Origin of the sequence: Ensifer sp. B1-9 (genome assembly GCF_050474445.1) — a bacterium.
Classification (GTDB): Bacteria; Pseudomonadota; Alphaproteobacteria; order Rhizobiales; family Rhizobiaceae; genus Ensifer.
On the sequence record NZ_JBCHVG010000013.1, the window covers coordinates 1 to 223,116 of the forward strand.

Below are 223,116 nucleotides of genomic sequence, written 5' to 3' on the forward strand. Positions count from 1 at the left end.
GCGACAAATCGCAGACGTTCCTCCATCACCGAAGTCTCTCTCCACGGCATCAACACCTCCCGCAAAAAGCGAAAAGTGTTACCCATGTCTCCGGTACGAAACGTCACCTATCTCTCAGGTCGGGCACCCCTTTTGCTGAAATTGCTCGCTTTTTGCCGTGGGACCGCATTCGGATTTGAGATGCGGGCAGCCGCGTACAGCCATGCGGCCGCGTCGGTGTCGAGTTCGTCACGCGGTGCAATTCGAGCCATGGTCCACACTCCCGACGGCCATCTCTTGCTGATTTGCCGGTGCCGAGCGGCACCGGGCAGCGACGTCAGATATCGAACGAGTGGGCCATCCGCACCGGGACCTCGCGGCATTTCTGCAGGGCATTGAGAAGATTTTCGGCGAGATAGTCGATCAGCGCCCGGGTTGCCGGCAGCATGCCCTGGCGGGATGGGAAGACGAGATGCACGACGACGTCGTTCGAGGTCCACTCTGGTAGTACCGGCACCAAGACGCCGGCACGGAAGGCGCGTTCGCAGATATGGTCCGGCAGCAGCGCCACGCCCATGCCCTCGATCGCGGCACGTTCGAGAATGATGAAGTCGCTGCAGCCGATGATCGGGCGGTGGGTGATCTCCGTCGTGTTTCCGTCGGCCGAGATGAGTCGCCAGACATCGGTCGGGTGCTGTTCGTTCATCGACAGCGTCGCCTGCTGGCTGAGATTGTCAATCGTGATCTCGCCCGCGCGGGCAAGGAACGTCGGGCTGGCGGCGAGCCGCTCGCGCACTTCGCCGAACTTGCGGATGATCAGCTGATTGTCGGTATCGAGCTGGCCGCGGGCGCGAAGCGCCACGTCGACCCGTTCCTCGATGAGGTCAATGCGCCGGTTGGTGGCGGTGATCAGCAGCCGGACGCCGGGATAGCGCCGGTGAAACGCCGGAAGGATATCGGCGAGCATGGGCGTGAACCCGAGCGGGCAGGCGAGCCTGACGGTGCCGGAGGGCTCGGCCCGAACGGCTGCGATTTCGGCTTCGGCGGCAGCAACGCCGTCAAGCAACCCCTGGCAATGTTCGTAGAACACGCGGCCGATGTCGGTGACGCGCAACTTGCGGGTCGAGCGCTCGAGAAGGCGCACACCGAGCTGCTCCTCCAGGCGGGCTACATGTTTGCTGAGTTTGGATTTGGGTATATTGAGGTCGCGTGCGGCAGCGCTGAAGCCGTTGTTTCGCACCACGGCGGCAAAAAGCCCGAGGTCGTTTAGATCCTGCATTGTCCTGTCTCCGAAGTGCGGATGCTCGGCGTGATTGTTTCCGTCTGGAAACAGTATGTCAAATATCCGCTGGCTTATCGGGTGATTGTTTTCCCCTCATATGTGGATCACCGCAACGCAAACACAAAGGTGTTCCCATGAATGTTCTTCATATCGACTCCGGTATCCTCGGTGATCACTCGGTTTCCCGCCGCCTGACGGCCGCCCTCGCTGCTCAGGTCAAGGCTGACCGCCCGGATGCAACGGTGACCTATCGTGACCTCGCCGCCAGCTCGCTCCCGCACCTGACCGGCGCCCAGATCATGGCTCCCGCAGATCTCGCCAGCGTGGACGCCGACCTTGCCGCCGACGTCAAGCTTGGCCGCGACATGCTCGAAGAATTCCTAGCTGCCGACACGATCATCATCGGCGCGCCGATGTACAACTTCGGTATTCCGAGCCAGCTCAAGGCCTGGATCGACCGCATCGCCGTCTCCGGCAAGACCTTCCGTTACACCGAAAATGGTCCGGAAGGCCTCGCCAAGGGTAAGAAGATCATCGTCGCCTCGACCCGCGGCGGTCATTATTCCGCCGGTCCGGCTGCCGTGATGGACCATCAGGAATCCTACCTGAAGACGGTCTTCGGTTTCCTGGGCGTCACCGATGTCGAGTTCGTCCGCGCCGAGGGCCTGAACCTCAGCGCCGACTCCAAGCAGTTCGCGATCGCCGAGGCCGAAAAGACCATTGCCGCAGGCAATGTGCTTCGCCTGGCGAGCTAAAACAAAAATGAATTCAGCGGATCACGGCGGTGATCCGGTGGAGGGGCCTTGGCCCTGCTTGCGGACGGTGCCGGTTGCAGATGCAGCCGGCATTGTCCGTTTTCGTCTATCATCATTTGCTTTATATTGCCTTCATGACGAACGGGCGGACGATCCTTTGGGGCATGACCGCTACGGTGGCTCTTTTGCTCGCCGCCGAAGCTGCCCTTGCCGCGCCGCCGGATCATGGCTGCACCTGCCGCAACCGCGACGGTTCAAAATATGAACTTGGGCAGATTGCCTGCGTCCGTGTCGACGGAAACGCCTATCTCGCGCGCTGCGAGATGAACCTCAATGTCACCACCTGGAAGAAGTTGCGCGACGGCTGTCCGACGGCCGGGATGAGCACGCCTCCGGACTCTACGCGGCAATCGGTCAGTTTCTGACGAGGAGCAGCGGTTTGCCGCCTTCGTTCCGGTCTTTCTCGAATCCGGAAGCTGTGGCCGTGAAAGCGAGCGAACTGCCGCCGTCTCCGAGCAGGGTGATGCCAAGGCCGTTTGCTGTCCAGCTCCGCAGTTTCAGTTTTCTGACAGCGCCTTCGCAAGGTTCCTCCGCGGACAGCCCCAGATTACCGTCACTGTCGGCCGTCCCCTTGAAGCTCACTCGGCAGACGGCGGCTCCGTCCGGACGTTTCATCTGCCACGCGCCTTTCATATTGGCCGGCGCCGGCAGATGCGAGATGCCGTCCACCGCAGGTACGAGCGCCAGCCGAGGCCCATTCTCGCCGTTCGTCTGGAGAGGGGATCCCTCACTCTCTTCAAAGCGGGCATGAACCTTTCGCAAGACGTCGATCAGCAACAGGCCACCGCTTCCGTCGAAATTCCAGGCGGCGACGTCGGCAAGGATTGGCAGGCTCTTGGCGCAGCCCTCGGCTCCGGCAACGGCGTAGCCGCCGATCGCCTCGTCGGCGGTGAGTGTGAGCTTGCATCCGTCCGTGCCATCGAGCGGCGCGACCAGATAATCGCCCTTCTGCGCCGCGATGATGGCGGGATCGATGTCGCCGGCCGCGGAGGCGGCGTGTGGACCGAGGCAGAGCGCACTCAAAACCAGCAGCCGAAACAGCGGTACGCGTGATGCCAGTGCGATGATCATGAAAGCTCTCCGATCCCAACGACGCGGAGATTTCCACAGGCCCAATATCGCGTCAATGCGCGGCCTTCGGTGTCGCTGTGCTAAGCCTTGGGCAATGCGACCGCCCGCGCGGTTGTCGCGATGGGGCGGTCGGTCTGGAGATCTCAGCGGCCCAGGAATTGGCGCGCAGCATACATGGCGATCGCCGCCGCGTTCGATACGTTCAGCGATTTGATCGCACCGGGCATGTCGAGCCGGGCAAGGTCCGTCACGATCGAACGGGTCTTCTGCCGCAGCCCCTTGCCCTCGGAACCGAGAACCAGTGCGATCTTCTTACCGCTGAATGTTTCCTCAAGCGGCTGCGGCCCTTCCGAATCGAGGCCGATCGTCTGGAAGCCCAGCCGATGCAGTTCTTCTATGGCATCCGCGAGATTGGTGATCTGGATATAGGGAATCATCTCCAGCGCGCCCGAGGCGGATTTGGCGAGCACGCCCGATTCGGTCGGGCTATGGCGCATGGTGGTGATCAGCGCGCCGGCGTCGAAGGCGACGGCGGAGCGCATGATGGCACCGACATTGTGCGGGTCGGTCACCTGGTCAAGCACGAGAATCAGCGGGCAGTCGCGAAGCGCTTCTAGCTTGCGATGCGGCAAGGGGCGTGTTTCGAGCATGACGCCCTGGTGGATCGCATCAGGGCCGAGGATCTTGTCGAGATCCTGCGGCGTCACGGTCTCGACCGGGAAGGGCAGGGCCGACAGTTCGCCGAATTCCAGCCGGGCAGCAGCGTTCTGGGTAACGCTGAGGCGAACGATCTGGCGCGCCGGATTGTCGAGGGCGGCGCGAACCGTGTGCAAGCCGTAAAGCAGGACCTGTTCCGGCGCGAGTTGCGGCGGCTTCCAGTCGGCCGGCGTCTTGCGGCGCTTCTCCTGTTTCGGCGTTGGGATTTCGCCTCGCTCCCGCTTGGCGTCGCGGTGGGCGCGTCTGAGGTTGGCGTAATGGGTGTCCTTGGCGCTCTTGTCGCCGGTGCGATCTTTGCTCATGGGCGTCTTATAGAGGGGTTGCAGGCGGGGCGAAATGATTTTCCGTGAGCGGTCCGGAATTGTCGCTGTGGAGAAATTCAGAAATTTTCCATTGAGCCGTGTTGACAGGACGAAAGAGGGCGGTCATATACCCGGCCACAGATCGAGAGCGGCAACGACAAGTCGCTGGTTGTCTCGCGATCTCAATTGCTTGGTCGAAAGATCCCGACAGAATAATGGAGGGATGCCCGAGTGGTTAAAGGGGACGGACTGTAAATCCGTTGGCTCAGCCTACGTTGGTTCAAATCCAACTCCCTCCACCATTCTGCTTCTGGATCGAAGGCCCGCGGGTATAGCTCAATGGTAGAGCAGCAGCCTTCCAAGCTGAATACGCGGGTTCGATTCCCGCTACCCGCTCCAGCAGCGAATCCTCTCCACTCTTCCAATTAAATCGATGCCTCAGTGCTTCGTGATAAGCCATTGTTTATCTTGTTTGGCTGGCGATCCGTGATTCGCGGATGCCCGGTCTTGCGTCGGCGCTTCACCGTTCTTACATTTTGTCGGGAAAAGGCCGTCGGCGACCGGTCCGGGCGTACGCAATTAAGTCTTGCGCAAATCCCCTGAAACCCTTAAACGGCTCCACAAACCGGCCCTGCCGGCTGATCATTCATACTTGACCACAGGAAACGTACCCATGGCAAAGAGCAAATTTGAGCGCAACAAGCCGCACGTTAACATTGGCACGATTGGCCACGTTGACCATGGCAAGACGTCGCTGACGGCAGCGATCACGAAGTACTTCGGCGAGTTCAAGGCGTATGACCAGATCGACGCCGCTCCGGAAGAAAAGGCCCGTGGTATCACGATTTCGACGGCGCACGTTGAGTATGAGACGCCGAACCGTCACTACGCTCACGTTGACTGCCCCGGCCACGCCGACTACGTCAAGAACATGATCACCGGTGCGGCGCAGATGGACGGCGCGATCCTGGTCTGCTCGGCCGCTGACGGCCCGATGCCGCAGACCCGCGAGCACATCCTGCTCGCCCGCCAGGTCGGCGTTCCGGCGATCGTCGTGTTCCTGAACAAGGTCGACCAGGTTGACGACGCCGAGCTTCTCGAGCTCGTCGAGCTGGAAGTTCGCGAACTTCTGTCGTCCTACGAATTCCCGGGCGACGACATTCCGATCATCAAGGGCTCGGCGCTTGCTGCTCTGGAAGATTCGGACAAGAAGATCGGCGAAGACGCGATCCGCGAGCTGATGGCAGCGGTTGACGCCTACATCCCGACGCCCGAGCGTCCGATCGACCAGCCGTTCCTGATGCCGATCGAAGACGTGTTCTCGATCTCGGGCCGTGGTACGGTTGTGACCGGTCGCGTTGAGCGCGGCATCGTCAAGGTCGGCGAAGAAATCGAAATCGTCGGCATCCGTCCGACGACGAAGACGACCTGCACGGGCGTTGAAATGTTCCGCAAGCTGCTCGACCAGGGCCAGGCTGGCGACAACATCGGTGCACTGCTGCGCGGTGTCGACCGCAACGGCGTCGAGCGTGGCCAGATCCTGTGCAAGCCGGGTTCGGTCAAGCCGCACAAGAAGTTCAAGGCTGAAGCCTACATCCTGACGAAGGAAGAAGGCGGCCGTCATACGCCGTTCTTCACGAACTACCGTCCGCAGTTCTACTTCCGCACGACGGACGTGACGGGCATCGTGACGCTGCCGGAAGGCACGGAAATGGTCATGCCGGGCGACAACGTCACGGTTGACGTCGAGCTGATCGTTCCGATCGCGATGGAAGAAAAGCTGCGCTTCGCGATCCGCGAAGGCGGCCGTACCGTCGGCGCAGGCATCGTTGCCTCCATCGTCGAGTAATCTGCTGATTAAAAGTCAGTAGGAAGGCCCCGCCGGTGACGGCGGGGCCTTTTTCGTTAGGGGGACGCGAGCACCGCTTCGATGAAGGCACGCTTGCCGCCGGTGTAGAATTCCCAATCGTCATTGGCTTCTTCTGCAAGCCGCTTTTTCAATGTCTCATATTGCGAGGCATGGTCCGGCCTTTCACGCAGCCGATCCCGGAAGAGAAGGCGGGCTGCGTGGGCGGCGTTGCCGCTTGTGCAGAGATAAAGCCGCGTGCCGCAGGGGCGCGTGTCGGCGGTGAACGTCCAGAGGCCGCTTGCATGCGGGTCGCCGTGAAAAGTGTAGCCGGCGCTGCGAAGGCGGGCGCTTAGCTCCGGCAGCATCCTTTGATCCGAGACGACCGCATCGATATCGATCTTCGGCTTCGCCGCCAGTCCCGGTACTGCCGTGCTGCCGATGTGGTGGATCTCGCTGACAAAAGGGCAGAGCAGGGTGGTTACAGCCATGGCTCGTTCTTCGAAGAGCGATGGCCAGCAGGGATCGTATTCGACCAACGTGATGCGCGGCATTTGATTCGGCTCCGGCCAATTGCCGGCAGGGTAGCGGCTCCTTTGGCTTTGCGCCTGTGGAAAATTCCGACTGGCTCGGCAATAGCTTGCGCCCCTTCTTCGAGCCTATAGGCGGCAGGGTAGGGACCGGATACGTTCCGATGAGGATTTTTTTGCTTCTTCGGTGAAAGACGCTTGTCATCCTCCGGCAAACTGAATATGAAGCCGCTGACTTGAGGCGGCGACGCGTTGTTAGACGAAGGCGCCGCTGAATAGGGGTATAGCTCAGTTGGTAGAGCGGCGGTCTCCAAAACCGCAGGTCGGGGGTTCGAGCCCCTCTGCCCCTGCCATTCTCCTCGCGCTTGCATAAAGGTTGAGGGTTCGGCAGAGTAAGTTTAAGGGCCGGTTATCCGGCTGACGAAATTCACAGAAAAGACTGATTGGCTCTTGTGGTTTTCAGAATCGGTCTTTATGTAGGGTCCAAACAGACACGCGGTGCGTGGGGCTGAATCATCGGCTTTACGCGCCGTAATGGCGTGAGCATTACATGGCATCCAAAACGAATCCGGTAACGTTTCTGCAGCAGGTTCGCTCTGAGACGTCGAAAGTGACTTGGCCCTCTCGGCGCGAGACGATGATCTCGACGCTGATGGTTTTTGTCATGGTCTTTTTTGCCGCTGCCTTCTTCTTTGCTGCGGACCAGTTGATGGGATGGCTGATCGGCCTCGTCCTCAACGTTGGCGCTTGATTGGGTGGAGGGTAGCATGGCTGCGCGCTGGTATATTGTTCACGCCTATTCGAACTTCGAAAAGAAGGTCGCTGAATCGATCGAGGAAAAGGCCAAGCAGAAGGGTCTCGAGCATCTGTTCGAGAAGATTCTCGTGCCGACCGAGAAAGTTGTCGAGGTGCGTCGTGGCCGCAAGGTCGACGCCGAGCGCAAGTTCTTCCCGGGCTACGTTCTGGTTCGCGCCAACCTGACGGATGAGGCGTTCCACCTTATCAAGAACACGCCGAAGGTGACGGGTTTCCTCGGTACCGACAGCAAGCCGGTTCCGATTCCGGATCATGAGGCCGAGCGCATTCTCGGTCAGGTCCAGGACGGCGTCGAGCGTCCGAAGCCGTCTGTTTCGTTCGAGATCGGCGAGCAGGTTCGCGTCTCCGACGGACCGTTCGCCTCGTTCAATGGTGTCGTTCAGGATGTCGACGAAGAGCGTTCGCGCCTCAAGGTCGAGGTATCGATCTTCGGTCGCGCGACTCCGGTCGAGCTGGAATACGGTCAGGTCGAGAAGGTCTGAGAAGATCTCAAGAGATAGGGCGGGTTACGACCCGTTCTGGCGGAGAAGTCCGCATGCGCGTGGAAGGAAGCCGGCCTTAGCCGGGTCGGATGTTCCGCACCACGCAACCGCAGCCGTCGATCCCCGTGATCGGCAAAAGCCGGGAAACCGGCGCAATCGATCCTTGGAGCGATCCGTCGCGAGAGGATCTTAGAAAAGGCAGAGAGAAATGGCTAAGAAAGTTGCAGGCCAGCTCAAGCTGCAGGTGAAGGCTGGGTCGGCCAATCCGTCCCCGCCGATCGGTCCTGCGCTCGGTCAGCGTGGCATTAACATCATGGAATTCTGCAAGGCGTTCAACGCCGCCACGCAGGAAATGGAAAAGGGTATGCCGATCCCGGTCGTCATCACCTATTACCAGGACAAGTCCTTCACCTTCGTCATGAAGCAGCCGCCGGTCAGCTACTTCCTGAAGAAGGAAGCGAAGATCCAGTCCGGCTCGAAGACCCCGGGTAAGGGCGCTTCGGCTGGCAAGCTCACCAAGGCTCAGATCAAGTCGATCGCAGAAGCCAAGATGAAGGATCTCAACGCTGCCGATATCGAAGGCGCAATGGCTATGGTCGAGGGCTCTGCCCGCGCTATGGGCCTGGAAGTGGTAGGCTAAGACCATGGCGAAGATTGCAAAGCGTGTACAGAAGTCCCGCGAGGGCATCGATCCGGCGAAGATCTACGGCCTCACTGAAGCCGTATCGCTGGTCAAGGAACGTGCGACCGCCAAGTTCGACGAGACCATCGAAGTCGCGATGAACCTCGGCGTTGACCCGCGCCATGCCGACCAGATGGTTCGTGGCGTTGTCAACCTGCCGAACGGCACCGGCCGCTCGGTTCGCGTCGCTGTTTTTGCCCGTGGCGCCAAGGCTGACGAAGCCAAGGCTGCCGGTGCTGACGTTGTCGGCGCGGAAGAACTCGTTGAAATCGTCCAGGGCGGCAAGATCGATTTCGATCGCTGCATCGCCACCCCGGACATGATGCCGCTCGTCGGTCGTCTCGGTAAGGTTCTCGGCCCGCGTGGCATGATGCCGAACCCGAAGGTCGGCACGGTTACGATGGACGTTGCTGGTGCCGTCAAGGCATCCAAGGGCGGCGCTGTCGAGTTCCGCGTCGAGAAGGCTGGTATCGTTCACGCCGGCGTTGGCAAGGCATCCTTCGATGCCAAGGCGCTGGAAGAAAACATCCGCGCTTTCGCTGACGCCGTGATCAAGGCGAAGCCGACCGGCGCTAAGGGCAACTACGTCAAGCGCGTCGCGATTTCGTCGACCATGGGCCCAGGCCTCAAGATCGACCCGGCCACGCTCAGCGTCGCCTAATTGTTTTCGGGCTTCGGCCCGAGCAAGAATTTCCGGCCCTCTTGGGGCCGGAAATCCGGATTTCGATCCGGAACTCCTGTCCGAGATTGCGGGTGGTTTTACCTTAATCACTTCGGCCTGCATGAGACGGGTAAGATCTGAATTTCGCCATGACGCCGGAGGCGTCGAAATTCGGTTCGAGCCTCGCTTGCCTTGTGTCAGACCCGGCTTTCCGGGAACGCCAAGGGACAGGATCCTCAAGCGTTACTTGGGATCTTCTTTGATGATCCCTGGTGACAAAGGCAAACCCGGCAGGGGCTGCAGTTCATGCAACCCTGTCAACTGGAGACAGACAGTGGAAAGAGCGGAAAAACGCGAATTCGTCACGGAGCTGAACGAAGTCTTCAAGGCTTCCGGTTCGGTTGTCGTGGCCCACTATGCTGGTGTCACAGTTGCGCAGATGAACGACTTCCGTTCGAAGATGCGCGCTGCTGGCGGCACCGTCAAAGTCGCGAAAAACCGCCTGGCCAAGATCGCTCTTCAGGGCACCGAGTCGGAAGGGATGACCAATCTCTTCAAGGGTCAGACGCTGATCGCATACAGCGAAGACCCGATCACGGCTCCTAAGGTCGTCATGGATTTCGCCAAGACCAACGACAAGCTCGTTGTTCTCGGTGGCGCCATGGGCACAACCACGCTCAACGCCGAAGCAGTCAAGTCGCTCGCGACCCTGCCTTCGCTCGACGAGCTGCGCGCAAAGCTGCTGGGCCTTCTCAATGCCCCGGCAACCCGCGTCGCAACGGTTGTTGCAGCACCGGCAAGCCAGCTTGCTCGCGTGTTCTCGGCCTATGCCAAGAAGGACGAAGCCGCCTAAGGCGGATTTTCGCTGTTGTATTTAAAACCAGTTCGAACCGAACAAAAGGAAAAGTAAAATGGCTGATCTCGCAAAGATCGTTGAAGACCTGTCCTCGCTGACCGTCCTGGAAGCTGCTGAGCTTTCCAAGCTGCTCGAAGAAAAGTGGGGCGTTTCGGCCGCTGCTCCGGTAGCTGTTGCTGCTGCTGGCGGCGCTGCCGGCGGTGCTGCCGCTGCTGCTGAAGAAGAAAAGACCGAGTTCGACGTTATCCTCGTTGACGCTGGCGCCAACAAGATCAACGTCATCAAGGAAGTTCGCGCTATCACCGGTCTCGGCCTCAAGGAAGCCAAGGACCTGGTCGAAGGCGCTCCGAAGCCGGTCAAGGAAGCTGTTTCCAAGGCGGAAGCTGCTGACCTCAAGAAGAAGCTCGAAGAAGCTGGCGCCAAGGTTGACGTCAAGTAATTCGGCTACATGCAAGGGGAGGTGGCCTTTTCGGGCCGCCTCTCTTTGACCGTTTTTGGAACATATTACCCAAAAGCCTGTCGAAAAACGGCTTTTGGGTAATGGGTTCTTCAAGAGGATGGTCTCGAACGAAAGGCAGCACAGCAATCCGCGCTGAGCGTTTTTCGTTAGCTGGACGAGATTGGACAACTCATTGATTGACGGGGTCGACTGGCCATCGGTTCCCGTCCGTTGCAGGCCCGGATGCAAGATTGACAAGGAGCGACGATGGCTCAGACCCTTTCGTTTAACGGTCGCAGGCGCGTACGCAAGTTTTTTGGTAAAATTCCAGAAGTCGCAGAAATGCCGAACCTCATTGAGGTTCAGAAGGCGTCCTACGACCAGTTTCTGATGGTTGAAGAGCCCAAGGGCGGTCGCCCTGACGAAGGGCTCCAAGCTGTTTTCAAGTCCGTTTTCCCGATCAAGGATTTCTCGGGCGCATCGATGCTGGAGTTCGTGTCCTACGAATTCGAGCCGCCGAAGTTCGACGTCGAAGAATGCCGTCAGCGCGATCTGACCTACGCAGCGCCGCTCAAGGTGACGCTGCGTCTCATCGTGTTCGATATTGACGAGGATACCGGCGCGAAGTCGATCAAGGACATCAAGGAACAGAACGTCTACATGGGCGACATGCCGCTCATGACCGACAACGGTACCTTCATCGTCAACGGTACCGAGCGCGTTATCGTTTCGCAGATGCACCGTTCGCCGGGCGTCTTCTTCGACCACGACAAGGGCAAGAGCCATTCGTCGGGCAAGCTGCTCTTCGCAGCCCGCGTCATTCCTTACCGTGGCTCCTGGCTCGACATCGAGTTCGACGCCAAGGACATCGTGCATGCCCGTATCGACCGCCGCCGCAAGATTCCGGTGACGTCGCTGCTGATGGCGCTCGGCATGGACGGCGAGGAAATCCTCGACACCTTCTACACGAAGTCGCTCTACCAGCGCGACGGCGAAGGCTGGCGCGTGCCGTTCCAGCCGGATGCGCTCAAGGGCCAGAAGGCCATCACCGACATGATCGACGCCGACACCGGCGAAGTCGTTGTCGAGGCCGGCAAGAAGCTGACCCCGCGTCTGCTCCGCCAGTTGCAGGAAAAGGGCTTGAAGGCGCTCAAGGCGACCGACGATGATCTCTACGGCAATTACCTTGCCGAAGACGTCGTCAACTTCGCCACCGGTGAGATCTACCTCGAAGCCGGCGACGAGATCGACGAGAAGACCCTTCCGGTCATCCTCTCGGCTGGTTTCGACGAGATCCCGGTTCTCGACATCGACCATATCAATGTCGGTGCCTACATCCGCAACACGCTCGCGGCCGACAAGAACGAGAACCGTCAGGACGCCCTGTTCGATATCTATCGCGTGATGCGTCCGGGTGAACCGCCGACCATGGATTCCGCCGAAGCCATGTTCAACACGCTGTTCTTCGATGCCGAGCGCTACGACCTTTCGGCCGTCGGTCGCGTCAAGATGAACATGCGCCTCGACCTCGAAGTCGCCGACACCGTACGCATCCTGCGCAAGGAAGACATCCTGGCGGTCGTCAAGATGCTCGTCGAGCTGCGCGACGGCAAGGGCGAGATCGACGACATCGACAACCTCGGCAACCGCCGTGTTCGTTCGGTCGGCGAGCTCATGGAGAACCAGTACCGTCTCGGCCTGCTCCGCATGGAGCGCGCGATCAAGGAACGCATGTCCTCGATCGAAATCGACACGGTCATGCCGCAGGATCTGATCAACGCGAAGCCGGCCGCTGCTGCCGTTCGCGAATTCTTCGGCTCCTCGCAGCTGTCGCAGTTCATGGACCAGGTGAACCCGCTTTCGGAAATCACCCACAAGCGCCGTCTCTCGGCACTTGGCCCGGGTGGTCTGACCCGCGAGCGCGCCGGCTTCGAAGTCCGCGACGTTCACCCGACCCACTACGGCCGTATTTGCCCGATCGAAACGCCGGAAGGCCCGAACATCGGTCTGATCAACTCGCTCGCAACCTTCGCCCGCGTCAACAAGTACGGCTTCATCGAAAGCCCGTACCGCAAGATCGTCGACGGCAAGGTGACGAACGACGTCGTCTACCTCTCGGCGATGGAAGAAGCGAAGTATCACGTGGCGCAGGCCAACTCGCCGCTGAACGAGGACAACTCCTTCTCCGAAGAGTTTGTTGTTTGCCGTCACTCCGGCGAAGTTATGCTGGCGCCGCGCGACAACATCAACCTGATGGACGTTTCGCCGAAGCAGCTCGTTTCGGTCGCGGCCGCGCTCATCCCGTTCCTCGAGAACGACGACGCCAACCGCGCACTGATGGGCTCGAACATGCAGCGTCAGGCCGTGCCGCTGCTGCGTGCCGAAGCACCGTTCGTTGGAACCGGAATGGAACCGGTCGTCGCCCGTGACTCCGGCGCTGCGATCGCAGCCCGTCGTGGCGGCGTCGTCGATCAGGTCGACGCGACCCGTATCGTTATCCGCGCCACCGAAGACCTCGATCCGTCGAAGTCGGGCGTCGATATCTATCGTCTGCAGAAGTTCCAGCGTTCGAACCAGAACACCTGCGTCAACCAGCGCCCGCTGGTCACCGTCGGCGACGTTCTGAACAAGGGCGACATCATCGCTGACGGTCCGTCGACCGACCTCGGTGACCTGGCTCTCGGCCGCAACGCGCTCGTCGCGTTCATGCCGTGGAACGGCTACAACTACGAAGACTCGATCCTGCTCTCCGAGCGGATCGTGCGCGACGACGTGTTTACCTCCATCCACATCGAAGAATTCGAAGTGATGGCGCGTGACACCAAGCTCGGTCCGGAAGAAATCACCCGCGACATTCCGAACGTTTCGGAAGAAGCGCTGCGCAACCTCGACGAAGCCGGTATCGTATATATCGGTGCTGAGGTTCAGCCGGGTGACATCCTCGTCGGCAAGATCACGCCGAAGGGCGAAAGCCCGATGACGCCGGAAGAAAAGCTTCTGCGCGCCATCTTCGGTGAAAAGGCCTCCGACGTCCGCGACACCTCGATGCGCATGCCTCCCGGCACCTTCGGTACCGTCGTCGAAGTTCGCGTCTTCAACCGCCACGGCGTTGAGAAGGACGAGCGCGCGATGGCGATCGAGCGCGAGGAAATCGAACGCCTCGCCAAGGACCGCGACGACGAACAGGCGATCCTTGATCGCAACGTCTACGCACGTCTCGTCGACATGCTGCGTGGCCACACGGCGGTTGCCGGCCCGAAGGGCTTCAAGAAGGGCACCGAGCTTTCGAACCTCGTCGTCAGCGAATATCCCCGCTCGCAGTGGTGGATGTTCGCCGTCGAAGACGAAAAGGCTCAGGGCGAGATCGAAGCTCTGCGCGCCCAGTACGACGAATCCAAGTCGCGCCTCGAACAGCGCTTCATGGACAAGGTCGAGAAGGTCCAGCGCGGCGACGAAATGCCTCCGGGCGTCATGAAGATGGTCAAGGTCTTCGTCGCTGTTAAGCGCAAGATCCAGCCGGGCGACAAGATGGCCGGCCGTCACGGCAACAAGGGTGTCGTGTCGCGTATCGTGCCGATCGAAGACATGCCGTTCCTGGAAGACGGCACGCATGTCGACGTCGTTCTGAACCCGCTCGGCGTTCCCTCGCGCATGAACGTCGGCCAGATCCTCGAAACCCATCTCGGCTGGGCTTGCGCCGGCATGGGCAAGAAGATCGGCGCGATGCTCGATGCCTACCACGAGAGTGGCGACATCAAGCCGCTGCGCGCGACCATCGACGATGTCATCGGATCCGGTCCGAAGGGTGAGCCGATCAAGCAGTACGACGACGAGTCGATCGTCCGCCTGGCCGAGCAGACCCGCCGCGGCGTGTCGATCGCGACCCCGGTCTTCGACGGTGCAGTCGAAGCCGACGTCAACGAGATGCTGGCCAAGGCCGGCCTCAAGGTGACCGGTCAGTCGACGCTCTACGACGGCCGTACCGGCGATCAGTTCGACCGCCAGGTGACCGTGGGCTACATCTACATGCTGAAGCTCAACCACCTGGTCGACGACAAGATCCACGCCCGTTCGATCGGTCCGTACTCGCTCGTCACCCAGCAGCCGCTGGGCGGTAAGGCGCAGTTCGGCGGTCAGCGTTTCGGGGAAATGGAGGTCTGGGCGCTGGAAGCTTACGGCGCGGCCTACACCCTGCAGGAAATGCTGACGGTCAAGTCGGACGACGTCGCCGGCCGTACCAAGGTCTACGAAGCGATCGTCCGCGGCGACGACACCTTCGAAGCGGGCATTCCGGAGAGCTTCAACGTTCTCGTCAAGGAAATGCGCTCGCTGGGCCTTTCGGTCGAGCTCGAAAACTCGAAGGTCGACGACATTGGCGCGGCACAATTGCCGGACGCAGCCGAGTAAAGAGACCCAAGGTGCGTGCCGCGACGCGGCGCGCACCGTTTCCGCCTGGAGACGCTGACGTCTTCGGCAGGAACAGAGCCGCAGCCAATGCGGTTTTAGCTGTTTAAGGGGCAGGGGCCGGCGCCCGGGATTTGTCGGCACCCTCGCCAAGCTCAGGGCGTAAAGCCCGTAAAGGAGACAGGCATGAACCAAGAGGTCATGAATCTTTTCAATCCGCAGGTGCCTGCACAGACCTTCGATTCCATCCGGATTTCGATCGCGTCGCCGGAGAAGATTCTTTCCTGGTCTTACGGTGAGATCAAGAAACCGGAGACGATCAACTACCGCACGTTCAAGCCGGAACGCGACGGTCTGTTCTGCGCGCGCATCTTTGGCCCGATCAAGGACTACGAGTGCCTGTGCGGCAAGTACAAGCGCATGAAGTACAAGGGCATCATCTGCGAAAAGTGCGGCGTCGAAGTCACGCTGTCGCGCGTTCGCCGTGAGCGCATGGGCCATATCGAGCTCGCCGCTCCGGTTGCCCACATCTGGTTCCTGAAGTCGCTGCCGAGCCGCATCGCAACGCTGCTCGACATGACGCTGAAGGATGTCGAGCGCGTTCTCTACTTCGAAAACTACATCGTCACCGAGCCGGGTCTGACGTCGCTGAAGGAAAACCAGCTCCTCAGCGAAGAAGACTACATGCTCGCCGTCGACGAATTCGGCGAAGACCAGTTCACCGCCATGATCGGCGCTGAAGCGATCTATGAAATGCTCGCTTCGATGAACCTGGAAAAGATCGCTGGCGACCTGCGCGCCGAGCTCGCTGAGACGACCTCGGATCTGAAGCAGAAGAAGCTGATGAAGCGCCTGAAGATCGTCGAGAACTTCATGGAGTCGGGCAACCGTCCGGAGTGGATGATCCTCAAGGTCGTTCCGGTGATCCCGCCGGACCTGCGTCCGCTCGTTCCGCTCGACGGCGGCCGCTTCGCAACGTCGGACCTGAACGATCTCTATCGCCGCGTCATCAACCGTAACAACCGTCTGAAGCGCCTGATCGAACTGCGCGCTCCGGGCATCATCATCCGCAACGAAAAGCGCATGCTGCAGGAATCTGTCGATGCGCTGTTCGACAACGGCCGTCGCGGCCGCGTGATCACCGGCGCCAACAAGCGTCCGCTGAAGTCGCTGTCCGACATGCTGAAGGGCAAGCAGGGCCGCTTCCGTCAGAACCTGCTCGGCAAGCGCGTCGACTATTCCGGCCGCTCGGTCATCGTGACCGGTCCGGAACTGAAGCTGCACCAGTGCGGTCTTCCGAAGAAGATGGCGCTTGAGCTGTTCAAGCCGTTCATCTATGCGCGCCTTGACGCCAAGGGCTTCTCCTCGACCGTCAAGCAGGCCAAGAAGCTCGTTGAAAAGGAAAAGCCGGAAGTCTGGGATATCCTCGACGAGGTCATCCGCGAGCATCCGGTTCTCCTGAACCGCGCGCCGACGCTGCACCGCCTGGGCATCCAGGCCTTCGAACCGACCCTGGTCGAAGGCAAGGCGATCCAGTTGCATCCGCTCGTCTGCACGGCGTTCAACGCCGACTTCGACGGTGACCAGATGGCCGTTCACGTGCCGCTGTCGCTCGAAGCCCAGCTCGAAGCCCGCGTGCTGATGATGTCGACGAACAACATTCTGCACCCGGCAAACGGCGCGCCGATCATCGTTCCGTCGCAGGACATGGTTCTCGGCCTCTACTACTTGTCGATCCTGAACCAGAACGAGCCGGGCGAAGGCATGGCGTTCTCGGACATGGGCGAGCTGCATCACGCGCTCGAAACCAAGGCCGTGACCCTGCATGCCAAGATCCGTGGCCGCTTCAAGACCGTCGATGCCGAGGGCAACCCGGTTTCGAAGATCTATGAAACCACGCCTGGCCGCATGATCATTGGTGAACTGCTGCCGCGCAACGTCAACGTGCCGTTCGACATCTGCAACCAGGAAATGACCAAGAAGAACATCTCCAAGATGATCGACGCGGTCTACCGTCATTGCGGCCAGAAAGACACGGTCATCTTCTGCGACCGCATCATGCAGCTCGGCTTTGCCCATGCCTGCCGCGCCGGCATTTCGTTCGGCAAGGACGACATGGTCATCCCGGACACCAAGGTGAAGATCGTCGGTGACACTGAAGCGCTCGTGAAGGAATACGAGCAGCAGTACAACGATGGTCTCATCACCCAGGGCGAAAAGTACAACAAGGTTGTCGATGCCTGGGGTAAGGCGACCGAAAAGGTCGCCGACGAGATGATGGCCCGCATTAAAGCGGTGGAATTCGACGAAAACGGCCGTCAGAAGCCGATGAACTCGATCTACATGATGTCGCACTCCGGCGCCCGTGGTTCTCCGAACCAGATGCGTCAGCTGGGCGGCATGCGCGGCCTGATGGCCAAGCCGTCGGGTGAAATCATCGAGACGCCGATCATCTCGAACTTCAAGGAAGGTCTCACCGTTAACGAGTACTTCAACTCGACCCACGGTGCCCGTAAGGGTCTGGCCGACACCGCCTTGAAGACCGCGAACTCCGGTTACCTGACCCGCCGTCTTGTCGACGTCGCGCAGGATTGCATCGTCAACTCCGTCGATTGCGGCACCGAAAACGGTCTCACCATGACGGCGATCGTCGATGCCGGTCAGGTCGTGGCTTCGCTCGGCGCTCGTATTCTTGGCCGTACGGCTCTGGACGACATCGATCACCCGGTCACCGGCGCTCGCATTGTCGATGCTGGCCGGATGATCCTCGAGGCCGACGTCATCGAGATCGAGAAGGCTGGTATCCAGTCGATCCGTATCCGTTCGGCGCTGACCTGCGAAATCCAGACGGGCGTTTGCGGCGTCTGCTACGGCCGCGATCTGGCTCGTGGTACGCCGGTCAACATGGGCGAAGCGGTTGGCGTCATCGCTGCACAGTCGATCGGGGAGCCGGGCACCCAGCTCACCATGCGTACCTTCCACCTTGGTGGTACGGCGACCGTGGTCGACCAATCGTTCCTGGAAGCGTCCTACGAAGGTACGGTCCAGATCAAGAACCGCAACATGCTGCGCAACTCGGACGGCGTTCTCGTCGCGATGGGTCGTAACATGGCGGTCCAGATCCTGGACGAGCGTGGCGTCGAGCGTTCTTCGCAGCGCGTTGCCTATGGCTCGAAGATCCTCGTCGACGATGGCGACAAGGTGAAGCGCGGTCAGCGTCTCGCCGAGTGGGACCCCTACACCCGCCCGATGATGACGGAAGTGGAAGGTACCGTTCATTTCGAAGACGTCGTCGACGGCATCTCGGTGCTTGAAGCGACCGACGAATCCACCGGCATCACCAAGCGTCAGGTTATTGACTGGCGTTCGACCCCGCGTGGTACGGACCTCAAGCCGGCTATCGTCATCAAGGACAAGAGCGGCGCAGTTGCCAAGCTGTCGCGTGGCGGCGAAGCCCGCTTCCTGCTCTCGGTTGACGCGATCCTCTCGGTCGAGCCGGGCCAGAAGGTGAGCCAGGGTGACGTTCTCGCCCGTTCGCCGCTCGAAAGCGCCAAGACCAAGGACATCACCGGTGGTCTGCCGCGCGTTGCCGAACTGTTCGAAGCCCGTCGTCCGAAGGACCACGCCATCATCGCAGAGATCGATGGTACGATCCGCTTCGGCCGCGACTACAAGAACAAGCGCCGCGTTCTGATCGAGCCGGCGGAAGACGGTGTCGAGCCGGTCGAATATCTGATCCCGAAGGGCAAGCCCTTCCATCTTCAGGATGGCGACTACATCGAAAAGGGCGATTACATCCTCGACGGCAACCCGGCGCCGCACGACATTCTGGCGATCAAGGGCGTGGAAGCACTCGCTTCCTACCTGGTCAACGAAATCCAGGAAGTCTACCGACTGCAGGGCGTTGTCATCAACGACAAGCACATCGAGGTCATCGTTCGTCAGATGCTGCAGAAGGTTGAAATCACCGACGCCGGTGACTCGACCTACATCGTCGGTGACAATGTCGACCGGATCGAACTCGAAGACGTCAACGACGCGCTGATTGCCGAAGGCAAGAAGCCGGCCTATGGCGACCCGGTTCTGCTTGGTATCACCAAGGCCTCGCTACAGACGCCGTCCTTCATCTCGGCCGCGTCGTTCCAGGAAACCACCAAGGTCCTGACCGAAGCCGCGATTGCCGGCAAGACGGACGGCCTGCAGGGTCTGAAGGAAAACGTCATTGTTGGTCGCCTGATCCCGGCCGGTACCGGTGGCACGATGACCCAGATTCGCCGCATCGCAACCGCGCGCGACGAAATGATCCTGGAAGAACGTCGTCGTGGCACGGGTGCCGAGACCGCAACGCCGATGCTTGCCGATCTCGCCAACGAGAACGCAGCCGCCGAATAAGCGGGGAGGGCGGGTTTCCGCCCCCTGTCCAGACAACGAAGAAGCCGCCGAGATCGCTCTCGGCGGCTTCTTCTTTTGGGGAGGTGCGGCCCGCGCGCAAGCGGCGAGGGCGCAGGTTGCTCGCTCGCAAGGCTCAACTGAAGCGGATGATCGCCACTTCGCCTTCGAGTGCGCCTTGGTAGGCGGAGGCGTGAGGTTCCTCGCTCGGCACCTCGGTCAGTGTGCCGATCTGGTCCAGATCAGCCTCGAGAAAACCCTCTTCGGCAAGGGCGTTCAGTGCCTCGCGAACGGCGGTATCGTCGTCGGGCGCCTTGAGCATCACGTGAATGTCCACGCCGTCTTCGTCGCCGTCGGTCTCATAGGCCTTGCCGATGATGATGAATACCATCGGTTCGTCCGGGGCATTGTCGTTGTCTGGGGTGACGGCCATTTTGTTTCCTTTCGTTTGGCTGGCGCGACCTTAGCGCCCTTTTCTGTCCAGCGCGATGGAAATGCAGCGCTCCTGGAGCGCTTCTGCGGTGCCCGACTCGAAGACCGTGGAAAACCCCCACAAAGTGGTTGCCGATTCCTTAACCCTGTCGGACACTCCGCCTGTTGAAGGGCCAAAGAGGCGAGCGCCGGGTCGAAACCATGTGCAAAAGCCTTGTTTTGCAGGCGTATCGGGCCTGCGGGCGATGGAATATTTCTTAATTGCCCTTGACTGTTGGCCTTGAAATCAGTACACCCCGCCGCATCGGAGCCCATGTGAGGCTGGCTGGTTCGGAACGTCGCGTTCTGGAGTTCGCCTCAAACAAGGTTCGAAACGCACGCCGACGACTACAATGCTGCACGCAAGACGCGCGAGATAGTGCGTCCTCTGCTTTATTTGGGGCCATCTGCGGAAAGGCGGATCGGCCCCTGTTTTGCGCATTTCATGAGGCGTTCGACACTGCCGGCGACGGCAACGATCCGCCCGCAAGGGTAACGTGATAAGATTTTGCAAGGGATGGGTATATGCCTACCGTAAACCAGCTGATCCGCAAGCCGCGTCAGGCACAGGTAAAGCGCAATAAGGTTCCTGCTCTGCAGGAAAACCCGCAGAAGCGCGGCGTTTGCACCCGCGTTTATACGACGACCCCGAAGAAGCCGAACTCGGCTCTCCGTAAGGTTGCCAAGATTCGTCTGACGAACGGCTTCGAAGTCATCGGCTACATTCCGGGTGAAGGTCACAACCTTCAGGAACACTCGGTTGTTATGATCCGCGGCGGCCGCGTTAAGGACCTTCCGGGTGTTCGTTACCACATCATCCGTGGCGTTCTCGATACGCAGGGCGTTAAGAACCGCAAGCAGCGCCGTTCGAAGTACGGTGCGAAGCGTCCGAAGTAATTCGGTTTTGAAAATCCCGGCGCTGCGCGAGGTCCTCCGCGTGGTAAAGCGCTGAAACAGTTAAAGAGACGAGAAGTATGTCCCGACGTCACAGAGCAGAAAAGCGTGAGATCAACCCGGATCCGAAGTTCGGTGATCTGGTTGTCACGAAATTCATGAACGCAATCATGCTGCACGGCAAGAAGTCCGTAGCGGAAAGCATTGTTTACGGCGCGTTCGATGCGGTCCAGGTCAAGCTGAAGCAGGAGCCGATCACCGTATTCCATTCCGCGCTCGACAACATTGCGCCGCATGTTGAAGTGCGTTCGCGCCGCGTCGGTGGTGCTACTTACCAGGTTCCGGTCGACGTTCGTCCGGAGCGTCGCCAGGCCCTCGCCATCCGTTGGCTGATTGCGGCCGCACGCAAGCGTAACGAAACGACCATGGTTGATCGCCTCTGCGGCGAACTCATGGACGCAGCGAACAACCGTGGTAGCGCCGTGAAGAAGCGCGAAGACACGCACAAGATGGCTGATGCCAACCGTGCGTTCTCGCATTATCGCTGGTAATTCTGGCGCGAACGTCTCAAGAGGCAGTCCACTATGGCACGCGAATATAAAATCGAAGACTACCGTAACTTCGGTATCATGGCGCACATCGACGCCGGCAAGACCACGACGACCGAGCGCATTCTGTACTACACCGGCAAGTCCCACAAGATCGGCGAAGTCCACGACGGCGCCGCTACCATGGACTGGATGGAGCAGGAACAGGAACGCGGCATCACGATCACGTCCGCTGCTACGACGACCTTCTGGAAGGGTCGCGACGGCAAGACCCGCCGCTTCAACATCATCGACACCCCCGGCCACGTTGACTTCACCATCGAAGTCGAGCGTTCGCTGCGCGTTCTCGACGGCGCCATCGCGCTGCTCGACGCCAACGCCGGCGTTGAGCCGCAGACGGAAACCGTCTGGCGTCAGGCTGAGAAGTATCATGTTCCGCGCATGATCTTCTGCAACAAGATGGACAAGACCGGCGCCGACTTCTACCGCTCGGTCGAGATGATCAAGACCCGTCTCGGTGCGACCGCCGTCGTCATGCAGCTGCCGATCGGCGCTGAAAGCGACTTCAAGGGCGTCGTCGATCTGATCGAGATGAACGCTCTCGTCTGGCGCGATGAATCGCTCGGCGCCCAGTGGGACGTCGTCGAGATCCCGGACGACATGAAGGACAAGGCCGAAGAATATCGCGAAAAGCTGATCGAGACCGTTGTCGAGATCGACGAAGCCGCGATGGAAGCCTACCTCGAAGGCAACATGCCTTCGAATGACAAGATCCGCGAACTCGTTCGCCGCGGCACGATCGACGTGAAGTTCCACCCGATGTTCTGCGGTACCGCGTTCAAGAACAAGGGCGTTCAGCCGCTCCTCGACGCCGTCGTCGACTATCTGCCGTCGCCGGTCGACATTCCGGCCATCAAGGGCATCGACGTCAAGACCGAAGCTGAAATCGAGCGTCATGCTGACGACGCCGAGCCGCTCGCAATGCTCGCGTTCAAGATCATGAACGACCCCTTCGTCGGCTCGCTGACTTTCGCCCGCATCTACTCGGGCAAGCTCGAAAAGGGCTCGTCGGTCATGAACACGGTCAAGGACAAGCGCGAGCGCGTCGGCCGTATGCTGCAGATGCATTCGAACTCGCGTGAAGACATCGAAGAAGCCTTCGCAGGCGACATCGTTGCTCTCGCCGGCCTCAAGGAAACCACCACGGGTGACACGCTCTGCGATCCGCTGAAGCCGGTCGTTCTCGAGCGCATGGAATTCCCGGAACCGGTTATCCAGATCGCGATCGAGCCGAAGTCCAAGGGCGACCAGGAAAAGATGGGCCTCGCGCTCAACCGCCTGGCAGCCGAAGACCCGTCGTTCCGCGTCAAGACCGACCAGGAATCCGGCCAGACGATCATCGCCGGCATGGGCGAACTTCACCTCGACATCATCGTCGACCGCATGCGTCGCGAGTTCAAGGTTGAAGCCAACGTCGGTGCACCGCAGGTTGCTTACCGCGAAACCATCACCCGGCAGCACGAAGAAGACTACACGCACAAGAAGCAGTCCGGTGGTACCGGTCAGTTCGCGCGCGTCAAGCTCGTATTCGAACCGAACCCGGACGGCGAAGATTTCGTGTTCGAATCCAAGATCGTCGGTGGTGCTGTTCCGAAGGAATACATCCCGGGCGTTCAGAAGGGTATCGAAAGCGTTCTGTCCTCGGGTCCGCTTGCTGGCTTCCCGATGCTGGGCGTCAAGGCGACGCTCATCGACGGTGCCTTCCACGACGTCGACTCGTCGGTCCTGGCCTTCGAAATCGCTTCGCGTGCTTGCTTCCGTGAAGCAGCCAAGAAGGCTGGTGCACAGTTGCTTGAGCCGATGATGAAGGTGGAAGTCGTAACGCCGGAAGACTACGTCGGCGACGTTATCGGCGACCTGAACTCCCGCCGTGGCCAGATCCAGGGCCAGGAATCGCGTGGCGTTGCCGTTGTGATCAACGCAAACGTTCCGCTGGCGAACATGTTCAAGTACGTCGACAACCTGCGCTCCATGTCGCAGGGTCGTGCACAGTACACGATGACCTTCGATCACTACGCGCCGGTCCCGTCGAACGTCGCACAGGAAATCCAGGCAAAGTATTCCGGTCAGAAGTGACCGGAATACCGATACGCTGAAAGCAGATAGAAAGTTTTCCCCGAGAGGGGATAGAAAACGGAGAGCCGGAAATGGCAAAGAGCAAATTTGAGCGCAACAAGCCGCACGTTAACATTGGCACGATTGGCCACGTTGACCATGGCAAGACGTCGCTGACGGCAGCGATCACGAAGTACTTCGGCGAGTTCAAGGCGTATGACCAGATCGACGCCGCTCCGGAAGAAAAGGCCCGTGGTATCACGATTTCGACGGCGCACGTTGAGTATGAGACGCCGAACCGTCACTACGCTCACGTTGACTGCCCCGGCCACGCCGACTACGTCAAGAACATGATCACCGGTGCGGCGCAGATGGACGGCGCGATCCTGGTTTGCTCGGCCGCTGACGGCCCGATGCCGCAGACCCGCGAGCACATCCTGCTCGCCCGCCAGGTTGGCGTTCCGGCGATCGTCGTGTTCCTGAACAAGGTCGACCAGGTTGACGACGCCGAGCTTCTCGAGCTCGTCGAGCTGGAAGTTCGCGAACTTCTGTCGTCCTACGAATTCCCGGGCGACGACATTCCGATCATCAAGGGCTCGGCGCTTGCCGCTCTGGAAGATTCGGACAAGAAGATCGGCGAAGACGCGATCCGCGAGCTGATGGCAGCGGTTGACGCCTACATCCCGACGCCCGAGCGTCCGATCGACCAGCCGTTCCTGATGCCGATCGAAGACGTGTTCTCGATCTCGGGCCGTGGTACGGTTGTGACCGGTCGCGTTGAGCGCGGCATCGTCAAGGTCGGCGAAGAAATCGAAATCGTCGGCATCCGTCCGACGACGAAGACGACCTGCACGGGCGTTGAGATGTTCCGCAAGCTGCTCGACCAGGGCCAGGCTGGCGACAACATCGGTGCGCTGCTGCGCGGTGTCGACCGCAACGGCGTCGAGCGTGGCCAGATCCTGTGCAAGCCGGGTTCGGTCAAGCCGCACAAGAAGTTCAAGGCCGAAGCCTACATCCTGACGAAGGAAGAAGGCGGCCGTCATACGCCGTTCTTCACGAACTACCGTCCGCAGTTCTACTTCCGCACGACGGACGTGACGGGCATCGTGACGCTGCCGGAAGGCACGGAAATGGTCATGCCGGGCGACAACGTCACGGTTGACGTCGAGCTGATCGTTCCGATCGCGATGGAAGAAAAGCTGCGCTTCGCGATCCGCGAAGGCGGCCGTACCGTCGGCGCAGGCATCGTTGCCTCTATCGTCGAGTAATCGACGGGACTAAGGGCGGAAATGACGGAGGCGCAGGCTATGCGCCTCCGTCATAGCCGCCCCGAAAGATTTAGTTGGTCGCACGGCTTGCCGAAGACGACGAAATAGTGCAAATGGCGCCCACGCGTGATTTGCACGGTGCTTCGACGTTGTGCGCTCACAGAAGAACAGGCCGGCCACGGCCGCTCAAATAGGAAGGGGCAGGGGAAACCCTGTCCCTCCGATCTTTGAAAATTAGCGGACTGGCCGAACATTAAACGAAGTTCAATGCGTGTTTTTCCACGGAAACCGCAGACAACATGAACAAGGATAAGTCGTATGAACGGCCAGAACATCCGCATCCGCCTCAAGGCGTTTGATCACCGGATCCTCGACGCCTCGACGCGCGAAATCGTGTCGACGGCAAAGCGTACCGGTGCAAGCGTGCGCGGTCCCGTACCGCTGCCGACGCGCATTGAAAAGTTTACGGTCAACCGCTCGCCGCACGTCGACAAGAAGAGCCGTGAACAGTTCGAAATGCGCACCCACAAGCGCCTTCTCGATATCGTAGATCCGACCCCGCAGACCGTTGACGCGCTGATGAAGCTCGACCTGGCTGCCGGCGTCGACGTGGAAATCAAGCTTTAATAACAAGGAAGGTACGTGGACCCCGGTCCAACGGCTTCCGAAAACGGGCGACCTCAAGATCGGATGATCTCAAGGAAACCTTAAACCAGAGATGTGAGGGGGCTTGCCCCGTCACTAACTCTCAAGAGGAATGAACCGATGCGTTCAGGTGTGATTGCACAGAAAGTGGGAATGACCCGCGTCTATAACGACGCCGGTGAGCATATCCCGGTTACAGTATTGAAGCTGGAGAACTGCCAGGTGGTAGCCCAGCGTACGGAAGAGAAGAACGGCTACGTGGCTGTCCAGCTGGGCGCCGGCCGTTCGAAGGTCAAGAACACGCCGAAGGCGATGCGCGGCCATTTTGCTGCTGCCAACGTCGAGCCGAAGGCGAAGCTCGTCGAGTTCCGCGTTACCGCGGACAACCTGATCGACATCGGTGCAGAACTGACGGCCAACCATTTCGTTGCCGGCCAGCTCGTCGACGTTACCGGTACCACGATCGGTAAGGGCTTTGCTGGTGCGATCAAGCGCCACAACTTCGGTGGCCTGCGTGCAACGCACGGCGTTTCCGTATCGCACCGCTCGCACGGTTCGACCGGTTCCAACCAGGATCCGGGCCGCGTTTGGAAGGGCAAGCGCATGGCTGGTCACATGGGTCAGACCCGCGTCACCACCCAGAACCTCGAAGTCGTATCGACCGATGAAGACCGCGGTCTGATCCTGGTCAAGGGCGCAGTCCCCGGCTCCAAGGGTGCCTGGATCGTCGTTCGTGACGCCATCAAGTCGGGCACCCCGGAAGGCGCTCCGCGCCCGGCCGCCGTGCGCGCCGAAGCATCGAAGTAAGGGAGCCGAGTAATGGATCTCAACGTCAAAACCCTCGAGGGCAAGGACGCGGGAAAGGTTTCCCTTTCTGACGCCATTTTCGGCCTCGAACCCCGTGAAGACATCATTGCCCGCGTCGTTCGCTGGCAGCTCGCCAAGAAGCAGCAGGGCACGCACAAGGCCAAGGGCCGCGCGGAAGTTTCGCGCACCGGCGCCAAGATGTACAAGCAGAAGGGTACGGGCCGCGCCCGCCACCACTCCGCTCGCGCTCCGCAGTTCCGCGGCGGTGGCAAGGCCCATGGCCCGGTCGTCCGCAGCCACGAGCATGATCTGCCGAAGAAGGTTCGCGCCCTCGGCCTGCGTCATGCCCTGTCGGCCAAGCTGAAGGCCGAAGAGATCATCGTCATCGACGATCTCGTTGCCAAGGAAGCCAAGACCAAGGCTCTCGCCGGTGCGTTCGCATCGCTCGGCCTCACCAACGCTCTGATCATCGGCGGCGCCGAGATCGAGAACAACTTCAAGCTCGCAGCCCAGAACATCCCGAACGTGGACGTTCTGCCGGTTCAGGGCATCAATGTTTACGACATTCTGCGCCGTGGCAAGCTCGTGCTTTCCAAGGCTGCCGTGGAAGCTCTGGAGGAGCGGTTCAAATGACGGATCTTCGCCACTACGACGTGATCGTGTCCCCCTCGATCACCGAAAAGTCGACGCTGGTTTCCGAACAGAACCAGGTCGTCTTCAACGTCGCCAAGGACGCTTCGAAGCCTGAAATCAAGGCTGCTGTCGAAGCTCTGTTCGGCGTCAAGGTTACGGCCGTGAACACGCTCGTCCGCAAGGGCAAGACGAAGCGTTTCCGCGGCTTTGCCGGAAAGCAGAAGGACGTGAAGAAGGCGATCATCACGCTCGCCGACGGTCAGTCCATCGACGTCTCCACCGGTCTCTAACGGATAGGCCCATTAGGGTAAAAACCCAAAAGGGAACAAGAAAATGGCATTGAAAAGTTTCAATCCGACGACCCCGAGCCAGCGTCAGCTGGTCATCGTAGACCGGGCTGGCCTCTACAAGGGCAAGCCGGTCAAGGCGTTGACCGAAGGCCTGTCCTCCAAGGGCGGTCGCAACAACCTCGGTCGCATTACCGTTCGCTTCCAGGGCGGCGGTCACAAGCGTACCTACCGTCTGGTCGACTTCAAGCGTCGCAAGTTCGACGTTGAAGGCACGGTCGAGCGTCTGGAATACGACCCGAACCGCACCGCCTTCATCGCGCTCGTCAACTACGCCGACGGCGAAAAGGCCTACATCCTCGCTCCGCAGCGCCTCGCTGCCGGCGACAAGGTCATCGCTTCCGAGAAGGCCGTTGACGTCAAGCCCGGCAACACGATGCCGCTGCAGTACATCCCGGTCGGCTCCATCATCCACAATGTGGAAATGAAGCCGGGCAAGGGCGGCCAGATGGCGCGCTCCGCCGGTACCTACGCGCAGCTCGTCGGTCGCGACCAGGGCATGGCGATCCTTCGTCTGAACTCGGGCGAACAGCGTCTCGTGCACGGTTCCTGCCTCGCATCGATCGGCGCCGTATCGAACCCCGATCACGGCAACATCAATGACGGTAAGGCTGGTCGTTCGCGTTGGCGCGGCAAGCGTCCGCACGTTCGCGGCGTCGTCATGAACCCGGTTGACCACCCGCACGGCGGTGGTGAAGGCCGTACCTCGGGTGGTCGTCACCCGGTTACCCCGTGGGGTAAGCCCACGAAGGGCAAGCGTACGCGCTCGAACAAGTCGACCGACAAGTTCATCATGCGCTCGCGGCATCAGAAGAAGAAGTAAGAGAGGAAGTCTCGAATGACTCGTTCAGTATGGAAAGGTCCGTTCGTTGACGGTTATCTTCTCAAGAAGGCTGAGAAGGTCCGCGAAGGCGGTCGTAACGAAGTGATCAAGATCTGGAGCCGCCGCTCCACGATCCTTCCGCAGTTTGTCGGTCTCACCTTCGGTGTCTACAACGGCAGCAAGCACGTTCCGGTCAGCGTCAACGAAGACATGGTCGGCCACAAGTTTGGCGAATTCTCTCCGACCCGGACCTACTACGGTCATGGCGCGGACAAGAAGGCAAAGAGGAAGTAACAATGGGCAAGGCAAAAGCCGAACGCCGGCTGAAGGATAATGAGGCGCAGGCAGTTGCGCGCACGATCCGCGTCAGCCCCCAGAAGCTCAACCTGGTTGCCGCGATGATCCGCGGCAAGAAGGTCGACCGCGCTCTGGCCGAACTGGAGTTCTCCCGCAAGCGCATCGCAGAAACGGTCAAGAAGACCCTTGAATCTGCGATCGCAAACGCAGAGAACAACCACGATCTCGACGTCGATTCGCTCGTCGTCGCAGAAGCTTACGTTGGCAAGTCGATCGTCATGAAGCGCTTCCATGCTCGTGGTCGCGGCCGTGCATCGCGTGTCGAAAAGCCGTTCTCTCACTTGACGATCGTCGTTCGTGAAGTGGAAGCCAAAGGGGAGGCCGCATAATGGGCCAGAAGATTAATCCGATCGGTTTCCGTCTCGGCATCAACCGGACCTGGGATAGCCGCTGGTTCGCGGACAATGCCGAATACGGCCAGCTTCTTCACGAAGACCTGAAGATCCGCGCCTACCTGATGGAAGAACTGAAGGCTGCCGGTATCGCCAAGGTGGTTATCGAGCGTCCGCACAAGAAGTGCCGCGTCACGATCCACTCGGCTCGTCCGGGCCTGATCATCGGCAAGAAGGGCGCCGACATCGAAAAGCTCCGCAAGAAGCTTTCCGAGATGACCAACTCCGAAACGCACCTCAACATCGTCGAAGTGCGCAAGCCGGAAGTTGACGCAACGCTCGTTGCCCAGTCGATCGCCCAGCAGCTCGAGCGCCGCGTGGCCTTCCGCCGTGCGATGAAGCGCGCTGTTCAGTCGGCCATGCGTCTTGGCGCCGAAGGCATCAAGATCACCTGCGCCGGTCGTCTCGGCGGCGCCGAAATCGCTCGTACCGAATGGTACCGCGAAGGTCGCGTTCCGCTGCACACGCTGCGTGCGGACATCGACTACGGCACGGCCGAAGCGGAAACCGCTTTCGGTATCTGCGGCATCAAGGTCTGGATCTTCAAGGGTGAAATCCTTGAGCACGATCCGATGGCTTCCGAGCGTCGCGCGATCGAAAGTGACAACCAGGGCCCGGCCGGCCGTGATCGCGACCGTGGCGATCGTGACCGCCGTCGTGAAAACGCGTAACATTCGCGTTTGGCAGCCAATATCGGAGAAGTAAAAAAATGTTGCAGCCAAAGCGTACGAAGTATCGCAAGCAGTTCAAGGGCCGCATCAAGGGCGTTGCCAAGGGCGGTTCTGATCTCGCCTTCGGTGAATTCGGCCTGAAGGCTCAGGAACCGAACCGCGTCAATGCGCGCGAGATCGAAGCGGCCCGCCGCGCGATCACGCGTCACATGAAGCGCGCCGGCCGCGTCTGGATCCGCGTGTTCCCTGACGTTCCCGTCACCGCCAAGCCGACGGAAGTCCGCATGGGTAAGGGTAAGGGTTCGGTCGAATACTGGGCATGCAAGGTCAAGCCCGGCCGAATGATGTTTGAGATCGATGGTGTCAGCGAAGAACTTGCCCGTGAGGCACTTCGTCTTGGCGCTGCCAAGCTCTCTGTCAAGACGCGCTTCGTGCAGCGTATCGCAGAGTAAGGAGTGAAGCTCATGAAAGCCGCAGATGTTCGCGCTCTGAGCGCCGATCAACTCAACGAAGAGCTTGCCAAGCTGAAGAAGGAGCAGTTCAACCTGCGCTTCCAGAAGGCAACCGGCCAGCTCGAGAAGTCTTCGCGTATCAACGAAGTCCGCAAGGACATCGCACGCGTCAAAACCATTGCCCGCCAGAAGGCGGCAGAAGCCAAGGCCTAAGGACCAGAAAATATGCCGAAACGCATTCTGCAGGGCACTGTTGTCAGCGATAAGAACGACAAGACGGTTGTCGTCCGGGTCGAGCGCCGCTTCGCGCACCCGATCCTCCAGAAGACCGTTCGCCGTTCGAAGAAGTACAAGGCGCACGACGAAAACAACCAGTACAAGGTTGGTGACGTCGTTTCCATCGAGGAATGTGCGCCGATCTCGAAGGATAAGCGCTGGACGGTCGTAGCCGTCCACGCCTGATTTCTGCAGGTTTTGACCGTAAGACCCTTGCGTCTTGGGCAAATACCTGTATGAAGCACGCAATTGAAGCAGAGGAGCGCTCGAGTCCGGGCGTTCTTTTGCTTTGAGATGAGCACTATAAGCCAGGCGAGGGGGTCTCGACCCAACCGGCCTGGTAACAACAAGAAGGCGACCTGACATGATTCAGATGCAAACAAACCTCGACGTGGCGGATAATTCCGGCGCACGTCGTGTCATGTGCATCAAGGTGCTGGGCGGCTCCAAGCGCAAGTATGCGTCGGTCGGCGACATCATTGTCGTTTCGATCAAGGAAGCCATTCCGCGCGGCCGCGTAAAGAAGGGTGATGTCATGAAGGCTGTTGTCGTTCGCACTGCGAAGGACATCCGCCGTCCGGATGGTTCCGTCATCCGCTTTGACACCAACGCAGCCGTTCTTATCGATAACAAGAAAGAGCCGATCGGCACCCGTATCTTCGGACCGGTTCCGCGTGAACTTCGCGCCAAGAACCACATGAAGATCATCTCGCTGGCTCCAGAAGTACTCTAAAGGAGCGTTGAGAGATGCAAAAGATTCGCAAAGGCGACAAGGTTGTCGTTCTCACCGGTAAGGACAAGGGCCGTACCGGCGAAGTCGTCCAGGTTATGCCGAAGGAAGACCGGGCTGTCGTGCGTGGCGTCAACATGGTGAAGCGTCACCAGCGCCAGACCCAGAGCCAGGAAGCCGGCATCATCAACAAGGAAGCCCCGATCCACCTTTCGAACATCGCGATTGCCGATCCGAAGGACGGCAAGCCGACCCGCGTCGGTTTCAAGATCGATGGCGACAAGAAGGTCCGCGTGGCCAAGCGTTCGGGAGAAGTGATCGATGGCTAAGTCCGCTTATGAGCCGCGGCTCAAGAAGGAATATGTAGAGCGCATCCGCAAGGCGATGCAGGAGAAGTTCTCCTACGCCAACGAAATGCAGATCCCGCGCCTCGACAAGATCGTCATCAACATGGGTGTTGGCGAAGCAACCGGCGACTCGAAGAAGCCGACCGTTGCTGCTGCCGACCTCGCAGCGATTGCTGGCCAGAAGCCGGTAATCACCCGCGCTCGCAACTCCATCGCAGGCTTCAAGGTCCGCGAAGGCATGCCGATTGGTGCCAAGGTTACCCTGCGCGGCGTTCGGATGTTTGAGTTCCTGGATCGTCTCGTGAACATCGCTCTCCCGCGCGTTCGCGACTTCCGCGGCCTCAATCCGAAGTCCTTTGACGGCCGTGGCAACTTCGCCATGGGCATCAAGGAGCACATTGTGTTCCCTGAGATCAACTACGACAAGGTTGATCAGATGTGGGGCATGGACATCATCGTTTGCACGACGGCAACTAACGACGACGAAGCTCGCGCTCTGCTCACAGAGTTCAACTTCCCGTTCCGTCAGTAATCCGTAACGACAAGCGTAAAGAAGGATAACTGTAATGGCGAAAACGAGCGCAGTTGAAAAGAACAAGCGCCGCCGCAAACTGGTTGCCTCGCAGGCTGCAAAGCGTGCCGCTCTGAAGGCGATCATCATGAACCAGTCTCTGCCGATTGAAGAGCGGTTCAAGGCAACCATCAAGCTGGCTGGTCTGCCGCGCGATGGATCCAAGACCCGCATCCGCAACCGTTGCGAAGTTACCGGCCGTCCGCGCGCCTACTATCGTAAACTTCGTATGTCGCGTATTGCGCTTCGCGAACTGGGCAACCTCGGCAAGGTGCCGGGCGTCGTCAAGTCGAGCTGGTAAGGAGACGGGCACATGGCAATGACTGATCCGCTGGGCGATATGCTCACCCGTATCCGTAACGGCGCGGCTCGCCGCAAGTCGAGCGTTTCCACGCCGGCTTCGAAGCTCCGTGCACGCGTTCTGGATGTCCTTCAGGCCGAAGGTTACATCCGCGGGTACTCTGAAGTCGAATTCGGCAACGGCAAGTCCGAGCTGAACATCGAGCTGAAGTACTACGAAGGCGCTTCCGTGATCCGCGAGATCGCACGCGTCTCCAAGCCGGGCCGCCGAGTCTATGTCTCGGTTAAGTCCATTCCGCAGGTCGCGAACGGCCTCGGCATCACCATCCTTTCGACCCCGAAGGGTGTGATGGCCGATCATCAGGCACGCGAACAGAATGTTGGTGGCGAGATCCTTTGCTCCGTCTTCTAACGAAGGCGTAGCAGGTTCTCCATAGCGAACAGACAGGTATAAAAATGTCTCGTATCGGTAAGAAGCCCGTTCAGGTTCCGGCAGGCGTCACGGCAAGCGTTGATGGCCAGAAGGTAACGGCGAAGGGCCCGAAGGGCGAACTGTTCTTCGTTGCAAACGACGAAGTTTCGGTAAAGCTCGAAGATAATGCGGTTGTTGTTCAGCCGCTCAGCCAGAGCAAGGATGCTCGTTCGAAGTGGGGCATGTCCCGCACGATGATCGAGAACATCTTCAAGGGCGTCAAGGATGGTTACGAGCGCAAGCTCGAAATCAACGGCGTTGGTTATCGTGCGTCGATGCAGGGCAAGAACCTGCAGCTCGCGCTCGGTTTCAGCCACGACGTCGTCTACCAGACGCCGGAAGGCATCACGATTGCTGTTCCGAAGCCGACCGAAATCATCGTGTCCGGCATCAACAAGCAGCAGGTCGGCCAGGTTGCCGCGGAAATCCGCGAATACCGTGGCCCCGAGCCCTACAAGGGCAAGGGTGTCAAGTATGCCGAAGAGCGGATTGTCCGCAAAGAAGGCAAGAAGAAGTAAGGATCACGCGAAATGGCTAGCAGGAAAGATACTCTTGTGCGTCGCGCCAGCCGCGTGCGCCGTCAAATCAAGGCGGTCGCCAACGGCCGCCCGCGCCTGTCGGTTCATCGCTCGTCGAAGAACATCTACGCGCAGATCATCGATGACGTTGCCGGCAAGACCCTTGCTTCGGCATCGACCCTCGACACGGATCTGCGGTCTTCTCTGAAGACCGGCGCAGACACGGCAGCCGCTTCGGCTGTCGGCAAGCTCCTGGCGGAGCGTGCTTCGAAGGCTGGCGTCAAGGACGTTGTCTTTGATCGCGGCGCCTTCATCTACCACGGCCGCGTCAAGGCGCTGGCCGAGGCAGCCCGCGAAGGCGGCTTGAACTTCTAAGTTCGTTGGCCCGGGCGTAACCGCCCGGGCTTTCCAGCCGGTTTCGCAAATCTCCAGCCGTCTTCATCTCGAAAAGAGGGGAGGCGGTCTCGTCAATCTGCCGATTGCACCCGGAAAAGAAAAAGGAAGAGGACAATGGCACAAGAAAAAAGAGGTTCTCGCGAAGATCGCCAGAACCGCGAAGAGCGCGACAGCGAATTTGTCGATAAGCTCGTAGCAATTAACCGCGTCGCCAAGGTGGTGAAGGGCGGTCGTCGTTTCGGTTTCGCCGCTCTCGTCGTCGTTGGCGACCAGAAGGGCCGCGTTGGCTTCGGCCATGGCAAGGCACGCGAAGTGCCGGAAGCCATCCGCAAGGCCACGGAAGCTGCCAAGCGCGACCTGATTTTCGTCCCGCTGCGTGGTGGTCGTACCCTGCATCACGACGTTCATGGCCGTCACGGCGCCGGCAAGGTGCTGCTGCGTTCGGCCAAGCCCGGTACCGGTATCATCGCCGGTGGTCCGATGCGCGCCGTCTTCGAAACGCTCGGCGTTCATGACGTCGTTGCAAAGTCGACCGGTTCGTCGAACCCCTACAACATGGTTCGCGCAACCTTCGACGCCCTCAAGAACCAGATGCACCCGAAGGACATCGCAGCTCAGCGCGGCATCAAGTACGCCACGCTCCAGGCTCGTCGTGTTTCCTCCGGCGCTGCTTCCGAAGAATAAGGGAGCTGACAGATGGCTAAGAAAGAAGTTGCCAAGAAGACGGTTACCGTCGAGCAGATCGGTAGCCCCATTCGCCGTCCGGCCGTGCAGCGTCAGACGCTCATCGGTCTGGGCCTCAACAAGATGCACCGGGTTCGCACGCTGGAAGACACCCCGTCTGTTCGCGGCATGATCCGGACCGTCCAGCACCTCGTTCGCGTCGTCGACGAGAAGTGAGGGGGATAAGCTCATGAAACTGAATGAAATCAAGGACAACGAAGGCTCGACCCACAGCCGCAAACGTCTCGGCCGTGGTATCGGCTCGGGCTCCGGCAAGACGGCCGGCCGCGGTGTCAAGGGTCAGAAGGCTCGTTCGGGCGTTGCCATCAACGGCTTCGAAGGCGGTCAGATGCCGATCTACCGTCGTCTGCCGAAGCGCGGCTTCAACAACATCTTCGCTTCGGAGTTCGTTGTCGTGTCGCTCGGCCGTATCCAGACGGCAATCGACGCCAAGAAGCTCGACGCTTCGAAGACCGTCGATGCAGCCGCTCTCAAGGCCGCTGGCGTCATCCGTCGCGAAAAGGACGGCGTCCGCGTTCTCGCTGACGGCGAACTGAAGGCGAAGGTTTCGATCGAAGTTGCCGGCGCTTCCAAGTCGGCGATCGAGAAGATCGAAAAGGCCGGCGGTTCGGTCAAGCTGCTCGCAGCCGCTGCTGAATAATATTACTGATGAACCGCCCGGGGTGCTTCACTCCGGGCGGTTTTGCTCCCATATGTGAGCCTCACGTCCGCAGCCGGCGAATCGCTCGCCGCGGCGGACATAGCGGAAACCACGGTGAGGCATCCGATTGCAGACACAATCGCCTCGCGTCCGGTTTTCAAGACGAAAAGTTACTCCTTCCGGAACGGACCGGGTGTTCCCGCTGATTCCGAGATTTGGTACGCGGAGAATTGCATGGCTTCTGCAGCGGAACAGCTCGCCTCGAACCTGAATTTCTCGACTTTCGCCAAGGCGGAAGATCTGAAGAAACGGCTTTGGTTCACACTTGGTGCGCTTCTGGTTTACCGTCTTGGCACCTATATCCCGCTGCCCGGTCTCAACCCGGAAGCTTTTGCACAGGCCTTCCAAGGCCAGAGCGGCGGCATTCTCGGCCTCTTCAACATGTTTTCGGGTGGCGCCGTGCAGCGCATGGCGATCTTTGCGCTCGGCATCATGCCCTATATCTCTGCTTCGATCATCGTTCAGCTGATGACCTCCGTCGTTCCGGCGCTGGAGCAGTTGAAGAAGGAAGGCGAGCAGGGCCGCAAGATCATCAACCAGTACACCCGCTACGGCACGGTGCTTCTCGGTACGGCGCAGGCTTATGCCATCGCTGCCGGCCTTGAGAGCGGCAACGGCCTCGTCAACGATCCGGGTTGGTTCTTCCGCATTTCGACGGTCATCTCGCTGCTCGGCGGCACTATGTTCCTGATGTGGCTCGGTGAGCAGATCACGTCGCGCGGTATCGGCAACGGCATCTCGCTGATCATCTTCGCCGGTATCGTCGCCCACCTGCCGACGGCTCTCGCCGGCACGCTCGAACTCGGCCGCACCGGCGCGCTCTCGACGCCGCTGATCCTCGCGATCATCATCATGGTCGTTGCCGTCATTGCGCTCATCGTCTTCGTCGAGCGGGCACAGCGCCGGCTTCTGATCCAGTATCCGAAGCGACAGGTCGGCAATCGCATGTTCCAGGGCGACACCTCGCACCTGCCGCTGAAGCTCAACACTTCGGGCGTCATCCCGGCGATCTTCGCTTCCTCGCTGCTGCTGCTGCCGGCGACGCTTGCAGGCTTCGCCAACACGGCGACGCTGCCGGGCTGGGCCACGACCATCGTTGGCGCGCTCGGTCACGGCAAGCCGCTCTACATGGTTCTCTACGGAGCGATGATTGCGTTCTTCGCCTTCTTCTATACGGCGATCGTCTTCAATCCGAAGGATACGGCCGACAATCTCAAGAAGCACGGCGGCTTCATTCCGGGCATCCGTCCGGGCGAGCGCACGGCTGAATATATCGATTACGTCCTGACGCGCATCACCGTTATCGGCGCGGTCTACTTGATGTTCGTCTGCATTCTGCCGGAAGTTCTGATTTCGCAGACCGGCGTGCCGTTCTACCTTGGTGGTACGTCGCTTTTGATTGTTGTCAGCGTGACCCTCGATACTGTAGCACAGATCCAGGGCCATCTCATCGCACAGCAATATGAGGGGCTGATCAAGAAGTCGAAGCTGCGCGGAGGAAAGAGGGGACGATGAGACTGATATTTTTGGGACCGCCGGGCGCTGGCAAGGGGACTCAGGCCAAGCTTCTGACGGAGAGATACGGCATTCCGCAGCTTTCCACAGGCGATATGCTGCGGGCCGCCGTTGCCCAGGCGACTGAAGTTGGCAAGCGCGCCAAGGCAGTGATGGACGCCGGCCAGTTGGTATCGGACGAGATCGTCAACGAAATCGTGTCGGATCGCATCGATCAGCCGGATTGTGCCAAGGGTTTCATCCTCGATGGCTACCCGCGCACGGTTCCGCAGGCGATTGCCCTCGACAAGATGCTGGAAAGCAAGGGGCTGAAGCTCGATGCGGTCATCGAGCTGAAGGTCGACGAGGCGGCCCTTGTAAAGCGGATGGAGAATCGCGTAGCGGAGACCATCGCTGCGGGAGGTACGGTCCGTTCGGATGACAATCCGGAAGCCTTCAAGCGTCGCCTCGCGGAGTACCGGGAAAAGACCGCGCCGCTCTCCGAGCATTATGCCGGTACCGGTCAACTGAGAACGGTCGATGGCATGGCGGACGTGACCGTTGTCACCGCAGAGATCGAGAAGATTCTGGCTTAGACACTGGTCTTTGCCGAAAAGGAGCCGCCGGGGAGTTGACTTTTCCGGCCGATTCCGCCAAAGACAGCGCCAACTCGCGACATGAGAGCGATCGGCGCGGTCTTCAAAGAAAATGAAGTCCGGGTGCGGTCGTTTTTGACGTGTCTCGAACCTCAATCAACGTGCGGCTCTTCGAGGTCGCGTAACGAAGCACCTATTGCCGGATGGCAACTGGAACGCAAGGAGAATAGACGTGGCACGTATCGCTGGCGTCAACATCCCGACGGCGAAGCGCGTAGTTATCGCGCTGACCTACATTCACGGGATCGGCCCGAAATTCGCACAGGAAATCGTCGAGAAGGTCGGTATTCCGGCTGACCGTCGCGTGCATCAGCTGACGGACGCTGAAGTCCTGCAGATCCGCGAAACGATCGACCGCGACTACCAGGTCGAAGGTGACCTGCGTCGCGAGACCTCGATGAACATCAAGCGCCTGATGGACCTCGGCTGCTACCGCGGCCTGCGTCACCGTCGTGGCCTGCCGGTTCGTGGTCAGCGCACCCACACCAACGCCCGCACCCGCAAGGGTCCGGCGAAGGCGATTGCCGGTAAGAAGAAGTAATTTCCCGAAAAGGGAGATTGGGAGGCTGGCGTCAGGCGCCGGCCTCCTTTTGCAGTTTGGTAAGGCGCTTGCCTGACCGCCGTCCGGCCGAATGGCCGGATGTTGAGGCCGAAGATTGGGTATTCCGCTCTTCGGGGAAATGAAGATGCAGGGCAGGGGACGACAAATCCTTTTCCCGGTGGAGCCGCTGGAATTACGGCGGTGCAGAGATCTAAGAAAGGGATCCTATGGCCAAGGAAGCCACCCGCGTTCGCCGCCGCGAACGCAAGAACATCACGTCTGGCGTTGCACACGTCAATTCGTCGTTCAACAACACGATGATCACCATCACCGACGCACAGGGCAACGCGATTGCCTGGTCGTCTGCCGGTGCAAAGGGTTTCAAGGGCTCGCGTAAGTCGACCCCGTTTGCCGCACAGATCGCCGCTGAAGACTGCGCCAAGAAGGCTCAGGAACACGGCATGAAGTCGCTGGAAGTTGAAGTTTGCGGTCCGGGTTCCGGCCGTGAATCCGCTCTTCGCGCACTGCAGGCTGCGGGCTTCATGATCACCTCGATCCGCGATGTGACCCCGATCCCGCACAACGGCTGCCGTCCGCGCAAGAAGCGCCGCGTCTGATCATATGCATTCAACATGCCGGTGAGGGTGCATCCGCGCTCTCCCGGTCTTCGGGGCTCGGTTGTCACGATTGGATGGTGGCAACGAACGGAAGGCAGAAAACATGATCCAGAAGAATTGGCAGGAACTGATCAAGCCGAACAAGGTGGAGTTCGTCTCCTCCGGCCGCACCAAGGCAACGCTGGTTGCGGAACCGCTTGAACGCGGCTTTGGCCTGACGCTCGGCAACGCGCTTCGCCGCGTGCTTCTGTCGTCGCTGCGCGGTGCTGCTGTCACCGCAGTGCAGATCGACGGCGTTCTGCACGAGTTCTCCTCTATCCCGGGCGTCCGGGAAGATGTGACGGACATCGTGCTTAACATCAAGGAAATCGCCATCAAGATGGATGGCGACGACGCAAAACGCATGGTCGTGCGCAAGCAGGGTCCGGGCGTTGTTACCGCCGGTGACATCCAGACGGTTGGCGATATCGAAATCCTCAACCCGAACCATGTGATCTGCACCCTCGACGAGGGCGCGGAGATCCGCATGGAGTTCACCGTCAACAACGGCAAGGGCTACGTGCCGGCTGATCGCAACCGTTCGGAAGATGCTCCGATCGGCCTGATCCCGGTCGACAGCCTGTACTCGCCGGTCAAGAAAGTGTCCTACAAGGTGGAAAACACCCGCGAAGGCCAGGTTCTTGACTATGACAAGCTGACGATGTCCATCGAGACGGACGGTTCCGTCACCGGTGAAGATGCGATCGCTTTTGCCGCCCGCATCCTTCAGGATCAACTGTCGGTCTTCGTCAACTTCGACGAGCCGCAGAAGGAAGCAGAGGAAGAGGCCGTTACCGAACTCGCCTTCAACCCGGCGCTTCTCAAGAAGGTCGACGAACTGGAACTTTCGGTCCGTTCGGCCAACTGCCTGAAGAACGACAACATCGTCTACATCGGCGACCTCATTCAGAAGACCGAAGCAGAAATGCTCCGCACGCCGAATTTTGGTCGCAAGTCGCTGAACGAAATCAAGGAAGTTCTCGCTTCCATGGGCCTGCACCTCGGCATGGAAGTGCCGTCCTGGCCGCCCGAGAACATCGAAGATCTCGCCAAGCGTTACGAAGACCAATACTAACAGATAAAGGCAGCTTGTTCTGCCTTTCCCCGTCAAACAGCAGGTGTTGCACCTGTATGTGCCAGGAAACGGCAGGCAAAGCCTGCATTGAAGGAGAATAGCCATGCGCCACGCAAAAGCCGGCCGCAAGCTGAATAGAACCGCCAGCCACCGCAAGGCGATGTTTGCCAACATGGCAGCTTCGCTGATCGAACACGAGCAGATCGTTACGACCCTGCCGAAGGCCAAGGAAATCCGCCCGATCGTCGAGAAGCTCGTCACGCTCGGCAAGCGCGGTGACCTGCACGCTCGCCGTCAGGCGATCTCGCAGATCCGCGACGCCGCCGTCGTTTCGAAGCTGTTCGACACGATCGCATCGCGCTACGCCACCCGCAACGGCGGCTACCTGCGCATCATGAAGGCGGGCTTCCGCCACGGCGATAACGCCGCGCTCGCCGTCATCGAATTCGTCGACCGCGACGTCTCGGCAAAGGGTGCGAAGGATCTCGCCCGCGTTGCCGCAGAAGCTGAAGCTGCCGAAGCAGCCTAAGCCGATCGAAGGCAGAGAAACAAAAGCGGCCGGGTGGCGATCACCCGGCCGCTTTTTCTATGGGCTGCCGTCTGACCGGCCCATTGGCCGCCTGACGTTTGCGGCGCAGATAGGGCTTGCGCACCAGCCGCCAGGCGATGAGCATGGCGACCAGCCCCAGATAGAGCATCTGCTCGGGGCCCACGACCTTCACCGACATCGAAAAATGCAGGGCGCCGGCAGCGGCGATGACATAGGCGAGCCGGTGCAGCGTATTCCACCGGGTCCCGAGCCTGCGAATCGACCAATTGTTGGACGTTATTGCCAGCGGGATCAACATCACGAGCCCGGCCATGCCGATGGTGATGAACGGGCGCCGGCCGATATCGGTGAGGATCGCCGGAATGTTCAGCACCTGATCGAGCAGCATGTAGGCGAGAAAGTGCATCAGCACGTAATAGAAGGCGAGCAGTCCGAGTGCCCGGCGGTAGCGAAGCCAATTGATGCCGAAAATGTCGCGGATCGGCGTGATCGCCAGGGTCGCGACGAGAAAGCGAAGCGCCCAGAGACCAAGCAGGTGTTCGAATTCCTTGACCGGATTTCCAGGGAGTTGCCCGGTGGCGCCGAGATAGAAACCGTAGCCTGCCGGCAGCAGGCCCAGGCCATAAAGTGCCCATACCGAGGCCGAGTGGTAGCGTTTCGGGAGGGCAGGCAGATGGACCATGATCAATAATTCGCTCTGAGGTCCATGCCGGCATAGAGGCTGGCAACCTCATCGGCATAGCCATTGAAGGGCAGGGTGTCGCGACGATTGGAGCCGAAGAAGCCACCGCCACCGATGCGGTTCTCCGTCGCCTGGCTCCAGCGCGGGTGATCGACGGCCGGGTTGACGTTGGCGTAGAAGCCGTATTCGTGCGGGGCCGAGAGGTTCCAGGTGGAGGGCGGTTGCGTTTCGGTGAGCGAAATCCGCACGATCGACTTGATCCCCTTGAAGCCATATTTCCACGGAGTAACGAGCCGGATCGGCGCCCCGTTCTGGTTGGGAAGGGTCTTGCCGTAGACGCCGACGGACAAGAGAGTGAGCGGGTGGCGGGCTTCATCCAGCCTCAACCCTTCGCGATAGGGCCAGGGCAGCGGCTGAAAGAAGCCGGATTGGCCCGGCATCTCCGCGGGGCGCACGACCGTTTCGAACGAAACATACTTGGCGCTGCCAAGCGGCTCGACCCTGTCGAGCAGGGTCGAAAGCTGGAAGCCGGTCCAGGGGATCACCATCGACCATGCCTCGACGCAGCGCATGCGATAGACGCGTTCCTCGATCGGGAACTTCAGCAGGTCTTCCAGCCCGAACTCCTGCGGCTTGCCGACGAGGCCGTCGACCTTCACCGTCCAGGGCGTTGGTTTGAAATTGCCGGAATTGGCGGCGGGATCGCCCTTGCCGGTCCCGAATTCATAGAAGTTGTTGTAGCCCGTGACGTCGGCCTCCGGGGTCAGATCCTCGTCGACGACGTACTTGCCTTTCGGTGCGCTGAGCGCAGCCGCCATACCTGAACTGCTTCCGGCGAGGAGGATGCCTCCGGCGGCAACGCCCAGGAATGCGCGACGGTTGATGAAGATATTCTCCGGGGTGATTTCGGAGGAAACGATTCGCGGTGGACGATAGGATGGCATGGTCTTATCCGAGAGCGGTTTATGAGCCTGGGCTTGTAAGAACTCAGCAGACTTTCGATCACCGTGAAAGGGGTGCCGAACCACGTTTTCGTGCGTAGCGCGTGAAGCCGGCAAGTTTGCGTATCTTGCGCCAACATTTGCCTTTTTTCCCGCGAAATCCTATCTGAACGTAGCCGCGACGAATAGGAGAATGCTTCACATGATCGTTAGTCGAAGAGCGCTTGCCGCGCTCGTCATTGCTGTTTCTCTTGCCTGTCCGGCATTGGCTGAAGAGGCCAAGACCGTTCCACAGTCGCGCACCGAAATGCAGCTTTCCTTCGCGCCGCTCGTCAAGCAGACGGCAAATGCGGTCGTCAATGTCTACGCCGAACGGGTCGTCGAGCGCCGCTCGATCTTTTCCGGCGATCCCTTCTTCGAGGAATTCTTCGGTCAGCGGATGCCGAACCGTTCGGAAAAGCAATCCTCGCTCGGCTCCGGCGTGATCGTCGGCAAGAACGGCATCGTCGTGACCAACAATCACGTGATCGAGGGCGCCGACGACATCAAGGTGGCGCTGGCAGATGGCCGCGAGTTTCCGTGCAAGATCGTGCTCAAGGATGACCGGCTCGACCTTGCGGTGCTGAAGATCCAGTCGGACGGCCCGTTCGAGATCGTCCCGCTCGGTGATTCCGATGCGGTCGAAGTCGGTGATCTCGTTCTGGCGATCGGCAATCCCTTCGGCGTCGGCCAGACGGTAACGAGCGGCATCGTCTCGGCACTCGCGCGCAACCAGGTCTCGTCGGGCGATTTCGGCTTCTTCATCCAGACGGATGCGGCAATCAACCCGGGCAATTCCGGCGGAGGCCTCATCGATATGAATGGCCAGCTCATCGGCATCAATACCGCGATCTTCTCCAAGGGCGGGGGCTCGAACGGCGTCGGCTTCGCCATTCCAGCCAATCTGGTGAAGGTCTTCGTCGCCTCCGCCGAAGGCGGCAACGGCACCTTCGTCCGTCCCTTCATCGGCGCAAGCTTCGAACCGGTGACCTCTGAAGTCGCCGAGGCTCTTGGTCTCAACCGCGCCCGTGGCGCGCTGGTGACTGCTGTCGTGGCGGGTGGCCCGGCCGAACAGGCGGGCATCAAGCCCGGGCAGGTGATCACCGCCGTCAACGGCATCGACGTCGAGCACCCGGATGCACTCGGCTACCGCTTGACGACGGTCGGAATCGGTCACGAAGCCCGCGTCACCGTATCGGAAAACGGCAAAACCCGTGACGTGACGCTGAAGCTCGATCGGGCGCCCGAGACGTCGCCGCGCGACGAACGGTTGATCGAAGGGCGCAACCCCTTCGCCGGCGCGGTCGTCGCCAACCTGTCGCCGCGCCTTGCCGACGAGTTGCGCATGTCGACCTCGCTGCAAGGGGTCGTCGTCATGGAGGTCAACCGCGGCTCGCCTGCGGCACGCATCGGCCTGGAGCCGAAGGACATCGTGCGTTCGGTCAACGGCACCGCAATCGACACGTCCAAGACATTGGAGCATGTGCTGGCCGATGATGCCTCCTTCTGGCGCGTCGAAATCGAGCGGGACGGCCAACTTATCCGTCAGTTCTTCCGATGAGCGATCTCTTCTCCGCCTCCGAACCTCCTGAGATGGCGTCGGCAAGACCGCTTGCCGACAGGCTTCGTCCGCGCACGCTTGCCGAAGTCACCGGCCAGGAGCACCTGACCGGGGACGATGGCGTGCTGTCGCGCATGATCGCGTCGGGTTCTCTCGGATCGATGATCTTCTGGGGGCCGCCGGGTACCGGCAAGACGACCGTGGCGCGGTTGCTTTCGGGGGAGGCGGGGCTCGCCTTCGAGCAGATCTCTGCCATCTTCTCCGGTGTCGCCGATCTTAAGAAGGTGTTCGAAGCGGCGCGCGCGCGGCGCATGTCCGGCCGGCAGACCCTGCTGTTCGTCGACGAGATCCACCGCTTCAATCGCGCCCAGCAGGATAGCTTCCTGCCCGTCATGGAAGACGGCACCGTCATTCTCGTCGGTGCGACGACGGAAAACCCGTCCTTCGAGCTCAATGCCGCTCTGTTGTCCCGCGCCCGCGTGTTGACGTTCAAGCCGCATGGCGAAGACAGCATCCAGGAGCTGCTGTCGCGAGCCGAGCAGGCGGAAGGCAAGACGCTGCCGCTCGATGTGGATGCGCGTGCCAGCCTGATCCGCATGGCAGATGGCGATGGCCGGGCGGCACTGACACTGGCCGAGGAAGTCTGGCGGGCGGCCCGGCGCGACGAAATCTTCGATGCGGCAGCACTTCAGAATATCGTGCAAAGGCGGGCCCCGGTCTACGACAAGGGCCAGGACGGCCACTACAATCTGATCTCCGCACTGCATAAGTCGGTACGAGGCTCCGATCCGGATGCTGCCCTCTATTACCTCTGCCGTATGTTCGACGCTGGCGAGGACCCGCTTTATCTTGGGCGGCGCCTGGTGCGCATGGCGGTCGAAGACATCGGCCTTGCCGACCCTCAGGCGCTGGTGATCTGCAACGCCGCCAAGGACGCCTATGATTATCTCGGTTCGCCGGAGGGCGAACTGGCGCTCGCCGAAGCCTGCGTCTATCTGGCGACCGCGCCGAAGTCGAATGGCGTTTACACCGCCTATAAGGCGGCGATGCGCGCCGCCAAGGAGAACGGCTCGCTGCTGCCGCCGAAGCACATCCTCAATGCACCGACCAAGCTGATGAAAGGCGAAGGCTACGGCGACGGCTATCGTTACGATCACGACGAACCGGATGCTTTCTCTGGCCAGGATTATTTTCCGGAAAAGATGGGCCGCCAGACGTTCTACGACCCGCCGGAGCGCGGTTTCGAGCGCGAAATCCGCAAGCGGCTGGAATGGTGGGCGAAACTGCGCCGGGAGCGCAATGCTCCCTAGCGCCTATCCAGGAAAGCGTAAGATCGCTTCCCTTGCGAAATACCTGGCTCGCCGGAACCCCGCTTGTGTTCAAGGAATGCGTGAAGCGACCTAGCTTTGCCACCGGTGCAGAGCTGATCTGCCCGTGAGTGCCTTGCTGTCGGTACCGGGGTGTGAGATAGAGCCTGCATTGCAGACGGCTGCACGGTTCGCAAAGTCGATACCGAACATCCGCGGGGACGGCCTCGCTCCAACCTTGGGAGTTTGACATGGCCTGGTTCCTTCTTCTGCTTGCCGGTTTCCTCGAAATCGGCTGGGCAATCGGTCTCAAATACACGGATGGCTTTACGCGCGTCACGCCGACGATCCTGACAGTAGGGTCGATGATCCTCAGTATCGTGCTGCTTGGTCTTGCCGTGCGCAGCCTGCCTCTCGGCACGGCCTACGCGGTCTGGACCGGTATCGGCACCGTCGGCACGGTCATCCTCGGCATCTTCCTGTTCGCTGAGCCGGCGACCTTCATCCGCCTCGGCTGCATCGCGCTCATCGTCAGCGGTATTGCCGGGCTGAAGCTCGCTGCCTAACGCTGCGTACTGCATTGTCGTAGCGTCAGGCTCTCGAAGCGGCAGCATAGTTACAAACGAAGCGGGCTGCGCGTCATGAAGGACGCGCAGCCCGCAATCGTATTCGGCGATATCGCGTTCTCTCTTAACGCAGGGCGTCGAGCACCGCGGCGGTCGCCTGCATTTCCTGCCAGCGGTTCTCCCGCCGGCGGAAGGCCTCTTCGTCGGTTCCCCAATGCTCGATCTGCCAGTCCTCGTCCACATGCGCGGCCGTCCAGGCCTCTTCGGCGGAGAGCCTGCCCGAGGCGAAGGCGAGCGCCAGCAGGGCCGAGCCCGTCAGGCTCGTCACCGTGTGGATGCAGGTGAGGCCGAGCGGCGTTGCGAAGGCACGCAAGCCTTCCGCATAGGCAGCGAGCGCTTCTTCCGGCTGTTCCTGATGGATCACGCCTTCGGCAAGGATGAAGCGGGCGCCGAGCGTTTGTTGCGCCCAATCGAGCACCGGATTCCAGATCTCGTTCTGGCGGGCGACGAGACCTGCCGGACTGTCGGCGCGGTAGCAGAGCATATCGGTTCCGGCGAAGCGCAGGATGTCGTCGAAGACCGAGCGCTGGTCCTTGGCGACGCCGTCGAGCGCCGTGTTGACGATGCGGGTGACCGGCATCTGGCCAGGGTCGATGACCTCGGTCTGTGCTTCCCATTCGGCGGCGAGAATCTCTGCGAGCTTCAGCGTCGGCACGGCAAGCGGCTGTTTTGCCGGCGTGCGCACCGTCCGGCCATCGAGCAGCACGCTGTACGTATCTCCGTCGGCTGCAGCGACGCTGACCTCTTTGTAGAAGCGCTTCGGCAGCGGTTTCAACATCTGGATCTGTGCGCGGCGGACCGGATCCTCGTGGCTCATCGCACCGCTGAGTTCGTCGCGAATATCAGGCATGATTGTGTTCCATCCATTCAATGATGTCAGCCGGCGTCTGGGCAACGAAATCCGCGCCTGCCTCAATGAGATCAGGGACGGACGCATAACCCCAGGCGACGCCGATGGCGGCGGCACCGGCTGCCTTGGCCATCTGCATGTCGTAGATCGCGTCGCCGATGACGACCGTATCCTTCGCATCGATGCCGGCTTCCGAGCAGCACTCCGTCACCATTGCCGGATGCGGCTTGGAGGGGCAATCGTCGGCCGTACGGGAAACGAAGAAGATGCTGTCGAAGCCGTGGGTTGCCGCGATATGGGTCAGGCCGCGCCGCGACTTTCCGGTGACGGCGCCGATCACTAGTTCATTGCGCGACGAGAGCGTCTGCATCATGTCGGCGATGCCCGGAAACAACAGCTCCTGGAAGCCGGCTTCGCCGCGCACGCCGGCGAAAATCGCCTTATAGTGTGCCGTCATCGCCAACGCCAGGTCGTCGACGTGCTCGCGGCCGAGCAGGCGGGCAATGGCGATGTCGAGTGTCAGGCCGATGATGCCCTTGGTCGCCGAAAGGGGCGGGCGCTCGAGATCGAACGCTTGAAAGGTGCGCGCCATCACTTCATGGATCAGGCCACCGCTGTCGACCAGTGTCCCGTCACAGTCGAAGAGAGCCAGTTTCATCAGTCTTCCTCGCTCGCAGCATTCTCGTCGAAACCGAGCAGGTTCCAGCTCTGCACCATGTGCGGCGGCAACGGCGCGGTCACCTGCAGACGACCGCCGTTCGGATGCGGGATGTCGATGTGCCGGGCATGCAGGTGCAACCGGTTCTGAATACCGCCCGGGAACGACCAGTTGATGTCGGCCTCGAAATATTTGGGATCGCCGATGATCGGATGACCGATATGGGCTGCGTGCACGCGCAGCTGATGGGTGCGGCCGGTATAGGGCTCCATCTCCAGCCAGGCGAGGTTCTGGCCGGCCTGTTCGACGATCCGGTAGTAGGAGATCGCGTGATCGGCGCCGTCGTCGCCGTGCTTGGCAATACGCATGCGGTCGCCATCCGGCGTCTGTTCCTTGACGAGCCAGGTGGATATCCGGTCTTCACGCTTGCGCGGCACGCCTTTCACCAGGGCCCAATAGGTCTTCTTGGTGTCACGCTCGCGGAAGGCGGCCGTCAGTTGTTGGGCAGCACCGCGGGTGCGGGCGATCACCAGCACGCCCGAGGTGTCGCGGTCGAGCCGGTGCACCAGGCGCGGCTTTTCACCCTTCTGGTTGGTCCAGGCCTCGAGCATCTTGTCGATATGACGGTTGACGCCGGAGCCGCCCTGGACGGCAAGGCCGGCAGGCTTGTTCAGCACGATGACCTTCGCATCCTCGTGCAGCACCATCCGCGACAGAAGCTCGCCATCCGGAGAATGCCTGAGATCGCGGCCACCGATCGGGCCGGTCTTGGTTTCCTTCGGGTCGACGCCGAGCGGCGGAATGCGGATCGTCTGGCCGGGCTGGATGCGGGTGTCGGATTTGGCGCGCGCGCCATCGACGCGAATCTGGCCGGAGCGCAAGAGCTTCTGCAGCGGACCGAAGCCCAGCCCGGGAAAGTGCACCTTGAACCAGCGGTCGAGGCGCATGCCGGCCTCGTCACCATCTACTTGTCTGTGTTCTATACCTGCCATTTGAGCGAACCTGCCTTCTGTTTCCGCAGCGTCGCGCGTCAGTCCGAAGCTCCTGCGCTGGGAAGGACGCAGGAAAACGCTTCAGGCGCGCAGGGCTGCCATAATCCTTTAGCCGCTGCATAACGATGCCCTCGAAGCGATGACGGTCGAGGACCAATGCAGTAACGCGCCGCGTTTCTCTTCGGAGACGCAGCGCCTGTAGGAGCAGCCTTTAGACTATTGCGCGCACCAGAGCCAGCCCGCAGAAGACCGCCAAGATCGAAAGCGCGACGCTGGCGATGATATAGACGATGGAGAGCATGACATCGCCGCGCTCGGCGAGCGTGATTGCGTCCAGTGAGAAGGCGGAGAAGGTCGTGTAACCACCGAGAACACCGGTGATGAGGAACACGCGCATTTCCGGCGACGCGCCGAACTTGCGCATGATCATCTCCGCCAACAGACCGATCAGGAACGAGCCTGTGATATTGACCCCGAGGGTGCCCCACGGGAAGCTGGGCCCGAAGCGGTGGATAGCCCAGAGACCGGCGATGTAGCGCAAGATCGAGCCGATCGCGCCACCGGCGCCGACGAGAAAGAGGTGGGTCATCAGTCGCTCCGGGTCAAATCGGCTCAGGCCAGCCGGTCGGCATGCCACTTCAGATGATCGTCCATGAAGGTCGAGATGAAGTAATACGAGTGGTCGTAGCGCTCATGCATGCGCAGCGTCAGATCGATGCCTGTGCCCTTCACTGCGTCTTCGAACAGCCAGGGGCGCAATCCGTTTTCGAGGAAGCTGTCTGCCTTGCCCTGGTCGATCAGGAATTCGGGGAAGCGTGCGCCGTCCTGGACGAGGGCGCAGGCATCATATTGCCGCCAGGCTGCGCGATCGGTTCCAAGGTACTTCTCGAAGGCGCCGATCGACCAATCAGCCGTCGAAGGCTCGACGATCGGCGCGAATGCCGAGCAGCTCCTGAAGCGGTCCGGGTGTTTGAGTGCGATCGTCATCGCACCGTGGCCGCCCATTGAATGTCCGAAGATCCCCTGGCGGCTCATGTCCATGCGAAAGTGCTGGCTGACATAGGCGGGCAGCTCTTCGGTGATGTAGGTGTACATCTGATAATGCTCGACCCAGGGCTTCTCGGTGGCGTCGAGATAGAACCCGGCACCTTTGCCCATCTGCCAATTCGTCAACTCGTCGGGCACGTCGGCGCCGCGCGGGCTGGTGTCCGGGCAGACGATGATGAGACCGAGTTCGGAGGCCATGCGCCGGTATTCGCCCTTCTCCATGACGTTCGCATGCGTGCAGGTGAGGCCGGACAGGTACCAGACGACCGGCCTCGGCTCCTTGATCGCCTGTGGCGGCACGAAAACGGCGAAGGTCATCTCACCCTTGCAGGCCTCGGACTCGTGCGAAAAGACGCCCTGCATGCCGCCGAAGGCGGTGTTTTGCGAAAGGACTTTCATGGGATGCTCCTTGGATAATGATGCTCAGCCGGCAAGCTGCACGGCCGCGTTGACGGCGGCGGCGACGAGCACGGTGTTGAAGAAGAACGAAACGACGGCGTGCATCAGGTTGATACGCCGCATGGTCGTAGTCGTGATGGCGACATCAGATGTTTGCGCCGTCATGCCGACGACGAAGGAAAAATAGAGGAAGTCATAACCGCCAGGATCGGGGGTCCCGGGAAAATCGAGGCCGCGCGCCGGCTCCGCCGCCTGCTGATTCTGGTCAGCCACCCAGTAGACATGGGCATAGTGCATGGCGGCCATCATGTGGATCGTCGCCCAGCCAAGCACGACGGAGGCAAAGGCGAGGGCGAGGGCCAGTGCGGAGCCCGTTTGCTGGGCGTTGAGCGCAATGAACAGCGAGACGAGTGCAGTTGCGGCGGCCGCGAATGTTACAAGGAAGATGACGGCTTCCGGCTCGTCGGTGTTGCGGGCATGCGTTTTCAGATGTCTGCCCGTCATCATTCGCAAGCGCCGCCAACTCATGAAGAGATAGACGCAGAAAAAGGTGATGGCAGCGACCACGAGGACAAAGGGGCGCGCAACGAACCAGAGGACTGGTACGGTCAGAACTCCGCAGAAGAGGGCGGTGTAGAAGGGCCAGTGCCTGAGCCTTGTCGTCGCTTTCATTGAAATGCCCCTGCGATTGCGGTTGCCCGCGGGCTTGCTCGTCGCGCCGTCATTTTTTCGACTGGCGTGCGAGTCGGTCAAGTGTTTCAAGAAAGGCAGAGCGATCCCGTGGGGTGAAGGCGGCGTTGTAGCCCTTGCTCTCGCCGGTTTCGCGCAGATGTTGGCCAAGATCACGCATGGCGGACGCCATGCCGATATTGGTCTTGTCGAAGAGGCGGCCCGAAGGACCGGTGACCAGCGCGCCGGCGACAACGCAGCGCGCGGCCAGCGGCACGTCGGCGGTGACGACAATATCGCCCTCATGCGCCCGTTCCGCGATCCAATTGTCCGCGGCGTCGAAGCCCGCCGAGACGATGACGTTGTGCACCATCGGGTCGCGCGAAGGACGCAGGCCGGAATTGGCGACGAAAGTCACCTCAATTTCATGGCGCTCGGCCACTTTCAGGATTTCCGCCTTCACCGGGCAGGCATCGGCATCGACATAGATCATCTTGAATCTGTTTCTTAACGGGACTGAAAAAGGCGCCGGAAATCAATCGACTCCGGCGCCGTTCTGAATCGGACTGTGAAGCAATTCCAGGAAAAGTGCGAAGCGGTTTTCCGTCCGGGATTGCGTCAATCGAGTTGTGAAACAATTCCAGGAAAAATGTGAAGTGGTTTCCGCCCGGAATTGCGTCACTTGGCGGTTAGTAAAGCACGACCGAGCGGATGCTTTCGCCGGAGTGCATCAGCTCGAAGCCCTTGTTGATGTCTTCGAGCGGCATCACGTGGGTGATCATCGGGTCGATCTCGATCTTGCCCTGCATGTACCAGTCGACGATGGCAGGCACATCGGTGCGGCCGCGGGCGCCGCCGAAGGCGGTGCCCATCCACTGACGGCCGGTGACGAGCTGGAATGGCCGGGTCGAGATCTCCTGGCCGGCGCCGGCGACGCCGATGATCACCGACTTGCCCCAGCCCCGGTGGGCCGATTCCAGCGCCTGGCGCATCACCTTGGTGTTGCCGGTGCAGTCGAAGGTGTAGTCGGCGCCACCGATCAGGTCGCCATGGCGTTTCGTCATGTTGACGAGATAGGGCACGATGTCGTCGCCGACCTCCTTGGGGTTGACGAAGTGGGTCATGCCGAACTTCTCGCCCCAGGCCTTCTTGTCGTTGTTGAGATCGACACCGATGATCATGTCGGCGCCGGCAAGCCTGAGGCCCTGGATGACGTTGAGGCCGATGCCGCCGAGACCGAAGACGATCGCGGTCGCGCCGATCTCCACCTTGGCGGTGTTGATGACCGCGCCAATGCCGGTGGTGACGCCGCAGCCGATGTAGCAGATCTTGTCGAAGGGCGCGTCCGGGTTGACCTTGGCAACGGCGATCTCCGGCAGCACCGTGTAGTTGGCGAAGGTCGAGCAGCCCATATAGTGGTGGATCTTGTCCTTGCCGATCGAGAAGCGCGAGGTGCCGTCGGGCATCAGGCCCTGGCCTTGCGTCGCGCGGATCGCGGTGCAGAGATTGGTCTTGCGGCTAAGGCAGGAATAGCACTCGCGGCACTCGGGCGTGTAGAGCGGGATGACGTGATCGCCCTTCTTCACGCTCGTGACGCCCGGGCCGACGTCGACGACGATGCCGGCGCCCTCATGGCCGAGGATCGCCGGGAACAGGCCCTCCGGATCGGCGCCCGACAGGGTGAAGTCGTCGGTGTGGCAGATCCCGGTGGCCTTGACCTCGATCAGCACCTCGCCGGCCCGCGGGCCGTCGAGCTGAACCGTCATGACCTCGAGCGGCTTGCCGGCCTGAACGGCAACGGCGGCGCGTACGTCCATTTAATTTCTCCCTTGAGCAAAAATGGTTTCGGGCCACCAGGACGGCGGCCCGTTGGAATCGGTAATAGCTAACGAATGTTCTGTTGAACGCGATTGAGTTCCATCTCAAGAGCCGCGATGGCCTTGCCCGTCTGTTCATGCAGCTTCTTGATCAGTGCAAGCTGCTCGCGAAGACTGTCGCGCTCGTCGTCGCACGTGTCTGAATCCGGGGCCTTGCCGAGGCCGGCAATCAGCCAGGCGGGCGTAACGCCCAGCACGCCGGCCAGCAGAAACAGCCGGTTCGTCCGGGGTTCGGCGCGATCGCGCTCCCAGGCTGAGACCGTTTCAGCGCGCACTCCAAGCTGGTCTGCAAGATCCTTGGTGCTGAGGTTGGCGGCATCGCGCGCCCTCCAGATGCGTCCACCCAGCGTGTCACCGTCGCTGGTGTCTCGCAGGCGAGCAATCATCGTTTCGGTGGACAAGCGCATGGATATCTCCTTTGCCACGGTTACGTTCAAAGGTCCCGGAGATCCGGCAGACAGCCGCTTTTGATTTCCGGGGCGGAAGATGGTCCTGAACTTATAGGCATTTGGCTGGCGAGGGACCACCCCGAAGCGCCAAAAACACCGTCAATTGCGGCTTACTGCATGTCTCTTTAGACCGACTTCGATTCGAGGACGAAGACAGGCAGCAAATCAAAGTGCTACAGCGACCTTTGCGCATCTGATAAAACGCGCGGCGCTGCGGGCGCGGATAGTTCGTTCTCCGTCTTGTCTTCTGCCGTTGAAAACCACAGCGCTGCCACTAATCTGCCGCGGCCAACCGGAGCTTTCCCATGACCGACGTCCGAACCGCGGCTGCCGAGCCTGCCAATACCGTGATGCAAGGCGTCGCCATCATGCTCTTTGCGATGGTCATCTTGCCCGGCATGGATGTGATCGCGAAATATATGGCCGTTTATGAAGGCATGTCGCCCGGCCAGGTAACCTTCTATCGCTTCTTCTTCCAGCTGGTGGCGACGTTGCCCATGCTTCTCGGCGCCGGCGGCCTGCGCGCGCTGAAGCCGAAGCGTCCCTGGGCCAATCTGCTGCGCGGCGTGCTGCTGGCGACCGCCGCCTTGTTCTTTTTCATTTCCGTGAAATACATGCCTTTGGCCGACACCTTTGCCATCTACTTCGTCGAGCCCTTCATCCTCACCTGCCTTTCGGCCGTGTTTCTCAAGGAGAAGGTCGGCTGGCGGCGCTGGCTGGCGATCGTCGTCGGCTTCGGTGGGGCGATGATCGTCATCCAGCCGAGCTTCGCGGTATTCGGCCTGACGGCATTGCTGCCGGTTGCCTGCGCCTTTGTGTTTGCCTGCTATCTGCTTCTCAATCGTGCGGTCGGTACCGGCGACTCGCCGCTGGCGATGCAGACCATCGCCGGTATCGGCGGCACATTGATGATGGCGCTGGTGATCCTGATCGGCAACGGCATGGGGAGTGCGGACTTCGTGCCGTCCTTGCCCCATTCGGCACTTGGGTGGACGCTGGTGGTCGTGCTCGGCACGCTTTCCGGCTACGGCCACCTGCTTGTCGTCAAGGCCTTCAGAGCGGCGCCTGTCTCCTTGCTGGCGCCATTCCACTATTTCGAGATCGTCACGGCGACGGCGCTCGGCTATCTCATCTTCGGAGACTTCCCATCGCTTTCCAAATGGCTCGGCATCGCCATTATCGTCGGCTCTGGCCTCTTCATCATCTGGCGCGAGCGGCAGGCCGGGCGACGGGCAGCAAACTAGGCGGGTTCAGGCCCCGTCGCTCTTCGTCGGGCCGAACACGCTCTCGAAGGCTTCGCGCAGACGGATGTCCACGTCCGGCATCATGACCGGCAGACCAAGGTCGACGAGGCTCGTGACACCATAACCGCGGATACCGCAGGGCACGATGCCGCCGAAATGGTCGAGGTCCGGATCGACGTTCAGCGCGAAGCCGTGAAAGCTCACCCATTTGCGCAGGCGGATCCCGATTGCGGCAATCTTGTCTTCTGCCATGGACCCATCGGGCAGGGCTGGCTTTTCCGGGCGGCGAACCCAGACGCCGACCCGATCCTCGCGGCGCTCGCCTCTGACATTCATGGAATCGAGCGTGGAGATGACGACGCTCTCCAGCGCGGCGACGAAGGCGCGCACGTCCTGTCGCCGGCGCTTGAGGTCGAGCATGACGTAAACGACGCGCTGTCCCGGACCATGATAGGTGTATTCGCCGCCGCGACCGGTCGCGAAAACCGGAAAGCGATCTGGTATCACCAGGTCGGCGGCATCGGCGCTGGTTCCGGCCGTATAAAGCGGCGGATGCTCGACCAGCCAGACGAGTTCGTCGGCCGTTCCGGCGGCGATCGCGGCGGCTTCCCGCTCCATCAATTCGACGGCCTGTGGATAACCGACCAGTTCGGAGGCGATCCGCCAGCGAACCGGCGGTGATTCCGGAGGGGCGAACATGTCCTGGCTCAGATTTTCACGCTGCATTCGCTCGGCATTCCTGTTTTTCAGAGCCTGTACATGGGACTGCGTGAGACAAGAGTCCAGCGTTTCCACGGCTTCCCGAGCGGGCTGTTGAAATAGTTTCAATTCCCGTCAAATTTCTGTCGTCATCCTCTTGTGCCCCCCAGGGGCTTTTGCTACATGCAGCCGCGTCGGCGCAAGTCGGCACCTACCACGATGCGGTCGTGGCGGAATTGGTAGACGCGCAGCGTTGAGGTCGCTGTGGGGCAACCCGTGGAAGTTCGAGTCTTCTCGACCGCACCAAAAAAACCCGGCTTCGGCCGGGTTTTTTGTTTTTTATCTTCAGCTTAGCGAAACGGCGTTTTGCCCGCGCTGCACGTTTCCGATCAAGGGCAGGCGTTCGACAAGGGGGACGGAGCGTGTTCGCCTTGCTCGCGATTGGTCGAGAGCTGCCGCGATGCAAACGGCCGGTCCCGGCGCGGTGGCCGATAGCGTGCGTGCGCACTTGGTCTGCGAGAGGCGGCCGGGCCCTGGCCTCTTCACACCGAAATGCGACGGCTGCTGCGTTCCGTCGCGATCGTCCGAATTGTGCACAGCGGTCCCTTGTGCACCTCGGGGGCTTTTGCTAAATGCAGCCCCGCCGGCGCGAGTCGGCAGCTACCACGATGCGGTCGTGGCGGAATTGGTAGACGCGCAGCGTTGAGGTCGCTGTGGGGCAACCCGTGGAAGTTCGAGTCTTCTCGACCGCACCAAAAAAACCCGGCTTCGGCCGGGTTTTTTGTTTGTAATCCAATAGTTAGCTTTGAACACGCGCATGGACGGACCTGTCCCGGCGCCTTGCGTTCGTCTGTACCGTCGATCGCAAGGCGCCATTGAGGTCGAACACGACCCCGCGGCTCTCGTCAGCTGTTGCCGGCCGGCCCGCTCTGGTCCATGCGGCGCCGGACGAGCTTGTAGCTGTGATCGGGCTGAACCTCGTAGGTTTCGTAGACCATTTGCCCTTCATACATGAAGCGGTTCTGGACCATCGTGCCGGGAGCGGCCTGCGTCTTTCTCTTGCTCGCGTTCTCGCCGTAGGTCAGGCTTTCGGGCAGGGGTTCAAGACTCTGCTGGGCACTGTTGCAACCGGCAAGAGCCAGGAGGCCGATGACTGCAAGATATTTTGGCTTCATTGTCAGATCCTTGGTGGAGTCATTTGATACTGTCTACGGGGCACGGCTCTAGCCGCGTGTCTGTTCCCTTGTCAGCTTTTCGAATTTCTTGATCGCCCGATCGCGTTTCAGGCGCGAGAGGCGCTGGGTCCAGAATATGCCGTCGAGCTGGTCGATCTCGTGCTGCAGGCAAATCGCCATCAGCCCTTCGGCCTCTTCTTCGATTGTTTCGCCGGAGAGTGCCTGAAAGCGAACCCGCACTGCTTGCGGACGTTCGACGTCTTCCGTGACCCCTGGCATCGAAACACTGCCTTCCGCATGTTTCATGAGCTGGGCAGAGTGCCAGACGATCTCCGGATTGACGTAGATCCTAACACCGCTCTCCTGATCGAGCTCGATCACGGTCACCCGCTGAAGGACACCAATATGCGGCGCGGTGATACCTATACCCGGTGCCGCTCGCATCGTGTCGAGAAGATCGCCCGCAAGGGCCTCGAGCGTCGCGTCAAAGCGGGTGACGCTGTCCGCCTTCCGGCTCAGCATTTGGTCTGGAAAGCGCACAATGGGGCGGATCGCCATCAGATATTCCTCGACTGCAGCGGTCTGGGGCGGCGTGGTCGTCCCGTCGAGGAACGCAAGAGGCGCCGTAAACCTTGAGCTGCTGTTTCGCTCGCTGAAATCGATTCCGGCTCCAGGGAACGAAGAAAATTGCTAACCGATCATGCGCTCGATGTCGACTGTATCGAGATGCGGCCGGTTTCTTATGTATTTGCAACAGCTTGAATAAATCTGTTGTTGCCACACGCGGGGTGATAACTGTGCTGTGGACCTCGGCGGGGCTTTGCGGTAGCAGGCTCTAGAGCCCGACTCCGGACCACGGCGGCGGAAGAAGGCCAGCCAACCGTCAGTGACGCATTCTTTCCGGTCTGCAAAGATGGACCACCGGAAAGCAGCAATCGTTTCGAGGGCGCCCATGAGCAATATCGGCGACGACGACAGCGGTCTCGAAGACGTCAAGACCTTTGACGGTTCGGACATCTATGCCGACGACGGTTCGGTCCGTTCCGATTTCCTCATGCATGTCGGCGCGGCGATTGCCGATCGCGACACGATCTATCTGCGCCAGCACGTTGCCGGCCTGCATTCTTCGGAGCTCGGCGACCTGCTCGAGGCGATCCAGCCGGAGCAGCGTCTGGCGCTGGTCTCGCTGCTCGGCAAGGAGTTCGACCTTTCGGCGCTGACCGAGGTCGACGAGGCGATCCGTCTCGATATCGTCGACCATATGCCGAACGAGCAGATCGCCGAAGCTATCGGCGAGATGGATTCGGACGATGCCGTCTACATTCTCGAGGATCTCGACCAGGAAGACCAGGACGAGATCCTGGCAAAGCTTCCCTTTACGGAACGGGTTCGTCTGCGCCGCTCGCTCGACTATCCCGAGAGTACGGCCGGCCGGCGCATGCAGACCGAGTTCGTGGCGGTGCCGCCGTTCTGGACCGTCGGCCAGACGATCGACTACATGCGCGAAGACGAGGACCTGCCCGAGAGCTTCACGCAGATCTTCGTCATCGATCCCACCTTCAAGCTGCTCGGTGCCGTGGACCTCGATCGCGTGCTGCGTACCAAACGCTCGGTCAAGGTCGATGCAATCATGCACGACACGAGCCACGCCATTCCTGCCGAAATGGACCAGGAAGAGGCGGCTCAGCTCTTCGAGCAGTACGACCTGCTCTCCGCGGCGGTGGTGGACGACAACGGTCGGTTGGTCGGCGTTCTCACCATCGACGACGTCGTCGACGTGATCCAGGAAGAAGCCGAGGAAGACTTGCTGCGCCTAAGCGGCGTTGGCGACGAAGAACTGTCGGACTCGGTGGCGGAAGCATCGCGCTCGCGCGTGCCCTGGCTGTTCATCAATTCCATGACGGCCTGCATCTCCGCTTCGGTCATCGGCCTCTTCGATGCGACCATTCAGCAGATCGTGGCGCTTGCCATCCTGATGCCGATCGTCGCCGGCATGGGCGGCAATGCCGGTTCGCAGACGATGACGGTCACCGTGCGCGCGCTCGCGACCCGCGGCCTCGATATTCACAACGCTCCGCGCATCATTCGGCGCGAAGCCGGGGTGGGGCTCCTCAACGGCATGATCTTCGGCACGCTGATCGGCTTGGTGGCCGGTCTCTGGTTTCAGGATCCGAACATCGGCGGCATCATCGCTACCGCGATGCTGATCAACATGATGGCCGCGGCGCTCGCCGGCATCCTCGTTCCGCTGTGCCTAGACCGCTTCGGCGCGGATCCGGCCGTCTCTTCCGCCGTCTTCGTGACCGCCATTACCGATATCACCGGCTTCTTCAGTTTTCTCGGCATAGCCACCTGGTGGTTCCACGTCACGTAAGCGCCGTTGTTTGACTTTTACGTCAAGGTCAACGATAGTGGACTTGCGAAAAATCATGGAATGGCGGCGTGAATAAATACTATAGCATCACCGAATTGACGCGGGAATTCGGCATTTCCACCCGAACGCTGCGGTTCTATGAGGACGAGGGCCTCATTCATCCCGAGCGCCGCGGACGGACGCGGCTGTTCCGGCCGGCAGATCGGCGACTGATCCAGGAAATTCTGCGTGGCCGGCGCATCGGCTTTACGATTGCCGAGATCCGCGAAATCATCCAGGTCTACAAGGACCCGCCCGGTGAAATGGGCCAGCTTCGGCTGTTGATGAGCCGCGTCGAGGAAAAGCGTGAGGAACTTCGGCAGAAGCGCAAGGATATCGAAGACACCCTGGCAGAACTCGACAATGTCGAAGAGGCGTGCCTCACGCGTCTGGCGGAGATTGGCGTCGGCACCTGATCCTCCAATTGTATTGCAGATGAGGAATTCGAAGGGTGGCGTCTGCGCCGCCTTTTTTGTTGGCTTTACCGGGCTGCCAGCTCAGATCCAGCGGCTGGTGTGCCGGCAATAGCGCTCGAATTCGAAGCCGAAGCGCGAAAGCAAGTGCCGCTCTTCATTGCGAATGGCAAAGAGTGTCGTCAGCATCACCGCCGCGATCGCCGTGATGAAGAACCACGGATTGAGCGTCGCAAGGCCAAAGCCGACCATCATCAAGGTATAGCCAAGATAGATCGGATTGCGCGTGAAGCGGAAGGGGCCGTAGGTGACAAGGCAGGTCGCGGAGCGGTAAGGCATGACGGCCGTGTGGCGGTCGAGCAAGGTCTTGACCGCCCAGAGGTCCAGCCAGATGGCGACAGTGATCAGTGTGCCGCCGATGATCCAGGGAAACCAGCTATGTCCGTGTGCCACCGGGATGGGGGAATATCGCCCCAGAACAAGGGCTGCGAGCGTGGCGACGCCGTAGAGCAGGGCGGGCCACGGGAAGGTCAGCGGCTTGGCACGATAGGCATTCATGTCCTAGTCCCCTGATTGCACGTCCATTGTGCACTGTCGCGCGATTCGCGCAATGCGTTCATCGGTGCGCACGTTGATCTCTCCCCTGTTCAGGCTGTCGAACAGGTTCTGCTGTACCAGAAGGTCCAACGTACAGCCGCAGAAGGCCTCGCACGGCACGGCCGGGTTGCCCTGGTTGCAGGCTGCGACGCAATTGCTGCGATAGGCTTGCTTGGGATCCGGCAATGTCGGCGGTGAGATCAGCGAGAAGAGATAGACCAGTCCGATGAGCACGGGCTGGTGAATGAGGTATATGGCCAGACTGTGACGGCCGCCGAAGACGAAGGGCCTCATCCACAGCTTGCCTTTGTCGCCTGTGGATGGGCGGATTGCCAGGGCTGCAACGAGCCGCGCGTGGAAGAGCTTGGCTGCGGCAAGGCCGAGCAGGAAAGGCCCGAGCCACGGTAGCAGCGGCACGTAGTCGTTGGAGCGCGGCAGCGTTTCGGACAGTCCGACCCACCAGAGCCAGGGTGCGTCGAAGGCCGACGAGCGCAGATAGAAGGGCGCTGCGATGGCTGCCGCCGCCGCAACGAGGGAGATGACCGCGGGAAGCCGCAGGAAAACGAGGCCGATCACGCTTGCCGCGGCGATGGCATGCAGGATGCCGAAGAAGATGAACGAGTCCGGGAAGGCGAAATAGGTCGCGATGGTAATCAGTGCCGCGGCACCGGCGATCTTGACGAAGCGGCGCATGAACGCGTCGAGGCGCAGCTTCGGCCATTGTCCGAGCACCAGGCTGTAACCGGCGAGGAACAGGAAGCTGCTGGCGATCAGCCGGGCGAAGATCTTCCAGCCGCCGGTACCGGCGGTTCCCGCGGCAACATAGCCGAAGAACTCGAGATCCCAGACGAAGTGATAGGTTGCCATGGCGAGCAGCGCCACGCCGCGCGCGACATCGATGAAGGCAAGCCGCCTCCGTGCGGCAGGTTGAGCCGGTATCTGTGTTGCCGGTGAAGTCACGTTGCTGTCGGACATGGGCATTCGCCATCCTGTGGGCGTGAGGAAGAATGACAGGCTTGGCTTGCGCCAAACACGCGTCGCTGGTTGATGGTGGAACTGAGCAGACCTGGCTTGTTTCTGTTCGGCGCGAAAGGCGTGCGTGCCGTCAGGGCGCTACGTCCTGCAGCAGCGCCGCGCGTGCCTGCGAGTAGAACTGCCGGCGGGTCAGCACGAAGATGACGAAGACGGTAAGCCCGACGAACACATAGGGGCTGACGAACCAGCCGAGATAACCGATCGACAGGAAAATCGCCCTGAGGCCGGCGTTGAAGTGCTTGGCGGCCAGCACGTTCATGCGGATCGCCCGTTCGGCAGCCTTCTCTGCCGCCCGCGGATCTCGCTGCATGTCGGCGGTCATCGGAATGCCGCCCATCAGGATCGAGCAATAGTTGAACAGCCGATAGGACCAGCCGAACTTGAAGAAGGAATAGCCGAAGAGGCAGGTGAGGCCGCCGACCTTGAGCTCGAATGCGGTTCGCCCGCCATGGAAGACATAGGGCATGTCCGCGAAGATCATCTGCGCCTGTTCGGTGGCCCCCAGCAACGCGAAACAGCCGCCGAGCGCGAAAATCGTCGTCGAGGCAAAGAAGGCGGTGCCGGCCTGAAGCCCTGCGATGATTTGCGTGTCGATCATCTTCAGGTCGCGGTTCAGCGAATTGCGGATCCAGCGGCCACGATGCTCGTTCATGAGACGGGTGAGACTCACGCGCTTGAAGCCGCGCGAGCCGTCGGTGGCCCAGCTGAAGCCTGCCCAAAGCAGGATGAACACGACAAGCGCTATGTAATCTTCGAAGGTCATACACGTGTTTTTGGCATGGCTTTTGGAAATTGCAAGGTGGCCGCGGCGGCGCGGGAATCGGCGGCGCGTCAACTACTGTGATGAAATTGCGGCGGAATTTCTCTCCGTCGCCGTCGGCCGATTGCGCGGTTTTCACCAGCTTGACATTCGCTGCGGCAAGGCCAGGACACCTTTTCGCCACATTTCCCCATTGCGCATTTACGCTTTCTTCAATATGCATGGCCCCCAGACGCGGGGCGCGCCACTTGTGCTGCCCGCGGCCGTTGAGAGTGTTTCGGAGACATCATGGACAATACAATTCAGAAGTCTTGCTGGGGTGTGACTGCTCGCGCCGTAGCTGGTTTCGCGGGCGTTCTTGTTCTTGCTTATCTTTTCGGCGGCCTTTGATATCTAGTATCTAGAAAAGTCCACTGATTGACGGCGCGGCTTCCCAAGAGCCGCGCCGTTTTGATTCCAGATGGCGGGACCGCCTGCGCACGGCAATGTCGCACGGATGGGATCGAATGTCGGTTGACCGCCTGACCGTCTACTATGGGATCGCTTAGGCTTCGTTCCTATATTCGTTGCGGATTTCCTTAAATCGGGACCGATCTGAGGATAAAATCGTCCAGCAAATATGAGGATAGCGCGCCGGTTCGCACGGACCGTGAAGCGTGATATCGAGGCAATCGTGAATGCGGCGTTCAGGCGGTCATGCCGGTACGCTGCGGGTCAGTCTCCGGGGCAGGCAGCTTATGTTTCTTTCCGTCTTCGACGTGTTCAAGATTGGTATCGGGCCTTCGAGCTCGCACACGATGGGGCCGATGTCGGCCGCCAACCGCTTTCTCGATCTTATCCTTTCTGATGACTGGCCGCGCCCGTCCCACGCTGCCGTAGCGGCGATCAAGGTCAGCCTGCATGGTTCGCTTGCCCATACCGGCATCGGCCACGGAACGGGCAGGGCGGTGATCCTTGGCCTCGTCGGCGAACGCCCCGATCTGGTCGACCCTGATCGCATGGACGCGTTGATCGACGAGGTCGAGCGCAGTGGACGCATTGCGCCATCAGGACATCCGTCCTACGAATTCCAGCCGAGGACGGACCTGATCTTCGATAAGAAGGTGCCGCTGCCCGGTCACGCCAATGGCATGTCCTTCTCCGCCTTCGATCGGGATGGCAGGCTGCTTTTGAAGCGGATCTATTACTCCATCGGCGGCGGCTTCGTTGTGACCGATACGGAACTCGAGGCCATGCGTGCCTCGAAGAACAAGGCGGCTGGCGTCAAGGTGCCTTTCCCGTTCTCGACAGCGCAGGAGATGCTGGACATGGCGGCCCGCTCGGGCCTGACGATCGCTCAGATGAAGCGGGCGAACGAAGAAGCGACCATGTCGCCGGATGAGCTCAATGCCGGGCTCGACCGCATCTGGGGCGCGATGAGCAACTGTATCGACCGGGGGCTCAGCCAGGAAGGCATCATGCCCGGCGGGCTGAAGGTCCGCCGCCGTGCCCGCTCGATCCACGACAAACTGCAGGAAGAATGGCGCTCCAACAAGACCAACCCGCTGCTCGCCAACGACTGGCTGAGCGTCTACGCAATGGCGGTCAATGAAGAGAATGCCGCGGGCGGCCGCGTCGTCACGTCGCCCACCAACGGTGCCGCCGGCGTCGTTCCCGCGACGATCCGCTACTACATGCACTTTCATGACGATGCCGATCAGGAGGGCATCCGCGACTATCTGCTGACGGCTGCCGCGATCGGTGGCATCATCAAGCACAACGCCTCGATTTCGGGCGCAGAAGTCGGCTGTCAGGGCGAAGTCGGTTCAGCTTCCGCCATGGCGGCTGCGGGGCTTGCTGCCGTCATGGGCGGTACGCCCGAGCAGATCGAAAATGCCGCCGAGATCGCACTCGAGCATCACCTCGGCATGACCTGCGATCCGGTGGCTGGCCTGGTTCAGGTGCCATGCATCGAGCGCAACGCACTCGGCGCGGTCAAGGCCGTAACGGCGGCGTCGTTGGCGCTCAAGGGCGACGGCAAGCATTTCGTGCCGCTCGATGCCTGCATCGAGACGATGCGCCAGACCGGCGTCGACATGAACGAGAAGTACAAGGAAACATCGACCGGCGGTCTCGCGGTCAACGTCGTCGAATGTTGAGCCATACAGCGCCGCGCGCCTTTTAAGGCGCGCCAAGGTCGCTGTATCACTTTGGAGCGCTGCATAATTTGTCCCTAAATCGATTCCGGTATAAGGAATTATGCAGTGGCGGTGATTGTGGATGAACAGCGCCTGGCCGCTTGACCGCAACGGCCGGACGGGTGTTCAAAACAGCTATGTCTCTGCATCTCATAAAGCTCTGTGTCGGAGCGGAATCGATCGAGGACCTGCGCGAATGGGTTTCGCGCAAGGCGATGGCTGCCATGGCCGCCGGCCTTGAGCCCCACTCCTTCCACACGACCCGCATGGTGCCGAAACGGGTGGAGGAATTGCTGAACGGCGGTTCGCTCTACTGGGTCATCAAGGGGACGGTGCAGGCGCGGCAGCCCTTGATCGGTATCGAGACCTTCACGGATGGCGAGGGTATCGGCCGCTGCAATCTGCTGCTCGGGCCGGAAGTGGTCGAGACGGAGCTGCAGCCGCGGCGCGCCTTTCAGGGCTGGCGCTATCTCACCGACAAGGACGCGCCCCGCGACCTGGCGTCGCTCTCCGGCGGTGGCGCCGATATGCCGCTCGAACTGCGCCGTGAACTGGCGGAACTCGGGCTTCTCTAGAGCGCCGTGCGTCCGGATGAACGCACGACGTTTGCTCTAGCCTTCAACTTTGACAATGTGGCGAGCCACCGGCCGGATGGCTGGTCGAGTGTAATCTGCGCGCATCGTTGTAGCGACACTGCTGAAAGCACAAAGGCGGCATAGGCCGCCCTTGCAACTTCGCGAACTTTCAGGAGATCCGCATCTTCAAGGGATGGCGGCGGTTCGGCCCCGTCACGTGAAGATGAATGCCGGCGCGCGGCTGCGTCGATCGCCAGGCGCGCGCTCCATGCGTCAGGAGCATCCCGACCAGATCGCGCGTCTTCGCCTTCGATCTGTTGAGCCCGAGATCGGCAATGCGCATGGCCGCCTCGTGCAGGGGATGCAGGTTGATACGCGACGGCTTAGCGCGCCGTCCCGGCAGCGGGGTAACACCCGGAACGTTTTCGTTCATCGCCATGATTAACCTCGTTACGCTGTACAAAACCGAGGAAGGCGGCCGGAAAACAAACACATCCGGCCGCCAAAACTTTTACCTTACTGCTGGCTCGCCCAGCAGGAGATGCCTTTCTTCTTCAATGCCTTGCAGGCGTTGACGGCTGCGTTCTGGTCGTCGAAGCCGCCGAAGCGCGCGCGGTAGACCTGGCCGAAGGCCACGGTGAAGGGCTTTGCGTTCTGCAGAGCCTTGCCGCCCTTGTCCTTGGCATTGCCGAGAAGGGTCATGGCCTGATCCTTGTCCGGCGTCGCGCCGATCTGGATCACCCAGCCCTGCGGCTGAGCCGGCATCGGTTCGGCCTTTGCGACCTCGACCGGCTCCGCCTTTGCGCTGGCTTCGGCCTTCTTCGGCACGGAGTTGGTGACCTGGGTGTCGACCATGCCCGCGGCGACCGGCTGGCGGAGCTTCAGGCTCTGCGCATCGAGCGTGTTGGGAACGATCTTCGGCGAAAGGACGGGGTTGTCGGACGCGCGCGTGTTGCCGGCATAGGCCATCTGCACGCTGCTCGCGCTCTCGCCGTTGTAGCGGAAGTCCGGAACCGGGCCGGTGTTGGGCAGGTCATGGCCGCTGGCGGTCGCGGCGACAACGGGCGTCTCGGCAACCGGCGCTGCCCAAGCGACCTCGGTTTCTTCAGCCGGAACCGGAGCAGACTTGGTTTCGGCAATCAGGTTGCCGTCGCCGCGACGGGACGCTGCGGGCATGTATTTGGCGACCAGTCGGCGCATCTGGGCGTCGCGGCTGCCGCCGGAGGTGCCGCCCATGACGACAGCGACGATGCTGCGGCCTTCGAGCTGAGCCGATGTCACGAGGTTGAAGCCCGATGCACGGGTATAGCCGGTCTTGATGCCGTCCACGCCGCGTACATTGCCGAGCAGGCGGTTGTGGTTGCCGATTGTCTGTCTGCCAAACTGGAAGCTGCGGGTGGAGAAGTAGTCGTAATATTGCGGAAAGTGCTGGCGAAGCGCGAGGCCGAGGCGGGCCTGGTCGCGCGCCGTCGTGCGCTGTTCCGGGTTGGGCAAGCCGTTTGCGTTGCGATAGGTCGTGCGCGTCATGCCGAGCGCACGGGCCTTGTTCGTCATCATGCGGGCAAAACGCTGCTCGGAGCCGCCGAGATATTCACCAAGCGCCGTCGCCGCATCGTTGGCCGAGCGGGTGACGAGCGAAAGGATCGCCTGCTCGACGGTGATCGACTGTCCTGCGCGTACGCCAAGCTTCGACGGCGGCTCCGAGGAAGCGTTCTTCGAGAATGGGATGGGCGTCGATTTCGTGATCCGGCCGGCCTCGAGCGCTTCGAAGGTCAGATAGAGCGTCATCATCTTGGTGAGCGACGCCGGATAGCGCAGTTCGTCGGCGTCCTCGCCATAGAGGATCTTGCCCGTCTTCGCATCGATGACGATGCCTGAATATTTCGGACTGGCGTAGTTCGAGGAGGCCGCGAAAGTCGGCGCCGCAAGCGCGACCGAGGCAATGGCGCCCGCAAGGACGATCCGTCCTACCATCTTTGAAAGAGCACCGAACGGGCGCTTCGCGAGATCAAAAAAACCGGATTGGGACACTACGCTACTCTTTATTCTCATGTCATGGGGTTGTCCGGACGCCGCCTCCGGGAACGACCGTTCTCGAGACAGTATCGGCATAGCGTTACCAATCGGTTTATGATGAATGATTGGTTTCCGGAATCGAACGCATTTGTACAAGGGCGATGCCGGTGTGGCGCAATGGCGCGGCGGGCTGCCTGCACCACACCAGTTAGTCGAAATCAGGGCACGAGACGGCTTTTGACGAAGGTCGCGATCGCTTGGTCGATTTCGCGCCACTGCGGCAGCAGCCTGTTCGAAAATCTGTAGAGCACGACGAGATCTTTTCCGGCGTGAATGTCGCGCTGGCAGTCGGCGCTTGTCGAGATGGCTTGTGGGTCTGGCTTGAGACAGCGCACCACATAGGGGGACTGAGCGGTCGTCTCAGCGGTCAGGAAGACTTCGCCCGCATAGCTGGATGTCGCCTTGACTGCGTGCTCCATCAGCCCCGCAGGGCCAGCCGTGGGCGCGCCGTCGAAGATCTGTGCGTAGATCGGCTCGAGCCGCCCGGACATGTCACGAGACATCGTGCTTTGCGAAATCTGCAGGAAAATGAGCTTTTCGGGTGCGTCGACATTGTTGAAGAGTTCCCGGCTCCGATCGCTGTAGCCTTCGAGCCCCGGCCAGGTCAGGTAGAGATCGACGCGCTCGGCGATCGAGGTGGCGCGCTGAGCTTCGAAGCGGATCATGTTTGCCGGAAGGCGCAAGTGATCCTGGCCGATGAAGATGTCGAAAACCTCATTGCTCGCGGTGTGGCCGGCAAGAGCGAGATTTTCGCCGAACCAGCGCCCCGCGAGCGAGATGGCGGCCGTCAGCGTCGCGAGCACCATGACGACTGCCGTCACCCGGTAAACGAAGCCGGACGACAGCAGCGGTCGGAGGTCCGGTTCGTGAGTATCATTTGAAGTGCTGCTCATCGTTGGACTGTCCCGTAGCGCGGGCCGAGCCTGGCGGTCCAGTGATCGGCGTACGCTTTCCTGCACATCGAAGGATGGACGATGTCGCTTGCCCGACGCTGGTCGAGGATGGTTAATTTCCGATGAAGGCGCCTTCCGGCTGCCAGGGCATGTGGCGCAAAAAGTGCGCAGCGGTTTGCGATCAAAAACTAAAGTGCAAGAGCAAATCTGAAAGGTCGCGACGCGGTTGGCGGCGGGGACATCGCTGATAAAAAAAGCCGGTTCCGAGGGACACGGAACCGGCCGAGGCCCGGTCTGGACGGGGATAGTGTGACCGGAGCCCTGTAATTGCGGAGGCCGCTGCGGCAGGCGCGCCGCCTCGCAAGTCTTCAAAGGTTACTGCGTCCGTACGCTGCCGACCGCGACTGTGCGGCCGTCCTGTAGCTTGACCCAGCGACCGGAGTGTTCGGTCGATTGGCGCTTGAGGTAGGTGTATTCAGTGTCCGACCACAGCAGCACCTTGTTGCGCATGTTGTCGAGAATGAAGTCGCCGCGGTCGGTGCGCACGGTCAGGACGGCATGGCCGTCGCCATTCGGCTGCAGAACGACGGTGATCAACAGATCCGACGGAGAGAAGCCGTTCTCGATCAGTTTGCGGCGCTTCAGCAGAACGTAATCTTCGCAGTCGCCAACCGTCTCCGGGTAGGACCATTTTTCTTCGACGCCGTGAATTTCCATGTCGGTCATGGGCGTGATCGCCTGGTTGACGTCGTAGTTGACCTCGAGAATCTTCTGCCAGCCTTCGCGGGTCAGCACCATCGGGCCGCCGTCCTTGCCGTTGGAGGCGCACTCCGACGGATAGATCTTGCAGAACTCGTAGTGACCGATCGGCGGGTTGGTGGCGCCGGTGACGACCATGTTGGCCGGAAGTGCCTGCGCCGTTTCGATCAGGCCGGCGGTGAAAAGGACCGCAGCCGCGATCATCTTGGTGATTGTCTTGAGCATGATTGTCTCCCCGTTGTGGTTCGACAATGGCACAGACGTTTTCATCGATCGCGAACTTGCGAACTAAAAACAAGTACAAATGAAAGTCGTATAAGAATAAAATAAGAATAGATTTTGATTTTTATTTAAATCGAATTTGACTCAAATTTTATCGATTTTCCAACGGGACGACCTTCCGTTCATGTTTCCTTGACCATGTAAGTGATTGTAATCAATCGCCCCATATCGATCCACGGATCGGCTGGCGCAGCGGTTAGGGGAAAATGGCGGCCGCGATGTTTGGCTCGCGAGGCGAAATCCGGCGATTGTGTCGACGCTTTTCGACTTGGAATATGCGTCTTGCCTTGAATTTGTTCGAAAAAATATTTGCGACTGTCGAAAGCACGGTTGGAACGTGATGTTCCGAAATGAGGCAGTCTCCGCCTCGAAACGATTTCGATCGGCTGGGCTTCACCGGCAGCTTCGTTGCGGCCTATGGGGCAGATCTACCGTGAAAGGCCGAGGATTAAAGCATGTCGCGCAAAAATGGGCAGCGGTCTTGCGATGCCGACATGCGAAATGTCAAAACTTACAGCGCAGGAATCGAATCCGAAAGTTCGCGACGCACTCTTGTTTCGTGCGGCAGCATCAGCCAACGAACTTGATCCGGGGTACGGCAGGCGCGGTGGCGCGGGCGCGCCTCAAAGGAAATCTGTCAGCGCTTCGCGGGACTGTACGCCCGAGAACTCGATGGCGCAGCCTTCCTGGAAATGGCGAACGATCTTGCCCTTCATATTGCCGAGCATGACCGGGGTGCCGATTGGCGGGCGGTTCTCGATGTCCACGGCAGCGCCGGAGAGAGAGAGGTCGATGATGCGGCAAGGGAATTTCTCGCCGGTGTCGAGCGTCAGCTCGGTAGACGTCTTGCGCGGTGCAAGGCGATCATGACGCCGGTCTTCCGGCAGTCCGAGTTCGTGTTTGTTGGCGATCCAGGTGAGCTGCGCGGCCAACTTCTCGCGCTTGCGCTCGGTGGCGTTGAGCTGGATCACGAAGGCATCGTCGGCGACGCGCGACACCGTGCCCTCGAGGCGGCCGACATGGTCGATATAGGCGATGATACGCTCGCCGGCCCGCGGCCGTGCCGGTGAGGAAAACAGCACGTCGCCGGGCGACATGTCGACGGCGGTGCAGTCATATTCGTCGTGATTGGCGAGCATCAGCCGTCCAGCAAGGTTCACGGAAACGCGCTGGAACGCACCTTCGTGATGCGGCTTCGGAGCGGTATTCTGAGCGTGCTGGAACGAGAACATGATGACTCTGCATGACGTAATTCGGCAGGCAGAGTTTAGGACGTTCGGGTTAATAGAAGGTTCGTCCTCCGGTTGGTCCACGTGGCCAGCCCGGGACAGCGGCGGCGATCAGCCGCGGCGCCCGCCCTCCAGGATGCGGAGATGCCGGACACGGCGGAACTCGCCGAAAACCCCTTCGCGGCCATGTGAATCTGCGCGGGGCGGGACATATTCCGGCGCCTGTTCTTCGCGAAACACGGCTGTGCGATCGGGATCGAGGATTTTCATGCCGGTGACGTCAAGACCTTCCACCGATGTCGCATGCAACCAGTACGGGCGGGAAAGTGGCGAGAGCGCACCCAGGATTCGGTCGCTTGCCCCCTCGGTCGAGGCGAGCGGCAGCAACAGCGCTTCGACCTCGATCTCGCGTGCATCGGCCGTACGACCCTTGGCGGACAGCATTACAGGCACCCGGTGCGCCATCACTTGGCCGGCCATGTGCTGCGCCCTAGCGGCTTGCGCGTTCAGCCAGAGCATGCCGAATTGTCGCCCGCGCAACTCAAGGCCGAAGAGGGCGCAGACATGGGTTCCTGCCAAACGAAACGAGATGCCGGCGTTACGGTCACGCTCGAGAATGAAAAGGTTGGGGAGCAGCGTGCGGATGTCCCCTGGCTCGAGTTCGTCCCGACGCGGAAGGTCGCGCTTGCCGCGAATGGTGTTCCAATATCGGAAAAGCTCCGTGCTCGTATTGCTGCGCATCTTTGCGTTCATTCCATTTCTGCGAGCCGTCTGTGCCGGTCTGGCACATGTTTGGCCGTTCATTGCGGTCTTGAGATCAATGGAGCGAAAACCATGCCAGCTCGAGATTAAGGTTAACGAACGGTTTCGATTGCACGCGGGCACCGCGACTGGCACTGGAAGACATGACTTCACGAAGCGTTGGCTTCGGCACTTGAACTGGAGCTCGGATTTGAGCTTGGCGACCGTTCAGTTTTTACTGGACGGTCTTTTTTTGTTTGCTTATGGCTGGTCGCCCCAGTCCGGTCCGAATCCGGCGATGTCATGCCATCGCCTCGATCGAAAGCGATCGAACGGACCAATCGATGGAGAAAGCAGCAGCCATGGAACGAGATCAGGCGGCAACGCCACCGGAGACGGACCGGGACAGCGCCGCCGGTCCATCGCGTGAGCCTGCCTTCAATCTGCCGGCCGGGCTGACCGGCATCCTGCTGTTTCTGATCGCCATTCACGCCTTGCGCACCTATGTCCTGCCGCCTGCGATCGATCAGGAGATCATCTTCAACTTCGCCTTTTTGCCGGCGCGCTACGATCATCCCTTGGCCGAGCAGGGTCTCGCCTGGCTCTGGAGCCCCATTACCTATTCGTTCCTGCACGGGAGCTGGGAGCACCTGATCTTCAATATCTTCTGGATGGTCGCTTTTGGTGCTCCGGTCGTGCGCCGCATCGGCATGGGGCGGCTGGCGGTGTTCTGGTGCCTTTCGGCTGCGGCTGCCGTTGCGCTGCACACGGCATTTCATTGGGGTGAGATGATCGTGGTCGTCGGCGCTTCGGGTGTCGTGTCCGGTTTCATGGGCGCGGCGGCGCGCTTCGTCTTCTCGCCAAGTGGACGGATCAGCCGGCAATTTGCCCATCTCAATCGACGGCTGCCAATCAGCGAGTCGTTGGCAAATCGCTCCGTCGTGATCTTCGCCGGCATCTGGTTCCTCACCAACTTTCTGATCGGGCTTGGCGTGTTTACGCCCGGCGGCGCGGGCAGCATCGCCTGGGAGGCCCATATCGGCGGTTTCCTCTTCGGCTTTCTTCTCTTCGGCCTTTTCGACCCTCGCGACTGACGGCCGGGGAAAGATCGGCGGACGAGTTCCTGAGCGCTTGATTTCCCAAGGGTGCTGGCGCACCATTTGCTGCGGTCGCCGATTGTCGAGAGGCAGGCGGCCTGTGAAGGCCGGGTATTGAAAGCCCATTCGCGTCTGAGGAGCACGCGGGCAGGCGATCGTAAGCGGCCAGGGTACAGGTTCCATCGCCCGACCGTACCGCACGAGAGGCGGCTGGACCTTTCCCTGCCGACCCGGTGTTGTCGCAACGGGAGATGTGCGCATGTCAGTAAAAGCAATACTCGATGAGAAGGGCCGCAATGTCGTAACGGTCGGTCCGCAGATGACAGTCCAACAGGCTGCCATCCTCTTGCGTGACAATCATATCGGTGCGGTCATCATCGTCGATGCGGACGATCAGATCGCAGGCATCCTCACCGAGCGCGACATCGTCGCAGCGATCGCCAAGCAGGGAGCCACCTGTCTCGAAAGGCCGGTCGCGGCTGTCATGTGGCAGAACGTCTATAGTTGCACCGAGGAAATGTCCGTTCAGGCTCTGATGGAAATGATGAGCAAGCTCAGGGCTCGCCATCTGCCGGTCGAAAGAGATGGCCGGCTCGCCGGCATCGTTTCGATCGGTGACGTGATCAAACACCACATCCGTGCGATCGAGCACGAGACCGAACAGATCAAGGCCTATATCGCTGGCTGACGGGTAGGGCGGCCAGCGCCGCCCTCTTATCCGCCTCGGGTACGTCGCCCTGTTTGTCGCGACGATGCGCGAGGTGCCTCGTTCGGGCTTTGCGAAGCGGTTCCCTCAAATGGGCAATGCCCCGCGCGCAGTCACCGCGGGGCCAGCGCAGAAGATTGACGGAACGCGCGTCAGCGCACGAGTGCGTCCTGCATTCTGCGGATTTCCATGAGCTTGGCCTTCGCTTCGTGGTAGCCCCGGTCGATCGCCTCACCTGCACGATGAAACTCCGACAGGCCGATATCGTTGAGCTTGGGGTGCAATGCCAGATCCGGCGGATCACCGGCAAGGCGGGCCCGCGAGATACGATCCTGGATGATGTTGAAGGCCTGAACCATCACGCCAGTCATGCCGAGGCGGGAGTGATGGGTCGCTTCCTTCTCCTGTGCATCCGGAGTTTCCATGCCAGCGCTGTGCTTGACGACGGCGGAGCGGCCATAGAGGTCGTAGTTGAGGTTGACGGCGACGACGAGTTGCTGCTCGTGAGCGCGGCAGACCGAGACCGGAACCGGATTGACGAGCGCGCCGTCGATGAGCGTGCGCCCGTTCGCCTTGATCGGTTCGAAGATGCCGGGCAGCGCGTAGGAGGCGCGGATCGCGGTAATGAGTGATCCCCTTTCGAGCCAAACCTCGTGACCGCTATGCACTTCGGTCGCAACGGCTATGAACGGTCTGTCGAGACCTTCGATGCTGAGACCTTCCAGGTGTTCCTGCATGCGTTTGGTTAGTCGCAGGCCGCCGAAGAGACCGCCGCCGCCAATGGCGAAGTCGAGCAGGCCAGCGATCCGCCGAACGGTGAGGGAGCGCGCGAAGGCCTCGAGTTCGTCGAGCTTGCCGGCAAGGTAGCAGCCGCCGACGAGCGCGCCGATCGACGTGCCTGCAATCATGCCGACTTCGATGCCTTCCTCGTCGAGGGCGCGCAGCACGCCGATATGCGCCCAGCCGCGGGCGGCGCCGCCCCCAAGCGCAATAGCGATCTTCGGTCTTTGTGGGGGTGTCGCAGGTTCTGGTGGTGTTGTTGAAATCGATGTTCCGTCCGGGCCGGACAGATCTGCAATCTGATTGTTACGCGTAAAAGTCCAGTTCAACATCCGGCACCTCCAACACCGCCGAATACTCCGCAGCGCGACACGTCGATGAGAATGCGCGAAGGTCGCTGTGGCAATTCATCATTGACTTAACTTCCCAGGACCGAATTCGATCCTGGAGAGAGGCAAATTGATGCGCGCGTCTTGGGAGGCTTCGCCAAGCCGGCGCAGGTGCCGGCCTCGTCCTATTCCATTGCTGAAAGACTGGCACCGTACTTAGGTATATCACCGATCCCGTCGCCGATTGCGGCATGACCGATAAATATTGGATACAGTTTGCAATACAATTGGGAACGTTGCCGCTCCCTCGTCGCGCCGCATCCTTGCTTAAGGATTAGGCGCTCGCTTGGTTTCCAAATGATAAATATAGCATGTGGCCGCATCAAAAAGATGCGCGATCCTTAATTTTTATCATAGATTTCGGCAGGGTCGAAGTGCCTGTGGTCGTCGGTGATTGTGACGACGGCCTGGCCGCTCTCGACGCCGACCGTGCGATAAAAGCAGGACCGGCGACCGGTGTGGCAAGTGGCGTCGTGACCGCCCACGGAGACCTTCAGCCAGATTGCATCCTGGTCGCAATCGGTGCGGATCTCCTTGACGGTCTGAAGGTTGCCGGAGCTTTCGCCCTTCTTCCAGAGGCTCTTGCGCGAGCGGCTGAAATAGTGCGCGATACCCGTCTCGATCGTCAGGGCCAGAGCCTCGGCGTTCATATGGGCAACCATCAAGAGTTCGCCGTCCCGCACATCCGTGACGACAGCGGTGATCAGGCCCTTTTCATCGAACCGGGGAGTGAAGGCCGGTCCGGATTCCAGTTCGGCCTTGTTGGAAGAGGGGGCGTCGAAGATGAGCGTCATGGAAGGCTCCGTCTGTCGGAGCCTTACTTGAAGCCCCTGATCATGGTCATGAACCGCGCCTGTTCGGCCGGTTCCGTTTGGAACGTACCCGTAAATGTGGTGGTGAGCGTTGTCGAGCCTTGCTTCTGCACGCCACGCATCGCCATGCACATATGTTCGGCTTCGATCATCACGGCGACGCCGCGCGGGGCGAGCGACTCGTCAATCGCCCGGGCGATCTGCGCCGTCATCGATTCCTGCGTCTGCAGCCGGCGGCCGTAGATATCGACCACGCGGGCGATCTTCGAGAGGCCGAGCACCCGGCCATTCGGCAGGTAGGCGACATGCGCCTTGCCGATGATCGGCACCATGTGGTGTTCGCAATGGGAGTAGAACGGGATGTCCTTGACCAGCACCATGTCGTCGTAGCCGGCAACCTCTTCGAAGGTCCGGCCAAGCACGTCTTCGGCGGCAAGATCGTAGCCGCTGAAAAGCTCGCGGTAGGACTTCGCCACGCGCGCCGGTGTGTCCCTCAGGCCTTCGCGCTCCGGATCGTCGCCGGCCCAGCGCAACAGGACACGTACGGCATCCTCCGCTTCCTTCTGGGTCGGGCGGCCGCTCGCATCGTCGAGCACAGGAAAATTCTTCACTATGGCATCCATAATGGCCTCTTTGAGCAATACGGGATTGCTTGACGTTTTATCTTTCGGACAACTCGCCACTGGCCATTCGCCTAACCCTGCAGGCTTGGGTTCCGTTGGCGGGCTCCGGGGCTTTCGGGTCCTGGCTTAGCAGTGCACTGGACCTTCCGGCACGGTTTCCCAAACAACAGGCGACATTGTTCCTCTTGCGGAACTGTCGCCCCAACACGACATAGCATATAGTATGGTGCCACAGAGATGAAAGAGGCGGAGCGTGTCGCGTCGTGCTTTTTTCCTGCCTACCGGAGAAAATCATGCGTCGATCACTCAAAACCGCGAAAAATCAGTCGGATCGCGTCAAATGATGGATGACATCTACAACAGCCGAATTCTCGAATTTGCCGGCAACATTCCGCGCATCGGAGCGCTCGCGGACGCCGACGCGGACGCGACCGCGCATTCGAAGCTCTGCGGTTCGAAGGTGCATATCTGGCTGAAGATGGACGGCGACGTGGTCACCGATTTTGCCCATGATGTGAAGGCCTGCGCGCTGGGTCAGGCATCTTCCTCGATCATGGCGCGCCATGTCGTCGGCGCCGGCGCGGAGGAAATCCGCCAGGCGCGCGAGGATATGCTGGCGATGCTGAAGGCTGATGGCGAAGGTCCGTCCGGGCGCTTCGAGGACATGCGTTTCCTGCGCCCCGTCAAGGACTACAAGGCGCGCCACGCATCGACGATGCTGACTTTTGATGCCGTGGTCGACGCCATCGAGCAGATCGAAGCCAAGCGGCTGCTCGCGGCGGTCTGACATGTGCGGCGGACCGAATTGTCGGCATTCGCCGGACAGCGGTGCGAAGCCGGCGGCGCATGGTCGAAACTGGAGCGGCCCGTTTCGCAAGACTCCGGGGCGGCTGATCGGGATGGCGCTGATCCGCGCCTACCAGCTCACGCTTTCGAGCTTCATCGGCAACTCATGCCGGCACCTGCCGACCTGTTCGGAATATGGCTATGAGGCAATCGCCCGTCATGGCTTGTGGGCCGGAGGTTGGATGACGCTGTTTCGCGTCGCCCGCTGCGGGCCGGGCGGGACGCACGGCTTTGATCCGGTGCCGGAACGGCTTGAGTCTCGCCTCGTGTGGTATGCGCCGTGGCGCTACTGGCGACCGCGGCCGAAGGTTGGTTGATCACGATGCCTATGCCGATGGAATACCGCCAGGCCTCGGTCGACTTCGATCGGTTCATCCTCGACGCGCGCGAGTTGGCCGGGCTACAGACGACGAACCAGGCCTACACGATGGTTCAGGCGGTGCTCCAGACTTTCCGGCGGCGATTGGACCTTGAGGAGGCCATCGTGTTCGCAGACGTCTTGCCGCCGGTGCTGCGCGCGATTTTTGTCGCCGAATGGGACCTCGAAGAACCGAAGAGCCCGTTTTCGGGTCGTATCGCCATGACCCGCGAGGTGCAGGCGTTCCGGCCCGATCACAATCTTTCGCCGGACAGCGCGATCGTCGATGTGGCTGCCGCCCTGCGTCGCAACATCGACGAGGCGAAGCTTGATCGGGTTCTCGCCCGCCTGCCGGCGGGTGCTGCGGATTTCTGGCGTGCGTGAACGGGAGAAGAGATGAACAGCTACGTTGCCTTGCTCTACAGCATCGTTCTTGGTGCCGGGCGACGGGTCGTGATGGCCGATCTCAGAGAGATGGCCGAAGGCCTCGGCTGCCGTTCGCCGCGAACATGGGTTGCGACAGGCAATCTCGTGTTTGAGGCCGGACAAACCTCCAGCAGAGACTTCGAATCGCCGCTTGAGACGGCCTTTGCCAAGACATTCGGCCGGCATGTCGACATTATTGTCCGGTCCGGCGCCGACTGGCGGAAGCTTGCCGCATCAAATCCGTTTCGCCGCGAGGGCGAAGAAGACGCGACGCGTGTCCATGTGCGGGTGATGCGCGATCCGCTGACGGAGGCCACGCTCGCAGGTCTCGAGCGTTACTGTGTCGCCGGCGAACGTCTAGCAATCGTCGACGGCGATCTGTGGGTCCATTTTACCGGCAAGGCGAGCGAATCGAAACTCCTGGGTGCGATGACGACAAAGCGCCTCGGTATCGGAACATTCCGCAACTGGAACACGGTGACGGGGCTTGTTGAGATGTTGCGCAGCTAGTTTCCAGCGCAGCCTTCGCCTTTACTCACTTTCGAAAACCCTTTATCAGGCTACGCGTGTTTCCCCGGGTCGCCTCCGGCCTGGGGCAAAACACGCAGCAATCCAAAGCACTACAGCGATCTATGCGCGTCTCACGGATGCGACGCTGTATCGTCAATTCACCGGTCTTTACCGGTCAACCATACCACCCGCATTCGTTGGCGGGACTGGATAGGAGATCATTATGTCGAATTCCGTTTCCCTTACATTTCCCGATGGCTCGGTGCGCGAATATCCCTTCGGCACGACTGGCCGTGACGTGGCAGAATCGATTTCGAAGTCGCTCGCCAAGAAAGCCGTGGCGATTGCGCTCGACGACGAACTGCGCGACCTGTCCGACCCAGTGACCGATGGCAGGATCGAGATCGTCGTGCGCGACGACAAGCGCGCGCTGGAGCTCATCCGTCACGATGCCGCGCACGTGATGGCCGAGGCCGTGCAGGAATTGTGGCCGGGAACGCAAGTGACCATCGGCCCGGTCATCGACAATGGCTTCTACTACGATTTCGCGCGCAACGAGCCCTTCACTCCCGACGATCTGCCTGTCATCGAAAAGCGGATGAAGGAGATCATCGCGCGCAACAAGTCCTTCACCAAGGAAGTCTGGTCGCGCGAGAAGGCTCGCCGGGTCTTTGCTGAAAAGGGCGAGAGCTACAAGGTCGAACTCGTCGACGCTATCCCCGAGGGACAGGATCTCAAGATCTATTATCAGGGCGACTGGTTCGACCTTTGCCGCGGCCCGCACATGGCCTCGACCGGTCAGATCGGCACGGCCTTCAAACTGATGAAGGTGGCCGGTGCCTATTGGCGCGGCGACAGCAACAACGCGATGCTGACCCGCATCTACGGTACGGCCTGGCACACCCAGGAAGAGCTCGACCAGTACCTGCACGTACTCGCCGAAGCCGAAAAGCGCGATCATCGTCGCCTCGGCCGCGAGATGGACCTGTTCCATTTCCAGGAAGAGGGCCCGGGCGTCGTCTTCTGGCACGGCAAAGGCTGGCGCATGTTCCAGACGCTGGTGGCCTACATGCGCCGCCGGCTCGCAAACACCTACCAGGAAGTCAACGCGCCGCAGGTGCTCGACAAGTCGCTCTGGGAAACCTCGGGTCACTGGGGCTGGTACCGCGACAATATGTTCAAGGTGACGGTCGCCGGCGATGAGACCGACGACGATCGCGTCTTCGCGCTGAAGCCGATGAACTGCCCCGGCCATATCCAGATCTTCAAGCATGGCCTGAAGTCCTATCGCGAACTTCCGGTCCGCCTGGCCGAGTTCGGGAACGTCCACCGCTACGAGCCGTCGGGCGCGCTGCACGGTCTGATGCGCGTGCGTGGCTTCACGCAGGACGATGCGCACGTCTTCTGCACCGACGAGCAGATGGCGGCGGAATGCCTGCGCATCAACGACCTCATCCTCTCGGTCTACGAGGACTTCGGCTTCAAGGAAGTGGTGGTCAAGCTCTCCACTCGCCCGGACAAGCGCGTCGGCTCCGACGAACTCTGGGATCGTGCCGAGAGCGTGATGATGGATGTGCTGAAGACGATCGAGGCGCAGTCGGAAGGCCGCATCAAGACCGGCATCCTGCCGGGCGAGGGCGCCTTCTACGGGCCGAAGTTCGAATATACGCTGAAGGACGCAATCGGCCGCGAATGGCAGTGCGGCACCACCCAGGTCGACTTCAACCTGCCGGAGCGTTTCGGCGCGTTCTACATCGACAAGGAATCGGAAAAGCGCCAGCCGGTCATGATCCATCGCGCCATCTGCGGCTCGATGGAACGCTTCCTCGGCATTCTGATCGAGAACTTCGCCGGCCATATGCCGCTCTGGGTTTCGCCGCTGCAGGTCGTGGTCGCGACGATTACCTCGGAAGCCGACGACTATGGTCGCGAGGTTGCCGAACTCCTGCGTGACGCGGGCTTGACCGTCGAAACCGACTTCCGCAACGAGAAGATCAACTACAAGGTCCGCGAACACTCGGTCACGAAGGTTCCGGTCATCGTCGTCTGCGGCAAGCGCGAGGCGGAAGAACGTTCGGTCAACATCCGCCGTCTGGGTTCCCAGGCCCAGACCGCGATGTCGCTCGACGAGGCGCTTGCTTCGCTTGCCTCGGAAGCCATGGCGCCGGACCTCAAGCGCAAGGCCGAAAAGAAAGCCCGGGGTTGAGACCCCGGGCACTTGCTTTGTCAGCAAACTGTCATATTAGCGGAATATCCGGATACGAGATGATCCATCGGAGATTTCCGTGCAGTTCAAAGAGCTGTCCTACGCCAACGCAAACGACCGACGCCTGAAGCGCTGGTTCATCCGCTCCATCGAAGGCCTGTCGGGCCGCAACCGTTACGCAAAGCTCTACGCGCGCTGGCGGTCCGACATCGTCGGCAAGAGTGATCGGGTCTTCGGCGAGATGCTGCAGCTCATCGATGTGAAGCTGCGCACCCAGGGCGAGTGGCCGCCGCGGCACTTGCCCGACACGCCGATCGTCATCGTCGCCAATCATCCGTTCGGCATTGGCGACGGCATCGCCGTGCTGGCGCTGGCCGAACAGCTTGGCCGACCGTTCCGCGTCCTCATCAACAACGAACTGTTGAAGGTGCCGGAAATGGCGCCTTACTCCCTGCCGGTGTCGTTCGAGGAGACGAAGGAGGCGCTGGCCGTCAACATGGCGACGCGCCATGAGGCGTTGCGGCTGCTGAAGGAAGGCGTGACGATCGTGATCTTTCCGGCAGGCGGCGTCGCGACCGCGCCCAAGGGTTTTGGCCGCGCCGAGGACCTGCCCTGGAAGATCTTTCCGGCGAAACTGATCCAGGCTGCACGCGCGAGCGTCATCCCGATCTACTTCGAGGGGCAGAACGGTCCCGTCTTCCATCTTGCGAGCAAGATTTCACTGACGTTGAGGCTGTCGCTGCTGATCCGCGAGTTCCGCCGTCTGTCCGGCACGACGATCGTGGCGCGCGTCGGCCGGGTGCTGACGCCCGAGGACCTCGGCGTCTGTAGTGATCGCAAGGATCTGCTGGCCCGCATCTATGACGCGGTCTTCTCCATGGCGCCGCCGCGCCGGCGGTTCATGCGGCGAGCGGGCTGACGTAGCGTCAATCGCATGCCGTAACGCTGGAGTTAGAGCGCTGTGCGTTCATATGAATGCACAAAGGATGCTCTAGCACTTTGATTCTAGAGCATCTTTCTGCAAGTGATACACTTCAAAGCAGGATGCTCTAGTCCTGTGCGTCGGAGACGACGCCCGGGGTTGTGTTCGCATCGTTGCCGCCGCTGCTGAGCAGCACCTCCACGTCCGTGTTGACGCCGGCCTTCACGGTGAAGTCACGTTCGTAGATCTTGTCCTTGTAGCGCGCGACGGCGGAATAGCTGCCTTCGAGCAGAACCAGCGTCGGGAAGGCGCCGTTTTCTTCGTCCACGGTGTCGCCGGCCGACGTCAGGATCGTCCAGGCGGTGTTGGCGATGGCCTCGCCGCCTGGTTCCGACACCAGCTTGAGCGTGAGCTTGGCAGCGCGGTGCTGAATGGTCGCTTCCGTCAGCTTGCCGGCTTCGACCTGAATGTCGGCGGCCGTCGAAGCGTTGGTCGCACCGTAGCTCGAGGTCACGTGATAGGTTCCGGCGCCGAGCCGGATCACCGTGTTCGGCTTCACATCCGACATGATGAGCGCCCGCTCGCCGTCGCTCTTGGTATCTGCGGAATAAACGGAGAAGCTGAGTTCGGCCGGCGGAATGCGCACATCGCTGCCGGAGACGGCGTTCAGCTTGATGCCGCCTGCATCCAGGACGAGAGTCTGCTTTTCGAGCGTGCCGTCCTGGGGCACGCGGATCTTGCGCGTCGCCGAGGCGCGTCCGAAGGAAACATTGACGAAGTAATCACCCGGCGCGACGTTGAATGCCGTCGAGCCGCCTTCCGACGTCGCCAGCAGCGGCAGCTTGCCGTCGCTTCCCGGGATCGGGCTGAACATGCGCCAGGTCAGGCCGGCTTCGACGGGCGCGCCCTTCTCCGTGAGCAAGGCTTCGAGCTTGACATCCTTCAAGGTGCCTTCGGCGATCGGATCGCTCGTCATCGGGCTGAAGCCCATAAGCTTCGGCATCTTGCGCGGGCCGGCGATCGAGGGAAAATTCTCGAAGGCCTGGGTCGCATCCTCGGCACGCACACTTCCCGTAGCAGCGCCGGCGACAAGGATCGCGAGCCCGGTTCCGAGGAAAATACGAGAGCATGCACGCATGAGAGCAGTTGACTTCCTGACTGAGTGACTCCACTTGGGACGCCGATATGGCATTTTCGTGGCTTCCGATGCTGCGGCAAATTAGTGGAATTCATCCGACATGAAAACCGAAATTAAGCTTGTTGACTACCTCGCGTCCCGCCGCTCGATCCCCGCTTTCCAGATGGGTGAACCCGGCCCCAGCAAGGTCGAGGTCGAGGAGATGCTGAAGCTCGCCTCCCGCGTGCCGGACCACGGCAAGCTCGCTCCCTGGCGCTTCATCGTCTATCGCGGCGAGGAAAGGGCGCGCATCAGCGCCGAATTGAAGGCGCTGGCGCTGGCGGTAAAACCGGATCTTTCGGAGGAAATGATCAAGGTCGAGGAAACGCGGCTGACGCGAGCGCCGGTCGTCGTCGCCGTGGTCAGCAAGGCTGCGCCGCATTTCAAGATCCCGGAATGGGAGCAGTTGATGTCAGCCGGCGCCGTGTGCCTCAACCTGCTGATGGCCGCAAACGCACTTGGCTATGCCTCCAACTGGTTGACCGAATGGTTTGCTTTCGATGAACGCGCCTATCCCTTGCTGGGTGTCAATCCGGGTGAGAAACTTGCTGGCTTCATTCACATCGGTACCGCGATGGTGCCGCCGACGGAACGGCCGCGGCCGGAGCTCGCCGAGATTGTCACCTGGGTCGGAGAGGACGCCTGATGTTCTACGATACGGCCTCGAATCGTCACGGCCTGCCGCATGACCCTTTCAAGGCCATCGTCTCGCCGCGGCCGATCGGTTGGATCGGCACGCGCGGGGGCGACGGTACGCATAACCTCGCGCCCTATTCTTTCTTCAACGCTATCAGTGATCGGCCAAAGCTCGTGATGTTCTCGTCAAGCGGCCACAAGGATACGGTTCGCAACATTGAGGCGACGGGTGAGTTCACGGCGAGCTTCGCCAGTCGCAATCTTGCCGAGGCCGTGAACAAGACGTCTGTTCCCGCAGCGCATGGGGAGAGCGAATTCGAGATCGCCGGGCTCACTCCGGTCGACGGCACCTTGGTGAATGCGCCGTTCGTCGCCGAGGCTTTTGCTGCGCTCGAGTGCCGGATGACCGAGATGTTTCAACCAAAAGGCCTTGATGGCGCGGTGACCGACAACTATGTCGTCATCGGCCAGGTCGTCGGCATTCATATCCGGGAAGAGGCAATCCGCGACGGCCGCTTCGACATGGCGACGGTCAAGCCGCTCGCCCGTCTTGGCTACATGGACTATTGCGATGGCGGTGATGTCTTTCAGATGACCCGCCCGACCCGTTGAGATCCGCGACTTTGAACGCGCAGGTCACGCCCTGCCGAGAATGGTTGCCTGTTCGATCGAGTTGCAAACGACCGAGGCAAAGCCGTTGTCGCGGCTCTGCGATTGCGCCCACCGCGCCGCGGCTTCGTCAGGGGTGGCAGGCAATACCTCATAGGAGGGCACGCCGGCTTCGAACGCCCTCAAGACCACATTTGCTCGTCCAGTGAGGATAGGCGCTGCGATGCGCTGATGGCGAGCGCTGGTCGGCTCCTGACAACCGATGGACTTTGCCAGCGCTACGCCATTGAAGATCAGAGCCCTCAGGCGGGGCGACGAGTCCGTCAGCGGATGGGTTGACAACAAACCCTCCGGCGAACTGCCGTATTCCCCATAAATCCGGATAGGGTCGGGCGCTGCACCATGGGCGGCTTCCGCAACCCGCAACATCACATCGAGCTTCTGTATATCGGCGCGCCCGCGGCATCCGGAAAGTACGATGCCGTCGGCACCGCTTTCGAGCAGCCGTCGCAATACGTCCCCGCTCAGCCGCTCCAGCGGTTCGACGCGCGCCAGAAGCGCGAAGGTGCGGCCTGCCAAACGTGCCATTGCGGCAAGCGTTTCGGCGTTGGCATCAATATCGACAATGACGCCGGCGAGCGCATTGAGTGCAACGATGTCCACGGCCGGGAAAGGGCTATCGACGATCAGCAGGGGCTTCATGGTTTGGGAGCGGTTAACAGACATGGTGAACCAATCTTAAACCTTTGCCCGCTAGGGTTTGAACATCGGTGGCATTGGCGTGGTCTAGTGGGGCGTAGGTGATCATACAAGCATTTCTTCGCTGGGTGGAAACGGCGAGAACGGGTGAGCGCACCCGCGCCGCCAGTGCGCTTGGTCGCGCCTATGTCGATGCGCAGATGAATGGCCTGGACCGCCGCGCCGCGGAGATGGCGATGACCTTCCTGCTCGACGATCCGTCGCCAAAGGTTCGGCACGCACTTGCCGATGCGCTTTGCGGCTGCGCGTCGGTTCCGCGCGCCATCATTCTCGGCCTTGCCGAAGACCAGCCCGAAATTGCCTATGTCGTCATATCCCGCTCGCCGGTGTTGACGGACGAGGACCTCGTCGACCTCGCGGCCAGAGGAACGCCTGAAACGCGGGCGCTGATCGCCGCGCGCAGTTTCGTCTCCCGTGCCGTATCGGCCGCGATCGCCGAGATCGGCGGCGAGGAAGAAGTTCTGATCCTCCTGGAAAACGCCGGCGCCAACCTGTCGCGCCGGTCGTTGAAACGCATTGCCGAGCGTCTTGGCTGTTGCGCGGCCGTGCGTGACCTGTTGCTTGCGCGGCCGGATCTGCCGAGCGACGCCCGCCATGCGCTGGTGGAAGAGGTAGGCTCGGCACTGGCCGCCTTCGGCCTGGTGCAGATGGCGATCGGAGAAGCCCGCGGTCGGCGGATCACGCGGGAAGCTTGCGACATCGCTGCCGTCGGCATGGCCGGCACGCTGGCGGTGGAGGAATTGCCCGGCCTTGTGGCGCATCTGCGCGAGACTGGACGCCTGACCCCGGCTTTCCTGCTCCATGCGCTCGTCACCGGCCGCGCGGAATTTTTCTCGGCAGCGATCGTCGATCTCTCCGGCGTTTGCGAAAAGCGCGTGCGCTCCATCCTGTCCGGCGGCCGCATTCATTCGATCCGCGCCCTGTTCGAGAGCGCAGGCCTCGGCCACGATGTCAGCGAAACCTTTGCTGCGGCCGTGCTTCTCTGGCGCCAGGATGCTTCAACTGGAAACGGCAGTGCTGCTTTCGTTTCCACAGCCCTGCTTGCACGCCTCCGGAATGAGCGGTCATCGTCGCCGGTCAATACTGCGATGATCGACCTGCTCGAGCGCCTGGCCTTTGCCGAGGAGCGGCAGTCGGCCCGCGACTATGCGGAGCTCGCCGCGCGACAGGCCGCCTGACTTCGATTGCGGTCAAGCGCGTCCCGCAACGTCTCCACCCATTTCTCTGCAGGCGCTCCGGCGACGGCGGGCCTCCGGTCGACAAGGAACTGACGCATGAGCATGAAGGCGGCCGCAACCGTTGCTGTGACCGGCATAGGCGGCTTTGTCGGGCGTCACGTCGCGCTCCTCTTGCTGCGGCGGGGCTATGACGTGCGCGGCACCGTTCGTAGCCTGGCGCGCGCGGAGGAAATCGAACGATCGATCCGTGCCGCCGGCGGCACGGACCTGGCGCAATTGACCTTTGCCGAAGCGGACCTGCTGGGGGAAGGGGGCTGGGCGGAGGCCTTCGCCGGCGCCTCCTATGTCATGCATACGGCATCGCCGTTCCCTGCACGACTGCCTGCGGACGAAGCCGAACTGATCGGGCCGGCGCGCGACGGCACGCTGCGCGTTCTGCAAGCCGCCCGCTCGTCCGGCGTTCGCCGCGTCGTCCTGACCTCCTCGGTCGCTGCGGTCATCTATGGGCCTGGAAGCGCGCCGTTCACTGAGGACGACTGGACGGACCCACATTCGCCGCTGGCGACGCCCTACTATCGCTCGAAGACCTTCGCGGAACGCGCGGCATGGGACTATGCAGCCGCGAACGGGCTCGAATTGGCGGTCGTCAATCCGGGCATGGTTCTCGGGCCGCTGCTTGGGCGTGAGATCGGCACCTCTGTTGCCGTGGTCCGCAACCTCCTGAGTGGGGGCTACCCCGCTCTGCCGAAGTTCAGCGTACCCGTCGTCGATGTCCGCGACGTCGCCGACGCCCATCTGCGGGCGATGACCGTTGACGGCGCGGCGGGCGAGCGTTTTCTGGTCGCTGGAGAGACCTTGTCTCTTGCCGACATGGCGTCCATCCTTCGTCGCCAGTGTCCGGAATATGCCGCCAAGCTGCCGAAGTTCATTCTGCCGAACTGGCTGGCAGGCTTGGCCGCTCCCTTTGATGCCGGCTTGCGCCTGATCGTCGGAGAACTCGGACGCGACTCCCGTATCTCCAACGAAAAGGCGCGTCGCGTTCTGGGGTGGCAGCCACGAGCCGCGGAAGAGGCGGTCATGGCCAGCGCGGAAAGCCTGATCGGCGCCGGTCTCGTGTGAGTGTGCCCGTCCGCTCTAGTTGGTGAAACGGCGGGCGACCCAGGAATAGCCGTCCTCGATGTAATGCACCGGCCTTGTCACGATGGTCTTGAGCTTTTCCCGATCCGGGATGGCACCCGACAGGAAGGCCAGTGTCCGTTTCGGCAAGGTTGGTTCAGGCTCCGGCTTTGCCACCTGCGCGGGCGGCATCTGGCTCTGCTGCGAGCCGGCCGGTGGCGGGGGCAGGTCGGCGAGGGCCGAGCCGGAGCTTTCGCAAACGGCGACGACAACCGGATAGTTGGCGTTCGAGAACTTCGGCAATTGCGCCTGCGAGTCCGTGTCGCATTGGGCGATCGACGGCCATGTGCCGTTGACCGTCGAGATGTACTGGCATTGGCTGACATCGTGGTCGCAGCCGAGAATGGTCATGACAATCAGCGCCGCTTGCATGGTGTTCCTGTCGTTGGTCCCTGGAGCTTGTAAGGGATCAACCTATGCCTGTGCGATTCTCTCCGAATTGGGGCGGCGCTGCGGGTGACGCGGAACAAATTGTTTCGGCCTATTCGCCGGATTGATAGGACCGGGCGTCTGCGTCATTTGACGTATTGGCTGGCGGAAAAGCTGACACTAACGTCCGGCAGAAATAGCTGAGATCGAGAAGGACGAAACAAGTGCCTGCCGTAACCATAGCCCTGGAGTCGCCGCGCCAAGCTCAGGTCGTGCGTCTGTTGGAACTCTCCGACGCCTATGCCGCTTCGCTTTATCCCGCCGAAAGCAATCATATGATCGACTTGTCGAGCCTAGAGCAGCCTGGCGTTTCCTTCTATGTGGCACGGCGTAACGGCGACATCGTCGGTTGCTGTGCCCTGGTGGAAGCCGACGACGGTACGGCAGAGATCAAGCGCATGTTCGTCGATCCGGAGGCGAGGGGGCTGAGGATCGGCAAGCTGTTGCTGCAGGCGCTGGAGGCGCGCGCGGGTGAACTCGGATACACGGCAATTCGCCTCGAAACCGGCATCTACCAGCCCGAGGCGATCGGGCTTTACAAGGCGGCCGGCTATGTCGACCGTCCGCCCTTTGGTGGCTACCAGCCGGATCCGCTGAGCCTGTTCATGGAAAAGCCTGTTCGCCGGGCGGCATGATATCGGCGCGCCGAACCGCAATGCGCTGAAGATCAAAACGGCAGCACTCGCGCCACCGTCTCTATCTCGATCGCTGAGGGGGGAGTGCGACGCGCAAGAACGTCATGCGTCTTCGCGTCCATCCCCGATCAGATGTCTAGGTTCTCGGCGAACACGGCGCGCTCCTGGATGAAACGGAAGCGGGCGTCGGCCTTCGTGCCCATGAGATTGTCCACCGCCTCGCGCGTGCCCTCGAAATCGATCTCGTCGATCTCGACCTTCAGCAGCGTGCGATGAGCCGGGTCCATCGTCGTTTCCTTGAGCTGTGCCGGCAGCATTTCGCCCAGACCCTTGAAACGACCGATCTCGACCTTGCCGCGGCCGGCAAATTCGGTCCGCATCAGCTCTTCGCGATGCGCATCGTCGCGGGCATAGAGCGTCTTCGAGCCCTGGCTGATGCGGTAGAGCGGCGGCACGGCGAGATAGAGGTGGCCGCCGCGGATCAGCTCCGGCATCTCCTGGTAGAAGAAGGTGATCAGCAGCGAGGCAATATGCGCGCCGTCGACGTCGGCGTCGGTCATGATGATAACGCGCTCGTAACGAAGATCCTCGCCGCGATACTTGGTTCTCGTGCCGCAGCCGAGCGCCTGAACGAGATCGGTGATCTGCTGGTTGGCACTGAGCTTTTCGCGGCCCGCACTCGCAACGTTGAGGATCTTGCCGCGCAGCGGCAGGATCGCCTGGTTGGAGCGGTTGCGCGCCTGCTTTGCCGATCCGCCTGCCGAATCCCCTTCGACGATGAAGAGTTCGGCGCCTTCCGCGGTGTTCTGCGAGCAGTCCGCCAGCTTGCCGGGCAGGCGCAGCTTGCGTACGGCCGTCTTGCGGTTGACTTCCTTCTCCTTGCGCCGGCGTACGCGCTCTTCGGCGCGCTCGATCACCCAGTCGAGAAGCTTGGCGGCTTCTCCCGGATTGTCGGCCAGGTAGTGATCGAAGGGGTCACGAAGCGCGTTTTCGACGATGCGCTGCGCCTCGACCGTCGCGAGCTTGTCCTTCGTCTGGCCGACGAACTCCGGTTCGCGGATGAACACCGACAGCATGCCCGCCGCCGAGATCATCACGTCGTCGGTGGTGATGATCGCCGCCCGCTTGTTCTGCGTCAGCTCGGCATAGCTCTTCAGACCCTTGGTCAGCGCGATGCGGAAACCGGCCTCGTGCGTGCCGCCCTCGGGCGTCGGGATGGTGTTGCAGTAGGAATGCACCTGCTGGTCGCCGCCGTACCAGGTGACGGCCCATTCGAGCGAGCCGTGCCCGTTGGCTTTCTCCGACTTGCCGGCGAAGATCTCGCGGGTGACGGTGAATTCTTTGCCGAGCGTCGCGGCGAGATAGTCCTTCAGGCCGCCGGGAAAATGGAAGACAGCCTTGTCCGGGATTTCCGAACCTTCCTGGAGGAGCGACGGATCACAGGACCAGCGGATCTCGACGCCGCCGAAGAGATAGGCTTTCGAGCGCGCCATGCGGAAAAGTCGCCCGGGCTCGAAATGCGCGTGCGGCCCGAAAATGTCCGGGTCCGGATGGAAGCGAACGCGCGTGCCGCGGCGGTTGTGCACGTCGCCGAGTTCTTCGAGCCCGCCCTGCGGGATGCCGCGGGAGAAGCGCTGGCGATAGAGCTTGCGGTTGCGGGCGACCTCGACTTCGAGCGCATCGGACAGGGCGTTGACGACGGAAACGCCCACGCCGTGAAGACCGCCCGAGGTCTCATAGGCCTTGCCGTCGAACTTGCCGCCCGCGTGGAGCACGGTCATGACGACTTCGAGCGTGGACTTGCCCGGGAATTTCGGATGGTTTTCAACCGGGATGCCGCGACCGTTATCGGTCACCGTCAGATAGCCGTCGGCATCGAGGTTGACTTCGATGAAGTTCGCGTGGCCGGCGACCGCTTCGTCCATCGAGTTGTCGATGACTTCTGCGAAGAGATGGTGCAGCGCCTTCTCGTCGGTGCCGCCGATATACATGCCCGGACGACGACGAACCGGCTCCAGCCCTTCGAGCACCTCGATCGCCGAAGCGTCATAGTCGCTGCCATCACTGCCTTTCGGCGCAGGGCGCGGTTCTTCCCGCGCGACTGGTGCCGCTGGCACCGCCGGCTTGGCGCTCGGCTGTGCAGGTTTCGGTTGCTCGGGCATTGAAAAGAGGTCGCTGTTGTCGTCCATGGGGCCGTTCGGGTCGTTCCTGTCGTCTGGGGATGCCGGAGGCCATAGCAAGACCTCGGCTCTGCCGCCATCCCCCGGCGGTCGAATCACCTGAATTCTGCCAGACTCTCACAGGATACGCGAACAAAAGGAGAATGCTGGCCGTGGCCGGGGGCGAAATGCCGCCTTCATGGCCATGTCACGGCGCAAGTGTTGCTTTGGCGTCCGGGCGATGGCAAGGCTTTCGGCGAACGAGGGAGCCCGTCATTGGCCGTGTCCACAATTGTTTTTCCGTTTCGTCGGCTTTTGCTGGCCGTTGCCTTGTTTTCTGCGACTTCCGTCGCCCAGGCACAGGCTCTGAAGCCCTTCAAGGACGAACTCTTCTCCTATGGCAAGGTGCTGCAGCAAAATGATGACGGCGATGACCTGACCGTCGATTACCAGGAACTGCGCGACATCAACGAACGGGACGATATCCCGGAGCGCCGGGTGAAGCGGGCCTATGTTTCGCTTGGCGTGAAGGGCGAGCAGGTCAACGAGACGCTCGATATTGGCGGCCGCTCGCTTGACGTGACCCGCGTCGGTCCCGACCGTGGCGCTGCCTTTACGGTGATCTTCATCCACGGCCGCGGCGGCGATCGCCGGCTCGGCGCCAACGATTTTTCCTTCGGCGGTAACTTCAACCGGCTGAAGAACCTCGCCGTCGCCAATGGCGGCACCTACTACGCACCGAGCGTCCGCTCCTTCGATACATCAGGTGCTGCGGATATTGCCGGCCTGGTCAAGCAGGCTTCCGAGCGTTCCGGCGGTCGCCCCGTGGTGCTCGCCTGCGCCTCGATGGGAAGCTTCATCTGCTGGGGCGTTTCGCGCGATGCCTCTGCCGTCGCGGCTCTCGGCGGCATGATGGTGATGGGCGGCGTGAGCGACCCCGATTTCACCAAGAGCGCCGCCTACAAGGCGAAGCTGCCGATGTTCTTCAGCCACGGCAGCCGCGACAGCGTCTACCCGGCTGAAAGCCAGAAGGCGCTCTATCGTACCCTTAAGGCCCAAGGCTACCCGACACGCTTCGTGCTTTTCGAAACAGGCTCGCATGGCACGCCCGTGCGTATGACCGACTGGCGCGATGCGTTGAACTGGATCGGTCGCCACTGACCTTTGTCGGCGCCGCTGACATTTGTTAACCAGCCCGACAGTTTCCGGGCGAGATTGTAGGCCGTGTTTCCACTCTGGAAAGTTGAAGCCGTCATCATGCCCCGCAATTATAGCTGGGGTGGAATGCATGGACGCGCGCACCGAAACACGGCACGTTCCGCTGTGTGTGGATCTGGACGGTACCTTGTTGGCCGCCGATACGCTGTGGGAAGGTGCGGCGATCATCCTCTTGCGCAATCCGCTGATGCTCATTCCCATGCTGTTCTGGCTGGCGAAGGGCAAGGCGCGGCTGAAGCATGAGGTGGCCTTGCGTTCCGGCCGCCAGGCGCAGGACTGGCCTTACCGCCAGGCCGTCATCGATCGGCTCGCGGAGGAGAGAAAATCCGGGCGCGAACTGGTGCTCGTCACCGGTGCGGCGCCGTCGGTCGCCAGAGACGTTGCCGATCACGTCGGGCTCTTCTCCTCGGTCATGCATTCGACCGACGCGCTCAATCTGACGAGCGGCCGCAAGCGCCAGGCTCTGGTCGAACGCTTCGGCGACGGTGCCTTCGACTATATGGGCAACAGCCGTGACGACATCGCCGTCTTCGAGGCGGCGCGGCGCGCGATCGTGGTTGCTCCGGACGCCGCCGCCGAGAAGTGGCGCCGCAATCATGATGCCGAGCGCCTGGATACCGGCAAGGTGAGCATGCTCGCGCCGCTGAAATCCATTCGGGTGCATCAATGGGCGAAGAACGTGCTCATCGGTGTGCCGATGATCCTCAATCACGAAGTCCTGCATCTCGACGCGATCGTCAGCGTCATCATTGCCTTCTTCGCGTTCAGTTTCCTCGCCTCGGCGGTCTACGTCATCAACGACCTTTCGGACCTTTCGAATGACCGCCGCCACGCGAAGAAGCGTCACCGGCCGCTCGCAAGCGGCCAGATGTCGGTGCCGACGGCGCTCATTCTTGCCGCCTGCCTGGTCCTGGCGTCGCTGTCGCTGACGCTCTTGCTGCCGTGGAAATTCGCCGGTGTGCTGGCGTTCTATGCCTGCGCGACGACCGCCTATACCTTCGTGCTGAAGCGCAAGCTGCTGGTCGACGTCTTCACGCTTGCCGGCCTCTACACCACGCGCATTGTTGCCGGTGCTGCGGCCACGGGCACGGAACTCTCCTTCTGGCTGGTCTCCTTCGCGATCTTCTTCTTCCTCAGCCTGGCGCTGGTGAAGCGCTATGTCGAGTTGCACGAGTTCGACGACAAGGACGGCGGCAACGTCCCGGGCCGCGGCTATCTCGCTGTCGATTTCGAGATGGTGGGGCAGGCCGGCGTCGCTTCCGCCTTCACCTCGGCCCTGGTCCTTGCGCTCTACGTGCACAGCAAGGAGCTCCAGGAAATGTACACCACGCCCTGGGCGCTGTGGCCGCTTTGCCCGTTGGTGCTCTATATGTTGTTGCGCATCTGGATGCTCGCGCGTCGCGGCATGCTGCATGAAGACCCCGTTGTCTTCATCATGCGTGACTGGCGCAGCCAAGTGACCATGCTGGTCGGCGCGCTGTTGATCCTGTTTGGAGCCATCGGGCCGCAATGAGTTTGCTAGATCATGAAAGCTGGGGTCGGCTCGACAAACGCGCGCGGCCGGCCATCTCGCCCGACGACTATGAGGATCGTCTCGGCAGCCTGGAGGCTGAGGGCTACTTGCCCTTCGGCAACGGTCGCAGCTATGGCGACAGTTGCCACAATGACCGGGGCACTTTGATCGAAAGCCGCCGACATGGCCGGATCATCGCCTTTGATCCCGGCACCGGCAAGATGACCTGCGAGGCCGGCGCGACGTTGCGTCAGGTGCTCGAACGCGCGATCGAGCATCGCTTCTTTCTGCCGGTCACCCCGGGCACGGCTTTCGTCACTATCGGCGGCGCCCTTGCCAACGACGTGCACGGCAAGAACCACCATGCGCGCGGCACCTTCGGCAATCACGTGACAGGTTTCATGCTCCTGCGTTCGAATGGGGATCGGCTGACCTGTTCGCCGGAAGAGAACTCTGAACTCTACGCCGCTACCATCGGCGGCATGGGCCTGACGGGCTTGATCCTGACCGTGGATTTACGCCTGATGAAAGTGCCGTCGCCGCATGTCCAGCAACATGCGATCCGCTTCGACAATCTCGACCAATACTTCGCTCTCGTCGATCGCGTCGACGAGGAGCACGAGTATTCCGTTGCCTGGATCGATCAACTCGCAACCGGTTCCCGCACGGGCAGAGGTGTATTGCTGGCCGGCGACCATGCTGATGGCTCCTGCGAGCTGCCTGATATTCCCAAGGGGCTGAAGCTATCGGTGCCCTTCGCGCCACCCTTCAGCCTTCTGAACCGGGCAACGCTCAAGGCCTTCAACGAATATTACTTCCGCAAGGAAAAACCGGGTGAAACCGTGACGACGGTTCCCTGGACCTCCTATTTCTATCCGCTGGATGCGATCGGCGCCTGGAACAGGCTTTACGGTCCGCGCGGTCTCTACCAGCATCAGAGCGTCTATCCGACGGAGCGTGCGCCGGAGATCACGGCGAAGCTGATGGAGACCGCTCGGCTTGCCGGCCACGCGTCGTTCCTGACGGTTCTGAAGCGCTTCGGCGACATCGGCTCGCGCGGTATTCTGTCCTTCCCGCGACCCGGTTTTACTTTGACATTGGACTTCGCCAATCAAGGTGAACGAACGGTAAAGCTCCTGGATGCGCTCGACCACATCGTGATCGAGGCCGGCGGTGCGATCAATCCCTACAAGGATGCTCGCATGAGCCCGCAAGTCTTTGAAAAATCGTTCCCTTCCTGGAAAAAGCTCGAGGCGCTGCGCGATCCTGCGCTCGTTTCCAACTTCTGGAAGCGCACGGCTCTGGCTTTGCCAGAATGAGAATGCAGACAATTTTATTCAATTAAACTTTCAAACTTCACGGAAAATCCGTCTCTTCCCCATAAGTACATTTGCGGGACTGGGAGTAAAACAATGAAATATATTCCATTCATTCTCTTTACTGTGCTTACCAACGCTGCCGCTCAACTCATGCTGAAACAAGGCATGCTGACGCTCGGACCGATATCGATGACCGCTGAAACGGCGATCGTCCGGCTGTTCCAGATCGTCTTCAATCCCTGGGTCTTCGCCGGCCTCGCGACCTTCGTCATTTCGATGGCGTCGCATCTCTATGTGCTGTCGAAGGTCGAGCTTTCCTTTGCCTATCCGTTCCTGAGCCTCGCTTACGTCGCCGTCGCGGTCTTCGCCTATTTCGTTTTCCGCGAGGACCTCAATGCCTGGCGCATCGCCGGCATCGCGCTGATCTGCGCAGGAACCGTTCTTATCGCCCAGTCGGGCATCTCATCCCACGCCGATGACAAGCCGGCGGATGCAGCCGGGGTGAGTACCGCAGAATTCGGGAGCAAGTCATGAAACACATCATCTTTGGTGGCGACGGCTTCGTAGGCCGTCACCTGGCGGAACGCCTCGTCAAGGACGGCGAGGAAGTCGTGATCGCCGACATCGTCAAGTCCGACCTGCCGCATTACGGCCGCGCCCGCTTCGTCCATTGCGACGTTACCGATCTGGAATCTGTTCAAAAGGTCGATATTGGCGCGGACGATATGGTTTACAACATGGCGGCGAAGATGCTGTCGCCGTTGCAGATCCGCTCGAAGCGCTGGGAATTCTTCTGGCCGGTCAACTATTACGGCGCCGAAAACATCATGAAGGCCATGGACGCGGCCGGTGCGTCGCGTCTGGTGCAGTTCACCACCGACATGATCTACGGCCATACGGTCCAGTCGCCGCAGACGGAGGATCACCCGGCAAAGCCGCTCGGCGAGTACGGTAAATCGAAGTGGGCGACGGAACAGCTTGCGGTGCAATGGCGCAAGCAGGGCATGAACATTTCGATCTTCCGCCCGCGCCTCATCATTGGCCCGGGCCGTCTCGGCATTCTCGAAAAACTGTTCAAGCTGATCGATATGAACCTGCCGGTGCCGATGATCGGCTCGGGCAAGGTGCCCTATCAGTTCATTTCGGTCTTCGATTGCGCCGAAGCCGCGCGCCTTGCCTGGAAGGGTGGCGTGCCGAACGAGGCCTACAATCTCGGCTCCGACAATCCGCCCTCGGTGCGCGACCTGCTCGGCAATCTCATCAGGCACGCGGGTTCCAAGTCCTTCCTGCTGCCGACGCCCGCCTTTGCGGTCAAGCAGACACTGGCCTTCTTCGACCTGATCAACAAGCCGATCATGGACCCGGAGCAGTATCTGATCGCTGACGAGATGTGCGTGCGCGAAACCGGCAAGCTGAAGCGCGAGCTCGGCTGGCGCGCCGAATACAATGATGGCGACATGCTGATCGCCGCCTACGACGAATATCGGGCGAAGAGGGCGGGCGCAGTTTCCGCCGCTGCCGTCGCCGTGCCGGCCGAATGAGGGGAGATATCATGCTGGACATACCGAACCGTATCGCCGTTGCCGCCCCTTCGCTTGACGGTGGCGTCGCCAAGCCCGATCTCATCACCGTCGAACAGGCCAAGGCCATGTCGATCGGCGACATCACCATGGCTTTCAAGGAGCACCTGAACCCAGGACAGCTCCACTTCATGAAGCTTCTCGGCTTCCACAAGGTGAAAATCGAGAGCGCCGAGGGCATGTTCTACACCGACCAGAACGGTCGCAAGATCCTCGATTTCTTCGGCGGCTTCGGTTCGCTCGCCTTCGGCCACAATCATCCGCGTATCCTCGACGCCCGCCAGAGGTTCCAGGACGAAAAGCGCCATGAGATCGCGATCGCCTTCATGTCGCAATATGCGGCGGCGCTGGCGAAGAACATCGCTGCCTGCTCACCCGGCGATCTCAACATGGTCTTTCTCGGATCGTCCGGTTCGGAAGCGATGGAGGCTGCGGTCAAGCTCGCCGAGCGCGCTGCCGGTCCGAAGCGACCAAAGGTCGTCTATGCGGAGAATTCTTTCCACGGCAAGACCAAGGGCGTGCTCGCCATCACCGACGGCCAGCTTTACCGTGCCGACTTCAAGGTCACCGACAATACGGTGCGGGTGCCCTTTGCCGATATCGAAGCCGTGGAGAACGCCTTCAAATCCGATCCGGAAATCGGCGTCATCGTGCTCGAAACCATCCAGGGCGGCGGCGGCATCATCCAGGCGCCGGCCGAATACTGGCAGAAGCTGCGCGCGCTCTGCGACAAATACGGCGTGCTCTGGGTCGCCGACGAAGTGCAGTGCGGCTATGGCCGCTCCGGTCGCTTCTATGCCTTCGAACACTACGGCGTCGTGCCCGATGTGACCGCGCTTGCCAAGTCGCTCGGCGCCGGCAAGGCGGCCGTTGGCGCGATGATCGCGCGCCGCGAAGTCTACATGAAGGCCTATGGCACGCCGAAGACCGCGATGATCCACGCCATGGCAACTTTCGGCGGCATGGGCGAGGCCTGCGTGACGGCGATCGAGGGCATCAACGTGCTCTACGACGAACACCTGATCGATCGCGCCGCCGACAGCGGCGATTATCTGCTCGAGCGCCTGCAGGCGCTGAAGGACAAGTATCCGAAGATCATCAAGGACGTGCGCGGCAAGGGGCTGATGGTCGGTCTCGAGTTCCAGGACTTCAGCCAGACGCTGCCGATGGTGCTGCGCCCTGTTGTCTCGATGCTCGACGACAAGCTCAAGGGCTCGCTCTCGGGCTTCATCGGCGCGCTGCTGCTGCGCGACTACGACGTGCTGGTTGCTTTCACCGAATACAATCGCAACGTCATCCGCCTCGAGCCGCCGCTGATCTGCGAGCGCGCCCATGTCGAACAGTTCATCGCTGCGTTGGACGACCTGCTTGGCCGTGGCATCGTACGCATCGTCAAGGATTTCGTCGGCAGCCAGATCGGCTGAACGACGAACCCATCCTTTTGCGAAGGGCAGGGGCGTTCAGCGCCTCTGCCCTTTGATGTTCATGTCGAATTCGACGACGTTGGAATAGATCGGCGTGCCGACATCCATGCCGTAGGGCGAACGGTGGATATTGCCGCGGATGTTGAAGGCGATCGAACTGCGATTCCAGTCAAGCAGCGTGACGGAGAAGCGCTCCTTGCGGGAGGTGCCGCGGGCCGTCAATGTTCCCTCGACCGCCGCCGTATCGGGGCCGGTTTGCTTCACGTTCGTCGAGCGGAAGGTGACGGTGCTGTAGTTGGCGGCATCGAAGACGGCGCTCGATTTCAGGAAATCCTCGACACGCTTTTCTCCCGTTTTCACGCTCTCCGGATAAAGCGTGAACTCGACCGTCGAGTGGCCGACATCATTTCGGTCGATGCGGAAACTGCCGGAGAATTTGCCGAAGTCACCCACAATTCCTCCACCGCCGGCCTGCGCCACCGTGAAATGGATGCGCGAGGCAGAGGTGATGCCATAGTTGCCGGCGGCGTCGGCAAGGTCTGGCGCGGCGGCGAATGCGAGTGACGGATCGACGGGCATGACCGCCAGAAAGGCGAGCGCTATTGCCCTGGGTGATGGTTGCAGGCGCAGTGTCATGGTTTTTTCCTTCCAGCGATCACCGGATCCGAGCCCGCCGCTTGGGAGTGTTTGCGACGGTGCGATCCGGCCGACAGCATGCGAACGAGGACGTCGTCCCGGCGCGCAAAGTGGTGGTAGAGGGCGGCCAACGCGTGAAACGCGACAAAAGCGAGGAGCAGGTAGGCGAGCGTCATATGGACGAGCGTCCAGAAGTCCTCGGCCGGCGCCGATTTCGCCATCGGTAGATGCGGTATGACGAACCAGTTGAAGTAGAAGCTGGGAATGTTCAGCGTCGAGGTCGAGGCGACGGCCCAGCCGGCGAACGGGACCGCGAGAGCAAGCCCGAGGAGCATGATATGGGTGACGCTGCCGGCACGCTGTTCAAGTGGGCTGAGGCCCGCCGGCGGCTGGGGGCGAAGCTCGACCACATGCCAGAGGGCGCGGATCGCCGCCAGGCCAAGCGCGGTGAAACCCAGCGACTTGTGCCACTGGTAGAGCGAAAACTGCAGCGCTGGATCGATCGGAACCCGGCGCATGATGAAGCCGAGGGCGAGCAAGGCAAGAATGATCACCGCAATCGTCCAGTGAAGGACGATGGTGACCCAGCCGAACCCGGCCTTGTCGTTGCGCAACATGATCGTCTCCGTGTTCACCAGCCCGGCCGCTACAACCCGGTTACGGCGATGAGACCCATGAGCCCATGCTTTTATTCGCCGATAATACCGTAAAATTGCACTGCGATCTTGTTGCAGTCGGCAAGCTGTGGTCCACTTGCAGTGGAGGGGGACACGGAGGAGTTGTTCCCGGGAGCAGTTGGGCTGGCATACATGGCGAAGAAAAAAACGACACCGATGAGTCCGCACGAGCGGGAGGCCTACGAACATGCACGTAAGGGCATCCGTTTTGGAACCGAAGCCAAATATGGCGAGGCGATCGACGCCTGGCGTCTGGCGTCCGACATAGCCGACGCGCACCTCGCTTTCACGGACATGTATTACTGGGTCAAGAGCGGCTACGGCGCGGCACTTTGCGATGCCGGGCAATACCGGGAGAGCATTGCCGTCTCGCTGCTGGCTCGAGAATGGACCTTGCAGCGGCGCCAGCCGCTCTCGTCGCTTTCGATCGCGCGCTCCTACCTCGCTCTTGGCGAAGGCGAGGCAGCCGCCCCTTACCTCCGCGAGGTTCACGGCTTGATCGGCGATGCGATCTTCGAGCAGTTCGACGAAGAGTTGGAGGCGGACGTTCACGCGGCGATTGCCGGCCTGGAGAACGGCGGAACGCAGCCGACAGCGGGTCGACCAAAGTGAGGTCGGGTTCCTGAGCCGGAGCCACGACCAATAGCGAACCGGATTTCACCGGCGTTCGCCACTGCGAACGGGCGGGTTTTTCTCGCCATAATTTCATTTTACGCGCCAATAGCCCTTTTGGCAGGTGATTCGATGCCGACCGTCCTGGCCTCGGATTTTTTACGTTTTGATTTTTCTTAGGAGTTTCCCAATGCGTGAAACCGTATTGCCGTCTGATGCCGAGGTTAGCCTCCGGCGCATTTCAGCCGCGACCGTCTGTGACGTCTGCGAGCTCAGCGAAACGCTGAGCGACGAACAGCGCAACATGGTGGCGGACAACGGCACCTCGATCGCCGAGGCCCATTTTTCCGAGAATGCCTGGTTCCGCGCGATCTATGCTGAGGAGACGCTGGTCGGCTTCATCATGCTGCATGAGGGATCCGACTGGGACGACGGCATCGATTGCCCCGGCGTCTATCTTTGGCGCTTCATGATTGCCCGTCCGTTTCAGGGCCGGGGCTTTGGCAAGCAGGCGATCGCCCTCGTCGTGCGCGATCTGAAAGCCCGCGGTCTTCGCGAACTCTACACGAGCTATGGGCAGGGGTCCGGCAGCCCCGATGGATTTTATCGTGGCCTCGGCTTTGAGCCGACGGGCGAGCATTATGATGGCGAGCTTGAGGCCGTACTGAAGTTTTAGAACCGTGCGGACATGGCTCGCCGGCGTCATCTCTGCCGATCAGATTTTATGAATACGATTATGAGTAACGATCTACACGAGGCCAATCGCCTCACCTGGAACGCGGCGACGGTCGCCGCCGGCGCCGTGCCCGTCGCCATTCGCCCCTGGCGTCCGGAGGAAGGCGAACGGTTGCTTGCAATCTGGCTCGCCGCATCGCGTATCGGCCATCCGTTTCTCGGTGAGGCGCGCCTTGTCGAGCAGCAGCAGCTGGTGCGGGACACTTACTTGCCGATGGCAGACAATTGGGTCGCCGAAATCGACGGGCAGGTCGTGGGCTTCATCGGCCTGATCGAGAACTTTATTGGCGGACTGTTCGTCGATCCGGACATCCACGGCGCCGGCGTCGGTCGCGCCCTTGTCGAGGATGCCGCGGCGCGCCTCGGGCAACTCGAAGTCAGTGTCTACGCGGACAATCGGGCGGCCGTCGACTTCTATCGTCGCCGCGGCTTCGTCGAAACCGGGCGCCGAGATACGGACGATGAAGGACTGCCTTTCGCCGTGATCGCCATGATGCGCAGCGCATGACAATCCCAGCGCAGTGGGGTGGTGCAACTCGCCTCACCGTACGGGAATAATCGCCGGCAGCGCTTTTATTTGCCTGCCGCATTTGCTAGGCCGCTTCCGGAGAAAAGCATAAGATCCGGAGGAAATTGCATGACGCCCGATATCCGCCCGCTCGTCGCCGGCAATTGGAAGATGAACGGAACCCGCGCCTCGCTCGATCAGATCAAGGCGATGGCCGAAGGGGTCAAGGGCGAACTTTCCGCGAAGGTCGAAACCCTGATCTGCCCGCCCGCGACCCTGCTCTATGTGGCAACGGCGCTTTGCGACGACAGCCCGCTGATGATCGGCGCGCAGGATTGCCATCAGAAGCAGTCGGGCGCCCACACCGGCGACGTTTCCGCCGAAATGATCGCCGATTGCTTCGGCACCCACGTCATCGTCGGCCATTCCGAGCGCCGCACTGACCACGCCGAAAGCGATGCGCTGGTTCGCGCGAAGACGGAAGCGGCGCATGCCGCCGAGCTCGTGGCGATCGTCTGCATCGGCGAGACCGGCGATGAGCGCAAGTCCGGCAAGACGCTCGATGTTCTGCAGCGCCAGCTCGCCGAGAGCCTGCCGGATGCGGCGACCGCCGAAAACACCGTTATCGCGTACGAACCCGTCTGGGCGATCGGTACCGGCCTGACCCCGACGGCAGCCGATGTCGAGGAGGCGCATGCCTTCATGCGCAAGGAACTCGTTTCGCGCTTCGGTAACACCGGAGCCAAGATGCGCATCCTCTACGGCGGCTCGGTCAAGCCGTCCAATGCCAAGGAGCTGATGGGCGTCGCCAATGTTGACGGCGCCCTGATCGGCGGCGCGAGCTTGAAAGCGGAAGACTTCCTCGCCATCTACCGGGCTTATGAAGAATTGACGGCCTGATCGCCCGCATCGCCGGGCAGGGGCTTGGAATGGCGCACGGCATGGTATAAAGAGGCGCGAAAATTGCGCCCGGCCATGCCGAGTCTGCGCAGGGTTTGATTCGTGTGCCCAAAGGGCAGGACTGGAAGCTGATGCAGACCGTACTACTCGTCATCTATCTCATGGTCGTCGTCGCCCTGATCGGCGTCGTTCTCATTCAGCGTTCCGAAGGCGGTGGTCTCGGCATCGGCGGCGGCTCGGGCTTCATGTCCGCGCGCGGCACGGCCAATGCGCTGACCCGCACGACCGCAATCCTCGCGGCCCTGTTCTTCGCCTTGGCGCTCGCCATGGGTATCCTTGCACGCTACCAGCCGCAGGCGACCGACATCCTCGATCGTATCCCGGGCACCAGCTCCAATGGCGGTGGCGTTCTCAACTCGCTCGGCGGCGGCAATACCCAGGCTCCCGCCGGTGGTGCGACGCAGCAGCAGCCGGCAACTGCCCCGGCAACGGGCAACGGTGTCCCCTCGACGGCACCCGCAACGTCGGGCCAAGCTCCGGCAGGCGGCGCAACGACCGAGACGCCCGCCAACAACAATTCGGGATCGCAAGTTCCCAGCGGCCAATAAGGTCGCACTTCTAAAGAATCCGCCGGCGGATGTTTCATCCGCCGGTTTTGTTTTGTGTGAAATCTGCCTTCATCCCTAGGCGAAAAGTTCTGGAACATGAATTTTTCGGTGGCGGAATCATTTGTGAAAAGGTATCCGGTGACTCCCATGGCGCGATATGTATTCATCACTGGCGGCGTGGTTTCCTCCCTCGGAAAAGGCATCGCTGCAGCGGCTCTCGGAGCACTGCTGCAGGCGCGTGGCTACCGGGTGAGACTGCGCAAGCTCGACCCCTACCTCAACGTTGATCCGGGCACCATGAGCCCGACCCAGCACGGCGAGGTTTTCGTAACCGACGATGGCGCGGAGACCGATCTCGATCTCGGCCATTATGAACGCTTCACGGGGCGTTCGGCGACGAAGACCGACAACATCACCACGGGCCGGATCTACAAGAACATCATCGACAAGGAACGGCGCGGCGACTATCTCGGCGCGACGGTTCAGGTGATCCCGCACGTCACCAACGAAATCAAGAACTTCGTCACCGAAGGCAATGATGATTACGACTTCGTGCTCTGTGAAATCGGCGGCACGGTCGGCGACATCGAAGCGATGCCGTTCATGGAGGCGATCCGCCAGCTCGGCAACGATCTGCCGCGCGGCACCGCAGTTTACGTCCATCTGACGCTGATGCCCTATATTCCGGCAGCCGGCGAGCTGAAGACCAAGCCGACGCAGCATTCGGTCAAGGAACTGCAGGCGCTCGGCATTCATCCCGATATCCTGCTCGTTCGCGCCGACCGCGAAATTCCGGAAGCCGAGCGCCGCAAGCTTTCGCTGTTCTGCAACGTCCGCCAGTCGGCCGTTATCCAGGCGCTCGACGTTGCCTCGATCTATGACGTTCCGATCGCCTACCACAAGGAAGGCCTCGACAACGAAGTGCTCGCCGCCTTCGGCATCGAGCCGGCGCCGAAGCCGCGCATGGAAGCCTGGGAACGCGTTGCCGATCGGATCCGCACGCCGGAGGGCGAGGTCACGATCGCGATCGTCGGCAAGTACACGGGCCTCAAGGATGCCTACAAGTCGCTGATCGAAGCGCTTTACCACGGCGGTATCGCCAACCGGGTGAAGGTCAAACTCGAGTGGATCGAGTCCGAAGTCTTCGAGAAGGAAGATCCCGCACCCTATCTCGAGAAGGTGCACGGTATCCTCGTTCCCGGTGGATTCGGCGAACGCGGCTCCGAGGGCAAGATCAATGCTGCGCGCTTCGCCCGCGAGCGCAAGGTGCCCTACTTCGGCATCTGCTTCGGCATGCAGATGGCGGTCGTGGAAGCGGCCCGCAATCTCGCCGGCATCGAGAAGGCTTCGTCCACGGAGTTCGGTCCGACCAAGGAGCCGGTCGTCGGCCTGATGACCGAATGGGTGAAAGGCAACGAACTCGAGAAGCGTTCCGCCGCTGGCGATCTCGGCGGCACGATGCGTCTCGGCGCCTATCGCGCGTCACTCAAGGGCAATACCAAGATCGCCGAGATCTATGGTTCGACCGATATTTCCGAGCGTCACCGCCACCGCTACGAAGTCAACGTCGACTACAAGGACCGCCTGGAGTCCTGTGGCCTCGTTTTCTCCGGCATGTCGCCGGACGGTGTGTTGCCGGAAACGGTCGAATATCCGGATCATCCGTGGTTCATCGGCGTCCAGTACCACCCGGAATTGAAGTCGCGCCCGCTCGACCCGCATCCGCTTTTTGCGAGCTTCGTCGAAGCGGCACTGGAACAGTCCCGCCTCGTCTAAGTCGGGATTGCAAGAACCGAGAAAGGCCGGTCGCATGATCGGCCTTTTTCATATGCGCCGGTGTCCGCAACGTTTGCGCGTTCAAGGCCGTAGGGGTGAAGGCAATGGTGCTGACGGGAAAGATTCCGAGCAGAAGCGCCACGCCGTAACCATTTGATAGTTGAGCGGCGAAACATCAGGGCGGCGTCCGCGGGGTTTGTCGCGCGGGAGTCGACCGGTGGCGGCGATAGGGATGCGGTCAGCCTTTCTGGATGGCGTTCTGCCGGAGCCAGGTGATTTGGCGGCGGGCGCGCAAGAGGGCGGTCAGCGCCGCCCCGATCGAGACCAGCAGCAGCGCTGCCCAGAGGATTTCGCCGTCACCAAGCCAAAGCCCTTCAAGGGACGATAGGACAGCAGCGGCCGTCATGGTCGCCATGCGGTGCTGCTTGGCCATCGGGCCGGAGAAGTCGCTCGGAGCGCCATTGGCGCGGCCAAGTTCGCGCACATAGGCCGTCAGCACGGCGAAGGCGGCCGCGGCAAAGCCGAGCGCAGGCAAGCCGATGCCATATCCAGCGCCGACGAAAATGAAAATGTCCGCGATGCGGTCGGGAAATTCGTTCCAGAACGGGCCGTCGGCCTCGCCCTTGCCGCCCTCGACGGCGACCATGCCGTCGAAGAGATTGCAGAGCAGGCGCAACTGGCAGAAGAGGGCGGCGGCAATGAACAGCGCGCCCCTCATCCCATCCTGAGTTTCGCCCGTCAGCCAGAAGGCAAGCCCTGCAAAGGCGGCGGCCAACATGCTTGCCTGCGAGATCCGGTTGGGCGTGACATTCATCGACGCCAGCCGTCGCGCGATCGCCTGTGCCCAGCGGCTGTTGCGGCTTGCGAGCGGCCTGCGGTCACCGGTCTCGGTCATGCCCAGGCTCTCCTCGGCTGATGGAATAGTTATAGATGGCGGCGTAGGTGGTCGACACCGCGAGCGGCAGGGCGATCGTCCTCAGGATCTCCGGCGTGCCGCTGGCCGTGTGGATCGCGGCGAGCATTGCTGACGAACTGAGGCAGGCGAGAAGTGGCGGCAGGAACAAACGTTTTGCCCCGCGAAACCGCCTGGAAAGCGCGTCGATCACTGTCTTGAGGTAGAGGGTCAGAAGTGCCGAGAGTGTACCTTGCACGATCGCGGCAAGAAGCGGCTTGGGCATCGGATGATGGCGATTGGCGAAAAGCGCCCAGCCGCCCATGGCAAAAAAGGCGAATGCCACGTGCACCATGCCGTTGCCCGCCAGGCCCCTCAGCTTCGCCGTCATGTCAGTGACCACCAGTAACGTGTCAGGTGGAAGAAGATCGGTGCGGAGAAGACGACGGAATCCAACCGGTCGATCAGCCCGCCATGGCCCTCGATCAGATGGCCCCAGTCCTTGACGCCGCGGTCACGCTTGATCGCCGACATGACGAGTCCGCCGAAAAAGCCCATCAGGGTGATGAGCAGCGACATCAACGCGGCCTGGGACGGCGTGAACGGAGTGATCCACCAGAGCGACGCGCCGATCAGGGTGGCGCTTGCGACCCCGCCGATAAAGCCCTCGACCGTCTTCGAGGGCGAAAGGGTCGGTGCGATCTTGGTCCTCCCGAAGAGCTTGCCCCAGACATATTGCAGCACGTCGCTGGACTGAACGACGATGACCAGGAAGGCGATGAGAAGGACGTTGCGCCCTTCGTAATCCGGGATCTGCAGTGTCAGGAGTGCTGGCACGTGCGAGGCGCAGAAGACGCAGATCATCAGCGCCCATTGCACCTCCGCGATCCTGAGCAGGAAATCGCGCGTGTCGCCACGCATGACGGCGATGATCGGCATCAGCAGAAAGGCGTAGACCGGCACGAAGATCGAGTAGATGCCGTATTGCTCGGCCCACAGCAGGACGTAGTTGATCGGCAGAACAACGAAGAACGCGGCAGCAATCGCCCAGTGGTCGCCGCGGCGGGTCTTGATCAGCGTGATGAATTCGCGCAGCGCCGCGAAAGAGCAGAAGGCGAAAAGCAGGAGCACGCCGACCCGGCCGGCAACGAAGGCGATGGCGATCAGCACCACCATTGCCCACCATGCCTTGATGCGGGCGTTGAGGTTCTCGATTGCGCCGTTCGACCCATCCGGCGAGAGCTTTTGCTTCAGGACGTAGCCGATGCTCGACGCCAGGACGAGAATGCCGCCGACGCCCAGGAGCAGTTTGAGCATGTCCAAGGTCGCCGCGCTCATGCGTCGTCTTCCGTCGATGAAGGTGAGAGCGCGAGCATGGCTGCCTCGGCGCGGGCGATGAACTCGTCCTTCGTCTCCTGCGCCTTGAGATGCATCGGTTCGCCGAAGGTTACGGTACAGATGAGCGGGATCGGCACGAACTCCCCCTTCGGCATGACGCGGTTGAGATTGTTGATCCAGACAGGAACCAGTGCCACATCCGGCCGCTTGCAGGCGAGGTGATAGAGCCCGCTTTTGAAGGGCAGCAGCCGTGCCTCGGTCTGATTGCGCGTTCCCTCGGGAAAGAGAATCAGCGACGAGCCGTCGTTAAGAACGGCCGTCATTTGCTCGACCGGATCCTGGGTGCGGGCCGCCGGGTCGCGCTCGATCAGCACCGCATCGAAGACGTCGCGGCCGATGAAGGCCGACAGCTTCGATTTCAGCCAGTATTCCGCGCCGGCAACCGGCCGCGCGCATTCGCGAAGCCAGGGCGGCAACACCGCCCAGATCAGCACAAAATCGCCGTGGCTGGAATGATTGGCGAAATAGATGCTCTGCTTCGGCGGGAGACCCGTCTCATGCCAGATGGCGCGCGCCGCAGTCAGCGCGCGCGCAAACATCATGATCGCAATGGAAGCCAACTTGGCCGTCAAGTCGCGGATCATGTCGATTCATATCCAAGCGGAAGCCAGGTCAGCGTCCCGACGCGCCTTGCGCAGCCCATCGGCCGTGCCCGGATGCGTTTCATGCCTTGCAACAAAAAGATCAAGCGCTGCCCCTCAGCCTGCCGCCCGGCGTAACTCCAGGCTGCATCGAACAACATTACGCGATTGTATCCGCTTCTCAAGCGGTCGAAATCACGTGCAGGGTGATAACGTGCCGGGCGCCTTGGATATTCGCTCTCGGCAGGCGGGGGTGGATCGCAAAATGATGCGATGCCCTGCCACAGCAATCGACCGAACTGAGATTGACGGGCAATTGCGGGCTGGCTTCGTGCTCGCCGGCTTTCACGAGGATTGGCAGCCGTCACCTCGTTTCCTGATCGACAGGTTCGTGCCGACCTTCATCGCCACCTGCGCCATCAAGAACGATCTTGGTCTTTGAGGTAAGCGAGCCGAGAACCGTGCGCGCCTCGTGCGGCGCACCGGACGATCAGAGCGATCGCGGCGTCTGCGGTGACCCGCGGTTGCGTTCCCGGGGTAAGCTGCACGTCGATCATCGACCCTTGTTACGTCGCGTTACTGTTACGTACTCGCCAAATCATCGGTTTCATTCTTTTCTGTTCGTCAGCGAAACTGGAAAGGGGCAATACGCATGCGCTTCATCACCTTGTTATTCGTGCCGTTGGCGATCGTGGCGGGGCTTGCCGGCTGTGCCTCCACGTCCTCGACCAATACGACCTACGCGCAGCCCCAAACCTTCGCCCCCGGTCTCGGGGCGGGAAATACGGCCAACGCGACGGCGGCTCCGGGTTACTACTGAGGCAGTCCGACACTCGCTAGGCAAAGGTAACTCTGCGGCGGGCGCGGCCCGGCGCGGAGCGTTTCTGTTTGCGGCCCATGTTCGGACGCCAGCGACCAATCGCTCCAGGGCCGCGACCCGACTTGCATTCGCCGGCCAAAAGTTGCAAACAGCGGCGAACCATCAGGGAAAACGCCATGAGCCTCTCCAAGCGCACCACCCGCCCGCTCGATCACCTCGTGCTGCCGGTGGATACGCTTACCCAGGCACGGCGTCGCCTGTCCGAGCTCGGTTTTACCGTTGCCGAGGACGCTCGCCATCCTTTCGGCACCGAGAATGCCTGCGTCTTCTTTTCCGATGGCACCTATCTCGAACCGTTGGCCGTTGCTTCCCGCGAGGAATGTGAAGCCGCCGCACTCGATGGCAATGCCTTTGTCGCTCGCGATCAGGCCTTCCGTTTTCGCCAGGGGCCAGAAGGTCTCTCGGCGCTGGTCTTCGGCACCGAGGATGCCGCGAGCGATCACATCCGCTTTCGGGCACGCGGCATTTCCGGCGGCGACATGCTGGAGTTTTCCCGCCCGATGAAGCTGCCGGATGGCCGTGAGGGACTGGGCTCCTTCCGCCTTGCCTTCGCGGCTGATCTGCGCTCGCCGGATTTCTTCCTTTTCAACTGTCAGCGTGTCCGGGCGCTGCCCACCGATCGGGCCGCACTGGAGCAGCATGAAAACGGCGTGATCGGCATCGCCGAGGTGGTCCTGTCGGAAACGAACCCGACCGATTTCCAGTACCTCCTGCAGGAGGCGGTCGACGAACGCAAGGTCACGGCCCATTCCTTCGGCATGGATGTGTCGGCCACCAACGCCAAGATTTCGGTGCTGAACCCCGCCGGTATGGAAGCCTTCTTCGGCCGTTCGGTGCGGGGTGCTGAGCGCGGCCTGCGTGGTCGCGCCGTCGTTTTCCGCGTCACCGACCTGGAGGCGACACGCGCTCTTTTCGCTGAGAACGATATCGAATTTGCAGAAATGGGCGGACGCCTCATTGTCCCCGAAATGCCGGGGCAAGGGGTGATCTTCGCTTTTGGAGCTTGATGATGAAAACCAATGCCAGAGTAGTAGTCGGCAACGGCGCCCAGCAGGTCGCCTTCGCGCAAACCGAGAAGCTGTCGCTGATCGCCGGCCCCTGCCAGATGGAGAGCCGCGAACACGCCTTCATGATCGCGGGCGCCCTCTTTGAACTCTGCAAGAAGCTCGGTATCGGCCTCGTCTACAAGTCTTCCTTCGACAAGGCGAACCGTACGTCGCTCTCCGGCAAGCGCGGCATCGGCCTCGCGAAGGCGATGGAGATCTTCGCCGATCTCAAGAAGGAATTCGGTTTCCCGGTATTGACCGACGTGCACACCGAAGAGCAGTGCGCTCTGGTCGCCCCGACAGTCGACGTCCTGCAGATCCCGGCTTTCCTGTCGCGCCAGACCGACCTTTTGGTCGCTGCCGCCAAGACCGGCCGCGCGATCAACGTGAAGAAGGGCCAGTTCCTGGCGCCCTGGGACATGAAGAACGTGCTGGCGAAGTTCACCGAAAGCGGCAATCCGAACGTCCTGCTCTGCGAGCGCGGCGCCTCCTTCGGCTACAATACGCTGGTCTCCGACATGCGCTCGCTGCCGATCATGGCTTCGCTCGGCGCACCTGTCGTCTTCGACGCCACCCATTCGGTGCAGCAGCCGGGCGGGCAGGGCGGTTCTTCGGGCGGCCAGCGTGAATTCGTCGAGACGCTGGCCCGTGCGGCCGTGGCCGTCGGTGTCGCCGGCGTCTTCGTCGAGACGCATGAAGACCCGGACAACGCACCGTCGGACGGCCCGAACATGGTGCACCTGAAAGACATGCCGCGGCTGCTCGAAAAGCTGCTCGCCTTCGACGCGATCGCCAAGGGTTGAGCCCTCAGCGACGCTTCGTGAAATTTTCATGAACCGCAATGGCGCGAACTGTTTTGCATCTTGCGCGCCATTGTAATTTAGAGGCCTTGGCGTATGACAGGCCCCGACCACCCACCGTCCTCAACAGGGAAGAGATCATGACTGCAATCATCGACATCATCGGCCGAGAAATTCTGGACAGCCGCGGCAACCCGACCGTCGAGGTCGACGTGTACCTGGAAGACGGAAGCTTCGGCCGCGCGGCGGTCCCGTCGGGCGCCTCGACCGGTGCGCATGAGGCTGTCGAACTGCGCGATGGTGGCACGCGTTACCTCGGCAAGGGCGTCGAGCGCGCCGTCGAAGCCGTCAACGGCGAGATCTTCGAAGCGATCGGCGGTCTCGATGCCGAGAACCAGATCCAGATCGACAAGACCATGATCGAACTCGACGGCACGTCGAACAAGTCGCGTCTCGGCGCCAACGCCATCCTCGGCGTTTCGCTGGCCGTCGCCAAGGCCGCGGCCGAAGCTGCCGGCCTGCCGCTCTACCGCTACATCGGCGGTCCGAACGCCCACGTGCTGCCGGTCCCGATGATGAACATCATCAACGGCGGCGCCCATGCCGACAACCCGATCGACTTCCAGGAATTCATGATCGTTCCTGTCGGTGCCGACACGATGCGCGATGCGGTCCGCATGGGTTCGGAAGTGTTCCACACGCTGAAGAAGCAGCTTGCGGCCGACGGCCACAACACCAATGTCGGCGACGAAGGCGGCTTCGCCCCGGGTCTCGCCTCTGCTCCGGCGGCGCTCGACTTCATCATGAAGTCGATCGAGAAGGCCGGCTACAAGCCGGGCGAAGACATGTTCATCGCGCTTGATTGCGCCGCAACCGAATTCTTCAAGGACGGCAAGTACGTGCTCGAAGGTGAGGGCCGCACGCTGGAGCCGGGCGCCATGGCCGAATACCTGGCGGAGCTCGCTGCCAAGTACCCGATCTTCTCGATCGAAGACGGCATGGCGGAAGACGACTGGGATGGCTGGAAGGCCGTGACCGACAAGATCGGCTCGAAGGTCCAGCTCGTCGGCGACGACCTGTTCGTCACCAACTCGGCGCGCCTGCGCGACGGCATCAAGATGGGCGTCGCCAACTCGATCCTCGTCAAGGTCAACCAGATCGGCTCGCTCTCCGAGACGCTCGATGCCGTCGAGACGGCGCACAAGGCGCGCTACACCGCCGTCATGTCGCACCGCTCGGGCGAAACCGAAGACGCCACGATCGCCGATCTCGCGGTTGCCACCAACTGCGGCCAGATCAAGACCGGCTCGCTCGCCCGTTCGGACCGGCTCGCCAAGTACAACCAGCTCATCCGCATCGAAGAGCAACTCGGCCTGCAGGCCAAGTACGCCGGCCGCTCGATCCTGCGCGGCTGATCCCAGAGCGGGATGAAGAAAAGTGTGCGCGGTTTTCCGCCCGCGTCCCGCTCCAACTTACTAAAGCGCCGCGCGTCCGGTCGGACGCGCAATGCAGCAGCTAACAAACGAACCCGCTCACGTTTCCACGTGGGCGGGTTTCTGTTTTCCTGCCATTCATGGTCAACGGTCGGTTAATCAATCGCCGCTAATCTGATTTCCGTATTGCGTATCAGGGCGTGAACGGATGTGGACACGGCATCATAAGAAACGGAAACTGGGTCGGCTGGTGATGCCGCTGATCGCGGTCGCCTTTCTCTCTTACTTCGGCTATCATTCCATCCACGGCGGCTATGGCCTGAAGGCGACCGAGCAATTCGATCGCCAGATCGTCGAGCGGCAGGCGCGGCTGGATGAGCTCACGAAGCGGCGAATGATCCTTGAAAAAGAGGTTCAGCTGATGAGTGACGGGTCGCTGGAACGGGACATGCTGGATGAAAAAGCTCGCCTCGCGCTGAACATGTCGCGAAGCGACGAGATCGTTATTTTTCACCGCGCCGCAAATTAACCTGAATTCAGTTAACTGAGATTTGTAAAGTAAATTCAACTATTTGCGTGGAATGCGAGCCATGCAAATATGGCATTGCTGTGGCCGCTTTCTTTCCCTATGGTAACCGCAAAAGGCTAACCATTGGGAGGAACGAATGGCTCCGCGAAAATCCGCGTCCGTTTCCAGCCGCAAGAGTGCCGCAAAGCCGGCGAAGAAAGATTTCAACGGCGGCACCTTCGCCGAATTCTCCAAGGAAGAAGATCTCAATGCCTACCGCGAGATGCTGCTGATCCGGCGTTTCGAGGAAAAAGCCGGCCAGCTCTACGGCATGGGCTTCATCGGCGGCTTCTGTCACCTCTATATCGGCCAGGAAGCGGTCGTTGTCGGCATGCAGGCGGCGCTGAAGGAAGGCGACCAGGTGATCACCGGTTACCGTGATCACGGCCATATGCTGGCCTGCGGCATGAGCGCCCGCGGCGTGATGGCCGAACTCACCGGTCGTCGCGGCGGTCTTTCCAAGGGGAAGGGCGGCTCGATGCACATGTTCTCCAAGGAAAAGCACTTCTACGGCGGTCACGGCATCGTCGGCGCCCAGGTGTCGCTCGGCACCGGTCTCGCTTTCGCCAACCGCTACCGCGGCAACGACAATGTTTCCGTTGCCTACTTCGGTGACGGCGCGGCCAACCAGGGCCAGGTTTACGAAAGCTTCAACATGGCGCAGCTCTGGAAGCTGCCGGTGATCTACGTGATCGAGAACAACCGTTACGCCATGGGCACCGCCGTTTCCCGCGCCTCGGCACAAACCGACTTCTCGCAGCGTGGCGTTTCCTTCAACATTCCGGGCTTCCAGGTGGATGGCATGGACGTTCGCGCCGTGAAGGCCGCGGCCGACGAGGCTGTCGCCCATTGCCGCTCGGGCAAGGGCCCGATCATTCTGGAAATGCTGACCTACCGCTACCGCGGCCACTCGATGTCCGACCCGGCGAAGTATCGTTCGAAGGATGAAGTGCAGAAGATGCGCTCGGAGCATGACCCGATCGAGCAGGTGAAGGCCCGTCTCATGGAGAAGGGCTGGGCGAGCGAAGACGAGCTCAAGCAGATCGACAAGGAAGTCCGCGATATCGTTGCCGATAGCGCCGATTTCGCCCAGGCCGATCCGGAGCCGGATGCATCCGAGCTCTACACCGACATCCTGCTTTGATCCGGGGAGGGACAAACATGCCAGTAGAAATTCTTATGCCCGCCCTTTCCCCGACGATGGAGGAAGGCACGCTCTCGAAATGGCTGAAGAACGAGGGGGACAAGGTGTCCTCCGGCGACGTCATCGCCGAAATCGAGACGGACAAGGCGACGATGGAAGTCGAAGCCGTCGATGAAGGCACGATCGGCAAGCTGCTGATCGCGGCCGGCACCGAAGGCGTCAAGGTCAACACGCCGATCGCCGTGCTGCTGCAGGACGGTGAAGCCGCCGGTGATATCGCCGTTGCTCCGAAGGCCGAAGCGCCGAAGGCGGCAGCAGCCGAGGCTCCCGCCGCTTCCGCGCCGGCTCCGGTTGCAGCCCAGCCGAAGGTCGAAGTTGCCGCCGATCCGGCAATCCCGGCCGGCACCGAAATGGTCACGATGACCGTTCGCGAGGCCCTTCGCGATGCGATGGCCGAAGAAATGCGCGCCAGCGATGACGTTTTCGTCATGGGCGAAGAAGTCGCCGAATATCAGGGCGCCTACAAGATCACCCAGGGCCTGCTGCAGGAATTCGGTTCTCGCCGCGTCATCGATACGCCGATCACCGAGCATGGCTTTGCCGGTGTCGGCGTCGGCGCTGCCATGACCGGCCTGCGTCCGATCGTCGAGTTCATGACCTTCAACTTCGCCATGCAGGCGATCGACCAGATCATCAACTCCGCCGCCAAGACGCTCTATATGTCCGGCGGCCAGATGGGCGCCCCGATCGTCTTCCGCGGCCCGAGCGGTGCCGCTGCCCGCGTGGCCGCCCAGCACTCGCAGTGCTATGCTGCCTGGTACAGCCATATCCCCGGCCTCAAGGTCGTCATGCCCTACACGGCAGCCGACGCCAAGGGTCTGCTGAAGGCGGCGATCCGCGATCCGAACCCGGTCATCTTCCTCGAGAACGAAATCCTCTACGGTCACTCCTTCGAAGTGCCGAAGCTCGACGATTTCGTTCTGCCGATCGGCAAGGCCCGCATCCACAAGCAGGGCAAGGACGCGACGATCGTCTCCTTCGGCATCGGCATGACCTATGCCGTCAAGGCGGTTGCCGAGCTCGAAGCCTTGGGCATCGACGTCGAACTGATCGACCTGCGCACCATCCGTCCGATGGACCTGCCGACGGTCATCGAATCCGTCAAGAAGACCGGGCGTCTCGTCACCGTCGAAGAAGGCTATCCGCAGTCATCCGTCGGCACCGAAATCGCCACCCGCGTCATGCAGCAGGCATTCGACTACCTTGACGCCCCGATCCTGACGATCGCCGGCAAGGACGTGCCGATGCCTTACGCCGCGAACCTCGAGAAGCTGGCGCTTCCGAGCGTCGCAGAGGTCGTCGATGCGGTGAAAGCCGTTTGCTACAAATAAGGGGAGGGCCCTTCGATGCCTATCAACATCACAATGCCTGCCCTCTCTCCGACGATGGAAGAAGGCAATCTGGCCAAGTGGCTCGTCAAGGAAGGCGACAAGGTCAAGTCCGGTGACGTGATCGCCGAGATCGAGACCGACAAGGCGACGATGGAAGTCGAAGCCGTCGACGAAGGTACGGTCGCCAAGATCGTCGTTCCCGCCGGCACCGAAGGCGTCAAGGTCAACGCGCTGATTGCCGTTCTCGCCGCCGATGGCGAGGATGTCGCAGCCGCTGCCAAGGGTGGCAACGGTGCAGCCGCACCGGCTCCCGCGGCCAAGGCGGAAGCGCCCGCGCCGGCAGCGCCGAGCGCTCCGGCGGCCGCTCCTGCACCAGCCGCGTCCGCCCCGGTTGCCGTGCAGCCGGCGAAGTCCGAGGGAGGCGCACGCGTCTTCTCTTCGCCGCTCGCACGTCGCCTGGCAAAGGACGCCGGCATCGACCTTTCGGCAATCGCCGGTACCGGCCCGCACGGCCGCGTCGTCAAGAAGGACGTCGAGGCTGCCGTTTCCGGTGGTACCGCGAAGCCCGCAACCGCTCCGGCTGTCGGCGCTGCTGCTCCTGCGGCCGCACCGCTTGCCAAGGGTCCGTCGGACGACGCCGTTCTCAAGCTCTTCGAGCCGGGTTCCTACGAACTCGTGCCGCATGACGGCATGCGCAAGACGATCGCCAAGCGCCTCGTCGAATCCAAGCAGACGATCCCGCACTTCTACGTGTCGGTCGACTGCGAACTCGACGCGCTGCTGACGCTCCGCGCCCAGCTCAACGCCGCTGCTCCAGAACAGGGTGGCAAGCCGGTCTACAAGCTCTCCGTCAACGATATGGTCATCAAGGCCCTGGCGCTGGCGCTCCGTGACGTTCCGAATGCGAACGTCTCCTGGACCGAGAGCAACATGGTCAAGCACAAGCACGCCGATGTCGGCGTTGCCGTGTCGATCCCGGGCGGCCTGATCACCCCGATCGTGCGCCAGGCGGAACTGAAGAGCCTGTCGGCCATCTCCAACGAGATGAAGGACCTCGGCCAGCGTGCCAAGGACCGCAAGCTGAAGCCCGAGGAATACCAAGGCGGCACCACTGCCGTTTCCAACATGGGCATGATGGGCGTCAAGAACTTCGCCGCCGTCGTCAACCCGCCGCATGCGACGATCCTCGCGGTCGGTGCTGGCGAGGAGCGTGTCGTGGTCAAGAACAAGCAGATGGTCATCGCTAACGTCATGACCGTCACGCTTTCGACCGACCATCGCTGCGTCGATGGCGCGCTTGGCGCCGAACTGCTCGGTGCCTTCAAGCGCTACATCGAAAACCCGATGGGCATGCTGGTCTGAGTTGGATAGGGACCGGCCCCCGGGCCGGTCCGTTCCTATTCGCGCAGTCGAAGGCGGACCCGGACGATGAAAACAGTTCTCTGCTATGGCGACAGTCTGACCTGGGGCTATGATGCCGCGGACGGAGGCCGCCACCCGCTTGCCGATCGCTGGCCGAGTGTGCTGCAGAAGTCGCTGGGCGCGGATGTCCAGGTTATCGCCGAGGGCTTGAACGGTCGCACGACCGCCTATGACGATCATCTCGCCGATTGCGATCGCAATGGTGCAAGAGTGTTGCCAACGGTGCTGCACAGCCACGCGCCGCTCGATCTCATCATATTTCTTCTCGGCTCCAACGACATGAAGCCGGTGATCCACGGAACCGCTTTCGGCGCCGTGAAGGGCATTCAGCGCCTCGTCAACCTCGTGCGCCGGCATGACTGGCCGGTCGAGGGCGAGGAAGGCCCGGAGATCCTGATTGTCGCGCCGCCGGCGCTCTGCGAAACCGCCAATGCCGCCTTCGGTGCAATGTTCGCCGGTGGCATCGAACAGTCCGCGATGCTGGCGCCGCTCTATCGCGATCTTGCCGACGAGCTTGATTGCGGCTTCTTCGATGCGGGTTCGGTGGCGGTGACCACGCCGCTCGATGGCGTGCATCTCGATGCGGAGAATACGCGTGCGATCGGCCGGGGTCTCGAACCGGTCGTGCGGATGATGCTTGGGGTCTAAGGATGGTGGGGGGCGTCACCATTCGTCCGGCGGAAAGACGTGAGGCGGCCGAGCTCGCCATCCTCGTCGACATCGCCGCGCACGGCTTTGCCTCCTGGCTCTGGTACGGCGCCGTCCTCCATGGAGTGACGGACACGGCTTTCGAGCGCGGCCGCAACAAGCTTCGCGAGGAGCCCGGGCCTGGAAACTGGCGCGACGCGCTGGTTGCCGAAACCGATGACGAGGTTGCCGGTCTGTCGGTCGGCTATGCGATCGGCCCGGAGGTTCTGGAGATCGTCGCCAAGCATCCGGTGCTGGAACCCTTGCTCGCGCTGCAAAGGCAGATCGTCGGCCACTGGTTCATCGAAAGCCTCGGCGTCTATCGCCATCAGCGCGCCCGCGGGATCGGTAGCGCGCTCTTGGCAAGGGAATTCGAACGCGCCGGATCGGCGCCGGTGAGCCTGATCACCGAAAGCCACAATGACAGGGCCCAGGCACTATACAGAGCAAACGGCTTCGGCGAGGCAGCGCGCGCCGAGGCGGTTCCGCTCTTTGACGAAAGCAAGAAACACGACTGGGTGCTGTTCACCCGCAAGGTCGCTTGAGACAAAGGCAGGAAACATATGGCTGAGAATTACGACGTCATCGTCATCGGTTCGGGTCCGGGGGGCTACATCGCCGCCATCCGCGCAGCACAGCTTGGTTTGAAGACCGCGGTCGTCGAGCGCGAGCATCTGGCCGGCATCTGCTCCAACTGGGGCTGCATCCCGACCAAGGCGCTGCTGCGCTCGGCCGAAGTCCTGCACTATGCCCAGCATCCGGGCGCCTATGGCGTCAAGATCGAAGGCACGGTGACGCCGGACCTCAAGGCGATCGTCGCCCGCTCGCGCGGCATTGCCGAGCGCATGAACGGCGGCGTCGGCTTCCTGATGAAGAAGAACAAGGTCGACGTGATCTGGGGCGAGGCGAAGCTGACGAAGCCCGGCGAGATCGTCGTCGGCAAGTCGACGAAGCCGGTCGTCCAGCCGCAGGCGCCGCTGCCGAAGAACACCAAGGGCGAGGGCACCTACACCGCCAAGCACATCATCATCGCGACCGGTGCCCGTCCGCGCGCACTTCCCGGCATCGAGCCCGATGGCAAGCTGATCTGGACCTACTTCGAGGCGATGAAGCCCGAGGAAATGCCGAAGTCGCTTGTCGTCATGGGTTCCGGCGCGATCGGCATCGAATTCGCCTCGTTCTATCGCACCATGGGTGTCGACGTGACCGTCGTCGAGGTCATGCCGACCGTCATGCCGGTTGAAGACGCCGAGATCTCGGCGATCGCCAAGAAGCAGTTCGAGAAGCAGGGCATGAAGATCCATCTCCAGGCCAAGGTGACCAAGGTCGAGAAGGCTGCCAACTCGATCACCGCCCATGTCGAGATGAAGGACGGCAAGGTCGAGAAGATCACTGCCGACCGGATGATCTCGGCCGTCGGTGTCCAAGGCAATATCGAGAACCTCGGCCTCGAGGCGCTCGGCGTGAAGACGGACCGCGGCTGCATCGTCATCGATGGCTACGGCAAGACCAATGTCCCGGGCGTCTACGCCATCGGCGACGTTGCCGGCCCGCCGATGCTTGCCCACAAGGCCGAGCACGAGGCCGTGATCTGCGTCGAGAAGATCGCCGGACTGCCGAACGTCCACCCGATGGACAAGCTGAAGATCCCGGGCTGCACCTATTGCCATCCGCAGGTTGCCTCCGTCGGCCTCACCGAAGCCAAGGCCAAGGAATTGGGCCGCGAGATCCGCGTCGGCCGCTTCCCGTTCGTCGCCAACGGCAAGGCGATCGCGCTCGGCGAGGACCAGGGCCTGGTCAAGACCATCTTCGACAAGAAGACCGGCGAATTGCTGGGCGCCCACATGGTCGGCGCCGAAGTCACCGAGCTCATCCAGGGCTTCGTCGTCGCGATGAACCTCGAGACAACCGAAGAAGACCTGATGCACACGATCTTCCCGCATCCGACCATTTCGGAGACGATGAAGGAAAGCGTGCTCGACGCCTACGGCCGCGCGCTCAACGCCTGACGTGCTGCATAACTCCTTAGATCGGCATCGATTTGAGGACAAAATTAGGAGCGTTCAAAGTGTTACTGCGCCGGAACCTTTCAGGCGGCTTCGGCATTGAGGACCGTCCTCAATGCACGGAGACCAAAATGAGCGTGAACGGCGTCGGCATTCTGGCTGCGATCATCATCGGCGGTTTGGCCGGATGGCTCGCGGAGAAGTTCATGCACAGCGACATGGGTCTGTTCATGAACATACTGCTCGGCATCATCGGCGCGGTGGTGCTGAACTTTATCCTGGCGGCCTTCGGCATGGCTTTTGTCGGATGGGTCGCCTACCTGGTCATCGGCTTCATCGGCGCCTGCCTGTTGATTGCCGCTGGTCGCGCCGTCAAACGATAGCCTGCCGGGCGACCAGCGCTTCCGTCGGGCTTCAATCTCGCATGCTTCCTGGGGTCGTCTCCGACTTAGGGATGCAGCAATTTGAAGGACTACAGCGACCTTTGCGCGTCCGAGAGATGCGCGGCGCTGCAGACGGCCTGACATTTGCCGTCGGGCCGTCTATATAGAGCGAAAATGGGTCACCCGGCCTGATGCCGGTCCCGCCGCGATGAGGAAGACAGTATGGTAACGGTGTTCGATGCCGTCTCTGACCGGGCGCAACGCGTCCGCCACCCGGAAAAGGCGCACAAGCCCGACACGGAAGTGATGCGCAAGCCGGACTGGATCCGCGTCAAGGCGCCGATGTCGAAGGGCTATCAGGAGACGCGCTCGATCGTGAAGAGCAACAAGCTCGTCACGGTCTGCGAAGAGGCCGGCTGCCCGAACATCGGCGAATGTTGGGACAAGAAGCACGCCACCTTCATGATCATGGGTGAGATCTGCACCCGTGCCTGCGCCTTCTGCAACGTCGCGACCGGCAAGCCGAATGCGCTCGATCTCGAAGAGCCGGCGAACATTGCAAAGGCCGTCAAGCAGATGGGCCTCAGCCACGTCGTCATCACCTCCGTCGACCGTGACGATCTGGAGGATGGTGGCGCCGAGCACTTCGAGAAGGTCATCTGGGCGATCCGCGAGGCTTCGCCGACGACCACCATCGAGATCCTGACGCCGGACTTCCTGAAGAAACCGGGTGCGCTGGAACGCGTCGTTGCCGCCAAGCCCGACGTCTTCAACCACAACATGGAAACGGTGCCTGGCAACTATCTGACGGTCCGCCCGGGTGCGCGCTATTTCCACTCCGTGCGCCTGTTGCAGCGCGTGAAGGAGCTGGACCCGACGATGTTCACCAAGTCCGGCATCATGGTCGGCCTCGGCGAAGAGCGCAACGAAGTGCTGCAGTTGATGGACGACCTGCGCACCGCCGATGTCGACTTCCTGACGATCGGTCAGTACCTGCAGCCGACGCGCAAGCACCACAAGGTCGAGAAGTTCGTGACCCCCGAAGAGTTCAAGTCCTACGAGACCGTCGCCTATACCAAGGGTTTCCTCATGGTTTCCTCGAGCCCGTTGACTCGCTCGTCGCACCATGCCGGCGATGACTTTGCCCGTCTGAGGGCGGCGCGCGAGAAAAAACTGCAGGCTGCCGAGTAAGGCGGACTGCGGGTCTCGAGAACGATCGGCTCCGGCGCTTGCGCCGGAGCTTTTTGTTTTGGGGCTTTTGTTTTTACCGGAACGCTTGCCGCGCCATGGCGCGACTTTCGGACGCTCGCGCCAATCTTGCATCCGCCCGCTCGATCGCCTAACGGTTGTCTCCAGAGGAGGCTTGCCGATGCCGCGATACGTGAACGGGGAAGAGGCAGCGTCGCATCTCGGGAATGCGCAACGTATTCTGGTGATCGGCTGTTCCGGCAGCGGCAAGAGCACGCTTTCCCGGCAACTGTCCGAGCGGCTCGATCTGCCGCATCTGGCGATGGACCGGGAGTTCTTCTGGTTGCCGGGATGGAAGCTTCGGCCGAGGCAGGAAATGCTCGCGCTGATCTCGAAGGCTGCGGCCGGCGAACGCTGGATCATGGATGGCACGGGTCCGAAGACGCTGCCGCTGCGGCTGCCGCGCGCGCATGTCGTGGTCTGGATGCGGCCGCCGCGGTGGGTGTCGCTGCGCGGGGTGCTCTGGCGCTGGTTCGCCTATTGGAAAAAGACCCGCCCGGATATGGCCGACGGTTGTCCGGAGAAGATCGATCTCGATTTCCTCCGCTACGTCTGGAACTTCGAGCGGAGGGACGCGGTTGAGATCGAGATGCAACTGGCGGCTCATGCCGACCTGCCGGTTCTCGTGTTGAAATCGCACGCCGAAACGGCGTTGCTACTTGCTAAGATAAAGCGGGGCCACTAGCTCTCGATCATGCCACATTTCGAAACCAACCATGTCGTCAAGCATAGCGCCGACCAGATGTTCGATCTCGTCGCCGATGTCGAGCACTATCCCGAATTCCTGCCGCTCTGCGAGGCGCTGACGGTGCGCTCACGCAAGGAGCGCGACAGCAAGGTGTTGCTGCTTGCCGACATGACCGTCGGCTACAAGGCGATCCGCGAGACCTTCACGACACAGGTGCTGTTGAACAAGGCCGAGCGTGCGATCGACGTCAAATACATCGACGGGCCGTTCAAGTACCTCGACAACCGTTGGCGTTTCGAACCGGCGGGCGAGGGGCAGTCGGTGGTGCATTTCTACATCGACTACGAGTTCAAGAGCCGCATTCTCGGCGCCTTGATGGGCTCGATGTTCGACCGCGCCTTCCGGATGTTCTCCGACGCCTTCGAAAAACGCGCCGACAGCATCTACGCAATCTGAGCGATTTCCGCGAGCATATCGAGCGCGCTGCGGACGGTCGCAAGCCGGATGCCACTGCGGCCGATGTCGCCATAACGCATCTCCCGATGCAGCATCTCACCATTTCGCCCCGATGCCGCAAGGTGCACGAGCCCGACCGGCTTTTCAGACGATCCGCCGCCCGGGCCGGCAATGCCAGTGACGGCAACCGCAAAATCCGCTGCCGAATGTCGCAGCGCGCCTTGTACCATCTCGATTGCCGTTTGGCGCGAAACCGCACCATGGGCGGCAAGGGTCGCCGTCTCGACGTCGAGCATGGCGACCTTCGCTTCGTTGGAATAGGTGACGAAACCGCGGTCGACGACGGCAGACGAACCGGAAATCTCGGTGAGCGCCCCCGCGATCAGGCCGCCGGTGCAGGATTCGGCCGTCGCGACCTTGAGGCCGCGTGCCGTGAACTCGGCGATGATTTCGCCGGCTTTGACCTCGATGTCGGCGGGCCACATCACGAAAGGCTCCCATAGACGACGGTGGCTGTGGCGATCGCAGCGATGCCTTCATCGCGGCCGACGAAGCCGAGGCGTTCGTTCGTCGTGGCCTTGACGGAGCAGCGGTCGAGCGAAATTCCCAGCATGTCCGCGAGGTTCTGACGCATCGTCAGGCGATGCGGTCCGACCTTTGGCGCTTCGGCGATGAGCGAGATGTCGGCATTGGTGATGATGCCGCCGCGCTCGCGCACGATCCGTGCGGCATGCTCCAGGAAAATGCGCGACGGCGCGCCCTTCCATTGCGGATCGGACGGCGGGAAATGGTCGCCGATGTCGCCGGCGCCACAGGTGGCGAGCAGCGCGTCGGTGAGCGCGTGCAGCGCTACGTCCGCATCGGAATGGCCGGAGAGCGTCTTCGTGTGCGGAATGAAGACGCCGCAGAGCGTGACGCCGTCGCCTTCGATCAACTGGTGCACGTCGTAACCGTTGCCCGTGCGCACATCGGGCAGAGCGGTGCGCTTGAGCTTCTCGTCGGCCATGGCGATATCCCTTCTCAACGTAAGCTTGATGTTGTCCACCGTGCCCTCGACGAGGACGACCTTGAGGCCGGCCCATTCGGCGATCGAAGCATCGTCAGTGAAATCGGTGCGGCCGCTCTTGGCCGCATCCCGGTGTGCGGCAAGAATGGCCGGAAGGTCAAAGGTTTGCGGTGTTTGCGCGCCATAGAGACCGTCGCGCGGCACAGTCTCCAGCACGACGCTGCCCTTGCCCGCGCGCTTGAGCGTGTCCGCGACCGCGACCGCCGGCAACACGGCCTTGACCTCGCCGCCGAGCGCGGCGGCGCAACGCGAAAGCAGCGCGTGATCAGCAAAGGGGCGGACCGCATCGTGGATCATGACATGGCCCACGCCGGTCCCGACGAGTGCCTCGAGGCCGGCGAGCACGGATACCTGCCGTGTCGCGCCGCCATGGACGGTGATCACATCGCCGGCCACCGAGCGTTTGCGCGCCGCGTCGAACAGGGCCTCGTCGTCCGGGTGGATGACGACGACAATCGGGCCCACGCCCGGCCATGTCGCGAAAGTGTCAAGCGTATGGGCGATAACGGGGCGGTCGCCGATGGTTCGATATTGCTTCGGACCTTCGGCGGATTGTCCTGCTCGTTCGCCGCGCCCGGCTGCAACGATCACCACGCCGCACTTAAGCTGTTCTTGAGGCTGCATCTTCTGTATGAGGTCCCGCATTCGCCGATCTTCGCCGTGATGTACCGCGAAGGGTCGTGCTTTGCCAGCCAAGCTAGGAAATTTGCGCAAGGCGCCGAAATCGCTTGGCAAGCTCAAGAACAATGTCTAAAAATAGTGCAGCAACAATATGTGCCTGAAAGATAAGCATTTGCCAATTCCGGCTCTTTCATCGCCGCTCCGGATCGGGACGATCGAAATCCGCAACCGGGTCGCGCTCGCACCCATGTCCGGTGTTACCGATCTGCCGTTCCGGCGGCTCGCCTGGCGCTTTGGTGCCGGCTTCGTCGTTACCGAGATGGTTGCGAGCCGCGAGCTGGTCTGCAACGCGTCGGAATCCTGGGCGCGGCTGAAGAATTCGGGCATCAAGCCGCACATCGTCCAGCTCGCCGGTCGTGAAGCGCACTGGATGGCGGAAGCCGCCAGGATCGCCGCCGACAATGGTGCCGATATCATCGATATCAACATGGGCTGCCCGGCCAAGAAGGTGACGGGCGGTTATTCCGGCTCGGCGCTCATGCGCGATCCCGACCACGCGTTGTCATTGGTCGCGGCGACGGTAAACGCTGTCGATGTGCCGGTGACGCTGAAGATGCGGCTCGGCTGGGATGAAAACTCCATCAATGCGCCGCTGATTGCGAAACGCGCCGAAGAAGCGGGCGTGAAGGCGATCACTGTGCACGGTCGCACGCGCATGCAGTTCTACAACGGCAAGGCCGATTGGGATGCCATTCGCCCGGTTCGCGACGCCGTTACCGTTCCGCTGGTCGCCAATGGCGACGTGGAGACGATCGCCGACGCGGAAGAGATTCTGCGCCGGTCGGGTGCCGACGCCGTCATGGCCGGACGCTCGTCGCAGGGGCGCCCGTGGCACATCGGCTTTCTCGCCGGTGCTGTCGAGCACCCCTCGCAAGCGCAGACCGCCGATATCTTTGCGGAGCACTACGAAATGATGCTCGAATTCTATGGTGTCGACGTCGGCTTGCGGCATGCCCGCAAGCATGTCGCCTGGTATCTCGACCGCGCCGCCCCCGACATGGCAGGCGCGGAAAAGGCTGCAATCCTGACGTCGACCGATGTCCGATTTGTCCGCGACAGGGCGCGCGCGGCGATGCTGGATGCGGCGCCGGCCAAGTCTGACGGCGAGACGGTCGCAGAAGGAATCGCCGCATGACCGAGAAACCGAGCATTCCCGATGCCGCCGCGAACGGTCTGTCGATGGCGGTTCTAAATGCCATTCAGAACCCGGTGATTCTGGTCGATGCCAATGGATTGGTCGCCTTCGCCAACTGGGAGGCCGAATCGTTTTTCGGCGCCAGCGCCAATCACCTGGCGCGCCACAATATCAGCGCCTTCATCCCCTTCGGCAGTCCGCTGCTGACCCTGATCGAGCAGGTCCGCGAACGCAAGGCGCCGGTAAATGAGTACCGCGTCGACCTGAGCTCGCCGCGTCTCGGCGCCGACAAGCTCGTCGATCTCTATGTCGCGCCGGTTCTTTCCGAGCCGGGCGCGGTCGTCGTCGTCTTCCAGGAGCGCTCGATGGCCGACAAGATCGACAGGCAACTGACCCATCGCGGCGCCGCCCGTTCGGTGACGGGCCTTGCCTCGATGCTGGCGCACGAGATCAAGAATCCGCTTTCCGGCATACGCGGCGCCGCACAGCTTCTGGAAACCTCGGTCAATGACGAAGACAGGGCGCTGACGCGACTGATCTGCGATGAGACCGACCGCATCGTCTCGCTGGTTGATCGCATGGAGGTGTTTTCCGACGAGCGCCCCGTGGATCGCGTGCCGCTGAACATTCACTCGGTGCTCGACCACGTGAAAGCGATCGCCAAGGCCGGCTTCGCGCGACACATCAAGTTCGCGGAGAACTACGATCCGTCCCTGCCGCCGGTCTTCGCCAACCGCGATCAACTGGTTCAGGTGTTCCTGAACCTGATCAAGAATGCGGCCGAAGCGATCGGCGAGCGCTCAGATGGCGAGATCGTGCTGACGACGGCCTACAGACCGGGCATCCGCCTGTCGGTTGCCGGAACGCGCGAGAAGATCTCGCTGCCGCTGGAATTCTGCGTGCACGACAATGGGCCGGGCGTGCCCTCCGATCTCCTGCCGCTGCTCTTCGATCCTTTCATCACCACCAAGACCAACGGTTCCGGCCTGGGGCTTGCGCTGGTCGCCAAGATCATCGGTGCCCATGGCGGCATCGTCGAATGCGACAGCCAGCAGAACCGCACGACTTTCCGTGTCCTGATGCCGGCCTCCAAGGGCCAGGCAGCGGATGAAGACGACATGCCGATGACAAAAGGAAACCTTGCATGACGGGTGCCACGATCCTCGTCGCGGATGACGACGCAGCCATTCGCACCGTGCTGAACCAGGCGCTGAGCCGCGCCGGCTACGATGTACGCATCACCTCCAATGCGGCGACGCTGTGGCGCTGGATAGCGGCGGGCGACGGCGATCTCGTCGTGACCGACGTCGTGATGCCCGACGAGAATGCCTTCGACCTGCTGCCGCGCATCAAGAAGGCGCGCCCCGATCTGCCGGTGCTGGTCATGAGCGCCCAGAACACCTTCATGACGGCGATCAAGGCTTCGGAGAAGGGCGCCTACGACTATCTGCCGAAGCCCTTCGACCTCACCGAGCTCATCGGCATCATCGGCCGGGCGCTCTCGGAACCCAAGCGTCGCCCGGCGAAGCTCGACGACGACACCCAGGACGGCATGCCGCTGGTTGGCCGTTCGGCGGCGATGCAGGAAATCTACCGGGTGCTCGCGCGCCTGATGCAGACGGACCTGACGCTGATGATCACCGGCGAGTCCGGCACCGGCAAGGAACTCGTCGCCCGCGCGCTGCATGATTACGGCAAGCGCCGCAACGGCCCGTTCGTGGCGATCAACATGGCGGCGATCCCGCGCGATCTGATCGAGTCGGAACTCTTCGGCCATGAGAAGGGCGCTTTCACCGGTGCACAGATGCGCTCGACCGGTCGTTTCGAGCAGGCCGAGGGCGGCACGCTCTTCCTCGATGAAATCGGCGATATGCCGATGGACGCGCAGACCCGTCTGCTGCGCGTGCTGCAGCAGGGCGAGTATACGACCGTTGGCGGCCGCACGCCGATCCGCTCGGACGTGCGCATCGTGGCGGCGACCAACAAGGACCTGAAGCAATCGATCAATCAGGGCCTGTTTCGCGAAGACCTCTATTATCGCCTCAACGTCGTGCCGTTGCGGCTGCCGCCGCTGAGGGATCGCGCAGAGGATATCCCGGATCTCGTTCGCCACTTCGTCCAGCAGGCGGAAAAGGAAGGGCTCGACGTCAAGCGCTTCGATCACGAAGCGCTGGAACTGATGAAGGCGCATGCCTGGCCGGGCAACGTGCGCGAGCTGGAAAACCTGGTGCGGCGCCTCACGGCACTTTATCCACAGGACGTGATCACCCGCGAAATCATCGAAAACGAGTTGCGTTCCGAGATACCGGACAGCCCGATCGAGAAGACCGCGGCGCGGCCCGGATCGCTCACCATTTCGCAGGCCGTCGAAGAAAACATGCGCCAGTATTTCGCAAGCTTCGGCGATGCCTTGCCTCCGGCCGGCCTCTACGACCGGGTGCTCGCCGAAATGGAGTATCCGCTGATCCTGGCGGCGCTTACCGCAACCCGTGGTAACCAGATCAAGGCGGCCGATTTGCTCGGCCTCAACCGTAACACGCTGCGCAAGAAAATCCGCGAACTCGGCGTTTCGGTCTATCGCAGCTCACGCAGCGCTTGACTTGGCCACGACCACCGTTGCATTTTCGCCACAATGCGTTGCTTGAACGTGTGACGACCGCCGAATCGTGCATCGTTGCCGTCTCGTTCAATCGATTTGACCCAATTGATTGACTGGGGGTGCAACGCAGCAGCCCATTTGGGCGGTGAGGTCAACCTTTGACCAGAGAATGCCAGCAAGTGATGCCGTCGCCGACAGGCGGCGGTTGGGGGAACGCTTTTTATGGTGGATGCAATGGCCTTGCCGCTGGGCACAGATGAGGGACTCGCGGCGCAGGACCGGCGCGCGTCCTTTGCTCTCCCGGGGTTGATGCTGGCGACCGGCGCCTTGATCTGCGCCACCATCTCGCTGCTCGTGCTTCTCGGATTGACGCCGATACGGCTCGAGAGAAATGTCGTCATCGCCTGCGCTGCCATCAACAGCCTGTTCGTCGTCGGCCTTATCTACCTGATCGCCCGCGAAATCCTGCGGCTGCTGCGTGCCCGCAGCAAGGGCCGCGCCGCCGCGCGCCTGCACGTGCGCATCGTTGCCCTGTTTTCGATCGTCGCGATCACGCCGGCGGTTCTCGTCGCGATTTTTGCAAGCATCACCCTCGACGTCGGTCTCGATCGCTGGTTTTCGCTTCGAACCCAGGCGATCGTCCGCTCGTCGATCAACGTTGCCCAGGCCTATGTGCTCGAGAATGCCAGTTACTTGCAGGGCCAGACCGTGTCGATGGCGAACGACCTCGAACGCAACCGGCAGCTCTATAGCCTCGACCGCACCGGCTTTACGGAGCTGATGACCCGCCAGGCGCGTGGCCGCGGCATGCTCGGCGCCTTCCTCGTGCGAGCCGACGGCAGCGCCATCATCCAGGCCAACATTTCCACGGACCGCCCGCTGCCGGCCATTCCTCCGGACGCGCTGAAAAGCTCCGTATCCGGCCAGCCGACACTGATCCCGCCAGGGGTCACCAACCTCGTCGGCGCCGTGATTCCGCTCGACGATATTCCAGGCACCTATCTCTACACGGTTCGCAACGTCGATCCGGAAGTGATGCGCTCGCTGCGGCTGATGGAAGAGAACACCGCCGAGTACAAGATGCTGGAGGCCGGGCGGACCTTCACGCAGATCGCCTTCGGCGTCCTCTACATCGGCTTTGCGCTCATCGTTCTCCTGGCTGCGATCTGGACAGCCATCGCCGTCGCCGACCGGATCGTCCGGCCCATTCGCCAATTGATCGGCGCTGCCGATAGCGTCGCCTCGGGCAATCTCGATGTCGTCGTGCCGGTCCGCGCAGTCGACGGCGACGTTGGCAACCTGTCGCGCACCTTCAACAAGATGGTCTCGGAAATCCGCAGCCAGCAGGAGCAGATCCTGGAGGCGAAGGACGAAGTCGACCATCGCCGCCGGTTCATCGAGGCCGTCCTTTCAGGCGTGACCGCGGCCGTGATCGGTGTCGGCCGCGACCGGCAGATCACCATCGTCAACTCTTCCTCCGAAGACTTCCTGAAGAAGGCGGCGCCTGAGCTCCTGGGAGCCGATTTGCGCACGGTGGCGCCGGAGATCGAAGAGGTCCTGGTCGAGGCCGAAAACCGCCACCGCAACGACTACCGCAAACAGATCAACATCATGCGCGGCGGGACCGAGCGGACGCTGAACGTTCAAGTAACGCGCGAAGAGGGCGGCGAGTCGAACGAGTCCTACGTCATCACCATCGACGACATCACCGACCTCGTCATAGCCCAGCGTTCGACGGCCTGGGCCGATGTGGCGCGCCGCATCGCGCATGAGATCAAGAACCCGCTGACGCCGATCCAGCTCTCCGCCGAGCGCCTCAAGCGCCGCTACGGCAAGCAGATCAATCAGGAAGACAAGACCGTCTTCGACCAGTGCACCGATACGATCGTGCGTCAGGTGGAAGACATCGGCCGCATGGTCGACGAGTTCTCGGCTTTCGCGCGCATGCCGAAGCCGACCAAGGAGAAGGCCGATCTCCGCGCGATCCTGAAGGATGCGATGTTCCTGCGCGAGATGGGCAACAATCACATCGATTTCGTGCGGGACCTCGGCGAAGAGCCGCTCGAAGGCCTGTTTGATGGGCGCATGCTCGGTCAGGCCTTCGGCAACATCGTCAAGAATGCGGTCGAATCGATCGAGGCGGTGCCGGCTGATGCGGTGCGCGGCCACGCGATGATCGTTGCGCGAGCACGAACTGACCTGGCCTCGGGTCGCTTCGTTGTCGATATCATCGACAACGGCAAGGGCCTGCCGACGGAGAACCGGCACAGGATTCTGGAGCCGTACATGACGATGCGCGAGAAGGGCACGGGCCTCGGGCTCGCCATCGTCAAGAAGATCATTGAGGACCATGGCGGACAATTGGAATTGCACGATGCGCCAGCCGATTTCGACGGCGGTGTCGGGGCGATGATCCGCGTGATCCTGCCGCCTGCCGGAGAGACCGGGGGCGAAGACAGTTTGAAGGATAAGGGTGCGAGCGATGGCCGCTGATATTCTGGTTGTGGACGATGAGGAAGATATCCGCGAGATCGTATCGGGTATCCTCTCTGACGAAGGGCACGAAACCCGCACCGCCTTCGACAGCGACAGCGCGCTGGCGGCGATCAGCGATCGCGTGCCGCGTCTCGTCTTCCTCGACATCTGGATGCAGGGAAGCCGCCTCGACGGACTGGCGTTGCTCGACGAGATCAAGGGACGGTATCCGGATCTTCCGGTCGTCATGATTTCCGGTCACGGCAACATCGAGACCGCGGTCAACGCCATCAAGCGTGGCGCCTACGACTTCATCGAGAAGCCCTTCAAGGCCGACCGGCTGATCCTGATTGCCGAACGGGCGCTGGAAAACTCGAAGCTCAAGCGTGAAGTCTCTGAGCTGAAGAGGAAATCCGGCGATCCCGTTGAGTTGATCGGCACGTCGGTTGCCGTGTCGCAGCTTCGTCAGACGATCGAGAAGGTTGCGCCGACCAACAGCCGAATCATGATCCAGGGGCCGTCCGGGTCGGGCAAGGAACTGGTTGCGCGGATGATCCACCGCAAGTCGACGCGCTCTGCCGGTCCGTTCGTGGCGCTGAACGCCGCGGCAATCACGCCTGACCGCATGGAGATTGCGCTTTTCGGAACCGAAGGCACGCCGGGCCAGCCGCGTCGCACGGGCGCTCTTGAGGAGGCTCATGGCGGCATCCTCTATCTCGACGAAATCGGCGAAATGCCGCGCGAGACGCAAAACAAGATCCTGCGCGTGCTCGTCGACCAACAGTTCGAACGCGTCGGTGGCACCAAGCGCGTCCGGGTCGATGTCCGGATCATCTCTTCGACGGCCTACAATCTCGAAAACATGATCTCCGAGGGCCTGTTCCGCGAAGACCTGTTCCATCGGCTTGCCGTCATTCCGGTGCGGGTGCCGGCGCTTGCCGAGCGGCGCGAGGATATTCCGTTCCTCGTCGACATGTTCATGCGCCAGGTCAGCGAGCAGGCGGGGATCCGTCCGCGCAAGATCGGCGACGACGCGCTGGCCGTACTCCAGGCCCATGACTGGCCCGGTAACATCCGCCAGCTTCGCAACAACATCGAGCGTTTGATGATCCTTGCGCGCAGCGACGGTCCGGATACCCCAATCTCGGCTGACATGCTGCCGACGGAAGTGGGCGACACCCTGCCGAAGATCTCGGCCCAGGGCGACCAGCACATCATGACCTTACCGTTGCGTGAGGCTCGCGAAATGTTCGAGCGCGACTATCTGATCGCGCAGATCAATCGATTCGGCGGCAATATTTCGCGCACGGCGGAATTCGTCGGTATGGAACGGTCGGCGCTGCATCGAAAGCTGAAGTCGCTGGGCGTCTGAGCCGATATAGCTTACGGCCCTGGCACCCGCGCTCCTACAGCGCTGCGCGTCCTACTGCACGTGTCCTTTAATCGTACCTGATTAAAGGACAAAAACAGGCAGCAATTCAAAATGCTACAGCGACCTTTGCGCGTCTGATGAGACGCGCGGCGCTGTAGACGCAAAGGTCGCTGTAGCTCTTTGAAAGGTCGACATGAAGGTAGTCATTTGTGGTGCGGGCCAGGTTGGGTACGGCATCGCCGAGCGTCTGGCACAGGAAGACAACGACGTATCGGTGATCGATACGTCGGCGGCATTGATTGCCAACATCACCGAAAGCCTTGATGTGCGCGGCTATGTCGGACACGGCGCGCATCCGGACGTGCTCGCCAAGGCCGGCGCCGACCAGGCCGACATGCTGATCGCAGTCACCCTTTCCGACGAGGTCAATATCGTTGCCTGTGAAGTGGCGCATGCAATCTTCAACGTGCCGACCAAGCTTGCCCGCATCCGGGCGCAAAGCTATCTCGCACCCGAATATTCGAACCTCTTCTCCCGTGAGAACGTGCCGATCGACGTCACCATTTCGCCGGAAGTCGAGGTTGGGCGGCTGGTGCTGCGGCGTATTTCCTTTCCCGGCGCGATCGACGTCGTGCGTTTCGCCGAAGATCGCGTCGCCATGGTCGCCTTCGAGTGCCTCGAAGATTGCCCGGTTGTCGGCACGCCGCTGCAGCAGTTGAGCGAATTGTTCCCCGATCTGCTCGCGACGGTGACCGGCATCTTCCGCAACGGCAAGGTCATGGTGCCGCACTCTGATGACCAGTTGCAGGCGGGCGATATCGCCTATGTCGTTTGCGACCGGGACCATGCCCGCCGGACCTTGGCGCTCTTCGGTCACGAGGAGCAGGAAGCGCGGCGCATTATCATCTTCGGCGGCGGCAATGTTGGCTACTTCGTTGCCAAGGCCATCGAGGAGCATCAGCCGCGGACCCGGGTGAAGCTGATCGAGAGCGATCGCGACCGGGCAGTGGTGATGGCGGATAAGCTGAGCAACACCGTTGTCCTCAACGGCTCGGCGATGGATCAGCGGATCCTGGCGCAGGCGGACGTTCAGGATGCCGACCTCGTGGTTGCGCTGACGAACAATGACCAGATCAACATCCTCGGCAGCATGATGGCGAAGCGGCTCGGCGCCAAGTCGACGCTCGTGCTGATCAACGAACCATCCTATCAGGATTTTGCCGGCACGGCTGGCGTGGACGCCTATGTGAATCCGCGTGCTGTGACGATCTCCCGCGTGCTGCAACACGTGCGCAAGGGACGCATCCGCTCCGTCTACGCGGTGCAGAAGGGGATGGCCGAGGTGATCGAGGCCGAAGCGCTGGAAACGTCGCCGCTGGTCGGCAGGGCCCTGCGTGATCTCGAGCTTCCCGATGGCATCCGCATCGGCGCGCTCTACCGCGACAAGACGTTCATCCGCCCGGACGGCAACACGAAGATCAAGGCGAAGGACCGTGTTGTGCTCTTTGCCGCCGCCGATGCCGTGCGGCATGTCGAACAGCTTTTCCGCGTCAGCATCCAGTATTTCTAGGGCCGAGATCCATGCCGAGAATTGCCTATGTCAACGGTGCCTACGTGCCGCATGCCGACGCCGCAGTCCATATTGAGGACCGCGGTTATCAGTTTGCAGACGGCGTCTACGAGGTCTGCGAGGTCCGTCATGGTTACATCGTCGATCTCAACCGGCATCTCGATCGTCTCGACCGTTCGCTTCGTGAATTGCGCATCGACTGGCCGATGCGTCGTGCGGCGCTGGTGCATGTGATCCGGGAGGTGATCCGGCGCAACCGGGTCCGGAATGGCCTGTTCTACATGCAGGTCACGCGCGGCGTGGCGCGCCGCGATCATGTGTTTCCGGCCAAGGAGACCATGCCGACGATCGTGGTGACGGCGAAGCGCACCGATGCCGAAGCCATTGCAAAAAAGGCGACGCAGGGGATCTCGGTGATCACCGTGCCGGAAAACCGATGGGACCGGGTGGACATCAAGTCCGTCGGGCTTCTCCCTAACGTGCTTGCCCGCCAGAAGGCGAAGGAGGAGGGCGCGCAGGAGGCGATTTTCGTCGATGCCGATGGCACGGTGAAGGAGGGCGCCGCGACCAATGTCTGGATCGTCGATCGCGACGGAACGCTGCGCACACGCCCGGCGGAGCACGGAATCCTGAAGGGAATCACCCGCACCACACTGATGGACGTCGCGGGCCCGCTTGGGCTCAAGGTGGAGGAGAGAGCGTTCTCGGTCGAGGAGATGCTCGCGGCGCGCGAGGTCTTCATCACCGCCGCTACCAGCATCTGCTTTCCGGTGGTTTCGGTGGACGGCAGGCCGATCGGCAATGGGCATCCGGGAAGCATAGCACAGAATATTCGTGAAGCCTTTTTCGGCGTTGCGGAAAAGACATTGATTTGATACCAAACTTAGAGAGGTGTCGGGGAAGGTACTTGTGGCGCCTCTGATTGCAGATATCGACAAAAATGCACCGGCGCGAAACGCCGGCAAATAAGAAAGAAGCGGCGCGATGGCGGAACGTTCTCAAAACTTGCAGGATCTCTTTCTCAACACGGTCCGCAAACAAAAGATTTCATTGACAATTTTCCTTATCAACGGTGTCAAGCTCACTGGTGTCGTGACGTCTTTTGACAATTTCTGCGTCCTGTTGCGTCGCGATGGCCACTCGCAACTGGTCTACAAGCACGCGATCTCGACCATCATGCCCGGCCAGCCGCTGCAGATGTTCGAGAACGAAGAAGCCGCATCCTGACGGGACGTTAGGCACATTACCAAGCGGGATTCAAAATCGTCGTCGATCATTCCGGAGCTCGAGAAGCTCCGCGACGACATGCGCGCGGTCGTCATCGTTCCGGTCTTGAAAAAGACCGGAAGACAGTCCGCAGAGATACTCTCGGCCGCGACCACACGCTCGGATGAAAGCCGCCTCGATGAGGCGACCGGGCTGGCGCTGGCGATCGACCTCGATGTCGTGCATGGCGCCATCGTTCCGGTGGCGCAGCCGAAGCCCGGCACCCTGCTCGGCACCGGCAAGATCGAGGAGATCGGCCACATCCTCGTCGAACAGGATGCCGGCCTCGTCATCGTCGACCATCCCTTGACGCCTGTGCAGCAGCGCAATCTCGAGAAGGAATGGAACGCCAAGGTCATCGACCGAACGGGCCTCATCCTTGAGATTTTCGGGCGCCGCGCTTCCACCAAGGAAGGCACGCTGCAGGTCGATCTTGCACATCTCAACTACCAGAAGGGTCGCCTGGTCCGAAGCTGGACCCACCTTGAGCGTCAGCGCGGCGGCGGCGGCTTCATGGGTGGTCCGGGTGAAACCCAGATCGAAGCGGACCGGCGCCTGCTGCAGGACCGCATCGTCAAGCTCGAGCGCGAACTGGAACAGGTCCGCCGGACCCGGCAGCTGCACCGTTCCAAACGCAAGAAGGTTCCGCACCCGATCGTCGCCCTCGTCGGCTATACCAACGCCGGCAAGTCCACGCTTTTCAACCGCATGACCGGGGCGGGCGTGCTCGCCGAGGACATGCTGTTTGCGACGCTCGATCCGACGCTTCGGCGTCTGAAGCTGCCGCATGGCCGCATGGTGATCCTCTCCGACACCGTCGGTTTCATATCCGACCTGCCGACGCACCTCGTCGCCGCCTTCCGCGCGACGCTTGAAGAGGTGCTGGAGGCGGATCTGGTCTTGCACGTGCGCGATCTCTCCGACCCGGACAACCAGGCGCAGGCAAGCGATGTGCTCCGCATTCTCGCCGATCTCGGCATCGACGAGAAGGAAGCCTCCGAACGGCTGATCGAGGTCTGGAACAAGATCGACCGGCTGGACGTCGAATCGCGCGAAGCGTTGCGCGGCAAGGCAGCGACCTCGGACAATACGGTTGCCGTCTCGGCGATCACCGGTGAGGGCGTCGACGAGTTGCTCGCCGAAATCGGCCGACGCCTGTCGGGCGTTCTGACGGAATGCACCGTCGTTCTCGGCATCGACCAGTTGCAGCTTCTACCCTGGATCTATCAGCACGCCATCGTCGATGGCCGCGAGGATCTGGAAGACGGGCGCGTGAGCCTCGATCTCCGGCTGACCGAAAACGAAGCTGCCGATCTGGAGCGTCGTCTCGGAAATGGGCCGAAGCCCGTCGAGGAAGACTGGTAAGCCTGAGCGCTCGCCCAGATCCACTCGCTTCACTGGCTGCGTGCGAGGGGACGCTATTGCAAATCTGCGTCCCCGACGGTCCTAGCCCAACTGCCGCTCGATCGCTTTGGCCGCCTGCCAAAGCTCTTCCATGCGCTCCAGCGTCGCGTTATCCAGCGTCTCGCCGCCGGCTTCTAGCTCGCGCTCGATATGGGCGAAGCGGCGGCGGAACTTGGTGTTGGTGCCGCGAAGGGCCATTTCGGGGTCAGTCCCGACGTGGCGGCCGATGTTGACCACTGCGAAGATCAAATCGCCCAGCTCGTCGCTGACCTTGGCGCGGTCCTTTTCCCGCAGCGCCTGGCGCAGTTCGCCGATCTCCTCCTCGATCTTGTCGAGGATCGGTTCGGGTTCCGACCAGTCGAAGCCAACCTTGGCGGCACGCTCCTGCAGTTTCAGCGCTTCGACAAGCGCCGGAAAGGAGCGCTGGACCGAACCGAGATGGCTTGCAGCGGCATCCGGGGCGAGGCCGCGCTTGGTGCGTCGCGCCTGTCGTTCTGCCTTCTCTGCCTTCTTGATCTCGTCCCATTGCAGCTTGACCGCCTCGGGCGTGTCGGCGTCGGAACGGGCAAAGACATGCGGATGCCGGCGGATCATCTTGCGCGTCACCGCCTCGACGACGTCGCCGAAGGCGAAGTCACCGGCTTCCTCGGCCATGCGGGCGTGGAACACCACTTGCAGCAGGAGATCGCCGAGTTCGTCGCAGAGGTCGTGCATGTCGCCGCGCTCGATGGCGTCGGCGACCTCATAGGCTTCCTCGATCGTATAGGGCTTGATCGTCTCGAAGGTCTGGACGATGTCCCAGGGGCAGCCGGTCTCAGGTTGGCGAAGCGCCGCCATGATGTCGAGCAGGCGTTGGATGTCGCGTGAAGGTTCCATGGATCTCAGTTCAGCGGAATGGCGTTCTGATCCTTGCCCGACTGGTAGCTGTCGGAAAGGCTCTGGTAGCGGGCGCGGATGCGGGCATCCTGGGCGGCGAGCCGCGCACGGGTCTCAGCATCGGCGTCCTTGGCAAGGGCCGCGATCGAGGCCGAATGCCAGAAGGTATTGTCCTTGGCGTAGCCACCCGGCTCCAGGCGGAAGACTTCCTTCAAGATCTTGAGGTCATGCGGGATCGCGAAACGGTCGCGCGAATCTTCATGGCTGAAGAAGTAATAGAAGTTGTCGAAACCGGCCCAGGTGATCGCCGAAAGGCACATGGAGCAGGGCTCGTGCGTCGACAGGAAAATGAGGTCGCGCGTATCGGGCTTCTCCGCCATCTCGTAGAAACGCTTCAGCGTGTGGACTTCACCGTGCCAGAGCGGATTTTCCGTCTCGTTATTGGTTTCCGCCAGCACCAGCGACAGGTCGGACTTGCGCAGGATCGCGGCGCCAAACACCTTGTTGCCTGCAGCCACACCCTTTTCGGTGAGCGGCAGGATATCCTGCTCGATGACGGTCAAAAGCCGTTCGGCGAGGTCCGATTGGGTCATGTCTTGCATCTCTCTCAGGTCAGTGACCGCATTTAACGGAGGTTGCCCCCGCGGCGCAATGGCTGCGGAGGGGCCGGCAGCTTAACGGGACCGGAGATATTTGCTCAAAATGGTGCACCACCGAGCAAAACAATACGGGACCGCAAAGGCATTGAAATTTCTGTTCCTTCAATTGTCGTGCCCTATGCGGGATATTCGGCGCAGCCTGTAGAAGGAACCCTCTGCCAGACCATGACGCAGCAGCTCGCCGTATTCCCCGCATTCTTTCGCGTCGCGCAGAAGCGCGTGGCGGTTTTCGGCAATGGCGACGAGGCCTTTGCCAAGGTGCGGCTGTTGTTGAACACGGAAGCCTCGATCGTCGTCTACGCAGACGAGCCCGAGGTGGAGTTCGCGCAGTATCTTCGTGATCGCGCGATCGAACACGTCGCCTTCGCCTTCGCTCCCGAGCAGCTCGACGGCGCCATCCTTGTTTTTGCCGCGACCGGCAATGCCGCCGATGACCGGCGCATCGTTGTCGCCGCGCGTGACCGCAAGATCCCGGCCAACGCCGTCGACCAACCCGATTTTTGCGACTTCTTCACGCCGGCGCTGGTCAATCGTGCCCCGGTCGCAGTCGCCATCGGCACGGAAGGGGCAGGGCCGGTGCTGGCCCAGATGATCCGCGCTCAGATCGATCAGCTCCTTTCGCCTTCGCTCGGTGTTGTCGCGTCGCTCGCCGCGAGCTATCGCGAGGCCGTTGACCGCCTGGTGCCGCGTGGCGTGGCGCGTCGGCTCTTCTGGCGCCGGTTCTTCCAGGGGCCGGTCGCCGACAGGGTCGCCGGCGGCGATCTGGCGGCTGCCCGTCGCGAGGCGTCGCGCCTGTTCGATGCGCCCGAGCAGGCGTCTGGCCATGTCTGGCTCGTTGGTGCCGGTCCGGGTGCTGAAGACCTGCTGACGCTTCGCGCCCAGCGCGTGATGATGGAAGCCGACGCGATCGTCTATGACGCGCTCGTGCCGCAGGCGATCGTCGATATGGGCCGCCGCGACGCCGAGCGCCTGTCCGTTGGCAAGCGCAAGGGCTGCCACACCAAGTCCCAGGATGAGATCAACCAGTTGCTCGTGACACTCGCGGCCGAAGGCAAGCGAGTCGTTCGCCTGAAGTCCGGTGATCCCCTGGTCTACGGCCGTGCCGGCGAAGAAATGGCGGCACTGCGCGAAGCCGGTATCAGCTATGAGATCGTCCCGGGTATTACGTCGGCCTTTGCCGCCGCCGCTGATTTCGAATTGCCGCTGACGCTGCGCGGCGTCGCCTCTTCGCTGGTCTTCACCACCGGTCACGATCTGACCGGTGAAGTTCTGCCCGATTGGGCACGGCTTGCCGTTTCCGGTGCCACGATCGCGGTCTATATGGGCCGGACCGTCGCCGCGTCCGTCGCTGGCCGTCTGATGCAGGCGGGCCTTCCGGCCGAAACGACCGTCGCCGTCATCGAGAATGCCAGCCGCGCGGATCGCCGCTTGCTGCATGGCACGCTGAAGGATCTGCCGGACCTCGAAAACCGGAGTGAGCTTTCAGGTCCGGTCATGGTCATCATTGGCGATGCCGTTGCCGGCGCCAACTTCGAGCGGTCCGAACCGCTTGTCGTCGGAAAATCACGCGGTGGCAAGAAAACCGCCGAAGTCGCCTCCGGGCGCAACGAACAGATTTTGAGCTGAGGAAGAGACGATGGTGAGCAAGGTTTTGACGGCAAATCGGCTTTCGGACGGCATCTCCGTCTGGCTGGATGCCGCCGGCAACTGGGCCGAATCGCTTCAGGATGCCTTTGTTGCCCGCCATGCCGAGGCCGTGACGGCGCTCGAAGCCACGGGCAAGCAGGCGTTCGAGGACAACAAGGTCGTCGACGTCAATGTCGTCGACGTGGAAGAGATCAACGGCACGCTTCGGCCGCTGCGTATGCGTGAACGCATCCGCGCCGAAGGCCCGTCCATCCCCTATGCTGCCGGCTACAGCGGTTTGGCCGGCCCGAAACATGCTGCCTGAGGAACCGATACCCAATGTACCGTTACGATGAATTCGACCACGCTTTCGTTTCCTCCCGCGTCGAACAGTTTCGCGATCAGGTCGGGCGCCGCTTGAGCGGCGAGCTTGCCGAAGATGCCTTCAAGCCGCTGCGCCTGATGAACGGTGTCTATCTGCAGTTGCATGCCTACATGCTGCGTGTTGCCATTCCCTACGGCACGTTGTCGAGCCGTCAGATGCGCATGCTCGCCCACATCGCGCGCAAATATGACCGCGGCTATGGTCACTTCACCACGCGGCAGAACATCCAGTACAACTGGCCGCGTCTTTCCGATACGCCGGATATCCTGCAGGAACTGGCAACGGTCGAGATGCATGCCCTCCAGACTTCGGGCAACTGCATTCGCAACGTCACGGCCGATCACTTCGCCGGTGCGGCGGCCGATGAGGTCGCCGATCCAAGGCCTTATGCAGAAATCCTCAGACAATGGTCGAGCGTTCACCCGGAATTCTCGTTCCTCCCGCGCAAGTTCAAGATCGCTGTCACCGGCGCCGAGCGCGACCGCGCCGCGATCCAGGTCCACGATATCGGCCTGCATCTCAAGAAGGACGAGAACGGCCGCATCGGCTTTGCCGTCTATGTCGGCGGTGGCCAGGGCCGCACTCCGATGATCGCCAAGAAGATCCGCGACTTCCTGCCGGAAGAGGACCTGCTGTCCTACACGACGGCGATCATGCGCGTGTACAACCTCCACGGTCGTCGTGACAACAAGTACAAGGCCCGCATCAAGATCCTCGTGCACGAGACCGGTGCCGAGGAGCTGGTGCGCCAGGTCGAGGTCGAATTTGCCGCGCTCAAGGACACCGAGCTGAAGCTGCCTGAGACGGACATCCAGGCGATCTCCACCTATTTCGCGCCGCCGGCGCTCGGTAACCGCGCCGAAGGCTGGGAGAGCCTCGCGCGCTGGAAGAAGACCGATGCGGACTTTGCCCGCTGGGTGCAGCAGAACGTGCAACCGCACAAGCATCCGGATTACGGCATGGTGACGATCTCGCTGAAGCCGATCGGCGGCATTCCGGGCGACGCAAGCGACGCGCAGATGGATGCCGTTGCCGATATCGCCGAGGAATATGCCTTTGATGAAATCCGTGTCAGCCACGAGCAGAACCTCATATTGCCGCATGTGGCGCTGGCCGATCTCGAGCCGGTTTACCGTGCGCTCGTTGCCGCCGGCCTTGCGACCGCCAATGCCGGCCTGATCACGGATATCATTGCCTGTCCGGGGCTGGACTATTGCGCACTCGCCAATGCACGCTCCATTCCGGTGGCGCAGGAGATCTCGAACCGTTTCGGTTCGCCCGAGCGCCAGGCCGAGATCGGCGAGCTGAAGATCAAGATCTCCGGCTGCATCAACGCCTGCGGTCATCACCATGTCGGCCATATCGGCCTGCTCGGTGTCGAAAAGAAGGGTGCGGAACTCTATCAGATCACGCTCGGCGGCTCCGGCGACGAGAACACCTCGATCGGCGAGATCATCGGCCGCGGTTTCGAGCCGGAGAAGGTGACCGACGCCGTGGAGACGATCGTCGACACCTATTTGGGACTGCGCCGCGACAAGGACGAGACCTTCCTCGAAGCCTATCGCCGCGTTGGCCCGCAACCCTTCAAGGACGCGCTCTACGGCAGTGCGCAGGAAGCTGCCTGAGGCGCAAGGAACGGATATGACGAAAATCTGGAAGGAAACCGGCTTCGTGGGCGATGATCCCTGGGTCATCGAGACGGAGGAAACGAAGGCGGGCTCGAACGAGAAGGCGATCATTGGCCTCGACGCGTTCCTCGCCAAGGTGGAAACGAGCGACGAAACCGGCCTCGGCGTGGTCATCGCACCGGCAGATGATGTGACGAAGCTGGCGCCCCATCTCGATCGCGTCGCTCTCGTGGCGGTGGCATTCCCGGCCTTCAACGACGGTCGCGCCTTCAGCCACGCGTCGCTGCTGCGCTCGCGTCTCGGCTTCGACGGCGAGGTGAGGGCGGTCGGCGACGTGCTGATCGACCAGATCCCGCTGATGCTGCGCTGTGGTGTCGACAGCTTCGCGGTCAGCAATGCGACAGCGCTCAAGCGCCTTTCGGAAGGACGCCTGCCTGGGATCGCCGTTCACTACCAACCGACGGCAAAGCCCTCGACCGATGCAAAATCCTATAGCTGGCGGCGTGTTTCATGACGCAATGCCAGGAATAATGTGATGCGGTTTTCCGTCTGGCCTCGCGCAAGAATTGGGTCGGATCGGCCGCGACAGTGTGAAGCACGCTGAAATCCCCGAAAGCGACTATATTTGGAAGGGAATTCCTTCCCATCGCGCGTGGCTTGGAATATCCGGTCATTGTTGATAAACAGGGTCATCATTACAGGACTTTAGCCAGATGAATGCTCCGGCAAAAACGGAAGATTTCGCGATCCAGGCACCGGCAGGCGTTTACGTCGAGACGGTGACGAGCGTTGAGCATTATACGGATCGGCTCTTCCGCTTCCGCATGACCCGTCCCGCGGAATTCCGCTTCCGCTCCGGTGAATTCGCGATGATCGGCCTGATGGTTGGCGACAAGCCGATCTATCGCGCCTATTCGATCGCCAGCCCCGCCTGGGATGAAGAGCTGGAGTTCTTCTCGATCAAGGTGCCGGATGGCCCACTGACCTCGCACCTGCAGGCGATCAAGCCGGGTGACAAGGTGCTGATGCGCAAGAAGCCGACCGGCACGCTGGTGCTTGATGCGCTGGTTCCCGGCCGCAGGCTCTATATGTTCTCGACCGGCACCGGCATTGCACCTTTCGCAAGTCTGATCCGCGATCCGGAAACCTATGAGAAATTCGAGGAAGTGATCCTCACCCATACCTGCCGCGACGTCGCCGAACTGAAGTACGGCTTTGATCTCGTCGAGGAAATCCGCAACCACGAGTTCCTGAACGAGATCGTCGGCGACAAGCTGCGCCACTATGCGACGGTGACCCGCGAGGACTATCCGTTCAAAGGCCGCGTCACCGACCTGATGGTCAACGGCAAGTTCTTCTCCGATCTCGGCCTGCCGCCGCTCGATCCGGCTGTCGACCGCGGCATGATCTGCGGCTCGACGGCGATGCTGAAGGACACCAAGGAAATCCTCGAGGCAGCCGGGCTGACCGAGGGTGCCAACAACAAGCCGGCCGAATTCGTGATCGAGCGGGCCTTCGTCGGCTGATCCTTTTTTGTGCAGTCTTATCGTTCGAGGGGCGCGCCTGGGGTGCGCCCCTCGTCGTTTGTGGCGATGCGTAGTGGAGCTATGCGTTTGCGGTAGCCCCGCTCTGTCCATTCTGCGTACCGCCCGCCTTCGCCAAGGGTTATCGTGCCGCCGCAAAACTTCATACCGTGTGCGTGCAGCCATGCAAAATAAGCGCACCAAAAACCAAGCCCGCGCTGTCCTGATGTGAGCCCCGCGGGCTCTGCAGGGAGTGCCCGATGAGCCGAGATACCCGAACAAGCCTTGAGAGCAGGATTCGCTGCAAGCCGCTGCGTGATCGCATCGTCACGCCGGAGGCTGCCGCCGCGCTCATTAAGGATGGCATGACGATCGGTATGAGCGGCTTTACCAAGGCCGGTGATGCCAAGGCGGTGCCGCTCGCGATGGCCGAACGAGCCGCCACGGAACAGTTCCGCATCACGCTGTTGACCGGTGCGTCGCTCGGCCACGATATCGACAAGACGCTGACGGAAGCCGGCGTCCTTGCCCGTCGCCTGCCGTTCCAGTCTGATCCGGTGCTCAGGGCCGCGATCAACCGCGGCGAGGTGATGTTCATCGACCAGCATCTCTCGGAAACCGTCGAGCAGCTGCGTTCCGGCCAGATCAGCCCGATCGACTATGCGGTGGTGGAGGCGGTGGCGATCACCGAGGATGGCGGCATCGTGCCATCGACATCGGTCGGCAATTCCGCGAGCTTCGCGATCCTGGCGAAGAAGGTGATCGTCGAGCTGAACCTCAGCCACAGCCCGCAACTCGAGGGCCTGCACGATATCTTCATTCCGGCGAAGCGCCCGAGCCGCACGCCAATCCCTGTCGTTGCCTGCGACAGCCGGGCGGGTTCACCCTACATCCCGGTCGATCCTGAAAAGATCATCGCGATCGTCGTGACGGAGAAACAGGACAGCGCCGCGCGCATCTCGCCGCCGGATGCCGAAACAAAGGCGATTGCCGGCCATCTGATCGTCTTCCTGCAGGAAGAGGTGGGCAAGGGACGCCTCGACATGACGCTCAATCCGCTGCAGGCCGGCATCGGCGTGATCGCCAATTCGGTGCTGAGCGGTCTCGTCGACAGCCCGTTCCATGATCTGCGCATGTATAGCGAGGTGCTTCAGGACAGCACTTTCGAACTTTTCGAGGCAGGGAAACTCAGTTTCGCCTCGGCATCGTCGATGACACTGAGCAGCGCCTGGGCCGACCGGGTGTTCCGCAACATCGGCGCCTACAAGGACAAGCTGGTCCTCAGGCCGCAGGAGGTGAGCAACCATCCGGAGATCATTCGGCGCCTGGGTGTCATCGGCATCAACACGGCGCTCGAATTCGATATCTACGGAAACGTCAACTCCACTCACGTCGGCGGTACGGACATGATGAACGGCATCGGCGGTTCGGGCGATTTCGCGCGCAACGCCTTCCTGTCGATCTTCGTCGCCAAGTCGGTTGCCAAGGGCGGAGCCATTTCATCCGTCGTGCCGATGGTATCCCATGTCGACCACACGGAGCATGACGTCGATATCCTGGTGACCGAGCACGGGCTTGCCGATCTGCGTGGCCTGGCGCCGCGCGAGCGCGCGCCCGTCGTCATCAACAACTGTTGCCATCCGGCCTATCGTGAATTGCTTTCCGACTACTTCGAGCGTGCAGTCGCGACCCGTGGTGGCCAGACGCCTCATATCCTTGAAGAGGCTTTCGATTGGCATGTGCGCCGTCTGAAGACCGGAAGCATGATGCCAACGGCGTGATGCATCGCTTGAAGGCATGAGTGCGAAGAAATTATTGTCAAAGCAAATGGTTGTGGTGATTTCTTCGCACGTGTGCGACCGGTCCTCAGGCGTCTGACAGATAGTTCATCAATTCCGTCATGGCCGCGGATGCAGTTGGAGCATCACCTCTTTCGATCGCATCGATCACGGTGACGTGGCGGCGGACCGACCCAGCCATCTTTTCCGGAGAGGAGGACGCAAACCAGATGCGGCGCGCATGGGTCTGCAAAGGTGCCAGCGCCGCGGTCAGGAAGCGGTTGGGGCAGGCCTCCTCCATCAGTTCGTCAAAGACCTTGTCGGCCACGAGGAAACCCTCCATGTCGCCTGCGTCGAGGCAGGCGGCCATCTCCGCGCCGCAGGCTTTCATCGCGCTTCGGTCATCAGCATTCGCGTGCGTCGCGACCAGAGCTGCCGCAAGCGGCTCCAGCTTCTGCCGAGCCTGCATGACATGGACCTGGTCGTCGGGACGGATCGTGGTGATCTGCAGGCCGACGCGCGGGCGCACGTCCATCAGGCCCTGCCAGGCGAGCTTTTGGATCGCCTCGCGAACCGGCGTTCGGCCAAGCCCCGCGAGCTCGATCAACCGTTTTTCGGTGACCAGGGCGCCGGGCTCGAGCTTCAGTGTCACGATGAGCTGTTCGAGCGCGAGGTAGGCGAGGTGCGCTTGGGATTGCAGTGACATGCCGTTCCTTTGCTTCTGATATATCAGGAACTTGCACAATTTCTCATAGGGAGGCAAGCAAGGCGATCGTCGCATCCGAGTATCGTCTTTCAAGCTGATGCGAGCCTTGAGGAAGGTAAATGAGCAAGCGCTCAAAAATCACGAATTTCAAAGGCATGAATAAAGGAAGCTCATCAGCCGTTTCCAGCGGGAATGATGTTGACGAACGGTAAGGGGCTTGTCAGTCTTTCCCTTGGCAACAACCGTCTGACGTCGGCGTTGAGGGGCGCAGGATGCAAGTGGGCGCGTTTCTGGTCTGGTCGCTGATGGTGTTTGCGGGGCTGCTGGCCGTGCCCGCGGTCAGCCACACCAACGCATTGACGACATTCTCCCTGATGGCGTCGTCCGCCGCTTTCGTCGGCATGGCGATCGCGCAATTCATGGCGGCGCGCCCGCCATTCGTTGAAGCCTTGTTCGGCGGTCTCGACCGCGTTTATCACTTCCACCGCAGGATCGGCATCTCCGTGCTGATCCTGATCCTCGTCCATTATTTTCTAAAGCCCGATTTCAAGGGGCTTGCACTGACGAGCGGCCTGAACCACCTAGCCGCCTCGGCCGGGAAATATGCCTTCTATGGTTTCGTCGTCCTGCTGGTTCTCAGCATCGTCAAGGTCATCCCGAGGACAAAGATAGAGATTCCGTACCACCTCTGGCGATACACGCACCGCCTGATCGGTCTGCTCTTCGTTCTCGTCGCTTTCCACCAGATGTTCATCAAGCGTCCCTATGACGGCACCGCGATGCTTGCGGTCTATCTGAACGTTTTTGCCGCTCTCGGCATTCTGAGCTACGCCTATACCCAGCTTCTGCCTTGGCTCAGAACGCGCGGCTACGAAGTTTTCGATGTCGCCAGGGAGGACGGCGCGACCGTGATCGCGGCGCGGCCACTCGGGCGTCGCCTCCGCGCGAAGCCGGGGCAATTCGGGTTTCTGCGCGTGATGAAGCCGGGCCTTCGGGAGCCGCACCCGTTTACGATCGCCGGCATCGAGGCTGACGGCATCGTCCGCTTCGCGATCAAGCCGCTCGGGGACTATACGCAAGCGCTTCGTGACAATATCGCGGCTGGTGATCGGCTGAAGCTCGAAGGCGGCTACGGCCGCTTCAATCATCGTCGTGGAGGCAAGAAGCAGATCTGGCTTGCCGGCGGCATCGGCGTTACGCCGTTCCTGGCGATGGCGCGGCACCTGAAGGGCGACGAAGGGCAGCAGATCCATATGGTCTATTGCGTCCGCGACCGCCGCGAGGCGATCGGCCTGGAAACCTTCGAGGCGCAGGCGCGCACGCTCGGAAACTTCAGTTTCGTCCTGCACGACTCCTCTGCGGATGGACGCCTGGACGCGGCCAAGCTGGCAACCGGAAGCGTGATCGATCCGTCGGAGGCCGACCTGTGGTTCTGCGGTCCGCCGCCGTTGAGAGAAGCAATCGTCAAAGGCTTGAAGGAACTCGGCAAGAAACCGAGGCGAATCGAGTTCGAACGGTTTCAGTTTCGATAAGCAGCAGATTTTACGATTGATTTTTTGATTGAGGAGAGGGTTTCATGCGCGGTCTGCGGAGAAGGCTGGAGAGCGTCTCGCGAAGAGCCGGCCCCGGCACGGGATCATTGGCCTTGTCGGCGGCGGTACTGCTTGCCATCTCGCTTTGTCCCGCCCTTACAGAAGCACGCGATGCCTTCGCCAATGACGCGTTTTCGACCTACAAGGCGAATGTGGAAAACGGCCAGTACATGTTCAACGCTGCGGGCTGCGGCGCCTGTCACGGATCCGGCGACAATACGGAACTGCTTTCGGGCGGCATGGAGATGAACACCGCGATCGGCACCTTCTATGCGCCGAACATTTCTCCGCACGCCAACGGTATCGGCGGGTGGACAAACGCGCAGTTTCTGAACGCGGTGCTGGTCGGCCTCGATCGGGAAGGAAACAACCTCTACCCGGTCATGCCCTACACGTCCTATGGCGGGATGAAGCCGGAGGATGCGCTCGACATCAAGGCCTATATCGAAACACTGCCGCAGTCGGATGCCGCCTCGAAGGAACACGAGATCGCCTTCCCCTTCAGTCGCCAGACGACAATCACGCTCTGGAAGCGCAGCCACTTCACCGTGCCGGGCTATCAACCACGGGAAGAGACGCAAGCCGAGCGCGGTCGTTACCTCGTCGAGAATGTCGGCGCTTGCGGCGACTGCCATACGCCGCGCACGACCACTTATGGCCTCGATCTGGAGCGTGCCTACCAGGGTGAAAAGGATCTGACGGGCGCGGTTGCGCCTGACATCAGCAAGGCGAAGATGGCGGGCCTTGCTTCGCCCGAGGTCTTCACCAGGGGCCTGATCGACGAAGGCAAGAAACTCTCAGGCGCGCCAGTCAGCGATCCCGTCATGCGGCGCATCGCCAAGGGCCTGAGAGTTTTGACGGAGGACGACCGGCGGGCGATCTACGCCTTTCTTTCCGACCGTGAAGTGAAGGCGCCGGCGCCGGTGGCGCAGTCTGTGACCGCCGTCTGCAAGGAAAGCACGGCAGCGGAAGCGCTCGGCGGCGACAATGCGGCGCTGGCGCAGCAGGCGGATGCCTTCATCGGCAAGTATTGCCGCAACTGTCACGGACCGGGCGAAAGTTCGCAGGGGAGCTACCCGGCCGGCGATCTCGCCTCGATCGCCGCCGATGCCAATTTCGTGACGCCGGGCGACGCATCGAAGTCGCGTCTCTATTCGACTGTCGTCAGCGGCCGCATGCCGCTCGGCAAACGGCCCTCGGCCGAAGAGATCAAGGTGCTGGAGGACTGGATCAACGCGCTGAGCGAGAAAAGCCTGCCGCAAACCGCAGCGACCAAGCCCGGGCGCGCGCGCCCGATGTTGACCTACGGGCAGTTCGTCGAGGCGGCGCTGAAGGACATAGGGTCTGTCAGCGAACGCGATCGTCCGTTCATGCGCTATTTCTCCTATCGCGACCAATATAACGGCATGATGGGCTGCGAGGACGGCCAGACCTTCATGAAGCGCATGGACGTGCTCGCGGGCGGCTTCAAGAAACTGCTGAATTCGCTCTCCTATGGATCGAAACTGGTCCTGCCGACGGAGGTCGACGGCACCAGCGGGCTACTGGTGCGCGTCGATCTGCGCGAGTTGCAATGGGAGGCTGCGGACTATGACTTCCTGATCAAACGCTATTTCTATGGCATCGATCCGCAGAGTGACCCGTCACTGGCGGCGCTTTCCAGGGAGACGGCCACGCAACTGCCGATCATGCGGATCGACTGGTTCATGAGCAATGGCGCCAGGCCGGAGATCTACAATCGGCTGATGAGGCTGCCGACCCAGATTGGCGAGCTCGAGGCGCGCTTCAAGATCGACGTCGCCGGCAACATCCGCCGACGCGACGTCCTGCGCGCGGGCTTCGCCGATGGCTCTTCCGGCGTATCCGACCACAACCGCATGCTGGAGCGGCACGACATGCCCTTTGGCGGCTATTACTGGAAATCCTACGATTTCGGCGGTGACGTCGGCAAGCAGGTGCTGAAGCGGTTCCCGCACGGGCCGAAGGAACTCGCCCCGCTCGATGCGGGTCTGGTGCCGTTCGAACATGATGGCGGCGAGATGATCTTTTCGCTCCCGAACGGATTGCAGGGGTACTACTTGTCGACCGCGGCGGGCAAACAGCTTGATGTTGGCCCGACGACGATCGTGTCGTTCCGCAAGCGTCCGATCGGCAAGGGCGTCGAGATCATCAATGCGCGTTCCTGTGTCGATTGCCATGCCGACGGTATCCTGTCGAAACGCGATCAGTTGCGGGAGCATATCGAGACATCGACGCTTTTCAGCCAGGATCAGCAGGACGTTCTGCTCGCCATGTATGTGAAGCAGGAGGAACTGGACGAGGCCTATCGCAAGGATCGCGAGCGCTTCGTCGCCGCCCTCAAGGCGCTCGGCGTCACCGAGCCGACGCCCGATGGCGGCCTGCAGAGCAGGCATGCGCCGGGCGATGCGGAGATCATCACCTACTTCGCGGACAAATACGAAGACGAGCTCGACTTTGACGGTTTGGCGGCAGAGTTCGACATGACGCCGAAGCAATTCTCCGACGCTATCAAGCGCGTGACGAACACCGATGTCCTGCGCCTGGGGCTCGACTGGGTGACGACCCTGGAAGCCGGCGGAACGATCCCGCGCCATGAGGTCGAACAGCAATATGCCTTGCTGCTGGAACCATTGCTCCAGCGCCGTCCCCTGGACACGGCGGCGATCGTCGTTGCCGGTGCCGATCAGTCGTTGGAGGCGAAGCCACAATCGATCGCGGTCGCGGTGCCCGATTATCGCAAGGAGAAAGCGGAAGCTGGCGACAGGCTCGCGCTTGCACTGAACGTGAAGTCGACGACGGCGAAGGTCGGCGATCAGCTTTCCTTCGAGCTCAGTGCCAATCAGGCCTGCGAGTTGCAGATCCTCTATGTCGAGGAGAACGGCAATGTCGAGGTCATCCCGGATGTGATGATTGGCAACACGACGCTGCAGCCGGGCGAACGGCGCCTGATCCCGCAGCCTGGGACAGGCACACTCACCTTCGACACGCCGGCACCATCCGAGTCGATGTTGGCTTTCTGCCGTGTCGGCGGGCTTGGCGATCAGAGGCTCACCGTGGAGAAGGCGCGCGACTACGTGGCGACGTCGCGGTTGCCGCCGACGAGGGGGCTGGCGATCAATCTGGCTAAGCAGGCCCAGGGCGATGCCGGAGCCAGCAGCGTTCAGATGGTGACGTTCGAGATCAAGGATTGACGGGCGAACCATGGCAACGGTGATGACATCCCTCATTCTCGCGTCGGCACTGGCGCTGCCTTTCGCCTTGCCCGCGACGGCCTGCGATGGCCTTCGCCAGGCGTCCGAGGCGCTGAACCGCGGCGACGAGGCGGCAGCGCGTGCAGCGGTCGATCCCGAGCGCTTCGCGGGATGTTCGGCGACTGAGATCGCGCTGACGCGTCGGATCGCGGCACTGGCGACCTTCAACCGTGTCGTGGCCGCCGTGGGCCAGGGCGCCAAGCTCGAAAGCTTCGAAGGCGACCTGACGACTGCGAGCAGGGACGCCGGTGGCCCCTGGCAGATCCTCGATGCTCTCGGCGACATCAACCGGGAGCGCCGGGACTATGAGGCGGCGGCGACCTATTATCAGCAGGCGCTGGAAGATACGGCGAACGAAGAGCTGACACCTGATTGGATGGCGCCGGACAAGGACTACATCCTGCGGCTGGACAGGCTGGCCTCGGAGATGCGGCTTGCGGCAGCCAAGCCCGTCAAGCTCGCGGCGCGCGGCGCCTGCAAGTTCTCCTACCGCGGCATATCGATCAGGAAGAAGGCCACGCCGGTGCGTTACGTCTTCGGCACCGCCGAGTTCACGCCCGAGGGATTGCAGTCGGCAAAGGATCTTTTCGAATGCCTGAAATCGGCGAAGCCGCCGACAATCACGCTGATTGGTCATACCGATCCGGTTGGCACGACAGAGGCGAACAAGGCGCTGTCGATCGCGCGCGCCGAGGCATTGGCGAAGTACCTCGTCGATGCCGGCTATCCGGGCACCTGGACAGTCGTCGGCAGGGGTGAGGAAGAGCCGTTCAAACCGGACGATCCGCGCGCCTATGACGAGATGATGCTGCACCAGCTCGACAGGCGGGTGGAAGTGGATGTGGGGAACTAGCGGTGCTGCACAGGATCCTGCTTTCGACGGCTCTCTTGCTCCTGCCGGTAGCTCCCGTCCTCGCCGCCACGTCGGCGCTTGTCGTCGGGATAGATGCCTATCCCCATGAAGTGAGCCTCGACGGCGCGGTCAAGGATGCACGCGATGTCGCGCAGGCGTTAAAGGCGGCCAATGTCGGCACGATACGGCAGTTCATCAACGAGCAGGCGACGAAGGACGCCATTCGCTCCGCCTGGAGCGAACTGGTCGCCGGCGCAGCCCGTGGCGATACGATCGTCTTTACCTATGCCGGGCATGGCGCGCAGATGCCGGAATTGGTCGCCGGCAGCGAGGAGGACGGCCTCGACGAGTTCCTGGAACTGCCAGGCTTCGATAGAAGCCGTGCGGAGGAAACGGGCAAGGAGATCATCGTCGACAACGAACTGAACGCCTGGTTCGCGGAAGCGGAGGCCAAGGCCATTCAGGTTCTGTTCGTTTCCGACAGCTGCTTTTCCGGTGGCATGAACCGATCCATATCCGGCAAGACGCGGCTTGCGCCGATCGTGCGAGCGAAAGTACCTCCGCCATCCGAGGCGGCGCTCAACGGCGCCAAGGTGAAGGAGGCGGAACTGTCGCGCGTGACGATCCTCGCCGCGTCGCTGGAAAGCCAGCCGACTCCGGAAGTGGTAATCGGCGGAGAGCCGCGCGGGGCCCTGAGCTGGAGCTTTGCCCGGGCTCTCGAAGGCGCTGCCGATCGCGACGGCGATGGCCGGATCTCGCGCATCGAACTCGAGGACTACGTCTTCTCTAACGTCAAGCTTCAGTCGGAAGCCCTGCAGGTGCCGAACTTTACGCCGCAATTGCCGCGCTCCGACAAGGAGATTGTTCTGTCGCTGCAGCGCAGTGCAACGATTGACACGACCGCGACCGGCGCGGCCAGGACGAGGCTGAAATCACCGCGTGACATGGGGTGGACGGGGAAACTGGCATTGAGCGTCACCGGTGCGGCGCCCCCGCTCAACAATCTGGACGGCAAGGGCGTGCCCTACCGCTGGGATGCGGCGACCGGCGTGTTCTATACGCCGAACGGCGATGTCGCCGGCGAGCATATCGCGCCGGAAATGCTCCAGGGCGCCGTCGACAAGTTCATCCTGGTCGACTTCCTGAAAACCTTGGCGGCGCAGAGCCCTGGCAGCGTTTCGCTGACACCGCTCAAGGACATCTATGCGGCAGGGGACCGTCTCAATTTTAAGGCGACGCAGGGCGACTACGCCAACATGCTGGTTTTCAATCTGGCGAATAACGGTGAAGCGCAGCTTCTCGATGCGCAGATCGCCGGCAGCGGCAGCCATGCATTTCAGCTTCAGGGCCTGGAGGTGGTGAAACCCTTCGGCGCCGATCATCTGGTCGTCATTTCGACCGATGCGCCGATCGACGCCATTGCGGCCGCCTTCTCCAACTCCAAGCTCGATGCCGCGGCGCTTCTGCGCCTTCTTGAGACGCGACTGGAAGGCAGCGACAGCACGGTCGCCATCCAGCCGCTTTACACGAGGGAGCGGGGCCAATGAGCGCGCATGGCAAGTCATGGCGTGCGGTGCTTGCTGTGATGACATGTCTCGCCTTGCACGCGGGTCCTGCCACAGCCGGCGACCGGGCCTTGCTCATTGGTGTCGGTAGCTATCCGAGCCTGCCGCCGCAGTTCGCGCTTCAAGGTCCGAAGAACGATCTCGGGGCAATGCAGGGCCTGCTGATGGGCAGGCTCGGTTTCGACGCGCCCTCGATCCGTGTTTTGAAGGACGAACAGGCGACGCGAGCGGAGATACTCTCATCGATGAACTCGTGGCTCGTCGATGCAACCGAGCCCGGCGATCGCGTCTACATCTATTTTTCCGGCCACGGCCTTCAGGTGAAGGATGCGGATGGTGACGAGGCGGATGGACTGGACGAGGCGCTGGCGCCTGTCGATATCGTGTCCGGCGAAACCGATTGGCAAGGCGCGATCCTCGACGACGAGATCGACCAGGTCCTGGAGCGGTTGCAGGGGCGGGCGGTGACGATGGTGATCGACGCTTGCCATTCCGGCCCGATCTCTCGCTCGCTCTCCGACGATATAGCAGCGAGCATCGAGGGCGCTCGTTTCCTGCCACGCCCGCATGCCAAGCCGTTTGAGCAAGCGCTGACGCGCGGCCTCAGGATCGATCTTGCCGTCGTCGATAAGCCGAAGCTCGCGGAAGCGGGTGTGACCGTCTGGAGCGCGGCTGCGCCATACCAGGTCGCCTGGGACGATGTGCGGCTTCCTGTTGAGGGGCGCCACGGCGTGTTCACGGCCGCGTTCATTGCTGGCCAGACCGGAAATGCCGCCGATGCGAACGGCAACGGCTTGACGAGCAACGCCGAGCTTCTCGAGTTCGTAAAGGCGCAATCGACCGCTTACTGCGCATCGCAGGACAAATGCGGCAATCTCGATCCGCAGTTGGAAAGCAAGGCGCAGGCTTTTGGTGAGAGCGCGGTCGTGCCCGAAAAGTTGGCTGCAAGTGGCAACGGGCAGGGGGCTTATCTGCAAGCTCGCACTCCGAACCTAGCCCACCCCACTCATCAAGACGCCAATGCCGTCAACGCCGTGAGCGACATCATCGGCAAGACAGAGACCGGAGATGTCAGGATTGCCATAGACCGACCGACAACCATGAAGGCCGGCGACGTTTTCAAGCTGACGGTAACCAGCCGCACCAGCGGCGACCTGCTGCTCTTCGACGTGAACAGCCAGGGCAAGGCGACGCAGATCTTTCCGAATGAGTTCGCGCAGAAGATCACGCCGCTTGCGCCAGACGTGCCGCTGACATTGCCGGATGAATATTACGGCTTTGATTTTGAGGCGTCGGGTGCGGGCGAAAACGTCCTCGTCGCATTTGTGGTCAGCGATGCCGTCGATTTGAGCGGCATTGCGCCGAAAGCCCGTGGGCTGAAGGTCGAGCTGAATGCCCGGGAGGCGCTTGGCGACATCGTTGCGCGATTGCAGAAGACCTGGGCCGATGATCTCGACACGCGCGGTATTCGCTGGTCCGTCGGCACGTTGCGCTATCGCGTGGAATAGGATGACGATCCGATCGCTGAAAATGAAAACGCCCGCCTGATCGAGGCGGGGCGTTTCTCTCGGACGGCTCTCCGTCCGGAATTGGTTTAGTGCAGGATCTGGCTGAGGAACAGCTTGGTGCGCTCGTGCTGCGGATTGTCGAAGAACTCGGCCGGCGAGTTCTGCTCGACGATCTGGCCCTGGTCCATGAAGATCACGCGGTTGGCGACCTGGCGGGCGAAGCCCATTTCGTGGGTCACGCACAGCATGGTCATGCCTTCTTCGGCCAGGCTCACCATGGTGTCGAGCACTTCCTTGACCATTTCCGGGTCGAGTGCCGAGGTCGGCTCATCGAACAGCAGGATCTTCGGCTTCATGCACAGCGAGCGGGCGATCGCCACGCGCTGCTGCTGACCGCCGGAGAGCTGGCCCGGATATTTGTTGGCCTGTTCCGGAATCTTGACGCGCTTCAGGAAGTGCATCGCGATTTCTTCCGCCTGCTTCTTCGGCATCTTGCGGACCCAGATCGGTGCAAGCGTGCAGTTTTCCAGGATCGTCAGGTGCGGGAAGAGGTTGAAGTGCTGGAACACCATACCGACTTCGCGGCGCACTTCATCGATCTTCTTCAGGTCGTTGGTGAGCTCGATGCCGTCGACGACGATCTTGCCCTTCTGGTGTTCTTCCAGCCGGTTGATGCAGCGGATCATCGTCGATTTGCCGGAGCCTGACGGGCCGGCGATGACGATGCGCTCGCCCTTCATGACCTTCAGGTTGATGTCACGAAGGACGTGGAAGTCCCCGTACCATTTGTTCATTCCGGTGATTTCGACTGCAACATCCGTTGCAGATACAGTCATTTTGGAAGCAGTGGCGGTATTTGCCATGCGGTCCTCCCCTCATTTTATCGTTTATGGGCCGTGTCGAGCACGCGTTCCATGAAGCCTGAATAGCGCGACATACCGAAGCAGAAAAGCCAGAATATGAAGCCAGCGAAAATTAGACCCGAGATCGGCGTGACCGAGGAGGCCCAGTTTGCATCGGTGAAGTTGAAGCGAACGATGCCGAGCAGATCGAACATGCCGATGATCGAGACCAGCGACGTATCCTTGAAGAGGCCGATGAAGGTGTTCACGATACCCGGGATCACCAGCTTCAGCGCCTGCGGCAGCACGATCAGGTTCATCTTCTGCCAATAGCTGAGGCCAAGGGAATCGGCCCCTTCATATTGTCCCTTGGGAATGGCCTGCAGGCCGCCGCGCACCACCTCAGCCATATAGGCGGAGGCGAAGAGCGAGACACCGATCAGCGCGCGCAGGAACTTGTCGAAGGTGACGCCCTGCGGCAGGAACAAGGGCAGCATGACGCTGGCCATGAACAGCACCGTGATCAACGGAATACCGCGCACCAGTTCGATGAAGGCGGTGCAAAGCATCTTGATCACCGGCATATGTGATCGTCGGCCGAGGGCCAGGAGAATGCCGAAAGGCAGCGACACCGCGATGCCGACGAAAGAGAGAATGAGCGTCACCATCAGGCCGCCCCAAAGCGGCGTTTCGACGAAGGTCAGCCCAAACCAGCCGCCCGGAAGCAGGATCAGGGAAACGACGGGCAGCACCGCAAACAGCAAAATGGCGTTGATGCTCTTGTAAGGGAGCTTCGGCATCAACATCGGCACGAGGAAAACTATGAAGAGGATTCCGACAAGGGTCGGCCTCCAGCGTTCGTCGAGCGGGTAGCGCCCGTAGACGAACTGATCGAGCTTCGCATTGACGAAAGCCCAGCACGCGCCGCTCCAGCCTTCCGGCTGCGAGCCGCCCTGCGCAACCGTGGCGCAGACACCACGCCCGCCTCCGGTCCAAGCGGCGTCAAGGAAGAGCCATTGGATCGCCGGCGGCAGGAGCCACGCGAGCGCAAGCGCGGCGATGATGGTGAGCACCATGTCCTTCGGCGTGGCGAAGAGGTTTTGGCGCAGCCAGTGGACGATGCCGCCTTCTGCGATCGGCGGAGCCGAAGCTTCGATCATCGAAGCCCGGACGAAAGTTGCCTGGTGTGTGCTCATTGTCTTATCTCTCCACCAGGGCCATGCGGGCGTTGAACCAGTTCATGAACAGCGATGTCGCCAGGCTCAGTGACAGGTAGACGACGATCCAGATCGTGACGATCTCGATCGACTGACCTGTCTGGTTGAGGATCGTCCCGCCGACGGCGACGAGATCCGCATAACCGATCGCGACGGCGAGCGACGAGTTCTTGGTGAGGTTCAGATACTGGCTGGTAAGCGGCGGAATGATGATCCTCAGCGCCTGCGGAACGACAACGAGTCGCGTCGTCAGGCGCGGCCGGATTCCCAGTGCGTGCGCGGCCTCGGTCTGTCCCTTGGAAACGCCACGAATACCGGCGCGCACGATCTCCGCGATGAAGGCCGCAGTATAGAACGAGAGCGCCAGATACAGCGACAGGAACTCCGGTCCAATGACCGAACCGCCGGTGAGGTTGAACTTTCCGGCAATCGGAACGTCGAAGGTGATCGGCGATCCGCTCGCAAGGAATGTCAGCAGCGGCAGGCCGACGAGGAGACCGACGACGGTCCATAGAAGCGGGAAGCGCTGTCCGGTTGCTTCCTGCTTCTTGTGCGCGTAACGCGCCACCGCGAAGCTTGCGACGATCGCGACGACGAAGGCGAAGAGCGTGAATTGCCAGCCATCACCGAGGATCGGCCTCGGAAAGGCGAGACCGCGGTTGTTCAGGAACATGTTGAGCGGCAGCGCCGCCGATTCGCGCGGCTGAGGCAGGATCGCCAGGACGCCGCTGTACCAGAAGAAGATGACGAGCAGCGGCGGGATATTCCGGAACACTTCGACATAGGTGAGCGACAACTTGGCGATCAGCCAGTTGTGCGACAATCGGCCGATGCCGACCGTAAAGCCGATGATGGTGGCCGTGACGATACCGCAGATCGCCACGAGCAGCGTATTGAACAGGCCGACGAACAGCGCGCGCTGATAGGTTGAATCGCTGGTATAGGCGATCAGCGATTGTCCGACGTCGAAGCCGGCGCGCCCCTTCAGGAAGGCATAGCCGGAGGCGATGTTCGCCCGTTTGAGGTTCTCGATCGTATTGTCGGCCACCCAGTAGACGAAGGCCGCGAGAACGACGAGAGTGAGTACCTGATAAAAGATGCCACGGACCTGCGGGTCGTTGATGATCGACCCGGACGTTTTGCTTTTCTCAGGCGTAGTTGTGACGCCAATCGCCATACAATGCCTCTTTCCCCTTTTCACCCTTTTGGGTGTTTTTATCGTTGGGATGGGGAAGCGGTGGTCCGCTTCCCCAGTCGTGTCAGATCGCTTTAGCGGACCGGCGGTGCGTACTGGATGCCGCCCTTGTTCCACAATGCGTTGAGGCCGCGCTCGATCTTGAGAGGGCTGCCGGCGCCGATGTTGCGGTCGAAGACTTCGCCGTAGTTGCCGACGGCCTTAATGATGTTCACGGCCCATTCGTTGGTCAGGCCGAGGTCGGTGCCGATCTTCGAGTCAGCTTCGACGCCGAGGAAGCGCTGGACGTCCGGGTTCGTGGACTTCTTCATTTCTTCGACATTTGCCTGGGTGATGCCGAACTCTTCGGCCTGGATCAGGGCGTAGTGGACCCAGCTGACAATGTCGAACCACTGGTCGTCACCCTGGCGAACGGCCGGACCAAGCGGCTCCTTCGAGATGATCTCCGGCAGAATCATGTGATCGTCGGGCTTCGACAGCGTCAGACGCAGCGAATAGAGACCCGACTGGTCGGTGGTGTAAACGTCGCAACGGCCAGCGTCATAGGCGGCGTTCACTTCTTCGAGCTTTTCGAAGACGACCGGATTGTACTGCAGGTTGTTGGACTTGAAGTAGTCGGCAAGGTTGAGTTCGGTGGTGGTGCCGGTCTGCACGCAGACGGCCGCGCCCGAAAGCTCGAGGGCCGACTTGACGTTCAGGCTCTTGCGAACCATGAAGCCCTGGCCGTCATAGTAGTTCACCGGGCGGAAGTTGAAGCCGAGCGCGGTGTCGCGGTTGATCGTCCAGGTGGTGTTGCGGGCAAGGACGTCGACCTCGCCGGACTGCAGTGCCGGGAAGCGTTCCTTGGCCGAAGTGGGCGTGTACTTTACCTTGCTGCCATCCGCGAAGATCGCGGCGGCGATTGCCTTGCAGTAGTCAACGTCGAAACCGCTCCAGTTGCCCGAAGCATCCGGTGCCGCGAAGCCGGCAAGGCCGGTGTTCACGCCGCACTGGACAAAGCCCTTGGCCTTCACGTCGTCAAGGGTGGCGCCGGAAGCCGCCTGTGTGCCAATCCCCATGACAGCAGCGCCAACGAGAGCTGTCAGAATTCTTCTTGCCATTTTTAGAACCTTTTTCTGTTGTCGTTAGTTCCCGCCTGCACCGCCGCCTCTCCTGGCGCGTGCAGTCTCCGCCACCCTCCTGGCGCGAGTACAGGCTATCTCATGCTCAAATTCCATGAGGGTCAAGAGAGGCTGCCGATTTTCTGATTTTGCATGTGAAAAACTCGAAACAAGCCAGAAAGTTAGGCAGTTCTTGGGGGAAGCGAGCGGGCGCTGGACGAAAAATCGCCAAATGCCCGCCAATAACTGCCAAAACGACACTCCATGATTTTTGCCACTTGACCGCGGTTGTAGCTCATTCGAAGAGTTTCTCATTCGAAATTAGAAGCGGAACATGCAATGGCAGACAGCGGCAATGTGAATGGCAAGAGGGGCATCAACACCCGTCTCGCTCATAGCGGCAACAATCCCTCCGACTATTTCGGCTTCGTCAATCCGCCGGTGGTGCATGCGTCCACCGTGCTGTTTCCCAATGCGAAGACGATGGAAACGCGCGCACAGAAATACACCTACGGGACGCGCGGAACGCCGACCACGGATGCGCTTTGCGACGCGATCAACGAGCTCGAAGGTTCCGCCGGGACGATCCTGGTGCCCTCGGGTCTGGCTGCGGTGACGGTGCCGTTCCTCGCTTACCTTTCAGCGGGCGACCACGCGTTGGTCGTCGATTCGGTCTATTTCCCGACGCGCCACTTCTGCGACACGATGCTGACGCGTCTCGGCGTCACCGTCGAATATTACGATCCGATGATCGGTGCGGGTATCGAATCGCTGATCCGCCCGAACACGCGTCTGGTGCACACGGAAGCGCCGGGCTCGAACACGTTCGAGATGCAGGACATTCGTGCGATTGCCACTGCCGCCCATCGCCATGGCTGCGTCGTGACCATGGACAATACCTGGGCGACGCCGGTCTATTTCAAGCCGCTTGACCATGGCGTCGACGTATCGATCCATGCGGCCACCAAATATCCCTCCGGGCACTCGGACGTGCTTTTCGGCACCGTGTCGGCGAACGCTGCGCATTGGCCGGCATTGACGGAGGCGATGGTCACGCTTGGCGTCTGTGTCTCGCCGGACGACAGCTATCAGATCCTGCGCGGCCTCAGAACCATGGGCATCCGTCTCGAACGCCATCAGGAAAGTGCGCTGACGCTGGCGAAATGGCTCGAAACGCGGGACGAAGTCGCGCGCGTACTGCATCCGGCGCTGCCAAGCTTCCCCGGCCACGAACTCTGGAAGCGTGATTTCAGCGGCGCGAGCGGCATCTTCTCCTTCGTCCTGAAGGCGGAAAGCCCTGATCGTTTCAAGGCCAAGGCGCACGCTTTCCTCGACGCGCTGAAACTGTTCGGGCTGGGTTACTCCTGGGGCGGGTTCGAGAGTCTCGCCGTTCACGTTGGCCTGGGAGATCGCAAGGTCGCGCTGGCGCCGACGGAAGGGCCGGTCATCCGCCTGCAGATCGGCCTCGAGGATGTGCCGGATATCCGCCGCGACATCGAAGCGGGATTAGCGGCCGCGAACGCCGTCTGACGAAAAGGGCGCCGCGACCATTCGCGGCGCCTTGCCGCCATCGATTATTGAAGGCTGGAGGCTTCGCCGCGCGTCTTGTCGGACTCGCAAAGGTCGCCGCCGCAGACTTGTTTGCTGCCTGTCTTCGCCCTCGAATCGAGGTCGATTTAAGGAGAGATACGGTAGCGTCGGAAACTAGGGTCGCTGGGCGCCGTAGCCGTAGAGCCAGTCGAGGTCGGCGGCGAGCGCGTCCGGTCCCTTGAGTTTCAGGACGATGTCGCGGCCGAGGCGCACGGGCCCCCGGGCATGGTAGGCGAAGTGATTGAATGCCGCACGCCGCCGGACCCGGGCGATGCGTGGCCGGCGTTTCGCTTCGAATGTCGCCAGCGCCTGTGGGACATCGGTGCCGGTGGCCAGGCAGTCGGAAAGCTCGAAGGCATCCTCGATTGCCATGGCTGCGCCCTGTGCCGCAAAAGGCGTCATCGCATGCGCCGCATCCCCGATCAGCACGGTCTTGCGTCCGTCCTGCCAGGCGCCGTCGTCCACGGTGCACAATGGCCAATAGCTAGGAGCCGCAGCCATTTCGAGCAGCGAACGTATGCCTGCATTCCAGCGTGAGAAAGCATCCAGACAATCCTGGCGCCGCTCGTCCGAATCCTTGCCGATCCAGATGGCGTCGGTCTCCTTGCCCTCGATGATCGCGACGAGATTGAAGCCGTCAACTTCCCGCAACGGGTAGGCGACGAGATGGGCGCGAGGACCGAGGAACGCCGTCACCTGGTTCGGTTTGAGGAGGCCTGGGGCCGCATCGCGCGCGAGCGTCATGCGCCAGGCGACGTTGCCCGAGAAGCTGACGCGGCCGGCACCGGGTACGCTGTTGCGCAATCGCGACCAGATCCCGTCGGCGCCGACGATGATGTCCGGGCGGCGCCCCGTCAGTTTTGCGATCGTCCGCTCGTCAGGAGTATCGATCTGGTGCCCAAGCTGCAGGCGGCAGTGAGGCTCGGCCTCGACGGCGGAAAGCAGGACCTTCTGCAGGCTGGCACGATGCATGACGGCATAGGGGGCATGCCAGCGGCGGCGGGCGAAAGCGCCAGCCGATACGCTGGCCAGAGGGCTCAGGGTTACGCCATCGACCAGGCCGATGTGCTCGGGTTCACTCCAGTAGCCTTCGAGCTTCGCAAGAAGGCCGAGCCCGATAAGAATACGCGAGGCGTTCGGTGACAGTTGCAGGCCGGCGCCGACCTCGGTCAGTGCCTCGGCTCGCTCGATGATGTCAACCTCGAAGCCGCGGCGGGCGAGGCACAAGGCGGCCGTGAGCCCGCCGATACCGGCGCCGATGATCGCGACAGCGCGCGACATCGTGGCTCGTCAGGCGGCTTTGTGGGCGAAGAGGCAGCCGAGCGGATTGGTTTCCGTGGCCTTCAGTTTCGGATTGTAGCGATAGAGCGTGGAGCAGTAGGAGCAGACCTTTTCGTCGTCGTCGCCCATATCGATGAAGATGTGCGGGTGATCGTACGGAATGGACGCGCCGGTGCACATGAATTCCTTGACGCCGATTTCGATTGCCTGATGTCCGCCGTCGTTCTGGAAGTGCGGGATGCTGTGGCCGGCCATGTCATGCTCCGATGAATGCAAGTCTGAAAGTTGCCGGCACCATAGTGAGCTTTGCTGCAAAAGTGTAGCGGCAAACACGCCGCAGCTGTGGTTTTTGCCGGGGCGGGGTTTCACTCGCCAGGGCGACGAACTAGGTTGCACCGGATCGATACCCCTAGGATGATAAAGATGGATCTCAATCCGCCGCCGTTTTCCCGCTTTACCCACGAGGGCCTGGAGATAGCCTTCTTCGACGAAGGTGATCCAGCCGGCGCACCCGTTCTGCTCATTCACGGGTTTGCCTCGAGCGCCAACGTCAACTGGGTGTTCCCGGGCTGGCTGAAGACGCTGGGCGATGCCGGTTACCGGGTGATCGCGCTCGACAATCGCGGGCATGGCATCAGCAGCAAACCCTATGATCCAGCACTCTATCATCCGCAGCAGATGGCGGGTGACGCCGTAGCGCTTCTGGGCCATCTCGGCATCGCCGAGGCGCATGTGATGGGCTATTCCATGGGCGCCCGCATCTCCGCATTTCTGGCACTTGCGCATCCCCACCGGGTGCGCTCTCTGGTCTTCGGCGGCCTCGGCATCGGCATGGTGACAGGGGTAGGGGATTGGGACCCGATCGCCGATGCCCTGGTGGCGCCCTCTCTGGAGGTCGTGACCCATGCGCGCGGCCGCATGTTCCGCGCCTTTGCCGACCAGACCAAAAGCGACAGGCAGGCGCTTGCGGCCTGTATCTCGACATCCCGTGATCTGCTGACGGCCGAGGACATGGGGCGCATCGACGTGCCCACCCTGATCGGCGTCGGGACGAAGGACGACATTGCCGGCTCGCCGCAGGAACTGGCGGCGCTGATGCCCAATGCGCGTGCGCTTGATATTCCGGGCCGGGACCATATGCTCGCGGTCGGGGATCGGGTTTTCAAGAAGGCCGTACTCGAGTTCCTCGAGGAGGTTGACGGAGAGCACCTTAGGCTTGCCCGCTCCTGAGCTGCTCGACCGAGAGTGGAACTGGGGCCGGGCCATTTAAGTCATGTCGGATTTCCCCTATAGTGACTGTAGGACGGACAGGAAGGAGAGCGACGATGGTCGCCAAGACCGAACTTCGCCAGACGGAAGCGTTGAAGGTGATGGACCCGATCTGGAACAGCCTGCGTGAGGAAGCCCGCGTGGCGGCCGAGCAGGACCCGATGCTTGCGGCCTTCCTCTATTCCACGGTGGTCAATCAGCACTCGCTCGAAGAAAGCGTGATCTATCGCATCTGCGAGAGGTTGGATCATCCCGACCTCCAGGCGAACCTCCTGCGGCAGACCTTCTCGGAGATGCTCGAGGATTGGCCGGAATGGGGCGCCATTCTGCGCGTCGATATCCAGGCGGTCTATGACCGCGATCCCGCCTGCACCCGCTTCATCGAGCCGGTGCTCTATTTCAAGGGGTTCCACGCCATCCAGACGCACCGCCTGGCCCATTGGCTCTTGAAGCGCGGCCGCAAGGACTTCGCGTTCTATCTGCAGAGCCGTTCGTCGAGCGTCTTCCAGACGGACATCAACCCGGCCGCCCGCATTGGCCGCGGCATCTTCCTTGACCACGCCACCGGTCTTGTCGTCGGCGAGACGGCCGTGATCGGCGACAATGTCTCTATCCTGCACGGCGTGACGCTCGGTGGCACGGGCAAGGAAGGCAGCGATCGCCATCCCAAGATCGCCGATGGGGTCCTGATCGGCGCCGGCGCCAAGATCCTCGGCAATATCCATATCGGCCATTGCTCGCGTGTCGCCGCTGGCTCGGTCGTTTTGAAACCGGTACCGCCGAAGTCGACCGTTGCAGGCGTGCCGGCGAAGGTGGTGGGCGAGGCCGGTTGCTCCGAGCCGTCGCGTCAGATGGACCAGATCCTGAGCAGCTTCGATATCTGAACATACGGGAACCGTGCGTAAGCCTCTTTCGAGGGGTTTACACCCGGCGATGCAGCGTGCGAGAAGCGCCGCACAGATAAACGGCTACGGAGACGTGTTTTGAAGCCCGAAGAAATCCGCAAGCTTGAAGCCTATTTCAAGCGCACCTTCAACCAGCAGATGGTCGTCAAGGCTCGCCCGAAGAAGGACGAGTCCGCTGAGGTCTATCTCGGTGACGAGTTCCTCGGTGTCGTTTTCCGCGATGAGGAAGATGGCGAGCTTTCCTACAACTTCTCCATGGCGATCCTCGACATCGACCTCTAAGTCCTGACGACGGACGACAAAGTAGCGAGCCCCGAAAATCCCTGCGATTTTTGGGGCTTATTGTTTCTGGTGAAGCCTTGATGTCGCTTTGGGCAATTGCTCGCGGCCTTCATCTTCTGTCTTCGGTAAAGATCGAAGGAAATTTTACGCTCGACGGCATTTCTTCATCAAGTTGTTGCATCCGTTGTATTTTATTGCATTGCACACTCGTCTTGACTTTTTGTGCGGTGCACATAAACTGAAGCCTCCAGATCAGGCCGTCACTAAGGAGACACCCGATGTTCAACTTCGATGATGCAAACAAGAAGAGCAAAGAAGCCATTGACGTGGCTGTAAAGAGCTATTCCGCTTGGACCAAGGGTCTCCAGGCTATCGCGACTGAAGCTGCCGACTATTCCAAGAAGTCCTTCGAAGAAGGCGTTGCGCACGTTGAGAAGCTGTCGGCCACCAAGAGTGTCGAAGCTGTTTTCGAACTGCAGACCAACTACATCAAGTCGAGCTACGAAGGCTTCGTCGCCGAGGCTACGAAGATCGGCGAAATGTACGCTGATCTCGCCAAGGATGCTTACAAGCCCTACGAAGCGCCGGTTGCCAAGGCAACGGCAGCAGTGAAGGCCGCCGCTGCCGCCGCCTGATCGCCGAGCACGGAACAAGTTTCTCGAGGGCCGGTCGCAGCGATTGCGACCGGCCCTTTTGTTTTCCCGCTTTTGCTGTGAGCGGCCCGAAGAAAGTTGATCAATCTTGCGCGCGGTCGTGCGATTATGATTGCAGTGCGTTGGTTCGGTCTTAAAATCTGAAAACGAACCATTAGATAAAGGGCAAGCACGCTGCGGCCGTATTCAATGGGGTCGCTGCTGTACAAGGAACTGACAAGAATGATCGCCATGCCGGTCCGGATGCAGCAAGGTAGCGATGACGAGGGAAACGGCAACAACCGCAGCACGTCCGTCATCACGCGTACCAAGCCGAAGACCAAAAAGCCAAGTTTGTATCGTGTTCTGCTTTTGAATGACGATTACACGCCGATGGAGTTTGTCATCCATATTCTGGAGCGCTTCTTTCAGAAGGACCCGGAAGAGGCGACCCGTATCATGCTCCACGTCCACAATCACGGCGTCGGAGAGTGCGGCGTCTTCACCTATGAGGTCGCCGAAACCAAGGTGACGCAGGTGATGGATTTTGCCCGGCAGCATCAGCATCCGTTGCAATGCGTCATGGAAAAGAAATGAGGAACTAACGTGCCAACATTTTCGCCCAGCCTCGAAAAGGCGCTGCACCAGGCACTGACTTTTGCCAACGAGCGCCATCATGAATACGCCACGCTCGAGCATCTGCTTTTGGCATTGATCGACGATGCCGACGCGGCCGCCGTGATGGGCGCCTGCAACGTCAATCTCGAGACGCTGCGCAAGACCGTGACGGATTATGTCGACAACGAGCTTTCCAACCTCGTGACCGGCTACGATGAGGACTCCAAGCCGACGGCGGGGTTCCAGCGTGTCATCCAGCGCGCGGTTATCCACGTCCAGTCGTCCGGCCGCGAGGAAGTGACCGGCGCCAACGTGCTGGTTGCCATCTTCGCCGAGCGTGAGAGCCATGCTGCCTATTTCCTGCAGGAGCAGGAGATGACGCGTTACGACGCCGTCAACTTCATTTCGCACGGTATCGGCAAGCGCCCCGGCAGTTCCGAGTCCCGGCCGGTACGCGGCGCCGACGATCACGAATCCGAGCAGAAGCCTTCGCGCGACACCGAGGAAAACGGCCCCAAGAAGCAGCAGGACGCTCTGACTGCCTATTGCGTCAACCTCAATGAAAAGGCGAAGTCCGGCAAGATCGACCCGTTGATCGGGCGCCACGCCGAGGTGAACCGCACCATCCAGGTGCTGTGCCGCCGTTCCAAGAACAATCCGCTCTATGTGGGCGACCCCGGCGTCGGCAAGACGGCGATCGCCGAAGGCCTTGCCAAGCGGATCGTCGAAAAGAAGGTACCGGAGGCGCTGCAGGATGCGACGATCTTCTCGCTGGACATGGGCACCTTGCTCGCCGGCACGCGTTACCGCGGCGATTTCGAGGAGCGCCTGAAGCAGGTCGTCAAGGAACTGGAGGACTATCCGGGCGCCGTGCTCTTCATCGACGAGATCCACACCGTGATCGGTGCTGGCGCCACGTCCGGTGGCGCGATGGATGCGTCCAACCTGCTGAAGCCGGCGCTGTCTTCCGGCGCGATCCGTTGCATCGGTTCGACGACTTACAAGGAATACCGTCAGTTCTTCGAGAAGGACCGGGCGCTCGTCCGCCGCTTCCAGAAGATCGACGTGAACGAGCCGACGATTGCCGATGCGATCGAGATCATGAAGGGGCTGAAGCCCTACTTCGAGGAATATCATCACCTGAAATACTCGAACGAGGCGATCAAGGCGGCTGTCGAGCTCTCGGCCCGTTACATCAACGACCGCAAGCTGCCCGACAAGGCGATCGACGTGATCGACGAGTCCGGCGCGGCGCAGATGCTGCTGCCCGCCGGCAAGCGCCGTAAGCTGATCACCGAGAAGGAGATCGAAGCGACGATCGCGACGATGGCGCGCATCCCGCCGAAAACCGTCTCCAAGGACGACGAGGCAGTGCTTGCCAATCTCGAGAAGGAGCTGCGCTCGGTCGTCTATGGCCAGGATCTGGCGATCGAAGCACTCGCTTCGTCGATCAAGCTGGCGCGTGCCGGCCTGCGGGAACCGAACAAGCCGATCGGCTGCTACGTCTTCTCCGGCCCGACCGGCGTCGGCAAGACGGAAGTTGCCAAGCAGCTTGCGACCTCGCTCGGCGTCGAGCTTCTGCGCTTCGACATGTCGGAATACATGGAGCGGCACACGGTTTCGCGCCTGCTCGGTGCACCTCCCGGCTATGTCGGCTTCGACCAGGGCGGCCTGTTGACCGATGGCGTCGACCAGCATCCGCATTGCGTGCTGTTGCTCGACGAGATCGAGAAGGCGCATCCGGACCTGTTCAACATCCTGTTGCAGGTCATGGATCACGGTTCGCTGACCGATCATAACGGCAAGAAGATCGATTTCCGCAACGTCATCCTGATCATGACGACCAATGCCGGCGCATCGGAAATGGCCCGGGCCGCCATCGGCTTCGGTTCTTCCAAGCGCACGGGTGAGGATGAAGAGGCGCTGAACCGCCTGTTCACGCCGGAATTCCGCAACCGTCTGGACGCGGTGATTCCGTTCGCCTCGCTGCCGACCCCGGTTATCCACCAGGTGGTGCAGAAGTTTGTCATGCAGCTGGAGACCCAGCTTGCCGAGCGCAACGTAACCTTCGACCTTGCACCCGAGGCGATCGCCTGGCTTGCCGAGAAGGGCTACGACGAGAAGATGGGGGCCCGGCCTCTGGCTCGTGTCATCCAGGAAAACGTCAAGAAGCCGCTCGCCGATGAAATCCTCTTCGGCAAGCTGAAGAAGGGCGGCGTCGTCAAGGTGACGATCGGCACCAAGGCCGATGGCACCAAGGGCTTGCTGCTGGATGCCGTTCCCGAAACTACGCCGATCAAGCCGAAGGCGGAGGTTTCCCGTCCGGCGATGAAGACGACAAAGCCGAAGAAGGCCGAGGACAAGGAAGAAGTGGGCGCCGAGCCTGCGTCGAAGTCCAAGCCGAAGAAGGCTGCCGCCAAGGCGTCGTCGGGTGGCGACGCTGGGGCCAGCGACGCGGCTCCGAGAAAGGGCCGCACGGTGCCGAAGGTGCCGCGCAAGAAATAGGCGCTTGCAAGAAATGTTCGACGGTGCCGGATGCAAACCATCCGGCACCGTTTCTCTGAGTCAAAGACAGTCCGGAAGTGCCGATGAATAGGGAAGAAGACGAGCAATCTTCGCTCGCCTGGTTCGGGAAGGGTATGCGCGGCATCTTCAGCCTGCCGGCCTTCATCCTGATGCTGTCCTTCGTCGGCTTCTGCTCGCTGACGGCGCAGGCCGGAATTCCGGTGCAGCAGGTCGTCTTCATGACCGGCATCGTCTGGGCGCTTCCGGCCAAGGTTATCCTTGTCGGCTCGATGATGAGCGGCGCAAACCTTGCTGCCGCGTTCCTGGCGGTTTCGCTGTCGTCCGTTCGTCTGATGCCGATGGTTGCGGCGCTCGTTCCGGAACTGCGCACGTCGCGAACGCCAACATGGCTGCTCCTCGTCCTGTCGCACTTCATCGCGATCACCGCCTGGGTGTTCGCAATGGAGAAGGTGCCGAAGGTGCCGCGCGGGCGGCGCGCCGCCTTCTTTGCCGGCTTCGGCATCACGCTCGTCGCGACAAACATGTTGCTGGTCGCCGTCGTCTACCACTTCGTCGCGGACTTCCCGCCGATCGTCGCCGGCTGCCTCTTCTTCCTGACACCCGTCTATTTCCTCGCATCGATATGGCATTCAGCGCGCCATCCCGTCGTCTACGTCGCGCTCCTGTTCGGCCTCGCCGGCGGGCCGCTGTTCTACTGGCTGTTTCCGGAATTCGATATCCTGATTGCCGGCCTTGGTGGCGGCACGCTCGCCTGGTTGGTCGAGCGCCTTTGGCGCCAACGCAAGGAGGTAGGCGCATGACGTGGCAGGACGGTTGGTGGCCCTATGCCTTCATCGCGATCGCCGGCTGGCTGGCAACCGACATCTGGCGCTGGCTGGGCGTTGTTGCCGGCAACAAGCTGCGCGATGATTCCGAGGCGCTGAACTGGGTGAGGGCGGTCGCGACCGCTCTTGTCGCCGCGGTCATCGCCAAGCTCGTCCTCTATCCGACGGGTGTGCTCGAGCAATCCCCACTCTGGCTGCGCACGGGGGCCGTTGCGCTTGGGGCCGTGGCTTTCTTTCTCTTCGGCCGAAAGCCGGCGATCGGGATAGCGACCGCCATCGCCGGGCTTGCGTCGGGGCTCTGGTTGCTCGGTTTCTGAGCGCTCATCTTCGCCGCAGGCCGGTGCCGCAAGAAGACCATCCGCCGAGCAAGGAAGCCGTCTCGGCGGAACAACAACTCAGGAAGAGATTGAAGGCGCGATCAGAGCGCCTGCCGAACCTTTTCAGCATTGGCCGCCAGCACGGCGCCGTCTTCCATCGTACCGGAATGCGGCTTCAGCGGCACGCCAGCGCGCCGCGGAATAACATGGAAGTGCAGGTGGAAAACCGATTGGCCGGCCGGTGCCTCGTTGAACTGCATGACCGTGACGCCGTCCGCCTCGAAGGCCTCTTTCGCTGCGACCGCCAGTTTCTGCACGGTGGCAATCAGCGTTGGCAGCGTCGCCGGATCGGCATCGAGCAGGTTGCGCGAGGGCGCCTTCGGAACGACGAGCAAATGGCCTTCGGCCTGCGGCATGACATCCATGAACGCGATCGTCGCATCGTCCTCGTAGACGCGATGCGAAGGAATTTCGCCGCGCAGGATCTTGGCGAAGATGTTGTTGTCGTCATAGCTCATTGTCGTTCCTCGTGAATTGGCGCAGGCCGACCCTCGCCGAAGCGGTCTAGTCGTCTTGCCGCTCACCTTTGCGGAAAGGTCCGTGTTCTGCAAGAATCTCGCCCGTTTCCTCCACATCCCTGCGCTCGCGGTCAAGATAGTCGGCGACCGCGCGGGCAAGCCCTGGATGGGTGATGAAATGCGCCGAATGGGTGATGACGGGCATATAGCCTCGCGCGAGCTTGTGTTCGCCCTGGGCACCGGCCTCGACCCGCTTCAAGCCCTTGGCGATCGCGAAGTCGATCGCCTGGTGGTAGCAGACTTCGAAATGCAGGAACGGATGGTCCTCGATGCAGCCCCAGTGACGGCCGTAGAGTGCGTCACCACCGATGAAGTTGATCGCGCCGGCAATGTAGCGGCCGTTGCGGCGTGCCATCACCAGCAGAATATCGTCGGCCATGCGCTCGCCGATCAGCGAATAAAAGGCGCGTGTCAGATAGGGACGACCCCACTTGCGGCCGCCGGTGTCCATGTAGAAGGCGAAGAACTGGTCCCAGATCGCTTCCGTCAGGTCGCGGCCTGTCAGCCAGTCGATCGAGATGCCGTTCTCGAGTGCAGCCCTGCGTTCCTTCTTCAGTGCCTTGCGCTTGCGCGAGGCAAGGGTCTCCAGGAAATCGGCGTGCGATCCGTAACCCTCGTTGGAGAAATGGAACTGCTGGTCGGTGCGGTGCAGGAAGCCGGCACGCTCGAGGGCAGACATCTCGGCTTCCGGCACGAAGGTGACATGCGCCGACGAGACATCGTGCCTGCGCGCAAGCTCCTTCAAGCCCGCGGCAAGTGCATCCTGCACCGCCCGCGCGTTCTCACCCGGCGCCGTAAGCAGCCTCGGTCCGGTGGCCGGCGTGAAGGGGATGGAGCTTTGCAGCTTCGGATAGTAGCGCCCGCCGGCCCGCTCAAACGCGTCGGCCCAGCCGTGGTCAAAGACATATTCGCCCTGGCTGTGGTTCTTCAGATAACAGACGAGGCCGCCACGCAGATGGCCGTCCGATCCTTCGAGAAGTAGGTGCTGGCCGAGCCAGCCGGTCTTGGCGGTTGCCGATCCGGATTCTTCAAGAGCGGAGAGATAGGCATGCGAGAGGAAGGGGTTGTAGACGCCGTCGGGATGCTCCTTCGACGCACCGGAAAGCACGTTCCAACGTGCTGCCGGCACATCGGCGAAGGACTGGGCTATACGGATGGTGACGGCGTCTGACATCAGTTCAGGAAACCAGGGCCTCCCGCGGGTCGAAACCCTCGAAGGTCATTTGGTCCGCGTGGGCGTAAGTGTAAGCCTCGGCCTGCCGGTCGCGCACGGTCCAGGTGATGATCGTCTTGCCGAGTGTCCGCTCCTTGGTGATGAACGAATTCGGCAGGTGGCCGTAGTGATAGGAGATGAAATCGAGCCCGAGCTGCATCGCTTCCTCGTGCACGAAGAAGGTTTCGGGATTGGCGCCTTCTGCGGTCAGGCCGAGCGGGTAGGGTGCGTCGAGCGCCTTCAGATCCTTGAGCAGCCAGTGATCGAAGCTCATCAGAGCGACGTGCCCCTTGTATCCTTCGAGGGTCTCCAGAACGGCGGCGGCAAAGCCTTCGTCGTCGCCCTTGCGGCCCTTGAGTTCGATGATGAGGGGAACCTTGCCGTCGACCAGCCGCAGCATCTGCGTCAGGGTCGGCACCTTGTCTTTCGTCCCGCCAATCGCCATCAGCCCGAGCTCGCCGGCGGTGCGTGAGCGAACGTCGCCCTTGATACCGCAGAGGCGCTGCGTGTCGTCGTCATGGAAGACGACCGGGATGCTGTCGGCGGTGTATTGCAGGTCGCACTCGATCGCAAAACCCGCCTCGACCGCGCGGGAGAATGCCGAGAGCGTATTCTCCCACACTTGCCTGTTCATGTCGTGATAGCCGCGATGGGCGATTGGTTGGGCCTTCAGCCACGAAATATCAGCCATACCGGGCACCCTGATCAGGCGATCTCGATGACCGCGTCGATTTCGACGGCGGCATTGAAGGGGAGCGAGGCCATGCCGACCGCGGCGCGGGCGTGCTTGCCGGCTTCGCCGAGCACGCCGGCCAACAGATTGGAAGCGCCGTTGATGACCAGATGCTGCTCGGTGAATTCCGGCGTCGAGGCGACGAAGCCGTTGATCTTTACGAGACGACGGATGCGGCCGAGGTCGCCGCCGAGCGCGGATTTTGCCTGTGCGAGGATGTTGATCGAGCAGAGTTCGGCGGCGCGCTGTGCGCGGGCGACGTCGACATCCTTGCCGACAATGCCCGTCACCGCGACCTTGCCGTCCTCCATCGGAAGCTGCCCGGAGATGTACAGCATGGAGCCGCTGATCACGTACGGCACATAGTTCGCGACCGGGGTCGCAGCCTGGGGAAGGGTGACGCCGAGGTCCTTGAGGCGCGTTTCGATCTCTGCGGACATGGAAAGCTCCATTGTTGTCTTTTGTGTTAAAATCCTGCATTCAGGCCGGATCGCGGCGGGGGGCCGGCTTTTCCTGCAATCACCGCCTCGCTTCTGCCGAACGCTTGTTTATAGCATTGCCGGCGAGTCCAACAGGAGGAAACGGATGTTTCATAAAGGCTTCGGTCTCGTCACACTGGGCAGCGTTTGTTTCGCCGTCATGACGGCGTCGGGCGCGACGGCGGCGAGTGCGAACATCCTCGTACCGCATCGCGCCGTCTATGATCTTGAACTCAAGGATGCGTCGGATCGTTCGGGCATTGCCGGAATGTATGGTCGTATGGTCTATGAATTCAATGGCTCCGCCTGCGAGGGCTATACGGTCAGCTTCCGCTTCGTGACCCAGGTCGACACCGGCGAGGAAGTGCGTCTCACCGACCAGCAGACGACCACCTATGAGGACCTGAAGAGCGGCAACTTCCGCTTCCTGACACGTTCCTTCACGGACGAGAAACTGGATAAGGAAGTGCGCGGCACCGCGCACGAGGAAAAGGCCGGCGTCAAGGTCGAGTTGACTGCGCCCGACAAGCGTGAGGTGGAACTCGCGGCCAGCCGGTTCCCGACCGCCCACATGATGGAAGTCATCTCGCGGGCGAAAAAGGGAGAAAGCCTGTTCGAGGCGCGCATCTTCGACGGTTCCGACTCCGGCGACAAGACGTTGATCACCTCGACCTTCGTGGGCAAAGCGCGCAAGCCCACCGCCGACGAGCCGGATGCGGGCAAGGCCGGCAAGTTCGGCAGCGAAAGCTATTGGCCGGTGACGATCTCCTATTTCAACGACGACAAGAGCGGCGATGCACTGCCGATCTACCGCATGTCGTTCAAGCTCTATGAAAACGGGATCACCCGCGACCTGACGATGGACTACGGCGATTTTGTCCTCAGCGGAAAGCTCGCCGACCTCGAAGTCTTCAATTCCGAGGACTGCAAATAGGCGATCCTGCCAAAAAGCGGCTTTCGCGTCTTGATTTCTCGGGCAGTTGAGGTTAAGGGGCTGCCCATTCCACACGTGAAGCATGGGATGTTCCGGGAGAAATCCGGATCGTTCCGCCGGTGGGCCGGTCTAAAGACCATGCTCGACGCTTCGCGGAGGTTCAACCGGAAAAGGAGAAAAAGGCATGGCATTGCCTGATTTTAGCATGCGTCAGCTTCTGGAAGCTGGCGTTCACTTCGGCCACCAGACGCACCGCTGGAACCCGAAGATGAAGCCGTACATTTTCGGCGATCGTAACAACGTTCACATCATCGACCTCGCTCAGACCGTACCGATGCTGTCGCGCGCCCTGCAGGTCGTTAGCGACACCGTTGCCAACGGCGGCCGCGTTCTGTTCGTCGGCACCAAGCGCCAGGCTTCGGAAATCATCGCTGACGCTGCCAAGCGTTCGGCCCAGTACTACGTCAACGCTCGCTGGCTCGGCGGCATGATGACGAACTGGAAGACGATTTCGAACTCGATCCAGCGCCTGCGCAAGCTCGACGAAATCCTCGCTTCGGAAGCTTCGGGCTTCACCAAGAAGGAACGCCTGAACCTCGAGCGCGAACGCGAAAAGCTGAACCGCGCACTCGGCGGTATCCGCGACATGGGCGGCACCCCGGACCTGATGTTCATCATCGACACCAACAAGGAATCGATCGCGATCGACGAAGCCAAGCGCCTCGGCATCCCGGTCGTCGCCGTCATCGACTCGAACTGCGATCCGGACCAGATCGACTATCCGATCCCGGGCAACGACGACGCTTCGCGCGCCATCGCTCTCTACTGCGACCTCATCGCTCGCGCTGCCATCGACGGCATCGCACGCCAGCAGGGCGCAGCAGGCCGTGACCTCGGCGCCTCTGCCGAAGTTCCGGTCGAGCCGGCGCTCGACGAGGCCACCGACGCCTGATCGGGCCCTGGCGGCAGATAACCTCTGTCGCCCCCAATGAAATGTCGGGACGAGGCCGTTTGTGATGAAAGTCTGAACGGCCTTGTTCTTTTAAGCCGGGGATGGCGCCGATCCGTTCGGATCTTCGGATCCGAGCAACATCAGCGTGATGCATTCATCACGGTGTCACATCGAAAAGCCATTCCCTGCCAAACCTCCTGGCATCGCGCCATGCGCGGGTACGCCCCGCCAAACAGACAAAGAGGCAAAAAAGATGACTGTGACTGCAGCAATGGTGAAGGAACTGCGCGAAAAGAGCGGCGCAGGCATGATGGATTGCAAGAAGGCACTTGCTGAAACCAACGGCGACATGGAAGCAGCGATCGACTGGCTGCGCGCCAAGGGTATCGCGAAGGCCGACAAGAAGTCGGGTCGTACGGCTGCCGAAGGCCTCGTCGGCATCGTCAGCGGCGGCGCGAAGGCCGTCGTCGTCGAAATCAACTCCGAAACCGACTTCGTTGCCCGTAACGAAGCCTTCCAGGAACTCGTTCGCGGCGTTGCCAACGTAGCGCTCGGCACCGACGGCACGGTTGAAGCTATTGCAGCCGCAAACTACCCGGCGACCGGCAAGTCTGTCGACGAATCGATCAAGGACGCGATTGCCACGATCGGCGAGAACATGACGCTGCGTCGCGCAGCTCTGCTTAAGGTCGAAGACGGCGTTGTCGCAACCTACATCCACAACGCTGCCGGCGACGGCATCGGCAAGCTCGGCGTTCTCGTCGCGCTGAAGTCGGTCGGCGACAAGGAAGTGCTGTACTCGGTCGGCCGCCAGGTTGCCATGCACATCGCTGCGACCAATCCGCTGGCGATCCGCGCTGAAGAAGTCGACGCTGCTGTCGCCGAGCGCGAGCGCAACGTCTTCATCGAGCAGTCGCGCGCTTCGGGCAAGCCGGACAACATCATCGAAAAGATGGTCGAAGGCCGCATGCGCAAGTTCTTCGAAGAAGTCGCTCTGCTGTCGCAGGCCTTCGTCATGAACCCGGAAATCACCGTCGGTCAGGCCGTCAAGGACGCTGAAAAGCTTGCTGGCGCACCGATCGAAGTGACCGGCATGGCTCGCCTGCTGCTCGGCGAAGGCGTCGAGAAGGAAGAGTCCGACTTCGCCGCAGAAGTTGCGGCCGTCGCCAAGGGCTGATTTCTTCACCCATATTGGGAAAACCTCGGGGCATCGCGTGACAACGCGGTGCCCTTCGTGTATCGGGCTTCGTCAATGCGCCGGACCCGCCGGAAATTATTCCGCGGCGGTTGAAACCGGAGAGCGCAATATGTCCTTATGCGCTGTGCGCCGCCTTCGTGCGCACGCGCACCGATCTGATCAGGAGCGATGATGCCGGCCGAGCCAATCTACAAGCGTGTTCTCCTCAAAGCCTCCGGTGAAGCCCTGATGGGCAGCCAAGGCTTCGGTATCGACGTGGCGGTCGCCGATCGCATCGCCGCCGACATCGCCGAAGCGCGCGCCATGGGCGTCGAAGTCGGTGTCGTCGTCGGTGGCGGCAACATCTTCCGCGGCGTCGCAGTGGCCTCCAAGGGTGGAGACCGGGTGACCGGCGACCACATGGGCATGCTGGCAACGGTCATCAACGCGCTGGCGCTGGCAACCTCGCTGCGCAAGCTGGACATCGACACGGTCGTGCTTTCGGCGATCGCGATGCCGGAGATCTGCGAGAGCTTCTCGCAGCGCGCAACGCTTCATCATCTTTCGCTCGGCCGCGTCGTGATCTTCGCCGGCGGCACCGGCAACCCCTTCTTTACGACGGACTCGGCGGCGGCGCTGCGCGCGGCGGAAATGGGTGCTCAGGCCATTTTCAAGGGCACCCAGGTCGATGGTATCTATTCTGCCGATCCGAAGAAGGATCCGACCGCAACCCGTTTCGATCGCTTGACCCACAGCGAGGTCCTTGAAAAGGGCCTGGCCGTCATGGATGTTGCCGCCGTCGCGCTGGCACGCGAAAATACCATTCCGATCGTCGTCTTCTCGATCCACGAAAAGGGTGGTTTCGCGGAAATCTTGACCGGCGGCGGTCGTGCGACCATCGTCACAGACAACTAAGTACGCCGCAGAACGGCCCTCGGGCCGGCGAATGATAGAACGGGAGTTTCGACCATGAGTGAAGGTGTTGAACTGAAGGAACTGAAGCGTCGCATGGACGGCGCCATTTCCGCATTCAAGAGCGATATTGCATCGCTTCGTACCGGCCGGGCGTCGGCGAACGTTCTCGATCCGGTGACCGTTGAAGCCTACGGCTCGCGCGTGCCGCTCAACCAGGTTGCCAACATCACCGTTCCAGAGCCGCGCATGCTGTCCGTTTCGGTCTGGGACAAGCAGATGGTTGGCGCCGTCGATCGCGGCATTCGCGAATCGAACCTCGGCCTTAATCCGATCATCGACGGCCAGAACCTGCGCATTCCGTTGCCCGAGCTCAACGAAGAGCGCCGCAAGTCGCTGGTCAAGGTGGCCCACGACTACGCTGAAAAAGCCAAGGTAGCCGTACGCCACGTGCGTCGCGACGGTATGGATGACCTGAAAAAAGCCGAAAAGGATGGCGAAATCGGTCAGGATATCAGCCGTTCTCAGTCCGAGCGCGTGCAAAAGATGACCGACGAAACGATTTCCGAGATCGACCGCTTGCTCGCCGAGAAGGAAAAGGAAATCATGCAGGTCTGATCTGCTCGTGATCTGAGTCTCCTTTCGCGGACGCCTTATGCAAAACCTCGTCTCCACGACCGTTCCTGAACATGTTGCCATCATCATGGATGGCAACGGACGTTGGGCGAACGCGCGTGGGCTACCGCGCACCATGGGACATCGCAAAGGCGTCGAGACCGTTCGCGATGCCGTCAAGACGGCGGCCCAACTGGGTATTCGCTATCTGACGCTTTTTGCGTTTTCCTCGGAAAACTGGAGCCGGCCGGAGCCGGAGGTGAGCGACCTCATGGGGCTGCTCAAGACCTTCATCCGCCGGGATCTCGCCGACCTGCACCGCGAGAATGTCCGCATCCGTGTCATTGGCGACCGCTCGAATCTGCGCGGCGACATCCTGCCGTTGTTGATCGAGGCCGAGGAGACGACGCGGGCGAATACCGGAATTACCCTGGTTATCGCCTTCAATTACGGCGCGCGGGACGAGTTGAGCCGAGCGATGCGTCGCCTCGCCGTCGATGTCGCCGAAGGGCGCCTGCGCCCAGAGGACATCAACCAGGAACGCATTGCGGCCGCGCTGGACACCGCCGATATACCTGATCCGGACCTCATCATCCGTACGAGCGGCGAAGAGCGTTTGTCGAATTTCCTGCTCTGGCAGGGCGCCTATTCCGAACTGATCTTCGTTCCCGAACTGTGGCCCGACTTCACACGCGAGATCTTCCTGGCGGCTCTGGAGAAGTATGCTTGCCGGGAGCGCCGTTTCGGCGGATTGGTCGAGCCGACGCGGGCGGTTGGTTCCTGATGCAAACTGAACTCAAGCTTCGCATCGCTTCGGGAGTGGTGCTCGCAGCGGTCGCTCTCGCTGCGACTTGGTTCGGCGGGCTCGCTTTCCAGTTCCTTTCCGTCCTGATCGCGCTTCTCGTCTACTACGAGTGGTCGACGATCACCGGCCTTGTTGAGCGCGATTTCCAGGGCAATGCCTTTGGTTGGCTTTCCATGGCGGTGATCGCAGGTCTCGTTGTCACCGGCTACATCGGCTACAGCCTTCCCGTCCTGGCGTTCGGCATCGGCGCCGCATTGCTTTGGGTCCTTGTTCAAAAGACGAGCTGGTGGCTGCCCGGGGGAATTGCCTACGCGGGTCTCACCGGCATCTCGCTGGCCGCGCTGCGTGGCGCCGACGATCTCGGCCTGATCGCAACCTTGTTCGTCTTTGCGGTGGTCTGGGCAACCGATATTTTCGCCTATTTCACCGGCCGTGCGATCGGTGGCCCGAAGCTCGCGCCGCGCATATCGCCCGGCAAGACCTGGTCGGGCGCCATCGGTGGCACGATTTGTGGCATCCTCGCCGGTGTTGCCGTTTTTATGGCATACTTTTCGCTGCAAGATCTTCGGATCCCGATCATTGCCCTGGTGCTTTCGGTTGCCAGCCAGGTTGGGGATTTGTTCGAATCCTTCATCAAGCGGCGCTTTGGCGTGAAGGATTCGAGTCGTCTCATTCCGGGGCACGGCGGAGTCATGGATCGAGTCGACGGTTTGATATTCGCCTGCGTCGCGGCGTTGATTCTGGTCATGATTCAGTATTTCGTCAGCGACGGGCGCCAGATCGCCTTCGGTTCGGTCCTGCTCGGCCCCTGATGCCGACCGCAGGGACTTGAGGAACGTTCATGACCTATCTGCTTGATGCCTTTCAGCTTCTGACCGGCTATATCATCCCCTTCCTTCTCGTGCTGACCTTGCTGGTATTCGTACACGAGATGGGGCACTACCTCGTTGGCCGCTGGTCGGGAATACGTATCCTTGCCTTTTCGATCGGCTTCGGTCCCGAACTGGTCGGCTGGACCGATCGGCGCGGGACACGCTGGAAATTGTCGGTGATCCCGCTCGGCGGCTACGTCAAGTTCTTCGGCGACGAGGACGCGGCGAGCGTGCCGGACTATAAGCGCCTGGAAGCGATCGCGCCGGAAGAGCGCGGCAAGACCTTTGTTGGCGCCAAGCTCTGGAAGCGGGCGGCCACCGTTGCCGCAGGACCGATCGCCAACTTCATCCTCGCGATTGCGATCTTCGCCGTTCTGTTCTCCGTTTATGGCCGCCAGGTCGCCGATCCGGTGGTGGCGCGGGTGAACGAAAACAGCGCAGCCGCGCAGGCGGGCGTTATCCCGGGCGACCGGCTGATCTCGATCGACGGCACGCCCGTGACGACCTTCGATGACGTTCGCCGCTATGTCAGCGTTCGGCCCGAACTGAAGATCACGATTCGAATCGAGCGCAATGGCGCGATACTCGATCTGCCGATGGTGCCTCAGCGGACGGAGCTCGCCGACCAGTTCGGCAACAAGATGGAGATTGGCATCATCGGCATCCTGACCGACCAGGAAGCCGGCAATTTCCGCACCGTCACCTATGGCCCGATCGAGGCCGTGGGGCAGGGCGTCCTGCAAAGCTGGCACGTGATCACGGGCACCTTCGACTACCTTGGCAATGTGCTGACCGGACGGATGAAAGCGGACCAGATCGGTGGTCCGATCCGCGTCGCCAAGGTTTCCGGACAGATGGCGACGCTCGGTATTCCATTCCTGCTGAATATCGCTGCAATCCTGTCAGTTTCCATAGGATTGCTTAACCTCATGCCCGTGCCAGTGCTTGATGGCGGCCATTTGATGTTCTATGCGGTTGAGGCCTTGCGCGGGAAGCCTGTCGGCCCTGCCGCGCAGGATGTCGCCTATCGGATCGGCTTTGCCATGGTGCTTATGCTCATGGTCTTTGCCACCTGGAACGACATATCGATGTTCTTCGGCTAACGTTCGGTCGGGGAAACGGCGAGGGGAATTCGGCGGGCACTGTGAACGAATGGTTTTCAACGGCTTGCGAAGAAAGGTTTTGTTTACGATAACTCGAGGCTGTAGTGGCCGTTAAGCCACGGTTCGAATTGAAGTAAACAGAAATTAACGAGCTAGCTTGCTTGTATGGGAAAAGCGGTTAAAACGGCAACCGTGACCGGAGTCGGCACGAAACTGCCGCGCGACGTTTGGAAAAGGTAAGATTTGAACATGAAAGCTGGTTCAAGGTTTTTGAACGCGGTGTCGGCGGCTGCGCTGTCAACAAGCATTGTTGTTTCCGGCGCTGGTGTTGGGTTGCTCGCAGGCACGTCTGTCGCAGAAGCTGCGGTCATCAATCGTGTCGAAGTGCGCGGGGCAACGCGCGTCAGCGCTGAGACGGTCCGCGCGAACATCACGATCGTCCCGGGCAAGGCCTTCAGCAACACTGACATCGACGCTTCCGTGAAGCGGCTCTATGCCACCGGCTACTTCTCCGACGTCAGCATCAACGTCGCCGGCGGTACGCTGGTCGTCAACGTGAGCGAGAACCAGCTGGTCAACCAGGTCGTCTTCAACGGCAACCGCAAGATCAAGGACGACAAGCTGCAAGGCATCGTTCGCACGCAGCCGCTCGGCCCGTACAGCGAAGCGACGGTCGAAACGGACATTCAGGCCATCAAGGACGCCTATGCTGCCATCGGCCGCAGCGACATCACGGTGACGACGCAGGTCGTTCCGGTTGCCGAAGGGCGCGTCAACCTTGCCTTCGTGATCAACGAAGGTGAGCGCACCAAGATCTCCCAGATCAATTTCGTCGGCAACGAAGCCTATAGCGACGGCCGCCTTCAGTCGGTCATCGCGACGAAGGAATCGGGCATCTTCTCGTTCATCACGCGCAAGGACGTCTACAACCCGGACAAGCTTCGCGCCGACGAGGAACTGCTGCGCCAGTTCTACTACAACCGCGGTTATGCGGACTTCCAGGTCGTTTCCTCCGACGCGACGCTCAATGAAGCGACCAACGAGTACACGGTGACGATCACCGTCGAAGAAGGTCCGCGTTATGACTTCGGTGCCGTCAATGTCGAATCGACCGTCGAGGGCATCAATGCCGAAGAGCTGAAGGGTCTCGTCGTGAGCCGTGAAGGCTCGGTCTACAAGGCCAAGGACGTTCAGGCGACGATGAGCGAGATTTCGAAGCGTGTCGCTTCGGCCGGCTATCCTTTTGCGCGCGTCACGCCGCGCGGTAACCGCGACCTCGCCAACCACACGATCGCCGTCGACTACCTCGTCGACCAGGGCGAACGAGCTTACGTCGAGCGCATCGAGATCCGCGGCAACACCCGCACGCGCGACTACGTCATCCGTCGCGAATTCGACATGGGTGAAGGCGATGCCTTCAACCAGGAGATGGTTGCGCGCGCCAAGCGTCGCCTGGAGGCTCTCGGCTACTTCTCGAGCGTCAATATCTCGACTGCACCGGGCAGCGCTGCCGACCGCGTCGTCGTGATCGTCGATGTTCAGGATCAATCGACCGGTTCGTTCGGTATCGGTGCTGGCTACTCCGCCGGCAGTGGTGGCGGCTTCCTGGTCGAGGCGTCGATCGAAGAAAAGAACTTCCTTGGTCGCGGTCAGTATATCCGCGTCGCCGCCGGTCGCGGTGACGAGAGTCGGACCTACAACGTTTCGTTCACCGAGCCGTACTTCCTCGGCTATCGTCTGGCGGCCGGTTTCGACGTCTTCAAGAACGAGAACGACTTCGACGACGAGAACTACAGCTACGAAGATCAGGGCTTCAGCCTGCGCGTAACGGCGCCGATCACCGAAAACCTGTCGACCACGCTGCGCTACAACTTCACGCAGTTCGACTATAGCGGCAACGTCGCGAAGCTGTCGTCGCCCTACGTTCGCGCGGTTGAGGGCGGAAACTGGGTTCGTTCGTCGGTATCGCAGTCGATCACCTACAACACGCTCGACGATGCGCAGCTGCCGCATGACGGTATTCTGGCGACCTTCACGCACGAATTTGCAGGCCTCGGCGGCGACTCCGATTTCTACAAGATGACCGGTAAGGCCAAGTGGTACTACACCGTGAACGACGAGGCGGACATTATCGCGTCGCTCGGTGGTAGCGCCGGTCATGTCTTCGAAACCGGTAGCGATCTCCAGGTCTTCGACCAGTTCCAGCTCGGCTCCAACGATATCCGCGGCTTCGAGCGCAACGGTATCGGCCCGCGCGACAAGGCGACGGGCGATGCGCTTGGCGGCACGACCTACTTCACGGCTTCGGCCGAGGCTACGTTCCCGCTTCCGGGTATCCCGCGTGACAGCGGCTTCCGTGGTGCGGTCTTCGCCGATGCCGGCACGCTTTACAGCAGCAAGGTCACGATGGCGCCGGGCGAAACGGTTGAGGGTAACGACTCCTCGCTGCGCGCATCGGTCGGTATCGGCCTGATCTGGGCTTCGCCGTTCGGTCCGCTGCGTGTCGACTATGCCTGGCCGGTTGCCAAGGAAGACTTCGACCGGGTACAGAACCTGAAGTTCGGTATTTCCTCGTCGTTCTGATAAAGAGCAGTCCAGAACTGCCAGAAAAGATCGTTCTGGAGTGTCCATGGAACAGAACTGGTTTTTTCCACCCCATGAAGGGATTCGCCTGGGTGACCTGGCGGATCAAATTGGGGCGGAGTTGGTGGATGTCGCGGTCGCAGGCCGCGCCGTCCGTTCGGTAGCGCCGGTCTATCGGGCAAAGCCCGGTGACGTCTGCTACATGTTGTCTCGCAAGAGCCGAGCCGAGCTTGATACGTGTGAGGCATCGGCGATCATCTGCGACAAGACGATCTCCAGCCTTGTGCCTACCCATATCCCGGTCCTGCTGGCGGCTCGCCCGCATACGGCCTTCGCCCTTGCCGGTACGTTGCTGCATGAGGTGGCGATGCGCCCCGCGCGCAACACCAGCCTCAAGGGCGTGGCGCCGGGCGCTTTCGTGGATCCGACCGCGCGCCTCGAAGACGGTGTCGAAGTCGAGCCCATGGCGGTCGTCGGAGCCGGCGCCGAAATCGGTCGCGGCACCCGCATTGCTGCCGGCGCGGTCATCGGCCCGGGTGTGCGCATCGGCCGTGACTGTACGATAGCCTCGGGCGCAAGCGTGCTCTGTGCTCTCATCGGCAACAGCGTGATCATCCATCCGGGTGCCCGTATCGGGCAGGATGGGTTTGGCTATGCCCCGGGTCCGAAGGGCGGAATGATCAAGATCGTTCAGGTCGGGCGCGTAATCATTCAGGATCACGTGGAGATCGGCGCCAACACGACGATCGACCGTGGCACGATGGATGACACGGTGATTGGCGAAGGTACGAAGATCGACAATCTCGTCCAGGTTGGCCACAACGTGCGCATTGGCCGCTATTGTGGCATCGTCAGCCAGGTCGGCATTGCAGGCAGCACGAAGATCGGCGACGGCGTGATGATCGGCGGCGGTAGCGGCGTCAATGGTCACATCACGGTCGGCGATGGCGTGCAGATCGCGGCGATGAGCGGCGTGGCAAGCGATGTTCCCGCCGGCGAACGTTATGGTGGTATTCCGGCGCGCCCGATGCGCGATTTCCTGCGCGATGTCGCGGAAATGGCGATGCGGGCAAGCGACAGACAGAAAAAGAAGAAGGGCGGCTCGGATGAGTGAGGCAGCAACGGTTCTCGGTACGGCGGACATTCAGGAAATTCTGAAGCTGCTCCCGCATCGTTATCCATTTCTGCTCGTCGATCGGATCATCGAGATCGACGGCGACAATTCGGCGATCGGCATCAAGAACGTCTCGGCGAACGAACCGCATTTCACCGGTCACTTTCCCGAACAGCCGATCATGCCAGGCGTCCTGCTTGTCGAGGGCATGGCGCAGACGGCCGGTGCGATCTGTGCCCGTAAGGTGGGGACCGGAACAAACCTCGTCTATTTCATGACCATCGACAATGCGCGGTTCCGCAAGCCGGTCGTTCCGGGCGATCGCGTCGAATTCCATGTCGTGAAGCAGAAGCAGCGCGGCAATATCTGGAAATTTCACTGTGATGCAAAAGTTGACGGGCAACTGGTCGCGGAAGCTGATATCGGCGCGATGATCGTCAGCAAGGAAGACGCCTGAACATGATTGCAGCAACAGCGAAGATCCACCCGTCCTCGATCATCGAAGACGGCGCTGTGGTCGGCGAAAACGTCAAGATCGGCCCTTTTTGCCACGTGGGTCCGAAAGTCGTTCTCGGCGACGATATTGAGCTTCACAGTCATGTCGTGGTGACCGGCCGCACAACCATCGGCAAGGGATCTAGGATCTTCCCGCAGGCCGTGATCGGCGCCGATTCGCAGAGCGTTCATCATAGCGCCGTCGATACGGAACTGCTGATCGGCACGAATTGTACGATCCGCGAAGGCGTGACGATGAACACGGGCACCGTCGAGCATGGCGGAAAGACGGTCGTCGGCAACAACAATCTCTTCCTGGCCTATTCACACGTGGCGCATGATTGCCGGCTCGGCAACAATATCATCCTGTCGAACAACGTGATGCTGGCAGGCCATGTCATGGTCGAAGATCGCGCCATTCTTGGCGGCGGCTGCGCGGTGCATCAGTTTACCCGTGTTGGCCGCCAGGCCTTCGTCGGGGGCCTCTCCGCCGTCAGCTACGACGTCATTCCCTACGGTATGCTGAACGGCAATCCGGGCGTGCTGAGCGGGCTGAACGTTGTCGGCATGACGAGAGCCGGGATCGACCGCGCAACGATCCACGTCGTTCGTCGTGCTTACAAGCAGATCTTTGAAGGCCCGGAGTCGATCCGTGCCAATGCGTCCGCCATTCGCGAAGAGTACGCCGACTGCGCACCGGTCGTCGAAATCCTCGATTTCATCGCGGCCGAGAGCGACCGGGCACTATCGTCGCCGTCCCGCGGCAAGGCGTGAGCGTGATGTCGGCTGCTGCGAGCCACGCAGCGACCGGCGGTCGGCTCGCAATCATCGCCGGCGGGGGCGCGCTGCCACACCATGTGGCCGAGGCCGTCCGGGCGCGCGGCGAAGATCCCTTCATCATCGCATTGTCGCGAGAGGCCGAAGAGGCCGATTGGGTCGGCTTCGATCATTCCGTCCTGGGGATCGGCGACTTTGCCAATATCAGCCGTACCTTCAGGGAAGAGGGGATCGATCGCGTCGTCCTGTCGGGCTGGGTTCGCCGCCGGCCCGAATGGCGTGATATTCGCCCGACGCTGAGAACGCTCGCAAAGATCCCGGCCGTCTTGAAGACGCTGGTCTCCGGTGGAGACGACGCCGTGCTGCGCATGGCCATGGCACTGATCGAGGCAAGCGGAGCCCATGTCATCGGCGTCCATGAAGTGGTGCCCAATCTTTTGGCGGAACCGGGGCCGATCGGTGCGGTCACGCCCGATGCCGACGACCGCCGCGACATCGAGGCCGGCATCGCCGCTGCCAATGCCCTCGGCGCTCTGGATGTGGGGCAGGGTGCTGTGGCCGTCGGTGGGCGCGTCGTGGCGCTGGAGGGCGCTGAAGGTACCGATGCGATGCTGGAGCGTGTCGTCGCCTTGAAGGCCGAAGGCCGTGTCTCGTCTCGCCGGCGGGGGGTGCTCGTCAAACTCTGCAAACCGGGGCAGGATCTTCGCGCCGACTTGCCGTCGATCGGCCCCTCTACCGTTGCGCTCGCAGAAAGGGCCGGTCTCGCAGGCGTCGCGGTCGAAGCTGGCAGGGCTCTGGTGCTGGAACGCGCCAACGTGATCGACGTGGCCGATCGCTCCGGTCTGTTTGTCGCCGGGGTCGAGCGATCGGCCAGGGGAGCCGAGCGATGAGTGCGTCGAGCTACAAACTCGCGGTGATCGCGGGGGAGGTCTCCGGAGACCTTCTGGGCGCCGATCTCGTCCGGGCGCTTCGGACGCAAAGCAGCGGCACGATAGAGCTCGTCGGTGTCGGTGGCGAGGCGCTGGAGGCCGAGGGCCTTCGTTCCCTTTTCGACTATTCCGAACTGTCCATCATGGGTTTTACCCAGGTGTTGGCACGATTGCCGAAGCTCATCATGCGCATTCGCCAGACGGCAAAGGCGATCATTGCCGCGCGTCCCGATGCGTTGCTGATCATCGACAGCCCGGACTTTACCCACCGCGTGGCGCGGAAGGTGCGTGCGGCACTGCCGGATGTGCCTGTGATCAATTATGTCTGCCCGAGCATCTGGGCCTGGAAGCCGGAGCGCGCGCCGCGCATGCGCGGCTATGTCGATCATGTTTTGGCCGTGTTGCCGTTCGAACCGGAGGCGATGCAGAAGCTGCAGGGCCCTCCGACGACCTATGTCGGTCATCGCCTCGCAAGCGATGCGAATGTGCTTGCGGTTCGGGCGAGCCGCCAGCAGCGCCTCGCCGGCGCCATGGATGGGCGCGTGTCGACGTGCCTCCTGCTGCCGGGCTCTCGTTCAAGTGAGGTTGGCCGCCTGTTGCCGATCTTCGGCCGCGTGGTCGAGGAGCTTGCCAGCCGGCATCCTGGCATCCGCTTCCTGTTGCCGACCGTTTCGCGGCAGGAGAATCTGGTGCGCGAAATCACGGCGTCCTGGCCCATTCAGCCGGAGATCACCGTGGGCGCGGCGGAAAAATGGGCCGCCTTCGATCAGGCCGATGCGGCGATCGCTGCCTCGGGAACGGTCCTCCTGGAGTTGGCGCTGGCCGGCGTTCCCGTCGTTTCGACCTACGATCCCGATTTCCTGGTGAAGCTTTTGCACAAGCGCATCCGCATCTGGAGCGGCGCCTTGCCGAATTTGATCGCGGACTTCCCGATCGTCCCGGAATACTTCAACCAGGCAATCCGCCCCGGTGCCTTGACGCGCTGGATGGAGCGGCTTTCCGGTGCAACGGCGCAGCGCGCCTCGATGCTGGATGGCTACGCAGTGGTACAGCAGCGCATGGCGACGAGCCGCCCGCCTGGAGAGATGGCGGCCGAGATTGTTCTCGGCTATCTCCAGAAGACCAATAGGTAAGCTTCATGGTTCCTTGGGCGCGCAGGATGCATCCCTCGATGCGCCGATGACGCTGAAACGATGCCCTGGGCTTCCGCCCGGCGGGGCCAATTTGCGACCGGCATTGCTTGCAGCCAGTCTGATGGAAACGCGTACGAGCCGATGTCGCGGCCCCCATAAACAAAAGCCCGGTCATCGCTGACCGGGCTTCGCTTTCTGCTCTGATACCGATCAGCGCTTGGAGACCGGCACGTAGTCGCGCTGCGGAGCGCCGACATAGAGCTGGCGCGGACGGCCGATGCGCTGTTCCGGATCTTCGATCATCTCGTTCCACTGGGCGATCCAGCCGACGGTGCGGGCGAGCGCGAAGAGCACGGTGAACATGGTGGTGGGGAAGCCCAGCGCCTTCAGCGTGATGCCGGAGTAGAAGTCGATATTCGGATAGAGCTTCTTCTCGATGAAATACTCGTCCGTGAGTGCGATGCGCTCGAGTTCCATCGCGACTTCGAGCAGCGGATCGTCCTTGTGGCCGAGCTCCGCGAGCACCTCATGCGTGGTCTTCTGCATGATCTTGGCGCGCGGGTCGTAGTTCTTGTAGACGCGGTGGCCGAAGCCCATCAGGCGGAACGGATCGTTCTTGTCCTTGGCCTTGGCGATGTATTCCGGAATGCGATCAGCCGTGCCGATTTCGGCGAGCATGTTGAGCGCAGCTTCGTTGGCGCCGCCGTGCGCCGGGCCCCAGAGGCAGGCGATACCGGCAGCGATGCAGGCGAACGGATTTGCGCCCGACGAACCGGCGAGACGAACGGTCGAGGTCGACGCGTTCTGCTCGTGGTCGGCATGCAGGATGAAGATGCGGTCCATGGCGCGCGACAGGACCGGATTGACCACATATTCCTCGCACGGAACGGCGAAGCACATGCGCAGGAAGTTGGAGGCGTAGTCGAGGTCGTTCTTCGGGTAAACGAAGGGCTGGCCGATGTGGTACTTATAGGCCATCGCTGCGATCGTCGGCATCTTCGCGATCATGCGCAGCGAGGCGACCATGCGCTGATGCGGATCGGTGATGTCGGTCGAGTCGTGATAGAAGGCCGACAGCGCGCCGACGCAGCCGCACATGACGGCCATCGGGTGCGCGTCGCGGCGGAAGCCGGTGAAGAAGCGCGACATCTGCTCATGCACCATGGTGTGGTGCGTGACGCGATAATCGAAGTCGGCCTTCTGTGCCTTCGTCGGCAGTTCGCCGTAGAGCAGCAGGTAGCAGACTTCCAGGAAGTCGCCGTGTTCTGCGAGTTGCTCGATCGGATAGCCGCGGTGCAGAAGCACGCCTTCGTCGCCGTCGATATAGGTAATCTTGGATTCGCACGACGCCGTGGAGGTGAAGCCCGGGTCGTAGGTGAACATCTTCGTCTGCTTGTACAGCGAGCCGATGTCCACGACGTCAGGGCCGATGGACCCCGATCGCACCGGAAGATCCGCAGACTTTCCATCGAGTGTTACAACCGCGGTTTTTTCAGTCATCGGACCCTCCGTCTTATGGCAACGTGGCACCGAGACAATGCCACGACAATGAACGTTGCGAATTTGCTATATGATTTATTTTCGACTGCCAAGCTGTACGAAAGGCAAATTGTGCGATGCGAAAATGTGCATATGGCGACGCAACAATGGCATGTTACGGCAATAAGTCCAAGGAGATCAATAATCTCCTCGGATGATGGTGCGGTACCATTCTATATAGGTTTGCCGCTTTTTTCAGCAGATAGCGCAACAGTTGCGGTTGTGGGCCTTTGGTCGCATGATCGAGCGCATATTCGGGGGAAAGAGCACTGGCGCAATGAGCGATACTGAAAGGCGGTATGCGTCGCACGACGCGGAGCGCGGCAGCTTCCTGTTGTCCGGTTCCGATCCCGCCAATGCCGTTACAGTCTTTGCTCCCAATGCGCCGCCTGCCTTGCTCTCGACACGGGTCAAAGGCGGGATGTCGCTGGTCTCGGCTCACCTCAGCCCGCGTCTGGTCAAGGAGTCTTTCGCCTCCGCGATCGAAGACGAGCGCGCGTTCGGTCACGGTTTTGTGTTGATACCGGTGCTGCTGAGCTTCGGTGTCCTCACTTGGCTGTCGCTCCCTTTTGATGTTGGAATCGCCAAACTTGCACTGCTGCTTTGCGTTTTTGGTATGGCGGCGGTGGCTTGTGTTGGAAAATCGGCATTGCTGCGGGCACCGCTGATCGCGGCGACGCTGTTTGTAGCGGGAATGGTGCTGATCGCGGCCGAGACAGCGTGTATCGATACAATTATCCTCGACGCACCGGTGACGACGAATGTGCGGGGCGTGGTGTTCTCTCGCGAACAGGACGACCGGGGCCAATGGCGCTACGGGGTAGAGGTTCGAGAGACGGCCAAGCCGCGCCTGCGCCGCCAGCCAACGAGAATAACGCTGGTGGCGCGGGGTCGGGACGAGCCGCTGCCAATAGGAGCGACCATCGAGGGCAGGGCGCGGCTGTCGCCGCCGTCCGGTCCGGCGCTGCCGGGTCTGAACGACTTTGCGTTTGACAGCTATTTCAGGGGCATCGGCGCAGTCGGCTTCTTCTACGGTTCGCCCACGAGCGGAAAAGCGCCTGCGCCCGGAGAATCGGAAGCGACCCCTTCCTTCAGCTCATCCTTGGCGACCAGTATCGCCTCGATACGAGAGGCAGTCGGAGAGCGCATCCGCACCGCGATCGGCGGCGATACCGGAGCACTTGCCGCTGCACTGGTGACGGCGGAAGAGCGTGCCATCAGCCGCGAGACGGTCGAGGTGTTGCGGCAAGCCGGCCTTGCGCATGTGCTGGCGATCTCGGGCCTCAACATGGCACTTGCCGCAGGAACCTTTCTTATCGGCGCCCGCACGGTTCTCAGCATGGTCCCTGGCCTGGCCCATCGCGTGCCGATCAAGAAGGTCGCGGCGGCCGGCGCACTGCTGATGGTCTGTTTTTACATTCTCATCGCCGGTGGCGCCGTGTCGGCATTGCGCGCCTGGATCATGATTTCGGTCATGCTCGTGGCGGTGTTTTTCGACCGCATGTCGATCAGCCTGCGCAACGTCGCGCTTGCGGCGATCGTCATCGTCTCGCTAACGCCGTCGGCGGTTGCCGGGCCGGGCTTTCAGATGTCGTTCGCCGCGACCCTTGCGCTCGTTGCCGGTTATGCGCGCTGGCGCGAGCGGCGGGAAACGGAGCTACCGGCGGCGGAGAGACGGAGCAAGGGAAGGGGGCTGGTCACGGGCGTGGTCGCCGGTGTTGTCATCACCTCGCTGATCGGCGGGTTGGCGACATCGGTCTATTCGATCGCCTATTTCCACAGGTTGCCGGCTTACGGTCTGCTCGCCAATGTTCTCACCATGCCGGTGATCAGCATCGTGATCATGCCGTTCGGCCTGTTCGCCATGCTTCTGATGCCACTGGGGCTTGAACACTATCCGCTGGTGGCAATGGCATGGGGCCTCGACCGAATGCTCGACATCGCCCGCTTCGTAACCTCGCTTGACGGCGAGATCGTCACTGGTCGCATCGGGCATCTCGGCTTTGTGCTGATTGCCACGGGCGGTGTTCTCGTCTGTGTATTGCGGAGTTGGCTGGCGCTGTCAGGGGCCCTGCTGATCTGCGCCGGTCTCGTCAGCCTCGCCGTGGAGCGCGACCGTCTTCCCGACGTCGTGATAGCCGAAGATGGCCGCCTCATCGGTCTCGTCGCGAACGGCGCGATTGCGACCAACAGGACGCGCCCGTCGGATTTCGTGTTTTCACAATGGCAGCGAGCACTCGCGCTGGGAAACCATCTTGCGCCGGTGACGCTTCCTGCGCCTGCCTCCGTCGATCCTTATCCGGCTACGGAGCCGACCGGGAAGGGCGCTCCGCCGCTCGACCAGGAAAACGTGGCCGCAATCCGCGCGGATCTGTCATCGGCGATCGAAGCGAACGCCGCGGGTGTCTTCATCTGCCGGGAAAAGCAATGGTGTGCGGCGCGCAACACTTACGGCTGGACGATCATCGCGCTCGAGAACCCGCGCCTCTTTCCAGCATTGTGCGGCCTGGCGGATTTGGTGGTGACCGCCGCCCGGGTTGATGGCGCGACGTGCCCGAGCGATCGCGCCCGTACTGTGAATGCACAGGCGCTGCGTCGTACGGGTGCAATCGAAATACGAGCGCAATCGGATACGGAGCAAGCGCCGCCCGCAATGCAGTTTCGGACGGCATTCACGACTCTTGCCCGCACGTGGGAACGGCACCGCGCCTATGACTGGCGGACGGCTACCTTCACGGATGATCCGCCAGGCTTTTGACGGCGGTCCCAGTGCGTGTCCTGTGCGCCGGGAGGTTGCGAAATTATTCTTGATTGATAAACTCCACAAATCCTTGTCATTCGGCTCCCCTTTGCGTAAAGAGCCCAAAATGCACGCAAGGGATGCGGCGGATGACGACCATCCCTTCGCTCTGACACGACGAAACGGACCAGTATGTGAGGAACAAGATGCCGAACCGAGCCCGATCGACGATCAATCTGCTGGTAGCCGCGATGCTCGGTCTGTCATCGGCTGCTTTGCCTGCGGTTGCGTTCGCTCAATCAGTGAGTGAAGTGACATCGTCAGCCCCGGTCACGAGCGGCAATCAGGAGACTGCCACCGGTTCGCCTGTGCAGGCGCCGGTCGCAGAGGGCCAGACCGCCGGCAGCGCACCGGTAAACCAGGCGACGCCAGCCACCAAGATGCAGCCTGCAGCGCAGGCCACGTCGCCTGAGGCTGTCCCCCTTGCTGTCGAGGGCACCGCTGCTGCAGCCGAAGGTGCGGCGAGCCCGGTGCTGCCACATGACCTCTCGCCGGTCGGCATGTTCATGGCAGCGGACGTGGTCGTCAAAAGCGTAATGATCGGCCTGGCAGTGGCGTCCATCGCCACCTGGGCCATCTTCCTGGTCAAGGCGCTGGAGCTCTTCGGTGCCAAGGCACGCCTTACCCGCGCGGTTCGTCTCCTGTCCGCCGCCAACGGGCTCGCCGATGTCAAGAATGCGTTCGATGGCAAGTCGGGCCCCGCGCCTGAGATGGTAACGGCGGCGATCGACGAAATGGTGCGTTCGGAGGCGGTGGTCGACCATGCGCCGGCAAATGGTATCAAGGAGCGCGTCTCTTCGCTGCTGAACCGCATCGAGGTTCGCGCCGGCAAGCGCATGGCCAGTGGAACCGGCATTCTGGCCTCGATCGGCTCGGTCGGTCCCTTCGTCGGCCTCTTCGGCACAGTGTGGGGAATCATGAATTCCTTCATCGGCATCAGTAAGGCGCAGACGACCAATCTCGCGATCGTCGCGCCCGGCATCGCCGAAGCGCTGCTCGCCACCGCAATCGGCCTCATCGCGGCCATTCCGGCAGTGGTGATCTACAACTACTTCGCCCGTTCTGTGGGCGGCTACAAGGTGATCCTTGCCGATGCGGCGGCCGCCGTAGAGCGGCTCGTCAGCCGCGACCTCGACCACCGCCTGGTCCGCAAGGCGCAGCCCCGCCGTCAGGAAGGCTTCGTCCATGGGGAAACGACCATCGCACGGATCGGGTGACCCATGGCCGGAAAGGTAAGCCAGGACGGCGGCGATCTCGACGAGAACAGCGAAATCAACGTCACGCCTTTCATCGACGTCATGCTCGTACTCCTGATCATCTTCATGGTGGCGGCACCGCTTGCCACGGTGGACATGAAGGTGGATTTGCCGCAATCGGCGGCAAAGCCCGCACCGCGCGACGACAAGCCGGTTTTCGTGACCTTGAAGGCCGATCTGGCGCTTGCGATCGGCAACGAAGAAACGGCCCGCGAGACCTTCGCCGACGAGCTGAAGCGCCTGACCGAGGGCAACACCGAGACGCGTGTGCTGCTGAGGGCCGACAAGGCCGTGGACTATGGCGAGCTAATGACGGTCATGAACCTCATCCAGAACGCCGGCTATACCAAGATCGCCCTCGTGGGCCTGGAAGGTGCGCCCGGGCGCTGACCTAGCCGGGGTCCATGCCTCAACGATGCGTCGTGCCCTGTCCGCACGCCGCCGCGCTTGGCCGATCAGGGCCCTTCTTCCCCGTTTTTCCGGCGCAATTTGCCGCTGTCGCTTGAATCCGGCGGGGCGGCGATTTAAGAGCTTACGTCAAAGGCTTTCCGTTGAGAGCCACAAGACGATCGCGCGGGCTTCTCCGAAAAGCGGCGCCGCGCCTATCCGGATACGAGGGCACTAGCATGAATTTCGAAGCAGCGCGCACCAAGATGGTGGACAACCAGATCCGCACGACGGATGTGACGTCCCACTCGGTCTTGTCCGCCTTCCTCACCGTGCCGCGCGAGGAGTTCGTGCCCGCCAAGATGAAGGAGCTCGCCTATATCGACACCGACATCGCGCTTGAAGGCACGAACGGCGCAGCCCCGCGATTCCTGATGGAGCCTTCGCCGCTCGCCAAGCTTCTGCAGCTTGCCGAGATCGCCAAGTCCGACGTCGTGCTCGAGATCGGCTGCGGCACCGGCTACGCTTCGGCGCTCTTGTCGCTGATCGCCGGTTCGGTCGTGGCGCTCGAAAGCGATCAGGGTCTTGCCGCCACCGCCACCGAGACCCTGGCGCGTCTCGGCTATGACAATATCGCCGTCGTCACCGGCGAACTCGAGAAGGGTTACGCCGCCGAAGCGCCGTACGACGTCATCTTCGTCCACGGTGCGGTGGAGGTGTTGCCTGCGGGTTTGTTCGAACAATTGCGCGATGGCGGCCGGCTCGTCGTGGTCGAAGGATTTGGCAACGCTTCGCGCGCTAAACTCTATGTGCACGAGCACGGAAGAACCTCCGAGCGTGCCGACTTCAACACTGCGGTGAAGCCGCTTCCCGGCTTCCGCCGCGAGCAGGAATTTGTTTTTTGAGGTCCCGCTTATTGAGGGACATCAACATTCAAATGCGCTGCTAAAATAACAATGTTGCCAATTCGCAACGGGGTGCTTGTTTCTTTTTGAAATGCCTGCGCAGAGTAGGTCTGCGCAGTTGTCGGAATCTGGAATCCGGGTTTCAAAGAGTGCAGTGGTAGTGATTTGCTCACCAGTGGGCGGTGTGAGCGCTTCATCGCCGTATCTAGGCGGCGCCGTTTTATAACGAGGACGGCGCTGCGGAAAATAGAGGGCAGGCTCTGCCGCCCCGATCGGAGAGAGAAGTAATGGTGTCGATTGTCCGTAAAGCGGCTCTGTGGGCCGCCGTTTCGACGAGTGTACTGGTTGCCCCGCATGCAGTACTGGCCGAGACGATATTCGGCGCAATGGCCAAAGCCTACGAGAACAACCCGGATCTGAATGCTGCACGTGCGGGTCTGCGCGCGACGGACGAGAGTGTGCCGATCGCCAAGTCTGGCTTTCGGCCCCAAGTCGCGGCTTTCGCAACGGGAACGCTTACGACTCTCGAAAGAGAGAAAACCAGGTCCCAAGACTTTCACCAGGGACAGGTCGGCGTCTCCATAACGCAGATGGTCTTCGACGGCTTTCAGACGCTGAACAACGTTCGCGCGGCCGAAGCGAACGTGTTCTCGACCCGCGAAACGCTGCGCGCCAACGAAATGCAGATCCTGCTCTCGGCTGCGACCATCTACTCCAACATCGCCCGCGATCAGCAGCTGGTCTCTATCCGCAAGCAGAACATCGCCTTCCTGCAGGAACAGGTGAACGCTGCCAAGGCGCGCCTGGACGTGGGTGAAGGCACGCGCACGGACGTGAGCCTTGCCGAGGCATCGCTCGCCAACGCGCAATCGCAGCTCATCGTGGCCGTCGCTCAGTTGAAGCAGAGCGAAGCGACCTATGTGCAGATCGTCGGCGACGTGCCGAAGGGCATCAAGCAGGCTTCGCCGGCTTCGAAGGGGCTGCCTCGCTCGCTCGATCAGGCTGTCGCAACGGGTCTGCGCGAGCATCCGACGATTCTGGCCGCGCAATATTCGGTCGACTCGGCAGGTTACCAGGTGAAGTCTGCGGAAGGCACGATGCTGCCGGGCGTCCGGCTTCAAGGCGAGGTCAGCCGCACCACCGGTAACGCCAGCACCAACGGTCTCGACAACAACACCTCGAGCATAACGGCGCGGCTGGAGGTTCCGATCTATCAGGGCGGCGCCGAATACGGTCAGATCCGCCAGGCAAAGGAACGCCTGGGGCAGCAGCGTATCCTGGTCGATTCGGCTCGCGCGGCTGTTCAGCAGACCATCGTTTCCGCCTATGCGCAGCTTGAAGCCGCGATTGCCCGTATTTCCGCCAACAAGGCGCAGATCTCCGCCGCCAAGCTGGCATTGGATGGCGTTATCGAAGAGCGCAAGGTCGGCCAGCGTACGACCCTGGACGTTCTCGATTCGCAGCAGGACGTGCTTCAGGCGCAGGAACTGCTCGCCCTGGCACAGCGCGACGCCGTCGTCGCCAGCTACACGTTGCTTGCGGCAGCCGCGAATCTTACGGTGAAGAGCCAAGGGTTGCAGGTTGCGGAGTACCGCGCCGAGCAACACTACGAGGCGGTCAAGGATAAATGGTTCGGTCTTCGAACCGTTGACGGTCGCTGAAGAAAACGCCCCGGTCTCCCCGGGGCGTTTCTATTTTTTCCCCTGAAAACAAATCTGTGCAAGAATCTGAGTGGCTGATTCGTGGCGTTTGTTTCGTCCGCGAACTCACATAAGGTTTGTCGGAAATCGGCGCATGTCCTGTCCTGAAGCACATGCCGGCCGTGCAAACGAGGATGGAAATGGCACAGCTCAATGTCGCGCGTGAACCTTCGATGGATGAGATCCTGGCATCCATTCGCAAGATCATCGAGAGCAATGAGCCTGGGCAGGCCGGGCCGCAGCAGCACTTCGAGGACGAGGCGGGCGACGAGATCGAGTTGACGATCGACCGCGAGATAGAGACGGTTGCCTTCGGACGGCGCGACGAGCTGACAGAAACAGCATCAAGGGCCGCACCAGCGGCGCCGGCCGTAGAGCTTTCCATCGTCCCATCCGAGGCTGGTACGGTGTCCGCACAGCCGCCGCTCTCCCTGGCGGATGTCGCAGCACGCGTTCGCGCTGCGTCGGAGCGTCACGCGACAGGGTTTGCCCCGCGTGACACGCAGCCAGTGGCGCCAGCGCCGGTGATTCAGGACAGCCCTGTCGTAACGTCACGCATGGCCGCGGTATCGGCCCCCAAGGCTCCGGCCGTTCAGCCGATTGCCGCCTCTGAAACGCACGCGGATGTGGAGGCCGTCGCTGCCCCCGGTTCATCGGAGCGTCGCGACAACCCTGAATCGCCAGTACAGGCAGCGGCACCGGTGGTCGACGCTCTGGCACCCGAGAAGGCGATCGCAGCCATCGTCTCTCCGGAAGTCGGCCGGAAGGTCGCGCAATCCTTCGACAATCTCGCTCTCGCGGTCGACCAGGGCGCGAGGCGTTCGTTTGACGAAATCGCCGAGGAGATGCTGCGGCCGATGCTGCAGGAATGGCTGGACGACAATCTGCCGACACTCGTCGAACGGCTCGTTCGCGAGGAAATCGAGCGTGTTGCCCGCGGGCCGCGTCGCTGAAATTCAGACCGTTTGACGCATGGGGCCGCGGCGACCGTCGCGGCTTTTTGCGTTCGTGTTGACTTGCACCGGCCGTTCCGGTTTACAAGACACAGACATCACTCTCCTAAATTGGCTCCAAAATGCTTGATAAGACCTACGATTCCGCATCCGTCGATCCACGTATCGCCAAGAAGTGGGACGAAGAAAACGCGTTTCGTGCAGGCGCGGGTGCCAAGCCCGGCGCCGACAGCTTCTGCATCGTGATCCCGCCGCCGAACGTCACCGGCTCGCTGCACATGGGCCACGCGCTCAACAACACGCTTCAGGACATCATGGTGCGCTTCGAGCGCATGCGCGGCAAGGATGTGCTGTGGCAGCCGGGCATGGACCACGCGGGCATTGCGACCCAGATGGTGGTCGAGCGCAAGCTGATGGAAACCCAGCAGCACCGTCGCCAGATGGGGCGTGAGGCCTTCATCGAGAAGGTCTGGGAGTGGAAGGCCGAGTCCGGCGGATTGATCTTCAACCAGTTGAAGCGGCTTGGCGCATCCTGCGACTGGTCGCGTGAACGCTTTACCATGGACGACGGTCTGTCGGAGGCGGTTCTGGAGGTCTTTGTCTCGCTCTACAAGGAAGGGTTGATCTACAAGGACAAGCGCCTGGTCAACTGGGACCCGAAGCTTCTGACGGCGATTTCCGATCTGGAAGTCGAGCAGCACGAGATCAATGGCAATCTCTGGTACCTGCGCTATCCGCTCGAGCCGGGTGTCAACTACGAACATCCGGTTGCCTTCAATGAGGAAGGCAAGGCTACCGAATGGGAGAAGCGCGACTATCTGGTCGTCGCGACCACCCGCCCGGAAACGATGCTGGGGGACAGCGGCATTGCCGTCAATCCGGATGATGAGCGCTACAAGCCGCTGCTCGGCAAGCACGTCATCCTGCCGATCGTCGGCCGGCGCATTCCCATTGTCGCCGACAGCTACGCGGACCCGACGGCCGGCACCGGCGCGGTGAAGATAACGCCTGCGCACGACTTCAACGACTTCGACGTCGGCAAGCGTGCAGGCCTGCGCGCGATCAACATCATGACGATCGACGGCCGCATCACCGTCAAGGACAACGAGGAGTTCCTCGAAGGGTTGACCGACCCGGCTGCCTTGCATGGCGCATGGGACGAACTCGAAGGCAAGGACCGGTTCGAGGCTCGCAAGATCATCGTCCGCATCTTCGAAGAGGCTGGCCTGCTCGACAAGATCGAACCGCACAAGCACATGGTCCCCCATGGCGACCGTGGCGGTGTGCCGATCGAGCCGCGCCTGACGGAACAATGGTACGTCGACGCCAAGACGCTGGCGAAGCCTGCGATTGCCGCGGTCAAGGAAGGCCGGACGAATTTCGTTCCGAAGAACTGGGAGAAGACCTACTTCGAATGGATGGAGAACATCCAGCCCTGGTGCGTCTCGCGTCAGCTCTGGTGGGGGCATCAGATCCCGGCCTGGTACGGCCCCGATGGTCAGGTCTTCGTCGAGAGGACCGAGGAAGAGGCGCTGCACGCCGCGATCCAGCACTATCTTGCGCATGAAGGTCCGATGAAGGCCTATGTCGAGGACCTGCTCGAGAACTTCAAGCCGGGCGAAATCCTGACGCGCGACGAAGACGTGCTCGACACCTGGTTCTCTTCGGCGCTCTGGCCGTTCTCGACGCTCGGCTGGCCGAACGAGACGCCGGAACTGGAGAAGTATTACCAGACCGACGTGCTGGTGACCGGCTTCGACATCATCTTCTTCTGGGTTGCCCGCATGATGATGATGGGCCTTCACTTCATGAAGGATGCAGACGGCACCCCGGTCGAGCCGTTCCATACGGTCTACGTCCATGCGCTCGTTCGCGACAAGAACGGCCAGAAGATGTCGAAGTCGAAAGGCAACGTCATCGACCCGCTCGAACTCATCGACGAATATGGCGCCGATGCACTGCGCTTCACGCTGGCGATCATGGCCGCCCAGGGCCGCGACGTTAAGCTCGATCCCGCTCGTATTGCCGGCTACCGCAACTTCGGCACGAAGCTCTGGAATGCGACGCGCTTTGCTCAGATGAACGGCGTGGTCGACAGCGAAGGCTTCATCCCCGAAGCCGCATCGCTGACCATCAACCGTTGGATCCTGACGGAGCTTTCGCGCACCATCCGCGACGTCACCGAGGCGATCGAGGCCTATCGGTTCAACGAAGCGGCCGGCAGCCTCTACCGTTTCGTCTGGAACCAGTTCTGTGACTGGTACCTCGAACTGCTGAAGCCCGTCTTCAATGGCGAGGACGAGGCAGCCAAGCGCGAGTCGCAGGCCTGCGTCGCCTACGTTCTCGACGAGATCTACAAGCTGCTGCACCCCTTCATGCCGTTCATGACCGAGGAACTCTGGGGGCAGACGGCGAGCGAAGGCCGCGAACGCGAGACGCTGCTCTGCCACGCCGAATGGCCGGCAGCTTCCTACGCCGACGATGCCGCTGCCGACGAGATCAACTGGCTGATCGACCTCGTTTCGGGCATCCGCTCGGTTCGCTCCGAGATGAATGTCCCGCCGGCGGCAACGGCGCCGCTGATCGTCGTCGGTGCGAACAACCTGACGCGCGAGCGGCTCCAGCAGCATGCCCCGGCAATCGCCCGCCTGGCGCGTGTCGAACACATCGACCATGCGTCTGTCGCTCCGCGCGGCAGCGCGCAGATCGTCGTCGGCGAGGCGACTGCGTGCCTGCCGCTCGGCAACCTGATCGATCTCTCCGCCGAGAAGTCGCGCCTGGAGAAGGCGATCTCCAAGGTGGAGGCAGAGCGCGAGCGTATTCTTGGCAAATTGGCCAATGAAAAGTTCGTCGCGAACGCAAAGCCTGAACTGGTGGAAGCAGAGCGTGAGCGCCTGGTAGAGCTCGATCTTCAGAAGGAATCGCTTGGCGTCGCTCTCACCCGCGTGGCGGAAGCCGGTTAAGAAGCACGCTAGGGGTGTATTCGCCCCAGGACCAGGTGACCAAGGAAATCAGAATCCGCGACAGCAATGTCGCGGATTTTTTATTTTAGCATAACCGGATATACTTGCGCGCGTGAGCTTCGCGATCGAATCTCCGGGCCGAATACTGTAGACCGTTCACGAAATCGCCTGGCACGTGCCGGCGGAGTTTCAATGGCCATTTTTGTTGTCTCCAGCAAAAACCAATATTGTTGTCTATGCGACACAGCTTTCGCGAGTGTTGGAAGTTTTTCCTATTTTATTGGCTTATTTACCTATTCCCCGGAATATCATTTCGGAAATGCGCGAATGTGTCTAAATCATGAGAATCTTACGTAAATCATGTGACCCATAGTGCCGCACCACCTCTGCCTCCGGCATTTGCGATTTCACATGTTCGTGAGAATACTTTCGCCACACGCGGCATGAGGTGGAATGTCGCAGAGTGCAGTGCAGGGGAGGAGCTTGATGGCTCACATGAATTTTAAGCGTGGCGTCCTGACGGTGGCGGCTGGTTTGCTGTTTGCGTCGGCGGCCCACGCCGGCGGTCTGGAGCGCGGTGGCTACAACATCGACCTACTGTTCGACCCGTCGGACTACGCGGCAGAAGCGTCGGCGACCTACGTCAATCCGCAGCGCGAACTCAACAACGTCGTGGATCTCAACCCGTTGAACGGTACGCCTGGTGGTCCGTCCAGTGGCGTTCGCGATACCGAGAGCTACTGGGTGCCGCGCGTCGGCATCAAGGCCGGGATCGGCGAAGGCTTCGACTGTATGGCTGATTATTCGCAGCCCTGGGGCGCGCACTCGAATCCCGGCGTTAACTGGGCGGGCGCGAACGACAACAGCGAAACGAAGGTCGAGAGCGACAACTACGCCGCCACCTGCTCCTACAAGTGGGCGGTCGGCCCGGGCCAGTTCCGCGTCATCGGTGGCGTCTTCTATCAGGAAGTCGGGGGGTTCAAGGAGCGTCTCGTTTCGCCAGCGATCCCGCCGCTCGGCTTGAGCGGTGTCGGTCGCCTGGATCTCGAGGGTGACGGCTGGGGATGGCGTGCCGGCGTTGCCTATGAAATTCCTGAATACGCGGTCCGTGCGAGCCTCGTCTACAACAGCGCCGTCGATCTCGACAATCTCTCGGGCTCGATCGATCTGCGTGATGTGGCGCTTGGTCGAGGCCCCGGTGGGATGCCCATCATCGGCACCAAGTATGATGTCTTCGGCAACGCTTCCATGCCAGATTCGCTGGAATTGAAGGTGCAGTCGGGTATCGCCCCGGATTGGGTGGCGTTCGGCTCGGTCAAGTGGACCGACTGGAGCCAACTCCAGGTTCTGAGTTTCTGCCCGCGTACGGCCAGCCCGCTCACGCCCTGCACCAGCCTCAACTTGCTCTACCGTGACGGCTGGACGATCTCGGGCGGTATCGGCCACAAGTTTACCGATAAGCTTAGCGGTGCAGCCAGCATCACCTGGGACCGCGGGACGAGCCACGGCTTCGGCACGCAGACCGATACCTGGGCATTCGGCACCGGGCTTTCCTATGCCGCGACTGAGAACGTCGAGTTCCGCCTCGCCGGTGCGGTCGGCATTCTGACGGGCGGCAGCTCCGGCCCGCAAGTGTATCAGGGTCAGCCCGTCGGTACCGACGTGAAGTACGATTTCGACGACGACTTCTTCGCGGCCGTCTCGACCTCGGTCAAGATCAAGTTCTGACCCTTCGTTAATCTGACTGTTCCGGGCCCGGTTTCAACCGGGCCTTTCTTTTGGTGTGGAGTGTTTAACCAAGCGCCAGCAGCGTCCCGCAATGTGACGATTCAGCAACACATTTAATGCTAGAGTTTGTTAGCATCGGACTCGTCCCGGCTACGTCCATTTCCCGCCACAAACAGGGAGCAGCGATAGTAGGGACAAACCTGCAACGTGAAAACGAAACCTGCGGCGTTTGGTGTGAAATGAAACTTGGACTGTCGATCTTCATGTCAGATGTGGCCTCCGGTGCCTTTGTGCAAGTGGTCGACTGAAATGGTCTTTTCGGTGGGTGTGTCGAAGTTTCGTTCTGGAATGGGCGCGTCGATATCGTCGACGGATGTGGTGAAGTTTTGGGCGGCGGCGGGTCGCCCGGGTGTTTGTGTTTGCAGCGGTGATGAGTTCGGCGTGGCCGGCTGGAACGGAAGAATTAGACTGTGATGCTTGCGGGTGAACTGAAGTCACTGAAGGTTGCGATACTCGGCGTGTCGCTGGCGGTCTGCGGGACCATCACCATGCCGGCTCTTGCCTTTGATCCGGGGGCAGGCGTTACGAAGGAATCCGGTCCATTCGCGCTCTTCAAGTTCGGTTTCTCCGCTTACAAGAACGGTCGCAAAGACGAGGCGATCGAAGCCTACAAATATGCAGCGGAGAAGGGGCATACCGGCTCTCGCTGGGCTCTGGCCAATATGTATGCCTATGGCGACGGTGTCGCCGAGAACGACCTCGAAGCCTTCAAGATCTATAGCGAGATCGCCCAGCAGGGCGTCGAACCGGGCTCCGAGGATACCGGTTACTTCGTCAACGCATTGATCTCTCTTGCCGGCTACTACCGACGCGGCATTCCCGACAGCCCGATCAAGTCGGATATGGCCCAGGCGCGGCAACTCTATTTCCAGGCGGCGTCGACCTTTGGGGTCGCCGAGGCGCAGTTCCAGCTCGCGCGCATGCTGCTCTCGGGCGAAGGCGGCAGTGTCAACGTTCAGCAAGCCAAGAAATGGCTCAATCGGGCCCGCAAGAGCGGCCATGCCGGCGCCATGGGTGTCTTCGGCAACGTGATTTTCCAGGAAGGCCAGACGGTTCGTGGTCTCGCCTATATGACCGCCGCACTCGACCAGTGTTCGCCGAAGGATCGGCCCTGGATGCAGTCGATGCAGGAGCAAGCGTTCTCGCTGGCGAGCGAGGACGATCGTCGCACGGCAATCGCACTGTCGCAAAACCTGCACATGCAGGGCGACGACGACTGATCTCGCCGCAGGACAATCCCAATAACAGCAGAGCTGAGACGGAATAGCCGAACGGCCGTTCCGCGCCTCAAGCGGCGGCGAAGGCAAACTCGCCGATGACGGGAACGTGGTCCGAGGGCTTTTCCCAGGCACGGACATGTTTGTCGATCGATGTTGAAACCAACCGATCGGCCGCCTCCGGCGACAGCATCAGATGGTCGATGCGAATGCCGAAATTCTTGGGCCAGCAGCCGGCCTGATAATCCCAGAACGTATAGAGCGGGACCGCGTCCGATGTCGTCCGCACGGCGTCGGTGAAGCCGAGATTGCGCAGGCGTCGAAAGGCCGCGCGTGTTTCAGGCAGGAAGAGAGCGTCGTTCTGCCAGACCTTGATGTCCCAGCAGTCATGCTCCTCCGGGATGACATTGTAGTCGCCGGCCAGGATGAAGGGCTCTTCGAGCAGAAGCCGCTGCTCGGCATAGGCGGCAAGCCGGCGCATCCAGGAAAGCTTGTAGGGGTACTTCTCGCTATCGACGGGATTGCCGTTCGGCAGGTAGAGCGAGCAGACGCGGATCACGCTGCCGGCGACCGAAAACACGCCTTCGATGAAACGGGACTGCTCGTCCGAATCGTCTCCGGGCAGTCCGCGATTGACTTCGTCCGGACGCAGCTTGGAGAGGAGGGCGACACCGTTGAAGCCCTTCTGGCCATGGGTCTCGACATGGTAGCCGAGCGCCTCGATTTCCAGACGAGGAAAGCCGTCGTCGACAGATTTGATTTCCTGGAGGCAGACGATGTCCGGATTGGCTTCCTTGAGCCACGCCAAGAGGCTGTCGATTCGCGCCTTGACGCCATTGATGTTCCAGGTCGCAATCTTCATGGCTCGAAACGCCCTTCCATATCGGTGAGTCCTTGACGCCGAGAATCTTCTAGCTGCTCCGGATTCTTTTGACAAATCCGATACCTGCGGCCTTTCAGTCCTGCGGGAAAGGTGCAACGACGGCGTGCGGCGCCGACCACAGTTTATACGGTATAGGTGCGGGTGCTCGAATTGATTCCGGTTCATGGCCGGCTATAGTCCGGCGCATGATCGATCTCGTGCAGAACTACTGGCCGCATATCCTGGCGCTGTTGTCCTTCGCGCTTGGCATCCCGGCTGCCATTCACGCCGCCATGACCAAGGACGATGTTCGCGCCGCCGCCGGCTGGGTCGGTGTCGTTCTGCTCTCGCCGATCGTTGGGGCCTTGCTTTATGCCGTTGCCGGTATCAACCGTATCCGTCGCTCCTCGATCGGCTCGCAGCGCGCACTGTTGCGCGGGCAGGGCCCCGATCAGTTCGGCAGGTTCGATATCTCCGAAACGGACATTGCCGGACGCTTCGGGAACCGCTTTGCCGCGATGAAGATTCTCGGGGATCGTGTTTCCCGCCATCGCATGTGTTCCGGCAACGGCATCGAGGTGCTGGCCGGCGGAGACGCTGCCTATGCAGCCATGCTGACGGCCATTGCCGGTGCACAGCGCAGCATCCTGATCGAGAGCTACATCTTCGATCGCGACGTGGTCGGCCTTCGCTTCGCCGATGCCTTGATCGCCGCGGTCGCGCGCGGCGTCGAGGTGCGCGTGCTGATCGACGCAGTCGGCGCGCGCTACTCCGTGCCCAGCATTGTCGGTCATTTGAAGGCCGCTGGCGTTCCGACGGCCGTCTTCAACGGCAATATCATCATGGGGCTGCGGCTGCCCTATGCCAATCTGCGCACGCACCGGAAGATCCTCGTCGTCGACGGACGGGTTGCCTTTGCCGGTGGCATGAACATCCGCGCCGGCTTTACCAACGAGATCGCCGGCGAAATACCGGCGCTCGATACGCATTTTCGCGTGAGTGGCCCGGTGGTCGCCGACATTTTTCAGGTCGCCGCCGAGGACTGGCAATTTTCCAGCGGCGAGATGCTGACGGGCAGCGCCTGGACGCTCGAAGACATGCCCCCGCCGGCAGATGCACCTTCCGTGCTGATGCGCGCCGTACCTTCGGGGCCGGACGCCACGAACGAAACCAACCACAAGATACTGATGGGGGCATTCTCGGTGGCGCGGAAGAGCATCCGCTTGATGTCGCCCTATTTCCTTCCGGACCGCGAGCTGATCAGCGCTTTGGTTACTGCAGCCCGCCGGGGCGTCGACGTCGATATCATCGTTCCCGCGGTCAACAACCTCCTCTTGGTCGATCGCGCGATGACCGCGCAATTCGACCAGGTCTTGAAAGGCCACTGCCGCGTTTGGCGTGCCGCGGGCGCCTTCAACCATTCGAAGCTCTTGATCGTGGATGAGTGCTGGGCCTATGTCGGATCGACCAATCTCGACCCGCGCTCGCTGCGGCTCAACTTCGAGTTCGATCTCGAAGTGCTGGACGACGGTTTTGCCCATACGATCAGCGGCATGATATCGGATGTTCAGGCCTCGGCCGAGCCCGTCACGCTCGAGGCATTGCGCGCCAAGCCGCTCGTCGACCGGCTGGCGAACCGTTTGCTTTGGCTCGGGTCGCCATATCTGTGACGGCGACCTCGATCGGGCCATCTGGCCGTGTCAGATGGAAAAACTCGTTCCGCATCCGCAGCTTGCGACCGCGTTCGGATTCTTGATCTGAAACGACTGGCCGAGCAGGTTGTCGACGAAGTCGATTTCCGAGCCGCCCATATAGACGAGCGAAAGGCTGTCGATCAAAACCTTGGCGTCGTTCTTCTCCAGCACCAGGTCGTCGTCGTTTGCGCTGTCGACCAGGTCGAACTTGTAGGAGAAGCCTGAGCAGCCGCCGCCTTCCACGGACACCCGCATGGCATTGTTGTGACTGTCCGAACGAAGGATCGTGGCGATCCGCTTTGCAGCAGCGTCCGAAAGGGTCACGGTTTCTTGCGTCATATCTGCCTCCTGCCGGGGTCAAGAACCGGAGAGATTTGATTGTTGTTCCAGCAATGTCCCGGCCGCCTCTGGAGGTGGTTTCAACTCCCGCGGCCAAGCCGTTGCTTTCGCTTACGGAATCGGTCGATGCTTGCGCGACGCGTTTCCGTGGCTTTCACTATAGGTATGAAGGCTTCAATGTCCCGTCAATGGGATGACGATTTGGGTGCAAAATGACATTCGACAAAAATGCGCTGGGCTTCGGTTATGGTGAACACGCGCCGTTCGCGTCGAATCCCTGGGCGACGCGCGGCAGGCTCTATCCGGAAGCATCGAGCGCGACACGTTCGGATTTCCAGCGTGATCGCGACCGAATCGTGCACACGACGGCTTTTCGCCGGCTGAAGCACAAGACGCAGGTCTTCATCGCTGCCGACGGCGACCATTACCGCACGCGGCTGACGCACACGATCGAAGTGGCCCAGATCGCGCGCGCACTCGCCCGCGCGCTCAAGCTTGACGAGGATCTCGCCGAAGGGGTCGCCCTCGTTCACGATTTCGGTCACACGCCATTCGGGCATACGGGCGAGGACGCCTTGCACGAGATGCTGAAGCCCTATGGCGGTTTCGATCACAATGCCCAGTCGCTGCGCATCGTCACGAAACTCGAACGGCGCTACGCCGAGTTTGACGGGCTGAACCTGACCTGGGAAAGCCTGGAGGGATTGGTCAAGCACAATGGGCCGCTGCTGACGCTCGACGGGCAGGGCACGCGCGGGCCGGTGCCGCAGCCGATCCTCGATTATTGCGCGCTGCACGATCTGGAGCTGGCGAGCTATGCGAGCCTTGAAGCGCAGGTCGCGGCCATCGCCGACGACATTGCCTACAACACTCATGACATCGACGACGGCCTGAGGGCCGGCTATCTGACCTTCGAGATGCTGGAAGACGTGCCGTTCCTTGCCCGTCTGATGCGCGAGGTCCATGACCGCTATCCCGGCCTTGAAAGCAGCCGCTTCACGCACGAAATCATGCGTCGCCAGATCACGGCGATGGTCGAGGACGTGATCGGTGTCGCCCAGAAACGCATCGCGAACATTCGCCCGGAGAGCGCGGCCGAGGTGCGTCAGGCGGGTACGGTCATGGCGACCTTCTCCGACGAGATGAGCGAGACCGACAAGCAGATAAAGCGCTTGCTGATGACCCGCATCTACCGGCACCCCGAAGTGATGCGGGTGCGGGAGGGAGCGGCGTCGATCGTCTGCGATCTCTACAATGCCTTCATGGATGATCCGCAATTAATGCGGGAGCATTATTGGATCGATCAGATTGCCGGCATGGCCAAACCGGCACGGGCCCGTCATGTCGGCGACTATCTTGCCGGCATGACCGATACTTTCGCAATCAGCGTGCACAAGCGCTTGTTTGACCACACGCCGGATTTGCGGTAGGGACGCCCCGCCCGGAGGCTTACGGTTCGAACGAACCGAGCCTCCTTTTTGAGTTTTGCGCCGGCCACATGTGGTCGGGAAAAGCGGACGGATCAGATGAATCTCTTCACGGACTTCGAATCAAGAATTAAGGACATTCTCGAAACGCTTGAAAGCGTTCGAGAAAAGCGATCCGAGCTTGACTTCGGCCGTGTCAATGTCGAGCCGCCGCGCGATCCGAGCCACGGTGACGTGGCGACCAATGCCGCTATGGTGCTGGCCAAGCCGCTCGGCCTGAACCCGCGGGCACTTGCCGAACTCATCGTTGAAAAGCTCAAGCAGGACCCGGAAGTCACCGAAGTGACCGTTGCCGGCCCGGGCTTCATCAATGTCCGGCTTTCGGTATCCTATTGGCAGAAGCTGTTGTCGAACGTGGTGCGGGCGGGCCTTGACTATGGCCGCAGCACCGTCGGCTCGGGTCGCAAGGTCAACGTCGAATATGTCTCGGCCAACCCGACGGGACCGATGCATGTCGGCCACTGCCGCGGCGCCGTCGTCGGCGACGCGCTTGCCAACCTGCTGGCCTTTGCCGGCTATGCGGTGACCAAGGAATACTACATCAACGATGCCGGCTCGCAGATCGACGTTCTCGCGCGTTCAGCCTTCATGCGGTATCGCCAGGCACTTGGCGAGGACATCGGGGAGATCCCGGCGGGTCTTTATCCGGGTGACTATCTCGTTCCGGTCGGCGAAGCGCTCGCCGATGAATTCGGCACGAGCCTGCGCCTGATGCCCGAAGACAAGTGGATGCCGCTCGTCAAGGACCGGACGATCGATGCCATGATGGCGATGATCCGCGAAGATCTCGCGGCGTTGAACGTCAATCACGACGTCTTCTTCTCCGAACGGACGCTGCACGCCAATGGAGCGGCTGCGATTCGCACCGCGATCAACGACCTGACCTTCAAGGGGCACGTCTACAAGGGCACGCTGCCGCCGCCGAAGGGGCAGCTCCCGGAGGATTGGGAAGATCGCGAGCAGACGCTGTTCCGATCGACGGAGGTCGGTGACGACATCGACCGGCCGCTGATCAAGTCCGATGGCAGCTACACCTATTTCGCCGCCGACGTCGCCTACTTCAAGGATAAGTTCGATCGCGGCTTCGACGAGATGATCTACGTGCTGGGCGCCGACCATGGCGGTTACGTCAAGCGGCTTGAAGCGCTGGCACGCGCCGTATCAGGCGGTTCGTCGAAGCTTACGGTTCTGCTGTGCCAACTGGTCAAGCTCTTCCGTGACGGCGAACCGGTGAAGATGTCGAAGCGCTCAGGCGATTTCGTCACGCTGCGCGACGTCGTCGATGAAGTCGGCCGTGATCCGGTTCGTTTCATGATGATCTATCGGAAGAATTCCGAGCCGCTCGACTTCGATTTTGCTAAGGTTACAGAACAGTCCAAGGATAACCCGGTCTTCTACGTGCAATATGCTCATGCACGTTGCCGATCGGTGTTCCGTCAGGCCGCGGAAGCTTTCCCGGACTTGGATATCGAATCGCTCGACTTTGCCGGTGCCGTACAGGGGCAGATCGAGGATCCGACGGAGCTTCAGCTCGTCGCCAAGCTCGCAGAATATCCGCGCGTGATCGAGGCGGCGGCACTGGCTCAGGAGCCGCATCGCATCGCGTTTTACCTGTATGATCTTGCCGCTGCCTTCCACGGACACTGGAACAAAGGTAAAGAGAATCCGGAATTACGTTTTGTTAACGATAAAAATAGAGAATTAAGTACTGCCAGACTCGGGCTGGTGCATGCTGTCGCTTCGGTATTGAAGTCCGGCCTGTCTATTACAGGCACCTCCGCACCGGAGGAAATGCGATAAGTATTGTCACCATTTTCCCACAATGCACTGGCACATAAATACAGGCAATTGTGAGTGGAGAGCATGGCAGACAAACAATTCGCACGAAGCGGGCCGGCTGAATTCGACGTATTGGCAGACGATGATCCGTTGGCCGAACTCGCCCGGATCGTCGGTTACGATGCCCGGCCGGCCGTACAGCAATTGCAAGAGTTGCAGCGACATCAGGAGGCGGTCCGTCAGGATCCCGCCTTCGATCTCGAGGACGAACTTCTTCGCGCCTTCGACAGCTATGATGCGCCCCGCGCTGTGCAGCAGCCTGCTGTGGAGCCGGTTTCGGCGCCGCAGCCGGTCGAAGACGCCCGGATCGAGCCGGTAATCGAGCCGGCAGCCGATCTCGCTGAAGAATACGACGCGCCGATATTCCGTCAGCCGGAGCCGGTCACAGCGCCAGCCGCTGTTGCTGAGGAGGAGCCGGAGCAGGCTTTCGAGGTGCAATCGTTCTCGGCCACCCCTTCGGCTGCCGAAGGCGATGCCGCGGAATTCGGCGCCGATGAGCCGGCATTCGATCTGGAGCGTGAGCTCGAATTGTCGCTCGGTGAAGCCGATCTGGTGCCGTTCGAAGAAGAGCCGACATTTGAGGCAAAAGAACAGGTTGCGGATGCCTGGCAGGCACCGGCCGCGGAACCGTCTACCGCTTGGGCCGAGCCAACCGCTGTCGCCGAACCGTTCCCGGTCTACGGCGAGCCGAGCCTTGAGGTTGCCGACCTTGAAGTTGCCGGCCCTGACGCCGCTCCGGAGGAGCGCGTGGATGAGGTCGCATACGCGAACGAGACGATCCCGGAAGAGTCCGCGAGCCATGAAACTGTCCGCGACGAGCTTCTCGCGGATGTCGAGCGCTTCCCGGTTCCGCCGGTCGCGGCCGTCGTTGCCGCTGCCGTTCAGTCTCATCCGGCGCTTCACGCGACGGAACAGCCGGTCGTTGCACCTGCCGTCGCCCCGGTAAGTACGGTCGCGACGACGGCGAAGAAGAGCCCCTATCCCTTTACGCCGACCTTCAGCCGGGCGACGCCTGTCGCTTCGCCGACCGGCGCCAGCCAGCAGCGCGCTTTTGCCGGCCCGCTCGTATCCCCGGCCGCTCCGGTTGCCGCTGCCGCGGTCGCCACACCTGCTGTTACGCCGGTGGTCGAGGCCGCTCAGCCAGCACAGCCCGTCGCGGAACCGGAAAACGAGCCGGGCTTCGACATCGAGAACTTCGAGATTGAGCTCTCCGATGCCGCCCTGAAGCTCGATCTCGCCGACCTCGGTCCGACCGAACCGGTTGCCGCGGCCCCTGCCGTCGTGCCGCGGGCTGCTGTGCAGCCGGTCGTCGAGACCGTTGTTCCGCAGCGCGAACCGGAACGCTCCGTCGAGACTTTCGCAGCTCCGGCCCCGGCTGAGCAGCAGGACGCGCAGCCCGAAAGCACGCTGCCCTTCGATCCCTCGATGATCGCCGAAGCCGAGAATGGCGTTGCGCCGATCGCCGACATGGAGGTGCCGCAGCTGCCGGTCATCGAAACGGAAAAGCCGGTCGCCTATCCGGCGGATTACGATCTCGATATCGACGCGGAAATGGCGCAGCTGTTCGGCACGCCGGCTCCGGCCGCCAAGGATGCCCGTCCGGCGGCGGTTGAGAAGGTCGAGGCGGTTCGTCCTGCCCCAGCCGCAAATGCAAATCCGTCGTTCGGTGCCGGCGCGCTCGATGATTTCGACGAGTTCGAAAAGGCGATGGAAGAGGACTTCCGCCGCTCCATGACTGAACGGCAGTCCCCGGCGCGCGATGCCGAGCGGGTTTCCGCGGCACAGGGCCAGGATGATGCGGGCGACTATCGCGATTACGGCTCGGGCCGGCGGTCGCAGCGCACGATGCTGCTTGCCGCAAGCGTTGCGGGCGTCATCATTCTCGGCGGCGCGGCAGTCTATGCCTGGATGGGCGGCAGTGATGCCGCAACTTCGGCCGAGGGCCCCAAGATCATTCTCGCCGACAAGGGGCCGGTTAAGGTCGTGCCGGAAGAAAAGGGCGGCAAGACTGTGCCGAACCAGGACAAGGCGGTTTACGATCGTGTCGCTGGAGCCCAGGCCGGTGCGCCGCAGCAGGAAGCACTGGTTTCCTCGACCGAAGAGCCGATGGATGTCGTTCAGAAGACGCTGACGCCGGAAACACTGCCGCTCGAAGGCAGTGACGACTCGGACGGCCCGCAGGCCAACCTGCCTGCCGACGACGAGGATGGCGCTCGCCTGCTGCCCGACGGCGGCGCACAGACGGCTGCTCAGGAAGAAGACAAGGCGCCCGCCGTCGCACCGCGAAAGGTGCGCACAATGATCGTCAAGCCGGACGGTACGCTGGTTGCTCGTGAAGAGCCGGTTGCCGCGCCTGCGACCGATGTTGCCGGGACGACGCAGCCGCTGCCGGATACGCCCTCGAAGGAGGTCGCCTCGGCTGAGGTCAGCGCTGCCGGTCAGGCATCGGCGAATGACGACCAGGTCGCGCTTGCCGCAACGGGCAATGCCAATATCGAAGAGGTTCCGGTTCGCAGCGTGACGACGACGGCAACGGCCGGGAAGGCACCGACGCCGCAGACGCGTCCGGCCGAGAAGCCGGCCAAAGTGGCCGCTGCGGCCGCAGACGGTGGCAATGTTCGCCAGGCTGAAGAGCAGGCCGCCGCCACACCGGAAGCGCAGCCGCCGCAGCAGGTGGCAACGGCGTCGGTCCCGACCGGTGGCTACTTCATCCAGGTCGCGTCCCTGCCGTCGGAAGCCGAAGCACAGAAATCCTACAACAGCCTCTCCGGCAAGTTCGGAAGCGTCATCGGCGGCCGCGGCGTCGATATCCGCAAGGCGGAGATCGCCGGCAAGGGGACCTACTATCGCGTCCGTATCCCGGCCGGATCCAAGGAGGAGGCAAACGCGCTGTGCTCCAAGTACAAGGGCGCTGGCGGAAGCTGCCTGGTGACCAAGTAAGCCTGGCACACCGGTAGAGTTTGAGGGGGGCGCGGCTCGGGGCCGCGCCCTTCGCATTTCAGGGTTTCGATCGCCCCGTGGCCTTGTGCATGAACGACGGGGCTTCGTCTTTGTGGCTTCGCGCCGGGCGGCGCCCGCTCTATGCTCTCTCAATGAGCGAATCAAAAGCATTTATCTCGGGCTGCAAGGGCCTTTCTCTCACGACCGACGAACGCCAGTTCTTTGCCGGTGAGCGGCCGTGGGGCTTCATCCTGTTCGGGCGCAACATCGGCGAGGAGCAGCAGATCTCCGATCTGGTGGCGTCGCTTCGAGACAGCATCGGCAATCCGAATGCGCCGGTGCTCATCGACCAGGAAGGCGGACGCGTGCAGCGCATCCGGCCACCGCTCGTCCAGCAATATCCGAACGGCGCGGCGATCGGTGAAATCTACCGCCGCGACGCGGAACTGGGTCTGCGCGCGGCCTGGCTCATGGGGCGCCTGCATGCCTTCGACCTGATGCGCTTCGGCATCACCGTCGACTGTCTGCCGGTGCTGGATGTGCCGGTGCCTGGAAGCCACGATGTCATCGGCAATCGTGCTTATGGTCATGACCCTGAGACCGTGACGGCGATCGGCCGGGCGATGGGCGAGGGGTTGAAGGCCGGCGGCATGCTGCCTGTCATGAAGCACATGCCCGGCCACGGCCGCACATTCGTCGACTCGCACCACAACCTGCCCGTGGTCAGCGCGACTTTCGAAGAACTCGCCGCCAGCGACTTCCTGCCCTTTGTCGCGATGAAGGACGAAGTGATGGCGATGTCGGCGCATATGGTGTTCACGACGATCGATCCGGATAATCCGGCGACAACCTCGGCGAAGGTCGTGCGCGAGATCATTCGCGGCCACATCGGCTTCGACGGTCTTTTGATGTCGGACGACGTGTCAATGAATGCGCTTGCCGGAGACATGACCACCCGTGCGCGCAACATCATTGCCGCGGGGCTTGATCTTGTCTTGCATTGTCATGGCATAATGGAAGAAATGAAGGCCGTCGCCGACGTCGTACCGGTTCTCGCTGGCGAGAGCCTGCGGCGGGCAAGGATCGCCGAGGCGGCATTCCGGACGCCTGACGATGCGAACGAAAGCGATCTGCGGACCGAGTTCAACGGTTTGTTCGCAACAGGGTAAGGCAGGCGCGGCCAGCGGGAAAGGATCGGACTATCAGTGAGCAATGCGGGCGAAAGACAAGGCAAGCCTGCGTCGAAGGCGCCGATGGAGCCCCTGTGGCAGGACGAGACTGCCGAGCGCGGGCTGCATGAAGAAGCGCTGGTGGTTGATCTCGCCGGCTTCGAAGGCCCACTCGATCTCCTGCTTCATCTCGCCCGTAGCCAGCGGGTCGATCTTTCGCGCATCTCTGTGCTGGCACTCGCCGAGCAATATATCGCCTTCATCGAGCGGGCGCGCAGCATCCGCATCGAACTCGCCGCCGACTATCTCGTCATGGCGGCATGGCTCGCCTATCTGAAGTCGCGGCTGCTGATTCCGCAGCAGGTGAAGGACGATGGTCCGACTGGCGAGGAAATGGCCTCGGCCCTGGCTTTCCGGCTGAAACGGCTGGAGGCAATGCGTGAGGCGGCAACGCGGCTCGTCAACAGAAACCGGCTTGGCCGGGACGTCTTCGTTCGCGGTGCGCCGGAACATATCGTCACTGAAAAGAAGTCCGGTTTCGATGCCTCGCTCTATGATCTCCTGAGCGCCTATGCGAGCCTGCGGCAGCGCCAGGCGATCACGCAGGTGACGATCGAGAAGCGCCACGTATGGTCTCTCGCCGACGCACGCCTGATCCTGGCGCGCATGATCGGCGAACTCGATGACTGGACAGCGCTCGATCATTTTCTTATCCGCTACATGACGACGCCGAAGGAGCGGGCAACGGCGATCGCCAGTTCCTTTGCCGCCTCGCTCGAAATGGTCCGCGAGGGCCGGCTGGAGATCCGTCAGGAAGAGGCCTTTGCGCCGATCTATCTTCGGCGCGGACCGAATCCGATCGATGCGGAGACGCTTGCCGAAATGGAGGCAGCCCGTGGCTGAAGCCCAAAAATACATACCGGACGCTCCTGACGAGGACGACGAAATCGATACGACGCCGTCCTTGGATCCCCGGCTTGAACAAGAAGCCGAGCGGATCGCGGAGGCTCTGGTCTTTGCCTCGGCGCAGCCGGTGTCGGAGGCCTATATCGAAAGCAGGCTGCCGCGTGGTGCGGATGTCAGGCGGATCATGGAGCGCCTGAAGGCGCTTTATGCGACGCGCGGCGTCAACCTTGTCCAGGTCGCCGACCATTGGGCATTCCGCACGGCTGCCGATCTCTCGTTCGTGGTGCAGACCGACGAGCAGGAGGTCCGCAAGCTCTCGCGCGCTGCGCTCGAAGTTCTCGCCATCATTGCCTACCATCAGCCGGTAACCCGCGCCGAGATCGAGGATATCCGCGGCGTCCAGACATCGAAGGGCACGCTCGACGTCCTGATGGAGGCAGGCTGGGTCCGATTCAGGGGACGCCGGCGCACGCCGGGCCGGCCGGTGACCTTCGGCACCACTCGTGACTTTCTCGATCACTTCGGCCTCGAGGAACTGCGCGACCTGCCGGGTATCGAGGAGCTGAAGGGGGCAGGGCTGCTTTCCGGCCGCGTGCCGTCCAATCTCAATATTCCCGTTCCGGTGGGCGAAGACGAGCTTGCCGAGAACGAAGATCCCATCACCCAGCTTGACCTTGAAGAACTGGGGCTCTTGACACCGAAGGGCGAAGAAGCCGATTAAAACCTGAATGGGGATATCGGCTTTCCCCGGTGTCCGGCATTTTTGCCGGGCACGACTGGTGTCAAGGAATGCAAGCATGGTTTCAGATCCGCAGGACGCTCCCGTCATGACGACACGACGGGCGGGTGTATCCTTCGCGGCGAGCCTGACCTTTGAAGACATTCATCACAGCTATCACGCCAAGGAAACGATCAAGGGCGTCAGCCTGGCGGCCAAGGCCGGCGAAGTCCTTTGCCTGCTCGGCCCGTCCGGGTCCGGCAAGACGACCCTGCTACGTATCGCCGCAGGGATCGAGAAGCAGAGCGCAGGACGCCTTCTGCTCAATGGCCAGGAGATTTCCGGCCCTTCGGTTTTCCTGCCGCCCGAAAAACGCGGTGTCGGCCTGATGTTCCAGGATTTCGCGCTCTTCCCGCATATGTCCATTCGCGACAACGTTCGCTTTGGCTTGACGGCGCTTCCGAAGAAGGAAGCCCTGAACCAGGCGGATGCGGCGCTCGAGCGTGTCGGGCTCTCCCATTACGCCAACCAGTACCCGCATGTGCTTTCCGGCGGCGAGCAGCAGCGGGTGGCGCTGGCCCGCGCGCTTGCGCCACGCCCCGCCGTGCTTCTGATGGACGAACCGTTTTCCGGTCTCGACTCGCGCCTGAAGGATTCGATCCGCGCCGATACGCTCGCCATCCTCAGAGAGACCCGCGCAACCGCGATCGTCGTCACCCACGACGCGGAAGAAGCGATGCGCATGGCCGATCGAATTGCGCTTCTGCAGGGTGGGCGATTGGTGCAGGTCGGCACGGCAGATGAGCTCTATCGCCATCCGAGAAATCTTTTCGCAGCCGGTTTCTTCTCGGAAATCAACGTGTTCAACGCACAGGTTCGCAATGGCCGCGTCGACACGCCGGTCGGCACCGTCGCGGCCGGGCGCCACCACGAAGGGGAGCGCGTTTCGGTCGCCGTCAGGCTTTCCGGCGTGCGTGTCGGCGAGAAGGAGGGCGATATTCCCGCGCGCATCCTCTCTCGTCGGTTCATCGGTGTGGTGGAGCTGCTGGAGCTGGCGGTGCCGCGTTGCGAGGATGTGGTGCGTGCGCGCATCCGCGCGGACCAATTGCCGCAAGGATTGCGCGATGTAATGCTTTCAGTTAACGAGCGGGATATATTACTGTTTGAAAAAGATGGTTCTGCATCTTAGGTTCTGTCGCAAAGAAGGGTGTGTTTAGCGCGCGCCTGAAAATTGACATGTGAAAGAGCCTATATCGGGGAAGGCTCAGAGGAGTAAGAGCATGGGTTCCTTTAGCATTTGGCACTGGCTGATCGTTCTGGTCGTAGTGCTGCTCTTGTTCGGTCGTGGCAAGATTCCCGAACTGATGGGCGATGTTGCGAAGGGCATTAAGAACTTCAAGAAGGGCATGAGCGACGAGGAAGCGGGCGCGACCGACAAGACGCTCGACAGCAAGACCGTTGACCACAAGTCCGACGAAGTTCGCTAACGGTCTGGCGTCGGTGGAGCCGGTCCGGTATCGGTATCGGACCAGTTCCCATCACGGGTTTGCAGGACATTTCGAATGCTTGATATCGGCTGGACCGAGCTTGTCGTCATCGCCATCGTTTTGATCGTCGTTGTCGGACCGAAAGATCTTCCGCCTATGCTGCGGGCTTTTGGCCGCATGACGGCGAAGATGCGCGGCATGGCCTCGGAGTTCCGCCAGCAATTCGACGAAGCGCTGCGCGAAGCGGACCTCGACGAGGTCCGCAAGACGATCAGCGATGCGCAGAGCCTGAACCCGGCCAATGCGCTCAGGGATGCGATGAATCCGCTTCGCCAGATCGGCAACGAGATTAAATCGGACCTGCAGAAGGCTGCGACGCCCGACAAGCCTGTCACAACGGCTACGGCCGAGCCCGCGATTGCGGAGCCGGTAGCGGCCGCTCCCGTGGCGGCGACGGAAGCAAAGCCCGCGGATGCAGTTGCCGCAGCCGCCTTAGGTTCAGCCACCCGCCAGTTGGAGCGCGCCGAGGCCGCCGTCCCGGCCGAGAAACCCAAGCGGGCGCCAAGGGCGAAGGCCAATCCGGCGCCGGCGGCAAAGAAGGCCGCAACGCCCAAGGCGGCGGCACCCAGAACTTCGGCAAAGGCACCCGCAAAGGCGGTGGCCGAGAAGACGTCGTCGCAGCCCGCTTCAGCCGAGCCGGCTACCAAGACGTCCAAGCCGCGCGCCAGCACGCGCAAGAAAGGTGAAGCATGAGCGGCGATATCGAGGACCGGCCGCAGCCGCTGATCGAGCATCTGATGGAATTGCGCAGGCGCCTGATGTGGGCCATCGGCGCGTTCTTCGTGGCGTTCCTCGTCTGCTTCTACTTCGCCAAGGGTCTCTTCAATCTCCTGGTGCTGCCGTTCAAATGGGCAGTGGGCTGGGCGGGCCTGAACCATCGCAATGTCGAGCTGATCTACACGGCTCCGCAGGAGTTCTTCTTTACGCAGATCAAGGTGGCGATGTTCGGCGCACTGGTCATCGCCTTTCCGGTGATCGCTGCGCAGATCTACAAATTCGTGGCTCCGGGCCTTTACAAGAACGAGCGTGCCGCATTTCTGCCGTTCCTGATCGCGTCGCCGATCCTCTTTCTGCTTGGCGGCGCCCTGGTCTACTTCTTCTTCACGCCGATGGTGATGTGGTTCTTCCTGGCGATGGAGCAGGGCGGCGGCGAAGGGCAGGTGGCCATCCAGCTTCTGCCGAAGGTCTCGGAATATCTGAGCCTGATCATGTCGCTGGTCTTTGCCTTCGGCCTGGTTTTTCAGCTCCCGGTGATCACGACGCTTCTCGCACGCGTCGGCTTCGTCACGTCGCAGGGCCTGGCCGAAAAGCGGAAGTACGCGATCGTGATTGCCTTCGTGGTTGCGGCCGTGCTCACGCCGCCTGACCCGGTTTCCCAGATCGGCCTTGCACTGCCAGCCATCCTTCTCTACGAAATTTCGATCTATACGGCGCGACTCGTCGAAAGACAGCGGGCAGCGGACGCGCTCAAGAGCGAAGTTGCCGAGTCGCAGGAAGGATCTTCCGGAGAGGTCGGCCCCGCCAAGGGCTGAGCATTCGAGATTTCGCGCCGTGAGTTGACCAACGCGTGGAACGACAATGCTTGATATCAAATGGATCCGTGAAAATGCCGAGATGCTGGACGCCGCCCTGGCGAAGCGGGGCGCGGAGCCGTTGTCGGCGTCGCTGATCGCTCTCGACGAACGCCGCCGCTCGATCCTTCAATCGCTGCAGGACATGCAGTCGCGCCGCAACGCCGCCTCGAAGGATATCGGTGCGGCCATGGCGCAGAAGAATGCCGAGCTTGCCGAAAAGCTGAAGGCCGAGGTCGCCGAACTCAAGAGCGCCATGCCGGCGCTCGAGGAAGACAGCCGCAAGGTGGAAGCCGAGCTCAGCGATGCGCTTTCCCGCATTCCAAACATCCCGCTTGAGGATGTTCCGGTCGGCGAGGATGAGACCGGCAATGTCGTCAAGCGCGTGGTCGGCAACAAGCCCACCTGGAATCACCAGCCGCGCGAGCATTTCGAAATCGGCGAGGGCCTCGGCCTCATGGATTTCGAGGGGGCCGCCCGCATTTCCGGTTCGCGTTTCACGATCCTCAAGGGACAATTGGCCCGGCTAGAGCGTGCGCTCGGCCAGTTCATGCTCGACCTGCATACCCAGGAACATGGCTACACCGAAGTGCAACCGCCGCTTCTGGTGCGCGACGATGCCATGTACGGCACCGGACAGTTGCCGAAATTTGCCGAAGATCTGTTCCGAACCACGGATGATCGCTGGCTGATCCCGACTGCGGAAGTGCCGCTCACCAACATCGTTCGTGAGCAGATCCTCGAAGGCGAAAAGCTGCCGTTGCGCTTCACCGCGCTGACGCCGTCCTTCCGCTCGGAGGCCGGTTCGGCCGGTCGCGACACTCGCGGCATGCTGCGTCAACACCAGTTCAACAAGGTCGAACTGGTTTCGATCACCGATGCCGAAACCTCGATCGACGAGCACGAGCGCATGACCGCCTGCGCGGAAGAGGTGCTGAAGCGCCTCGGCCTGCACTACCGCGTGATGACGCTCTGCACCGGCGACATGGGCTTCGGCGCCCGCAAGACCTATGATCTGGAAGTATGGCTGCCGGGACAGGACACTTATCGCGAGATCTCGTCCTGCTCGGTCTGCGGCGATTTCCAGGCGCGCCGGATGAATGCGCGCTACCGCACCAAGGAAGACAAGGGAACGCGCTTCGTTCACTCTTTGAATGGTTCCGGTGTCGCCGTCGGGCGCGCGCTGATTGCCGTCATCGAAAACTATCTGAACGAAGACGGTTCGGTGTCGGTGCCGGATGTGCTGGTGCCCTACATGGGCGGCCAGAAGCGCATCGAGAAGGCGGACTGAACGGACGTCAAGGGAAGGACGGCATTCATGCGGATCCTGCTGACAAACGATGACGGCATTCATGCTGAAGGCCTCGCTGTGCTCGAAAGAGTGGCCCGGACGATTTCGGACGATGTCTGGGTCGTGGCGCCCGAGGCGGACCAGAGCGGCTTGGCGCATTCGCTGACCCTGTCGGAGCCGCTCCGGCTGCGCCAGATCACGGAGAAGCGCTTTGCACTGCGGGGGACGCCGACGGATTGCGTCATCATGGCCGTCCGCAAGGTGCTGGACCGCAAGCCCGATCTCGTGCTCTCGGGCGTCAACATCGGTGCCAACATGGCCGATGACGTGACCTATTCCGGCACGGTGGCGGGCGCCATCGAGGGGACGTTGCAGGGCATTCGCTCAATCGCGCTCAGCCAGGCCTATCACCACGCCGTCGGCAAGACCGTGCCTTGGGATGTGGTGGAGACGCATGCGACTGGACTGATCCGCAAGCTGATGGCCGTGGATCTGCCGGATGGCACGCTTCTCAACGTCAATTTCCCGAACTGCTCAGCCGACACCGTTGCAGGGGTCGAGGTAACGTCGCAAGGCAAACTCGACTTTGGCCTGTCGATCGATGAGCGCACCGACGGCCGTGGTTTTCCTTATTTCTGGCTGCGCTTCGGCGAGCGGTTCGGCGATTTTCGCGCCGGAACCGACATTCATGCACTGCGCGAGAATTACATCTCCGTAACGCCGCTCAAGCTCGACTTGACGGACTATACCGTCCAGGACCGTCTGATGCGGGCATTGAACGAAGGGGCTCATTGATTGAGCGTGCGCGTTTCGGATCAGGAAGGCTTTGCCAAGATGGTGCTACGGCTGCGTGCCGCAGGCATCACCAATCACGATCTCCTCAAGGCGGTGGAACAGACGCCGCGCGGCCTGTTCGCGCCGCCGCAATATCAGGCCGAGGCCTATTCGCAGCGGACGATTCCGCTCGACTGCGGCTCGTTCATGGAAGGTTATGATTTTGCCGTGCGATTGCTGCACTGTCTGAACCTGAAGACAGGACAGCGCATCCTCGAGGTTGGAACCGGCAGCGGCTTTACCGCGGCGGTGATGGGGCGGGTGGCCGAGCGTGTCCTCACCATCGACCGCTACCAGACACTTGTTGGTACGGCGCAGAAGAACCTCGAGAAATCAGGCGTTCGCAACGTCATCGTCCGCCATGCCGATGGCAGCGCCGGCGTGCCGGGCGAGGGTACCTTCGATCGCATCCTGATCACGGCCGCCTTCAACAGCCTGCCGCGCATGTTCTCCGATCATCTCGTCTCGGGCGGAACCCTGGTGGTGCCGATCATGATGAGCGAGACCCATTGCCGCGTCGTCCGGGTCAATCGAACGGGAAGTCGCTTCGACCGTGAGGATCTGTTCGACGCGCCTTACCTTCCGATCGTCCCGCAGCTCGCTTCGTTCCTCTGATACGGCTGCTGCCGAACGTCTTGGCTGGTGCGTTAAGGGATTCTTAACGGTATCCAGCCTCGCGCAAGCTTCGCGCCATACGCCTCCAATGCACGATGGGTTCCTCTCGCGAGTCGTTGCTCTTGCTCGACCAGGGTGTTGCTGCCGGATCGTGAGATTGACGGAGACGGCAAATGCAGATCGCGAACAGGCTGACGGCGGCGGCATCCGGCGACGGGCTGAATAATCTCGCCGGGCGCAGCTCCGGCCAGGCAAATTCCGGCGGCAAGGACGAACAGGCCGCGCAGGCTCTTGCGGCGAGCTTCTTCGACCCCACCCCGCGCATCTCCCTTTCCGCCGACGCTCTGCTTTATCTCAGCCAGACGAAGAAGGCATCGGACGGGCAGCCGCCCCTCAGCCGCGACGAGTGGAACAATCACCTGACCCCGCAGCTGGCGTCGCGTGAATATCAGGCCTTCGGCAGGTTTCTGGATGCCGGGGATCATGAGGCCTATTACAAGAACTTCATCGACTATTACGACAGCCTCCGCCCCGAAGATCAGGACAGCCTGCGCTATTTTGGGACGCGCGAGGCCGCCGTCGCCGGTCTTCGCTCGCTTGAGTATGAGCAGGCGAGCGGAGCCGATGGCGAGACCACGTTCCAGACTCTGGTGAGCGTCCTGCTCGAAGAGGACAAGACCGCTCAGTCCGAAACCCCCGTCCGTCCGGAGGGACGTCCAATCTTCGCCTGGGATCTCACGAGCATCAGCTATGAGGATGAGCCAACGGAGCGGCGTTCGGTTTCCGAAATCGAGCGCCTCTATTCCGAACTGAGCTAAAGCATGTCGCGCAAAAGTGCGCGGCGGTTTTGCGCTAACGACATGCGAAATATCAGGTGCCTAAAGCGCAAGAAGCGAATCTGAAAGATCGCGACGCGCCTTAGGCCCGGTTGCGCACCGAAGCTTGGGCGCATGTGCTTGGCGGGTGAAAGCCGGCCGTGTCACCGGCTTGCTCGGCGCTATGGATGCGGCGAGCCGGCGTCTATGGTTAGCGTTTCGTCAAATTAGTCCATTGGTGGTGCCGACCTTAACCGGGCGGTAACTCTAATACGCTTTAATCATCCCACATCGAGTTGCGTTCGGAGTGGGTAAGCGTCATGCGTCAGTTTGTATCTCCCGGGGTTGGAAAGTCCACGATCCGCCTGTGCGTGGCGGTCCTGCTAGCAGGCGCCGCAACGGGCTGCAGTTCGGACGCCAGCCGATTTGACGGCCTGTTCTCCCGGTCGGACAACATCACCACAAATTCAATCCCACGCGACACGACGCCGGTTCCGCGCGGCGATGTGGCGGTCGGCCAGATGGCCGCTCCAGCAGATTCGCGCAACACTGCTCTCGGTCAGCCGTATCCGACTGCAAGCGCCCAGGGCGGCTATGATCCGGTGAATACCGCTTCCACGCCGATGTCCAGCGCCCGTGGAGCCTCGACGCCGATTTCCGTGCAGCGCACGACACTCGCCGACCCGAGCTCGACGACGCATCAGCGTCCCGAAGCGCAGCCGTTCCCCGCTGCGCGTCAGCAGGCGGCAATCGCGACGCAGCAGACGCTTCCGGCTGCTGTCAAGGAGACCGCGAGCAAGAGCGGCTGGACGACGCAGAACGCCCCGACGATCATGGTTCGCCCCGGCGACAACGTTGCGCTTCTCTCCAAGCGCTTCGGTGTTCCGGAGAAGGAAATTCTGAAGGCCAACGGTCTGCAGTCCGCCGCTCAGGTCGAAACCGGTCAGCGGCTGGTGATCCCGACCTTCGGTTCCGTGGGTAGCCCGGCAAAGGCTGCTGCGACCAACTCGATTGCGGGTCTCGATGGCAACAAACATCAGCCTTCGCCCTTGCCCAACGATCAGCGTGACGCTGCGATCCTGCCGGGCTCTGCGCAGTCCCGCGAAAAGGGCGCGGGCAAGACCGATGTCGTTGCCGGCAAGCCGGCGACGAACGGCGAAGGTAGCGGCGGCGGAACCTATACCGTCAAGCCCGGCGACTCGCTCAACCGCATCGCCAAGACGACGGGTGTATCCGTTTCTGCCCTCAAGCAGGCAAACGGCCTGACTGCGGAATCGATCCGCGTCGGTCAGACACTGCAACTGCCGGGCGCAGCCGGCGCCGCGCCGGACCAGGTCAAGACCGCATCGGTTCCGAGCAAGAAGGCGGAGCAGCCGCAGGTTGCTTCGCTTGAAAAGAACAAGCCAGCAGAATACCAGCCGCCGGCTGCCAAGCAGAGCGTAACGGACGTTGCGGCTATCAAGACGGATGTCGACGAGGACTCGCCGAAGTCGACGGGCATCAGCAAGTATCGCTGGCCGGTGCGCGGGGCGGTGGTTGCCGGTTACGGCGCCAACGTCGACGGCAACCGCAACGACGGCATCAATATCTCGGTGCCCGAGGGCACGCCGATCAAGGCGGCCGAAAACGGCGTCGTCATCTATTCGGGCAGCAGCCTGAAGGAACTCGGCAACGCCGTCCTGGTGCGCCACGACGACGGCACGGTCACGGTCTACGGCAACGCTTCCGAGCTCAAGGTTCAGCGCGGCCAGAAGGTTCAGCGCGGCCAGACGCTCGCAGCGTCCGGCATGACCGGTCGCGCCAGCCAGCCGCAAGTGCACTTCGAGGTCCGCAAGAACGCCACGGCAGTAAACCCGGCGACCTTCCTCGAATAGTCCGCAACCATTCCTGGTCGGGCGCGATCGAGACGGAAAAACCAAATACCGCCTGTCGGGGCCGACAGGCGGTATTTGTTTGATAGTAGGTCAGATTTGACCAGCGGGGCGATCGCGCAGCCTATGCGTCCAGGCGATGGCGCATGCGTCCGGCAAGATCCTGAATGAACTGCCAGGCGACGCGGCCGGATCTTGCGCCGCGTGTCGTTGCCCATTCGAGCGCTTCCGCGTGCAAGGTCTCGGCCTCGACGGCGAAGCCGTAGTGCTTTGCATAGCCATCGATCATGACAAGGTAGTCTTCCTGGCTGCACTTGTGAAAGCCGAGCCACAGTCCGAAGCGGTCGGACAGCGACACCTTTTCCTCGACGGCCTCGGAAGGGTTGATGGCGGTCGACTGCTCGTTTTCCATCATGTGGCGCGGCAGCAGATGGCGACGGTTCGATGTCGCATAGAGCAGCACGTTCGACGGGCGACCTTCGACGCCACCGTCGAGCACGGCCTTCAGCGATTTGTAGGACGTATCGTCATGATCGAAGGACAGGTCGTCGCAGAAGACGATCACCGGCACCGGTGCAGTCTTAAGGATGTCCATGAGGGCGGGCAGGGTGGCGATATCCTCGCGGTGCACTTCGACGAGCTTGACGGCAACACCGGTCTCGCGGGCGACCTGCGCATGCACCGATTTCACCAGTGATGACTTGCCCATGCCGCGTGCGCCCCAGAGGAGCACGTTGTTGGCAGGAAAGCCCTCGGCGAAGCGCAGCGTATTGTCGAGCAGAATGTCACGGACGTGGTCGACACCGGATATCAGCGACAGTTCGATACGGTTGGGCTTGGCGACCGGTTGCAGATGATGCGTGGCCGGCGCCCAGACGAAGCATTCGGCAGCGTTCCAATCATTGCTTGCTGCGGCTGGACCGGCCATACGCTCGATCGCCGCGGAAAGCTTCTGCATTTCCCTGATGAGAACGTCGATCTTTGCTTCCGGCATCTGTCTATCTCCAACAACTGAATCAATCATTTGGTCGAGCCGCAAGGACGAGGGGCCGCATGAATGGGCACGCGATTGCGACTGTACGGTTAACTGACACCCGGTAGCACGCAGGTTTGCGCTGGAAAAGGCCGCAGAGCCTCGCGCGGGGGGTTCTACTCTTGTCGAAATTGTGTCAGAGGCACAGGAACGGGTAAGGGTGCCGCTGCTTTGCAGAGCGGCCGCGCGCCCCTATATTCCGGCCGATTTGGCGCGGAGGAACCGCCGATATTTGAACTCAAGGAGTGATCGATGTTCATTACCGAAGCTTTTGCGCAGACAGCCGGCGCCCCTTCCACTGGCGGCGCGGACATTCTCATGTCCATCCTGCCGTTCCTGCTGATTTTTGTCGTTATGTATTTTCTGATCATCCGTCCGCAGCGCGCCCAGATGAAGCGCCGCGAGGAGCTGTTGAAGAACATCCGTCGTGGAGATCAGGTAGTGACCGGCGGCGGCATCGTCGGCAAGGTTACGAAGGTCGTCGATGACAACGAGCTTGAAGTCGAAATTGCCGAAGGCGTGAAGATCCGCGTCGTTCGCAGCGGCGTTTCTGAAGTTCGCGTCAAAGGCGAACCTGTGAAAGAATAAGAGACGCGGACAGTCACCATCCGACGAACAACTGGAGCGTTTGAGGCATGCGCAGATTTCCGCCATTGAAACGTATCCTCGTCTGGTTGGTGGCTCTCGCCGGCATCGCCTTTGCCTTGCCGAATGCTCTGACGCGTGAGGAGGTAGCCGGACTACCGTCCTGGATGCCTCATCGCCAGGTGGCGCTCGGCCTCGATCTCCAGGGAGGCTCGCATTTCATGCTGCGGGCCGCGCGCAGCGATATCGTCGCTGAGAGGCTTGAAGCGGTCGCCAGCGAAGTCGGCAAGTCGCTGCGCGACGCCGATATCGCCTATATCGGTCTTTCGGGGGAAGGGCAGTCGATTTCGTTCCGGGTTCGGGACCGTGCGCAACTCTCGGCCGCTCGCGACAAATTGAAGACGCTGACGGCGCCGGTCGAAATCGGTGGCTTCGGCGGAGGGGCAATTTCAGAAGTCGTGTTTGACAGCGCCGCCGAGGATGAGCTCGTCCGTCTGCGCCTGACCGACGAAGGCATCGACTATCGGCTGTCTCTGGCCCTTGATCAGTCTATCGACGTGGTGCGCCGTCGTGTCGCCGAAGTTGGCGTGCTCGAGCCGTTGATCCAGCGCCGCGGCAAGGATCGTCTCATCGTCCAGGTGCCGGGTCTCGACGACCCGCAACGACTGAAAGACCTGCTCAGCCAAAGCGCTCGTCTGACCTTCAGATTGCTGGACACGTCCGTGCCGGTGCAGCGGGCCGTCGAGGGGCAAGTGCCGGCGGGCGCAGAAGTCCTCTATTCCTACGACGATCCGCCGGTTCCCTATCTGGTCCAGAAAGAACCGCTGCTGGCGAGGGCCAGTTTTCTCGCCGCGCAGCCGGAAGCGGATGTTGCAGCAGATACGGCATCGGTCGCGGTCAAGCTCGATGCGGCCTCGCAGCAGCGCGTTACCGCTGTCACGGCGCAGCAGCCGGAGGCGAAGATTGCGATTGTCCTTGATGGCCAAGTAGCCGCAACGCCCAAACTTTCAGACGCGGTCAAGGGCGATACGGCGCGCATTTCTGCCGACCTGCCGGCCGACTCCGCCGCGGATCTCGCCGCCCTCATCAGGACCGGACCGCTCCCGACTCCGCTGACCTTCGTCGAGGAACGGACGGTCGGCCCCGGGGTTGGTAACGATGCGATCGCCGATGGGCTCAAGGCTGGTCTTGTTGCGGCGATTGCCGTGGCCGCTTCGATGATCTTCTTCTACGGCGTTTTCGGCGTCTTTGCCGTGATCGCGCTCGCCTTGAACATCGTCCTGATCCTTGCCGCCCTCTCTGCGTCAGGTGCGACGCTGACCCTGCCGGGGATTGCCGGCATCATCCTGACGATCGGCGTCGCGGTCGATTCGAACGTGCTGATTTACGAGCGTCTGCGTGAAGAGGTTCGCGGTGGCGAGCCGCTGCGTCGCACGATCAACAATGCCTTCTCCCGCGTCTTCAGCAGCATCTTCGACGCCAACCTGACGATGCTGATCGCCAGCGCCATCCTGTTCTACCTCGGTTCCGGGCCGGTGCGCGGTTTCGCCGTAACGCTGGCGATCGGCAGTGTCACGACGCTTTTCACCGCCTATACGGTGACCCGCCTGATCGTGAAGCGCTGGCTTCGGCAGTGGAAGTCGGAGCGTTTGCCGAAGGGCATTCGGACCGGTCGCTTCAGCAATCTGGACATCCGCTTCATGCGGATTCGCAATCCGGCGTTCATCCTGATGGCCGCCTTGTCGGCCGCCTCCGTGCTCCTGCTTGCAGGCATCGGGCTCAATCTGGGTGTGGACTTCAAGGGCGGCTCGATCATCGAGCTGCACTCCAAGGGCGGTGCGGTCAACGTCGCCGACCTCCGCACCCGCCTCGACGAGCTGAACTTCGGCGAAGTGCAGGTGCAGCAACTGGGCTCGGGCGAGGATGTGCTCGTTCGGGTGCCGTCTCAAGAAGCGGGCGACAATGCCGAGCAGACCGCAGCCGGCGTCATCAGGACGGAACTGGCCGACGAATACGAGTTCCGTCGTGTCGAAGTGGTCGGTCCCGTTGTCTCGGGCGAACTGACACGCGCCGGAACGATCGGGCTCGGGATTTCCTTCGTGGCGATCCTGCTCTATGTCTGGCTGCGTTTCGAGTGGCGCTTCGCCGTCGGCGCGATCATCGCGACCGTGCACGACGTGCTGCTGACGATCGGCTTCCTGGTGCTGACCGGCATCGAGTTCAATCTCGGCAGCATCGCCGCAGTTCTCACGATCGTCGGCTATTCGTTGAACGATACGGTGGTGATTTACGACCGCATCCGCGAGAACCTCGGCCGCTATCCGCGCATGCCGCTTTCGGTGCTGATCGATACGTCGATCAACCAGACGCTCTCGCGCACGATCCTGACGGCACTGACGACCATCCTGGCGCTCGCTGCGCTTTATCTCTTCGGTGGCGGCCTCATCCGTTCCTTCAGCGTCACCATGCTGTTTGGTGTCGCCGTCGGGACGTTCTCCTCTATCTATATCGCCGGCCCGGTCCTCATCCTCTTCAGGAAGCGGACCGACCACATTCCGGGGGACGAAAACGCGTCCGGCGCGGATACGGGTGCCGCCGGCGCGGCAAAGGGTACAGTTTGAAATGCCCAAGGGTATTGAAATCCGCGAAGCGCATTTTCCGGGCCGTGCGCCAATCGATGCTTATGGCAACGGCGGTTTTCGCTTTGCCGACATGTCGCATCGCGGCTCGATCCTGATGCTGCCCTCGGGCGTCTATGCATGGGACGTGGTGGAAGGCGACCCCTTGGCCGTCGAGAAGTTCCGTAAGGTCATTGATGAGGCAAAAGACATCGAAGTGCTGTTGGTCGGCACCGGCAAGGACATCCGCCCGCTGCCCGCTGACCTGAAGGCGGCGTTGCGTGCCGTCAACGTATCCTCGGATCCGATGAGCACCGGGGCTGCGGTTCGCACCTACAACGTGATGCTGGCCGAATCGCGTGCAGTCGCCGTCGCGCTGATCGCCGTTTGATCGGGATCCGAGGAAGACGACGTGCAAGACATTTCCGCTCAGATCCTGGCCGACCTCAGGGACACGGACCGCGATCGTTATCTCGCCTGCCTGCTGGCGCCCGCCGACAAGCAGCGCTCGCTCGCCGCGCTTTATGCCTTCAGCGCCGAGATCGCGCGAATTCGCGATCTCGTGCATGAGCCGATTCCAGGCGAAATCCGCATGCAATGGTGGCGCGATCTCATTGGCAACAGTGCAGGCTCCGGCGAGGGGCATCCGCTTGCCGAAGCCATTCTCCAGTGCATTCGCGAGCATCGGCTGCCGGTTTCGGTGCTGCAGGACATGATCGACGCTCGGATTTTCGATCTCTATGACGATCCGATGGAAGACCGCTCGGCGCTCGAGGGCTATGCCGGCGAGACCGCCTCGGCTCTGATCCAGCTCTCGTCGCTGGTGCTCGACCCGCAGAATGCAGCAAAGTCCGCGGAAGCCGCCGGCCACGCCGGCGTCGCGCAGACTGTCGCCGGTCTCCTGATGCTGTTGCCGCTGCATCTGAAACGTGGTCAAGTCTATTTACCGGCAGAACTGCTGCGCGCGACCGGCCTCGATCGAGAAGGGCTCATCGCCGGGGAGGACGCCGACGGAATCAGCCGGGCCATTCGGGCCTTCGCCGGGTTCGGACGAGACCACCTTGCCAAGGCTCGAGCGCTAATGGCTACGATCTCGCCGGCGAACTTTCCCGCCTTCGTGCCGCTTGCGTTGGCCGAGCCGGTCTTCGATCGAGCTGAGGCGGCTGGCGCCGGACTTTTGAAGACGCCCATTCGTCCGGCGCAATGGCGGCGGCAATGGTGGATGTGGCGCGCCGCCCGGCGTCGTCGCTTTTAGCGCGTCAAGGCAGCCGGTCGAGGCGGAGCGGCTACCGGTCAAAAGCCCGATGCGTTCGGTTTAAGCGCCCCGACGGGACGACACATTGGCACAAGCCTCGCAGCGTATAGAAGCGTTTTATCGGCGTCACGCCGAGCGAAGGGGAGCGCCCGCGGATGCTTTGGTCATTGCTCATCGCCGTCATCGTACTGGCCGGCGCATTCTACATGTGGATGAACGCCCGCGCCGAGC

224 protein-coding genes and 5 tRNA genes (1 of these 229 only partly in view) are annotated in these 223,116 nt (G+C 61.5%); 169 read left to right on the top strand and 60 right to left on the bottom strand.

Features of this window, described 5'->3' with window-relative positions; translation table 11 throughout:
• Positions 1 to 316: 316 nt before the first annotated feature.
• Positions 317 to 1,258 carry a LysR family transcriptional regulator gene (locus tag ACQ5BM_RS23540; protein WP_429816661.1) on the bottom strand — a complete coding sequence of 314 codons (942 nt, stop codon included), beginning with the start codon at positions 1,256 to 1,258 and terminating at the stop codon, positions 317 to 319.
• 137 nt (positions 1,259 to 1,395) lie between these two features.
• Here ACQ5BM_RS23540 and ACQ5BM_RS23545 point away from each other — a divergent pair, with 137 nt between their 5' ends.
• Positions 1,396 to 2,016 carry an FMN-dependent NADH-azoreductase gene (locus ACQ5BM_RS23545; RefSeq protein ID WP_429816663.1) on the top strand — a complete coding sequence of 207 codons (621 nt, stop codon included), beginning with the start codon at positions 1,396 to 1,398 and terminating at the stop codon, positions 2,014 to 2,016.
• Between the two features lie 164 nt (positions 2,017 to 2,180).
• A complete protein-coding gene (locus ACQ5BM_RS23550) occupies positions 2,181 to 2,441 on the top strand; it encodes a hypothetical protein (RefSeq protein WP_429817194.1) in 261 nt (86 codons plus the stop codon).
• On the opposite strand, the gene ACQ5BM_RS23555 is transcribed toward ACQ5BM_RS23550, so the two are convergent.
• Entirely contained in the window at positions 2,431 to 3,147 is a 717-nt protein-coding gene (locus tag ACQ5BM_RS23555; RefSeq protein WP_429816666.1) for an AprI/Inh family metalloprotease inhibitor, read from the bottom strand. The two genes, ACQ5BM_RS23550 and ACQ5BM_RS23555, sit on opposite strands and share 11 nt — an antisense overlap.
• A gap of 143 nt (positions 3,148 to 3,290) precedes the next feature.
• Positions 3,291 to 4,166, bottom strand: coding sequence for a TrmH family RNA methyltransferase (locus ACQ5BM_RS23560; protein WP_429816668.1), 876 nt, complete (start codon positions 4,164 to 4,166; stop codon positions 3,291 to 3,293).
• A 217-nt stretch (positions 4,167 to 4,383) separates the two neighbouring features.
• Between ACQ5BM_RS23560 and ACQ5BM_RS23565 the strand changes: the two genes are divergently transcribed.
• From ACQ5BM_RS23565 to tuf (ACQ5BM_RS23575), 3 genes are all read left to right on the top strand, one after another.
• Positions 4,384 to 4,468, top strand: a tRNA-Tyr gene (locus tag ACQ5BM_RS23565).
• A 23-nt stretch (positions 4,469 to 4,491) separates the two neighbouring features.
• Positions 4,492 to 4,565: transfer RNA gene (locus ACQ5BM_RS23570), tRNA-Gly, on the top strand.
• Between the two features lie 274 nt (positions 4,566 to 4,839).
• Positions 4,840 to 6,015: an elongation factor Tu gene (tuf, locus tag ACQ5BM_RS23575; RefSeq protein ID WP_336174473.1), complete on the top strand. Its 1,176-nt coding sequence runs from the start codon at positions 4,840 to 4,842 to the stop codon at positions 6,013 to 6,015.
• 56 nt (positions 6,016 to 6,071) lie between these two features.
• Here the strand turns inward: tuf (ACQ5BM_RS23575) and ACQ5BM_RS23580 are convergent, their stop codons facing one another.
• Complete coding sequence (locus ACQ5BM_RS23580; protein ID WP_429816671.1) at positions 6,072 to 6,566, bottom strand: GrpB family protein; 495 nt, start codon at positions 6,564 to 6,566, stop codon at positions 6,072 to 6,074.
• A 253-nt stretch (positions 6,567 to 6,819) separates the two neighbouring features.
• Here ACQ5BM_RS23580 and ACQ5BM_RS23585 point away from each other — a divergent pair.
• From ACQ5BM_RS23585 to rpoC, 9 genes are all read left to right on the top strand, one after another.
• Positions 6,820 to 6,895, top strand: a tRNA-Trp gene (locus ACQ5BM_RS23585).
• Positions 6,896 to 7,092: 197 nt separating this feature from the next.
• Positions 7,093 to 7,293, top strand: a complete 201-nt coding sequence (secE, locus tag ACQ5BM_RS23590; RefSeq protein WP_173516242.1) for a preprotein translocase subunit SecE — start codon at positions 7,093 to 7,095, stop codon at positions 7,291 to 7,293.
• Positions 7,294 to 7,309: 16 nt separating this feature from the next.
• Positions 7,310 to 7,840, top strand: a complete 531-nt coding sequence (gene nusG, locus ACQ5BM_RS23595) for a transcription termination/antitermination protein NusG (protein WP_034795476.1) — start codon at positions 7,310 to 7,312, stop codon at positions 7,838 to 7,840.
• A gap of 208 nt (positions 7,841 to 8,048) precedes the next feature.
• Complete coding sequence (rplK, locus tag ACQ5BM_RS23600; protein ID WP_173516243.1) at positions 8,049 to 8,480, top strand: 50S ribosomal protein L11; 432 nt, start codon at positions 8,049 to 8,051, stop codon at positions 8,478 to 8,480.
• Between the two features lie 4 nt (positions 8,481 to 8,484).
• Entirely contained in the window at positions 8,485 to 9,183 is a 699-nt protein-coding gene (rplA, locus tag ACQ5BM_RS23605; RefSeq protein WP_247961097.1) for a 50S ribosomal protein L1, read from the top strand.
• Between the two features lie 334 nt (positions 9,184 to 9,517).
• Positions 9,518 to 10,036 (top strand): 50S ribosomal protein L10, encoded by a 519-nt coding sequence (gene rplJ, locus ACQ5BM_RS23610; protein WP_429816675.1) that lies wholly within the window; start codon positions 9,518 to 9,520, stop codon positions 10,034 to 10,036.
• Positions 10,037 to 10,094: 58 nt separating this feature from the next.
• Positions 10,095 to 10,478, top strand: a complete 384-nt coding sequence (gene rplL, locus ACQ5BM_RS23615) for a 50S ribosomal protein L7/L12 (protein ID WP_429816677.1) — start codon at positions 10,095 to 10,097, stop codon at positions 10,476 to 10,478.
• Positions 10,479 to 10,745: 267 nt separating this feature from the next.
• Complete coding sequence (gene rpoB, locus ACQ5BM_RS23620) at positions 10,746 to 14,885, top strand: DNA-directed RNA polymerase subunit beta (RefSeq protein ID WP_429816680.1); 4,140 nt, start codon at positions 10,746 to 10,748, stop codon at positions 14,883 to 14,885.
• 183 nt (positions 14,886 to 15,068) lie between these two features.
• Complete coding sequence (gene rpoC, locus ACQ5BM_RS23625) at positions 15,069 to 19,274, top strand: DNA-directed RNA polymerase subunit beta' (protein WP_429816681.1); 4,206 nt, start codon at positions 15,069 to 15,071, stop codon at positions 19,272 to 19,274.
• A 133-nt stretch (positions 19,275 to 19,407) separates the two neighbouring features.
• Here rpoC and ACQ5BM_RS23630 read toward each other — a convergent pair whose 3' ends face one another.
• Positions 19,408 to 19,704 carry a transcriptional regulator gene (locus ACQ5BM_RS23630; RefSeq protein ID WP_247961098.1) on the bottom strand — a complete coding sequence of 99 codons (297 nt, stop codon included), beginning with the start codon at positions 19,702 to 19,704 and terminating at the stop codon, positions 19,408 to 19,410.
• Between the two features lie 563 nt (positions 19,705 to 20,267).
• On the opposite strand from ACQ5BM_RS23630, the gene rpsL reads away from it, so the two are divergent.
• The 31 genes from rpsL (at position 20,268) to rplQ (ending at position 39,699) form a co-directional block, all read left to right on the top strand.
• Entirely contained in the window at positions 20,268 to 20,639 is a 372-nt protein-coding gene (gene rpsL, locus ACQ5BM_RS23635) for a 30S ribosomal protein S12 (protein WP_003507760.1), read from the top strand.
• A gap of 77 nt (positions 20,640 to 20,716) precedes the next feature.
• Complete coding sequence (gene rpsG / locus ACQ5BM_RS23640) at positions 20,717 to 21,187, top strand: 30S ribosomal protein S7 (RefSeq protein WP_113541264.1); 471 nt, start codon at positions 20,717 to 20,719, stop codon at positions 21,185 to 21,187.
• A 33-nt stretch (positions 21,188 to 21,220) separates the two neighbouring features.
• Complete coding sequence (gene fusA / locus ACQ5BM_RS23645) at positions 21,221 to 23,320, top strand: elongation factor G (protein WP_429816684.1); 2,100 nt, start codon at positions 21,221 to 21,223, stop codon at positions 23,318 to 23,320.
• Between the two features lie 71 nt (positions 23,321 to 23,391).
• Positions 23,392 to 24,567, top strand: a complete 1,176-nt coding sequence (tuf, locus tag ACQ5BM_RS23650) for an elongation factor Tu (protein WP_336174473.1) — start codon at positions 23,392 to 23,394, stop codon at positions 24,565 to 24,567.
• Between the two features lie 318 nt (positions 24,568 to 24,885).
• The gene (rpsJ, locus tag ACQ5BM_RS23655; protein WP_003507767.1) at positions 24,886 to 25,194 is read left to right on the top strand and encodes a 30S ribosomal protein S10; all 309 of its coding nucleotides are present in this window, start codon (positions 24,886 to 24,888) and stop codon (positions 25,192 to 25,194) included.
• A 138-nt stretch (positions 25,195 to 25,332) separates the two neighbouring features.
• The gene (gene rplC / locus ACQ5BM_RS23660; protein ID WP_173516252.1) at positions 25,333 to 26,019 is read left to right on the top strand and encodes a 50S ribosomal protein L3; all 687 of its coding nucleotides are present in this window, start codon (positions 25,333 to 25,335) and stop codon (positions 26,017 to 26,019) included.
• A 12-nt stretch (positions 26,020 to 26,031) separates the two neighbouring features.
• Positions 26,032 to 26,652, top strand: coding sequence for a 50S ribosomal protein L4 (gene rplD / locus ACQ5BM_RS23665; protein ID WP_173516253.1), 621 nt, complete (start codon positions 26,032 to 26,034; stop codon positions 26,650 to 26,652).
• Positions 26,649 to 26,942, top strand: coding sequence for a 50S ribosomal protein L23 (locus ACQ5BM_RS23670; RefSeq protein WP_057255571.1), 294 nt, complete (start codon positions 26,649 to 26,651; stop codon positions 26,940 to 26,942). The genes rplD and ACQ5BM_RS23670 overlap by 4 nt, the downstream gene beginning before the upstream one ends.
• Before the next feature lie 43 nt (positions 26,943 to 26,985).
• On the top strand, positions 26,986 to 27,822 hold the full coding sequence (gene rplB, locus ACQ5BM_RS23675) for a 50S ribosomal protein L2 (protein WP_057255572.1): 837 nt from the start codon (positions 26,986 to 26,988) through the stop codon (positions 27,820 to 27,822).
• Between the two features lie 15 nt (positions 27,823 to 27,837).
• Complete coding sequence (rpsS, locus tag ACQ5BM_RS23680; protein WP_018239488.1) at positions 27,838 to 28,116, top strand: 30S ribosomal protein S19; 279 nt, start codon at positions 27,838 to 27,840, stop codon at positions 28,114 to 28,116.
• A 2-nt stretch (positions 28,117 to 28,118) separates the two neighbouring features.
• Positions 28,119 to 28,508, top strand: a complete 390-nt coding sequence (gene rplV, locus ACQ5BM_RS23685) for a 50S ribosomal protein L22 (protein WP_034795534.1) — start codon at positions 28,119 to 28,121, stop codon at positions 28,506 to 28,508.
• Positions 28,508 to 29,242 carry a 30S ribosomal protein S3 gene (rpsC, locus tag ACQ5BM_RS23690; protein WP_113541392.1) on the top strand — a complete coding sequence of 245 codons (735 nt, stop codon included), beginning with the start codon at positions 28,508 to 28,510 and terminating at the stop codon, positions 29,240 to 29,242. Before rplV ends, rpsC begins: the two co-directional genes overlap by 1 nt.
• 38 nt (positions 29,243 to 29,280) lie before the next feature.
• The gene (gene rplP / locus ACQ5BM_RS23695; RefSeq protein WP_011975175.1) at positions 29,281 to 29,694 is read left to right on the top strand and encodes a 50S ribosomal protein L16; all 414 of its coding nucleotides are present in this window, start codon (positions 29,281 to 29,283) and stop codon (positions 29,692 to 29,694) included.
• Positions 29,695 to 29,706: 12 nt separating this feature from the next.
• Positions 29,707 to 29,907, top strand: a complete 201-nt coding sequence (gene rpmC / locus ACQ5BM_RS23700) for a 50S ribosomal protein L29 (protein ID WP_056319072.1) — start codon at positions 29,707 to 29,709, stop codon at positions 29,905 to 29,907.
• 12 nt (positions 29,908 to 29,919) lie between these two features.
• The gene (gene rpsQ / locus ACQ5BM_RS23705; protein ID WP_173516255.1) at positions 29,920 to 30,156 is read left to right on the top strand and encodes a 30S ribosomal protein S17; all 237 of its coding nucleotides are present in this window, start codon (positions 29,920 to 29,922) and stop codon (positions 30,154 to 30,156) included.
• Positions 30,157 to 30,334: 178 nt separating this feature from the next.
• A complete protein-coding gene (rplN, locus tag ACQ5BM_RS23710) occupies positions 30,335 to 30,703 on the top strand; it encodes a 50S ribosomal protein L14 (protein WP_034795548.1) in 369 nt (122 codons plus the stop codon).
• Between the two features lie 14 nt (positions 30,704 to 30,717).
• Entirely contained in the window at positions 30,718 to 31,029 is a 312-nt protein-coding gene (gene rplX / locus ACQ5BM_RS23715) for a 50S ribosomal protein L24 (protein ID WP_173516256.1), read from the top strand.
• A complete protein-coding gene (rplE, locus tag ACQ5BM_RS23720; protein WP_429816692.1) occupies positions 31,022 to 31,579 on the top strand; it encodes a 50S ribosomal protein L5 in 558 nt (185 codons plus the stop codon). Before rplX ends, rplE begins: the two co-directional genes overlap by 8 nt.
• 34 nt (positions 31,580 to 31,613) lie before the next feature.
• Positions 31,614 to 31,919, top strand: coding sequence for a 30S ribosomal protein S14 (rpsN, locus tag ACQ5BM_RS23725; RefSeq protein ID WP_173516258.1), 306 nt, complete (start codon positions 31,614 to 31,616; stop codon positions 31,917 to 31,919).
• A gap of 12 nt (positions 31,920 to 31,931) precedes the next feature.
• Positions 31,932 to 32,330: a 30S ribosomal protein S8 gene (rpsH, locus tag ACQ5BM_RS23730; protein WP_173516259.1), complete on the top strand. Its 399-nt coding sequence runs from the start codon at positions 31,932 to 31,934 to the stop codon at positions 32,328 to 32,330.
• Positions 32,331 to 32,374: 44 nt separating this feature from the next.
• Complete coding sequence (gene rplF / locus ACQ5BM_RS23735) at positions 32,375 to 32,908, top strand: 50S ribosomal protein L6 (RefSeq protein WP_173516260.1); 534 nt, start codon at positions 32,375 to 32,377, stop codon at positions 32,906 to 32,908.
• Positions 32,909 to 32,920: 12 nt separating this feature from the next.
• Positions 32,921 to 33,283 carry a 50S ribosomal protein L18 gene (gene rplR / locus ACQ5BM_RS23740; RefSeq protein WP_429816696.1) on the top strand — a complete coding sequence of 121 codons (363 nt, stop codon included), beginning with the start codon at positions 32,921 to 32,923 and terminating at the stop codon, positions 33,281 to 33,283.
• A 135-nt stretch (positions 33,284 to 33,418) separates the two neighbouring features.
• Complete coding sequence (rpsE, locus tag ACQ5BM_RS23745; RefSeq protein ID WP_173516262.1) at positions 33,419 to 33,988, top strand: 30S ribosomal protein S5; 570 nt, start codon at positions 33,419 to 33,421, stop codon at positions 33,986 to 33,988.
• A gap of 12 nt (positions 33,989 to 34,000) precedes the next feature.
• Positions 34,001 to 34,204: a 50S ribosomal protein L30 gene (rpmD, locus tag ACQ5BM_RS23750; RefSeq protein ID WP_057255581.1), complete on the top strand. Its 204-nt coding sequence runs from the start codon at positions 34,001 to 34,003 to the stop codon at positions 34,202 to 34,204.
• A 13-nt stretch (positions 34,205 to 34,217) separates the two neighbouring features.
• On the top strand, positions 34,218 to 34,688 hold the full coding sequence (rplO, locus tag ACQ5BM_RS23755; protein WP_057255582.1) for a 50S ribosomal protein L15: 471 nt from the start codon (positions 34,218 to 34,220) through the stop codon (positions 34,686 to 34,688).
• Positions 34,689 to 34,922: 234 nt separating this feature from the next.
• A complete protein-coding gene (gene secY, locus ACQ5BM_RS23760; RefSeq protein ID WP_429816700.1) occupies positions 34,923 to 36,263 on the top strand; it encodes a preprotein translocase subunit SecY in 1,341 nt (446 codons plus the stop codon).
• Positions 36,260 to 36,838 (top strand): adenylate kinase, encoded by a 579-nt coding sequence (locus ACQ5BM_RS23765; RefSeq protein ID WP_429816702.1) that lies wholly within the window; start codon positions 36,260 to 36,262, stop codon positions 36,836 to 36,838. Before secY ends, ACQ5BM_RS23765 begins: the two co-directional genes overlap by 4 nt.
• A 232-nt stretch (positions 36,839 to 37,070) precedes the next feature.
• On the top strand, positions 37,071 to 37,439 hold the full coding sequence (gene rpsM / locus ACQ5BM_RS23770; protein WP_052638152.1) for a 30S ribosomal protein S13: 369 nt from the start codon (positions 37,071 to 37,073) through the stop codon (positions 37,437 to 37,439).
• Between the two features lie 227 nt (positions 37,440 to 37,666).
• Positions 37,667 to 38,056, top strand: a complete 390-nt coding sequence (rpsK, locus tag ACQ5BM_RS23775; RefSeq protein WP_003536496.1) for a 30S ribosomal protein S11 — start codon at positions 37,667 to 37,669, stop codon at positions 38,054 to 38,056.
• A gap of 103 nt (positions 38,057 to 38,159) precedes the next feature.
• Positions 38,160 to 39,170 (top strand): DNA-directed RNA polymerase subunit alpha, encoded by a 1,011-nt coding sequence (locus ACQ5BM_RS23780; RefSeq protein ID WP_034795592.1) that lies wholly within the window; start codon positions 38,160 to 38,162, stop codon positions 39,168 to 39,170.
• Between the two features lie 103 nt (positions 39,171 to 39,273).
• The gene (gene rplQ / locus ACQ5BM_RS23785; RefSeq protein ID WP_429816708.1) at positions 39,274 to 39,699 is read left to right on the top strand and encodes a 50S ribosomal protein L17; all 426 of its coding nucleotides are present in this window, start codon (positions 39,274 to 39,276) and stop codon (positions 39,697 to 39,699) included.
• Positions 39,700 to 39,739: 40 nt separating this feature from the next.
• Here rplQ and msrQ read toward each other — a convergent pair whose 3' ends face one another.
• Together msrQ and msrP are read right to left on the bottom strand one after the other, a co-directional pair.
• On the bottom strand, positions 39,740 to 40,402 hold the full coding sequence (msrQ, locus tag ACQ5BM_RS23790; RefSeq protein WP_429816711.1) for a protein-methionine-sulfoxide reductase heme-binding subunit MsrQ: 663 nt from the start codon (positions 40,400 to 40,402) through the stop codon (positions 39,740 to 39,742).
• A gap of 2 nt (positions 40,403 to 40,404) precedes the next feature.
• Positions 40,405 to 41,346, bottom strand: a complete 942-nt coding sequence (gene msrP, locus ACQ5BM_RS23795) for a protein-methionine-sulfoxide reductase catalytic subunit MsrP (RefSeq protein WP_429816713.1) — start codon at positions 41,344 to 41,346, stop codon at positions 40,405 to 40,407.
• A 199-nt stretch (positions 41,347 to 41,545) separates the two neighbouring features.
• Here msrP and ACQ5BM_RS23800 point away from each other — a divergent pair, with 199 nt between their 5' ends.
• The 3 genes from ACQ5BM_RS23800 (at position 41,546) to sugE (ending at position 44,816) form a co-directional block, all read left to right on the top strand.
• A complete protein-coding gene (locus ACQ5BM_RS23800; protein WP_429816716.1) occupies positions 41,546 to 42,943 on the top strand; it encodes a DegQ family serine endoprotease in 1,398 nt (465 codons plus the stop codon).
• Positions 42,940 to 44,253: a replication-associated recombination protein A gene (locus tag ACQ5BM_RS23805; RefSeq protein WP_429816719.1), complete on the top strand. Its 1,314-nt coding sequence runs from the start codon at positions 42,940 to 42,942 to the stop codon at positions 44,251 to 44,253. Before ACQ5BM_RS23800 ends, ACQ5BM_RS23805 begins: the two co-directional genes overlap by 4 nt.
• A gap of 248 nt (positions 44,254 to 44,501) precedes the next feature.
• Positions 44,502 to 44,816, top strand: coding sequence for a quaternary ammonium compound efflux SMR transporter SugE (sugE, locus tag ACQ5BM_RS23810; RefSeq protein WP_429816722.1), 315 nt, complete (start codon positions 44,502 to 44,504; stop codon positions 44,814 to 44,816).
• A gap of 124 nt (positions 44,817 to 44,940) precedes the next feature.
• On the opposite strand, the gene ACQ5BM_RS23815 is transcribed toward sugE, so the two are convergent.
• From ACQ5BM_RS23815 to ACQ5BM_RS23855, 9 genes are all read right to left on the bottom strand, one after another.
• Positions 44,941 to 45,726 carry an ATP12 family chaperone protein gene (locus ACQ5BM_RS23815; RefSeq protein WP_429816724.1) on the bottom strand — a complete coding sequence of 262 codons (786 nt, stop codon included), beginning with the start codon at positions 45,724 to 45,726 and terminating at the stop codon, positions 44,941 to 44,943.
• Positions 45,719 to 46,384 carry an HAD-IA family hydrolase gene (locus tag ACQ5BM_RS23820; RefSeq protein WP_429816726.1) on the bottom strand — a complete coding sequence of 222 codons (666 nt, stop codon included), beginning with the start codon at positions 46,382 to 46,384 and terminating at the stop codon, positions 45,719 to 45,721. The genes ACQ5BM_RS23815 and ACQ5BM_RS23820 overlap by 8 nt, the downstream gene beginning before the upstream one ends.
• Positions 46,384 to 47,376, bottom strand: coding sequence for an RluA family pseudouridine synthase (locus ACQ5BM_RS23825; RefSeq protein WP_429816727.1), 993 nt, complete (start codon positions 47,374 to 47,376; stop codon positions 46,384 to 46,386). The genes ACQ5BM_RS23820 and ACQ5BM_RS23825 overlap by 1 nt, the downstream gene beginning before the upstream one ends.
• 211 nt (positions 47,377 to 47,587) lie before the next feature.
• The gene (gene crcB, locus ACQ5BM_RS23830; RefSeq protein WP_429816729.1) at positions 47,588 to 47,965 is read right to left on the bottom strand and encodes a fluoride efflux transporter CrcB; all 378 of its coding nucleotides are present in this window, start codon (positions 47,963 to 47,965) and stop codon (positions 47,588 to 47,590) included.
• 23 nt (positions 47,966 to 47,988) lie between these two features.
• Positions 47,989 to 48,822: an S-formylglutathione hydrolase gene (fghA, locus tag ACQ5BM_RS23835; RefSeq protein ID WP_429816732.1), complete on the bottom strand. Its 834-nt coding sequence runs from the start codon at positions 48,820 to 48,822 to the stop codon at positions 47,989 to 47,991.
• A 24-nt stretch (positions 48,823 to 48,846) separates the two neighbouring features.
• On the bottom strand, positions 48,847 to 49,494 hold the full coding sequence (locus tag ACQ5BM_RS23840) for a DUF1345 domain-containing protein (protein WP_429816734.1): 648 nt from the start codon (positions 49,492 to 49,494) through the stop codon (positions 48,847 to 48,849).
• A gap of 49 nt (positions 49,495 to 49,543) precedes the next feature.
• Entirely contained in the window at positions 49,544 to 49,984 is a 441-nt protein-coding gene (locus ACQ5BM_RS23845) for a YaiI/YqxD family protein (RefSeq protein ID WP_429816736.1), read from the bottom strand.
• A gap of 196 nt (positions 49,985 to 50,180) precedes the next feature.
• A complete protein-coding gene (locus ACQ5BM_RS23850; RefSeq protein WP_429816738.1) occupies positions 50,181 to 51,308 on the bottom strand; it encodes an S-(hydroxymethyl)glutathione dehydrogenase/class III alcohol dehydrogenase in 1,128 nt (375 codons plus the stop codon).
• Between the two features lie 68 nt (positions 51,309 to 51,376).
• Complete coding sequence (locus ACQ5BM_RS23855; RefSeq protein WP_429816740.1) at positions 51,377 to 51,775, bottom strand: helix-turn-helix domain-containing protein; 399 nt, start codon at positions 51,773 to 51,775, stop codon at positions 51,377 to 51,379.
• A 347-nt stretch (positions 51,776 to 52,122) separates the two neighbouring features.
• Between ACQ5BM_RS23855 and ACQ5BM_RS23860 the strand changes: the two genes are divergently transcribed.
• Positions 52,123 to 53,061, top strand: a complete 939-nt coding sequence (locus tag ACQ5BM_RS23860; protein WP_429816742.1) for a DMT family transporter — start codon at positions 52,123 to 52,125, stop codon at positions 53,059 to 53,061.
• Between the two features lie 6 nt (positions 53,062 to 53,067).
• On the opposite strand, the gene lipB is transcribed toward ACQ5BM_RS23860, so the two are convergent.
• Positions 53,068 to 53,787 carry a lipoyl(octanoyl) transferase LipB gene (gene lipB, locus ACQ5BM_RS23865; protein ID WP_429816745.1) on the bottom strand — a complete coding sequence of 240 codons (720 nt, stop codon included), beginning with the start codon at positions 53,785 to 53,787 and terminating at the stop codon, positions 53,068 to 53,070.
• Between the two features lie 194 nt (positions 53,788 to 53,981).
• Here lipB and ACQ5BM_RS23870 point away from each other — a divergent pair.
• Together ACQ5BM_RS23870 and ACQ5BM_RS23875 are read left to right on the top strand one after the other, a co-directional pair.
• Positions 53,982 to 54,066, top strand: a tRNA-Leu gene (locus ACQ5BM_RS23870).
• A 364-nt stretch (positions 54,067 to 54,430) separates the two neighbouring features.
• Positions 54,431 to 54,515 (top strand) — tRNA-Leu (locus tag ACQ5BM_RS23875).
• A 150-nt stretch (positions 54,516 to 54,665) separates the two neighbouring features.
• Here the strand turns inward: ACQ5BM_RS23875 and ACQ5BM_RS23880 are convergent.
• Both ACQ5BM_RS23880 and ACQ5BM_RS23885 read right to left on the bottom strand, forming a co-directional pair.
• Positions 54,666 to 54,935 carry a hypothetical protein gene (locus ACQ5BM_RS23880; RefSeq protein WP_429816748.1) on the bottom strand — a complete coding sequence of 90 codons (270 nt, stop codon included), beginning with the start codon at positions 54,933 to 54,935 and terminating at the stop codon, positions 54,666 to 54,668.
• Positions 54,936 to 54,983: 48 nt separating this feature from the next.
• Positions 54,984 to 55,493 carry a peptide deformylase gene (locus ACQ5BM_RS23885; protein ID WP_429816751.1) on the bottom strand — a complete coding sequence of 170 codons (510 nt, stop codon included), beginning with the start codon at positions 55,491 to 55,493 and terminating at the stop codon, positions 54,984 to 54,986.
• A gap of 394 nt (positions 55,494 to 55,887) precedes the next feature.
• On the opposite strand from ACQ5BM_RS23885, the gene mgtE reads away from it, so the two are divergent.
• Both mgtE and ACQ5BM_RS23895 read left to right on the top strand, forming a co-directional pair.
• Entirely contained in the window at positions 55,888 to 57,309 is a 1,422-nt protein-coding gene (mgtE, locus tag ACQ5BM_RS23890; protein WP_429816754.1) for a magnesium transporter, read from the top strand.
• Between the two features lie 68 nt (positions 57,310 to 57,377).
• Entirely contained in the window at positions 57,378 to 57,764 is a 387-nt protein-coding gene (locus tag ACQ5BM_RS23895) for a MerR family transcriptional regulator (protein ID WP_113537749.1), read from the top strand.
• A gap of 81 nt (positions 57,765 to 57,845) precedes the next feature.
• Here the strand turns inward: ACQ5BM_RS23895 and ACQ5BM_RS23900 are convergent, their stop codons facing one another.
• The 3 genes from ACQ5BM_RS23900 to ACQ5BM_RS23910 all read right to left on the bottom strand — a co-directional run bounded on the left by ACQ5BM_RS23900 (position 57,846) and on the right by ACQ5BM_RS23910 (position 60,156).
• Complete coding sequence (locus tag ACQ5BM_RS23900; protein ID WP_429816757.1) at positions 57,846 to 58,319, bottom strand: methyltransferase family protein; 474 nt, start codon at positions 58,317 to 58,319, stop codon at positions 57,846 to 57,848.
• Positions 58,320 to 58,322: 3 nt separating this feature from the next.
• Positions 58,323 to 59,333, bottom strand: a complete 1,011-nt coding sequence (locus ACQ5BM_RS23905) for a heparan-alpha-glucosaminide N-acetyltransferase (protein WP_429816759.1) — start codon at positions 59,331 to 59,333, stop codon at positions 58,323 to 58,325.
• 130 nt (positions 59,334 to 59,463) lie between these two features.
• Positions 59,464 to 60,156: a DUF599 domain-containing protein gene (locus tag ACQ5BM_RS23910; RefSeq protein ID WP_429816761.1), complete on the bottom strand. Its 693-nt coding sequence runs from the start codon at positions 60,154 to 60,156 to the stop codon at positions 59,464 to 59,466.
• A 734-nt stretch (positions 60,157 to 60,890) separates the two neighbouring features.
• Between ACQ5BM_RS23910 and ACQ5BM_RS23915 the strand changes: the two genes are divergently transcribed.
• Both ACQ5BM_RS23915 and ACQ5BM_RS23920 read left to right on the top strand, forming a co-directional pair.
• A complete protein-coding gene (locus tag ACQ5BM_RS23915; protein ID WP_429816763.1) occupies positions 60,891 to 62,291 on the top strand; it encodes an L-serine ammonia-lyase in 1,401 nt (466 codons plus the stop codon).
• Between the two features lie 176 nt (positions 62,292 to 62,467).
• Complete coding sequence (locus tag ACQ5BM_RS23920) at positions 62,468 to 62,905, top strand: DUF1489 family protein (RefSeq protein WP_429816765.1); 438 nt, start codon at positions 62,468 to 62,470, stop codon at positions 62,903 to 62,905.
• Positions 62,906 to 63,074: 169 nt separating this feature from the next.
• Here the strand turns inward: ACQ5BM_RS23920 and ACQ5BM_RS23925 are convergent, their stop codons facing one another.
• The 6 genes from ACQ5BM_RS23925 to ACQ5BM_RS23950 form a co-directional block, all read right to left on the bottom strand.
• A complete protein-coding gene (locus ACQ5BM_RS23925) occupies positions 63,075 to 63,344 on the bottom strand; it encodes a hypothetical protein (RefSeq protein WP_247959104.1) in 270 nt (89 codons plus the stop codon).
• 77 nt (positions 63,345 to 63,421) lie between these two features.
• Positions 63,422 to 64,957: an SPOR domain-containing protein gene (locus tag ACQ5BM_RS23930; RefSeq protein ID WP_429816768.1), complete on the bottom strand. Its 1,536-nt coding sequence runs from the start codon at positions 64,955 to 64,957 to the stop codon at positions 63,422 to 63,424.
• A 182-nt stretch (positions 64,958 to 65,139) separates the two neighbouring features.
• Positions 65,140 to 65,874 carry a hypothetical protein gene (locus ACQ5BM_RS23935; protein WP_429816771.1) on the bottom strand — a complete coding sequence of 245 codons (735 nt, stop codon included), beginning with the start codon at positions 65,872 to 65,874 and terminating at the stop codon, positions 65,140 to 65,142.
• Between the two features lie 375 nt (positions 65,875 to 66,249).
• Positions 66,250 to 66,858, bottom strand: a complete 609-nt coding sequence (locus tag ACQ5BM_RS23940) for a transglutaminase-like cysteine peptidase (protein WP_429816772.1) — start codon at positions 66,856 to 66,858, stop codon at positions 66,250 to 66,252.
• A 680-nt stretch (positions 66,859 to 67,538) separates the two neighbouring features.
• Positions 67,539 to 68,147, bottom strand: coding sequence for a PilZ domain-containing protein (locus ACQ5BM_RS23945; protein WP_429816775.1), 609 nt, complete (start codon positions 68,145 to 68,147; stop codon positions 67,539 to 67,541).
• 108 nt (positions 68,148 to 68,255) lie between these two features.
• Positions 68,256 to 68,897 (bottom strand): PAS domain-containing protein, encoded by a 642-nt coding sequence (locus tag ACQ5BM_RS23950; protein WP_429816777.1) that lies wholly within the window; start codon positions 68,895 to 68,897, stop codon positions 68,256 to 68,258.
• A gap of 350 nt (positions 68,898 to 69,247) precedes the next feature.
• Between ACQ5BM_RS23950 and ACQ5BM_RS23955 the strand changes: the two genes are divergently transcribed.
• Both ACQ5BM_RS23955 and ACQ5BM_RS23960 read left to right on the top strand, forming a co-directional pair.
• Entirely contained in the window at positions 69,248 to 69,979 is a 732-nt protein-coding gene (locus tag ACQ5BM_RS23955) for a rhomboid family intramembrane serine protease (protein ID WP_429816779.1), read from the top strand.
• A 262-nt stretch (positions 69,980 to 70,241) separates the two neighbouring features.
• The gene (locus ACQ5BM_RS23960) at positions 70,242 to 70,670 is read left to right on the top strand and encodes a CBS domain-containing protein (protein WP_429816781.1); all 429 of its coding nucleotides are present in this window, start codon (positions 70,242 to 70,244) and stop codon (positions 70,668 to 70,670) included.
• Positions 70,671 to 70,840: 170 nt separating this feature from the next.
• Here ACQ5BM_RS23960 and ACQ5BM_RS23965 read toward each other — a convergent pair whose 3' ends face one another.
• From ACQ5BM_RS23965 to folE, 3 genes are all read right to left on the bottom strand, one after another.
• The gene (locus ACQ5BM_RS23965) at positions 70,841 to 71,800 is read right to left on the bottom strand and encodes a patatin-like phospholipase family protein (protein ID WP_429816783.1); all 960 of its coding nucleotides are present in this window, start codon (positions 71,798 to 71,800) and stop codon (positions 70,841 to 70,843) included.
• Positions 71,801 to 72,198: 398 nt separating this feature from the next.
• Entirely contained in the window at positions 72,199 to 72,651 is a 453-nt protein-coding gene (gene hisI / locus ACQ5BM_RS23970; RefSeq protein ID WP_429816786.1) for a phosphoribosyl-AMP cyclohydrolase, read from the bottom strand.
• 23 nt (positions 72,652 to 72,674) lie between these two features.
• Complete coding sequence (folE, locus tag ACQ5BM_RS23975; RefSeq protein WP_429816789.1) at positions 72,675 to 73,292, bottom strand: GTP cyclohydrolase I FolE; 618 nt, start codon at positions 73,290 to 73,292, stop codon at positions 72,675 to 72,677.
• A 340-nt stretch (positions 73,293 to 73,632) separates the two neighbouring features.
• On the opposite strand from folE, the gene ACQ5BM_RS23980 reads away from it, so the two are divergent.
• The 6 genes from ACQ5BM_RS23980 (at position 73,633) to ACQ5BM_RS24005 (ending at position 78,557) form a co-directional block, all read left to right on the top strand.
• Positions 73,633 to 74,079, top strand: coding sequence for an iron-sulfur cluster assembly scaffold protein (locus tag ACQ5BM_RS23980; protein ID WP_429816791.1), 447 nt, complete (start codon positions 73,633 to 73,635; stop codon positions 74,077 to 74,079).
• A 1-nt stretch (position 74,080) separates the two neighbouring features.
• The gene (gene yidD / locus ACQ5BM_RS23985; protein ID WP_429816793.1) at positions 74,081 to 74,455 is read left to right on the top strand and encodes a membrane protein insertion efficiency factor YidD; all 375 of its coding nucleotides are present in this window, start codon (positions 74,081 to 74,083) and stop codon (positions 74,453 to 74,455) included.
• A gap of 5 nt (positions 74,456 to 74,460) precedes the next feature.
• Positions 74,461 to 74,880, top strand: coding sequence for a DUF2267 domain-containing protein (locus tag ACQ5BM_RS23990; protein WP_429816795.1), 420 nt, complete (start codon positions 74,461 to 74,463; stop codon positions 74,878 to 74,880).
• A gap of 12 nt (positions 74,881 to 74,892) precedes the next feature.
• Positions 74,893 to 75,432, top strand: a complete 540-nt coding sequence (locus tag ACQ5BM_RS23995; protein WP_429816796.1) for a DUF1697 domain-containing protein — start codon at positions 74,893 to 74,895, stop codon at positions 75,430 to 75,432.
• A gap of 223 nt (positions 75,433 to 75,655) precedes the next feature.
• Entirely contained in the window at positions 75,656 to 77,638 is a 1,983-nt protein-coding gene (gene thrS / locus ACQ5BM_RS24000) for a threonine--tRNA ligase (protein WP_429816799.1), read from the top strand.
• A 79-nt stretch (positions 77,639 to 77,717) separates the two neighbouring features.
• Positions 77,718 to 78,557: a lysophospholipid acyltransferase family protein gene (locus tag ACQ5BM_RS24005; protein WP_429816801.1), complete on the top strand. Its 840-nt coding sequence runs from the start codon at positions 77,718 to 77,720 to the stop codon at positions 78,555 to 78,557.
• A gap of 130 nt (positions 78,558 to 78,687) precedes the next feature.
• Here ACQ5BM_RS24005 and ACQ5BM_RS24010 read toward each other — a convergent pair whose 3' ends face one another.
• A complete protein-coding gene (locus ACQ5BM_RS24010) occupies positions 78,688 to 79,698 on the bottom strand; it encodes a hypothetical protein (RefSeq protein WP_429816805.1) in 1,011 nt (336 codons plus the stop codon).
• 100 nt (positions 79,699 to 79,798) lie between these two features.
• Here ACQ5BM_RS24010 and ACQ5BM_RS24015 point away from each other — a divergent pair, with 100 nt between their 5' ends.
• Together ACQ5BM_RS24015 and ACQ5BM_RS24020 are read left to right on the top strand one after the other, a co-directional pair.
• Entirely contained in the window at positions 79,799 to 80,383 is a 585-nt protein-coding gene (locus ACQ5BM_RS24015) for a nitroreductase family protein (RefSeq protein ID WP_429816808.1), read from the top strand.
• The gene (locus tag ACQ5BM_RS24020) at positions 80,383 to 80,985 is read left to right on the top strand and encodes a flavin reductase family protein (RefSeq protein WP_429816811.1); all 603 of its coding nucleotides are present in this window, start codon (positions 80,383 to 80,385) and stop codon (positions 80,983 to 80,985) included. The genes ACQ5BM_RS24015 and ACQ5BM_RS24020 overlap by 1 nt, the downstream gene beginning before the upstream one ends.
• A gap of 24 nt (positions 80,986 to 81,009) precedes the next feature.
• Here the strand turns inward: ACQ5BM_RS24020 and ACQ5BM_RS24025 are convergent, their stop codons facing one another.
• A complete protein-coding gene (locus ACQ5BM_RS24025) occupies positions 81,010 to 81,708 on the bottom strand; it encodes an aldolase (RefSeq protein ID WP_429816814.1) in 699 nt (232 codons plus the stop codon).
• A 74-nt stretch (positions 81,709 to 81,782) separates the two neighbouring features.
• Between ACQ5BM_RS24025 and ACQ5BM_RS24030 the strand changes: the two genes are divergently transcribed.
• Both ACQ5BM_RS24030 and ACQ5BM_RS24035 read left to right on the top strand, forming a co-directional pair.
• Positions 81,783 to 82,919 (top strand): DUF2336 domain-containing protein, encoded by a 1,137-nt coding sequence (locus tag ACQ5BM_RS24030; RefSeq protein WP_429816817.1) that lies wholly within the window; start codon positions 81,783 to 81,785, stop codon positions 82,917 to 82,919.
• Between the two features lie 96 nt (positions 82,920 to 83,015).
• Positions 83,016 to 84,038: an SDR family oxidoreductase gene (locus ACQ5BM_RS24035; RefSeq protein WP_429816820.1), complete on the top strand. Its 1,023-nt coding sequence runs from the start codon at positions 83,016 to 83,018 to the stop codon at positions 84,036 to 84,038.
• Positions 84,039 to 84,053: 15 nt separating this feature from the next.
• Here ACQ5BM_RS24035 and ACQ5BM_RS24040 read toward each other — a convergent pair whose 3' ends face one another.
• Positions 84,054 to 84,467, bottom strand: coding sequence for a hypothetical protein (locus ACQ5BM_RS24040; protein ID WP_429816823.1), 414 nt, complete (start codon positions 84,465 to 84,467; stop codon positions 84,054 to 84,056).
• Between the two features lie 221 nt (positions 84,468 to 84,688).
• Between ACQ5BM_RS24040 and ACQ5BM_RS24045 the strand changes: the two genes are divergently transcribed.
• Entirely contained in the window at positions 84,689 to 85,159 is a 471-nt protein-coding gene (locus tag ACQ5BM_RS24045; RefSeq protein WP_429816825.1) for a GNAT family N-acetyltransferase, read from the top strand.
• A 128-nt stretch (positions 85,160 to 85,287) separates the two neighbouring features.
• Here ACQ5BM_RS24045 and parE read toward each other — a convergent pair whose 3' ends face one another.
• Positions 85,288 to 87,348, bottom strand: a complete 2,061-nt coding sequence (parE, locus tag ACQ5BM_RS24050; RefSeq protein ID WP_429816828.1) for a DNA topoisomerase IV subunit B — start codon at positions 87,346 to 87,348, stop codon at positions 85,288 to 85,290.
• A 300-nt stretch (positions 87,349 to 87,648) separates the two neighbouring features.
• Here parE and ACQ5BM_RS24055 point away from each other — a divergent pair, with 300 nt between their 5' ends.
• The 6 genes from ACQ5BM_RS24055 (at position 87,649) to ACQ5BM_RS24080 (ending at position 94,372) form a co-directional block, all read left to right on the top strand.
• A complete protein-coding gene (locus ACQ5BM_RS24055; protein ID WP_429816830.1) occupies positions 87,649 to 88,479 on the top strand; it encodes an alpha/beta hydrolase in 831 nt (276 codons plus the stop codon).
• 127 nt (positions 88,480 to 88,606) lie between these two features.
• The gene (locus tag ACQ5BM_RS24060) at positions 88,607 to 90,049 is read left to right on the top strand and encodes a UbiA family prenyltransferase (RefSeq protein ID WP_429816833.1); all 1,443 of its coding nucleotides are present in this window, start codon (positions 88,607 to 88,609) and stop codon (positions 90,047 to 90,049) included.
• Positions 90,046 to 91,368 (top strand): FAD-binding protein, encoded by a 1,323-nt coding sequence (locus ACQ5BM_RS24065; protein ID WP_429816835.1) that lies wholly within the window; start codon positions 90,046 to 90,048, stop codon positions 91,366 to 91,368. The genes ACQ5BM_RS24060 and ACQ5BM_RS24065 overlap by 4 nt, the downstream gene beginning before the upstream one ends.
• Positions 91,369 to 91,461: 93 nt before the next feature.
• Positions 91,462 to 91,902, top strand: a complete 441-nt coding sequence (locus tag ACQ5BM_RS24070; protein ID WP_057255638.1) for an EamA family transporter — start codon at positions 91,462 to 91,464, stop codon at positions 91,900 to 91,902.
• Entirely contained in the window at positions 91,899 to 92,909 is a 1,011-nt protein-coding gene (locus tag ACQ5BM_RS24075) for an NAD-dependent epimerase/dehydratase family protein (protein WP_429816838.1), read from the top strand. Before ACQ5BM_RS24070 ends, ACQ5BM_RS24075 begins: the two co-directional genes overlap by 4 nt.
• Before the next feature lie 107 nt (positions 92,910 to 93,016).
• Positions 93,017 to 94,372: an aspartate aminotransferase family protein gene (locus ACQ5BM_RS24080; RefSeq protein WP_429817197.1), complete on the top strand. Its 1,356-nt coding sequence runs from the start codon at positions 93,017 to 93,019 to the stop codon at positions 94,370 to 94,372.
• Between the two features lie 36 nt (positions 94,373 to 94,408).
• On the opposite strand, the gene ACQ5BM_RS24085 is transcribed toward ACQ5BM_RS24080, so the two are convergent.
• Positions 94,409 to 94,951, bottom strand: a complete 543-nt coding sequence (locus tag ACQ5BM_RS24085; protein ID WP_429817200.1) for a YceI family protein — start codon at positions 94,949 to 94,951, stop codon at positions 94,409 to 94,411.
• A gap of 53 nt (positions 94,952 to 95,004) precedes the next feature.
• A complete protein-coding gene (locus ACQ5BM_RS24090; RefSeq protein ID WP_429816840.1) occupies positions 95,005 to 95,625 on the bottom strand; it encodes a cytochrome b in 621 nt (206 codons plus the stop codon).
• A gap of 192 nt (positions 95,626 to 95,817) precedes the next feature.
• Here ACQ5BM_RS24090 and ACQ5BM_RS24095 point away from each other — a divergent pair, with 192 nt between their 5' ends.
• The 6 genes from ACQ5BM_RS24095 to ACQ5BM_RS24120 all read left to right on the top strand — a co-directional run bounded on the left by ACQ5BM_RS24095 (position 95,818) and on the right by ACQ5BM_RS24120 (position 100,824).
• Positions 95,818 to 96,297 carry a hypothetical protein gene (locus ACQ5BM_RS24095; protein ID WP_429816842.1) on the top strand — a complete coding sequence of 160 codons (480 nt, stop codon included), beginning with the start codon at positions 95,818 to 95,820 and terminating at the stop codon, positions 96,295 to 96,297.
• Positions 96,298 to 96,487: 190 nt separating this feature from the next.
• Positions 96,488 to 96,973, top strand: coding sequence for a GNAT family N-acetyltransferase (locus ACQ5BM_RS24100; protein WP_429816844.1), 486 nt, complete (start codon positions 96,488 to 96,490; stop codon positions 96,971 to 96,973).
• 60 nt (positions 96,974 to 97,033) lie between these two features.
• A complete protein-coding gene (locus ACQ5BM_RS24105) occupies positions 97,034 to 97,540 on the top strand; it encodes a GNAT family N-acetyltransferase (protein WP_429816847.1) in 507 nt (168 codons plus the stop codon).
• A gap of 129 nt (positions 97,541 to 97,669) precedes the next feature.
• Positions 97,670 to 98,440 (top strand): triose-phosphate isomerase, encoded by a 771-nt coding sequence (gene tpiA / locus ACQ5BM_RS24110; protein WP_429816850.1) that lies wholly within the window; start codon positions 97,670 to 97,672, stop codon positions 98,438 to 98,440.
• 131 nt (positions 98,441 to 98,571) lie between these two features.
• On the top strand, positions 98,572 to 99,048 hold the full coding sequence (gene secG, locus ACQ5BM_RS24115; RefSeq protein ID WP_429816853.1) for a preprotein translocase subunit SecG: 477 nt from the start codon (positions 98,572 to 98,574) through the stop codon (positions 99,046 to 99,048).
• Positions 99,049 to 99,186: 138 nt separating this feature from the next.
• Entirely contained in the window at positions 99,187 to 100,824 is a 1,638-nt protein-coding gene (locus ACQ5BM_RS24120; RefSeq protein ID WP_429817203.1) for a CTP synthase, read from the top strand.
• A 238-nt stretch (positions 100,825 to 101,062) separates the two neighbouring features.
• On the opposite strand, the gene ACQ5BM_RS24125 is transcribed toward ACQ5BM_RS24120, so the two are convergent.
• Genes ACQ5BM_RS24125 through ACQ5BM_RS24140 form a run of 4 tightly spaced genes read right to left on the bottom strand, consistent with a single transcriptional unit; the run spans position 101,063 to position 103,698 of the window.
• The gene (locus ACQ5BM_RS24125) at positions 101,063 to 101,719 is read right to left on the bottom strand and encodes a CDP-alcohol phosphatidyltransferase family protein (protein ID WP_429816856.1); all 657 of its coding nucleotides are present in this window, start codon (positions 101,717 to 101,719) and stop codon (positions 101,063 to 101,065) included.
• Entirely contained in the window at positions 101,703 to 102,107 is a 405-nt protein-coding gene (locus ACQ5BM_RS24130; protein ID WP_429816859.1) for a hypothetical protein, read from the bottom strand. The genes ACQ5BM_RS24125 and ACQ5BM_RS24130 overlap by 17 nt, the downstream gene beginning before the upstream one ends.
• Entirely contained in the window at positions 102,104 to 103,054 is a 951-nt protein-coding gene (locus ACQ5BM_RS24135) for a phosphatidate cytidylyltransferase (protein WP_429816860.1), read from the bottom strand. Before ACQ5BM_RS24135 ends, ACQ5BM_RS24130 begins: the two co-directional genes overlap by 4 nt.
• Positions 103,051 to 103,698 carry a lysophospholipid acyltransferase family protein gene (locus ACQ5BM_RS24140; protein ID WP_429816863.1) on the bottom strand — a complete coding sequence of 216 codons (648 nt, stop codon included), beginning with the start codon at positions 103,696 to 103,698 and terminating at the stop codon, positions 103,051 to 103,053. The genes ACQ5BM_RS24135 and ACQ5BM_RS24140 overlap by 4 nt, the downstream gene beginning before the upstream one ends.
• Positions 103,699 to 103,894: 196 nt before the next feature.
• Between ACQ5BM_RS24140 and ACQ5BM_RS24145 the strand changes: the two genes are divergently transcribed.
• From ACQ5BM_RS24145 to ACQ5BM_RS24220, 16 genes are all read left to right on the top strand, one after another.
• Entirely contained in the window at positions 103,895 to 104,137 is a 243-nt protein-coding gene (locus tag ACQ5BM_RS24145) for a hypothetical protein (protein WP_429816866.1), read from the top strand.
• Positions 104,138 to 104,347: 210 nt separating this feature from the next.
• Positions 104,348 to 104,515, top strand: a complete 168-nt coding sequence (locus ACQ5BM_RS24150; RefSeq protein ID WP_429816868.1) for a hypothetical protein — start codon at positions 104,348 to 104,350, stop codon at positions 104,513 to 104,515.
• Between the two features lie 176 nt (positions 104,516 to 104,691).
• The gene (locus ACQ5BM_RS24155; protein WP_429816870.1) at positions 104,692 to 105,582 is read left to right on the top strand and encodes a VOC family protein; all 891 of its coding nucleotides are present in this window, start codon (positions 104,692 to 104,694) and stop codon (positions 105,580 to 105,582) included.
• Positions 105,582 to 106,424 (top strand): 3-deoxy-8-phosphooctulonate synthase, encoded by an 843-nt coding sequence (kdsA, locus tag ACQ5BM_RS24160; protein ID WP_429816872.1) that lies wholly within the window; start codon positions 105,582 to 105,584, stop codon positions 106,422 to 106,424. The genes ACQ5BM_RS24155 and kdsA overlap by 1 nt, the downstream gene beginning before the upstream one ends.
• 137 nt (positions 106,425 to 106,561) lie before the next feature.
• Positions 106,562 to 107,836 carry a phosphopyruvate hydratase gene (gene eno, locus ACQ5BM_RS24165; protein ID WP_429816875.1) on the top strand — a complete coding sequence of 425 codons (1,275 nt, stop codon included), beginning with the start codon at positions 106,562 to 106,564 and terminating at the stop codon, positions 107,834 to 107,836.
• A gap of 226 nt (positions 107,837 to 108,062) precedes the next feature.
• Entirely contained in the window at positions 108,063 to 108,383 is a 321-nt protein-coding gene (locus ACQ5BM_RS24170; protein WP_429816877.1) for an FtsB family cell division protein, read from the top strand.
• Positions 108,384 to 108,519: 136 nt separating this feature from the next.
• Positions 108,520 to 109,566 (top strand): pyruvate dehydrogenase (acetyl-transferring) E1 component subunit alpha, encoded by a 1,047-nt coding sequence (gene pdhA / locus ACQ5BM_RS24175; RefSeq protein ID WP_429816880.1) that lies wholly within the window; start codon positions 108,520 to 108,522, stop codon positions 109,564 to 109,566.
• Between the two features lie 17 nt (positions 109,567 to 109,583).
• A complete protein-coding gene (locus ACQ5BM_RS24180) occupies positions 109,584 to 110,957 on the top strand; it encodes a pyruvate dehydrogenase complex E1 component subunit beta (protein ID WP_429816883.1) in 1,374 nt (457 codons plus the stop codon).
• Between the two features lie 15 nt (positions 110,958 to 110,972).
• Positions 110,973 to 112,319: a pyruvate dehydrogenase complex dihydrolipoamide acetyltransferase gene (locus tag ACQ5BM_RS24185; protein WP_429816886.1), complete on the top strand. Its 1,347-nt coding sequence runs from the start codon at positions 110,973 to 110,975 to the stop codon at positions 112,317 to 112,319.
• Between the two features lie 66 nt (positions 112,320 to 112,385).
• Entirely contained in the window at positions 112,386 to 113,027 is a 642-nt protein-coding gene (locus ACQ5BM_RS24190) for an SGNH/GDSL hydrolase family protein (RefSeq protein WP_429816888.1), read from the top strand.
• Positions 113,028 to 113,029: 2 nt separating this feature from the next.
• Complete coding sequence (locus tag ACQ5BM_RS24195; RefSeq protein WP_429816891.1) at positions 113,030 to 113,611, top strand: N-acetyltransferase family protein; 582 nt, start codon at positions 113,030 to 113,032, stop codon at positions 113,609 to 113,611.
• An 18-nt stretch (positions 113,612 to 113,629) separates the two neighbouring features.
• A complete protein-coding gene (gene lpdA / locus ACQ5BM_RS24200; protein ID WP_429816892.1) occupies positions 113,630 to 115,075 on the top strand; it encodes a dihydrolipoyl dehydrogenase in 1,446 nt (481 codons plus the stop codon).
• 128 nt (positions 115,076 to 115,203) lie between these two features.
• Entirely contained in the window at positions 115,204 to 115,455 is a 252-nt protein-coding gene (locus ACQ5BM_RS24205) for a GlsB/YeaQ/YmgE family stress response membrane protein (RefSeq protein ID WP_429816895.1), read from the top strand.
• A 222-nt stretch (positions 115,456 to 115,677) separates the two neighbouring features.
• Complete coding sequence (gene lipA / locus ACQ5BM_RS24210) at positions 115,678 to 116,646, top strand: lipoyl synthase (protein WP_173516343.1); 969 nt, start codon at positions 115,678 to 115,680, stop codon at positions 116,644 to 116,646.
• 178 nt (positions 116,647 to 116,824) lie between these two features.
• Positions 116,825 to 117,388: an AAA family ATPase gene (locus ACQ5BM_RS24215; RefSeq protein WP_429816898.1), complete on the top strand. Its 564-nt coding sequence runs from the start codon at positions 116,825 to 116,827 to the stop codon at positions 117,386 to 117,388.
• Positions 117,389 to 117,397: 9 nt separating this feature from the next.
• Positions 117,398 to 117,847, top strand: coding sequence for a type II toxin-antitoxin system RatA family toxin (locus tag ACQ5BM_RS24220; RefSeq protein WP_429816901.1), 450 nt, complete (start codon positions 117,398 to 117,400; stop codon positions 117,845 to 117,847).
• On the opposite strand, the gene ACQ5BM_RS24225 is transcribed toward ACQ5BM_RS24220, so the two are convergent.
• Both ACQ5BM_RS24225 and ACQ5BM_RS24230 read right to left on the bottom strand, forming a co-directional pair.
• Positions 117,835 to 118,332: a CinA family protein gene (locus ACQ5BM_RS24225; protein WP_429817205.1), complete on the bottom strand. Its 498-nt coding sequence runs from the start codon at positions 118,330 to 118,332 to the stop codon at positions 117,835 to 117,837. The two genes, ACQ5BM_RS24220 and ACQ5BM_RS24225, sit on opposite strands and share 13 nt — an antisense overlap.
• On the bottom strand, positions 118,332 to 119,537 hold the full coding sequence (locus ACQ5BM_RS24230; protein ID WP_429817207.1) for a bifunctional 2-C-methyl-D-erythritol 4-phosphate cytidylyltransferase/2-C-methyl-D-erythritol 2,4-cyclodiphosphate synthase: 1,206 nt from the start codon (positions 119,535 to 119,537) through the stop codon (positions 118,332 to 118,334). Before ACQ5BM_RS24230 ends, ACQ5BM_RS24225 begins: the two co-directional genes overlap by 1 nt.
• A 148-nt stretch (positions 119,538 to 119,685) precedes the next feature.
• Between ACQ5BM_RS24230 and dusB the strand changes: the two genes are divergently transcribed.
• From dusB to hflX, 9 genes are all read left to right on the top strand, one after another.
• Positions 119,686 to 120,729 (top strand): tRNA dihydrouridine synthase DusB, encoded by a 1,044-nt coding sequence (gene dusB / locus ACQ5BM_RS24235; protein ID WP_429816904.1) that lies wholly within the window; start codon positions 119,686 to 119,688, stop codon positions 120,727 to 120,729.
• Positions 120,726 to 121,877 carry a two-component system sensor histidine kinase NtrB gene (locus ACQ5BM_RS24240; RefSeq protein WP_429816905.1) on the top strand — a complete coding sequence of 384 codons (1,152 nt, stop codon included), beginning with the start codon at positions 120,726 to 120,728 and terminating at the stop codon, positions 121,875 to 121,877. The genes dusB and ACQ5BM_RS24240 overlap by 4 nt, the downstream gene beginning before the upstream one ends.
• Positions 121,874 to 123,328 (top strand): nitrogen regulation protein NR(I), encoded by a 1,455-nt coding sequence (gene ntrC / locus ACQ5BM_RS24245; RefSeq protein WP_173516348.1) that lies wholly within the window; start codon positions 121,874 to 121,876, stop codon positions 123,326 to 123,328. Before ACQ5BM_RS24240 ends, ntrC begins: the two co-directional genes overlap by 4 nt.
• A gap of 222 nt (positions 123,329 to 123,550) precedes the next feature.
• Positions 123,551 to 125,821 carry an ATP-binding protein gene (locus tag ACQ5BM_RS24250; RefSeq protein ID WP_429816907.1) on the top strand — a complete coding sequence of 757 codons (2,271 nt, stop codon included), beginning with the start codon at positions 123,551 to 123,553 and terminating at the stop codon, positions 125,819 to 125,821.
• Positions 125,811 to 127,175 (top strand): two-component system response regulator NtrX, encoded by a 1,365-nt coding sequence (ntrX, locus tag ACQ5BM_RS24255; RefSeq protein ID WP_173516350.1) that lies wholly within the window; start codon positions 125,811 to 125,813, stop codon positions 127,173 to 127,175. Before ACQ5BM_RS24250 ends, ntrX begins: the two co-directional genes overlap by 11 nt.
• Before the next feature lie 193 nt (positions 127,176 to 127,368).
• On the top strand, positions 127,369 to 128,745 hold the full coding sequence (gene trkA / locus ACQ5BM_RS24260; protein ID WP_429816909.1) for a Trk system potassium transporter TrkA: 1,377 nt from the start codon (positions 127,369 to 127,371) through the stop codon (positions 128,743 to 128,745).
• An 11-nt stretch (positions 128,746 to 128,756) separates the two neighbouring features.
• Complete coding sequence (locus ACQ5BM_RS24265; protein WP_429816911.1) at positions 128,757 to 129,620, top strand: D-amino-acid transaminase; 864 nt, start codon at positions 128,757 to 128,759, stop codon at positions 129,618 to 129,620.
• Between the two features lie 109 nt (positions 129,621 to 129,729).
• Positions 129,730 to 129,972, top strand: a complete 243-nt coding sequence (hfq, locus tag ACQ5BM_RS24270) for an RNA chaperone Hfq (protein WP_003535434.1) — start codon at positions 129,730 to 129,732, stop codon at positions 129,970 to 129,972.
• 78 nt (positions 129,973 to 130,050) lie between these two features.
• Entirely contained in the window at positions 130,051 to 131,376 is a 1,326-nt protein-coding gene (gene hflX, locus ACQ5BM_RS24275) for a GTPase HflX (RefSeq protein WP_429816913.1), read from the top strand.
• A gap of 81 nt (positions 131,377 to 131,457) precedes the next feature.
• Here hflX and mazG read toward each other — a convergent pair whose 3' ends face one another.
• Positions 131,458 to 132,291 (bottom strand): nucleoside triphosphate pyrophosphohydrolase, encoded by an 834-nt coding sequence (mazG, locus tag ACQ5BM_RS24280; RefSeq protein WP_429816915.1) that lies wholly within the window; start codon positions 132,289 to 132,291, stop codon positions 131,458 to 131,460.
• A gap of 5 nt (positions 132,292 to 132,296) precedes the next feature.
• On the bottom strand, positions 132,297 to 132,884 hold the full coding sequence (locus tag ACQ5BM_RS24285) for a deaminase (protein WP_429816917.1): 588 nt from the start codon (positions 132,882 to 132,884) through the stop codon (positions 132,297 to 132,299).
• A gap of 231 nt (positions 132,885 to 133,115) precedes the next feature.
• On the opposite strand from ACQ5BM_RS24285, the gene cysG reads away from it, so the two are divergent.
• The 6 genes from cysG to ACQ5BM_RS24315 all read left to right on the top strand — a co-directional run bounded on the left by cysG (position 133,116) and on the right by ACQ5BM_RS24315 (position 139,893).
• The gene (gene cysG / locus ACQ5BM_RS24290) at positions 133,116 to 134,576 is read left to right on the top strand and encodes a siroheme synthase CysG (RefSeq protein WP_429816919.1); all 1,461 of its coding nucleotides are present in this window, start codon (positions 133,116 to 133,118) and stop codon (positions 134,574 to 134,576) included.
• 10 nt (positions 134,577 to 134,586) lie between these two features.
• The gene (locus ACQ5BM_RS24295) at positions 134,587 to 134,901 is read left to right on the top strand and encodes a DUF2849 domain-containing protein (protein ID WP_429816921.1); all 315 of its coding nucleotides are present in this window, start codon (positions 134,587 to 134,589) and stop codon (positions 134,899 to 134,901) included.
• 14 nt (positions 134,902 to 134,915) lie between these two features.
• On the top strand, positions 134,916 to 136,586 hold the full coding sequence (locus tag ACQ5BM_RS24300) for a nitrite/sulfite reductase (protein WP_429816923.1): 1,671 nt from the start codon (positions 134,916 to 134,918) through the stop codon (positions 136,584 to 136,586).
• Between the two features lie 16 nt (positions 136,587 to 136,602).
• Complete coding sequence (locus ACQ5BM_RS24305; protein WP_429816924.1) at positions 136,603 to 137,103, top strand: DUF934 domain-containing protein; 501 nt, start codon at positions 136,603 to 136,605, stop codon at positions 137,101 to 137,103.
• 199 nt (positions 137,104 to 137,302) lie between these two features.
• Positions 137,303 to 138,115 (top strand): ferredoxin--NADP reductase, encoded by an 813-nt coding sequence (locus tag ACQ5BM_RS24310; protein WP_173516359.1) that lies wholly within the window; start codon positions 137,303 to 137,305, stop codon positions 138,113 to 138,115.
• 257 nt (positions 138,116 to 138,372) lie between these two features.
• Complete coding sequence (locus ACQ5BM_RS24315) at positions 138,373 to 139,893, top strand: acetyl-CoA hydrolase/transferase family protein (RefSeq protein ID WP_429816926.1); 1,521 nt, start codon at positions 138,373 to 138,375, stop codon at positions 139,891 to 139,893.
• Between the two features lie 85 nt (positions 139,894 to 139,978).
• Here ACQ5BM_RS24315 and ACQ5BM_RS24320 read toward each other — a convergent pair whose 3' ends face one another.
• Positions 139,979 to 140,596, bottom strand: coding sequence for a GntR family transcriptional regulator (locus tag ACQ5BM_RS24320; RefSeq protein WP_429816928.1), 618 nt, complete (start codon positions 140,594 to 140,596; stop codon positions 139,979 to 139,981).
• 272 nt (positions 140,597 to 140,868) lie between these two features.
• On the opposite strand from ACQ5BM_RS24320, the gene ACQ5BM_RS24325 reads away from it, so the two are divergent.
• Genes ACQ5BM_RS24325 through ACQ5BM_RS24345 form a run of 5 tightly spaced genes read left to right on the top strand, consistent with a single transcriptional unit; the run spans position 140,869 to position 149,386 of the window.
• Positions 140,869 to 142,128: a ferredoxin reductase family protein gene (locus ACQ5BM_RS24325; protein ID WP_429816930.1), complete on the top strand. Its 1,260-nt coding sequence runs from the start codon at positions 140,869 to 140,871 to the stop codon at positions 142,126 to 142,128.
• A gap of 44 nt (positions 142,129 to 142,172) precedes the next feature.
• On the top strand, positions 142,173 to 145,400 hold the full coding sequence (locus ACQ5BM_RS24330) for a c-type cytochrome (RefSeq protein ID WP_429816933.1): 3,228 nt from the start codon (positions 142,173 to 142,175) through the stop codon (positions 145,398 to 145,400).
• A 22-nt stretch (positions 145,401 to 145,422) separates the two neighbouring features.
• On the top strand, positions 145,423 to 146,313 hold the full coding sequence (locus tag ACQ5BM_RS24335) for an OmpA family protein (protein ID WP_429816935.1): 891 nt from the start codon (positions 145,423 to 145,425) through the stop codon (positions 146,311 to 146,313).
• A gap of 2 nt (positions 146,314 to 146,315) precedes the next feature.
• Complete coding sequence (locus ACQ5BM_RS24340; RefSeq protein ID WP_429816938.1) at positions 146,316 to 147,860, top strand: caspase family protein; 1,545 nt, start codon at positions 146,316 to 146,318, stop codon at positions 147,858 to 147,860.
• Entirely contained in the window at positions 147,857 to 149,386 is a 1,530-nt protein-coding gene (locus ACQ5BM_RS24345) for a caspase family protein (RefSeq protein ID WP_429816941.1), read from the top strand. Before ACQ5BM_RS24340 ends, ACQ5BM_RS24345 begins: the two co-directional genes overlap by 4 nt.
• A gap of 86 nt (positions 149,387 to 149,472) precedes the next feature.
• Here ACQ5BM_RS24345 and ACQ5BM_RS24350 read toward each other — a convergent pair whose 3' ends face one another.
• The 4 genes from ACQ5BM_RS24350 to ACQ5BM_RS24365 form a co-directional block, all read right to left on the bottom strand.
• Positions 149,473 to 150,249 carry an amino acid ABC transporter ATP-binding protein gene (locus tag ACQ5BM_RS24350; RefSeq protein ID WP_113537665.1) on the bottom strand — a complete coding sequence of 259 codons (777 nt, stop codon included), beginning with the start codon at positions 150,247 to 150,249 and terminating at the stop codon, positions 149,473 to 149,475.
• 17 nt (positions 150,250 to 150,266) lie between these two features.
• Positions 150,267 to 151,424, bottom strand: coding sequence for an amino acid ABC transporter permease (locus ACQ5BM_RS24355; protein ID WP_429816944.1), 1,158 nt, complete (start codon positions 151,422 to 151,424; stop codon positions 150,267 to 150,269).
• Between the two features lie 4 nt (positions 151,425 to 151,428).
• Positions 151,429 to 152,622: an amino acid ABC transporter permease gene (locus ACQ5BM_RS24360; protein WP_429816946.1), complete on the bottom strand. Its 1,194-nt coding sequence runs from the start codon at positions 152,620 to 152,622 to the stop codon at positions 151,429 to 151,431.
• Positions 152,623 to 152,714: 92 nt separating this feature from the next.
• A complete protein-coding gene (locus ACQ5BM_RS24365) occupies positions 152,715 to 153,740 on the bottom strand; it encodes an amino acid ABC transporter substrate-binding protein (RefSeq protein WP_429816948.1) in 1,026 nt (341 codons plus the stop codon).
• 339 nt (positions 153,741 to 154,079) lie between these two features.
• On the opposite strand from ACQ5BM_RS24365, the gene ACQ5BM_RS24370 reads away from it, so the two are divergent.
• Complete coding sequence (locus ACQ5BM_RS24370; RefSeq protein WP_429816950.1) at positions 154,080 to 155,270, top strand: cystathionine beta-lyase; 1,191 nt, start codon at positions 154,080 to 154,082, stop codon at positions 155,268 to 155,270.
• 174 nt (positions 155,271 to 155,444) lie between these two features.
• Here the strand turns inward: ACQ5BM_RS24370 and ACQ5BM_RS24375 are convergent, their stop codons facing one another.
• Entirely contained in the window at positions 155,445 to 156,611 is a 1,167-nt protein-coding gene (locus ACQ5BM_RS24375) for an FAD-dependent monooxygenase (RefSeq protein WP_429816953.1), read from the bottom strand.
• Positions 156,612 to 156,620: 9 nt separating this feature from the next.
• Positions 156,621 to 156,866 (bottom strand): zinc-finger domain-containing protein, encoded by a 246-nt coding sequence (locus ACQ5BM_RS24380; protein ID WP_429816956.1) that lies wholly within the window; start codon positions 156,864 to 156,866, stop codon positions 156,621 to 156,623.
• A gap of 168 nt (positions 156,867 to 157,034) precedes the next feature.
• On the opposite strand from ACQ5BM_RS24380, the gene ACQ5BM_RS24385 reads away from it, so the two are divergent.
• The 8 genes from ACQ5BM_RS24385 (at position 157,035) to ACQ5BM_RS24420 (ending at position 163,984) form a co-directional block, all read left to right on the top strand.
• Positions 157,035 to 157,841 (top strand): alpha/beta fold hydrolase, encoded by an 807-nt coding sequence (locus ACQ5BM_RS24385; RefSeq protein WP_429816959.1) that lies wholly within the window; start codon positions 157,035 to 157,037, stop codon positions 157,839 to 157,841.
• A gap of 95 nt (positions 157,842 to 157,936) precedes the next feature.
• Entirely contained in the window at positions 157,937 to 158,764 is an 828-nt protein-coding gene (cysE, locus tag ACQ5BM_RS24390) for a serine O-acetyltransferase (protein WP_429816962.1), read from the top strand.
• 99 nt (positions 158,765 to 158,863) lie between these two features.
• Complete coding sequence (locus ACQ5BM_RS24395) at positions 158,864 to 159,067, top strand: DUF3126 family protein (protein WP_034796738.1); 204 nt, start codon at positions 158,864 to 158,866, stop codon at positions 159,065 to 159,067.
• Between the two features lie 278 nt (positions 159,068 to 159,345).
• Entirely contained in the window at positions 159,346 to 159,702 is a 357-nt protein-coding gene (locus tag ACQ5BM_RS24400; RefSeq protein WP_429816966.1) for a phasin family protein, read from the top strand.
• 240 nt (positions 159,703 to 159,942) lie between these two features.
• Complete coding sequence (clpS, locus tag ACQ5BM_RS24405) at positions 159,943 to 160,296, top strand: ATP-dependent Clp protease adapter ClpS (protein WP_173516377.1); 354 nt, start codon at positions 159,943 to 159,945, stop codon at positions 160,294 to 160,296.
• Positions 160,297 to 160,305: 9 nt separating this feature from the next.
• Positions 160,306 to 162,822: an ATP-dependent Clp protease ATP-binding subunit ClpA gene (gene clpA / locus ACQ5BM_RS24410; RefSeq protein WP_429816968.1), complete on the top strand. Its 2,517-nt coding sequence runs from the start codon at positions 160,306 to 160,308 to the stop codon at positions 162,820 to 162,822.
• Positions 162,823 to 162,905: 83 nt separating this feature from the next.
• Positions 162,906 to 163,643 (top strand): AzlC family ABC transporter permease, encoded by a 738-nt coding sequence (locus ACQ5BM_RS24415; RefSeq protein WP_429816971.1) that lies wholly within the window; start codon positions 162,906 to 162,908, stop codon positions 163,641 to 163,643.
• Complete coding sequence (locus ACQ5BM_RS24420; protein ID WP_429816974.1) at positions 163,640 to 163,984, top strand: AzlD domain-containing protein; 345 nt, start codon at positions 163,640 to 163,642, stop codon at positions 163,982 to 163,984. The genes ACQ5BM_RS24415 and ACQ5BM_RS24420 overlap by 4 nt, the downstream gene beginning before the upstream one ends.
• A 101-nt stretch (positions 163,985 to 164,085) precedes the next feature.
• On the opposite strand, the gene ACQ5BM_RS24425 is transcribed toward ACQ5BM_RS24420, so the two are convergent.
• Genes ACQ5BM_RS24425 through ACQ5BM_RS24440 form a run of 4 tightly spaced genes read right to left on the bottom strand, consistent with a single transcriptional unit; the run spans position 164,086 to position 166,948 of the window.
• Entirely contained in the window at positions 164,086 to 164,502 is a 417-nt protein-coding gene (locus ACQ5BM_RS24425; protein WP_429816976.1) for an HIT family protein, read from the bottom strand.
• 46 nt (positions 164,503 to 164,548) lie between these two features.
• Positions 164,549 to 165,736 carry a GNAT family N-acetyltransferase gene (locus ACQ5BM_RS24430; protein ID WP_429816979.1) on the bottom strand — a complete coding sequence of 396 codons (1,188 nt, stop codon included), beginning with the start codon at positions 165,734 to 165,736 and terminating at the stop codon, positions 164,549 to 164,551.
• 4 nt (positions 165,737 to 165,740) lie between these two features.
• On the bottom strand, positions 165,741 to 166,466 hold the full coding sequence (locus ACQ5BM_RS24435; RefSeq protein WP_429816980.1) for a glycerophosphodiester phosphodiesterase: 726 nt from the start codon (positions 166,464 to 166,466) through the stop codon (positions 165,741 to 165,743).
• A 14-nt stretch (positions 166,467 to 166,480) separates the two neighbouring features.
• Positions 166,481 to 166,948, bottom strand: coding sequence for a RidA family protein (locus ACQ5BM_RS24440; protein WP_173516384.1), 468 nt, complete (start codon positions 166,946 to 166,948; stop codon positions 166,481 to 166,483).
• Between the two features lie 145 nt (positions 166,949 to 167,093).
• On the opposite strand from ACQ5BM_RS24440, the gene ACQ5BM_RS24445 reads away from it, so the two are divergent.
• The 14 genes from ACQ5BM_RS24445 to lpxB all read left to right on the top strand — a co-directional run bounded on the left by ACQ5BM_RS24445 (position 167,094) and on the right by lpxB (position 181,388).
• A complete protein-coding gene (locus ACQ5BM_RS24445) occupies positions 167,094 to 167,921 on the top strand; it encodes a cell envelope integrity EipB family protein (protein WP_429816983.1) in 828 nt (275 codons plus the stop codon).
• 184 nt (positions 167,922 to 168,105) lie between these two features.
• The gene (rpsB, locus tag ACQ5BM_RS24450; RefSeq protein ID WP_429816986.1) at positions 168,106 to 168,873 is read left to right on the top strand and encodes a 30S ribosomal protein S2; all 768 of its coding nucleotides are present in this window, start codon (positions 168,106 to 168,108) and stop codon (positions 168,871 to 168,873) included.
• A 253-nt stretch (positions 168,874 to 169,126) separates the two neighbouring features.
• Positions 169,127 to 170,050 (top strand): translation elongation factor Ts, encoded by a 924-nt coding sequence (gene tsf, locus ACQ5BM_RS24455; protein ID WP_429816987.1) that lies wholly within the window; start codon positions 169,127 to 169,129, stop codon positions 170,048 to 170,050.
• 192 nt (positions 170,051 to 170,242) lie between these two features.
• Positions 170,243 to 170,965 (top strand): UMP kinase, encoded by a 723-nt coding sequence (gene pyrH / locus ACQ5BM_RS24460; protein ID WP_247959054.1) that lies wholly within the window; start codon positions 170,243 to 170,245, stop codon positions 170,963 to 170,965.
• Positions 170,966 to 171,019: 54 nt separating this feature from the next.
• Positions 171,020 to 171,580 carry a ribosome recycling factor gene (gene frr, locus ACQ5BM_RS24465; protein WP_173516389.1) on the top strand — a complete coding sequence of 187 codons (561 nt, stop codon included), beginning with the start codon at positions 171,020 to 171,022 and terminating at the stop codon, positions 171,578 to 171,580.
• Between the two features lie 37 nt (positions 171,581 to 171,617).
• Positions 171,618 to 172,361: an isoprenyl transferase gene (locus tag ACQ5BM_RS24470; protein WP_429816991.1), complete on the top strand. Its 744-nt coding sequence runs from the start codon at positions 171,618 to 171,620 to the stop codon at positions 172,359 to 172,361.
• On the top strand, positions 172,361 to 173,194 hold the full coding sequence (locus tag ACQ5BM_RS24475) for a phosphatidate cytidylyltransferase (protein WP_429816994.1): 834 nt from the start codon (positions 172,361 to 172,363) through the stop codon (positions 173,192 to 173,194). Before ACQ5BM_RS24470 ends, ACQ5BM_RS24475 begins: the two co-directional genes overlap by 1 nt.
• 29 nt (positions 173,195 to 173,223) lie before the next feature.
• Positions 173,224 to 174,357: an RIP metalloprotease RseP gene (gene rseP, locus ACQ5BM_RS24480; protein ID WP_429816997.1), complete on the top strand. Its 1,134-nt coding sequence runs from the start codon at positions 173,224 to 173,226 to the stop codon at positions 174,355 to 174,357.
• A gap of 249 nt (positions 174,358 to 174,606) precedes the next feature.
• The gene (gene bamA / locus ACQ5BM_RS24485) at positions 174,607 to 176,940 is read left to right on the top strand and encodes an outer membrane protein assembly factor BamA (RefSeq protein ID WP_429816999.1); all 2,334 of its coding nucleotides are present in this window, start codon (positions 174,607 to 174,609) and stop codon (positions 176,938 to 176,940) included.
• Between the two features lie 46 nt (positions 176,941 to 176,986).
• The gene (gene lpxD, locus ACQ5BM_RS24490; RefSeq protein WP_429817002.1) at positions 176,987 to 178,054 is read left to right on the top strand and encodes a UDP-3-O-(3-hydroxymyristoyl)glucosamine N-acyltransferase; all 1,068 of its coding nucleotides are present in this window, start codon (positions 176,987 to 176,989) and stop codon (positions 178,052 to 178,054) included.
• Positions 178,047 to 178,511 (top strand): 3-hydroxyacyl-ACP dehydratase FabZ, encoded by a 465-nt coding sequence (fabZ, locus tag ACQ5BM_RS24495; protein ID WP_034796695.1) that lies wholly within the window; start codon positions 178,047 to 178,049, stop codon positions 178,509 to 178,511. The genes lpxD and fabZ overlap by 8 nt, the downstream gene beginning before the upstream one ends.
• A gap of 2 nt (positions 178,512 to 178,513) precedes the next feature.
• On the top strand, positions 178,514 to 179,323 hold the full coding sequence (lpxA, locus tag ACQ5BM_RS24500) for an acyl-ACP--UDP-N-acetylglucosamine O-acyltransferase (protein WP_429817004.1): 810 nt from the start codon (positions 178,514 to 178,516) through the stop codon (positions 179,321 to 179,323).
• 5 nt (positions 179,324 to 179,328) lie between these two features.
• A complete protein-coding gene (locus tag ACQ5BM_RS24505) occupies positions 179,329 to 180,216 on the top strand; it encodes an LpxI family protein (protein ID WP_429817007.1) in 888 nt (295 codons plus the stop codon).
• Entirely contained in the window at positions 180,213 to 181,388 is a 1,176-nt protein-coding gene (gene lpxB, locus ACQ5BM_RS24510) for a lipid-A-disaccharide synthase (protein ID WP_429817009.1), read from the top strand. The genes ACQ5BM_RS24505 and lpxB overlap by 4 nt, the downstream gene beginning before the upstream one ends.
• 210 nt (positions 181,389 to 181,598) lie before the next feature.
• Here lpxB and gltA read toward each other — a convergent pair whose 3' ends face one another.
• The gene (gltA, locus tag ACQ5BM_RS24515) at positions 181,599 to 182,888 is read right to left on the bottom strand and encodes a citrate synthase (protein WP_173516397.1); all 1,290 of its coding nucleotides are present in this window, start codon (positions 182,886 to 182,888) and stop codon (positions 181,599 to 181,601) included.
• A gap of 460 nt (positions 182,889 to 183,348) precedes the next feature.
• On the opposite strand from gltA, the gene ACQ5BM_RS24520 reads away from it, so the two are divergent.
• From ACQ5BM_RS24520 to exoR, 9 genes are all read left to right on the top strand, one after another.
• Entirely contained in the window at positions 183,349 to 185,685 is a 2,337-nt protein-coding gene (locus ACQ5BM_RS24520; protein WP_429817209.1) for a ComEC/Rec2 family competence protein, read from the top strand.
• Between the two features lie 188 nt (positions 185,686 to 185,873).
• Positions 185,874 to 186,944 carry a tonB-system energizer ExbB gene (gene exbB / locus ACQ5BM_RS24525; RefSeq protein WP_429817012.1) on the top strand — a complete coding sequence of 357 codons (1,071 nt, stop codon included), beginning with the start codon at positions 185,874 to 185,876 and terminating at the stop codon, positions 186,942 to 186,944.
• 3 nt (positions 186,945 to 186,947) lie between these two features.
• Positions 186,948 to 187,373 (top strand): TonB system transport protein ExbD, encoded by a 426-nt coding sequence (gene exbD / locus ACQ5BM_RS24530; RefSeq protein WP_057255784.1) that lies wholly within the window; start codon positions 186,948 to 186,950, stop codon positions 187,371 to 187,373.
• A gap of 236 nt (positions 187,374 to 187,609) precedes the next feature.
• The gene (locus ACQ5BM_RS24535; protein WP_173516402.1) at positions 187,610 to 188,275 is read left to right on the top strand and encodes a protein-L-isoaspartate O-methyltransferase family protein; all 666 of its coding nucleotides are present in this window, start codon (positions 187,610 to 187,612) and stop codon (positions 188,273 to 188,275) included.
• 287 nt (positions 188,276 to 188,562) lie between these two features.
• Positions 188,563 to 189,936, top strand: coding sequence for an outer membrane channel protein TolC (gene tolC, locus ACQ5BM_RS24540; protein WP_429817016.1), 1,374 nt, complete (start codon positions 188,563 to 188,565; stop codon positions 189,934 to 189,936).
• 179 nt (positions 189,937 to 190,115) lie between these two features.
• Positions 190,116 to 190,928 carry a DUF2497 domain-containing protein gene (locus tag ACQ5BM_RS24545; protein ID WP_429817019.1) on the top strand — a complete coding sequence of 271 codons (813 nt, stop codon included), beginning with the start codon at positions 190,116 to 190,118 and terminating at the stop codon, positions 190,926 to 190,928.
• 122 nt (positions 190,929 to 191,050) lie between these two features.
• A complete protein-coding gene (locus ACQ5BM_RS24550) occupies positions 191,051 to 193,891 on the top strand; it encodes a valine--tRNA ligase (RefSeq protein ID WP_429817022.1) in 2,841 nt (946 codons plus the stop codon).
• Positions 193,892 to 194,377: 486 nt separating this feature from the next.
• The gene (locus ACQ5BM_RS24555; protein ID WP_429817025.1) at positions 194,378 to 195,619 is read left to right on the top strand and encodes an outer membrane protein transport protein; all 1,242 of its coding nucleotides are present in this window, start codon (positions 194,378 to 194,380) and stop codon (positions 195,617 to 195,619) included.
• A gap of 473 nt (positions 195,620 to 196,092) precedes the next feature.
• Positions 196,093 to 196,899, top strand: coding sequence for an exopolysaccharide production regulator ExoR (exoR, locus tag ACQ5BM_RS24560; protein ID WP_429817027.1), 807 nt, complete (start codon positions 196,093 to 196,095; stop codon positions 196,897 to 196,899).
• A gap of 67 nt (positions 196,900 to 196,966) precedes the next feature.
• On the opposite strand, the gene xth is transcribed toward exoR, so the two are convergent.
• Positions 196,967 to 197,758 (bottom strand): exodeoxyribonuclease III, encoded by a 792-nt coding sequence (gene xth, locus ACQ5BM_RS24565; protein ID WP_429817030.1) that lies wholly within the window; start codon positions 197,756 to 197,758, stop codon positions 196,967 to 196,969.
• A 206-nt stretch (positions 197,759 to 197,964) separates the two neighbouring features.
• Here xth and ACQ5BM_RS24570 point away from each other — a divergent pair, with 206 nt between their 5' ends.
• Positions 197,965 to 199,428: a phospholipase D-like domain-containing protein gene (locus ACQ5BM_RS24570; RefSeq protein ID WP_429817032.1), complete on the top strand. Its 1,464-nt coding sequence runs from the start codon at positions 197,965 to 197,967 to the stop codon at positions 199,426 to 199,428.
• A gap of 30 nt (positions 199,429 to 199,458) precedes the next feature.
• Here ACQ5BM_RS24570 and erpA read toward each other — a convergent pair whose 3' ends face one another.
• Entirely contained in the window at positions 199,459 to 199,791 is a 333-nt protein-coding gene (gene erpA / locus ACQ5BM_RS24575; RefSeq protein WP_057255803.1) for an iron-sulfur cluster insertion protein ErpA, read from the bottom strand.
• A gap of 212 nt (positions 199,792 to 200,003) precedes the next feature.
• Between erpA and ACQ5BM_RS24580 the strand changes: the two genes are divergently transcribed.
• From ACQ5BM_RS24580 to ACQ5BM_RS24650, 15 genes are all read left to right on the top strand, one after another.
• A complete protein-coding gene (locus ACQ5BM_RS24580) occupies positions 200,004 to 201,221 on the top strand; it encodes a deoxyguanosinetriphosphate triphosphohydrolase (RefSeq protein ID WP_429817035.1) in 1,218 nt (405 codons plus the stop codon).
• A 96-nt stretch (positions 201,222 to 201,317) separates the two neighbouring features.
• On the top strand, positions 201,318 to 203,078 hold the full coding sequence (argS, locus tag ACQ5BM_RS24585; RefSeq protein ID WP_429817037.1) for an arginine--tRNA ligase: 1,761 nt from the start codon (positions 201,318 to 201,320) through the stop codon (positions 203,076 to 203,078).
• A 63-nt stretch (positions 203,079 to 203,141) separates the two neighbouring features.
• On the top strand, positions 203,142 to 206,057 hold the full coding sequence (locus tag ACQ5BM_RS24590) for an SPOR domain-containing protein (protein WP_429817040.1): 2,916 nt from the start codon (positions 203,142 to 203,144) through the stop codon (positions 206,055 to 206,057).
• A gap of 152 nt (positions 206,058 to 206,209) precedes the next feature.
• Positions 206,210 to 207,226 carry a beta-N-acetylhexosaminidase gene (gene nagZ, locus ACQ5BM_RS24595; protein WP_429817043.1) on the top strand — a complete coding sequence of 339 codons (1,017 nt, stop codon included), beginning with the start codon at positions 206,210 to 206,212 and terminating at the stop codon, positions 207,224 to 207,226.
• Positions 207,227 to 207,262: 36 nt separating this feature from the next.
• Positions 207,263 to 208,129, top strand: a complete 867-nt coding sequence (locus tag ACQ5BM_RS24600; protein WP_429817045.1) for a segregation and condensation protein A — start codon at positions 207,263 to 207,265, stop codon at positions 208,127 to 208,129.
• Positions 208,122 to 208,853, top strand: coding sequence for an SMC-Scp complex subunit ScpB (scpB, locus tag ACQ5BM_RS24605; RefSeq protein WP_429817047.1), 732 nt, complete (start codon positions 208,122 to 208,124; stop codon positions 208,851 to 208,853). Before ACQ5BM_RS24600 ends, scpB begins: the two co-directional genes overlap by 8 nt.
• A gap of 76 nt (positions 208,854 to 208,929) precedes the next feature.
• Positions 208,930 to 210,039: an ABC transporter ATP-binding protein gene (locus tag ACQ5BM_RS24610; RefSeq protein ID WP_429817049.1), complete on the top strand. Its 1,110-nt coding sequence runs from the start codon at positions 208,930 to 208,932 to the stop codon at positions 210,037 to 210,039.
• A gap of 91 nt (positions 210,040 to 210,130) precedes the next feature.
• Positions 210,131 to 210,337 (top strand): twin-arginine translocase TatA/TatE family subunit, encoded by a 207-nt coding sequence (locus tag ACQ5BM_RS24615; RefSeq protein WP_113537623.1) that lies wholly within the window; start codon positions 210,131 to 210,133, stop codon positions 210,335 to 210,337.
• A gap of 75 nt (positions 210,338 to 210,412) precedes the next feature.
• On the top strand, positions 210,413 to 211,090 hold the full coding sequence (gene tatB / locus ACQ5BM_RS24620; protein WP_429817052.1) for a Sec-independent protein translocase protein TatB: 678 nt from the start codon (positions 210,413 to 210,415) through the stop codon (positions 211,088 to 211,090).
• Positions 211,087 to 211,929 (top strand): twin-arginine translocase subunit TatC, encoded by an 843-nt coding sequence (tatC, locus tag ACQ5BM_RS24625; protein WP_429817055.1) that lies wholly within the window; start codon positions 211,087 to 211,089, stop codon positions 211,927 to 211,929. The genes tatB and tatC overlap by 4 nt, the downstream gene beginning before the upstream one ends.
• Before the next feature lie 46 nt (positions 211,930 to 211,975).
• Positions 211,976 to 213,259: a serine--tRNA ligase gene (serS, locus tag ACQ5BM_RS24630; RefSeq protein ID WP_429817057.1), complete on the top strand. Its 1,284-nt coding sequence runs from the start codon at positions 211,976 to 211,978 to the stop codon at positions 213,257 to 213,259.
• Positions 213,260 to 213,286: 27 nt separating this feature from the next.
• The gene (surE, locus tag ACQ5BM_RS24635) at positions 213,287 to 214,054 is read left to right on the top strand and encodes a 5'/3'-nucleotidase SurE (protein WP_429817060.1); all 768 of its coding nucleotides are present in this window, start codon (positions 213,287 to 213,289) and stop codon (positions 214,052 to 214,054) included.
• The gene (locus tag ACQ5BM_RS24640; RefSeq protein WP_429817063.1) at positions 214,055 to 214,708 is read left to right on the top strand and encodes a protein-L-isoaspartate(D-aspartate) O-methyltransferase; all 654 of its coding nucleotides are present in this window, start codon (positions 214,055 to 214,057) and stop codon (positions 214,706 to 214,708) included. It abuts the gene before it with no gap.
• A 173-nt stretch (positions 214,709 to 214,881) separates the two neighbouring features.
• Positions 214,882 to 215,526, top strand: a complete 645-nt coding sequence (locus ACQ5BM_RS24645) for a biotin biosynthesis protein BioC (protein WP_429817067.1) — start codon at positions 214,882 to 214,884, stop codon at positions 215,524 to 215,526.
• A gap of 317 nt (positions 215,527 to 215,843) precedes the next feature.
• Entirely contained in the window at positions 215,844 to 217,397 is a 1,554-nt protein-coding gene (locus ACQ5BM_RS24650) for a peptidoglycan DD-metalloendopeptidase family protein (protein ID WP_429817069.1), read from the top strand.
• A gap of 121 nt (positions 217,398 to 217,518) precedes the next feature.
• Here ACQ5BM_RS24650 and ACQ5BM_RS24655 read toward each other — a convergent pair whose 3' ends face one another.
• Positions 217,519 to 218,388, bottom strand: a complete 870-nt coding sequence (locus ACQ5BM_RS24655) for an ATP-binding protein (RefSeq protein WP_429817071.1) — start codon at positions 218,386 to 218,388, stop codon at positions 217,519 to 217,521.
• 291 nt (positions 218,389 to 218,679) lie between these two features.
• On the opposite strand from ACQ5BM_RS24655, the gene yajC reads away from it, so the two are divergent.
• The 5 genes from yajC to ACQ5BM_RS24680 all read left to right on the top strand — a co-directional run.
• The gene (gene yajC / locus ACQ5BM_RS24660) at positions 218,680 to 219,015 is read left to right on the top strand and encodes a preprotein translocase subunit YajC (protein ID WP_057255835.1); all 336 of its coding nucleotides are present in this window, start codon (positions 218,680 to 218,682) and stop codon (positions 219,013 to 219,015) included.
• Between the two features lie 47 nt (positions 219,016 to 219,062).
• Positions 219,063 to 221,633 (top strand): protein translocase subunit SecDF, encoded by a 2,571-nt coding sequence (secDF, locus tag ACQ5BM_RS24665; RefSeq protein WP_429817073.1) that lies wholly within the window; start codon positions 219,063 to 219,065, stop codon positions 221,631 to 221,633.
• Between the two features lies 1 nt (position 221,634).
• Positions 221,635 to 222,021, top strand: coding sequence for an Mth938-like domain-containing protein (locus ACQ5BM_RS24670; RefSeq protein WP_173518123.1), 387 nt, complete (start codon positions 221,635 to 221,637; stop codon positions 222,019 to 222,021).
• A gap of 21 nt (positions 222,022 to 222,042) precedes the next feature.
• Positions 222,043 to 222,885: a phytoene/squalene synthase family protein gene (locus ACQ5BM_RS24675; protein WP_429817076.1), complete on the top strand. Its 843-nt coding sequence runs from the start codon at positions 222,043 to 222,045 to the stop codon at positions 222,883 to 222,885.
• A gap of 155 nt (positions 222,886 to 223,040) precedes the next feature.
• On the top strand, positions 223,041 to 223,116 hold the start of the coding sequence (locus ACQ5BM_RS24680; protein ID WP_429817079.1) for a hypothetical protein. Its footprint extends 392 nt past the window's final position; 76 of the gene's 468 nt are visible here — the first part of the coding sequence; it begins with the start codon at positions 223,041 to 223,043; its stop codon lies beyond the right edge, outside the window.

Bases quoted from the DNA above. Each gene is read 5' to 3' on its own strand.
- ACQ5BM_RS23540 (WP_429816661.1), bottom strand. From the start codon at position 1,258: ATGCAGGATCTAAACGACCTCGGGCTTTTTGCCGCCGTGGTGCGAAAC.
- ACQ5BM_RS23545 (WP_429816663.1), top strand. From the start codon at position 1,396: ATGAATGTTCTTCATATCGACTCCGGTATCCTCGGTGATCACTCGGTT.
- ACQ5BM_RS23550 (WP_429817194.1), top strand. From the start codon at position 2,181: ATGACCGCTACGGTGGCTCTTTTGCTCGCCGCCGAAGCTGCCCTTGCC.
- ACQ5BM_RS23555 (WP_429816666.1), bottom strand. From the start codon at position 3,147: ATGATCATCGCACTGGCATCACGCGTACCGCTGTTTCGGCTGCTGGTT.
- ACQ5BM_RS23560 (WP_429816668.1), bottom strand. From the start codon at position 4,166: ATGAGCAAAGATCGCACCGGCGACAAGAGCGCCAAGGACACCCATTAC.
- tuf (WP_336174473.1), top strand. From the start codon at position 4,840: ATGGCAAAGAGCAAATTTGAGCGCAACAAGCCGCACGTTAACATTGGC.
- ACQ5BM_RS23580 (WP_429816671.1), bottom strand. From the start codon at position 6,566: ATGCCGCGCATCACGTTGGTCGAATACGATCCCTGCTGGCCATCGCTC.
- secE (WP_173516242.1), top strand. From the start codon at position 7,093: ATGGCATCCAAAACGAATCCGGTAACGTTTCTGCAGCAGGTTCGCTCT.
- nusG (WP_034795476.1), top strand. From the start codon at position 7,310: ATGGCTGCGCGCTGGTATATTGTTCACGCCTATTCGAACTTCGAAAAG.
- rplK (WP_173516243.1), top strand. From the start codon at position 8,049: ATGGCTAAGAAAGTTGCAGGCCAGCTCAAGCTGCAGGTGAAGGCTGGG.
- rplA (WP_247961097.1), top strand. From the start codon at position 8,485: ATGGCGAAGATTGCAAAGCGTGTACAGAAGTCCCGCGAGGGCATCGAT.
- rplL (WP_429816677.1), top strand. From the start codon at position 10,095: ATGGCTGATCTCGCAAAGATCGTTGAAGACCTGTCCTCGCTGACCGTC.
- rpoB (WP_429816680.1), top strand. From the start codon at position 10,746: ATGGCTCAGACCCTTTCGTTTAACGGTCGCAGGCGCGTACGCAAGTTT.
- rpoC (WP_429816681.1), top strand. From the start codon at position 15,069: ATGAACCAAGAGGTCATGAATCTTTTCAATCCGCAGGTGCCTGCACAG.
- ACQ5BM_RS23630 (WP_247961098.1), bottom strand. From the start codon at position 19,704: ATGGCCGTCACCCCAGACAACGACAATGCCCCGGACGAACCGATGGTA.
- rpsL (WP_003507760.1), top strand. From the start codon at position 20,268: ATGCCTACCGTAAACCAGCTGATCCGCAAGCCGCGTCAGGCACAGGTA.
- rpsG (WP_113541264.1), top strand. From the start codon at position 20,717: ATGTCCCGACGTCACAGAGCAGAAAAGCGTGAGATCAACCCGGATCCG.
- fusA (WP_429816684.1), top strand. From the start codon at position 21,221: ATGGCACGCGAATATAAAATCGAAGACTACCGTAACTTCGGTATCATG.
- tuf (WP_336174473.1), top strand. From the start codon at position 23,392: ATGGCAAAGAGCAAATTTGAGCGCAACAAGCCGCACGTTAACATTGGC.
- rpsJ (WP_003507767.1), top strand. From the start codon at position 24,886: ATGAACGGCCAGAACATCCGCATCCGCCTCAAGGCGTTTGATCACCGG.
- rplC (WP_173516252.1), top strand. From the start codon at position 25,333: ATGCGTTCAGGTGTGATTGCACAGAAAGTGGGAATGACCCGCGTCTAT.
- rplD (WP_173516253.1), top strand. From the start codon at position 26,032: ATGGATCTCAACGTCAAAACCCTCGAGGGCAAGGACGCGGGAAAGGTT.
- ACQ5BM_RS23670 (WP_057255571.1), top strand. From the start codon at position 26,649: ATGACGGATCTTCGCCACTACGACGTGATCGTGTCCCCCTCGATCACC.
- rplB (WP_057255572.1), top strand. From the start codon at position 26,986: ATGGCATTGAAAAGTTTCAATCCGACGACCCCGAGCCAGCGTCAGCTG.
- rpsS (WP_018239488.1), top strand. From the start codon at position 27,838: ATGACTCGTTCAGTATGGAAAGGTCCGTTCGTTGACGGTTATCTTCTC.
- rplV (WP_034795534.1), top strand. From the start codon at position 28,119: ATGGGCAAGGCAAAAGCCGAACGCCGGCTGAAGGATAATGAGGCGCAG.
- rpsC (WP_113541392.1), top strand. From the start codon at position 28,508: ATGGGCCAGAAGATTAATCCGATCGGTTTCCGTCTCGGCATCAACCGG.
- rplP (WP_011975175.1), top strand. From the start codon at position 29,281: ATGTTGCAGCCAAAGCGTACGAAGTATCGCAAGCAGTTCAAGGGCCGC.
- rpmC (WP_056319072.1), top strand. From the start codon at position 29,707: ATGAAAGCCGCAGATGTTCGCGCTCTGAGCGCCGATCAACTCAACGAA.
- rpsQ (WP_173516255.1), top strand. From the start codon at position 29,920: ATGCCGAAACGCATTCTGCAGGGCACTGTTGTCAGCGATAAGAACGAC.
- rplN (WP_034795548.1), top strand. From the start codon at position 30,335: ATGATTCAGATGCAAACAAACCTCGACGTGGCGGATAATTCCGGCGCA.
- rplX (WP_173516256.1), top strand. From the start codon at position 30,718: ATGCAAAAGATTCGCAAAGGCGACAAGGTTGTCGTTCTCACCGGTAAG.
- rplE (WP_429816692.1), top strand. From the start codon at position 31,022: ATGGCTAAGTCCGCTTATGAGCCGCGGCTCAAGAAGGAATATGTAGAG.
- rpsN (WP_173516258.1), top strand. From the start codon at position 31,614: ATGGCGAAAACGAGCGCAGTTGAAAAGAACAAGCGCCGCCGCAAACTG.
- rpsH (WP_173516259.1), top strand. From the start codon at position 31,932: ATGGCAATGACTGATCCGCTGGGCGATATGCTCACCCGTATCCGTAAC.
- rplF (WP_173516260.1), top strand. From the start codon at position 32,375: ATGTCTCGTATCGGTAAGAAGCCCGTTCAGGTTCCGGCAGGCGTCACG.
- rplR (WP_429816696.1), top strand. From the start codon at position 32,921: ATGGCTAGCAGGAAAGATACTCTTGTGCGTCGCGCCAGCCGCGTGCGC.
- rpsE (WP_173516262.1), top strand. From the start codon at position 33,419: ATGGCACAAGAAAAAAGAGGTTCTCGCGAAGATCGCCAGAACCGCGAA.
- rpmD (WP_057255581.1), top strand. From the start codon at position 34,001: ATGGCTAAGAAAGAAGTTGCCAAGAAGACGGTTACCGTCGAGCAGATC.
- rplO (WP_057255582.1), top strand. From the start codon at position 34,218: ATGAAACTGAATGAAATCAAGGACAACGAAGGCTCGACCCACAGCCGC.
- secY (WP_429816700.1), top strand. From the start codon at position 34,923: ATGGCTTCTGCAGCGGAACAGCTCGCCTCGAACCTGAATTTCTCGACT.
- ACQ5BM_RS23765 (WP_429816702.1), top strand. From the start codon at position 36,260: ATGAGACTGATATTTTTGGGACCGCCGGGCGCTGGCAAGGGGACTCAG.
- rpsK (WP_003536496.1), top strand. From the start codon at position 37,667: ATGGCCAAGGAAGCCACCCGCGTTCGCCGCCGCGAACGCAAGAACATC.
- ACQ5BM_RS23780 (WP_034795592.1), top strand. From the start codon at position 38,160: ATGATCCAGAAGAATTGGCAGGAACTGATCAAGCCGAACAAGGTGGAG.
- rplQ (WP_429816708.1), top strand. From the start codon at position 39,274: ATGCGCCACGCAAAAGCCGGCCGCAAGCTGAATAGAACCGCCAGCCAC.
- msrQ (WP_429816711.1), bottom strand. From the start codon at position 40,402: ATGGTCCATCTGCCTGCCCTCCCGAAACGCTACCACTCGGCCTCGGTA.
- msrP (WP_429816713.1), bottom strand. From the start codon at position 41,346: ATGCCATCCTATCGTCCACCGCGAATCGTTTCCTCCGAAATCACCCCG.
- ACQ5BM_RS23800 (WP_429816716.1), top strand. From the start codon at position 41,546: ATGATCGTTAGTCGAAGAGCGCTTGCCGCGCTCGTCATTGCTGTTTCT.
- ACQ5BM_RS23805 (WP_429816719.1), top strand. From the start codon at position 42,940: ATGAGCGATCTCTTCTCCGCCTCCGAACCTCCTGAGATGGCGTCGGCA.
- sugE (WP_429816722.1), top strand. From the start codon at position 44,502: ATGGCCTGGTTCCTTCTTCTGCTTGCCGGTTTCCTCGAAATCGGCTGG.
- ACQ5BM_RS23815 (WP_429816724.1), bottom strand. From the start codon at position 45,726: ATGCCTGATATTCGCGACGAACTCAGCGGTGCGATGAGCCACGAGGAT.
- ACQ5BM_RS23820 (WP_429816726.1), bottom strand. From the start codon at position 46,384: ATGAAACTGGCTCTCTTCGACTGTGACGGGACACTGGTCGACAGCGGT.
- ACQ5BM_RS23825 (WP_429816727.1), bottom strand. From the start codon at position 47,376: ATGGCAGGTATAGAACACAGACAAGTAGATGGTGACGAGGCCGGCATG.
- crcB (WP_429816729.1), bottom strand. From the start codon at position 47,965: ATGACCCACCTCTTTCTCGTCGGCGCCGGTGGCGCGATCGGCTCGATC.
- fghA (WP_429816732.1), bottom strand. From the start codon at position 48,822: ATGAAAGTCCTTTCGCAAAACACCGCCTTCGGCGGCATGCAGGGCGTC.
- ACQ5BM_RS23840 (WP_429816734.1), bottom strand. From the start codon at position 49,494: ATGAAAGCGACGACAAGGCTCAGGCACTGGCCCTTCTACACCGCCCTC.
- ACQ5BM_RS23845 (WP_429816736.1), bottom strand. From the start codon at position 49,984: ATGATCTATGTCGATGCCGATGCCTGCCCGGTGAAGGCGGAAATCCTG.
- ACQ5BM_RS23850 (WP_429816738.1), bottom strand. From the start codon at position 51,308: ATGGACGTACGCGCCGCCGTTGCCGTTCAGGCCGGCAAGCCGCTCGAG.
- ACQ5BM_RS23855 (WP_429816740.1), bottom strand. From the start codon at position 51,775: ATGCGCTTGTCCACCGAAACGATGATTGCTCGCCTGCGAGACACCAGC.
- ACQ5BM_RS23860 (WP_429816742.1), top strand. From the start codon at position 52,123: ATGACCGACGTCCGAACCGCGGCTGCCGAGCCTGCCAATACCGTGATG.
- lipB (WP_429816745.1), bottom strand. From the start codon at position 53,787: ATGCAGCGTGAAAATCTGAGCCAGGACATGTTCGCCCCTCCGGAATCA.
- ACQ5BM_RS23880 (WP_429816748.1), bottom strand. From the start codon at position 54,935: ATGAAGCCAAAATATCTTGCAGTCATCGGCCTCCTGGCTCTTGCCGGT.
- ACQ5BM_RS23885 (WP_429816751.1), bottom strand. From the start codon at position 55,493: ATGGCGATCCGCCCCATTGTGCGCTTTCCAGACCAAATGCTGAGCCGG.
- mgtE (WP_429816754.1), top strand. From the start codon at position 55,888: ATGAGCAATATCGGCGACGACGACAGCGGTCTCGAAGACGTCAAGACC.
- ACQ5BM_RS23900 (WP_429816757.1), bottom strand. From the start codon at position 58,319: ATGAATGCCTATCGTGCCAAGCCGCTGACCTTCCCGTGGCCCGCCCTG.
- ACQ5BM_RS23905 (WP_429816759.1), bottom strand. From the start codon at position 59,333: ATGTCCGACAGCAACGTGACTTCACCGGCAACACAGATACCGGCTCAA.
- ACQ5BM_RS23910 (WP_429816761.1), bottom strand. From the start codon at position 60,156: ATGACCTTCGAAGATTACATAGCGCTTGTCGTGTTCATCCTGCTTTGG.
- ACQ5BM_RS23915 (WP_429816763.1), top strand. From the start codon at position 60,891: ATGTTTCTTTCCGTCTTCGACGTGTTCAAGATTGGTATCGGGCCTTCG.
- ACQ5BM_RS23920 (WP_429816765.1), top strand. From the start codon at position 62,468: ATGTCTCTGCATCTCATAAAGCTCTGTGTCGGAGCGGAATCGATCGAG.
- ACQ5BM_RS23925 (WP_247959104.1), bottom strand. From the start codon at position 63,344: ATGGCGATGAACGAAAACGTTCCGGGTGTTACCCCGCTGCCGGGACGG.
- ACQ5BM_RS23930 (WP_429816768.1), bottom strand. From the start codon at position 64,957: ATGAGAATAAAGAGTAGCGTAGTGTCCCAATCCGGTTTTTTTGATCTC.
- ACQ5BM_RS23935 (WP_429816771.1), bottom strand. From the start codon at position 65,874: ATGAGCAGCACTTCAAATGATACTCACGAACCGGACCTCCGACCGCTG.
- ACQ5BM_RS23940 (WP_429816772.1), bottom strand. From the start codon at position 66,858: ATGCTCAAGACAATCACCAAGATGATCGCGGCTGCGGTCCTTTTCACC.
- ACQ5BM_RS23945 (WP_429816775.1), bottom strand. From the start codon at position 68,147: ATGTTCTCGTTCCAGCACGCTCAGAATACCGCTCCGAAGCCGCATCAC.
- ACQ5BM_RS23950 (WP_429816777.1), bottom strand. From the start codon at position 68,897: ATGAACGCAAAGATGCGCAGCAATACGAGCACGGAGCTTTTCCGATAT.
- ACQ5BM_RS23955 (WP_429816779.1), top strand. From the start codon at position 69,248: ATGGAACGAGATCAGGCGGCAACGCCACCGGAGACGGACCGGGACAGC.
- ACQ5BM_RS23960 (WP_429816781.1), top strand. From the start codon at position 70,242: ATGTCAGTAAAAGCAATACTCGATGAGAAGGGCCGCAATGTCGTAACG.
- ACQ5BM_RS23965 (WP_429816783.1), bottom strand. From the start codon at position 71,800: ATGTTGAACTGGACTTTTACGCGTAACAATCAGATTGCAGATCTGTCC.
- hisI (WP_429816786.1), bottom strand. From the start codon at position 72,651: ATGACGCTCATCTTCGACGCCCCCTCTTCCAACAAGGCCGAACTGGAA.
- folE (WP_429816789.1), bottom strand. From the start codon at position 73,292: ATGGATGCCATAGTGAAGAATTTTCCTGTGCTCGACGATGCGAGCGGC.
- ACQ5BM_RS23980 (WP_429816791.1), top strand. From the start codon at position 73,633: ATGATGGATGACATCTACAACAGCCGAATTCTCGAATTTGCCGGCAAC.
- yidD (WP_429816793.1), top strand. From the start codon at position 74,081: ATGTGCGGCGGACCGAATTGTCGGCATTCGCCGGACAGCGGTGCGAAG.
- ACQ5BM_RS23990 (WP_429816795.1), top strand. From the start codon at position 74,461: ATGCCTATGCCGATGGAATACCGCCAGGCCTCGGTCGACTTCGATCGG.
- ACQ5BM_RS23995 (WP_429816796.1), top strand. From the start codon at position 74,893: ATGAACAGCTACGTTGCCTTGCTCTACAGCATCGTTCTTGGTGCCGGG.
- thrS (WP_429816799.1), top strand. From the start codon at position 75,656: ATGTCGAATTCCGTTTCCCTTACATTTCCCGATGGCTCGGTGCGCGAA.
- ACQ5BM_RS24010 (WP_429816805.1), bottom strand. From the start codon at position 79,698: ATGCGTGCATGCTCTCGTATTTTCCTCGGAACCGGGCTCGCGATCCTT.
- ACQ5BM_RS24015 (WP_429816808.1), top strand. From the start codon at position 79,799: ATGAAAACCGAAATTAAGCTTGTTGACTACCTCGCGTCCCGCCGCTCG.
- ACQ5BM_RS24020 (WP_429816811.1), top strand. From the start codon at position 80,383: ATGTTCTACGATACGGCCTCGAATCGTCACGGCCTGCCGCATGACCCT.
- ACQ5BM_RS24025 (WP_429816814.1), bottom strand. From the start codon at position 81,708: ATGTCTGTTAACCGCTCCCAAACCATGAAGCCCCTGCTGATCGTCGAT.
- ACQ5BM_RS24035 (WP_429816820.1), top strand. From the start codon at position 83,016: ATGAGCATGAAGGCGGCCGCAACCGTTGCTGTGACCGGCATAGGCGGC.
- ACQ5BM_RS24040 (WP_429816823.1), bottom strand. From the start codon at position 84,467: ATGCAAGCGGCGCTGATTGTCATGACCATTCTCGGCTGCGACCACGAT.
- parE (WP_429816828.1), bottom strand. From the start codon at position 87,348: ATGGACGACAACAGCGACCTCTTTTCAATGCCCGAGCAACCGAAACCT.
- ACQ5BM_RS24060 (WP_429816833.1), top strand. From the start codon at position 88,607: ATGGACGCGCGCACCGAAACACGGCACGTTCCGCTGTGTGTGGATCTG.
- ACQ5BM_RS24065 (WP_429816835.1), top strand. From the start codon at position 90,046: ATGAGTTTGCTAGATCATGAAAGCTGGGGTCGGCTCGACAAACGCGCG.
- ACQ5BM_RS24070 (WP_057255638.1), top strand. From the start codon at position 91,462: ATGAAATATATTCCATTCATTCTCTTTACTGTGCTTACCAACGCTGCC.
- ACQ5BM_RS24075 (WP_429816838.1), top strand. From the start codon at position 91,899: ATGAAACACATCATCTTTGGTGGCGACGGCTTCGTAGGCCGTCACCTG.
- ACQ5BM_RS24080 (WP_429817197.1), top strand. From the start codon at position 93,017: ATGTCGATCGGCGACATCACCATGGCTTTCAAGGAGCACCTGAACCCA.
- ACQ5BM_RS24085 (WP_429817200.1), bottom strand. From the start codon at position 94,951: ATGCCCGTCGATCCGTCACTCGCATTCGCCGCCGCGCCAGACCTTGCC.
- ACQ5BM_RS24090 (WP_429816840.1), bottom strand. From the start codon at position 95,625: ATGTTGCGCAACGACAAGGCCGGGTTCGGCTGGGTCACCATCGTCCTT.
- ACQ5BM_RS24095 (WP_429816842.1), top strand. From the start codon at position 95,818: ATGGCGAAGAAAAAAACGACACCGATGAGTCCGCACGAGCGGGAGGCC.
- ACQ5BM_RS24100 (WP_429816844.1), top strand. From the start codon at position 96,488: ATGCGTGAAACCGTATTGCCGTCTGATGCCGAGGTTAGCCTCCGGCGC.
- ACQ5BM_RS24105 (WP_429816847.1), top strand. From the start codon at position 97,034: ATGAGTAACGATCTACACGAGGCCAATCGCCTCACCTGGAACGCGGCG.
- tpiA (WP_429816850.1), top strand. From the start codon at position 97,670: ATGACGCCCGATATCCGCCCGCTCGTCGCCGGCAATTGGAAGATGAAC.
- secG (WP_429816853.1), top strand. From the start codon at position 98,572: ATGCAGACCGTACTACTCGTCATCTATCTCATGGTCGTCGTCGCCCTG.
- ACQ5BM_RS24125 (WP_429816856.1), bottom strand. From the start codon at position 101,719: ATGACCGAGACCGGTGACCGCAGGCCGCTCGCAAGCCGCAACAGCCGC.
- ACQ5BM_RS24130 (WP_429816859.1), bottom strand. From the start codon at position 102,107: ATGACGGCGAAGCTGAGGGGCCTGGCGGGCAACGGCATGGTGCACGTG.
- ACQ5BM_RS24135 (WP_429816860.1), bottom strand. From the start codon at position 103,054: ATGAGCGCGGCGACCTTGGACATGCTCAAACTGCTCCTGGGCGTCGGC.
- ACQ5BM_RS24140 (WP_429816863.1), bottom strand. From the start codon at position 103,698: ATGATCCGCGACTTGACGGCCAAGTTGGCTTCCATTGCGATCATGATG.
- ACQ5BM_RS24150 (WP_429816868.1), top strand. From the start codon at position 104,348: ATGCGCTTCATCACCTTGTTATTCGTGCCGTTGGCGATCGTGGCGGGG.
- ACQ5BM_RS24155 (WP_429816870.1), top strand. From the start codon at position 104,692: ATGAGCCTCTCCAAGCGCACCACCCGCCCGCTCGATCACCTCGTGCTG.
- kdsA (WP_429816872.1), top strand. From the start codon at position 105,582: ATGATGAAAACCAATGCCAGAGTAGTAGTCGGCAACGGCGCCCAGCAG.
- eno (WP_429816875.1), top strand. From the start codon at position 106,562: ATGACTGCAATCATCGACATCATCGGCCGAGAAATTCTGGACAGCCGC.
- ACQ5BM_RS24170 (WP_429816877.1), top strand. From the start codon at position 108,063: ATGTGGACACGGCATCATAAGAAACGGAAACTGGGTCGGCTGGTGATG.
- pdhA (WP_429816880.1), top strand. From the start codon at position 108,520: ATGGCTCCGCGAAAATCCGCGTCCGTTTCCAGCCGCAAGAGTGCCGCA.
- ACQ5BM_RS24180 (WP_429816883.1), top strand. From the start codon at position 109,584: ATGCCAGTAGAAATTCTTATGCCCGCCCTTTCCCCGACGATGGAGGAA.
- ACQ5BM_RS24185 (WP_429816886.1), top strand. From the start codon at position 110,973: ATGCCTATCAACATCACAATGCCTGCCCTCTCTCCGACGATGGAAGAA.
- ACQ5BM_RS24190 (WP_429816888.1), top strand. From the start codon at position 112,386: ATGAAAACAGTTCTCTGCTATGGCGACAGTCTGACCTGGGGCTATGAT.
- ACQ5BM_RS24195 (WP_429816891.1), top strand. From the start codon at position 113,030: ATGGTGGGGGGCGTCACCATTCGTCCGGCGGAAAGACGTGAGGCGGCC.
- lpdA (WP_429816892.1), top strand. From the start codon at position 113,630: ATGGCTGAGAATTACGACGTCATCGTCATCGGTTCGGGTCCGGGGGGC.
- ACQ5BM_RS24205 (WP_429816895.1), top strand. From the start codon at position 115,204: ATGAGCGTGAACGGCGTCGGCATTCTGGCTGCGATCATCATCGGCGGT.
- lipA (WP_173516343.1), top strand. From the start codon at position 115,678: ATGGTAACGGTGTTCGATGCCGTCTCTGACCGGGCGCAACGCGTCCGC.
- ACQ5BM_RS24215 (WP_429816898.1), top strand. From the start codon at position 116,825: ATGCCGCGATACGTGAACGGGGAAGAGGCAGCGTCGCATCTCGGGAAT.
- ACQ5BM_RS24220 (WP_429816901.1), top strand. From the start codon at position 117,398: ATGCCACATTTCGAAACCAACCATGTCGTCAAGCATAGCGCCGACCAG.
- ACQ5BM_RS24225 (WP_429817205.1), bottom strand. From the start codon at position 118,332: ATGTGGCCCGCCGACATCGAGGTCAAAGCCGGCGAAATCATCGCCGAG.
- ACQ5BM_RS24230 (WP_429817207.1), bottom strand. From the start codon at position 119,537: ATGCAGCCTCAAGAACAGCTTAAGTGCGGCGTGGTGATCGTTGCAGCC.
- dusB (WP_429816904.1), top strand. From the start codon at position 119,686: ATGTGCCTGAAAGATAAGCATTTGCCAATTCCGGCTCTTTCATCGCCG.
- ACQ5BM_RS24240 (WP_429816905.1), top strand. From the start codon at position 120,726: ATGACCGAGAAACCGAGCATTCCCGATGCCGCCGCGAACGGTCTGTCG.
- ntrC (WP_173516348.1), top strand. From the start codon at position 121,874: ATGACGGGTGCCACGATCCTCGTCGCGGATGACGACGCAGCCATTCGC.
- ACQ5BM_RS24250 (WP_429816907.1), top strand. From the start codon at position 123,551: ATGGTGGATGCAATGGCCTTGCCGCTGGGCACAGATGAGGGACTCGCG.
- ntrX (WP_173516350.1), top strand. From the start codon at position 125,811: ATGGCCGCTGATATTCTGGTTGTGGACGATGAGGAAGATATCCGCGAG.
- trkA (WP_429816909.1), top strand. From the start codon at position 127,369: ATGAAGGTAGTCATTTGTGGTGCGGGCCAGGTTGGGTACGGCATCGCC.
- ACQ5BM_RS24265 (WP_429816911.1), top strand. From the start codon at position 128,757: ATGCCGAGAATTGCCTATGTCAACGGTGCCTACGTGCCGCATGCCGAC.
- hfq (WP_003535434.1), top strand. From the start codon at position 129,730: ATGGCGGAACGTTCTCAAAACTTGCAGGATCTCTTTCTCAACACGGTC.
- hflX (WP_429816913.1), top strand. From the start codon at position 130,051: ATGCGCGCGGTCGTCATCGTTCCGGTCTTGAAAAAGACCGGAAGACAG.
- mazG (WP_429816915.1), bottom strand. From the start codon at position 132,291: ATGGAACCTTCACGCGACATCCAACGCCTGCTCGACATCATGGCGGCG.
- ACQ5BM_RS24285 (WP_429816917.1), bottom strand. From the start codon at position 132,884: ATGACCCAATCGGACCTCGCCGAACGGCTTTTGACCGTCATCGAGCAG.
- cysG (WP_429816919.1), top strand. From the start codon at position 133,116: ATGACGCAGCAGCTCGCCGTATTCCCCGCATTCTTTCGCGTCGCGCAG.
- ACQ5BM_RS24295 (WP_429816921.1), top strand. From the start codon at position 134,587: ATGGTGAGCAAGGTTTTGACGGCAAATCGGCTTTCGGACGGCATCTCC.
- ACQ5BM_RS24300 (WP_429816923.1), top strand. From the start codon at position 134,916: ATGTACCGTTACGATGAATTCGACCACGCTTTCGTTTCCTCCCGCGTC.
- ACQ5BM_RS24305 (WP_429816924.1), top strand. From the start codon at position 136,603: ATGACGAAAATCTGGAAGGAAACCGGCTTCGTGGGCGATGATCCCTGG.
- ACQ5BM_RS24310 (WP_173516359.1), top strand. From the start codon at position 137,303: ATGAATGCTCCGGCAAAAACGGAAGATTTCGCGATCCAGGCACCGGCA.
- ACQ5BM_RS24315 (WP_429816926.1), top strand. From the start codon at position 138,373: ATGAGCCGAGATACCCGAACAAGCCTTGAGAGCAGGATTCGCTGCAAG.
- ACQ5BM_RS24320 (WP_429816928.1), bottom strand. From the start codon at position 140,596: ATGTCACTGCAATCCCAAGCGCACCTCGCCTACCTCGCGCTCGAACAG.
- ACQ5BM_RS24325 (WP_429816930.1), top strand. From the start codon at position 140,869: ATGCAAGTGGGCGCGTTTCTGGTCTGGTCGCTGATGGTGTTTGCGGGG.
- ACQ5BM_RS24330 (WP_429816933.1), top strand. From the start codon at position 142,173: ATGCGCGGTCTGCGGAGAAGGCTGGAGAGCGTCTCGCGAAGAGCCGGC.
- ACQ5BM_RS24335 (WP_429816935.1), top strand. From the start codon at position 145,423: ATGACATCCCTCATTCTCGCGTCGGCACTGGCGCTGCCTTTCGCCTTG.
- ACQ5BM_RS24345 (WP_429816941.1), top strand. From the start codon at position 147,857: ATGAGCGCGCATGGCAAGTCATGGCGTGCGGTGCTTGCTGTGATGACA.
- ACQ5BM_RS24350 (WP_113537665.1), bottom strand. From the start codon at position 150,249: ATGGCAAATACCGCCACTGCTTCCAAAATGACTGTATCTGCAACGGAT.
- ACQ5BM_RS24355 (WP_429816944.1), bottom strand. From the start codon at position 151,424: ATGAGCACACACCAGGCAACTTTCGTCCGGGCTTCGATGATCGAAGCT.
- ACQ5BM_RS24360 (WP_429816946.1), bottom strand. From the start codon at position 152,622: ATGGCGATTGGCGTCACAACTACGCCTGAGAAAAGCAAAACGTCCGGG.
- ACQ5BM_RS24365 (WP_429816948.1), bottom strand. From the start codon at position 153,740: ATGGCAAGAAGAATTCTGACAGCTCTCGTTGGCGCTGCTGTCATGGGG.
- ACQ5BM_RS24370 (WP_429816950.1), top strand. From the start codon at position 154,080: ATGGCAGACAGCGGCAATGTGAATGGCAAGAGGGGCATCAACACCCGT.
- ACQ5BM_RS24375 (WP_429816953.1), bottom strand. From the start codon at position 156,611: ATGTCGCGCGCTGTCGCGATCATCGGCGCCGGTATCGGCGGGCTCACG.
- ACQ5BM_RS24380 (WP_429816956.1), bottom strand. From the start codon at position 156,866: ATGGCCGGCCACAGCATCCCGCACTTCCAGAACGACGGCGGACATCAG.
- ACQ5BM_RS24385 (WP_429816959.1), top strand. From the start codon at position 157,035: ATGGATCTCAATCCGCCGCCGTTTTCCCGCTTTACCCACGAGGGCCTG.
- cysE (WP_429816962.1), top strand. From the start codon at position 157,937: ATGGTCGCCAAGACCGAACTTCGCCAGACGGAAGCGTTGAAGGTGATG.
- ACQ5BM_RS24400 (WP_429816966.1), top strand. From the start codon at position 159,346: ATGTTCAACTTCGATGATGCAAACAAGAAGAGCAAAGAAGCCATTGAC.
- clpS (WP_173516377.1), top strand. From the start codon at position 159,943: ATGATCGCCATGCCGGTCCGGATGCAGCAAGGTAGCGATGACGAGGGA.
- ACQ5BM_RS24415 (WP_429816971.1), top strand. From the start codon at position 162,906: ATGAATAGGGAAGAAGACGAGCAATCTTCGCTCGCCTGGTTCGGGAAG.
- ACQ5BM_RS24420 (WP_429816974.1), top strand. From the start codon at position 163,640: ATGACGTGGCAGGACGGTTGGTGGCCCTATGCCTTCATCGCGATCGCC.
- ACQ5BM_RS24425 (WP_429816976.1), bottom strand. From the start codon at position 164,502: ATGAGCTATGACGACAACAACATCTTCGCCAAGATCCTGCGCGGCGAA.
- ACQ5BM_RS24430 (WP_429816979.1), bottom strand. From the start codon at position 165,736: ATGTCAGACGCCGTCACCATCCGTATAGCCCAGTCCTTCGCCGATGTG.
- ACQ5BM_RS24435 (WP_429816980.1), bottom strand. From the start codon at position 166,466: ATGGCTGATATTTCGTGGCTGAAGGCCCAACCAATCGCCCATCGCGGC.
- ACQ5BM_RS24440 (WP_173516384.1), bottom strand. From the start codon at position 166,948: ATGTCCGCAGAGATCGAAACGCGCCTCAAGGACCTCGGCGTCACCCTT.
- ACQ5BM_RS24445 (WP_429816983.1), top strand. From the start codon at position 167,094: ATGTTTCATAAAGGCTTCGGTCTCGTCACACTGGGCAGCGTTTGTTTC.
- rpsB (WP_429816986.1), top strand. From the start codon at position 168,106: ATGGCATTGCCTGATTTTAGCATGCGTCAGCTTCTGGAAGCTGGCGTT.
- tsf (WP_429816987.1), top strand. From the start codon at position 169,127: ATGACTGTGACTGCAGCAATGGTGAAGGAACTGCGCGAAAAGAGCGGC.
- pyrH (WP_247959054.1), top strand. From the start codon at position 170,243: ATGCCGGCCGAGCCAATCTACAAGCGTGTTCTCCTCAAAGCCTCCGGT.
- frr (WP_173516389.1), top strand. From the start codon at position 171,020: ATGAGTGAAGGTGTTGAACTGAAGGAACTGAAGCGTCGCATGGACGGC.
- ACQ5BM_RS24470 (WP_429816991.1), top strand. From the start codon at position 171,618: ATGCAAAACCTCGTCTCCACGACCGTTCCTGAACATGTTGCCATCATC.
- ACQ5BM_RS24475 (WP_429816994.1), top strand. From the start codon at position 172,361: ATGCAAACTGAACTCAAGCTTCGCATCGCTTCGGGAGTGGTGCTCGCA.
- rseP (WP_429816997.1), top strand. From the start codon at position 173,224: ATGACCTATCTGCTTGATGCCTTTCAGCTTCTGACCGGCTATATCATC.
- bamA (WP_429816999.1), top strand. From the start codon at position 174,607: ATGAAAGCTGGTTCAAGGTTTTTGAACGCGGTGTCGGCGGCTGCGCTG.
- lpxD (WP_429817002.1), top strand. From the start codon at position 176,987: ATGGAACAGAACTGGTTTTTTCCACCCCATGAAGGGATTCGCCTGGGT.
- fabZ (WP_034796695.1), top strand. From the start codon at position 178,047: ATGAGTGAGGCAGCAACGGTTCTCGGTACGGCGGACATTCAGGAAATT.
- lpxA (WP_429817004.1), top strand. From the start codon at position 178,514: ATGATTGCAGCAACAGCGAAGATCCACCCGTCCTCGATCATCGAAGAC.
- ACQ5BM_RS24505 (WP_429817007.1), top strand. From the start codon at position 179,329: ATGTCGGCTGCTGCGAGCCACGCAGCGACCGGCGGTCGGCTCGCAATC.
- lpxB (WP_429817009.1), top strand. From the start codon at position 180,213: ATGAGTGCGTCGAGCTACAAACTCGCGGTGATCGCGGGGGAGGTCTCC.
- gltA (WP_173516397.1), bottom strand. From the start codon at position 182,888: ATGACTGAAAAAACCGCGGTTGTAACACTCGATGGAAAGTCTGCGGAT.
- ACQ5BM_RS24520 (WP_429817209.1), top strand. From the start codon at position 183,349: ATGTCGCTGGTCTCGGCTCACCTCAGCCCGCGTCTGGTCAAGGAGTCT.
- exbB (WP_429817012.1), top strand. From the start codon at position 185,874: ATGCCGAACCGAGCCCGATCGACGATCAATCTGCTGGTAGCCGCGATG.
- exbD (WP_057255784.1), top strand. From the start codon at position 186,948: ATGGCCGGAAAGGTAAGCCAGGACGGCGGCGATCTCGACGAGAACAGC.
- ACQ5BM_RS24535 (WP_173516402.1), top strand. From the start codon at position 187,610: ATGAATTTCGAAGCAGCGCGCACCAAGATGGTGGACAACCAGATCCGC.
- tolC (WP_429817016.1), top strand. From the start codon at position 188,563: ATGGTGTCGATTGTCCGTAAAGCGGCTCTGTGGGCCGCCGTTTCGACG.
- ACQ5BM_RS24545 (WP_429817019.1), top strand. From the start codon at position 190,116: ATGGCACAGCTCAATGTCGCGCGTGAACCTTCGATGGATGAGATCCTG.
- ACQ5BM_RS24550 (WP_429817022.1), top strand. From the start codon at position 191,051: ATGCTTGATAAGACCTACGATTCCGCATCCGTCGATCCACGTATCGCC.
- ACQ5BM_RS24555 (WP_429817025.1), top strand. From the start codon at position 194,378: ATGGCTCACATGAATTTTAAGCGTGGCGTCCTGACGGTGGCGGCTGGT.
- exoR (WP_429817027.1), top strand. From the start codon at position 196,093: ATGCTTGCGGGTGAACTGAAGTCACTGAAGGTTGCGATACTCGGCGTG.
- xth (WP_429817030.1), bottom strand. From the start codon at position 197,758: ATGAAGATTGCGACCTGGAACATCAATGGCGTCAAGGCGCGAATCGAC.
- ACQ5BM_RS24570 (WP_429817032.1), top strand. From the start codon at position 197,965: ATGATCGATCTCGTGCAGAACTACTGGCCGCATATCCTGGCGCTGTTG.
- erpA (WP_057255803.1), bottom strand. From the start codon at position 199,791: ATGACGCAAGAAACCGTGACCCTTTCGGACGCTGCTGCAAAGCGGATC.
- ACQ5BM_RS24580 (WP_429817035.1), top strand. From the start codon at position 200,004: ATGACATTCGACAAAAATGCGCTGGGCTTCGGTTATGGTGAACACGCG.
- argS (WP_429817037.1), top strand. From the start codon at position 201,318: ATGAATCTCTTCACGGACTTCGAATCAAGAATTAAGGACATTCTCGAA.
- ACQ5BM_RS24590 (WP_429817040.1), top strand. From the start codon at position 203,142: ATGGCAGACAAACAATTCGCACGAAGCGGGCCGGCTGAATTCGACGTA.
- nagZ (WP_429817043.1), top strand. From the start codon at position 206,210: ATGAGCGAATCAAAAGCATTTATCTCGGGCTGCAAGGGCCTTTCTCTC.
- ACQ5BM_RS24610 (WP_429817049.1), top strand. From the start codon at position 208,930: ATGGTTTCAGATCCGCAGGACGCTCCCGTCATGACGACACGACGGGCG.
- ACQ5BM_RS24615 (WP_113537623.1), top strand. From the start codon at position 210,131: ATGGGTTCCTTTAGCATTTGGCACTGGCTGATCGTTCTGGTCGTAGTG.
- tatB (WP_429817052.1), top strand. From the start codon at position 210,413: ATGCTTGATATCGGCTGGACCGAGCTTGTCGTCATCGCCATCGTTTTG.
- tatC (WP_429817055.1), top strand. From the start codon at position 211,087: ATGAGCGGCGATATCGAGGACCGGCCGCAGCCGCTGATCGAGCATCTG.
- serS (WP_429817057.1), top strand. From the start codon at position 211,976: ATGCTTGATATCAAATGGATCCGTGAAAATGCCGAGATGCTGGACGCC.
- surE (WP_429817060.1), top strand. From the start codon at position 213,287: ATGCGGATCCTGCTGACAAACGATGACGGCATTCATGCTGAAGGCCTC.
- ACQ5BM_RS24645 (WP_429817067.1), top strand. From the start codon at position 214,882: ATGCAGATCGCGAACAGGCTGACGGCGGCGGCATCCGGCGACGGGCTG.
- ACQ5BM_RS24650 (WP_429817069.1), top strand. From the start codon at position 215,844: ATGCGTCAGTTTGTATCTCCCGGGGTTGGAAAGTCCACGATCCGCCTG.
- ACQ5BM_RS24655 (WP_429817071.1), bottom strand. From the start codon at position 218,388: ATGCCGGAAGCAAAGATCGACGTTCTCATCAGGGAAATGCAGAAGCTT.
- yajC (WP_057255835.1), top strand. From the start codon at position 218,680: ATGTTCATTACCGAAGCTTTTGCGCAGACAGCCGGCGCCCCTTCCACT.
- secDF (WP_429817073.1), top strand. From the start codon at position 219,063: ATGCGCAGATTTCCGCCATTGAAACGTATCCTCGTCTGGTTGGTGGCT.
- ACQ5BM_RS24670 (WP_173518123.1), top strand. From the start codon at position 221,635: ATGCCCAAGGGTATTGAAATCCGCGAAGCGCATTTTCCGGGCCGTGCG.